Raw genomic sequence first — 230,686 nt, 5'->3', positions numbered from 1 at the left:
GCTGGAAAAACCCAGGGCCATGGCGATCAGCAGGGCCGTATTCCAGTCCAGGTCCATGAAAAAGTAGATGCCTGGCGTAAACACACCCACGGTGATGGCGAAATGAATCAAACCGCCACCGATTACCTGGGGTTGCACAAGCTGGCTGATCTTGAGCTTCAGCCCCACTGTGAACAGCAGCATCAGCACACCGAGGTGGGCGACATAATGCAGAATGTCCCCTGCCGTTTCGGGCAGGCCGAGCATGGGGCCAAAGGCGTTCAGAGCGAACCCCGCCGCCAGAAAACCCACCAGTGGTGGCAGCCCAATCTGTTTGACTAAAAGGCCCGCAAAAAAAGCAAAGCTGAGGACCAGCACCTCAAACATGTGGTATTCCTTTGATCCGAGTCAGGTAATTTTCAACGTGACTGTATTAAATTGTTCAATGGCACGCTAACTAGAGTAACATCATATTACACCTGCGCCACGGAACGAATTCCTGACCCAGTCAACGTCCCCGCAAAGCGCCGTTTCTATCGAGCACGACACACGAGCATCCGGAGCATCGCCCATGAAAGCCAGAATTTTCGTTTTTTTAATCACGGCCCTGTTTACACTGCCTGCCACACTATACGCGCAGGACTCAGCTGACGGTGTCTGGGACTTCGTCATGACTGGCCCGGCCGGCGATGTCACGGCAGTCGTCGATCTGTACGTCGATGGCGCCTCAGTGATCGGTCAGTTTCAACTGGAAGATGGCCGCGTGTGGCCGATCAGCAATGCCCAGGTCAACGGCAATACCATCAGCTTTGACCTGGAACGCGGCGACTCCGGTGTCATCTATGAAATGTCTGCCACCATTGACGGTGATCAGGCAACCGGCACCGCAACCGCGATGGGGACGACCCGCGAGTGGCGCATGACGCGAGCGCAGTAGGTTGGCGTTCCTGGTCACGTTGATCTTCAACCGCGCCAGGCTGCCATTTGGCTGAAAACCATTCTGCATACAACAAGAGAAACCCGGCATGCCAGTTCACATGATACGTCGCTTTCTGTTCATTGCATGGCTGGCGCTTTGCCTGCCCATTACTGCGTTTGCCCAGAACCCGCCGACACAACATACCGTCACCTCAGACGGGCATCCACTGGCCCTGTGGGAAAAGTCTGTTGCCAATCCCAAAGGCCACATACTGCTGCACCATGGCCGCACCTGGAGCGCCTTGCCTGATTTCGACTTGCAGGTACCCGGAGAAGATCTGTCGCTGATGGCAGGTTTTAACGCGCTGGGCTACAGTGTCTGGGCGCTCGACGCACGGGGTTATGGTGGCACACCACGCGATGCCAGTGACTGGCTGACGCCTGACAAGGCCGCACAGGATCTGGCGGTGGCACTGGACTGGCTGCACGAACGCACCGGGCAACAGATTAACGTGTGGGGCTGGTCATACGGGGCCATGGTGGCGCAGCTGACAGCCCAGCGTTATCCGCAGGCGATTCGCAGTGTCACGTTGTTCGGTTACCCAACCGACCCCGATGTGGAAGTGCCGGTTGCTGCGCAGGAAAGTGAGCCGGAACGCCGCATCAATACGGCCGAGGCCGCAGCCTCTGACTTCATTGTGCCCGGCTCAATCAGTGAAGCGGCCATTGCCGCCTACGTTGACGCGGCGTTGGCTGCCGACCCGGTAAGGGTTGACTGGCATCAGTTGCATCAGTGGAATGCGCTGGAGGGTGCGGCACTGGAGGTGCCGGTGCTGCTGTTGCAGGCCGAGTTCGACCCACTGGCAAACACCGATGCCCATGCCCGCCTGTTTGTGAACATCGCCAACCCCAACAAGCAGTGGGTTGTGCTTGCCGGCGGCGATCATGCCGCCTTGCTGGAAACCCCGCGGGCGCGGTTGATCAAGGCGTCAGTGGATTTTATTGAATGGCTGGCGCTGTAAGCCTCGGCTCATTCCGGATCGAAAAAGCCTCCCACGGTTGCGCCAATACCCGCACCCAATGCAATACAGATAGCAATCCATAGGCCGACATCGTCAGTTAATTGCCCGATAACGGCCCCCACCACAACACCGATGCTTACACCGATTCCGGTGGCCTTTTCTCTGTCTGTCATTTTGCTTTTCTGTTTATCTTTGCTCATATGTTAATGCCTGTTGGTTTCTGGCGCCGGTGTTCACGGCCCGGTGTCGCCCTGGGGTTTTAACATCGGTTAACGCAGGGGCTGGCCTTCATGGAAGCAGATCAATGGTCGGGTGGCAACTAGCCATTGGGAGATATGCGGGGTTGGGGGGTCAGCGGCCGATCAGTTTGCCCAGTTGCAGCTCCAGCCTGTTCGCCAGTTTCAGGGCGCGCCGGTCCTGTAAGGGATAGTAGAACCAGGGTTTGGCCAGGGCAGTGTCGGTTTGAAGGGACAACCAGTCTTCGGCAATGGGCAACTGCTCGGCACTGCGCTGACAAAAAGCGGCGCCTTGTTCATCGCTCATGATACTGAACGGATAGAACCCGCAGCGTCGCTTGCGTTCTGCAAGTGCCATCGCCAGCGTGCGGCGTTTGCCACGCCAGGCCGGCGCACCGGGCAGCCAGGCAACAAAGGGATTGCGCAGGTAACCCATCTGCTCAAAGTGCTGCCGGGCCTGCTGCTCATTGCCGGACTCACGGTAAGCGAACTGCCACTTGTGTTTCCGCAGTAGCTGCGCCTGGATCATGAACACGTCCGAGTACCAGGCGCCGGCGCTGCGCTGCTGGCGATTGATCAGGTACACCTGTTTTTTTTGCTCGAAGCTGACATCGTCAGGGCCGGTCTTGATACCCAGGCTTTTCAGAAATGCCGGTTGCAGGAAGCCTTTATGCTGACCGCTGTTGTACAGGGCCTGCCATTGATCAAGCTCGGCCCGCTGCAGAGGCCGCACCAGCTGCATGTCGTCCTGCAGGGTACAGATCAGCGTGTTGTCATCCACGGCGGCGCAGGCGCGCTGCATATTGCCATACAGACCGCCGTGTTTGCCGTCTGTATCGTCCGCCTCGGGCTGCACCACCGTGACGTCGGCCGCCAGCTCGGCCAGCACCTGGCGAGTCAGCGGGTCGTTGCTGTTATCGTCGTGGATGGTGATCGCACAGTGTGGCGCGCAGCGCCGGATGCTCTTGATGCAGTGGGCCAGGAACTCACCACGGTTGAAAGAGAACACCAGAAAGTGCAGCGGCCAGCCGGTGTGCTTGGAATCAGTCACGGAACCCCTAAAATGTGGCGTTAGTTGCCGGCATTATAGGGAGAGTTGTCGAGCAAGCAAAGCCGGTAATGTGCCGCCAGTCATCTCCACAGTCATCAGTCGTTGAGGCTGTTACGACCCGATGGCAGTCGTAACGTCTGATCTATTCACAAGAGCTTTACGTATCACCCGACCACTCAAAGATATCCCGTGCCAACCTATACCGGAGCTTAAATTAAATGAAAAAGTCTACATATCTACTGTTGGCAATGGCCATGCAGGCAGTCTTCTCTCCGCCAGCTTTGGCACAGGACGGCAGAACCGCTTTGGTGCCCTTGCCCTCCCTCGACGATTTCACGCGGGGTGAAGATGGCTGGGCCTTTGGCCTGGGCCTGGGTGTTGAATACGAGACGGCTTACGAAGGGTCGGATGAGTTCGGCGTCGAAGTCGATCCAGCCGGGGCGATTCAGTGGCGGCAGGGTGACAATATATTCTACTGGGCAGGTGAGGCGCTGGGATGGCGTGGACTGCGTTCAGACACCTGGCTATTCGAGGCCACTGTCGCTTTCGAAGAAGGGCGGGAAGAAGCTGACTCCGATGACGGCCGACTGGACGGACTGGGCGATACAGAAGAGGGCACTGAGCTGGTGCTGCAGGCGCGTCGTGCATTCGATGCTGACTGGCGTTACTGGCTGGATGGCCGGCTGATCACCGGCGATAACGGAAACCTTGGCCTTTTTGGCGCGGGACGCCGCTTCGGCAACCAGAACGACGGCTCCGGCTCGGAACTGGGTGTCGTTGCCGTGTTTCACGACAGCGAGCGTGCCAACAGAGATTTTGGCATCAACGCACGGCAATCAGCTGCATCGGGACTGAGTGAGACTGACGTGGGCTCAGGGTTCCGCTCGATCGGGCTCAATTACACCTACCGCAACACCATCAATGAGAACTGGCAGATTTTCGGCGAGGTGCTCTATGAATATTTTGGCAGCGACATTCAGGATAGCCCCATTGCACGCAGCAACTTTGAAGCCGAAGCAGGCGTGGGTTTCATTTACCTGTTCTAGGCCATTATTACCGCTGCCTGATGTGATTGTCGGCAGTTATATCGGCTGGGGCATCATGCAGAAAGCCATGGATCCGCTGCCAGCCTTGACGGCGTACCTGGCACGGGTGGAACAGCGTGAGGCGGCCAAACGCGCCAATGAACTGGACGATGCACTGATCAAACAGGACTGAGGTCGACGAGCCGAGCCCCCTGTCAATCAGGGGGCGGCAAGTTAGGTCCAGGTCTGCAATAACCAGAACCACAGGGGCAGCGTGATAAAACTCCCCAGCAATCCCAGCCCCACCAGTGCGGCAACAAAGCGCGGCGCCAGCGCTGCCCCGATCGCCAGCGCGCCGGCGGAGATCATCGGCGGCATGGCTGCCTGAAATACGACGACCTGCATCAGCAGGGGCTGCGGTTGCAGCAACCACAACATGCCCACCGCCGCCGCAGGCATCAGCAGCAGTTTAAAACCAAGCGCCATCATCAACGGCGCGGTCTGTCCGGTGTCCAGCTTCAGGCGTAACTGAAAACCCACAGCAATCATCACCACCGGCACCAGTGTTGAGGCAAGAGAGTCCAGCAGCAATGTCATAAATGCCGGGTAACTCCAGCCTTTTAAAACCAGGCCCAGCAACATGGCGACAAAGGCGGGGAACAGCAGAATCCTGCTCAGTATCTGCGGGCCACTGGGGCGGGTATCTGTGGTGGGACTAAACCAGGCCGCGAGGATGGCTGCGTAAGTGACCAATGCCAGGAATGATCCGGCCTGGTCGTAAATGATGGCAAATGGCAGCCCGGCATCGCCATAGAAGGCCTCCACCATGGGATAGCCGAGAAAGGAAGTATTGCCCAGCGGCAGCACCACCAGTAATGCACCGATAATATTGCGATCCCATTGCCACAGGCGGCCGGCAATCAGCACGGCACCGGCGGTCAGCGCCAGCAGTAACCAGGGTAGTGTTGCCGGTATCCACAGCTGGCCGGAAAATTCCAGCAGCGGCATTTTTTGCAACACCAGTGCCGGCAGGGCGACATACAGAACGTACTGGTTCAGCACCGGACCGGTTTCGGCCGGGAACCCTCTGACACGGCGCAGCAATGTGCCGATCAGCAGGTAGACCAGAACCAGTGCAAAATTTTCCATGTCAGCGTTGTCCCCTGCATTGACCTTGTTCGCGCTCAGGGCGCGATGGGGCCATACCTTACCATCAATCACTCGTTTCCAGCAGCCTGGCAGGGTAGTGTCCGAAAATGGCCAGCCGCATCCATAGGGTGGTGTTATTCTTGTGCCATGAATCTTGACGCTGACCATTGTTACCCGATCTTGCAGGCCCGCGACGCACGCTTTGACGGCCTGCTGTATGTCGGCGTGTCATCCACCGGTATTTACTGTCGACCGGTTTGCACGGTGCGCACACCGGGGCGCGATCGCTGTTCCTATTTTGCCAATGCCGCCAGTGCTGAAGCGGCGGGGTTCCGGCCCTGCCTGCGATGCCGCCCCGAGCTGGCACCCGGCAGGGCACCCGTCGACAGCGTCCGGCAAAGTGCCCGCGTATTGTTTGATACCATTCAGGGTGGGGCATTGGCCGATGGCAGCATGGAAGACCTGGCCATACGTTTTGGTCTCAGTTCGCGTCAACTCAGGCGCATTGTGCAGGCTGAGTATGGTGTTAACCCCCTCGCCATAGAACGCACGCGACGACTGCTGTTGGCCAAGCAGCTATTGACCGACTCATCACTACGCGTGGTGGATGTGGCGTATGCCTGTGGTTTTGCCAGCGTGCGGCAGTTCAATCGCCTGTTTGTGGAAGCCTATCGTATGAACCCCAGTGCGCTGAGGCAGCGCCAGTCTGCCGGTTCAGATAAAGGGATGAGTACAGCTACTGAAACCGGCATTCCATTACAGCTGGGTTTCCGTGGGCCACTGGCCTGGGAGGCATTGTCAGGGTTTCTTGCCGGCCGTGGCAGTGGCCGCACCGAGTGCCAGGTGGGCAATCAATATGTACGCACCATACGCATTGGCACGCACAGCGGCTGGATCGCAGCCCAACCGACTACAAAGTCAATTCTTAAGGTAGACGTATCGCCGTCACTGTTGCCAGTTCTGCCGGCATTGCAGATGCGCCTGCGCCGCTTGTTCGATCTGGATGCCAGCCCGTTGGTCATTGACAGTCAGCTGGGTGAAAACCCGCGACTGCGGCCGCTGGTTGAGCGCACGCCGGGATTGCGGGTGCCCGGCACGATCGATGGTTTTGAGTTGGCGCTGCGCGCCATCGTCGGTCAGCAGGTCAGCGTCAAATCCGCGACCACCGTTTTCGGACGATTCGTCGAACGTTTTGGTGAGCCGCTGGAAACCCCGTTCCCGTCGCTGGACCGATTGGCACCCGTGGCTGAGGACGTGGCGGCGGCCGATGTCGCACAATTGATTGCATTGGGCTTAACCGGCAAACGGGCGGCGACCGTGTTGCACCTGGCACGTGCAATCGCATCCGGACAGATCACGCTGGACTCTTCTGCCGACGCTGAACAAACCCGGGCGCAATTACTGGCGCTGCCCGGTATAGGTCCATGGACCACGGAATACATTGCCATGCGTGCGCTGGGTGATCCTGATGCGTTTCCGGCGTCAGATCTTGCGCTGTTAAAAATCATGGGCACTGACAAGCCCAAGATGCTGCAGGCGGAAGCGGAAGCCTGGCGGCCCTGGCGTGCTTATGCCGCCATTCATGTGTGGCATTCATTAAACGCCGGCGGTTGACCACCATTTTAAAAGGAGTCAGGTAACATGAGTACTTCAGCCTACCACAGTAACCTGCCATCGCCACTGGGTGTGTTGATGCTCACCAGTGACGGTAACGCGTTGACCGGCCTGTATATGGAGAATCAGAAACACCGTCCTGAGTTGCCCGTACACAGCGTCCAGGACGACAGTCGCTTTACTGCGGTTCGCCAACAACTGATGGCGTATTTTGCCGGTGAACTGCAGACGTTTGATGTGTGTCTTGACGCAGCCGGGACCGCTTTTCAGCAACGCGTGTGGCAGGCGCTGACGGCGATTCCTTTCGGCGCCACCGAAAGTTATGGCGGACTGGCGGCGCGACTGGGTAAACCGTCGGCGTCACGTGCCGTGGGTCTGGCCAATGGCCGCAACCCCATCGGAATCATTGTGCCGTGCCATCGCGTGCTGGGCGCCAGCGGCGCGCTGACCGGTTACGGTGGCGGTCTGGCGCGCAAACAATGGTTGCTGGCGCACGAACGCACTCAGTCCGACAGGTAGTACTCAACCGACACCACTACCCGAACATTTTTGATATGCGGGTTGTTGCGGTCGCGATTGCTGATACTGAACTGTCCCTGCGAGGCGTTGCGGATTTTGCCCAACTCACTGTTGGAGTCATCGGCGAATTTGATCGCCGCTGCCCGCGCTTCACGCGTTGCTTCCTCGATCATTGCGGGCTTGATGTCATTCAGGCGGGTGAACAGATACTCGGGTTGCAGGTGGTACTCGGCGCCGGAAAACACAATACCTTCACGCCCCAGATCCGACAGTGAGCTCATCAGTCCACGCACCAGTTCGATATCAGAGGAATACACGGTCAGGGCCTGCGTGGCCGTATAGCGGAACTCGGCGCGTGAGCCGTCGCCATAGGACTGTGCCAGTCGATCGGTAATAGCCGGAGGCGCCAGGGTAACTGCGGATGCGGGCAGACTATTGCTTTCCAGAAACGCACGGATACTGGCATTGTTACTGTCGATCGTCGCGTACAGTGCGCCCAGGTCATTGTCGGCAGCGGTGTATTGAATCGGCCAGATCACGATGTCAGCCACATGCTCCTGTTCTGCCAGGCCCTTGACCGTGACCGTTCGCTCATACTCCTTGACGGTAACCGCAAAGCTGCCCAACAGAAAACCCAGGCTGCTCAGGCCCAGCACAAGTGACACACCCAGAACAATGGCGCTGGTACGGGAAACAGATCTCACAGTAATATCCTCCGGAGTTAACGACATCCGATGAGGATAACGGACGCTGGCTGACTGCTGGCTGAACGGCGGGGCTCTTTGCTGTCGATCAGGGTCAGGCCGGCATCGGCAAAAAGCGCCTGCCAGCTTTCCAGGGTGCGGAAAAACCAGGGGGCAGGATCGGTGAATTGCGCAGCGAGGCCGTCGTTGAATCCCTGCCACGACCCCTGGCGCCAACCGTCACGATAAGCCTCATCACCGCAGGCCACGACCGGATGCAAGGTTTGCACAAACAGCTTGCCGCCTGGATTGAGTAATGCAGGTGCAGCCTGAAACACAGTCGCAGTAGAGCTCTCCCCGAGCATTGAGAAGTTACACACCAGAGCGTCGAAGCGCCGCTCAAGCGCATGCGTGAGCAAGGCTTCGTAGGTCAACACATGAAACTCGCCGTCCCCTGCCTGTCGCGCCGCATCAATCAGCCCGGGCACTACATCGACACCGGTGACCTGCATGCCGCGTGCAGCCAGGGCCCGAGCCAGCCAGCCTTCACCGCAACCGATATCAAGCACTGTGGCCGGGTTATGCTCAGTGAGCGCATCAATAATGGCGCGATCAGTCACGGTTCTGCGCGACTCAATCTGTTGCTCACGCACGGCAGCAATCCACGGGGTAGCGTTGTTGCACCAGGACTGGATTATTTTGTTATCGCTCATAGCGGGTTTCGTCACCAAACCAGGGGTCATTGCGTTGCAATCGATGGGTAGCAGGCGCAAGATAACATGACATCAAGTCAACGCGAAGTCGGACAGCAAACCAGTAAGAGTCCCGGCCAGAAGGTATGCGCATGTCAAAATCCCAAATGAACAGTTCACCCATCTCCAAGTCTGTCTACAAAAAAAGGTTGCTGGACCTGCAGGTAGAACTGGTGAAACTGCAACGCCATTTTATCGCCGGCAATGACAAGATTCTGATTCTGTTTGAGGGGCGCGATGCCGCTGGCAAGGACGGTGTCATCAAACGCATTGTGCAGCACCTCAGTCCGCGCGAGACGCGTGTGGTCGCATTGGGTAAACCGTCGGATCGCGAGCAGTCGTCGTGGTACTTCCAGCGTTATGTGCCGCATTTGCCGGCGGCCGGCGAAATGGTGCTGTTCAATCGTAGCTGGTACAACCGCGCCGGCGTCGAGCGCGTGATGGGTTTCTGTTCACTGCCCGAGTATGAAGAATTCATGGGTTCGGTGGTTGAGTTTGAGGACATGCTGGTGCGCTCGGGCGTGAAGATGATGAAGTACTATCTGGATATTTCCCGACAGGAACAGGAAAAGCGGTTGCAGGCGCGCAAGAGCGATCCGCTGAAGCAGTGGAAGATAAGCCCGATCGATGCAAAGGCCATGGAATTCTGGCAGGACTATTCGCTGGCACGTGATGAAATGCTGGCACGCACCCATACCGTCGCCGCGCCCTGGACGATCGTGCACGCTGATGACAAACGTCAGGCCCGGCTCAATGTGATCAGCGACATTCTTACCCGTCTGCGTTATGACGGCAAGGATCAAACACTGGTGCAGCCGGACACAAGAGTTGTGCTGGCATATGATCGGGAAAACTTCGACAATAATCGCCTGGCCAGCTAAAGTGCCATGTTGATTTGTATAAATCGAGGCCCCGGTATGAATCCGGGGCCTGCTATCAGTGGCCAATCAGAACCGGAATGTATAACGGAACTTGACAGTCAGGTCTGAGAACGCAGACTCAAACGTGTTGTCTTTGTCCCGGTCCTGCATATTGTAGTTCAGCACAATAAAACCCTCCTGGCCGGCGCGCGGTATCCACTGAACACGCGTGTTGATACCCAGCTCTTCCGACAGGTTGTCGTACTGCAACAGGCTGATCCAGTACAGTGTCGAAGAAAAAGCCACCTGCGTCGATACCGATGTCAACCGTGCGACAAAGTCGCCTTGTGGCAGGCTGATATCATTCCAGTCATAGTTGGCTGACAAGACAAAAAAGCGTGACTGGTTCCATGTCACCGAGCCGCTGATGTTGGTGCGTTCACCGTTGTAAAAATCACCTTGCAGGTAGTTCAACCGACCTGACAATCGTCGCTGGCCACCAGTGTTAAGGCTGATTTCGCTTTCCGAGAACTGATACTGCCCCGGCTGAATCGCTACCTGCCGGTTCTGGTCCGAGTAAATGGTGAACGGTCGTAGCACATTTTCGTCATTGCGCGTGTGCGACAGGCTGATGCCGTCCCGGGTATTGGTCTGCAGCTCCAGCAGCCGATACACCAGCGCCTGGCTTTGCAGTCCGCCTTCAAGACGTTCGATGCGCTGGGCATCAATGCCGGCGAACGCGGTCTGCCAGACAGTGCCGCCAAAGAAGTGCGTGTAACCCACATCGGCTGTCAGGTCGCGTACATCGGCGCGGTTGATATAACCCATCGCCGGATTGAAGTTGCGCTGCACCTCTTTGTAGGCCATGCGACCTCTGAGACCCGTCGCGTTGGGCATGCGCAAACCAAAGCCGAAGGAGGCGTCGTCGCCATCCAGTCCGGGGGTCTCGGATTGCTGGAACCAGGCGTCTGCTTCCACGGTACGACCACTGGCCAGGCGATTGTTGAGGTATTTGAAATCGACACCCATCACACTGTTGTCGACATTGGAGGCCGGGTCACCATTGGTATAGATGAAACCGATGCCCGAGTCTTCCAGCACGTTGGCAGAGATGCGGGTGACAAAAAGGTCAGAGGCATCAACCGCGCCAAACTCATCCTGGCGGATGGCCAGCGTGCCGATATTCCAGCGGCCGACACGACCGCTGATGCGACCGCCATAGTTGATGTCCACCGGCGCGCCGTTTTCGCTGAGTCCCAGCCGGCGGGAGAAAAACGGTCGGGCATTTTCCCGACTACCCAGTGAGGTGGCGTCATTGCCGCTGGCCATACCACCGATGTTGCCGAACTGAAACAGATCGGAGTCATTCAGGAAAAAGTCGCGCTTTTCCGGGAAGAACAGATTGAAACGGGTCAGGTTAACCTGGCGGTTGTCCACCTCGGTGGCCGAGAAATCAGTGTTGATGGTCAGCGCTGCATTGAGCGACGGAGTAATCCGGTAAAAGGCATCCAGTGATGGTTCGGTGGACGTTTCTTTGGTAACCGGATCGTATTCGCGGCGGCGGTTCACTGACAGCGACGGTACCAGATCCAGCCCGACGCCTTTACTGATACCGCTGATGCCGGTCATCTGCCCGGATACGCTCGGATTGTAGGTACGGTTTTGCGAAACCCAGGCCATCTCTTCACCGCGGCGACGAATGGCGCGGCCAAAATTGAAACCCCAGGTCTCAATCGCCGGATCAAACGGGATTGATTTGAACGGTATCTCCAGTTCCGCAATCCAGCTCTCGCCATCCACACTGGTGGCGACATCCCAGATGGTATTCCAGTCCAGGGAGAAGCTGGTGACACTGGTATACAGCGAGTCGTGGCGGGCGGCATTGAGATTGGTTTCAAAACGGTAACCGGCGCGGCCGGTATTAAACGGATCCAGAATCACCACCAGGCGGTCATCGGAAGGCATGCCCTGACCATGGCGAATCACCGGTGCTGCAATCAGCTCCGGCTCGCTGTCGAACATGCGGGCGGCGACATACAGCGCGTCGTCGTCATAAACCACGTATACCTCGGTGCGCTCGGAGGTCGGTGTGCCATTGCCTGGTCGGGTCTGGTGGAAATCAGTAATGACATTGGCCTGCTGCCACACCGCATCATCAATGATGCCATCAATCACCGGTGGCTGGTCGACACGAACTGCCCGGAACTGGCGTACGGCATTGGTGGGCAGTGATGACGTGTCCGTGTCGTCAGGGATTAACGGGGACTGGGCCCAGGCGGTCACACTGAAAGCAGAGGCACAGAACAACAGGCAGGAACCTGATACGGCGGCGATTTTTATTGGCATTATTTAATACATCCCGACAACGTGAACCATAAGGGCAAAATAAGCGCATGATATTAATGCACTTTCGCAGGCAATGTAAGCAATTCCCGACAGCGACGGGTAGATTCGCGGAAGGCTGGGTGACTGTCGGCGGTCCGGGGACAGGCGCTGCGTGTTGGCGTATGATGGAAGAAACGCGCGAATAACAAAAACAGGTTGGAGCCACACATCATGAAACTGCCACCTATTAACTACCGTCTGTCCGCATGGTTGCTGATCATGACCATGGTCACCGGTGCGGGTTTTAACGCCGTCAGCGCCCAGGATTTAAATCAGAGCTGGGTCACCGCCTGGGCCATGAGCCCCAGCACCCTGCCGCCGGGCATGTTGCCTGCCGAAACTGCAGACCATAACGAATTTGACGGCCAGACCCTGCGCCTGATTGCCCATGTCACCGCAGCCGGTGATACTGTCCGAATCCGCCTGTCCAATAGCCACGGCAACCAACCCCTGCACATCGGCGCTGCCAGCATTGCCGAGCAAAGCAGTGGCACGGGGATTGATATTGCTACCCTGCAAAGCCTCAGTTTCGGCGATCAGACGAGCATCATTATTCCGCGTGGCGCCACCGTGTTCAGCGATCCGCTGCCCTTTCCGGTGGCGGCCTTTAGCAATCTTAGCATCAGCCTGTATCTGCCTGAGCCCTCTGGTTTGCCCACAACTCACCGGGCGGCCATGCAGACCTCGTTTGTCAGTGAGTCGGGTGACCTCACCCGCGCCGCCAGCATGGACGATGCGCATGAGATTACCTTCTGGCACTACCTGACCGCCATTGACGTCAGCGGCGGCGAAGCCGTGTCTACCATTGTCACGGTGGGCGATTCGATTACCGACGGCGTCGGCTCCACGGTCGACACCAACAACCGCTGGCCAAATCTGCTGGCGCTGCGTCTGCGCAATGAAGCCGGTATGCCCACTTATGCCGTCGCCAATGCCGGGCTCAGCGGCAATCGCGTGTTGCATGAACGCTCGCCGATGTTTGGTGAAAACCTGCTGGCGCGTTTTGAACGCGACGTGCTGGCGTTGAGCAATGTCAGTCATATCGTATTGCTGGAAGGCATCAACGACATGGGCATGTCGGTGAGCATGGCCACCGATCAGCAGGTCAGCGCCGGGCAGATCATTGCCGGGTACCGGCAGGTCGCGGAACGCGCCCGTGCGCACGGCATCAAGGTGATCGGAGCGACGCTGACGCCGTTCGAAGGCGCGGGCTATTTTAGTGAAGCCGGGGAGGCCAAGCGCGAAACAGTCAATAGCTGGATTCGCAATAGTGGTTTCTTCGACGCCGTCATCGATTTTGAGTCCGCTGTCGCCGATGAAAACAACCCGGATCGTCTGCCCGCGGAGTACACCTCGGATAACCTGCATCCCAATGATGCCGGTTATGCGGCGATGGCCAACAGTATCGACTTATCCATTTTTGACCAGGAGTAAATGTTTTGAAACATTCCCGTTTTTTATTGTTGTCACTGACTGCCAGCCTTGCCGGATTTATCGCCGCCTGTTCCGGGCCCGAAACCCCCGCGCCGACGTCACCATCGGCCATGGACAACATGGCCGGGCAGGTTGCGGAGCAGCAAGCAGCGGCGGACCCGGAAACCATGGCACAAGCCGCATTGGCGGCCGAGATTACCCTGGGCAGACTGGTCAAACGTTTATGTTCCTCGGTGCTGGTCAGTGGCCGCACGGTCGATCATGTGATGGCCAATGAGCTGAGCGGTGCGGCACTGAGCACGGCTGATTTCAGTTTTGCTGATGACATCGTTACCGGCGCGATGGCAGTCAATGGCGAGACCATGACGATAAGCGCCCTGTACCGCGATCAGATTGGCTGCACGTTGCTTAAAGACGTTTCACCCGCCAGTCTGCGGGCGCAGTTCGATCCGGCGCTGTATCCCGCCAAACCCGATGTCGCGAACCAGCCCTGGCCCATCGGCAATCAGGTGATACTTCCGGACGCAGTGCCCGGGTTTGATATGCAGGCTGTGCACGCCTCGGTTGACCAGGCCTTTGAGGACATCGAGCCCGATCAGAATATTGATACCCGCGCCGTGCTGGTGATTCACGACGGCAACATCATTGCCGAACAATATGCCGATCCGTTTACTGCTGACACGCCCCAGTTGGGCTGGTCGATGACCAAAACCGTCACTGCTGCGTTGACCGGTATCCTGGCTGCCGATGGTTTATTGCACGTGAATGCGCCCGCCAATGTGCCGGAGTGGCGCAGCGACGGCGACGAGCGTCGTAACATCACCCTGGAACACCTGCTGCACATGACCAGTGGTCTGGATTTCTCCGAAGTCTACACCGCCGGATCGATGTCCGATGTGATTCTGATGCTGTACACCACCGGCGATACGGCCGCGTTTACCATTGATAAACCGCTGGCGCATACGCCAGGCAGCACTTTTTACTATAGCAGTGGCACCACCAATATTATCTCGCGTATCCAGAGACAGTTGTTCACCAACTTCCAGGACTATTTCAACTTCCCGCAGGAGCGACTGTTCAGCAAACTGGGCATAACCTCAGCCGTGATCGAGCCGGATGCAAGTGGCACCTTTGTCGGTTCATCTTACATGTATGCAACACCGCGCGACTGGGCAAAATTCGGTCTGCTGTATCTTCAGGATGGCATGTGGAACGGCGAACGCATTCTGCCAGAGGGCTGGGTCGACTACAGCGTGACACCCGCCCCGGCTGCCGAGCAGGGCGAATACGGTGTACAGATATGGCTGAATGCCGGTGCGCCGGACGATCCCGACAACCGTTCCCTGCCCAACCTGCCGACCAACATGTTTTACCTGTCCGGTTTTGAGGGGCAGACCATTGTGGTGTTCCCGGATCAGGATCTGATTGTCATGCGTATGGGTTACACCACCAGCGGTCCGGACCCGGTGTGGACGCTTGCCGAGTCGGTGCTGGCGGCGATGGAGGCGGACTGATCTACCCCTCAGTCGGTGATGATCTGCATCGGTTCGATATCCGAGAACCACCAGTTGATGCCGTTGTTGGCAAACAGCTGATAACGTTCCCCCGGCGCCGGCTTGACCAGCTGCTGGGAGAACGCCGGGATCGGCACGGCAAAGGCACGGTCAACAAACAACACGCCACCGCTGAAGCCATCAGGAAATTGCACCTGCCATTGCAGCAGGCCGTTGTTGTACCGCGGCGCGATGTCGACCACAGGGTCAACGCTGGCCGGTATACAGTTGGCGCTCAGGTCCTCGCGGGTAATGGGCTCACCGTTGCCGTTAAACATGAACAGCTCGCCCTCGGCGGCGCCCAGTGCAGCGACACAATTCTGCGTGATAAAGAAGCGCGGTTGCTCGAGTGCGTCATTGACCCGCATCAGGTCGCCCTGAATAAAGTTCATCGGCACAAACAGCGTTGCACCTTCCAGGTCCGCCAGGTTATCGAGCAGAAATCGGGTGATGCGGTAGTCCGCCATCTGTTCGGTCTGCGCGCGATAACTGGCGTTATTGAACACGTGCACAAGCAGAAACAGCGCCAGCATGCCAAGCAGCGGCAGCGGTCTGGCAAAGCGCTGAAAAAAACCGGACTGGGCAATGGCAATGATGGCAACGATGGCCAGCGCACAATCAAAGGCAAAGAAAATACGGTCACCGTGTAGCGTGTGCTCAACGATACCGTGAGACACCGCCAGGCCCGGTGCGGCAAAAATCAGCGCCAGTGGCAACAGCATCACGGTACGCCGGAAGTTCACAAGCAGGGCTGTGCCCACCGCAGCCAGAATGAAGATGCGGGTCTTGATATACCAGCCGATAAAGCTCAGCCAGGCGGCGCCGCTGATACCCCAGAAACCCGCGAAGTAGCTGCTCTCGCCACCAATGTCCACCGACATGCCGAGCATCCAGGTGCGCAGGATCAGGTAAACCAGCAGCGCTACACCCGCCCCGATTGCCAGCCTGAAATTGCGATGGTACAACGCATACAACCCTACCAGCGGAGGCAGTACCAGATAGACTTCTTTTGATACCAGTGCCAGCAATAAAAACAGGCTCGGCAGTACCGGCGAGACCCGTTTGGCATCGCTGCGGAATATCACCACCAGCGCTGTCAGCGCAAAAATACCGCCGATCAGATAGTGCATGGTATAGAAGCGGGTGATCAGCGTGTGCATGGACATGCTGGAGAAAATCAGCAGTATCACCGCCCAGGCCGCCATGCGATTGCGAGTGATCTGTTCGGTGAGGGTCGCCGCCAGTGCCGATATCAGGCTTATGGCCAGAAGCATGAACACCAGAAACGCATTGGTACTGAGCCCGAACCACGACACCAGGGTTTTGTATACCACCAGCGGAATCGGTGTGTAGTTGGCCGCCGACAGTTCACGGTAAACCTCCGGCACAAAAAAGTGCTGCCACCAGGCGTAATCAATCGCCACCCGCATCAGATGTGAGTCGTCTTCGGAGAATACGGTCCACGACAGCAAGGGGAACAGCACGGCATACAGCAACAGGCTGGCCAGCAGGAACAGGGAGAAGGGCGCCAGGGCGGGGCTTTTGTCAGTCGAATTATTCTCGGTCATTTTATTATTATCCGTTCAGGTTTGAATCAAAGCAGGCTTAAAGCCATCTCCGGGTTTAGCACATGCATCTTCGTCACCCGGTGAAAATATTCCGGATCCTTGATCAGGATGCCCGCCTGGCCTTTATGTTCCAGCGCATATTGCTGGCGAGATACCCAAAAGCGCAGGGCGGCAAGCTGCAGCATCAGTGGCCAGCAGTGTTGTTCTTCATCACTGAACGGACGTTTGCTGGCGTAGGCGTCGAGCAGGGCGCGGGTACGTTCAGGATTCAGGGCAACGTCATCGACGTTAACATCGACACACCAGTCGTTTACACAGACTGCAATATCAAACAGCGTCCAGCCGCTGGCAGCGTTGTAAAAATCGATGATGCCGCTGATGTCATCTCCCTGGAACAGGGCATTGTCGCGGAACAGGTCACCGTGGATGATGGTGGCGGGCAGTGCTTTCGCCGGGGTTTTGTTGCCGGAAAATTCCAGCCAGTCGCGCAGTTGCAGCAGGGCCGGCTCCAGCCACGACTGATGCTGCCTCCAGCTCTCATCAAGCAGGTTCAGTGCCTTGTTGACCGTCCACGCCGGGCCGCGATCACTGGCCCGAGTCAGGTCACACGCGGACTGGTGCAGTCGTGCCAGCATGTCACCCAGCGCCGCGCATTGTGCGGTGTTGACGTGCTCGACATGCTCGCCGCTGAGCTTGGGCTGCAGCAGGGCGGGTTTGTCCTTCAGGGTATGCAAGGCAACACCGGCGCGGTCGGCGATGGCATAGGGCACGGGCATATCGGCCGCGTGCAGGCAGTCGAGCAGTTCAATAAAGAAGGGCAGATCGGCGCGGGGGCCGCGCTCAACCAGGGTCAACACATAACTGCCGGCGCTGCACTCGACAAAATAATTGGTGTTTTCACTGCCGCCGCTCACGCCCTGGGCATCAATAAAGTCACCGACATCAAAGCGGCTGACGAATTGTGCAATTTCCGTGTGGCTGAGCGTGGTGAAAACGGACATATACCTGCCTGTTGAATCGAAAGCCGGATGCGTGAGTGCAGAACTCCCGGGTCAGCCTGCATGATAGCCTGACAACCACGGTTTCGGCCAATCTGCAGCGGTCAGCGCTGTGGATGTACCCGGCCCCGCAGCAGGGACAACACAATGGCCGGCACACACAGGGCAACGCCGATGCCAAAGCTTAGTTCAACGGCCCGTGCCAGTTCCGGATAGGTCTCCGGACTGATCGGCGTATTACCCATCATCAGCGCCAACGCCAGTGTCACCAGCACCATGCTGTTAAGCTGTCCGATCAGGCGGGTGGTGGCCACGGCGCCCGAAGCGCTGCCAGCGTGCTCATCGCTGACTGAACCCATGATGGCGTTGACATTGGGCGGGGAGAACAGACTAAAACCGCTGCCGGTCATCACCAGCGACCCGATCACATACAGCAGACTGGTGTCGGCATCCAGCCGTGACAGCATCAACAGGCCGATTGTGGTGATGGTAATACCGGCGGTGGCCAGTATGCGCGGCTCAACACGGTCCGACAGACGGCCACTGACCGGCGCCAGCGATGCCATGATCACCGGTTGAATCATCAGTACCATGCCGGCATTGGTGGCAGACAGGCCCTGCAATGTCTGCAGATAAAGGCTCATCAGCACCACAATGGCGTAGGTAGCACTGTACATCAGCAGCGACACCAGGCTGGATACGGTAAACACCCGGTTATTGAAGAACAGGTTCACATCCCAGATCGGGTGGGCGCTGCGCCGGGCATGGCGCAGAAACAGCGTAATGCTGACCGCGCTGGCACCGAGTATCAGTAAACCGGAGGTGTCAGGCAAGCGCGAGACGCCGACACAGAACAGCACAATGCTGATGCCCCAGCCAATGGCACCGGGCATATCAAACGGCACCCTGGTCCGGCCGCGCCATTCGCCCTCGACCTTGAACACACCGAGCATCAGCACCACCAACGCCAGCGGCACCTGCAACAGGAAGGCGGCGCGCCAGCCCAGCTCGTCAATCACAAAGCCGCCCAGCAGCGGCCCGGCCGACAGACCGACATAGATGCAGCTAACCACCAGACCGATCATTTTGCCCCGCACTTTGGCGGGAAACGCTGACGTTACCAGCGCCATCTGTGTGGCATACAGCATGGCGGCACTGACACCCTGGGCGAAGCGCGCACTCAACAGCATGGCGCTGTTGACCGAGAAGGCAGCGTAAACCGAGCTGACAATGACCGCTGCAGTCCCAATCAGGAAGATGCGTTTGCGACCTGCAGTGTCGGCGACGCGGCCAAAAATCAACACAAAAATCGTGCTCGCCATCAGGTACACCATGGGCACCCAGGCCAGGGTCACCGCATCCAGACTCAGGTCATCGGCGATCGACGGAAGCGCCACATTGGCCGAGGACAGCATCAAGGGGGTGGCAAAGGCGTTCAACAGAATCATCCACAGCAGCACACGCTGCCGGGCGGCGGCCGATTCTGCTGTGGTGTCTGGATGTGGATCAGATACGGACAAAACAGTTCCTGCTGACTGGGCGAGTTGGAGCGGTGCAGGTATGATAACAGTTATAGCGAATACGGAGGCTGCGATGACAGAGTTCGACAGCGGAAACATATTCAGTGGTCTGCCGGGCACGCCGCAGCCGGAAGAATTGTCACAGATGCTTGCCGGCCATTTGAGCAACGGTGTAAAAATCGAGCGTATCGTCTCGCGGGGTCATGTCACGCCCGATGATGAATGGTACGATCAAGCGCAGCACGAGTGGGTCATGGTATTGCAGGGCGAGGCCGTTATCGCCTTCGATGATGAGCGCGACGATATCCGCCTGCGTCCGGGCGACTACGTCAACATCCCTGCCCACTGCCGCCACCGCGTGGCCTGGACCACGCCCGATGCCGACACCGTGTGGCTGGCTGTGTTTTTTTAGGATTTTTTAAAGGGGACGGAGGGAATATTTGTTATTCCCTCCGTCCCCTTTAAAAGCAAAAGGAGATAAAAATGGTCAATGAGAATGTACTGCGCACACCCGATGAACGGTTTGTCGGACTGCCAGGCTATGATTACCGCCCCCATTACATTGACACACTGCCGGGCTTCGAAGGTTTACGTGTGCACTATGTGGATGAAGGCCCGGCAGATGCCGGTTCCATTGTCCTGTGTCTGCATGGACAGCCGACCTGGAGTTACCTTTACCGAAAAATGATCCCGGTATTTGTTGAGGCCGGGCAGCGGGTGATTGTGCCGGATCTGTTGGGTTTTGGTCGCTCTGACAAACCTGAGGATGATTCTATTTATACCTTCAGTCGCCACCGTGACATGCTGCTGGCCTTTATCCGGGAGGTGATTGATACCGCGCGCGAGGATCAGCTGGTGACTCTCGTGGTGCAGGACTGGGGTGGATTGCTGGGACTGACATTGCCCATGGAGTTCAACCAGTTGTTCACCCATCTGCTGATCATGAACACCAGCCTTGGCACCGGTGATGTGCCGTTGGGCAAGGGTTTTGAAGAATGGCGGGCGTACAGCAACAGTCGCCCGGATCTCGATATTGCGGCGTTGATGAAGCGGGGCGAGCCGACGCTGACCGATGCCGAGGCGCAGGCTTACGCCGCGCCTTATCCCAACCTGCGTTACAAGGCCGGTGTGCGCCGTTTTCCCAATCTGGTGCCGGATCACCTGAACGCTGATGGCGCCGAAATTTCCCGCCGCGCCCGTGACTGGTGGCGTGACGAATGGCAAGGTCGCAGCTTCATGGCAGTCGGCATGAAGGACCCGGTATTGGGTCCACCCGTCATGAAAAACGTGCGCAAACTTATCCGCGGCTGCCCGGAGCCACTGGAAGTCCCTGACGCCGGACACTTCGTGCAGGAGCACGGTGAGGTGGTGGCGCGCGAAGCGCTGAAGGTGTTGTTTCCGGTGTAAAGGGCGGGGGTAAAGGGGACGGAGGGATTAAAAAGTATTCCCTCCGTCCCCTTTATTGCGGTCCGCATTACTCATTCGTATTGCGCTTCCTGTTCCATCAGCACTTCGCGAATGCTGGCTGCCCAGATGTCATAACCTTTTTCGTTCAGGTGCAGGTTGTCGTCGACAAAAATGTCGGTCATCACGCTGCCGTCTGCCTGCAGGAATGGGGTGGCAACATCGATGTAATGTACCAGCGGGTTGCCGGCCGCCACTTGCTGGTAACGTCCATTCAGGTCTTGCGCAATCGGCCAGGTGGCCTGACGCGCGATGCTGGGTTTGACCGACAACACATAGACACGGGCGGTCGGTAGCTCGTTATGGATACGGTTAATGACGGTTTCCAGTTGCTCAATAATCACATCATTGGGAATGTTGTTGCGACCGGTGTCGTTGTCACCTTCATAAATAAGCACGGCGCGCGGCTTGTAGGTAAGCGCCACGCGATCAAGAAAGTGCAGCACGTCATACATCACGCTGCCACCAAAGCCACGCGGGATCACTGTCAGTGGCGCCAGGTCGGCTGGTGCTTCCTCATTCCAGAACATGATGCTCGAACTGCCGGTCAGCACGATCGCGTCTTCCGGCGGTGGCGACTGCCGGTCCATGGCTTCGAAGCGCTGAATCGCCTCCTCGTAACGCGCGGGGTCGGGCTGTTCATATCCGGCACCGCTTTGTGTTTGCGCAATCCCGGCACAGCCCACCACCCAGGATGCCACCAGCGCAGCACCGAACATTCGAACGATCTTATTGTTGTTTAACATCCGGCACTCTCCAGTCATCAGTTATCTGCGGCCAAGCGCCATACGCGCGCCGCTATACGTCATGTACATCAATAAAAATAAGCCAAAAAGGCCAAAAATGCGATCAAAAATCTCGAAGCCGGTCCAGCGCAGGTAATGGATGTCATAAACCAGATCAATCCAGCGGGTGTCCGGCCCGCGCTGGCTCAGGGTCAACGAATCCCAGTTCACACTGATCTCCACTCCGGTATCGGTTGTTGCAGTCATGCCCGACAGGCTCTCCACCGTGCCGTAACGCTCCGGGTTATGACTGATGGCATCGTTGAGCAGCAGCCTGAGCTCCTCTCCCGATGGCACGGGCCGGGGCTCTAGCGCAAAAGCGTCCAGATGCTGCCAACCCTGCGTATCCAGTACCAGCAAATGCTCGCCCAACACCGTGCGGGAGAATCGAGCCTGCAGCCAGGCCGGATCCGGCACAAACTGAATAATGTTAGCCATGGGCAGTTGCCGGACCTGTAATTGCTCATAGGCCTCGGTGTACGCCGGGCGCACCAGGAAAAAAATCGCCGTCGTGGACCAGGCAACAAAAGGCAGCAACAACAGAATGCCAACAAGGCGGTGGATCTTGCGTGGGCGCATGGGGAAAGAGTCTCGGCTTGAAAACAGGACGGCAATGCTAATACATATACGCCAGAACTTCTAACCGCCGGGTCTGGTCTGCCGCCCGGGGAGAGCGTTGATAAACTGATTCCGCGATCAAACAGTCACTTGCTTGCAAAAAGCAATTTCCTGTCGAAATCAAGGCTTGCATAACGCAAGTATTGATGTATAAATAAGCAATGGCCGACAATTTCCCGCACCGATCACATTGCCCGATTAACTATGCGCTTGAATCATTTGGCGACAAATGGACCTTGCTGATCATCCGCGACCTCATGTTCAATGACAAAGAATCGTACGGAGATTTTTTGGCATCCGGAGAAAAAATCTCCACCAATATCCTCGCTGATCGATTGAAACGACTGGAAGAGCTGGGTATCGTGACCAAGGGCGTGAAAGAATCCAATCGCTCCAGAGTCGTTTATTCGCTCACCCAAAAGGGGCGTGACCTGCTGCCGATAATGCTTGAAATCACCAGGTGGAGTGGCAAGTACGACGCCAACACTTATGCCTCCCGGTCTTTTCTGGCGCGCCTTGAACAGGACAGAGACAAACTGATTGCCGCCATACGCGCGGGCTGGTGACAGGCCGCCCGTTTACCTCCTCTGACATCCCGGTAATTTATCGCCATGCAGATAAGCTCACTTAAAGACAAGCCACACCACCTGCTGCCGTTGGCGAAGTGGCATCATGCCGAATGGTCCTATCTGAACCCGGCGCGCACACTGGACGAACGCATTGAAGAGATGCGTGAGGACCTGGAAGGCAAGGCGATTCCCACCACGTTTGTGGCTGAAAATAATGACGAACTGCTGGGTTCGGCCTGCATACTGGCCGATGATATGAGCAGTCATCCCGAGCTCAGCCCGTGGCTGGCCAGCGTCTACGTTGCTGAACAGCACCGCCACAAAGGCATCGGCTCGGTGCTGGTCAAACGCGTTATGCAGCACGCGCAAGCAAGCGGCGTTAAACGCCTGTACCTGTATACCCCCGATCAGGCCCGGCTCTATGCCAAACTGGGCTGGCAGGTACACAGCGAGGAGCTCTACAACGGCACGCCTGTTACCATCATGTCGATTGCTTTTGATTGAGTGCGTGTATCAAGCAATGCAGCGCGGCGGACGCCATCGCGCCCCATGTCAGTGACAGGTAAGCATGCAACCCGGGAGGCAAGGTGAAGACTGACTTGACCGCCATGTAAGCGACCAAGCCAGCCAGTACGCAAAGGATTGATATGAGATCCTGCCGCAAAGTCCCGTGAGATTGGGCCGTGATCACCAAAGAAATTACGATGACTGACAGGAAAGCGGATATCGAGTCCGAAGAGACAGGCGCTTGCTGAAGCGCTACCCTGCTGCCAATTGTGTAGACAAACAAGGCAACAACCAACCCCAGGAAAGCCGCCAAATACTTGATCTGTCTCTTACTCATAAAATACCCATCAACTGCATTCCTGGCAGTTTTCTATGGGGTAACGTGAACCACCTGAGCCGTCACTGGCCAGGAAAGTGTTCCCGAACCAGGACGCTGCGGACTTCATGGCATCCCATGCCGCACCGCCAACAATAATCTGACGTGCCGCAGTAAACACGCCGCCGCCACCAACCTGCTGAATCTCCATCGAAGTCAATTCTCTCATCACTATCTCCATGTGAAATTAAGTTCAATACATTATGCGCCAAGGGCGCGGCGTAAGCACAACGTCGTCCCTTACAAACAGGTATAGCCTACAATCCGTACATATGCCGGATATTTGCCTTGCAAAAGACCACTTTGCCCTTAAGTCACGGGGGCCCGTGCTTGGCGGCAAGCCTCCACAGGCGTATAGTCAAAGATATCAACTGCCTGATTATTCGACCAATAATAACGAGGACAACACGCCCGTGACGCACCCAGATGGCATCAAAGAATCGCGAACCAAGAACTATCCGCTGCTACTGGGCGCCATCGCCTTGCTCGGCCTCGCCGCCTGCAGCAGCGATGAGCCGGAGCAGGCGGAAACCACCGCCGTGCGTGCGCCTGCGCCAGCCATCAGTCAGATTGCTTTGCAGGACATGGCGGCCTGCGCCGACGAACTGGCGCCCATCCTCAGCGATGGTGGCACCTACAGCCGCGGCATTGGCACTGCCATGGAGACCACGCAGGCTTACTTTGACCAGGGCATGCGCCTGACCTACAGCTATTATTTCCCGGAAGCGATCGCTTCGTTTAACGCCGCATTGTGTTTTGAGCCCGGTAACCCCATGATTCAGTGGGGTAAAGCACTGGCCATAGGCCCCAATCCCAACAGCCGTTACGGCGGCGCACCGGATGACCCCATGGGTGCCGGTCTCAGTGCCATCAATGCCGCCATGGCCGCCCGCGACACCCGCCCGGAGGCCGAACAGGGTCTGATCGAAGCCCTCGCGCCGCTGTTTGATACCGAAACCTATCCGGAGGTCGCTGCCCGCACACAGGCCTTTATCGACGCTGCGGAAGCCAATTACGCCGAGAACCCCAGCGATCTGGAAGCTGCCTTCCTGGTCTCGCACGGCCTGATGATGTCGACGCCATGGACCTATTACGATCCCGACGATGGCAGCCCTCTGCCCGGTGTCGAGCGCGCGCTGGAAGTCATGGAAACCGGCATGGAGCAGAACCCTGCGCATCCCGGCCTGACACACCTGCACATCCACCTGCTGGAGGCCTCGTTTGAGCCGGGCCGCGCCGAAGACTCCGCTGACCGGCTGGAGTCTCTGACGCCCATGGCCGGCCACATGGTGCACATGCCCGGTCACATTTACATGCGTGTCGGCCGTTATGATGATGCCATTACTACCAACCAGCGCTCGCTTAGCGCAGACGACGCCGTGGTCGCCGAATGGGGCAATCGCGAGTTGCCGCGCACCGGCACCTACTTCCTGTCCGCCACCAACCACGGTGGTCACGCCACCAACTTCATCCACTGGGCCGGTATCCTGCAGGGCAACAGCCAGCGCGCGCTGGACGTGTCAGGACCCATGGCGGCAATGGCAGAACCGGAAGCGCTGACTCAGGGCCGGGGCCTGCGTACGGTGGTAGCTCACTGGATGACCCTGAAAGCCTTCGGACGTTTTGATGAGTTGCTGGCGCTGGAAAACCCTGCTCCCGAGCAACCCTACCTGACCGGCATGCTCAATTACATGCACGGCTCAGCCTACCTGCGTCAGGGTGATGTTGATGCTGCACAAGCCGAATACGACACGCTGCAGGAAGTACGCAATGATCCTGTACTCGACAGCCAGCGCGCTGCCGTCAATACCACCAGCGATATGCTGGCGATCGCGTCCCATGCCCTGGCCGGTGAAATTGCCAGCGCTCGCGACGATCACGATCAAGCCATTGAGTCCTTCCGTCAGGCCGTCGCCCTGCAGGATGCGCTACGTTACATGGAGCCACCAGACTGGTTGCAATCCATGCGTCTGTTCCTGGGCCAGGCACATCTGGACGCCGGGGAATACAATCAGGCGATGAACGTTTTTGAAAGAGACCTGGTGTTATTGCAGAACAACGGCTGGGCGCTGACCGGACTGACCGACGCGCTGGAGCAGATGGGACAGACTGAAGAAGCCGACCTGGCACGCATGCGGTTGATAGAAGCATGGCAGGATGCCGACGTGATGCTAAACGACAAGGCCCACTTTTAAGGAGGACAGGGATCAGGCAGGGGGAATTATGGCAGACACTCTGGAATACCTCGCGAACTCAGTATCGCAGGCCCACAATCTGGAAGAGCTGACCCGGCCGATGCTGGAGCTGCTGGAAAAGATGACGCATCTTGAAAGCACCTACCTCACTACCATCGACGAGGTTGCGGGTGTGCAACGTATTCTGTACGCCCGCAATATCGGCGATCTCAACATCCCCGAGGGTCTCACCGTACCATGGAGCGACACTCTATGCCGGCGCGCCCTGCAGGAACAGAGTTTCCTCACCAAAGATGTGCCTTCGGTCTGGGGCGACTCCGAAGCCGCTGCCGCCCTTGGTCTGCAGACTTATCTCAGCAGTCCGGTGTACACCGACGATGGTGAACTTTACGGCACTCTGTGCGGCGCCAGTGCTCACCCAGTCGATGTCAGCCCCGATGTCAGCAAACTACTGGAGCTGTTTACCCGGCTGATCTCACAACAGGCATCACGCGAGAAAGCTGCCCGTGAAGCTACTGAACGGGCACTGGCCGCCGAAGTCCGTGCCAGTGAAATGCAGTTTGTGGCCGAGATAGGCGCCATGTGTCTGTCGGCCTCCGGCCTGTCGCCACTGCTTAACGGCATTGCCCGCAGTTTTACCGCGCGCAGTTTCTGGCAGGACGCGGTGCCATTTGTCGCCGAGCAGGGAGTTGCCCACGCAGTGCAAGCGGGTCAGCAGGCCTACAAGCCTCTTATCCAGACCATGCTCGGTGATGCCCGCTCCGGTATCGGTTATCAGCCGCTGTTCGTCAAAGCCAACTACGCCGGGACCGATGTACAGGAAGCGCTTGCCGCCACTGGCCAGGCTTACAACAGTCTGCTGTTCGTCATGGCTGCCGCAAGCGGTGATGAATTGCTCGGCGGTGTGTTACTGATCGGCGGTGAAGAGAGCATCAGTGATTCCGAACAGGCCATGGTGCAAAGCTGCTGGCAAACCCTGACCCTGTTCGCCGAGCGCCATCACGACCATGAACTGCTGGAAGCTGCCAACGCCACGCTGACCCTGCACGCGCGCCACGACCCGCTCACCCAACTACCCAACCGGCGTTACCTTGTAGAAGAGATGAAGCGCCTGTTGGGCCATGCCGCCCGCACTGGCGAAACCGTGTATGTGGCTTTTATTGATCTGGACAATTTCAAGATCATCAACGATACCCACGGTCACGATGTCGGTGACGACTTTCTGGAAGAGATCGCCCGACGCCTGCAAAGCACCGCGCGCAGTGGCGACCTGACTGCACGCTATGGCGGCGACGAGTTTATCCTTGTCGCGGTAAACCATTGCGACCAATTGGATAACGCTGAAGAGGCCATAGCCGAACGATTGCAAAATGCCATGTCCGGAAAGTTCGAACTGCCCACCATGACTCTGGAATACGGCGGTCCCAGCGTCGGGGTCATCCGCTGGCAGGGCAAGGAGGTGCCCGACGCAGACGAATTGCTCGCCACCGCCGACAAGGCCATGTACGCCGTTAAACAGCAGCGCAGGAAGCGCCATGTCTAAGTCCCGATGCGAGCGCATCGCACAACACGTTTTTTTGCTTGTCCTGTCGGTGCTACTACTCAGCGCCTGCACGGCCACGCCCGGCCCGCGACTAGACAATCAGAGCCTGCATCAATCCTACTTTGATATTGGCTCCAGGGCCGGGGTCGACATTACCCGCGGCGGTCCGCATTGCCGCATTTTCCATCCCATCAACATGGACTACGGTCGCCATCCCATTATCATCTGGGGCAATGGCACCGGCACCAGTCCCGCGTCCTACCGCGATTTACTGGAGCACTGGGCCAGCCACGGCTTTGTGGTGGTCGCGGCCATGAGTCCCAATCCCGGCACCGGTCGCGAGATGAGCCGATGCCTGGACTTTGCCCTTAATCTGAATAGCGAACCCGGACCTTTCCAGGGCCGACTCGATCCGGCCCACATTGGCGTCGCTGGTCACTCCCAGGGCGGCGCCGGCGCCATCATGCTCGGCCGTGACCTGCGCATTACCACCGTCGTCGCCCTGCAGCCCTACATTCAGGGCGTACGCTTCAACCCCACCGCCGTGCGCGGGCAGTCCGGCCCCATGCTGCTGCTCTCTGGCGCCGACGATGTCACCGCGCCCCCCGACACGCATCAGCAACCTGTCTACTACAATACCGACGTCCCCGTCACCTGGCTCACCCTCCGCGGCGCCACGCACCTGGCCCCCATGTTCACCGGCGGCAGTTACCGAGGCGCAATGACCGCCTGGTTCAGAATGCACCTGCGTGGCGACGAAGAAGCCGCTCGCATGTTTGAGGGCGAAGACTGTGTGATCTGCGGCGACGAAAGGTGGACAATCAGGGCGAAATAGCCTGATGGGGTCATCGTGTCATTGAGTGCTGTTGCAGTCGGATTGTGAACTGCTGCCTGCTTTGCACTGAGCTGTAAACCAGCCACCAGTTCACCACAGCCATTGAACCAGGCGACATGGCCAAGGATACAACGATGACAATACCAGACCCCGCAAACACTTCTCGACTGCGGCTTGGCCTATATATGTGGGTTGCCGGCATGTTCGGCGTGCTCGCGCTTACGATGACAGTGATACCCCAGCTCGTGGCTGATGCGCCGCTCGGCGTTCCGCTTTGGCTGGTGCAGCTGGTGAGTGTTGCCCAAAGCGCTCTGCTGGTTGCGCTTGCCGTCTGGCTGGGCGTAGTGCTGGCGCCCAAAGTTGGTCTTCGAGCGACTGTTTTTGAGGCTGCAGTGACTGCCGGCTCAATCACATCCGCCTTACGGCCGCAAATTCTCCCCGGTCTGATCGGGGGCGTTGTCGGAGGAGTAGCACTCTTCGCAATTGGTGGCTACGCTTCACCAGCCGTGCTTGCGGACGTAGAACAGCAGTTTGTCGTGCCGATTCTGGCTCGCGTGTTATATGGTGGCGTCACGGAAGAGCTGCTGTTGCGATGGGGTCTGATGACGGTTCTGGTCTGGCTGGCGTGGCGATTCCTGCAGCGACGCAGCGGAACCCCGCAACCAGCCTTTATCTGGCTTGCCATCATCGTCAGCGCATTGCTGTTTGGCGCGGGGCATTTGCCGGCAGCGGCAGTGCAGGTAGGGCAACTGACGGGTTATGTGGTGTTATTTGTGATCGGCGCGAACGCTGTCTTCGGGGTGCTGTTCGGTTACCTGTATTGGCGTTATGGTCTGGAATCGGCCATTATTGCTCATGCGACAGCGCATGCAGTGAGCTACGCCTTGAGCCTGGGCGCAGCATAATGAGGTGCGCCCGGTAAATTTCACATCACTCTAAACGAGGACTACTGTTAAATGATCACTACCAGAGTCACAGCAGCTTCCACGTTAGTCATGACGTTGGCCCTGACCGGCCTGGTCAGCGCAGCAGAATTGCCCTATCGCCATGCGGACGAAGACATCGGCACGGTCCGTCAGGTTTATGATGGCAAACTGTATCCTGACATTCAGGTCAACACCTTCCGTAATATTGACCGGCTGTTTCCCACGCGCACAGTTTCGCGAGGTGAGACTGTCAGTGTCTTGCCGGTCAGCGACCAGCCGTTGCAGGAATTTTCGTATTCCGTCGACGATCAGACCTATGACCTTTACGACGTACTTGCCATGAACCGGGTCAGCGGCATGGTGATAATCCGTGACGGTGAAATCCTGTTCGAGAAATATTTGCTGGGTAACGATGAACACACCCGGTGGATGTCCATGTCGGTGGTGAAGTCGATGACAGCGACATTGATTGGCGCCGCCATACAGGATGGATTTATTGAAAGTATCGACGATCCGATCGTCAATTATCTGCCGCGCTTTCAGGGCTCAGCTTACGACGGTGTCACTGTCAGAAACCTGCTGCAGATGAGCTCCGGCGTTGCCTGGAACGAGACCTACACCGACCCGACATCAGACAGGCGACGCATGCTGGAGGCGCAAATCGGACGACAACCCGGCGCCGTCCTGGACCTGATGGCCTCCTTGCCGCGCGCTGCCGAGCCGGGCACCGTGTGGAACTACAGCACGGGCGAAACCCAATTGGCGGGCGCGTTGGTGCAGGCGGCTACCGGTAAGCCGGTGGCCGAGTACCTGTCGGAAAAAATCTGGTCGAAAATGGGTATGGAAGCTGATGCCAACTGGTGGTTGCAATCCCCCGACGGCCTGGAAGTAGGCGGCAGTGGTCTGTCCGCAACCTTGCGTGACTACGCGCGATTTGGTTTATTTCTGCTCAATGACGGCGTTATTGAGGGCGAGCGGGTATTGCCGGATGGCTGGATCGAGGCTGCGAGCACACCAAAGATCGTGGGCGGTGAGACAGTGCCGTATGGCTATATGCTGTGGCCTTTGCATGGCAGAAGTTATGCCGCTGAGGGGATCTTTGGTCAATATGTTTTTGTCGATCCGGACAAAAACCTGGTGGTCGCGATGTGGAGCGCACAGCCCAAGCCACTTTACCGCGCCGGGTTGAATGAATACGAATTCCTGCAGGCTTTGTCAGATTTTTTTCAATAGTTTTCGGGCACAAAAATAACCGGAGTATAAATGATCAAACTACACGGATTCTCTGCCAGTAATTACTACAATGTACCCAAACTTGCCCTGCTTGAGAAAGGCATAGCGTTTGAGGAGGTTTTGTCCTACACCGGAGTAGGTCCAACGTACAAACCCGAGTATCTCGACAAGAGTCCGTTGGGAAAAGTACCGGCACTTGAAACGGAAGAAGGATTTATCAGCGAATCCCGGGCAATTCTGGAATACATAGAACGGGCCTGCCCGGAGCCTTCGTTACTGCCGGCATCACCCTTTGGTATTGCCAAAGTGCAGGAACTGTCGCAGTTCATCGAACTTTATTTTGAGCTTGTCGCGCGTCGTCTTATTCGCAACCTGCTGGCCGGCACAGAGCCCGATCCGACGGTGCTGAAAGAGGTGGCCAGCAGCCTCGATAAAGCGGTCGCCGCGCTGCCCCGGCTGTCCAGCTTTGAGCAGTTTGCCTATGGTGACCAGTTTACCCTGGCGGATATCGCGGCGATCCTGAATCTGCCGATCGTACGCAACATTGGTAAAGCGTTCCTGGGCAAGGATCCACTGGCAGAGGTGCCGGGACTGGATGCCTACTGCATACGGATGGAAGCAAGGCCACATGTCAAAAAAATTCGCAGTGACGCTGCAGAGAATCGTCCCCATTTCATGGCGCATCTGAAAGCGCTGTATGGGATTTAATGTAACCAGTCATCGCACCCGGTTGATTATGCCAGGCCCCGTTCGCGCCAGTCCATGATTGCAGCTTCACATGAAATCCAGGACCCAGAGACTTGATCGTTTTATTAGTCGGCACAGTGTGTATTCACTTGCCGATACGCGCCTTTTGCTTGCTCAGAAAAGAATTCTTGTGGATGGGCTTGTCGCGCGTTCCATTCAGCAAAAAGTAACGCAGTTCACTCATGTCGTTCTGGATGGTGAGTGCCTGCAGGATAACCAGCCTGTTTACATCATGCTTAATAAACCCCGCGGAGTTGTTAGCGCGACCAAAGATCCGAAACACACCACCGTACTGGATCTTATTGAGCATCCACAGAAGGATGAGCTGCACATTGTTGGCCGCCTGGATTTTAATACCACGGGGTTGCTGCTATTGACTAACGACGGGTCCTGGTCGCGCAAGATAAGTTCGCCTGAGTCCGGATTGGTAAAGACGTATGAGGTTACTTTGGCCGGGCCCTTAAGCGATGATTACATTGCTGTGTTTCGTGAGGGCATCTACTTTGGTTATGAGAACATTACCACTAAACCAGCAAATTTGGAGATACTCTCCGACTATAGCGCCAGACTTTCACTGATCGAAGGAAAGTATCACCAGGTTAAACGCATGTTCGGCTTTTTTCAGAATGAAGTCCTGGCTCTGCACCGGGTGTCTGTCGGGAATATTTCCCTGGAGGGTCTGGAGGTCGGGTGCAGCAGACTGCTGACAATTGGTGAAAGTTTAAGGGAATGAAAGAGATGAATTTCGAATTACTGGCAGATAGACCAGAAGCAATCAATGTGGTTTCGAACGTAGCGCTATGCGACCGATATTGTCGTAACTGAATCAAGCACCATCTTTGCGATCAGTTTGGTCATGCCAGAAACTGGGGGTCAGGCATTTCATGGCTACGGCTATCAGCGAAGCGACATAGTTGGGCAACACAAACAGTGCATCATGATGCTCACGGTGGCTGTATTGTCTGGCCTGTACCTGATGGGCCGTATAAGATGACGCTGTCGTATTGTCCCTGTCACTGCTGCATTGTGCAGACAATCAGGGCCTGGACTTTTGCTCAGGTACCGCGAAACCAGGGTCAGAACTGGTCTCAGAGAAGGGGAGTGTATGCTGCCGATTCAAAAATATCCCGCAGGCTGGCGAGCGTTGCATTGGATAATGGCGCTGATGGTACTTACGTTGATACCTGTCGGCTTGTGGATGGCGTCACGCGCAGAGGCCGACGTCTGGGGACCGCTGACGGATGCGCTGTACAGTTGGCACAAAGCCATTGGCTTTAGTGTGCTGTTGCTGATGGTCCTGCGAATCGTAGTAAAAATACGGTTAACCAGCCCACCCTACCCGGAACAGATACCCCGCAAACTGCAGATGGCCGCCAAGGGGCTGCATCACCTGATGTACCTGCTGTTAGTGCTGACGCCGTTGTTTGGCTGGGCCGGGGTGACCGCGTATCCTGCGCTGATTACGCTGGGTGGATATGACCTGCCGGCGATGCCTTTTGTGTCGCAGGACAGCGATCTGGCTGAGCTTCTGTTTGAAATCCATGGCGCGCTGGCCATTACCCTGAGTGTGCTGATAGCGGGTCACATTGCGGCCGCTTTCCGACATATGTTCCGCAAAGACGGCATATTTCGCCGGATGGTTTAATACTCAACCAGCCTGGTAAATAAAACCGTCGTTCTATTCTTATGCAATTGATGCCACAATCCAGCGATAGCTCACGGGCTGTCATCCAGTGTCGCCAGGATCCAGTGCATGAACCCAGTATCGCCGGAACCAACGCCAGTATGCCTGAACTGCAGGACACCGCTGCAGGGTAACTGGTGTCATGTCTGTGGCCAGCCGGTCAAAGGCATGGTGCGCGACTTTCCGGTCATCATGGGCGACCTGGTTGAAACGCTGTTTGAGTATGATAATCGTATATGGCGCACGCTGCTGCAGATATATTTCCGTCCGGGCTATGTCACCAATGATTTTATTGTCGGCCGACGGGTACGCTATGTGCTGCCGTTTCGCCTCTTCTTTACGCTCAGTCTGATCACCTTTCTTATGCTGCAGCTGGTAGCGGTGCCGCAGGGGTGGTCGGGGCTGGAGGTTAGCGCAGCTGACGCCCAGTTTTCCTCCTATCAGACGGTGGAGGAAGTCATTATCGCCCGCGATCGGGCAATCGATGATTTGCAGCAAGCGCGCGCTGGCATGGAGCAGGGTTCAGAGCAGGGTCTTACTGTGTCTGGTATCAATCTGGCGGTCAATGTAATCAATGCAGCCGCTGAGCGGCGGATTGTGCAGCTGGGTGGTGAATCTGACGCGGCAGATTCTTCATCTGTGCAGCCGTCACCGGAGCAAGCCCCTGCAGGCCCGATCCTCCGGTTTGATGGGCGACAACTCTGGGATCCTGAGACGACACCTCTGGACATTGCATGGCTGCCGGCAACTGTAAACCAGACTTTGAATCAATGGATGAGCCAGTGGTTGACGCAGGCAGAAGATAATCTTGCGCGCGCCGGTGATGACCCGGGCAGCCTGATTGAGGCGATGTATAATTTATTACCAGTCACGCTTTTTGTGCTGATGCCAATTTTTGCGTTACTGTTAAAGATCTTCTATCTCTTTAAGCGCCGCCTGTACATGGAACATCTGGTCGTGGCGTTGCACAGTCACAGTTTTCTGTTTCTGGCGATTGTGGTCAGCATCATTCTGGGTACGCTAAGTTCAGTTACCGAGGCGGTACCTGTGCTTGGTTTCGTTTTCGATTTCCTGTTCGCAATCTCAATGATCTGGTTTCCTGTCTACCTTCTGCTGATGCAGAAACGCGTCTATGCGCAGGACTGGCCGATGACACTGATTAAATTTACTGGCCTGGGTGTTTTGTATACCGTCATGATACTGGCAGTGCTGACTGTGGCGGCCATTATAGGCCTGGTCACTCTGTAGTCTGACTATGGTCTGTCTGCGGCCGGCACAGCACAAATTTATCTGAATCAGGCAACAGGCAACTCATAAAACTATGTGAGGCAATGCACAGAGCAGGGGCATGAATGGACGACTTAATGCGGATTGCACTGTACTCATCGCTTGCCGGTGTGACTGTTTTTCTGGGCGGCTTGTTGGCGAATGTTTTTGACAGGCATGTTCGCGAGGGGTTACTCAAGGAAGAAATTCTACATACATCCATTGCCTTTGGCGGAGGCATAATCGTTGCGGCCGTCGCCTTCGTGCTGGTGCCGCGAGGCATGGCGGTGTTGCCTATGTTTCCGATGGCGGCGACCTTTCTGGCAGGCGCCATTTTTTTCTATTCCCTGGACAGCTATATAGCAAAGAAAGGCGGCTCTGCTTCTCAACTGCTGGCCATGCTCCTGGATTTTGTACCTGAGTCGATTGCACTGGGAGCCATTTTTGCCGCAGACCCTGAGCTGGGTTTGCTGCTGGCCGTCTTTATCGGTTTGCAAAATTTCCCCGAATCCTTCAACTCATTTGGTGATCTTAGCGCCAGTGGATATTCATCGCGGAAATGTCTTGTTATTCTGTTTTTGCTTAGCTTTTCCGGCATTGTTTCTGCTACTTCGGGATACTATTTACTGAGTGACCTGCCTCATCTTACAGCGGCATTGATGCTGTTCTCCAGTGGTGGAATACTGTATCTGATATTCCAGGATATCGCGCCGATGTCCAAAATGCAGAACAGCAGACTGCCGACACTGGGCGTTAGCCTTGGATTTCTGGTAGGGATGGTAGGACACAAATTGTTGGGTTAAATGATGCTGCGTACGCCACCTGACACGGCTACGGGAAAACGGATCCATGAGGACACAGGTTCTTCCGTGGCGATGAAGGTGGCGGCAATGACGGCAGGTATTGTTTGTTAGTCTTTTTCCTGGTCCTTGAAGTTCGAAATGATCGCCGGATAACGCAGGAACACCACTGCCCAAACGCTGGCGAGCAGCAGTGATTGAAACCAGAAACTGGTCAGCACAGGGCCGATAAAATTCTCCCCTCTTATAATATGAAAGAGGATGGCACCGCCCAGGTGTGCGCTCAGGAACAGCGCCCCGATTATCGACGTTCTTGGCACGGCGTATAGAATCGCCGCAGTTACTTCGCCAAGGCCAATCCAGAAAACCCACGGCGCCATGGCGTCAAGGCTGGCCAGTGGGTTGGCGCCCAGCATCTTTGTGCTTCCCGCCATCAGCAGAAACAGGGTTGCCGGCGCGACGAGTATCCAGGCCGCTATTCTGAATTTATTATTAGCATGTTGCATGTGTATTCTCCGAATGGGTACTCGCGGCGGACCCAGGTAATAGTGACTATTGGGCTGGTTGCAGTTTAAGTACCGCGCCGTTGTCTTCTTCAGTCAACAGATAAATAAATCCGTCCGGTCCCTGGGCAACATCCCGGATTCGCTGATGCAGTTCTGTCACCAGGGTTTCGCGCTGCAGTTCCCACATGTTTTCGTTGAACACCAGGCGCTCCAGACCGCCGCTACCGGGCAGGCGTCCGCGCTGAATGCTGCCGGCAAACAGGTTGCCCTGCCATTGGGGAAAAGCATCGCCGCTGTAAAACATCAGGCCGGAGGGCACAATGCCGGGTTGCCAGATCAACAGCGCTGATTCGAATCCTTCCCGTGGCAGTTTTTCCATGGGCTCACCGTCGTTGTAGCTACCATAACCGTACAAAGGCCAGCCGTAGTTGCCGCCAGCCTTGATGACGTTGAGCTTGTCGCCGCCCAGTGGGCCGAGTTCGGCGTGAAACAGTTCACCTGTCTCCGGATGTATTGCCACGGCGTACTGGTCGCGGTGGCCGTAGGAGTAGATTGCCGGGTGCACATCGGCCTGGCCGACAAACGGGTTGTCAGCAGGGATGCTGCCGTCAGCATTCAGTCGCAGCACTTTGCCCTCCAGTCGCGCGAGATCCTGCGCCAGCGGGCGTCTGTCCATGGCGCCACCGACAGTCACAAACAGTTTGCCATCGGGCGCAAACACCATGCGTGAACCACCCGAGATGGTCATCGGCGTGCCGATGAAAAGCTGCTCAAAATCCGCCAGCGTGTCACTGCCGTCATAACGGGCCCGACCCAGCGTTATGGCGTATTCACCGTCGGTTTCCAGCGCGGTGTGGTAGGTCAGATAGATCAGTTGGTTGTTTGTATAATCCGGGTGCGCTTCAACGTCCAGCAGCCCGGAATGAAAGCCGGTACGAATTGCCGGCAACCCTTGCAGTGGCTCGGGGTCAAGCATATCGTCGCGGATGACCCGAAGTGCCGGCGTGTAGCGGTCGGTGACCAGGATGTCGCCATCGGGCAGTACCGCAAACCCAAACGGACGCGGTATGCCCTCGGCTACTACGGATACGTTGATACGCGCATTGATCGTCTCCAGCACCACCGGCGCTTCGGGCAGCGGGTAGGGCACTGGCCGGCCCTGGGCGTAAACAGGCGCTGCCATGCCGGCATGAAGTGCGAGTGCGGTAATAAAGGCGATGAGGCTTCGGGGCATAAATCTGATCCTTGGGAGAAACGGTATACGAAACAGTATTGGCGCCGAAGATGAGCAATCGGGCCAAAATCGGCCTTGCGCTGCTGCCGCCGATAATCCGGCGGCGCCGCAAACGCCAATAGCAATGAGGTAATACAGATTAACGAGTATACCGAGATACTGACCAAAAATCTGCTGGCTGAGACGTTGACCGGGACGTATCGACTGCGGCAGCAATAACCACGCCAGTCACTGCCAATATGCTTTTGCCGGCCTGATAGCGGCACCAGCATGGTCCATCATGGGTTACACTGCGTATTCTCATTCTAAGCTTTCCCTATGATGGACCCCAATTTGCGTTATCGCCCCGACCTCCGCTTCTTCCTGACCATGATTGCTTTCATCGGGCTGTTTGTCGCATTAACCCTGCCCAACCGCCTGGCCTGGATCAATCCGCCTGCCTTCATTTTCCTGCCATTGGAATTCATGATGATCGGGTTGTTGCTGCTGGTCCCGGGACGTGCCGGCGATGTCTGTCGGTGGTTGCTGACTCTGCTGCTTGGTCTGGGCATTTTGTTGCGGGGCGCGGATCTGGTGACCCATGAGATTTTTGCGCGTCCCTTTAATCTGGTGTTTGACAGTCACCTGCTGGCGGACGGCAGTCGCCTGTTGACCGGTGTGCTGGGTGATTTTGCGGCGTTGGCAGTTGGCTTTATGATGGCGGTGGCAGCCGGCCTGTTGTGCTGGCTGGCTTATGTCATGCTGCGCCGCATACAACATGCGTTGCGGTCCGCACCGCGTCTGTCTGGTGGTGCGCTGCTGGCACTGCTGTTGGTCGGACTGATTCTCGACAGTTCGGGGTGGCGGCGCACTGGCACCTTTGCCTGGGATCAGTTGGTGTTGCACGGGCAGGACACGATTTACAGCGTTCGCGACATACGCGAGTTTGCCGCAATCGTGAATGAAGACGAATGGGCTGACCGTTCCGGCGCTGGCCTGTTTGACCGCTTGCAGGGTAAGGATGTGTTTATTGTGTTCGCTGAGTCTTATGGTCGGGCACTGCTGGAGCGTGAGCCCTTTGCCGACTCAATACGGGCGACTCTGCTGCAGGCGCAGTCAACACTGGAGGCCGATGGTGTCCACATGCGCAGCGCATTTTTGACATCACCCACGGTGGGTGGGCTAAGCTGGCTGGCACACGCATCGGCTTTGTCGGGTGCCTGGATTGACAGTGAGACGCGCTATGAAAGCCTGGTTATCAGCCGGCGTGCCACGCTTAACCGGCTATTCCGTGATGCCGGCTGGCGCACGGTGGCGGCGATGCCGGCGATCAGCATGGCATGGCCGGAAGGCAACTACTATGGTTATGATCAGATTTATCACGCCAACAATTTTGGTTACCAGGGGCTGCCCTTTAACTGGGTGACCATGCCGGATCAATATGTCTGGTCAGCGCTGCACGGGCTTGAACGCGGTGAAGGCATCCGACGCCCGGTGATGGCCGAACTGGCGCTGATATCCTCGCATGCCCCCTGGACACCGGTAGCCAGGTTGCTACCCTGGGATGAAATCGGTGATGGACAGGTCTTTAATGCCCAGGCGCAGGCCGGACTCAGCCCGGAAGAGGTCTGGGCCGAGGTCGACAGCATTCGTGATCACTACCGGCAATCGATTGAATATATGTTGCAGACCCTGGTGTCCTACGTGCAGGAATATGGCGATGAGGATCTGGTCATCATGGTGCTGGGAGACCACCCGGCAGCACCGTTTATCACTGGCGACAGCGATGACAAGCAGGTGCCCGTGCATTTGATTGCCCATGACCCCGCGGTCATTGAGGCGATCAAAGACTGGCAATGGCAGCCGGGATTGCTGCCGGATGGCAACGCACCGGTGTGGCGTATGGACCGGTTGCGCGACCGTTTTGTTGACGCCTTCTCCGCCTCCCGGCAACAGGAGTTAAAATGACAGCACAAACAACCTGGCGGGAACGATTCGGACTCTGGCGATCTCTGCTGATGTATTACGGTATCCCCGGCCGGCAAGCGCGCATGCGTCGTCTGTATGGTCAGTTTATTCAGCGCGATGACCTGTGCTTTGAGATTGGCGCACACGTTGGTAATCGCCTTATGGCCTGGCGGACCCTGGGAGCGCGCGTCGTGGCGCTGGAGCCGCAGCCTTTGTTGATGCAGGCCCTGCGGCGTCGATACGGCGCGGATACTGCCATCACCTTGCTTGAGCAAGCCGTCGGTGCAGAGCCCGGCGAAGCCACACTGCACATCAGTACGCGCACGCCCACTGTGACGACCATGTCACAGGACTGGATAACACACGTCAAAAAAGATGCATCATTCCAGAAGGTGCAGTGGGACCGACAGGTTACCGTGCCGGTGACGACACTGGATGCACTCATCGCCACCTGGGGTGAGCCGGCTTTCTGCAAGATCGACGTTGAGGGCTTTGAACTGGCTGTGCTGCAAGGTCTGTCGCGGCCACTGGCAGCGCTGTCCTTCGAATACATCCCGGCAGCCATTGCAGTTGCGCTGGGCTGCATCAAGCGATTGCAGGAGCTGGGCGAATACCAGTACAACCTGGCACCCGGTGAAACGCACCGCTTGCAGTTTGAACAGTGGTTGTCCGCGGAAGATATGAACCAGCATCTTGGGCAAGTGCGTGAAGGCAGTGGCGATGTGTATGCCCGGCTGGTCAGTGCCAACCGGCGCAAGTAACGCCAACTGACGCGGAAACTAAACCGTACCTGAGACGGTCTACTGTTGACACAGAGTTGTGTGGGAGAAAATCATGGCAGGTGGTTGGTCGAAAGACGGTGCCGTACAGGATCAGATTGACGCCAGTGTTGAAGAAGCTGTGGAGCGTGCCCGTCAGGGGCTGGCCGTTGGTGAAAGTGCCAGGGTCTGCGAGGAGTGCGGTAAAAAAATTCCCGAGGCGCGGCGTAAGGCCATGCCCGGTGTGCAATTATGCATCAGCTGCCAGAGCGAACTTGAAGAAGATGAATCAGGGGCGTCGGGCATTAATCGGCGCGGCAGCAAAGACAGCCAGCTTAGATGAAAGCATCCGCGCGAGGCTGTGCCTGCCACGACCCAGGCGTTGCTGTGACACTCCTCTATACCACTCAATTGATTGAGCTGGTCATTGTTGTTACCAAGTAAGGGTATTAGCCTATGCCTGCAAACCGGATCGAACATCACCCGCAACGTCACTGTTTTACGGTCCATACCGACGGCAAGGAGTCCATTCTGCAATACCGTTTGCTTGTAGCGGACGCTGGCAACCCGGGTGTAGACTTCACCCGCACCTACGTGCCGGAACAACTGCGTGGCCAGGGCATTGCCGAAGCCCTGGTGCGCCGCGGTCTGTCATGGGCCAAAGCGCAGAACCTGCAGATTCAGGCCAGCTGTTGGTATGTACAAAAATTTCTGCGTTGATGCCTGGTGCGGTCTCAGGAAATCGAAACCTCAGCGCGCCAGGAAAGCCACCAGCAACTTGATCTGGAAATCATCCAGACGCTCGCCAAAAGCTGGCATCTGGCCGGTGCGGCCATAAAGCAGGGTTTCGCGGATGGTGTCGAGATCGCCCCCATACAGCCAGATATCATCTGACAGTCGTGATGCACCCAGCATCGGATTGCCGGCGCCATCAACACCGTGACAGGCCGCACAGTTTTGTTCGTACATGGCTTTGCCCGGATGAGTTTCGTCGCCGCCTTCGTGCAGCGTCATCACATACCCGGCGACATCATCAATGATTTCGGCGCTAAGGATGCTCTGCCAGGCAATCATGTTGGCGTTGCGGCCGCCACGCAAGGTCTGTTCAATCTGTTCCGGCGAGCCTCCCCATTGCCACACGGTATCCTGCAGGTTGGGGAACAGGTTGGCCTGTCCGCGACCCTCAGGTCCGTGACACACCGCGCATTCGCGTTGGTATATGCGGCCGGCGGTATCCATGAGGTTGGAATCGCCCTGGATCTCTGCCAGATCCATGTCGACCACCGCCATGCGAGCGGCAGCAAAACTTTCTTCAAAATTCTCCTGGCTGCTGGCGACCTGTTGTCCCTGCGACCAGTTCAGCAACCCGGGGTTGGAGCCCAGCCCCGGGAAAAAGATCAGATAGATCAGCGAGAAAATCATTGAGCCGAACAGCAGCCAGAACCACCATAGCGGTGGCGGATTATGCCCTTCTGCCAGGGTTTCGTCCCAGACCGGTTCGACCTCGGACTCTTCCTGCTGGTCGCGGCCAAAATAAATACTCCACACCAGCCACAATACAGCGCCGAGTGACACCAGAGTCACAACGACAATCCAGCCGGCCCAAAAACCTGAAGGCAACATAGCCATATCAGTCCTCGTCTTCCAAAGGTATACGTGAAGCGCGGTCCAGGGACTCTTTGGTACCCCGGCTACCGAGCCAGATGGCGAGGCCGATCATAAATCCCATGACCAGCATGTCGCCCAGAAATATGAACATGGTCAATGTGCACCCCCTTGCATCCCGGCGTCTTCTTCGCTGAAACCGGTGCCCAGCATTTGCAGGTAGACGATGAGTGCGTCCATTTCGGTGAGGCCTTCCAGGTCAGCCTCAGCGTTGGCGATTTGTTCGTCAGTGTAAGGGTGACCCAGACGACGCAGCACCGTCAGTTTGTTGGTGATGTTGCCGGTTTCGATCGCGTCGCGCTCCGCCAGCCAGGGGTAGGCTGGCATGATGCTGTTCGGTACCACCGCGCGCGGGTCCAGTAGGTGAAGTCGATGCCAGTCATCAGAATACTTGCCGCCGATCCGGTGCAGGTCAGGGCCGGTGCGTTTGGAGCCCCACATGAACGGCCGGTCGTATACGAACTCGCCTGCGCGCGAATACGGTCCGTAGCGTTCAACTTCAGCAATCAACGGGCGAATCTGCTGGGAGTGGCACACTACGCAGTTTTCGCGCATGTAAATGTCGCGGCCGGTCAGTTCCACAGCGGTGTAAGGGCGGGTGTTGGCGCTGGCAGTTTCCAGACTCTCCTGCGTCAGCACCGGCAGCAGTTGAACCAACCCGCCAATGGCTGACACAAACAGAATGCCAAAAATCAGCAGCCCGGTGTTTTCTTCAATTTTGCGATGAAATGTCAGACCGTTCATGCGTTAACTCCGTAAGCTGGATCCACCGCCGGTGGCGTGACCTTGACTGCGCGCTGGCCTTTTAATGTCATGAACAGGTTGTAGGCCATCAGCACGGTCCCCAGCAGAAACACCAGCCCGGCGATCAGCCGCAGCAGGTAATACGGGGTCATGCTGGCCATGATGTCCTTGAAATCAAAGCTCAGCTCGCCGATGCTGTCGATGCTCAGCCACAACAGACCCTGGGATACACCTGCCGCCCACATGGCTATGATGTACAACATGGTGCCGGCGAAGGCCAGCCAGAAGTGCAGGTTGGCCAGGCGGGTGCTGTGCAGCTCGCGGCCGGCCAGACGCGGCACCAGGAAATAGAAGGTGCCGTAGGTGATCATGGCGTTCCAGCCCAGCGCGCCGGAATGCACGTGACCAATGGTCCAGTCGGTAAAGTGGCTGACCACGTTGACGCTGCGGATGGCCATCATCGGCCCTTCAAAGGTGGCCAGGCCGTAGAATGCCAGTGACAGCACAATAAACTTGAGCGCGGGGTCGGTGCGCAGTTTTTCCCAGGCTGTGCTGACGGTCATCACGCCGTTGACCAGCGTAGCCCAGGAGGGTGCCAGCAGGATGACACTCATCACCACGCCCAGCGACTGTACCCATTCGGGGATGGCGTTGTAGTGCAGGTGGTGCGGGCCGGCCCAGATATACGCGTAAACAAAGGCCCAGAACGCGACCACGGACAGGCGATAACTCCAGATCGCACGGCCGGCAATCTTGGGGAGAAAATAGTACACCATGCCCAGAAAACCGCCGGTGAGCAGGAAACCTACCGCGTTGTGACCGTACCACCATTGCACCACGGCATCCTGCGCGCCGGCATAGGCGGAGTAGGACTTGTCAATCGACACGGGCAGGGCGAGGCTGTTGACCACGTGCAGCATGGCGATAACGATGATCAGCGCGCCATAGAACCAGTTGGAGATATAGATGGGTTTGATTTTTCGCTTGGCGATGGTGCCAAAAAACACGACACCAAAACAGATCCAGACGATGGCAATGGCGATATCAAAGGGCCACTCCAGCTCGGCGTACTCTTTGGTGGTGTTCCAGCCAGCGAGCAATGACAATGCCCCCAGCAATACGATGAGCTGCCAGGCGTAACACACAAACCAGGCCAGGCGCGGCGCGAACAACGTCACGTGCGAGGTGCGCTGCACGCTATAAAACCCAGTGGCCATCAGTGCAGAAACCCCAAAGCCAAAGATGACGCCATTGGTGTGCACGGGGCGCAAGCGTCCGTATGACAGCCAGAATTGACCAAAATCAATGGTGGGCCATACCAGCTCGGCGGCAATATAAACCCCGACTGAAATCGCTATCACTGCCCAGATCACCGAGAACTGGATCAGGCGGATGACAATCTTGTCCTGGTAAATCTTGTTCTCGACAGCTTGCATCAGGTTTTCCATTTGCTTTTGAAATCGTTTGGTAACAGGTCTTTTAAAGAATTAAACGCCCAGCAGCGGGCCCACGCCCAGCACCCACAGCGACATGCTGATCCCCAGCAGGCTCACGACAGCCACCAGCAGCCACGCCATCAGCGCCGAGGCCATCAGCATGCCACGTTCGGGCGGCGTCTCCAGGGCGACAGGAATACCGCTGTAAAGCAGATACATGCCCCAGATGGTAGCGGGAATCAGAACCAGCACGTTAACCAGTACATCAGGGAAAAGGTGCGCGGCACTGGCTATCGCCAATGGCTGACCGACCATGGTGATCAGCGCCATATGGCGTCCCAGTGAGACACTGGCACCATAGGTTTTTGCCATCCAGCGGCTGATGATGGCAGTGCTGAAAAGTCCGAACAGCAGCGCCACAAAATAACCGGCACTGATTATCAGCAGGGTGTTGGTGGTCATGAACAGAGGTTGATCCGCGCCCAGTCGCCAGCCAAAATTGGCGGCGCCGATCAGCGAGAACACCGGCGGTAAAAGCAGTAGCCACAGAGAATAGCTCAGGAAAATACGAAGCGACGAGGGTTCCGCTCGGGCCAGCTCGGCAAACGCCTGCTGCGGCTGGTACAGAGATCTGAACAGGGTCAGACTGGAGATGTTTGAGCTCATAGGCCTTCCGCTGGTTGGGGTCAACGTCAAAGCACAGTTGGACAGCCGCAATGCCAATAACGTGAACGTGGCGTTACAATCTCGAAGTTTCACCCTAACACATTAATTGGTAAGTGTTGAAGTCTCGCTGCCAAGTGTGACGGGCCGCAGTATAGGGGGTAGTGGCCTGGGTTTTATTGATCCAGCGCAAAGCTTTTGACAGGTGGCGCTAGCCGATCAGTGTCAGCAAGTCATCGGCAAAGCTGTGCGGGTGCCAACGCTGACGACCGCTGCTTTGCGAATGCACGGTAATGAACTGGATGTCCGGGTCTTGCCACGATGCCTGAAACTCTGACAGCAATCTCTCAGTATCGCTGGCATCAAAGATGTAGCTCATCATGTCCGGCGTCTGCCAATGCGCCGTTGTATCTGATTGCCCGTCAGCGAGTTCAAGCAAAAACGCTTTATAGGTGGCGAACTCTGACCAGCGTCTGGGGGGCTGGGCCAGCAGCACCTGCCACCAGGGTTGCTGATACGCCTGCTCCAGCCAGGCAAACATGGATCTGAGCGTTGCCACGTGTAGCAAAAATGGCGTATCGAAGTAGCTGTCATATGACTGCTGTCGATTGGGCGGGATATGCAACAAGGCATCAGCCTGCAGGACCCATTTCCGGGTTTTTCCCTTAAACTGGGCCAGTGGCTTACGATCGGAGAAACAGACCACCGCATCGCGTTTCAGTATCTCTGTCAGATCGGCAGCGGGAGTCACAACAACATCCGAGTCAACAACCAGCACATAGTCTGTGTCTGCCTGTGACGCCATGGCCAGCTTGGAAATCTGTTGTGTGTGCCAACCGGTATAGTGCGGCCAGTGCGGCCAGCCCAGCTCCCGGGACAGACTGCCGCTGATGCGGGTCATATGACGGCCGATCAATGTTTGCAGTGATGTGGCCCGGCGTCGTGCCTGCTCGATTGCCGGCGGCAAAACCTGTTCAGTAGTGCGAAGTCGGGTGGTGTGACTGTTTTGGCTGTCGGTCAGTAATGCGGAGAACACAGCGAAATCTTCTGACTGAACCACCGTTGTGTGTTCAAGGCCGCCCAGGGGTCCTTGCGCCAGAGAGCGCAACAGAATGCGGTAGTGGTCCAGATCTCCGGACCAGGTCGGTGTGACCAGGCTGATCGTGGGTGAAGGTGCCATTATCATACGATCCAGTGACTGACTTGAACCAGTGTACAGTAATTCAGTGCAGAGAAATTCAGTGCAGAGAAATTCAGTGCAGAGGAATTCAGAGCACAGCAGTTCGGAGTAAAACAACGGCTCAATGGGATCATCCCGGCTGATTGCCCGGAGTGCGACCCGGTGCCGTCAAGCGCCAGGTCGCAGGGTCAGAGGATTATGAGTTGTTAACGGTAACAATGAAGTCCGCTTCAAATAAGCGGTTCTCGAACATTTCCTCTGTCATGGTACCGCTAATGGTGACTTCGTCGTTAACATCCAGCTGCAGATAGCCTTCGTTATCCAGAGGGTCATAACCCAGATCATCCACTTCCACAATCATCAGATGGTCACCCGTATTGAGGACAAGCTCCTCTTCCAGAGGCTCGACCGCCGTGATCGTGCCCTGAATGATGGCGTCACCTTCCATAATCGGGCCTGTAACCGTCACAATCGGATCAAAGAATGTGGCTGCCTCCTCATCCATTGCACTGGCATAGAAGTAAGAGTTAATTGACTCGACGTAAACGCTGCTCGCCTCAATTGTGGTCATCTCGAAAAAATCATCGTCGATCAGACCGTTCACAGTCACGCTATCGCCAGGCAATAGTTTATAGGCATCTGCGTCTCGGTCGCCGTCATCCATTTCCACAGTCACTGAGGCGCGTCCGTAATCCAGCAGAAAAGAATCCCTCTGCACTGACTCAATGGTGCCGCTCAAGCTGATCCAGGTATCGTCAGGTTGCAGGTAAGGTGACTGCGTTTGGGCGGCAGTCGAAGCGGAAAACATTACGGCGCCAATAGACGCCAGCAGTTTGGCGTTTCTCATGACTCACTCCTTTCGTTTCTCAACGATTTGCTCAAAATGCATGGCCACTCTGTTTGCCCCACTCGCAACAAGCCGATGTCGCCGGTGACGCATGTGCCATGACAAAAAAAGCTGATACCAAAGAAATAAATCTTTGATTAATCAGCTTGGTTGCTTAAAACCATGACAAAGATAAAAGGCCCTGTCAAATGACCGGCCGGACATTTTCCATGATTGGGCAAACGGTTTATAATCTGTCACTAACAGATCGTAAGTTGATATTTTAAGGGAGCAAAATATTATTCTCCGTGTGCACTGCAAGTGGTGCGACGGTAGCCGCAGGGAAACAGAATAAGCGAATTTAAGTCAGGATAAGGACGATAACAGTCAGATGAGACACGATTTCGCCGACCGAGACCTGCTACTGGGTGTGCTGGGAGAAGTGCGTGATGCGGTACTGATCACCGATGCCCGGCTCGCGTTGCCGGGTCCCGTCATCGTCTACGCCAATCCCGCTTTCTGCGCCATGACCGGCTATGAGCCCGAAGAACTCGTGGGCCAGACGCCGCGTTTGATGCAAGGCCCGTTAACCGACAAAGACTTGATGCAGCGCCTCAAAGAGCAGCTGGTCTCAGGGCAGGCGTTCTTTGGCGAAACGGTCAACTACCGAAAGGATGGTTCGCCGTTTCGCATGGAGTGGTCAATACGACCTTATCCTGCGACTGGCACTCCCCGATACTTTATCGCCATTCAACGTGATGTCACGGCATTGCGTGACCTTGAGCAGCAGCGCCGGCAATTGCAGGCGCTGACCGATATACAGACCAAGGCGGGTACCGCCGGTCTGAATTTGCAGGCCATGCGTGAACAGGTGGCGCAAATCGGGCTCGCGATCACCGGCGCCGACGGCGCTGCCGTGGAAGAGGCGGCAGGAAAAGAGATGGTGTACACGGCGGCAGCGGGCACGGCAATGAGTTCGCTGGGACTGCGCCTGCCGGTTTCCGGCAGTCTGTCGGGTGCCTGTTACCGTGATCGCGTGCCCATGTACTGCCGTGACACCCATAATGAGCCGCGCGTCGCGCGTGAAGCGGCTGACCGTGTTGGTTTCCGCTCCGGCCTGCTGGTGCCGATGATTCACGAAGAGCGCTGTTTCGGGGTACTTAAGGTCTACTCAAGCCAGGTCGGCGCTTTTAGCGACAGTGATCTGGACATACTCAATATGGCCAGTCGCGTGCTGGCATCCTCGCTCTATGATGCCCAGAGCTTCGAGCAGCAACGTCAACAACGCACCCAGCTGATTGATGCCTTGCCAATTCTGATTGCTCGGATTGACATGCAACTGTGCTTTCGTGAAATAAATGCGGGCTACACGGAATGGTTTCAGCGTCCTGCCGGGCAGATCATTGGCAAACCGGCAGTGGACGTCGTTGGCCCGGAGCTTTTTGAACAGGCGTTGCCCTACATGCAAGCGGCGTTGGCGGGCGAGGAAGTGATTTTTGAGCAACATCTGTGGCAGCCCGATGGCAGTATGATGCCGGTGGAGCTAACCTATATTCCACAGCGTGACGATGACGGTCAGGTTGTCGGCTTTTATTCTCTGGCGCGTGACATCAGCGATCGCCGGCGTGCCGAGCGTGACCACCTCACCCAGACCCTGAATCGCCGGGGTTTTGATGCACGACTGGATATCGCCTTTGCTACGGCCAAGCGTTATCAGAGACCTCTGTCACTGATTTTTGTTGACCTTGATCACTTCAAAAAAGTAAATGACAATTATGGCCACGCCGTGGGTGATGAAGTTTTGCGCACGGCGGCGCAGGTGCTGTGCGAACAGGTCCGGGACAGCGACATCGTCAGTCGCTGGGGTGGTGAGGAGTTTGTGATCCTGGCGCCGGAGACGCCGTTGGCCGAAGCCGCACAGTTGTCCGAGCGTCTTCGGCAGCGGCTGGCATTTTTTCAGCATCCCGAGGTTGGCCAGGTGACGGCGAGTTTTGGTGTTACGGAACTGGCCAGCGAGCAGAGCGAACGGGATTTTATCAACCACGCTGACCAGGCCCTGTACGCGGCGAAAGGCGCGGGGCGCAACCGGGTTGAGTGTTACCGCCCCTGACACTGGCGCTGTTGTCGCCATGGCAAGTAACACCAGAGGCAACGACGAACCGGGTGTTATGGAGCGTTTGCGGGTGGTCCGTCCGCTGAATCAATTGTCCAGCAAGGCATCAACTTTCGCCGCGGAGATAAAGTCATTCTCCGACAGACCGCCAATGGCATGCGTACTGTAGACCACGGTGGCTTTGTTGTAGCCAAAGGTAATATCCGGGTGGTGATCTTCACCATGGGCAATCCAGACCACAGCATTAACAAACGCCGACGTCTGGTAATAGTTTTCGAATTTGCAAGTGCGGCTGATCTGTTTGCCTTCGTTTTCCACTTTCCATTCACCGTCGATCATGACCAGGTACTGTTTGACCTGTTCGGCGCCCATCGGGTCAGCATCACTGTCGCACGGTTTGCATTTTCGCGTTGTCAGATCATTCATGACCGGACTCCTTGTTGCTAAGTGTGTCTCCATCTTAACGCGAGCCCCCGCCATCAGGTCAAATGCCGACGCGGGCAGTGCTCCGTCGAGCTGCATTGGGTAACTGTGCTATACTCGCTGGCTTTTTCGAGAAGTCCTGATTCATGAACGTCTCCACCAATCGCCCTCCCGTTCTTGTGCTCGTCCCGATCAGTATGCTCTGCACGCTGGTCGCGGTGGTGTTCGGTCGTCTGGCCTACGGGCTGGTATTACCTGTCATGCGCGAGACTCTTGAGTTGAGCTACTCGCAGGCGGCCAATCTGGGTACGTTGACTGCTTTGGGTTATCTGGTGCTGTTGCTGTATGCGGGTGTGTTCGCCGGCCGCCATGGCGGCAAGAAGTCGATCCTGCTGGGACTGTCGCTGGGGGCCATCGGATACACCGGACTCAGCCTGTTTTCTGCCTATCCTCTGCTGATGCTCTGCATGACGCTGATGGGATTCGGTACCGCGTTCACTTTTACGCCACTGGTTTCTCTGCTGGGTGCCTGGTATCCCGAGCGTCGGGGCATGGTGATCGGTTTTGCCGGCAGTGGTGTGGGCATTGGCATACTGCTCGCCGGCGCGTTGATTCCGGTCATCACACAAACGGGTGATGAAGCCAGCTGGCGTATGATATGGGCCAGCTTTGCCGGTATCGCTGTGTTCGCAATTGTGCTGGTGATGATTTTTCTGCGCGACCCGCCGCTACATGAAGAACCGGTTTCGATGCGGCAGGGCCTGACGATAGCCTATCAAAACCCGCATGTTATGCGCATGGCGCTGATCTACGGTGTGGTGGGTCTGACGTATATCGTGCAGGTGTTGTTCATGTACAGCTTTGCCCTGGATGCCGGCGTCGACCCGCAAATTGCCGGGCGTCTGGTGGCTGTCATGGGGTTTGTGTCGATTTTTTCCGGACCGGGATGGGGCTGGCTGGCAGATTTGGTAGGCCACGGACGCGCCCTGATTTTTTGCATGACGGTGGCAATTGTTGCCACCTTGCTGCCGGTGATCTGGCCCGAGACCTGGGCGTTTACTGTGCATTTTGTGTTGGTGGGGCTGTCGGTAACGGGGCTCTTCACGTCGGTGCTGGCCGCCGCTACCAGCACCGTAAAGCCGCAGCATGCCGCCATGGCGGTCAGTTTTGTTACGGTGTTTTTCGCTCTTGGGCAATTGATCGGCCCGGCGCTGGCCGGTTTGCTGATCGACTGGCAGCAGGACTTCCGGTTGACCTTCGCGCTTAGCGCCGTGTTGATGTTTGTCGGTGCGCTGGTCAGCTACAGCAGTCTGTCTGTGGCCAAAGCGTAACGGACCGTTTCCCGATGCTGGTGTTTGCCACACGCGTGCTCAAAGATGCTACGGTGACGTATGTGAAGCAATTTTAATACAGGAGGATTTATGGTCACGCCATTGAATTATTACCTGAAACGTATCGCCCCTGTTCTCGCTGCGCTCACGTTGAGCGCCTGCGCATCCTCTGATGAGCGTTACGAAGCGCCTTCGTACGCGTCCATGTACGACGGTGACACCTATCGGGTCATCTGCACAGGACTTGAAAACAGAGATATTTATGTCAGATACGATGCTCTGGATAGCTTCTACCACCCCGATGGTGCGTTGAAGTCCCGTGACGAGTTTTGTCTGGAGAATGCATCAGGCGCCCGGCAGCGTTGATCTGGCAGCCAACAGATTTGCTGCTAGCTCTTCCAGACCATCAATCAGCCGGGGTCCGGCGCGGCTGAAATGGGCATTGCCGTCGCCGACAATCACGTTTCCTTCGCGTACGGCGCGCAGTGATAACCAAGGCGCATGGTCTGCCAACAGGTGCAGCGCCGCTTCAGATTCCTCGAGTGAGTAGCCACAGCAGCCCACCACAATAATATCCGGGTCACATTCTGTGATCGCCTGCCAACTTAACGTGCCCGAGCGCTGGCCGGCCTTCACCAGACAGCTGGTGCCGCCCAGGATATCGATCAGGTCAGGTATCCAGTGCCCGCCACTGAACGGTGGGTCCAGCCACTCCAGGAATAACACTTTGTCTCCGTTCAGGATCTGCTGACGGGAGACCGCTTCCGCGCGTTCGCGTAATTGCATCACCAGTTGCCGTGCTTCAGATCCGGCATACACCGCATCGCCGACACGAATTATGTCGTCGTAAACATCATCCAGGCACGAAGGAGCCAGCTCGACCAGTTTGCAGTCACCGGGCAGATCGGCAACCGCCTGGTACACATCCCCGGATGAGACCGCACACACATCACATAGGGTCTGGGTCACAATAACGTCCGCGCGCAATTCTGCCAGCTTCTCAATGTCGAGGGCATAGAGTCCCCGGCCGGCTGCCATCTCCTGGCGTACAAACTGATCAATAACAAGCTGCGTTTCATGCACCGGCACCCGCGTACTGGTCAGCACGTCGAGATCGCAGATTTCGGCTGGGTAATCACAGCTGTGCGAAATGCCTACCAGTGTGCAGATGTTGCCCTGGTGCGCGCCCAGCGCACAGATGATTTCGGTTGCGCTGGGCAGCAGCGAAACAATGCGCATGATTCAGGCCTCAGGCGGTTCGCCATTGGGGTTGAAAACGGCGAATGTATTCGTACAGGCCAAACAGTAGCGTGGCGTACAGAGCATCACCTAACAATGAGCGTCCGAAGAACGGAATCGCACTGATGTAACACTGCACAAACCCTTCCAGCGTGCGCGGATAATACATCAGCCAGGCACTCAGATTGGAGATTATGAAAAATACTGTGGCGGAGGCCAGCACGGCGCCGATCAGGCGTTCTGGTGTACGTCGACGCGCAAGCCACACGCGCCCGATTACAGCGCTGCACCAGAAACCCGCATACACCAGCGCCATGGCGGGCAGAGCGTAAAACCCGTTGATCATGTCGCTGAGCAATAACGCGCCCATCGGCAGCAACCAGGCCGTGCGCGAGGGCAACAAGGCCCCGGCGAACAGACCCAGCGCCCCGATGGGTGTCACGTTCATCGGGTGCGGCAGCAGCCGCATGGCCGCGACCACGACGATAAGCGCAACGATGGTAAACAGTTCCGATTTTTGCCTGTGGCTGATTTTGGTTATGGGCATCACGGGCTCCTCAGAATATGTAACGTGTGGTTAATAAAGCGGTACGGCCATAGGTATTGTAGCCATCCACTACCTGATAATCCTTGTCGAACAGGTTGCCGATCTTCAGTTGCAGACCGAAATCATTGAGCAGCTGATAGGAAAAAGCCAGGTCAAACACGGCATTACCGGCAACCGATGAAGTACCAAAAGTCACCGGGTCAACGTCCTTCTGCGTGCCACGCAGCAGCCAGGTCAGCCCCACATCGAGTTTGTTGAATTCACGCGAGATGCCGGCACTGAGTATCTCATTGGGGCGGCGGAGCAGCTCCTGCCCGGTGTCGCTGTTCTCATGATCCAGCAGGGTCAGCGCAGCATTGGCATCCCAGCCCAGCCAGGAACCACTGACTGCCAGTTCAGCACCGTTGATGGTGGCCCGGTCAACATTGGTCAGGCTGCTAAATGACGCGTCGGTGGTGATCAGGTTTTTGATCTCGTTGCGAAACGCATTGATCGACCAGCGGGCGCCGGCATGATTGCCTTCCAGGCCGATCTCCACATTGCGAGAGGTTTCCGGCTGCAGATCGGGGTTGCCAAAAAAGAAGAAACCCGGGAAATCGACGTAAAGCTCCACCAGGGACGGTGCCTTGTAAGCGGTGCTGTAGGACGTCCAAAGCTGCATGTTGTCACCGAGGTCGGTACCGATTGCGGCCTTGCCCGTGGTTTTGCCACCGAACTGTTCGTTGTCGTCGTAGCGCAGAGACAGGGTGGTGTCGACTGAGCTGTTGCTCAGCGCAAACTGCGTGTCCAGCACGGCAAACGCCGCGCCGTTGTCGCGTGTGGTGTCGGTCTGCGTGGCACCGCTCATCTCGTACAGCAGTTCCTCGGATTCAAAATCTGCGCCCACCACGATGCTATTGTTGTCACCAAGCTGCACGTGATTCTGCCAGTTGATGGCATCGCGCTCGGTACGGCTGAGTGAGGCGAAGGTGCTGTCATTAACACTCTCGTCAATGAAGCGGGAAACCTGCAGGTCACTCTGCCAGCTGTTGGTCACTGGCAGACGCAATCCGAGGTGCGCGGTGCGGCCTTCGCCGTTGTTGATGCCGCCGTCGTATTCCAGTTGTGAATCGGTGAGGCTGTAGGCGCCATGCAGTGCTGCTCCATTGCCAAACTGATGGGCAATGGACAGGTTCGCTGCATCATTGTCATAGGCACTGCGGCGGGCGCTGGGCCGGGGCGTATGAATGGGGCGTATGCCATCGGTCTGTTGGTGCGACACATTCAGTGCCAGCGAGGTATGGGTACCCCGCAGGTTGAAGCCTCCGCTGCCGTTGTAAGTGGACTCGGTGCCGGCGGCGGCGCTGAGGTTGCCGCTCAGGCCAGGCTCTGCATCACTGTGTGCTGCCTGTTTGGTGAAGATCTGGATGACACCCCCAATGGCATCGGCGCCGTACAGACTGGACTGCGGGCCGCGTACCACCTCAATACGCGCGATTTGTGCCACCGGAATATTCTCCAGACGGGCGAAACCTTCGCTGGCGGTATTGGCTTTGACGCCATCAATCAGAATCAGGGTATGGTCAGAATTTGTTCCGCGCATGAACAGGCTGGTCTGCGTGCCCTGACCGCCGGTGCGGGCCATCTGAATGCCGGGCGCGCCGGCCAGCAAGTCGAGCAGGCTCTGAGCCTGCGCGGCTTCGATGTCATCCAGTGTAAACACGGTGGACGCGGCCAGGGTTTCGCCCAGCGGCTGTGCCAGCCGGTTGGCGGTGACAATCATTTCCTGGGTTCCGACGTCGGCAGACGTGTTGGATTGGGCTGCTACGCTGGCTGCCACTGGCAGTGTGGAAAAAAACAAGACGGCACAGCTCAGTGCTGTGTTAGTGGTTGTAAAAATTTTTTGCGACATTGTGCAATCTCTCACCCGAGTGCGTGTAGTTAAACGCCGGGGAGGAAACAGCAACGGAGAGGGGCCTCAACAGTGCGGGCTATTTCAGAATGCCAACACAACAGAGCAGGGGGCGACTTTCCGCAGCACTGCCCTCCGCAGCGTGTCGTTGGCATCAGGCCGGTCTCCGGGCTTACAAGTCATAACCGTCGTTGTGCTGACGGGTATCAAGCCGCATCGCCTTCCCATCAAGTCTGGCGCCAGGCGCTGAATGACAGTGGCATATCGATGTGACTTACTTGCTTACCGTTGCGGGGGCAGCGTTGGCATTGAACTCTTATCTTGGGTTCGAGTCGCACCAACTTCCCGTTTAATTCTGCTGTCTGACAGCAGAACACCTGAAGCGGCGGGAACATTAGGTGATTGCTGAGGGGAAGTCAAATCTGTGAGTGTGCGTTGTGACAACGATACCGTCGCCAACAGCGTCACCGGCAACTTTTTGCGTGTATTCGAATTTACATGATGTGCCTGGATAAAAATAGCTTGCCATATGCTTGACTGCTCAACTACATGTCAATATACTTGCGCAATCAAACATTAATCAAGGAGGCTGTTGTGGCCACATCATCGCAAAGCGAACTCATTCTCAAGCTGGTGGCATTGCATACCAAAATCCAGAAGCAAATCGCCGGTCCGCTGTCATTTCACGGTATCAGTTTTACCGAGTACCTGGTGCTACGGCAATTGCATGCAGCCCCGGAAAACAAAATGCGCCGGATCGATCTGGCCCAGCAAGTCGGACTCAGCGCATCGGGGGTCACCAGGTTGCTGAACCCCATGGAGAAAGTCGGTCTTATCAGCAAGGAAGAGGCGCCACGCGATGCCAGGGTGAGTCTGGTGACAATAACGAGCGCCGGTGAAACGATTTTTAGCGATGCTGATGCCTCGTTTGCACAGGTGGCACAGTCCGTTATGCAATCACTGAGTGGCGAAGATCAGAAAAGCCTGAGCAGGTTGACTGGCTTGTTGCTCTGATAATGAAGAATGGAGTGTGCCTGGTCAATTGACATCGTTTACTTTGCGGGGAGCGCCGGACGGTTACGTTAACTGAAAATGCCCGGCCTCAACTTCCTCACTCTCCACATGAACCCAGTCAATCTCCAGCGCCAGATCTTTCTTTAACGTCTGAATCATGGATTGAATATGTTGATAAGCGAGTGCTTTTTGCTCTGGCAGCACGCTGATCAGAATCTGCATGCCCGGTTCCTGTACCACACCTTCGTAATGCGACTTGTAAAGATGCCCCTCTGCCGCCCAGATGCCGTCGATCGGGCGGCAACAGGCGCCGGCGAAGTGTTTCCCCAGGTGTGGTGCAAGAGACACCAGACTTTCCTGATAGGGGAACGACGGTGACGACAAGGTGACGGTATAGCGGATGCGTTTCATATGTCACTCATGATTTTTGTAAAATAATGCGGTCAAGATTACCACGACAAGGACAGTGATGCTGAGCACGTTTTCAGCGGAGATCAGGGCGAATATGTCCAGAATGCCCAGCGTGTCGCCGTGCTCCATGTCATTGCTCAGGCTTGCCAGATCGACCACCAGCGCTAGCAGGCTGAGCGCTCCCAAAAACGCCAACAGGGTCTGAATACTGCGGGTTTGGGCGCGTCGTGATTCTTCCACCAGACGGTCCAGGCGCTTTTGCACCAGTTGCGCGAGTTGCTGAAGTCGGTGTTCCTGTTGCTTCACCTGCCATGCGTTGTCGAACTGCGCCAGTAGCAGGCGCCGTTTGCCTTGTATGCCCGCCTGTGCAGAGGAGTATTGTATGCAGATGAATTCAATATGATCATTACGGTACTGATGCAGGTCGACAGAATTTTGCAGCGCCATTCTGGTTCGATTTTTTTTCTTGTTAAAGTACGCACCGTTAAATTGCGTCAGGGTTTTTTCCAGCAGAGATTCTGTGCGCAATACCAGTGCTGCATGAAACTGCGACAGCACCATGACGCGACGCATATCCTGCAGATGTGCCGGATCACACAATAGCGAATTACCTGATCCCAGCAATAATATATCCGACGTATCATCAACGCTTTTCAGCCAGTGATGATAATGAGAGGGAGGCAGCTCGGGTGACTGCACCAGCATTCTGGCGACCCAAAGTGGCCGGGCATCACACAGTGCTGACGGTGTATCGGCATACACTTTGTAAGATTTTGGTGAGATAAAATGCCCGGTACCTTCCTGTTTATACAGGTGCGACAATATCGGTTTGAGGTATCTGGTCGATAGGGTGCCGATGCGCTCACTGATAGCGAGGTCATCGACGTCGCCAAGATCAACCGCAGTTTCCAGAACAATTGCCAGCACTGCCAGACAATTGTCGTAGCAGTAAAGCCTGGCATCCACTACGTCGTCTTCCTGCATCATTGCCTGCAGGCTGATCTCGGCGCCAACCTGATAGAACAATGGCAGGTTGTCATGCTCTAGTGAGCCGTATCCCATTGGCCACTCGCACGCATTCACCGACACACCGGGGAAATCGTCGAGCAATCGGGTGAGTATCCGGAGTTTCTCATGGGTGCTGGTGATCAGCTCGGTTTGCCAGTTGACTGGCACACAAATAGGCGAAAATGTATAAAATATCAAGACGGGATCTCCCACACCTCAATATGGCCGCGCCGGTCAACACTGTAGCCACGCTCCCCCGGCAGCGCCTGATCAAGCCCGTGACGTTGCAAGCCGGCGATGACACGCGATCGCTCCGTTTCATCCAGTGATTGCAGCACCGCGTCCGCGCGCCGCAGCAGGTACAACAGGTAGGGTTGTATACCGGTAGTGACCGGCACACCACGGAACTGTGTATCAATCTTGCCGAGGTAACGCTGGTGGGGTTTGTCGCAAACCGGTTGTCCGTCTGCAGGTTGTAAATGGTTCACGTGTACATCCATGAACACCAGCTTGTCGGTCAGCTCGGGAAATATTTCATCTGCAATATGGGCGAACAGCGGGGTCAGCGTTTCCGGAATGCTGTCGTCGATGAAGTAGTCGGTGCCGTAGTCCACGAATTCGGGTACATCCAGCCCCGGCGCTGTCATTCGCTCGACCCAGCGGAACACGCGCGGTGCGCGGCGCTTCATCAGGTCTGCAGGCACCGGGTCGCGACCCAGGTGCGCGAACATCGGGCCGATCAGGCCATAGTCTGCGACTGAAGGCCGCCCGCCGAACAGATACGGGTGCAGGCGCAAATGTTGTTCCAGGATATCCATTAGCGACTCAAAGGAGCGTTCGATCAGGGGAATGCTGGCTTCGGTAACTCCGAGCTGTGGCAGGTAGGACTGCATGCGCGCCATGATTTTTCCTGCCATATCTGGCCCGGACCCTGCCGCAAAGGCATCTTTGATAAACGCTTCCTGCTCACCCAGATACGACCAGCGATAATGCATTGCATGCCGCAGCATGGCCTGGCTGCCGTAATACTGCACGATGATGGCCAGCACTCTTTGCAATGGTCCTTCTGGATAGGCAGGCCAGGGCACACCGGCGCGCTCGAAGTGATCGATGATCTCGACGCTGTCCTGAATGATGCTACCGTCTGGCAGCTCCACGACAGGAATGATACTGCGCCCGATAGCCGGTGTGATGCGTTGCGCGAAGTCAGGGTGCGAGGTGGGGCGCTCAATGTAGGCAGTGCCCTGGGTGCGCAGGTAGCAGCGCACCACACCGGTGTATAGGGAGTGCGGAGCGCCGTAAAGAATCAGTGGGCCTGTTGAAGGCGGTGCCTGGGTCATTTGATGCGGCGTCTCTCTGCTATATTGTGCTGACCGACAGTGTAGCAAAAATTCCGTTCATACAAGCGCGTGTTGCCTGAATAATACAAATTCCTCCGGGGTGGGGGGTGTGGATGGTGCCGATAGCTGGTACGGTACCAGATCACCCGCTACGAAGGAGTGAGTGTATGAAAACCACATGGGTACTGGTTGCTGAAAATAGCCGCGCCCGGTTGTTTAACTGGAAATCCCTCAACGTTCTTGACGAAATCAAAACCTTTTCCCACCCCGAAAGTCGCCTGCACGAGCAGGATCTGGTCTCCGATAAGCGCGGAAGATCATTCGACAGTGCCGGCTATGGCCGCCATGCGCAGGAAGCGCCGACCAGTGCCAGACAGCACGAGTCCGAGACTTTCGCCAAGGAAATCGTCGCCGAACTGGATCAATGCCGAAGCCGCAATAAGTATGAAAAACTTTTTATTATTGCGGCGCCGCATTTTCTCGGACAGCTACGAGACGAGATGTCCCCCTCACTGCACAAGGCAGTAGTGCAGGAGATCAGCAAGAATATGGCACAGCAGCCGACTGAGGATATCCGCAAACATCTGCCTGACAGCCTGCCGGTATAGATAGCGGTTCCTGTCCCGAGATAGACACTCCTCTCTGATTGGAGCATTTTAATGCGCGTTTTTAGCAATCCGGTTGGCGCCGGATCTCTCTGGTTCGATAATCTTGCCACCGCCGATGGCACACCTGTTGCCTACGATCCGCAGGCACGGGCTTTTCTGCCCATGCCTCCTTTTTGTGCCAATCGGGACAGAATAGGTTGTAACTGGATAGCGCCAAAAGAGGGTGAGTTCTGCCGATCGTGTGCCATGACAGCGCTGGCGCCTGATCCGGACATAGCCAATGCCATTCCCAATTGGGCACAGACCGAGGCGGCCAAGCGTTGGGCGCTGGATAACCTGGGGCGCTGGCACTGGTTTCGACCGGAAGACCCCGGCGCCCGTCCGGTATTTCGTATGCTGGCTGAAGGGCCGACACCGGTTGCGATGGGCCATGTCGGAGGCGTGGTTACAATCAGTGTGGCCGAGGCGGACGCTGTACTGCAGACGACTCGCCGTGAAGCACTCCAGGAACCCTATCGCACCATGATTGGCCACATGCGCCACGAGATATCCCATATGCTGTGGTGGCGGCTGAGTCTGCGTGAGGATTTTCTTGATGCGTTCCGCGCCATGTTTGGTGACGAGCGAATCGACTACACGGCGGCACTGCAATACTACTTCGAAAACGGTCCGCCGGTGGCGTGGAAGCAGCACTATCTGACCAGTTACGCCACCGCTCACCCTCATGAGGATTGGGCAGAAACGGCGGCGCACCTGCTGCACCTGACCGACATTGCTGACAGTTTTGTCGCCACCGGCCTGTCATCGCCCCGGATGCCCGATGCCGGCTGGGATCCGTATTCGGAGCCCGATGCTGAGAGACTGATCAGCACCGCGGCCTCGCTCACCGTGGGCGTCAATCACGTTAATCGCTCGATGGGGTTGGCGGATATTTATCCATTTGTGCTGTCGAATCACGCCCGGCAAAAACTGGCGTTTGTGCACGGCTGGTTGCGGCGCGGTGCCCAGGGGCTTTGAGTCGATCATCCTGAAGTTGGAGCAAAGTGACTCAATATTGTGAGGCTGCAACCAACCCCCTTGCCGGTCCCGGATCCGGTCGGCTGCTTCCAGGCGCCGGTCGCCACCTTAGCGGACATCGGAAGCGGTGGACAGGCCTGAGGCTGGCGTTTAAGCTGAGCCAAACAGTGTCCCGGTTCAGAGGTTTGCCATGTCCAGAAGTCTTGTTGCATCATTGCGCAGAAGTCTGTTGCGTTTGAAATACCGACAGTTCATGGCGGCCTGGCTGCTCTCAGGCCTGGGTGCCACAGTGCTCGCCTGCAGCCCCGATGGGGCCGAGTCCCCGTCGTCCCCAAGCGAGTCTGCCGCGCCCGCCGCTGCACAGGCCGACCCGACCTTGCGTAACCTAAGCCAGGGCCAACTCACCGGCGTGGTGCAGGACAACGGCAGCCTGGCCTGGCAAGGTATTCCCTTCGCGCAACCGCCCGTTGGCGAGCTGCGCTGGAAGCTGCCGCAGCCGCCCGCGCCCTGGAGCGGAACTCTCGCTGCCACCGACCCCATTCAGCCCTGTCCGCAATTTGTCTCCGGTCTGTCCGCCGGCATTGCCGACCCGGACGGTGACGGTATTGTCGGCAGCGAAGACTGTCTGTACCTGAGTGTTTACGCTCCCGACAACATCCCTGAAGGCGAAAGCCTGCCGGTAATGTACTGGATCTTTGGTGGCGGCAACAACAGCGGTTATGCCGGTGATTACAACGGCGGTAAATTGGCGCAATCACAGGATGTCATCGTGGTGACGGTGAACTACCGTCTGGGCAGTCTGGGCTGGTTCTATCATCCGGCCATTCTGGCAGCGGATGCCAGCGGCGCCGCTGCCAGTGGTAACTGGAGCACGGTGGATACTATCGCGGGGCTGCAGTGGGTGCAGAACAACATCGCTGCATTCGGCGGTGATGCGGACAATGTCACCATTTTTGGTGAATCCGCCGGCGGCGGCAATGTTATGAGTCTGGTGACCTCGCCCATGGCTGAGGGTCTGTTCCACCGCGCCATTGTACAAAGTGGCGGCATCGGTACCACCTCTGTTGCGCAGGCCGTGAATTACCGCGACGATGATGTGCCCGGCCACGCTCACAGCTCAAAAGAAATCATCAACATGATCCTCCAGCGTGACGGCCTGGCTGCCGACCGGGCCAGTGCCATGGCGCTGCAGGAGTCCATGAGCGACGATGCGATCCGGGATCTGTTGTACAGCCAGGATGCGGCGGCCTTCCTGCAATTGTACAACCCGGAAGCGGCGCGTAATTATCCGGCGCCGAAAAAGTTTACCGATGGCACCGTGTTTGTTGAGCAGGATCCGTTAGCGCAACTGGCCTCCGGTGACTACAACCAGGTGCCCATTATTCTGGGTACCAATCGCGATGAGCGCCGCATCTATCTTTATGCCGCGATGACTGATGTCATCCGTAATGATCCGCAAGAGTACATCCGGTTCGCGCACTATCCGTCGGTGCAGTGGAAATGGCGCGGTGTTGACAATCTGGCCCGACGCATGGCTCCGGCACAGGACGCGCCGGTGTACGCGTACCGCTTTGACTGGGACGAACAGCGCACCAGCGACAACGGCCTGGACATGGCGGTTGCTATCGGTGCTGCGCACTCTACCGAAATGGCGTTCATATTCGGCGACTGGGATGTAGGTTTTATCAGCGGTGACGCACTGTATTATCCGGCCACCAATCCGGGGCGAGACCAGTTGTCGGCGGCAATGATGTCGTATTGGACCAACTTTGCCTACACGGGCGCAACCGGCACCGGTCGCGATGGCGCATTGCCACTTTGGCAACCCTGGCGCAACGGTGAAGGTAATCCCAAAACCCTCATTCTGGATTCATCAGCCGATCGCGGTATCCGTATGATGAACGACGAGGTGACGCTGGACAGCATCAAGACAGATTTCATGGCCGAACAATGGAGTGCGCCGCAGAATCGTTGCCGGGCCTATCTGGCGACTTTTGGCGGTACGTCTGCGTTTGACCGTGATGAATACAATGGACTCGCTGAGGGCGGATGCGGAGATTTGTGATGCGCGCTGTTTACCGGATACTGATTGCGCTGGCATTTTTGTTTGCGGCGCTCATGTGTTATTCCTTTGGTTTGCCCGCCGGCGGGGCTATTTTCCTGATTCTGGGCATCGCCTTTGAAGGCGCGTTCTGGATTACCCTGTTCGGTCGCAGGCGAGCCAGGAGAGGGTGAAGAGTGAATCTGTGGTTGCTGCCTGATTGTGGTTGAAGTCAAGCACCCCAGGGATCGGGCCCGCCTGCGCCGCATGGCGCTGATTGCCCAGGGGCTGCTGCAGTCGCAACCCTTTGGGCGCGGCTTGGCAGGCGCCCGCAACGCTATCGACCATCTGGGCTACGTGCAGATTGATACCATTTCCGTGGTCGAGCGCGCCCACCATCATGTGTTGTTCTCGAGAGTGCCGGGCTTCAAACCTGCCATGATTAATCAACTGATGCGTTCCCGTGATATCTTCGAATACTGGTCTCACGCGGCCGCGTTTTTGCCCATGGCCGACTTCCGTTTTTCTTTGCCTTATAAACACGCCATTAAAAGTGGCAAGACGCACTGGTTCCGGCATCGTGATGATAAACTTATGCGCGAACTACTGGCGCGTATACGATCTGATGGTCCGCTACGGTCCCGTGACATCGACGCAGGTGACCGCAAGCAGGCCGGCTGGTGGGACTGGAAGCCGGCGAAGAAAGCGCTGGAACAGCTGTATATGCAGGGCGATCTGATGGTCAGCGATCGCGAGGGTTTTCAGAAAAGTTATGACCTGACCGAACGCGTGTTGCCGGCAGGTGTGGACACACAAATGCCCACGTTGGAGGAGTTTTCTGCGCATCTGATGGAGCAACAGTTGCGTTGTCATGGCCTGGTGTCACTCAAAGGGCTGACCTATCTGCGGCGCAATGCGGAGCTGCGCAGCGCGGTAAAAAATCTGGTCGATGAGCGCCTGACGCAAGGGCAGTTGCAACAAGTCGGTGTCAGCAACGGCGACGTTTTCGTATTGCCTGCCGGCGCGCTCGACAAGCGTCTTCCTCGTGTACCAGACCGGCTGCTGATTCTGTCACCCTTCGACAACAGTGTGATCCAGCGCGATCGGCTGAAAGCGCTGTTTGACTACGACTATCAAATAGAATGTTATGTGCCGGCTGCCAAACGTCAGTATGGTTATTTCTGTTTGCCATTGCTTTACCGTGATGAGTTCATCGGGCGCATGGATTGCAAAGCGCATCGAAAAACCGGTGAGTTGGAGATCAAGTCTCTGTACCTTGAATCGTACGGGTTTGATGAGGAGACCGTTATTGCCGCGCTGGTTGATGCCGTGCAGGAATTTTGCCGGTTTCAGCAATGTGACTCAGTGTCGCTGACCGCAGCCCATCCCTGGCAACTGGCCGCGCCGCTGCGCAAAGCGCTGGCAGCTGCAGGGTCATAACACAGTACCTAAAGTGTTGATCACTGAAACCAGAACGCCGGTGCACAGCCTGCGGCGCGGGTCAAAGCAGTCACACGCCGACACGCCCCTGCCAGCTTCGTTTAAATATCGCTTGCCAAGGGCAAGATTAGGCATAGAATGCGTTTTTTCGGTGGATGGCAAGCATTCTATGAACCTGGTGTCCTTCGATATTTTTCGCACTCTGGGCTTGCCGGGCATAACGGTTTTGAAACCGGACGATCTGTTTCGGCAAAAGGATCTGTTGCGGCAGGCGGACTGGGTGTTGTTCCCCGAATACTGGCAGCTCAACGCGCTGGTGTTTGGCCTGAACTGTCGGGTTTTTCCCAGCGAAGCCAGCTACCGCATTGGTCATGACAAAGTGGAAATGACCCGTGCTTTTCAGGTCGTGGCGCCGGAGCATACCCCCTGGACGCCAATTGAGGCTAACACTGCTGACGGTCGGGAGCGTTTGTGGCAGCTGATGTCATTGCCTTTTGTTGCCAAGCTGCCCAAAGCCAGCATGGGCGAAGGTGTCTGGCTGATCGAATCGCGTCAGGACTGGCAACGCTACTGCGAGAGGACCCCTGTGTTGTACGTGCAGGAATATCTGCCCATAGACCGGGATGTGCGCGTGGTGGTGATTGGTGATCGGGTGGTGACGGCGTATTGGCGCACACAGTCAGATCGCGGATTCTATAACAATGTTGCCAAGGGTGGTCAGATAGACCGAAGCCCGGTGCCGGCAGTCGTGACTAATCTGGCCCTGCGCCTGGCACGAACGCTGGGCGTCGATCATGCCGGTTTCGATATCGCGCTGGTCGACAACCACCCCTACGTACTCGAGTTCAATCGACTGTTTGGCAATCAGGGACTGGCTCAGGGGTCGGCTATCAGGGATGCTATACTTGACTACCTGGTCAGCAAAAGCGAGCCCGATGATCCCGACGGGCCCGTTCCTGTGTTACCAGTGGCGGTGTAAACAGCGCTCTGCATTGCTTCAGTCGCGAACCTCAATGCGGCCACCGATATCGTTGTAGTTCACGCTACCAGAACCGGTATCGCGGGCGATGAAGTCGCCTTGCACGTCGCGTACGGTAATATTCCCGGAGCCATCATCGCCAATCATGACGCTACCGCTGACGCGCTCGATACGGATATCACCTGAGCCGTCATCGATGATGTTTGCATCGCCATCGACGTCACGCACATTCACATCGCCCGAGCCGTCGCGGATACTGACGTGCATGGTCCGGGTCAGAGTCATGGAGCCGGAGCCATCGTCAATGTCGAGCCGGCCCCCGATGTTGTTAATCTCAATATCACCCGATCCGTCATCAATGCGCACGGGACCGATGGTGTCGCTGATTTGCAGGTCACCGGAACCATCGTCGATCAGCAGTTCGCCGCGGACATCCCGAATGTCGATATTGCCGCTGCCGTCGTCAATATCCAGCAGCAGCCCGGCCGGTACCATGAGTTCAATATCAATACGGGTGTCGAAGGACCCATTGAACAGGGAAAAGATATTGAAATTATGTTCGCCCGCTACAGTTTCCACCTCCCAGGTGTCGCCGCGGCGTTCATAAACAATGTCCATGTCGTCAAGCTCGCCGCGCGAGCCGGCACAGGCTTCGGCCTGTATTTCAATGGGTGCGTCGTCATCATCTGAACCGATGATCCCCAGGTAGCCGTCTCCGACATCCAATGTCAGTGTGCGGATGTCATTGCTGTCCAGGGTAATGTTGATGTCTTTGCACTCGTCCGCCAGGGCGGCACTGGAGAGCAGAACAGAGGGAAGCAGGCAGAGTAGAAGGTTGCGCACAGTTTTTATCCTTTTTGTCGTTGTCGGTTTAGGCGTCGGCTCGTTTTCCTGACGGAACCTAAAGCATTTAACATGGCATTGTTTACAAACACGTTACAAAAGTAGAAAGCAAAAACGGGACCAACTCTGGATATTGGTTTAAATCGTTGAATTAAATAATAGAAATTTTCCAATGACGAAACCAAAAGCAAGCAGTCTGCGTAGGTATTGGTAGGATTGACAAGAGACTGGTGGATTTCGCCAATTGACTGATGCACGAAAGATGTTGTGCGTCCGCTGGTCTGTTCAGGTGGCATGGCGCAAGCCGTGTTACAGTATTATCGGAATCATGATCAGGGGGCAATTGATTTAACCATGACTGCTAACACCGATTCGAAAAGCAACGCACCAACCCCGACAGATGGGCAAACGAAACCGCGCAAGCATGTCGCGGCGGCGTATGCCATTCTGGGCATCGGTGCGGTGAGTTTCATGTTTACAGGTTGGTGGTTGCTCACCCAGCGTGTGCCACCACCACCTGATTTCGCCGCCTTTGAGGATGTTGATGCGCGCAAAGACGCCTTTTTCGGATATTTTCTGCCGCTGGTGGAAATGCGTAACCAGGAGATTCTGAAGCTGCGTGCCGAGCTGTTGCTACTCAGTGAGAACCGGGATTCACTGTCAGGTCGCCAACAACGGCAAGTCTTGCAACTGGCGCAGGACTATGAGATTGAAGCGTTTGATATCACAGAAGCGGGTGATTGGGACACGCTGTTGCGCCGGGTTGATGTAGTGCCGCCCTCGTTGGCGCTGGCACAGGCGGCCAATGAAAGTGGATGGGGTGCGTCGCGCTTTGCCCTGGAGGGCAATAACTATTTTGGCCACTGGTGCTATGTCGAGGGCTGTGGGTTGATCCCGGACTCGCGCCCGAGCGGTGCCCGACACGAAGTCGCAGCCTTCGATTCGCCGCAGCAATCAGTGCAGCGCTATATCCGCAATCTGAACAGCCATGACGCCTACAACGACTTGAGAATGAAACGTTCGGAGTTGCGTGAAAATGATGAGCTGATTACCGGGCTGGAGCTGGCCGAAGGCCTGACGCAGTATTCGCAACGCGGACAGGAATACATCAGAGAGCTGCAGGCCATGATTCGCTTCAATAACCTGGATGAATTGGACGAGCCAGAAGCGCTGCCCTTGGGTACGCAAACCACGCAATAGAGCCGGTTATGCCTGGTGAGCCTGTTTGAGCGTCTGGCTGGCGTTCTCCACTTGCGTCACAAAACGCTGATGCAGCGCCTGGTATGTCTTGTCTGGGGTCTGGTTTTTACTGTCCGCCAGCACCTTGGCAAGTTCCGCTTCAGCCTGCAGGCGTTGCTTAACCACATCCCTTGTCTGATCAGCAGTGAACCAGGCGCGCAGACGGTGTAGCATTTGTTCTCCGGCCTCCTTGTCGGCGTCAGGCGCCGCGGGCAGGTCGCCGGTGTCGCGTATGACCTGCGCCAATTGCTCAGCCAGAGGCTCGCGCTCGCTGGCGATACGCGTGAACAGCTGCGCGGTGTTGCTGTCTTCCACGAATTCCGCTGAATCCCGATAGTGATCAATCGACTCCTGGACCAGGCGGTAGAGCTGTTGCAAAGCCAGCTGTTGTTCAGATCGTAAAATACTCATATTGTTCTGACTCCCTGCTCAATGTGTCCCAGCGCTGCAGTCAATGGCGACGTCGTGGTGTGCTCATGGCTGTGATTGTGCGCGTCCATGGCAGTCGCGACAACTGTCAGTGCCTTGGGCAGTACCCGAAACGTTGCCGGTGTGCAGGTCACGGGTTCGCCATCCGCATGAATTTCCAGCCGCCGTTTGCCGGCGCTGATTTCAATCTCTGTGGCCCGGGCGCAAAAAATGCGTCGATCCCGGCCCTGTTGCCCGTTGCGCAGCAGCGGCGCCAGTGTCAGCAGCTCCCACGTTCGCAGTGGACGCATGCTGAACAGGGACAGCTTGCCATCATCAATCCGGGCCTTTTCATCGATGACATTGCCGCCGCCGTAGAAGCGTCCGTTGCCCACTGCCAGATGCATGGAGTGAAGGCGATAGTGCTTCCCGTCCAGCGTCATGCGCACGTGAAACTGATCGTGCCGCATGATGGCCGCCGCCAGTGCGCGAACGTAGCTGAATACACCCCAGTGTTTTTTCACTTCACTGGTGAGCTCTTCGGTGACATGCGCGCCCAGTCCCATGTTGGCGGCGTTGAAAAAGTAGTGGCCATTAACTTCGCCCAAATCGATGCGTGTGTGTTCATTGTCAGCGATGATCTTAAAGGCCAGTTCCAGCGCTTCGGGAATGCCCAGCGAGCGTGCCAGATCGTTAGCGGTGCCCAGCGGCAGAATGGCGAGTGGCAGATCGCAGGTTAACAGGGTTTTGATCATGGAGCTGAGCGTGCCGTCACCACCGCCGACAATGACCAGGTCCAAGTCCGATTTGCGGCTTTGCACCGCTTCACAGCTTTCCTCAGCGCTGTGTGAGACCAGGGTTTCGACATCCATGCCGGCCTGACGCAAACGCCTGAGTCCGTCATTCAGGTCGGCTTCAGCGCCCTGACGGCTTTTGGGATTGATGATAAGCAGGGCGCGTGTGCGCGATGGCGTGCTGGTGACGGAAGACTGCGTCATTGCTGTTGTCCTTGTTGCCTGGTGGTGCTTCCCTGAGAAGTTGGTAGTGGGTCTTTCTGTTCGCGGAACCGGTTGCGCGCTAAAGCTCGGCGCCGGCTTCGGCCGGCGTCAAAAACGGTATCGGTTCACCCATGCGCACGCCGTAAATGACCGAGTAGGCCAGGACGTTCTGCACATAGCCGCGGGTTTCCAGAAAGGGAATGGTCTCTATCCAGATATCCATGGGCACCGGGTTGTCGGCGCTGCGTCGCAACCATTGTCGGACACGATTGGGACCGGCGTTGTAGGCCGCTGCCGCCAGTGCGCGATTGCCGTCAAACTCATCCAGCAAACCAGCCAGGTAACGGCTACCCAACGTGATGTTAATGTCCGGCTGGTACAGGTCGGCGGTGTTGACGCGCAGGCCGGCACCGAGAGCCGTCTCCCGCGCAGTGCCCGGCATCAATTGCATCAGGCCGCGGGCCCCGGCAGGGGATCTGACATCATGCATAAAGGCGCTTTCCTGCCGGGCAATAGCAAACAGCAACTGCGGCGGGATATCGAGATCGGCGGCGACGCTGGCAAACTGGTCACTGTACGCCAGCGGGAAACGCAGTTGCATGTCATCCCAGTAGCCGATCTGGATCATGGCCTGGATGCTGTTACGGTGCCAGCCCCATTCGTCGGCGAGCTTGCCGCTGGCGGCTACCTGCTCCGGTGTCATGTGCCGTACAGCATATTGCCATTCGTTGCGGGCGTTGACTTCGTCGCCGAGCAGGTAGAGCTCCCGTGCGCGTTCGATGGAGGGCAGGGTGGACAACGCTGCCAGTTGGGGCTGGTCAACGGCCACCGGGGTGTCCTGCAGCTCGTAGTCGATACCCAGCAGATCGGCCGACAGGAAGCCATAATAACTGCGGGTGTCTGCCACCTGCCGATACAGCGCCTGCGCCTGCGCATCGGTCTCTGACGTGTGTTTCTGCTCCAGCATGCGGGCCTGCCAATAACGCCAGCGTTCGCTGTGACGGGCGTCATCGGGCAGACGACCAATCCATTCTTCCACGCGCGGCCAGTCCTGGCTGCGCAGGGCATCGCGCAGAATCCAGCTCACCAGAGACTCGGTTACCAGTTCCGGGGTGTTGCGCAGCAATGACTCGGTCTCACCAATGAAGCCTTGCAACAGCAGGCGCAACGCGATCATGCGCTGGTGCTCGGTCATGGTGTTGTCAGGGAACCGGTGGACGTCATGATGTGCCTGCAGCAGCAACATGGCCAGCGGTGCGTCGATGGACATCAGGCGGCGGATGCCATGCAGGATGATTTCACGGGTTTCAGCGTTGTCGGCGCCCAGGGTATCGAAATCGCGCAGGCGTTCCGGTTCGCGATGGACGCGCAGGTAGAGCTCGGCCAGTGTGCGTTCGCGGGCCGGCATCAATGTTGAAATGTAACGTGCCAGATTGCTATTGCCAGCCTGCAGGGTTTTGCTGAAACGCTGCCAGGCGATATCCGGGGTCAGAAACCCTTCTGCCATCCAGGCTTCAAACACCGGGTCGCAGTCATTGGGCTGGGATACAGAGACATTCCACAGGCGGTCGGCATCAGCCAGCGTGGTGTAGTCGCCCAGCTCCAGATTGGCCTGCATGGCACGGCAGGTGAGTTCGGTCGTGGTGTTGGCTGGGTTGTGATAACGCAACAGCTCAGTGCCGCGATTCTCGCGTGCGAGCGCGGCCACCCACTCGCGCTCCAGGCGATCGCCGAGGTAGGTGTCGCGGTTCTGCGCCAGAAACTGGTCAATCTCGAAGAACTGGCCGTCGGTACGTTCACCGTCGCTGTTGGTTTGTGACAACGTTGTCAGACGATCACTGAGCACGGAGTATTCCAGATAGGGCAGCAAAGGGTAGCCCTGCAGCTGTTCCCGAACCGTGTGGTAGGTGTCGGTATCGTTGTCAGCCAGAGCGTCACGGGCGCTCTGGTACAGGGCGCGCTGTTCGCCAAAGTCCGGCGCCTCGGCAGCGAGCAGTGTTGTGTTTGGCCACAACGCAGCGCCCGCCAGCGCTGTGCACAGGCAGGTGATGAGTCCATTACGGCGACTGAAAGCTGTCAACATCGCGCGGTCCTGACCCTGGCTGATGGGTCATCTGGATGAGTGAGTGATGGGAATTATCATATCACGTCAGCAGACCCGGAAACTGCCCGGCGTATTGCATCGGTGGGGTCAGTGAGGCGGTGACAGGGGACGCATTTTGGTATCTGATGATATTATGCCGTGGGGACTTCATGGTGCCCGCACGAAGCAGGGATTTTAATGTATCTGAAATGCGATCAAGGAACCGGACATGTCGGAAAAATTCAGTGAGTTATCGCCCGCACTCATCGACTTTATCGGTGAGCAGCACATCTATTTTGTCGGCACTGCCGGCGCCGAAGGACGCGTCAATGTTTCCCCCAAAGGCATGGACAGCCTGCGTATTCTGGGTCCGAATGATGTCGTGTGGCTGAACATGACCGGTAGCGGCAATGAGACTGCGGCCCATGTGCTGGAAAACCAGCGTATGACCATCATGTTCTGCTCGTTCGGCAAGCAGCCGCTGATCCTGCGCCTTTACGGCCAGGCGCAGGTGATTCACCCGCGTGATGCGGACTGGGATGCGCTGATAACACAGTTCAACGACTATGTTGGCGCCCGTCAGATTTTCCGGCTGGCCGTTGACCTTGTGCAAACCTCCTGTGGTTATGCGGTACCGCACTGTGACTACAAGAGCGAGCGCATTACGCTGGAGAAGTGGGCTGAGAAACGCAGCCGCGAGGGCGTCGAGGCCTATTGGGCGGAAAAAAACACCCAAAGTCTGGATGGCAAAGACACCGGCATCCTGCCGTGATAAGGGTTTAGGTCTTTTAAAGGGGACGGAGGAGTTTACAGGTAAACTCCTCCGTCCCCATTAACGCCCCTGGCCGCCGTACTTTCGATTAACAATAAAAAGAGGGAGTAAGTATGGAATTCAACTATTTAGCGATAATTCTGGCTGGGATCTCGGCCTTCGTTTTGGGTGGGCTCTGGTATTCGCCGGTGGGTTTTGGCAAGGTCTGGCAGCGCGAGACGGGGGTGAGCACTGACAACATTAACCGGGTCAAAGTGTTTGGTGGTGCGTTTGTGCTGTCGCTAATTGCCGCCTTCGTATTTGCCATGTTTCTGGGCCCTGATCCGAGCCTACAGTTGGGCCTGGGCGCCGGATTTGCCGCCGGCGCGGGCTGGGTCGCCACGTCCTTCGGCATCAACTACCTATTTGCCCAGCGGAGCCTGACACTGTTCCTGATTGACGGTGGTTACCACACTTTGCAATTCACCCTCTACGGTCTGATCCTGTTCTTGTTCTGATCTTTATTTAGAGCGGCCAGGGACTTTAAGGGGACGGAGGAGTTTGCAGGTAAACTCCTCCGTCCCCTTTAAAGACCTAAACCCTGCCATTAAACCCGGCTGGAAAGCTTTTGGAACGGGTTTTGTGTTATGTTGTCTTAACAATCGAAGCAAAGGAAGGACTGACAACCCGCAAGCTGTGATCTGAGGAGAATGCCGATGAGTGCGCGAACCGATGTATCTACAGACGCCCGAGTAAGTGAGACGCCTGTCATCCACGCTGTCCAGCCTGCCGAGTTACGCTCGGTGTTACGCAAAGGGCTGGCTGATTTCGAAGCCAAACCCACCCATGGGGTCTTTCTGACCCTGATTTATCTGTTGATAGCCCTGTTTGCCGCTCTGTTCGGCCTGGGCGAGAATTTCCTGCCGCTGTTGTTCCCGCTGGTCGGGGGCCTGGCACTGGTTGGCCCGCTGGCCGCCTGCGGCCTGTATGAGCTGAGCCGTCGCCGCGAACTGGGTCAGGATTACTCCTGGTATCATGTTTTTGACGTCGCCAAAGCGCCCTCACGCTGGGGCATTGCGGCCATGGGTGTGATTCTGGCGGCCTTGTTTGTAGCCTGGTTGATGACCGCCGAGCTGCTCTATGGCATGTTTTTCGCTGAGCGTGCTCCGGCCGATGTGACGGCCATGATGCGGCAGATATTCATGACCTCAGCGGGCGTGCAGTTGTTGATCACGGGCACCCTCGTGGGTTTTGTGTACAGTGTTGTGGTGTATATGGCGACAGTAGTCTCGCTACCCATGATGATGCAGCAGAAAACCAGTCTGGGCAGGGCAGTGGTGACGTCACTGCGCGTAGTGAAGACCAACTGGCAGACCATGGTGACATGGTATCTCATGGTAGTCGGTCTGGTTTTGCTGGCTTCTCTGCCCCTGTTCGTGGGCCTGGGCCTTGTGGTGCCTATTCTCGGCCACGCGACCTGGCATTTGTATCGCCGCTCGGTGACGGTGCCGTAATATCAGCGGGACCCGGCAACTGAACGGGTCCCGTTATACCCCGGCTATGCGCATAGGGCATTCCGCGGCTATAATCCGGGTCAGCAAATCAGGCTGGCGCTTACCAGGATGCCAGCTGCAACAAACCTTATCCACTATCCAGGAGTTCGTTTTGAAGCCCGTTCCTAAAATTGTTAGCAGACTGCCCTCCCTGAAATCCACCCTGAAGCCCGCACTTTTTCCTGCTCTTGGCTTCAGCCTGCTGTTGAGTGCATGCAGCGACAATCAGCCGGAAGTTACCGGCAGCGACGTGCAGGATGACACACAGGTAGCCGCTGAGACCGAAACCAACCCGTTACTGGTTGCCAGCGATCTGCCCTACGGCATGCCGCCCTTTGACCGGATTCGCAATGAACACTTCCTGCCCGCGTACGAGCGTGCGATGGCAATGGAAAGTGAGGAAATCGACCGGATCGCCAACAACCCGGAACCTGCCAGCTTTGACAACACCATTGTCGCCATGGAGCGAACCGGTCAGGAGCTGACCCGTGTCGCGCGAATCTTCAACAACGTTAACGGAGCCAATACCAACCCGGAATTACAGGCAGTGCAGCGTGAGATGGCGCCCAGGCTGTCAGCGCACAATGATTCCATTTCACTGAATGCAGATTTGTTTGCGCGTGTTAATACCCTCTATGAGCAGCGCGAAGAACTGGCGCTGGATCCGGAGTCGGATCGGTTGCTGGAGCGTTACTACACCAGTTTTGTACGTTCCGGTGCTCAACTTGACGAAGCGCAAAAACAACGTCTGCGCGAAATCAACAGTGAGCTGGCGCGCTTGAGCACCCAGTTCACCCAGAACGTGCTGGCAGAGGTGAATGCGTCTGCGGTGGTGGTTGATACACGGGAAGAGCTGGCAGGTTTGTCCGGTGCGCAGATCCAGGCCGCCGCCGATGAGGCCGTCAGCCGTGGTGAAGATGGCAAGTATGTCATCACCCTGCGCAACACCAGCGGTCAGCCGCCACTGGCATCTCTGGAGAATCGTGCCTTGCGTGAACGCATACAGAAAGCATCCGTGGCGCGCGGTAGCCGTGGCAACGAGTTTGATACCACAGGTATTGTCTCCGATACGCTGAAGTTGCGCGCCGAGCGCGCGCAGATGCTGGGTTATGACACTCACGCAGATTTTATTCTTTCCGAGCAGACCGCCGGCAACAAAACTGTCGTCAATCAGATGCTGGGCGGCCTGGCACCTGTTGCGGTTGCCAACGCACGCGTGGAAGGGGAAGAGATCAAGCGGCTGATAGATGAGACCGAAGCCGAACCTTTTGAGCTGCAGGCCTGGGACTGGGCATACTACGCCGAGAAAGTACGGCAGCAGCGTTACGCGTTTGATGAGTCCGAAGTGCGCCCGTACTTTGAATTGAGCAACGTGCTCGACAACGGTGTGTTCTACGCGGCCGAGCAGGTGTACGGGCTGAGCTTTGAGCGACGTGATGAGCTGCCCACCTATCACCCCGATGTCCAGGTGTGGGAAGTGTTTGATGCTGACGGCACCGGGCTTGGCCTGATGCTGGGCGATTTTTACGCGCGTGGCAGCAAACGCGGTGGCGCCTGGATGAACAGCTATAACACACAAAGCGGATTGCTGGGGGGCAGCAAGGTGATTGGTAACCACCTCAATATCACCAAGCCGCCAGCTGGTGAGCCGACGCTGATGACCTTTGATGAGGTCACCACACTGTTCCATGAATTCGGGCACGTTCTGCACGGACTTTTCTCTGATGTGGAGTACCCACGTTTTGCCGGCACGTCGGTGCCGCGTGACTTTGTCGAATTCCCGTCGCAGGTTAACGAAATGTGGGCGACATGGCCCGATGTTCTGGAGAACTACGCCTTGCATTACGAGACCGGTGAGCGTATCCCGCAGGATCTGCTGGATCGTGTGCTGGCTGCCGCTCAGTTTAACGAGGGGTTCGGTACCACCGAGTATCTGGCTGCCTCAATCATAGACCAGGCCCTGCATCAGTTGCCGCCGGAGCAGATCCCGGATGCCGACGGCATCATGGCGTTCGAGGCGCAGGCGCTGGCTGATGCCGGTATCAACTATGATCCGGTGCCGCCGCGTTACCGCACTCCTTATTTCTCACACATCATGGGTGGTTACTCTGCCGGTTATTACTCCTATATCTGGAGTGAGGTGCTGGACGCCGATGCAGTGCAGTGGTTTATCGAAAATGGTGGCATGTCGCGCGTGACCGGTGATCGGTTCCGTGAAACCCTGCTGTCGCGTGGCGGCAGTGTCGATGCCATGCAACTGTACCAGGACTTTGCCGGTCGCCTGCCTGATATCGAACACATGTTGCGTCGTCGCGGATTGCAGCCGCAGTGAGAACTTTCAAGGTTCCAAATACACTGGTTCTGCTGTTTGCCATGCAGGTGCTGGCTCTGGTCATCACCTGGGTGCTGCCCGCCGGTGAGTTTGAGACCACACTGAATGAAGCCGGCCGGGAACTGGTGGTTCCCGGCACCTTTACCCTTCTCGAAGACAGCCCGTCGCTCAGTGTGATTGATGTGCTGACGGCGATTCCGCGCGGTCTGGCCGACTCACAGAATGTGATCTTTTTTGTGCTTATTGTCGGTGGTGTGCTTGCCGTGATTCGTCATACCGGCGCCATTGAAGCTCTGCTGGGTCGCATACTGCAGCGTTTCAGTACACGCACGGGCTTGCTGATCTTTTTCCCCATGCTGGCTTTTGCCGTGGGTGCCAGCACCTTTGGCATGGCGGTGGAGTTCATTACCCTGGTAGCGTTATTGTTAACGTTCTGCCTTGCGTTACGCCTGGATGCGATGACGGCCGTGGGTATACTGGTCGTGGGCTACGGCATCGGTTACGGTGCGGCGGCGGTTAACCCGTTCACCGTGATTGTGGCGCAGGGTGTTGCCGGCCTGCAGCCTGGTTCCGGTATTGGCTTGCGACTGGCGATTTTCCTGCCGCTGCTGTTGCTGGGCTTCCATCATGTCTACCGTTACGCTCAGCGCGTGAAGGCCGATCCCAGCGCCAGCCTGGTGTATGATCTGAGCAAGCAGCACGAGGATGTGTCGGCTGAGGAATATCCGCCGCTGACAACCACGCGCAAGTTGGTGCTGCTGGTCATGTTGTTGGGTCTTGTGACGCTAGTGTCAGGTGTCGTCTTTTACGGCTGGTATCTGACCGAGCTCAGTGCCCTGTTTGTGGCATTGGGTCTTATCACCGCGGTTGTTGCCCGCGTCAGCCCCGACAACACAGCGGTGGCGTTCTCCAAAGGGGTTGCGGACCTGGCGGCCACGGCATTTCTGATCGGCATGGCACGCGCCATAGCCCTGATCCTGGAAGACGGAGAAGTGCTGTACACCATCGTCTACGGCTTGTCAGTGCCATTGACAATGGTGGGTGCGGAGTTGGCGGTGGTTGGTATGTTACTGATGCAGAGCGTGCTCAATTTCTTTATCCCATCGGGCAGCGGCCAGGCCTACGTCACCATGCCATTGATGGCGCCGATGGCAGATCTGCTGGGTATCTCCCGGCAAACAGCGGTACTGGCGTATCAGTTCGGTGATGGTTTCACCAACATGATTATTCCCACCAACGGTATTCTGATGGGTATTCTGGGGATTGCCGGCGTTCCCTATGATCGCTGGTTCCGGTTCCTGATGCCGCTGATGTTGAAGCTGTTTCTGGCGTCCTCGGTGATTCTGATTGGCGCCGTGTGGTTTGGCTATTGAGTAACTTACGGCGCCGGGTAGAGTTGTACCGGCTCCAGTTCCACCGCCTGACTGTCATCACTGAAAGATACCAGTCCATCCTGAACCAGACAGTGCAGGGTCATACTGCGCTGCGCCAGAGCCGCCAGGGCCTGAGTGTGCTCGGGTAAAAGATTGATGATGCGCAGATTGGTCTGCCGGGCAAACTGCGTGTTGTTCTGCTCGGCCCACATTTCGGCAATGCGCCCGCCGTAGCAATACACGGTTACCTGTTGTGAGCGTCCGCAGGCCTTGCGCACCAGCCGCTCATCAGGCATGCCCACGTCAATCCAGTGTTCTATCGCACCGGTCAGGTCCTTCTGCCACAGGTCTGCTTCATCTTCGGTGCTCAGCCCCCGGCCAAATTCCAGTCGTTCATGCGCATTCAGCGCAAATGCCAGAAGGCGGACCATCATGCGTTCGTCGGTCTCGGAGGGATGCCGGGCAAGGGTCAGGGTATGTTCCTGATAATAATGCCGCTCCATATCCGAAACGTGCAGTGTTGCTTTGAAAATTGTTGATTTGGCGGCCATGAGCGTCCAGTTGCGTTGCAGAATGAAGTGTGGATGATACCTTGGTTTGTGGTTTTTGTTGCAAATAGGAATACATCTCATTAGTATTAGCGATAAATCATTTGGTGATACACCAGCCCGTTCCACACCACCTCATCAACAGAGTTATTTATGTCGATCAAATCTAACGTTCTCCGTCCGCTTTCCCTGACTGCCTGGTCGATCACCGGCCTGTTGGCGACTGCCTCCTCCATAACCATGGCGCAATCAGCGGCCATTGAGGAAATCGTGGTGACCAGTGATGGTTCGCAGGTGCTATTGCCCGATGCCTACGCCGGTGGTCAGGTCGCCCGCGGTGGCCGGGTGGGCATGTTCGGCAATCTGGATATGATGGATTCGCCGTTCTCGGGTACCAGCTACACTCAGGAGCTGATGCTCGATCAGCAGGCTGTGAGTGTTGCCGATGTGCTGCAGAATGATCCGGTGGTGCGGGTGGCCAAGGGCTTTGGTAATTTCCAGGAACTGTATATGATCCGCGGGTTACCGGTGTTCTCCGATGACATGACCTACAACGGCGTGTTTGGCATTCTGCCGCGGCAGTTTGTCGCCAGCGAATTCCTGGAGCGCGTGGAAGTGTTCCGCGGTGCCAGCACCTTTCTGAACGGCGCCGCACCCGGCGGCAGCAGCATTGGCGGTTCAGTCAATCTGGTCCCCAAACGCGCGCCTGATGAGGCCCTGACGCGGGTGACGGCTGGTTACGAAGGTGGCGAACACGGTTACCTGGCATTCGACGGTGCGCGTCGGTTTGGTGCTGATGACAGCACGGGCGTCCGCATCAATATCGCTCGTCGTGATGGTGAAACCGCTGTGGATGAACAGGCACGGGAGTTGACGGTACTGTCCCTGGGCACTGACTATCGCGGCGAGCGTCTGCGGGTATCTGCTGACGTAGGATTCCAGGACCACCACATTGACGCCCCACGGCCCAGTGTGACACCCAATGCCGGCATTCCGGCGACACCCGATGCCGACGCCAATTTTGCCCAGCCCTGGACGTTCACAGACGAGCGGCAATGGTTTGGCGTGGTGCGTGGCGAGTATGATCTCAGCGACAACACCTCGGTGTGGCTGGCGGCAGGCATGCGCGATGGTGAAGAAGGTAACGTGCTGGCCAATCCCAATGCCAATCCCGATGGCAGCACTACGGCCTATCGGTTTGACAATACCCGCGCCGACAACGTGTATTCCGGTGAAGCCGGGGCCCGTACCACATTCGACACCGGCACGGTCAATCACCGGCTCAGCCTCACGGCATCGACCTTTAGCCTGGAGTCTCGCAATGCTTATGCCTTCTCCAGCTTTGCCGGGTTCGGCGGAGACCTGTACGACCCGCAACCGGTATCGCCGCCGACACCTGACTTTTTTGTCGGTGGCGACCTTGATGCACCACTGATCACCGAGGAATCCGAAACCTCCAGCATCGCGCTGGCGGACATGCTGTCGCTGCTGGACGATCGTCTGATGGTGACCGTGGGTGGGCGTTACCAGGTCATCGAGACACGATCATTTGATTACAATAGCGGCGCCCGCCTGTCCTCCTACGATGAGGGACGTCTGACGCCAGTGCTGGGTGTCGTGTACCACACCAACGATCAGGTATCCGTTTACGGTAACTACATAGAAGGCCTGGTGGCCGGCGAGGTGGCTCCCTCCAGCAGCGGCGGAAATCCGGTGCTCAATGCCGGCGAGGTATTTGAGCCCTACCAGTCCGAGCAGGTAGAGCTGGGCGTCAAATACGACGGCGGCAACCTGGGTGGTAGTGTCAGTGTGTTCGACACCAGTCGTCCCACCAGCTTTGTCGAAAATGGCATTTTTGCGCCACAGGGCGAGCAGCAGAATCGTGGCCTGGAGCTGAGCGTGTTTGGTGCGCCGACCGCCAATATCAGGGTGCTGGGTGGGGCGACTCTGTTGCGGGCAGAGATGACCCGCACCCAGAACGGCAGTCTGGACGGCAAGGACGCAGTGGGCGCACCTGATGCCCAGTACAATGTTAATGTCGAATGGGACGTAAACGCGTTGCCCGGTCTGACCCTGGAAATGCGCCATGTCTACACGTCGTCACAATATGCCAACGTTGCCAATACCATTGACGTGGACTCCTGGCATCGCACCGATCTGGGTGCGCGTTATCAATGGCAGCTGGCCGGCAATAACGTGACCCTGCGGGCGCGTTTGCAGAACATCGGTGACGAAGCTGACTGGGTGTCCGTGGGTGGTTTCCCGGGATCCAACTATCTGGTGCTGGGTTCGCCGCGCACACTGCTGGTGTCGGGTACGGTGGACTTCTGATGGCGGATGCGGTGTCGACGATAGCGAGAAATCCATGAGTCTGTTCGCGTTGCTGCTGAACGTCGGCGCGTTATTGTGCCTGTATGCTGCCTGGCGAACGCATTCGGCATGGCAGGGTGCGGCACATTTCGCCGGATGGTCTCTGGTGCTGCTGTCCGGCTGGGCCTGGGTGCTGGCCATTGGCGTTGAGTTTGGTATCAGCCTGCTGTTTCTGGTCAGTGGTGTGTGCGCCTGGTTACTGGTGATGTGGCACTATCGTCAGGTGGAGCAGACACAAACCCGTCATCGCGGCAGCAGCGTGCGCAGGCTCGATACTGTCGTCACCACTACCGCGCCGGCCGGACTGTCGCTGCCCGGTCTGCCGGCTATTGCACAGCAGTTGCGAGTGTTTCTGATTGCTGTGCCGCTGGCCGGCGCAGCGTCAGCCTTGCTGGTGACAGCGGTCGTGCAACTGTTACCCTGGCAGCAGGGCGACAAACTGGTCTTCACATTGTACAGCCTGCCCCTGGTATGGGGCGCGGCCTGCTGGTGGGCCTGCGCCATGCCCAGGTCGTGGCTGCCCGCTGGCGTATTCGTTGTCGCCGCCTTTCCCAGTCTGATGTTTCTGTACGGATAAAGCCTCATGAAATTTGCCCTGTCACCGGCTCTGGTCAAGAATTCCATCGCCAGCCATTCCTGGCTTGGTCTGCTGACCGGTGCGCTGATGTATCTGGTATGTGTGTCGGGCACGGTCGTGGTATTTGCCAAATACCTGGAACGCTGGGAGCAGCCCGACGTGGCAGAATTCCAGACCCTGAGTCCGGCTGTTGCGGGTGAGGTATACGGTGATCTGCTGGTCGCGTCGCCGGACATCGGCGGCGACATCCTGTTGATGTTGCCCCGTCCGGACGAACCGCGCGCATCCCTCATTTCTGCAGAAGGTGCCTGGTATCTCAATCAGGACGGCAGCCGTGGCGCTGCCATCGCCAATAACTGGAGCGACATGCTGGCCAATCTCCATGTGTATCTGCACCTGCCCGCCAGCTTCGGCATGATCGTGGTCAGTATACTGGGGGCCATGCTGTGTGGTCTGATCATATCCGGCTTTTTCTCCCATCCCAATATCATTCGTGATGCTTTTCGTTTTCGCCTGGGCGGGTCACGACGGCTGCAGCAGACCGATATCCACAACCGGCTCAGCGTTTGGGGCGCGCCTTTCCACCTGATGATTGCTATTACCGGCGCCTACTTTGGTTTGGCGGTGTTGATGAACATGCTGTTCGCCAGTGCTTTCTTTGACGGTGACCAGGAGCGGGTGATCGGCGAAATTTTCGGTGCGCCCCCGGCGCTGCAGCAGCAGGTCATGGTAATGGATGTGGAAACAGCCCTGACTCGCATGGCGCAGATCGCCCCAGATGCCAGGCCCATGTATGTCACCGTGGAAGATGCCAACACGCCGGCGCAATACATGATCATTGGTGCCGAGCATGAAGACAGACTGATCTACGCCGAACAATACCGGTTCGACCAGCACGGCGAGTACCTGGGTAATGCCGGTTACACCGACGGGCCGGCAGGCAGACAGGCAATCTTCTCAGTGTTTCGCATTCACTTCGGGCATTTTGGCGGCTGGCCGGTGCTATGGCTGTACGGCCTGTTTGGGGTGGCGCTGAGTGTGGTCTCGGTGAGCGGCATCAATATCTGGCTGGCACGCCGCAAGCAGCGCGATGCGCTGAACAATATCTGGACCGGTCTGGTCTGGGGCTTGCCGCCGGCGCTGGCGGGCAGTGCGCTGGTCTCGGTGATCAGCGGCTTCTCCGCCGTGGCCGGTTTATGGCTGATCTTGGTCGGCTGCATTGCCCTGGCCCAGGTCCGTAATGACGACCGGCGCACCACTGCCTGGCTACAACTGACCACGGCAGCCCTGCTGGCACTACTGGTTGCCGTGCATGTCACAATCCACGGTGCAGATGCCGTGACCGGCGGCGCACTGCTGGTAAATCTGTTCTGGATCGCCAGTGCCGCACTGATGCTGGTACTGGCGATACGCCGGCGCAACCAGCCAGCCTGAGCCAATCTCGCCACTCCTTCCGGCTTTCTTCCTGTTTGCCCCGGGTTTTACTGTATCTTCGTTCACGCTGTGCGTGAGTATTCTATACTCACCAGCAGCAATATTTTTTCCAGGCTTTAAACCCGAATCGTCACGCGCGCGTCTAAGCTACTAAACACGGAAAGTAAGACTGGACATGTCTGAAGACAATACATTGGCTATACGCCGGGCCCAGGAAGGTGATCGCCAGGCCTTCCACCTGCTGTATCAGCAACATATAGGGCGCGTGTACGCTGTGTGCTGGCGATTGCTGGGTGACCGGCAGAAAGCCGAGGATGCCAGTCAGGAGAGTTTTATAAAGGTCTGGCAGAGCCTGCCCGACTTTAAAGGTGACAGCAGTTTTGCCACCTGGCTGCACCGGATAGCAACGCGCACGGCAATTGACTGCTGGCGCCGGGACAAACGTCTGAGCTTCGTTGAGCCGGAAACGGTCGATGGCCTGGCGGAGCAGGGCGGCCAGACAACAGCGGCGGAAAACGCCGACGGACGTGATCTGGAGCAGGCCATCCAGAGGCTGCCGGCACAGGCCAAAGCCGTTTTTGTACTGTTTGCACTGGAAGGCTACCGGCACAATGAGATTGCGGCGATGTTGAGTATCGCTGAAGGTTCAAGCAAGGCGCAGTATCATCGGGCCCGCCACCTACTAAGAGGTTTCTTGAGTGAAGAGTGAACAGGAACTGGATCAGCTAACCGCAGCGCTGCCTCGTGAGATGCAGCCAACGCAGGATCTGTGGCCGTCGCTGGAGGCTCAGCTGCCGGAGCGGCGCCCGGTCAAAAAACGCCAGCTATTACGGATAAATCAGATGCTGGGCATGGCCGCTGCGCTGGCGCTGGTGGTCGTCGTCGGCTGGCGGGTGATGCTGGTGCCGGATGACAGCGCGGTGCCGGTGGCGGTCAAAGACACCACGATGCCGGATGCTGGCGCGGTCCCGGTTAAATACGAGATGACCCGACAGTTTGAAACAATCAAAGCCGAACAACTGGCGCAGATGGCGCCGCACAGTGACAACTTTGGTGACTGGCAGTATCAGATGGCGTCATGGGATCAGGCCATTGACCAGGTCAGCGGGGCACTGAACTATTACCCCGACGATCCGCGCCTGCTGGCTCAGATGCAGGGCCTGTACGAACAACAACTGGATTATTTGCGGCTCATTGGTCGCGTCGATTCAACCGCATATTTAATGGGAGAGGAATTATGAAATCATCATCATGGGTTGGCGCAGTAACCCTGGTACTGCTTATCGTCTTCAGTCGTGCCATCAGCGCGGCCGATGCGCCGATGGTTATCGATGAAAGCCTGCAGGTCAGCAGCAATGAACGCATCGAGCTGGAAGTCATGCGCGGCACCGTGGTCATTCGTGCCGGCACCGACAACACATTCCGGGTTTCCGGTACTCTGGACGAACTGGCGGAAGGCTTTGACCTGCACTCCGACAACGGGTTTACCTATTTTGAAGTGGAAATGCCCAGAAACGTAAACAATTCCGGGTTTCGTCGTGCCCGTGAGTCCGATCTTGAAATTGTGGTGCCGGCAGGCAGTCGTGTCAGCTTCACTGGCGTGAACGCGGAAGTGGAGGTAGACGGGGTTGTCGGTGGCACCCAGATCAATACCGTGAACGGTGACATATCGGCCAGCAACCTGACTGAACGAGTTGAATTGCGCACCGTCAATGGCAACATTACTGCGCGCAATATCGGCGGCCGTATTGACCTGCAAACTGTCAACGGCGAAATTCGAGACAACGATTCATCGGGTCGTGCCACTTACGACGCGGTCAATGGCGAAATTGACATTGATAGCGCAGCAGGTGAGGTCGAAGTGACTGTTGTTAATGGTTCGGTGCGCGCCCGGTTGCGTGGTACCAGTGATTTGACGGTGAATAGCGTCAACGGTGACATCGAAGTGGTTCTGACCGATATCAGCTCGCCACGCATCTCCGGCAGCACGGTCAGTGGTGAGATCACACTTTCCCTGCCTGCTGATGTGGATGCCCGCTTCAGTCTGGAAAGCCATGTCGGCGGTAATCTGGTCAATAATATTACTGACGATGAAGTTGTCCGCTCGCGATTTGGCCCGGGCCGGAATCTGGATTTCTCCACTGGCCAGGGCGCTGGGCACGTCGACCTGAGCTCAGTCACCGGTCGCCTGGAGTTACGCAGCAACTGACCCCCCCCCCTGCGGGCAGGGAAGCTCGCAACCTTTAACCCTGAATTCAACCATGCCGATTGCAGCGATGCTGCGATGCGGATTCCTGCGGCCCGGATTTAGCGATAGCAACTACCGCGGCTCAAAATTAACGAAGGAAAAAACCAATGAAATTAACCTTAGTTCTACTTGTTTTGTTAACTGGCCTACCGGGTCTCACCGTGCAGGCCCAGGAACAAGAGCAAGGTGTCGCGCGTGACGCGGTACTGGTATACAACCCTGACTTCTTTGCCGCTGCCAGCCCAACAACGGCGCAAGACATGGTCGAACGCCTGCCGGGCTTTCAGCTCGACAACGGTGAAAATGTCCGTGGTTTTGCTGGCGCCGGCGGTAATGTACTGATCGATGGGGCCCGGCCCGCGTCCAAAACTGACAATGTCTCATCTGTGCTGGGCCGCATTCAGGCTGGTCGGGTGTCACATATTGAGCTGATACGCGGCGGCGCGCCGGGCATCGACATGCAGGGTCACATTGTCGTCGCCAATGTGATACTCAGCGATGAAGCGACAAGGCAGCAATCCCTGTTGGCGCGCAGCTACTTTTTTGAGGGAGGTCCCACTCTGCCGAGCGGGCGCTACGAGTTCAGCAGCAGTGACAACGGCACAAACTGGGGTTTTAATATCGGTCGCAGCCTTTCCATCAACGATTCAACCGGAACCGGCACGCTGGTGCGGCGCGATGGTAGCGGTCAGGTCACGGATATCGAGCGACGGAAGAACAGGTTTGACGGCGGTGGTTGGAGTGGTCGAGCTGACTGGGCCGCACCCGTGGCCGCAGGCCGGCTGGAAATTACCGGTGGCGCCAGCATCAATGACTTTGAAGAATGGACGCAGTACATTGCGCCGGCTTCTCAGCGTCGTTTCGATTTTGCCCAGCAAAACCGCGATGCCGACCTGGGTGTCAGAGCCGAGCAGAATCTGTCGGAGACCATGACGCTGGAAGCCCGTCTGATTCAGAATCAACGCCGTATTGAGAGCGTCAGTTCTGCGTTGATTGGCACAACACTGCAAAAATTCAATACCGAGAGTGAAGCCGGGGAATCCATTGTGCGCAGTGTTCTGCGTTGGCAGCCCACTGACCGGATAAAAGTGGACAGCAGTGCTGAGCTGGCTTACAACGTGCTGGACACGGAGCAAAGTTTCACTGTTGATGGTCAGAACGTACCCCTGCCGCAGTCCACCACGACAGTTAATGAGCTGCGCACCGAGATAGCCGCCATTGCCACCTGGCAACGCAGCGACATTCTGACCCTGGAAGCGGGTGCCCGCCTTGAGCGTTCAAGGATCCGGCAGAGCGGCAGCGCATCCGCCGAGCGCAGCTTTTTTTACCCGAAACCACGCCTGGCAATGACCTGGGATTTTGTTGAAAACCATCAGCTGCGTTTGCGTCTGGAGCGTGAACTGGGTCAGTTGAACTTCAATGATTTTGCTGCCTCGTCGTCGTTGACCAACAATGAAGTGCTGGGCGGTAACCTGGATCTGCGTCCGGAACAACGTTGGGTATCCGAGGCCGTACTTGAGCGCCGCTTTAGTGCCGATGCCGTGCTGTCACTGACACTCCGCCATGACGAGATAAACCATGTGGTTGACGTGTTGCCGCTGGACGACGGTCTGACTGCAATTGGTAATATTGGCGATGGGTCACTGGACCGGGTAGAGCTTGACCTGCGACTGCCGCTGGACCGAATCGGGGTAAGCGGGGGGCGCCTGACGCTGAATGCGCGGTATGACCATGCCCGGGTAGACGACCCGACCACCGGACGCGAGCGCCAGATATCGGATGTCAGGCCATTCACCGGGTCAGCAAATTTCGAGCAGGATCTGCCTACCTGGAACCTGGTGTGGGGTCTGGACTACACCCCATATACCCGTGACACAACATTTAATCCGGATCAGCGTCGCGATATAGAATTACGTCACTACCTGACCGCGTTTGGCGAATACACGTTCAGCGACAGCTTTACTGCTCGAGTGGAATATACGGCATGGAATGATTTCCGCATCAATCGGCAAAGCTGGTCAGATCGGGTATTGCAGACCATTGCCTACTCCGAACAGGAGCGGGTGAATCCGCGTAACTTCATACAAATGCGGCTTCGTAAAACCTTCTGAGCAAAAACCACCGTGACCGCCGGCAGTGCGTAGACAGCCTGCCGGATGCGGTGTACGCTTCAGGTCTTGCCGATGACCGGTTTGATCTGGAGGAAGCGCCAAGTGAGCGTATTCAAGCGATTGACCATGGCCGCCAGTGCCGTGCTGATGGGAGTTGTTGCCAGCCAGGGGTTTGCTCAGGAACAAGGCCCGGACTGGAGCCAGGTTGATGAAGAGGTGCTGGAACATTTCCGCACCATGGTCCGCATGGATACCACCGATCCGCCCGGGCGTGAAATCGAGCTGACCGAGTATCTGGTATCGGTGCTGCAAAACGAAGGCATTGAGGTCAATGTCTTTGCGCTGGAGGCCGAGCGGCCGAACGTGGTTGCGCGCCTGCGCGGCAACGGCAGCAAGCGTCCGCTATTATTGATGGCCCATCAGGATACCGTCAATGTTGATCCCGACAAATGGGTGTTTCCGCCATTCAGTGCCGAACGCGATGGTGGCTGGATCTATGGACGCGGCACGGTTGATGACAAGGACAATGTTGCTGCGGCCCTGATGACCATGCTGCTACTGAAACGGCAGAACGTGGAACTGGACCGGGATGTGATATTCCTGGCCGAGTCGGGCGAAGAAGGTGCCACCCGTATCGGCATTGAGTATATGGTCAACGAACATTTTGCCTCGATTGATGCCGAGCACTGCATTGCCGAAGGTGGCAGTGTCGTCCGCCAGGGCGGCAGGGTGCATTACGCCGGTGTGCAGACCGGTGAAAAGCTGCCGCGTGCGATTGAACTGAGCAGTACCGGTGTGGCCGGCCATGGCTCAGTACCGCTGCAAAGCAATGCCATTGTCGCGCTGTCGAGAGCCATCACCGCCGCCGCCGACTGGCAACCGCCGGTGCGTTTCAGCGACACCATCAGCACCTACTTCTCTCGCCTGGCAGCGGTCTCCGAGCCTGAAGCTGCGGCGCGGTATCGGGCATTGCTCAGTCCCGGAACCGCCGGCTTCGACAGTGCCCTGGCCTATCTTAAAGCCAATGAACCACGTAATGCCGCAGTGTTGTTCAGCACCATCTCTCCGACCATTGTTGACGGCGGCTACCGGGTCAATGTGATCCCATCGGATGCCACGGCAACGCTGGATGTGCGCCTGCTGCCGCAGGAAGAGCCGGAAGCATTTCTGGCGGCGCTGCGTGACGTGGTCAACGATGCCAGTGTCAGTGTCAACTGGGCGGCTCGTGATGTACGACCTGGCGCTTCAAGCAGGCTGGACACAGAGGCCTTCCGGGTTATCGAGGAAGTCATGCAGGCGCACTATGACACCACGGTGATTCCGACCATGAGCACCGGTGCCACTGACATGGCCTATCTGCGCGCACGCGGTATCCAGTGTTACGGCATTGGTCCGGCAATTGATGCCGAAGACGGCCCGCTGGGGTTTGGTGCCCACAGTGACCAGGAACGTATTATTGAAAGCGAGCTTTACCGCTTTGTCCGCGCGCACTATGAAATAGTCGAGCGACTGGCGGCAACTCAGTGACAATTGGTTTGTTAAATTCAGCAGCGAAGGCTATTCCTATGAGACCCAGATTTGTAATGTTATTGCTGCCACTGCTGGTGGCTTGCAGCGAACCCGCGCCGGATGCCGGAATTAGTGAGTCTGCCGCCTTGCAGGATCGTGCCATGACGCCGGCACTTGATGAGGGTACTGAGGTCGTTACCGAGGCTGATGAATCAGCTGCGCTGACCGTCTGGCTGGACGAACAGTTCGCGGAACAGCTGGACTTCAGCCCGCAATGGAAAACCCGGTTAGGTGACAAGAGCGACTACGGGCAATTGGATGATCCGTCGGAAGCGGCCGATGAACAGGAGCTGGCGTGGCGCCGCGACAGCGTTGCAGAAATGCAGACCACGTTCTCCTACGACCTGCTCAGTGAAGATGCCAAAACGTCCTGGGACACCTGGGTATATGCACTTGAGCGCGCCGAGCTGGCGGTTCCCTATCGTCGTCATGGTTACATCTTTGGTCGTGGTGGACCACATGCCTCATTGCCCAATTTCATGATCAACTTTCATCGGGTAGACGAGGCCAGTGACATGACTGCCTATATCTCCCGGCTGTCGCAGATAGATGATGTGCTGGCGCAATATCAGCAACGTGCGGTCAGAGCGATTGAGGATGGCATCCGGCAGCCACGCTTTAACTACGACTATGCCATCGCCGAGATTGATCGTGTCACCAGTGGTGAGCCGTTTACTGACGAAGGGATTTCGCCATTATGGAACGACGTCGAAAACAAGATAACGGTGCTGTTCGAGAACGGCGAGATCGACCAGGCTACCGCCACGCAGATGATGGATGAGGCGCGCGCGTTATTTGTCGACGAGCTGCAGCCGGCATATGCCGAATTGCTGGCCTGGCTACAGGAAGATCGCGGCAACGCCAGTGAACAGGCGATGGGTGTGTGGGCCTTGCCCAATGGTGAAGACTACTACAATGCGCGCCTGTCATTGATGACGACGCTGGACCTGACAGCGGACGAGATTCACAACATCGGTCTGGCAGAAGTGGAACGCCTGCGCGCGGAAATGGAAGTGATCAAGGACACTGTCGGGTTTGATGGTTCGCTGGCAGAGTTTTTTGTGTTCATCCGCGAAGATGACCAGTTCTATTTCCCCAATACCGATGCAGGCCGCGAAGCCTATCTGCAGCTGGCGCGCGATTTTCTGGAAGGCATGGACGAGGTGTTGCCGCAGTACTTTGGCATTCTGCCCAAGGCCGGTCTGGAGGTTCGTCGCGTGGAATCCTTCCGCGAGCAGGACGGTGCTGCCCAGCATTACATGTCCGGTACCCCGGATGGGTCGCGCCCGGGTGTGTTTTACGCTCATCTGTCCGATATGCGCGCGATGCCCCGCTACCAGCTGGAGAATATTTCCTATCACGAAGGCAGCCCTGGCCATCACATGCAGATTTCCATACAACAGGAGCTGACCGACATTCCCCGTTTCCGCACCCAGTACGGATACACCGCTTTCTCGGAAGGCTGGGGGCTGTACTCGGAAGCGCTGGGCAAGGACATGGGTTTCTATGAAGACCCATACTCCGACTTCGGGCGTCTGGCAGGGGAGATCTGGCGTGCCATCCGGCTGGTGGTCGACACCGGCATTCACTCAAAGCAGTGGACAGAGGAGCAGGCGGTTCAGTACTTCCTGGCCAATTCGCCGCAGCCGGAGTCGGCGGTGCGCTCCGAGATCCAGCGTTATATTCACAACCCGGGTCAGGCCACGGCGTACAAGATTGGCATGCTGAAAATTCAGGAACTGCGCGCCACGGCCATGCAGGAGCTGGGTGATGATTTCGACTATCGCGGTTTCCACGACACCGTACTGGGTGGCGGCGCAGTCCCGTTGCCGATACTGGAAGCGCGTGTCATGCGTTGGGTAGACAGTGTCAAGCAGGACGCTGAGGCGTAATACTCAGCGTTTTGCTCATGCGGATATGCGCAATGGTGACCTCGATAAAGGGGTCACCTTCGCTGCGGTACCCCAGCTTCTGATAAAATCCGACAGCACTTTCTCGCGCATGCATGTGCAGATAACGGTATCCCTGCTCGGCCAGCAACGCTTCAACGCGGGTAATCAGTGCCCGGCCCAGGCCAGCCCCCTGCATTAACTCATTGACTGCCATCTGGCGCAGTTTGGCACAGGCGTCGGGCAGCGGCACCACGCTGATACAGGCTGCCAGGGTGTCATCGTCAGTGAACAGGGCAAAATGCCGGTGTGACGCTTCCGTAGCGCGCTCGCTGATGTCCAGTGTCAGGCCCAGTGGCGCTCGCAGCACGGTTTGCCGCAGCAACCAGGCGCGCTCGTAGGCCTCAGACGCAAATGCCATCTCAATGAAATTCATCAGCTGAGCGTATAGGCAATACCTGTGTTTATCAACACTGAGACGCCGCCAATGACACCGGCTTGGCAATCAGCCCCATGCAAAATATTGGCAGCGATTGCTCACGCTGTGCTAGTCTCGGTAGCATTGCCAAAAATTAAAAATAACGAAGGTGGCTGTTAATGACTATCCCGCGCGTGACAACCCAGTGTACAAAAAATCCCCTGCGCATCGCCGCCTCATTGTGTGTGGCGATGCTGATTTCGGCCTGGACCAGCCCGTTGCTGGCGCAGGATCTGGAGCCAGTCGGCCCCATGCCCTACGATATTCCGGTTAACTGGATTGAACCATTTGCCCGGGCCGGCTACTCCTGGGGTGGCAACTCCGGCATCCATGTAGAATCCAAGGACCGCATCATCATCCTGCAGCGTGGCGAAACCGAGCTGCCAGATCCCATCCCTCCTGAATACACCAATTTCCCGGGATCGATGGGCTGGAATGTCATTCAGGGTCAGGGGCGTACCTGGCAGAACGTCATGTACGTGATCAACAGCGAAGGCGAGGTGTTGGAGGTCTGGGATCACTGGGACTACCTGTTTGCCGGCACTGACGGCCCCGGGCCACACCGTCTGCGTGTCAGTCCCTATGACCCCGAGCGCCGCATCTGGGTGATTGATGAAACCAATCACGTCATTTACGTATTTTCGCAGGACGGTCAGGAACTGCTGATGACGCTGGGTGAGAAAGGCGTGGCCGGCGACGATGAAACACATTTTGGTTTGCCGCAGGACGTGGCATTTCTTCCCGACGGTACAGTGCTGGTGGCCGATGGCCTGCAAAATGCGCGTGTGGTTGTTCTGAGCCCTGCCGGTGAGTATCTGTCCGAGTTTGGCAGTCGCGGCTCAGAGCCGGGGCAGTTTGCCAGCGTGCACGGCATTGCCATGGGGCCGGATCATGAGGTCTATGTAGTGGACCGCAACAACATGAACGTACAGGTTTTCCGCCAGACCAATCGCGGCAGTGACGATCCGTATCCAACCTATGAGTTCAAAATGCGCGTCACCGGACCCAACTTCCCGCTCGACATTATTGTCAGTGAAGAATATTTCTGGGTCACAGACATCAGGCCGCCGAAGATTCTGCAGTTTGATCTGCAGGGCAACCATATCTACACCTGGTTGCTGCCGGGTGAAGGCCCCACCGCCTGGCTGGAGATGCACTCATTCTCCGTGGATGCGGATGGCAATGTCTATGGTACTGACAATCAATATGCCCGGCCGCAGAAGCTGGTGCCCAAAGCCGATGCCGATCCGCGTCTGCTGATTCAGCCACAATACGTGCCGCGCTGAGCGACCATTGCCGGCCCGTCACCGAGGCGGGCTGTCAAAGCGGCGGTCTTTGACGGCCTTTGGCAACATACATGGCATTGTCGGCATGTTTCAGCAGTGTGAGCTCATCCTCGCCGTCATAAGGGTATACGGCAATACCGATACTGGGTGTAATGGTCAGCTCCGTGCCTTCCAGCAGGAACGGGGTGTCAAAAGCCTCGAGCAGTTTGTCTGCGACACTCTGTGCACTATGCTGTTTGTTGATCCCTTCCACCAGAATGACAAATTCATCGCCGCCCAGGCGTGCCGCGGTGTCGGATTCACGGATTGACTGGCTCAGGCGATGCGCCACCCGCTGCAGCAGCTGGTCGCCGGCAGCATGGCCAAGTGAATCATTGATCCGTTTGAAACCATTGAGATCAAGGAACAGCAGGGCGAACGACGTTTGTTTGCGGCGCGCGCGCGCCAGTGCGGTGCGAATTCGATCGGACAACAGTTCACGATTGGGCAGGCCGGTCAGCGAATCATACTGGGCGACGTGGCGCAGGCGATCAAATAACTCACGACGGGTCATCGCCTCGGAGATCTGTGTCGCAATCAGCTGCCAGTGCGTCCGGTCCTGTTCGCTCTGGCGGTTCTCGTCATGAAAGTCAGGTAAATCCAGCGCGTTGACAATGTCATGCAGTCGTTCGTGCAGGTCGCTGATGTCAGTGGCGGTATGCGACGCTTCCGAGATGGCATAAAGTGCGACCTGGACTGCCTCGGCATGCCTGCGTTGAGTAATGTCGCGGGCGACGCCAATGCGGAGTTTGTCTTCCGTCAGCCAGCGCGCCGTCCACATGATGTGAACAATACTGCCGTCTTTGCGAATATAACGGTTCTCTGCATGCCTGATAGAGCCGGTTTTCATCACATGTTCGGCGGTCTTTTTGGTGTGCTCAAGATCATCGGGGTACACAAAATCAAAGATCGCCCGGCCAATCATTTCGTCAGGGTGATAGCCGAAAACCTGCTCGCTGGCGGCGGAGACATAAACAATGATGCCGTCCGGGTCGACGACACAAACGGCGTCCAGTAACAGATCCAGAAAATCGATCGGCGGCGTGTAGGGTAATGTGGTTTTGGTCATGGTCAGGGTCGGGTTCAGGATCGGGTAGAAGGTCAGAGCCGGAATGCGGCCGGCACCGAGGTCAGATCCAGGTCCCAGATAACGGGCACCAGAAAGTAAACCGCCAGTACTATCAGCAGTGAGGCGATGAGGTTCATGGCGGCGCCGGTTTTCACCATGTCCAGAATCGTCAACTTGTTAGTGGCAAAGATGATGGCATTGGGTGGCGTGCCGACCGGCAGCATAAAGGCACAATTGGCCGCCATCGCGCAGGGAATCATCAGCGCAAACGGATGAATATCCAGCGCCAGTGCCAGTGCAGCCACCACCGGCAGAATCATGGTGGCGGTCGCGGTATTGGAGGTGATCTCGGTCAGGAACAGAATCAGCAGCGTGGCGCTGGCAATAATAATGAGCAGGTGGAAGCCGTCCAGCACGGTCAATTGCGTGCCCATCCATTCGGACAGGCCGGTGCCACGGAAACCGGCGGCTATGGCCAGGCCGCCGCCAAAGAGCAACAGGATGCCCCAGGGGATATTGACGGAATCTTTCCAGTCCAGCACGCGCGATGTTTTTTCGGCGGACGTGGGAATCACAAACAACAACACGGTGGCCAGCACAGCTATCATGCCGTCGGTGATTTGCGGCAACAGATCGGTCCAGATAAAACCGCGCGTGATCCACATGAAGGCCGCAAACGAAAAGATGGCCGCGACTGCTTTTTCTTCAAAGGAAATTTTACCCAGCGCATGACGTTCCTGCTGAATCATGGCCTTGCCACCAGGCAACCCCTTGATGCTCATCCTGAACGCAACCCGGCCCAGATAGACCCAGGCGATGGCAATCAGCACAACAACCAGGGGCACCCCGATCATCATCCAGCTGGCGAAGGTAATATCGACATCAAACAGTTGGCGCGCCTGGGCGGCCAGAATGATATTCGGCGGTGTGCCGATCAGCGTGCCCAGGCCACCGATGGTGCCGGCGTAACCCACGCCGAAAATAAGTGCTTTTTCAAAAATGGGAATATCATTGGCTTCCGGTTTGCCTTTTAAGGAACTGGCAACCTGCGCGGTGATGGCCAGCGCCATCGGCACCATCATCATCACCGATGCAGTATTAGACACCCACATGGACAGAAATGCGGTGGCAATCATGAAACCGAGCAGAATACGCTGGGTGCTGGTGCCGACAAAGGCAATGATCGCCAGTGCAATACGTTTGTGCAGATTCCATTTCTCCATGGCGGTAGCGATAAAAAAGCCGCCCAGAAACAGGAAAATAATATCGTCGCCGTAGGCTGAGGTGACGGTGCCGGTATCCAGAGCGCCGGTGACCGGCAACAGAAAAATTGGCAGCAGTGATGTGGCCGGTATCGGAATGGCTTCGGTAATCCACCACACGGCCACCCACAAGGTTGTCGCCAGCACGGCCCGGGCTTCAAAGCTCAGGCCCTCCGGCGCAAAAAACAGCAAGGTCAAGGCAAACAACAATGGCCCGAGCACGAGTCCGATGGACTGAGCTTTGGAGTAGGAAGAGGTCAGGGTGGTATCGTTGTCGGTGTCTTGCATGTGCATATTTTTATTGTGTCCTTGTGGAGCCTTGTACAAACTCAAGTGCCCCGCAAGGATACCGCACTAATACAGGCCAGTCATCAGACGCTGAATTTACGCACCAGTTCCGTCATCCGGGTCGATGTGTCATCCAGCGTATTGGCCGTTTGCGTGGACTCTTGAGCCGAACGGCGTGAGGCCTGCACGGCGCCAAAGATGGCAGCAATCGGGGATTGCATGAAGACCAGGTCACGCCCCGATTTCCCATAAAAAACTCAGGACTTGGGTGGGCGTGGAATCAGGCGCGGCGTGTTTTCCTTGTAGGCCTGGTAGGCCGGGTCGTCACCCCAGCGCTTTTGGGCGCGGGCTTCCAGCATTGGCACGCCACTGACGCGGGTGATCAGCAAGGTGATGAACACGGGCGAGATCAGAGCGACATGCTGCCAGCCATCCAGTGCGGGCAGGGCGATAACCGCGATGCCAAGCCATAACAGTATTTCACCAAAGTAGTTGGGGTGCCGACTCCAGGCCCACAGGCCGGAGCTGATAAACTGGCCGTCATTGGCGGCGTTGGCGCGAAATGCTCGTTTTTGTGCATCCGCAATGGCTTCGATGGTGAAACCGGTGAGCCACATGACGATGCCGATGATGGCAACGGTATCCAGCTCAACGCGGTTGGTATTGGTAATCGCTGCCAGTGCCGCGGCGCTGCTGACAAACACCCACACTGCCTGCAGGGTCCAGGTCAGTAAAAAGCGGACGAAATGGGGTTTGATGGTGTCAAAGCGGCCGTCAGAGCCGTCCTTGCGCACGCGCAGGAACAGAAATCCGCCCAGTCGGGTAGCCCAGAGACAAACCAGCACGGCCAGAACCGCAGCGCGCCAATCCTGATCCGGAGACAGTGCCAGCGCGGTCAGAATGACGGTGACAAAGGTGAGGCTGCCGGTCAGATCAAAATAGTGTTCGGTTTTTGCCAGATAGGAAGGCAGGAAGATAAGCCAGTTAAGGCCAAAGGCAATAATGGCACAGAGCGCGAACACCGGAATGTCCATGCCGGCTACGCTTGCCCGGGCGCCGTGCTGACTGCCGGCAAGGGCGATCAGCGCTGCGAATATCACGGCAATGAAAATAAAGCTCAGCAGCTTGCCATTGCTGGCAGACCTGTTGGTATTTTTGTTGTCTGACGCTGTCATGATTTCTCCGATTGTACGGGAAGCTGTCCGATTGTACGGACGGGCGATCAAAACAGTTCTATGGCACGCCTGATTTTGCGTCAGTCGCCGCCTTCCAGCTCGGCCCAGCGCTCAAACAACTGGTCCAGGGTTGCCTGCAGTGCTGCCAGTTGCTGCAGTTTTTTCTGCACCTCGGCCGGGGCCTGGTCATAAAAACCGGGGTCTTCCATTTGCCGGGTCATATCGGTAATGTCGGCCTCGGTTTTTTCGATGCTTTGGGTTACTTGCTCCAGTTCCCGTTGTTCTTTGTGGGACAGTTTTCTGGCTGCAGCTGCTGGCGCTTTGGTTTTGCTTGCTGCAGGTGCCTTGCCCGCTGCAGAGTCTTTGCTCGCCGCAGGCGCTTTGCTCGCGGCAGGCGCTGCCGCTTTTTCTGCCGCCGCCTTGGCCTCGGATGGCGCGTCTTCGAAGGACATCATCTTGCCGCCCTGATTCAGCCAGTCCTGATACCCACCAACATACTCTTTGACGACGCCGGGCGCTTCAAACACGATACAGTTGGTGATTACGTTGTCGATAAATTTCCGGTCGTGGCTCACTACCAGCAGGGTGCCGGTAAACTCCAGCAGCAGTTCTTCCAGCAGCTCCAGGGTTTCCATGTCCAGGTCATTGGTCGGTTCGTCGAGCACGATCAGGTTGGCCGGCTTGCTGAACAGCTTGGCCAGAATCAACCGGTTCTGCTCACCACCGGACAGCGATTTGACCGGTTGTCGGGTGCGCTTGGGCGGGAACAGGAAGTCCTGCAGGTAACTGATCACATGCCGGTTCTTGCCGTTTATTTCGATGAATTCGCGGCCCTCGGCAAGGTTGTCGATCACAGTCGCCTCCGGGTCCAGTTTGTTGCGTAGCTGGTCGAAGTACAGGATGTCCAGATTGGTGCCCAGTTTGACTTCGCCCTCGTCCGGTTGCGTTTCGCCCAGCAGGATGCGCAGCAACGTGGTTTTGCCGCTGCCGTTGGCGCCAATAAAACCGACGCGGTCGCCACGCAGAATCTTGGTGGAGAAGTTCTTCAGGATGGGTTTGTCGTAGCCGTGGGTCAGATTGTTGGCTTCCACCACAATCTTGCCCGAGCTGGCGCCCTGTTCCAGGCCGAACTTGGCCTTGCCGGTCTGTTCCCGGCGCTGACTGCGCTCTTCGCGCATTTTCTCCAGTGCCCTGACGCGACCTTCGTTGCGCGTACGGCGGGCTTTAACGCCCTGGCGTATCCAACGCTCCTCGTCGGCCAGTTTCTTGTCAAACTCGGCATTGGCCTTGTCTTCGGCTTCCATTTGCTGGTCGCGGAATTCCAGAAAACTCTCGTAGCCGTAGTCCCAGCTGCGCAGATGGCCACGGTCCAGCTCTATAATCCGGTTGCTTATTTGCTGCAAAAAGTGGCGATCGTGCGTGATTACCAGCACGGCGCCGCGAAAATCCTTGATCGCCTTTTCTAGCCACTCAATCGTCGGGATATCCAGGTGGTTGGTGGGCTCGTCCAGCATCAGCAGGTCGGGGTCACTGATCAATGCCCGACCCAGTGCGGCGCGGCGTCGACTGCCGCCGGACAAGGTCTTCATGCGGGCGTCTGCGGGCAGGTTGAGAATATCCAGCATGCCTTCGATTTTGTGCTCGAATGCCCAGCCGTCGCGCTCTTCTATCTTCTTTTGCAATGAGCCCAGCTCATGCATGTTCTTCTCGTCGCCCCAGTCCAGGTTTTCGTCGTGGGTCAGCGCATGGTAGCGGGCCAGCACTGCGCCCAGGCCTTCCAGGCCGTTGGCGATATAGTCGTAGATGCTCTGCTCATCCTGCGCCGGCAGGCTCTGGTCCAGATAGGCCACTTTGATGCTTTCCGCTCGCCACAGCTCGCCGCTATCGGGCACGATCTGGCCCATCAGCACTTTCATGAAGGTGGATTTACCGGCACCGTTCTGCCCCAGAATGCCGATGCGTTCGCCTTTGTGGATAGTCAGATTGACCTGATCCAGCAGGGGCTGATCGCCGAAAGCGAGGGAGAGGTTATTGAGTCGGAACAGCAGCATAACAATGACAGTCCTGAATGCGCCGCGCACGGGCGTCTGCGGCTTGTATTTGAGGCGCTGCAGTATAAACTTATCGGGCTAAGGATGACAGTGAACCCCGGATGACAGTATAACCCGGAGCCAGTGACCAGAGCTCGCACCGCCAGGCCGGTCGGGTCAACCCAAAGGATCTCATGCCAGACAGCGCCAACCCCGTTTTTGATCAATTGCCCTGCGACCACCTGCCCGCCGCCCTTCATCCAGTCCTGGAGCGTTACTGGCAGCGTCTGCTGGAGCGCGAACAGGATGCGCCTTCGGGGTTGCCCGAATTGCTGGCGCAACAGGGTCGGCTGGCAGAGCAGATGGCACTGGTGTGGGCAGCCAGTGATTACGCCGCCAATGTCTGTATTGAGAAACCGTCACTGCTGGTGGAACTGGTCAAATCAGAAGAATTGCTGCACCTGATCAAGGATGACTACGCGCAACAATTGCAGCAGGCGCTGGCAGAGCTGTCCGGGCAGCCTGAGCTAAATCAACAGCCTGAGCGAAATCAACAGCCTGAGCGAAATAAACAGCCTGAGCGAAATCAACAGTCCGATGAAGCGCAACTAAAATCCATCCTGCGCCAGTTCCAGCAGCGGCAGATGCTGCGCCTGATCTGGCGCGATGTCTGCAAACTGTCAACGGTGCGCGAAACCGCAGCAGAAGTCTCGGCACTGGCGGAAGCCTGTCTGGATGTCACGCTGAACCAGCTGCATCACTGGGCCGTGCAGGCACACGGAGAACCGATTGGCGAGCGTTCGGGTCAGGCCATGAAAATGGTGGTGCTGGGCATGGGCAAGCTGGGCGCCCATGAACTCAACCTGTCCTCCGACATCGACCTGATTTTTGCCTACCCCGAATCCGGGGAGACTGACAAAGGCGTCAGTTGTCAGCAATTTTTCCTGCGCCTGGGACAGCAACTGGTGGATGCGCTGGATGCAGTCACTGCCGATGGTTTTGTGTTCCGTGTGGACATGCGTCTGCGGCCTTATGGCGGCGAAGGTGTGCTGGTGTGCAGCTTCGACGCCATGGAAAATTATTATCAGTCACAGGGCCGTGACTGGGAACGCTACGCCATGATCAAGGCGCGTACGGTGGCGGGTGACAGCATCGCAGGTGCCGAGTTGATGCAACGGCTGCGCCCGTTCAGCTACCGACGCTATCTGGATTTCTCCGCCTTTGAATCACTGCGCAGTATGAAGCAGCAGATCAACAAGCAGGTGCGCAAAAAAGGCATGAGCCAGGATATCAAGCTGGGCGCCGGAGGCATTCGCGAAGTCGAGTTTGTCATACAGGCTTTGCAAATGGTGCATGGTGGTCGCGACAAACGTCTGCAACAGACCTCGCTGTACGAAGCCATGGCTGTGCTGAGCGAAGGCGGTTACCTGCCAGCGGAAACTGTACAGGCGCTGCGCAACTCCTACAGCTTCCTGCGCGACCTGGAGCACAAGCTGCAGGGCTTTGCCAATAAACAGACGCAATCACTGCCGGCGTCGGCGCAGGAGCAGTTACGCGTCGCGGTGGCAATGGCAGTGCCTGACGTCAGAAGTGCGGATTGGTCGACCTTGATGTCCATTCTGGAACAACATCGCGATATTGTGCGTCAGCATTTCACAGACGTCATTCACAGCGATGAAGAGGATGACGACTCCAGTCGCCACGACGTTGACGACGATGCCTTGCAGGGTCTGTGGCAACAGGAGCTGAACGAGAAGGCAGCGCTCAGCCTGCTGACCGAATTCGGTTACGAGGCGCCGGAACGAACCTGGCAGGAGCTTATCGATTTCCGCAAAGAGAAAGTGTTTCAGACCCTGCCGGCGGAAAGTCGTACCCGCTTCGCGCGCTTCATGCCTTTGTTGCTGGCGACACTGGCGACGGAAAAAACGCCCAGTGTGGGTTTTACCCGGGTCATGAAAATGGTGGAAGCGGTGGCCAGGCGTACCGCCTATATTGTGTTGTTGTCAGAAAACCCGGGCGCAATGAAACAGTTTGTGCGCCTGTGTACCGCCAGTCCGTTTGTTGCCGAGTTCCTGAGTAAACACCCGGTGTTGCTCGATGAACTGCTGACGGTAATGGAAAAGCCGCCGGAAAAATCCGAGCTGCAGGCCGAGCTGGCACAGGGGTTATTACGCCTGGGTGAAGACAGCTTTGAAGAACAGATGGAGTACCTGCGCTACTTCAAGTTATCCCATACCCTGCAGGTGGCGGCTGCGCAGATCACCGGCACCATGACGGTGATGAAAGTCAGTGATTATCTGACCTTTACCGCAGAAGCTGTACTTGAGCAGGTGCTGGCGTTGTGCTGGCAACATCTGGTGCGCAAACACGGCTATCCGGTCAATCAGAGCGGTAGTCACGGCACCATGGACTTTGTCGCGGTGGCCTACGGCAAACTGGGTGGCATCGAGCTGAGTTATATCTCGGATCTGGACCTGGTGTTCCTGCATGACGGTGCGCTGGATGAAGATACCGTCACCAGTGATGGCCAGAAGTGCATTAACAGTCGCGAATTTTATACGCGAATGGCACAGCGCGTGATTACCATGCTGGGTACGCATACCATGTCGGGCAAGTTATACGAAGTGGACATGCGCCTGCGTCCGTCCGGTGAGTCGGGTTTACTGGTGAGCACGTTGCCGGCCTTTGAGCAGTATCAGCAAAAGGAAGCCTGGACCTGGGAGCAGCAGGCTCTGGTGCGCTCGCGGGCGGTTGCCGGGTCAGCGGCCATGATTGCCGACTATGAGGCGTTGCGGGCAGGCATTCTGTCGCAAACCCGTGACACCGAAGCGCTGGCCGCTGACGTTCTCAAGATGCGTAAACGCATGCGTGAAGAATTGACCCGTAAGGCAGGTCGCGGCGCAGCACAACCGCCGTTTGTCATCAAGCAGGGAAAAGGCGGCATTGTTGATATCGAATTTATGGTTCAGTTCATCGTGTTGTCGCAGTCGGCACAGTGCAAGGCGTTGCTGACCTACTCCGACAATATCCGGATACTGGAGGCGGCAGCAGGTTGCGGAGTGCTGTCAGCACAGGAAATCGAGCGACTGACACAAGCGTACCTGGCACTGCGCGCGACGTTGCACGAGTTTGCCCTGCAGTATACCGAAGCCGGACCGGAGTCCCAGGCGACGGAGGCGGCGACGGCCGAGGCGCTGGCGCCGCTGGCAGACTACCGCGCGGATGTGACCCGGATGTGGCAGCAGGTGTTCTCAGCCTATGACCAGTAAATCGTCAGCGCCGCGGCGCATTCTGGTGGTCGGGCCGTCATGGGTGGGCGACATGGTAATGGCGCAATCACTGTTCATGGCGCTGAAAGCACAGAACCCGGCCGTGATCATTGATGTACTGGCGTCGTCCTGGAGTCGACCGTTGTTGGCGCGCATGCCACAGGTGTCCCAGGCTATTGATCTGCCATTTGCTCATGGTGAGCTCGGTCTGCGGCGACGTTATGCTCTGGGACGTGAGCTGCGCAACAAACACTATGACCAGACTATTCTGTTGCCAAATTCATTCAAATCGGCACTGGTGCCCTGGTTCGCGCGCATTCCCATGCGTACTGGCTGGCGTGGCGAAATGCGGAGCTGGATACTGAATGACAGTCGTGTGCTGGCGCCCACACAGCTGCCGTTGATGGTGCAGCGTTTTCTGGCACTGGCGTTGCCGGCGAGTGCTGAATTGCCCGCAGCTTTGCCTGACCCGATACCGGTGCCGCAGTTGCAGTCTGACCCTGACCAGGTGCTGGCGGCCATGCGTGCGTTTGAGCTGGCGCGTTCGCCGTCGGTACTGGCGCTGTGCCCGGGCGCCGAATTCGGCGATGCCAAACAATGGCCGGCGGCGCATTATGCAGCGGTGGCCAGTGCACACCTGGATGCGGGCGGACAGGTATGGCTGTTCGGCTCTGCCAAGGATCGCGAGGTGACGGAAGACATCGTCGCGCAGGTTGCCGGGCCGTTACGGCATGGATGTCACAATCTTGCCGGCCGTACCTCGCTGGCGCAGGCGATTGATCTGTTGTCGGTCGCCGACGCTGTGGTCAGCAATGACTCCGGATTAATGCACATTGCGGCCGCATTACATCGGCCGGTCGTGGCGGTGTATGGCTCTACCTCTCCTGAATTCACGCCGCCGCTGACAGATCGGGTAGAATTGTTGTCTACTGATATTGAATGCCGTCCCTGTTTCCAGCGCACCTGCCCTTTGGGCCACAAACGCTGCCTGACAGAATTGTCGCCGGCCCGGGTAATCGGGGCGCTGCAGCGCCTGTCTCATCCGCTGATTGCGACCCGGACCAGTTGAGGCGTAAGCACATGGGAAACCTGTTTTGCATATACTGATCGTAAAGACATCGTCGCTGGGCGACATTATTCACACATTGCCGGCGGTCAGTGATGCCGCACGCGCCATACCGGGACTGAAGATCGACTGGGTCGTGGAAGAAGCCTTTGCCGAGATACCCGCCTGGCATCCGGCGGTGAACCGGGTGATTCCGGTGGCGATCCGGCGCTGGCGCAAAAACTGGTGGCAAAACCTGTTCGGCGGCGAAGTGCGCCGTTTCCGGCAATTGCTCAGGCATACGCATTATGATCTGATCATCGACGCTCAGGGTTTACTTAAAAGTGCGTTTATCTGCCGTCAGGCGCAGGGCCCGGTCGCCGGCCTGGATAAAAACAGCATCAGGGAATCGGCCGCGAGCTGGTTCTATCAGCAGCGGCATGCGGTGCCCAGGGCGGAACACGCCGTGCAAAGGGTGCGACAATTGTTTGCCAAAGCGCTGGGTTATGTCTTTGATGCCAATGCGCTTGACTATGGCATTGTGCTGCCGGCAATGCGCGCCACGATCCATGACAGCGAAGCACCGACGACCCTGATGTTTTTGCACGGCACTACCTGGGACAGCAAACATTGGCCGGAACCGTATTGGCGCGAGCTGGCGCGGATGGCGAGCGACGCGGGTTATCGCGTGAAGTTGCCCTGGGGCACGGCTGACGAAGAAGCGCGGGCGGTGAAGGTGGCGCAAGGACTGACAGGGGTGCAGGTGCTGCCGCGCATGTCGTTGACAGCGCTGGCGGGTGAACTGTCCGCCAGCGATGGTGTGGTGGCCATGGATACCGGACTTGGTCATCTCGCCGCAGCACTGAATCGCCCTACTGTGTCTATTTATGGCGCCACGAATCCCTTTTTGTCAGGTACCTTCGGTTACCATCAGCTTCAGCTCAAATCGGATCTGCCCTGCGCGCCTTGCATGCGCAAACAGTGCCACTACCAGGGCCAGCCACTGACGGACACGCTGGCTGACGGCACAAGTTTTGTGGTCACGCCAGCCTGTTATCGTTCGGCGCCGCCTGGTGAGGTGATGGCGCATCTGGAGCGCATGATCAGTCAGGCGGGCTTTGTGCCCGCCAGCGCGCCTGAGACCCCTGCAGCAATCGCAACCGCAATCGCAAACGGGGACGGTGCCGGGACATGACGCTGGCATTTCTGATCTATCAGTACTTCCCCTATGGCGGACAGCAACGCGACTTCCGGCGTATCGCCGAGCGCTGCGTTGCGGCGGGGTATCAGATACGCGTGTATTGCCTGAAGTGGCAGGGCGATATCCCCGACGGGCTTACCGTGGTCAAAGTACCGGTCAGCGCTGTGTCGCGCCACGTGATGTACCAGCGTTTCTCTGAATGGGTGAGTGCAGCGTTGAAACAAAAACCGGTTGCTGCTGTGGTTGGTTTCAGCAAGATGCCGGGTCTTGATGTGTACTTTGCGGCCGACCCCTGTTTCGCTGAACGCATGCGTCGTGAAGGCCGCCTGATCACGCGACTGCTACCACGCTACCGACACTTCATGCGTCACGAAGAAGCGGTGTTCGGGCCTGATAGCTCGACCACGGTGATGTTGCTGTCACCGCGACAGCAACAGGACTTTGTTTATCACTATCGCGACTGCGGCAGGCGCCTGCACCGGTTGCCGCCGGGCCTGGACCGGGATCGTGTGCCGGGCGCCGATGCGCCAGCGCTGCGGCAACGGTTCCGGAAGCAGTTTGGCGTGCAGGATGATGAACATGCGGTGCTGCAGATCGGCTCGGGCTTTCGCGTCAAGGGACTGGACCGCTCGTTGCGAGCGCTGGCGGCATTACCTGAACCGGTGCGGAATAAAACCCGTTTTTTTATTGTCGGGCAGGATAAGCCGGCGAAATACCAACGTCTGGCCCGGCGCCTGGGCATTCGTCAGCAATGTCAGTTTCTCGGCGGACGCGACGATGTGCCCATGTTCCTGCAGGGCTGCGATCTGCTGTTGCATCCGGCGTTAAGCGAAAGCGCCGGTTATACGTTGCTGGAGGCGGTAATCAATGGCCTGCCGGTACTGACTACCGATACCTGTGGTTATGCTTTCCATGTGTCGGACGCCGGCGCCGGGCAGGTATGCCCGTCGCCTTTTGTGCAAAAAGACCTGAACGCACGGCTGCATGAAATGCTGATCTCGTCCGATCGCAGCCGCTGGCAAAACAATGGCCTGGCCTATGCCAAAAAGGTGAATCTGTTCGGCCTGGCTGACGCGGCGCTGGCAATTATTGAACAGGTGTTACGAGAAAAATCAACCAGCGAAAACGGAGATGACAATGACATTGCATCTGCGTGCTGACATAGCCGCCCGGTGGGCCGGACGTGACCCGTTTGCGGCCGCACAACAACTGCAGGGCGAAATATTCCGGCAGGTCAAAACACGTCGCACGTTGCGTTTTGAAGCCGACGGTAAATATTACTTTATCAAAATTCATCACGGCGTGGGCTGGCCGGAAATCCTGAAGAATTTGATCAGCGCGCGCCTGCCCATTGTCAGCGCCCGGCAGGAATGGCTCGCCATCAGGCGGCTGACTGAGCTGGGTGTGCCCACTATGAGTATTGCCGGCTTTGGTGAACGTGGCTGGAATCCGGCGCGTCGCGAGTCGTTCCTGATTACCGACGAACTCGCAGACACTGTCAGTCTGGAAACACTGTGCGCGGACTGGCCACAGCACCGCCCCGCATTTGCATTCAAGCGTCGGCTGATCGAACGGGTCGCGGAAATCAGTCGGCGGCTGCATGAGAACGGCGTCTGTCATCGTGATTTCTACCTGTGTCATTTTCTCCTGCAGTGTCAGCCTGGTGCCGGACCCGATCCGCAATCCGAACCCCGGCTGTCAGTCATCGACCTGCATCGTGCGATGATCCGCAAACGACTCGGCCGGCGCTGGATCGAGAAAGACATCGGCGGGTTGTATTTTTCCAGTCTCGATATCGGTCTGACACAAACCGATCTTTTGCGTTTTGTCAGGTGTTATACCGGCCAGCCATTGCGGGAAGCATTGATCACGCATGCAGGTTTTTTGCGCCGGGTACAGGCTAAGGCAGACGCGATCTGGCAACGGACCCGGCGCAAGCAGGAGCAGGGTAAACTTCCGACGCCACCGGCCGATGTTGAAGGAAGGTAGTGTGGCTATGGCGAACCGGGACAGCGAGCGCGATCAGGTCGAGCGTCGCGTGCAACAGTGGCGGGCGCTAAAGCCAACCCTGTTCAGAAACAGCGAGGAGCTTGTTTGCCACCGTACGTGGGGGCAGTTTGCGATGTATCAGCGTGCGCTGGCAACACCCGAGTTCGAGGCGTTTATCAGGGACCCAGACAGTTTTTTCTACCAGGGACGGATGTTGAAACGCGGCGATTCGACCACCGTGATGGCGATTACGCTGGATGGCGTAACCTATGTCGTCAAACGTTATAACCTGCGCAACTTCTGGTACGGCATAAGACGCCTGTTTCGACCGACACGCGCCTGGCGGTGCTGGGCCAGCGCCCATATGCTGCAAACGTTTGGTGTTGCCACGCCGGCCCCGGTGCTGATGCTGGAACGCCGGTGGGGGCCGCTGCGCCGGCAGGGCTACTATGTGACAGCACTGGTTGAGGGGCCTGACGTATTGCAATTTGTTGGTGATGAGCCTATAAACGGCGCCCACTGGCAACAAACGCTGGAGCGGTTTCGCGCACTGCTGCAAACCATGCAACGCTATCGCTTTATCCATGGTGACATGAAGGCGACCAATTTTATTGCCACCCGTGATGCCCTGGTGGCGCTTGACCTGGATGCCGTGCGCGAACTGCGCGACAGGCGGACGTTCAACAGACTCCTGCAACGGGATATCAGGCGTTGGCTGGCAAACTGGCAGCATCGGCCTGATCTGATGCCGGTGTTGCAGGCCATGGTCGACGCGGTTGTCGCCAACACCGACCAGGCTGCCGCTGGCGAGGCGCCCGGGGCAGACACGTGAATACTCATTTTAGTCGTAATTGACACGAACATCGGGAAACGCAATGTCATTGATTACACTCGGGCTCTCCGGCGCGCTGGGACATGATGCCGCTGCTGCACTTTTTATCGACGGTGAACTGATTGCCGCGGCAGAAGAAGAGCGTCTGGTGCGCAGCAAACACGCCAAGGGCATGATGCCGGTCGAGGCCGTTCGTTACTGCCTGCGTGCAGCCAAACTGAAACCCCGGCAGATCGAGCAGGTGGCCATTGCCTATGCGCCTATATCCCTGTTCAGTCCCGCCCGTTGGCACTATGCCAGCCGACTGTGGTATGCCCCCGAGCGGAGCCTGGACGCGTTATTTAACGGTAACCGACGTTACCGGCGTTATGTGCGCGAGGTCCGGGCCATGCTGAGCGAGCTGGCTATTCCCTGGGAGAAGATAAAATTAGTGCCGGTTGAGCATCAGCTTGCACATGCCTCCAGCGCCTATCACCTGAGTGGTTTCAAGGAAAAGACCGCGATTCTGGGCATTGATCTGAAAGGCGAGTACGCCACCACCTTTTTCGGTTATGGCGAGAACGGCAGGATACACAAGATCAAGGAGCTGTATGAACCCGATTCGCTCAGCGGCATGTACGCCGCGATCTGCGATTACCTGGGTTTCAACATGCTTGACGGTGAAGCCAAGGTCATGGGTATTGCCACCCACGGCGACCCTGACAAATACGATTTGTCGTTTCTGGCCGACTATAGTGGTAAGGATTTCCGTATCAATACCAAATTGATCGGTACCGTCGGGCTGCGTCGTTACAAACATCGCGATGTCGGTCACTATTTCAGCCCCAAGTTGATTGAGAAGCTCGGGCCGCGCCGCGCTGGTGACATGTTTCAGGACCCGTACGTCCATTACGCTGCGTCCATCCAGCGTCTGTACGAAGAAATCGTCACGGCCATGACCGCGCATTATCTGGCCGACGTCATCAAGGACAGTGGTCGTCTGGTGGTTGCCGGCACCGGTGCCTTTAATGTCAAATTGAATCAGCGCCTGCTGGCGTTGCCCTGGGTCAAAGAGTTGTTTGTCCAGCCCGCCGCCGGCGATGCCGGCACGGCCATTGGCGCCGGCGCCTACGCAGTAGCAAAGCGCAACGTGCCGGTCAGCAAGCTGCGGCATACTTTTCTGGGGCCTCGCTTTTCCAGCGATCGCTGCGTTCGCGCCTGTGAATCACACCGCGACAAACCGGTCTGGGAAGTAGTGGAAAACCCCGCCGAGACCGCTGCCGCGTTGCTGGCCGAGGGGCATCTGGTGGGCTGGTTTCAGGGGCGCATGGAGTTTGGTCCGCGTGCACTGGGCAATCGCAGTATCCTGGGCAATCCACGTTCGCATGCCAGCGTCGAGATGATCAACAAGAAGGTCAAATTCCGTGAGGCCTGGCGCTGCTTCTCGCCCAGCATGCTGGACAATGTGGCAAAAGAGATGCTGGAGGTGGAACACCCGGCCGATTTCATGACCATCACCTTTGATGTCAAAGAAAAGTGGCGGGACATGTTCCCGGCCGTGGTTTACCAGGATGGCACCACGCGTGCCCATGTCGTGCGTAAAACGGTTAACCCGCGCTTCCATGCCCTGTTGGAGGCAATGGAAAGGCACACCGGTCACGGCATTGTGCTGAATACGTCACTGAACCGGCCGGGTGAGGCCATGATCTGCTCGCCGGAGGATGCGCTGGCGATGTTCTTTGGCTCCGATCTGGATTATCTGGTCATGCAGGACGTGCTGGTGACCAAGCGGCCCGAAACGTGATATTGGTTCACGACCACAGCCACGATTCATCACAGGCTGGGTCAAAAGTCTTTTTCCATGATCAGAAAGTCGCCGCCGCGCTCGGCGGGCAGTTGCCGTAGCAGGCGCAACTGTCCGCTTGCCAGCTGTTCTTCGACCAGATCAGAGAAGCTGCGCCGCAGAGTAACCGCGATAATGCTGCCTGGCGCAGCACTGGTTATCAGCACCGGATCCATTTCTCGCTCGACTCGGTCAAATTCCGCGACGCGGCTGCTGTCATAAGCCACCCGTATTTCATTGGTTACCAGGGGGGCGTCGGCGCGGGTGTTCTGCAGCAACCAGGCGGTGGCCTCATCCAGGTGGGCCTTGGATGCACCAAAGGAAATATGCGAGTCGACAGCAGAAAACAGTGCCAGGAAGCCCACGATCCACGCGAACCGTTTTAGTTGTTGATTGGCGGCTGCCAGACTCCAGGCGCGATCGACAATAAAGGGCAGCCACAGCAGCGCAATCAGACAGAACAGCAACGTATAACGTCCGGTCGTAAAGCGCGTCAGCAGAATGAATCCGGTCAGAATCACCAGAGCGGTCAGCAACCAGGCCACAAAAACGACGCTGGCACCGGGGGGCAGCCGATGCAATCGTTTGCGCGCGCCATAGATCAGCAGCGGCGTCACTGCCAGCCCCAGGCCATCTATAATAAATACCAGCAGCAATCCCAGCAGTCCCGCCAGCAAAAAGTAATGTGTGTAGTGATCAACGAACTGCGCCGCGTAATCGCCAAACACGGATCGGCTCAGCTCGTAGGTATTGTCACCCAGCAATTGTGCAATGTTGTTGGCGAAAGGCTGGTAGATACCGGCGAAACTGCGCAACAGTTGTGTCAGTTCGATCCGGCCCTGGCTGGCAACCAGCACCACCACGATGATGGCTACCAGGGCGCTGATTCCGGTGGTCAAGGCAAAGGCCTTGTGGCGGGCCGCAGGTGACTGCGTCGGGTTAAAGTACAGTGCCAGCGGGGTCAATGCCCAGAAGGCGATGGCTTCCGGCCGGAACAGGGTGGCTGTCAGACAGGCGAGGACAAAATAGATACTGTGACGCAAACGCAGTGTCAGCCAGTAGCGCAACAGTTGCAGCATCGCCAGCAGGCTGAACGCGAGGAACCCGGTGTCGCGAATGATCAGGGAGCGAAACTCGTTGAGCAAAGGGAAAGCGAGAATAATAAACACTGACAACCACACCACCCGGTGCGAGGGTGTTGCCGCTGCCACCAGACTGACAAAGGCGACGCTGATGATGGCGAACAGTGCCGCGCCAACCAGGTGTGCTGCGGTAAACATGTCGAGGCCGGTCAGGCTATGGATGCCGGCCAGCAACAGGGAATAGTGCGCCCACTGATAATGCGCGTAAGCGTCAGTTATCCCGCTTTGCAGGGCGATCTCGGCAGCGCGGACGTATTCATAGGCGTCCGGGTTGGGCTGGTCGTTCAGAATCACTGCCAGCCAGGACAGTAACAGGCTGATGATGACGGTGAGCCAGCGAATACGATTGATTCCGCTGACGGGAGGCATGGCATCAGCTCGCATCATTCCCTGTCGCTCCCGGCTGGACTGTCGGCTTTACGCCGATACAGGTCGGGCATGCCGGGCGGCCGTGACTTGAAGCGGCGGTGCAGCCAGATGTATTGCGCCGGTTCTTTTCGTATTGCCTCTTCAATCAGCTCATTGATGCGCCGGGCATCAATATGCTCATCGCCACTGGGGTAGTCGGCCAGCGGCTCGCTGAAATACAGATGGTAACTGGCGTTGTCCGGATTACGGTAATGGGAGAGAAATATAACCGGGGAATTGTTGAAGCTGGCAAACTTTTGCGTGGCGGTAATAGTGGCGGCCTTGGTACCGAAAAAATCAACAAACACGGAATATTTTGCCCCGTAATCCTGATCGGCGGCATACCACACCACATGCCCTTCTTTCAGCCGGCGCAGTGCATGTCTGACTTCCCGGCGCTCGATTACTGCGCCGTACAGTCGCTGACGGCCGCGCTTCATCAGGGCATCAAACAGTGGGTTCTTGTGATACCGGTAGGTGACATCAAAGGGATGCAGCAGCGACATCAGGCAACCGACAAATTCGATGGTGGAGAAATGCGCGCTGACCAGCAGGACTCCTTTCCCTTTTGCCTGCGCGGCCACCAGATTCTCCAGGCCCGTGGCGGTAACGCGATCACGGAAGTCTTCCGGGTTCCGGCACCAGGCCAGACCGATCTCCATAACGCCGATGCCATTGGAAATGAAGGTATCGCGCACCAGTTTTTGCTGTTCGGCCCCGGAAAGCTCGGGGAAGCACAGAGCAATATTGACTTCGCAGATATGGCGGCGGCTGCGTGCGAGCTTATAACTGATCAGTCCCAGGGTGCGGCCAATGGCCATTTGCCAGGAAAAGGGCAGCCGGGCGATACACCAGATGAAACCGTAACCCAGCCAGGTAGGCCAATAACGGGGACCCAGAAAATCGCCCGGTTTTGCGTCTTGTTGTGCTGGTCGTCCCACGCGCTGTCCTATTGTCATTGTGCCGCGACTTGCCAAGCCGCATTGTAGCAGACTCGCGGCGGCCGTGGCGTGCGTGGTTTATGGCGGCATCGGCGAGTGGTATCATGCCTGCTCACGGCGGCTGACAGCAGTCCGCTGCATATAAACGGCGCTGGGCCGCTTGTGCAGGATTTCTCAGGGGAAAGCAATGAAGCTGGAGATGCCTCCTTTTCAGCAGGCGACGGTACTGGTGGTCGGTGATGTCATGCTCGACCGTTACTGGCACGGCAAGGCATCGCGGATATCGCCGGAAGCACCGGTGCCGGTGGTCAAGGTCAACGGGAATGATGACCGGCCGGGCGGCGCTGCCAACGTGGCGCTGAATATCGCGGCGCTGGGCGCTGCGGCGACACTGGCCGGCATTACCGGTCAGGACGAGGCCGGCGAAGAGTTGGCCAGGCGCCTGACTGCTGCGGGTGTGCTGTGTCATTTTCAGACCTCGGCCAGTGCTCCCACCATCACCAAGCTGCGCGTCACCAGCCAGCACCAGCAATTGTTACGGGTCGATTTTGAAGAACCGTTTGCCGACGACGATGTCGCGAGCCTGCAGCAGCAGGCGATTGAGGCGATGTCCGCCTCCCGGGTGCTGATCCTGTCAGACTATGGCAAAGGCACGCTGGGACAAACCCAGGCCCTGATTCAGGCGGCGCGTGAGCGTGATATACCGATTGTGGTGGATCCCAAGGGGCACGATTTCAGCAAATATCGCGGCGCCACTGTGATCACGCCCAATCTCAGCGAATTTGAAGCCGTGGTCGGGCCATGCCGCACTGAAGAGGACGTGGTCAATAAAGGTCAGGCCCTGCGTGAAGAGCTGGCGCTGGATGCACTGTTGATTACCCGCGGCGAGCAAGGCATGACCCTGCTGCAGGCGGGGCGTCCCGTGTTGCATCTGCCGGCGCAGGCGCGCGAGGTATTTGATGTCACCGGCGCCGGCGATACCGTGGTGTCGGTGCTGGCGGCAGCTCTGGCCGCCGGCCAGTCGCTGGAAACCGGCATGGCGCTGGCCAATCTGGCGGCCGGGCTGGTGGTAGCGAAGCTGGGCACCGCTGCCATCAGCGGACCGGAGTTGCGCCGCGCCATCCAGTTACAGGAAGGTACCGGCCGTGGCGTGATGACAGCTGAACAGTTGGCGACAGTAGTAGAAGATGCGCGCGCCCAGGGCGAAAAAATTGTGTTCACCAATGGCTGCTTTGACATTATCCATGCCGGCCACGTGGGTTACCTGGAAGATGCCCGCAAGCAGGGCGACCGACTGATTGTGGCGATCAACGATGACGACTCGGTGCGTCGTCTCAAGGGCAGCGGCCGACCTATAAATCCGGTGGAGCGACGCATGGCCGTGCTGGCAGGGTTGTCGGCAGTAGACTGGGTGGTGAGTTTCCCCGAGGATACGCCCGAATCCCTGCTACAACTACTGCGCCCGGATGTGCTGGTCAAAGGTGGCGACTATTCTGTCGACACGGTCGTGGGCGGCGAATTCGTCCGCAGTTATGGCGGCGAGGTCCGTGTGCTGGCCTTTCTGGATAACTGTTCCACCTCAGCTATTGTCGAGAAAATGAAACAGAGTTGAGCGCCGGTGCCGCGAGACTGGTATGTGCCGGTCTTCCTGTATATGATTTCAGCAGCCTGTGAGCGACCTGGCTGATCTTTACCTGAAACAACAGAATTGGAGCAGATCGTATGTTAAAAACAGTACTCAGTGTGGGCGCTCTGGCGCTGGCCTCAGCTTTGGTGGTTAATGTTTATGCGCAGGACGAGGCGCCACCCACGCCAGCTGAGCTGGCCTCCGGTGCAACCGAGACGAGACAGGCGGTATTCAAGCTGTTGGGCTTTAATATGGCGCCCATCAGTCGCATGGCGCGCGGGGCCATGGAATTTGATGCTGAAATGGCCGAGCGCAATGCCTTGCGCATTGCAGATCTGGCGCCGATGATTCCCGAGGTGTTTGCCGTTTATGACACCCGTGAATTTGATGTCGAGACCGAAGCACTACCGGTGATCTGGGACAACAATGCAGACTTTGCGCAAAAGGCAACAGAGCTGCGGGCTGCAGCCATTACCTTCGCTGAAATAGCGTCCGGTGGTGATCGCAATACCACCATCGCCGCGATCCGCGCCTTCGGCTCAACCTGCGGCAATTGTCATCGCGAATACCGCGTCGACTGACGCGGTATTCAGGGGTAAACAAAGGGTACCGCGTCGACTGATACGGTACCCAGGGGTAAACAAAGAGAACCGGGTCGACGACTGACCCGCTACCCCCGCCGTAACAGAAGATAGCGAACGGCCATAACAAGGTGCTGACTTGACGCTGAAGTTTACGCAGTGTTAGCTTGGTCCGCCGGTAAACGGCTGATCGTCTCTACGTTGGGTATACAAGTGAACAGAAAATTCGTTCTTGCATTCATTCTGCTGCTCAATCACTCCCTTCTGTTCGGGGCGACGCAGAGTGCGCACATACCTGACGTTGACCATCCTCTGGGATACGCCTTTCATCTGGACGAGACTCAGGATTGTCCGCCTCATCTGGGTGAGCTTGCGGATTCAGATACACACGCGGATTCTGATGCTGACACCCATCCTGCCAGCCACGGGCATCCGGGGCATGATCATCACAACCACGGTGTGCACATCCACCTGAGCACCGGCCTGCCATACTCAATTTCACTCAGTTTCGATAATGCGGGCAATGATCAGGTAGCTGCGTGGCAGCCCGCATACGGTTCCATGTCCTACTCCCTCCGGTGCCACCCCCCAACCGTTAAAACTGCATCTTTTATGGACTGATCATCCGTCGCTGACACCGGTGGCGAATGTTCATATGGCATGCTTTTTTAATGGAATCAGTCTGATGAAAATTATCAAACAGTTCGGTGTCGTGTCTCGACATCGGCATCTTGAGGCGTTGTTGTGCACCGCCTGTCTGTTCTGTGCCGGCAGTGCATATGCCGCAGACGGTATGTCGCTGGACGACGCTATCGTAGCCACCCTGACGCGCAGCCCGGAGTTGCTCGCGTTCAATTATGCAATGGATGCGCAGGACGGGCGCATAGTCCAGGCCGGCCTGTCCCCCAGACCTGCACTGGGCGTCAGTGTTGAAAACGTGCTGGGCACCGGCACAGCGCAGGGTTTCTCCGGCACCGAGGCGACAGTGAGTATTGCCTGGGTGTTGGAAGGTGACCTCAGGCAGCGGCGTATTGACACCGCGCGTGCCGGGTCGCAGGTGCTGGCGGCCGAGGCCGATATCATGCGGCTGGACGCTGCGGCTGAAACCGCACGTCACTACACTGACGCGTTGGCACAACAGATGCGTCGTGAGATTGCGGATCAGGCGTTGGCGCTGGCGCAGGAAACGGTTGTGGCCATTCAGGCGCGGGTTGATGCCGGCACGACACTGACGGCGGAATTGTCCCGCGCGCAGGCAGCGTTGGCCCGTCGTGCTTTGTACCGTGAAGATATAGACCACGAACTGGAGGCAGCCTATCACCGACTTGCCGCGCAATGGGGCGAACTGACACCCACATTTGAGCAGGTCGAAGGTGATCCGTTGAATCTGCCCGACCTGGAACCGTTTGACGTACTTGTTGAGCGCATCGAACGTAGTCCGGAGCTGTCGCGCTATCTGTCAGAACAGCGCCTGAACGAGGCGGCGCTTCGGCTGGAGCAGGCGCAAAGCCGGGGCTTGTGGCGCTTCAATGCCGGCATCAAACGTATCCAGAGTACCTCTGATACCGGTTTTGTTGCCGGCGTCACCATTCCGTTGAGCCGGGGCAACAACAACCAGGGCCGTATCGCTGAGGCGCGCGCCAGGCTGCAACGCAGTGAAGCCAGCGAAGAAGCGGCCAGGGTGCGTATACAGACCGCGCTGCTGGTGTTGTACCTGGAACTCGAGCACAGCATACACCGCGTTGAAACCTTGCGTGACAACGTGATTCCCCGCTTCGAAAAAGCCCTGTCCGAATCCCGGCGTGCCTATGAACTGGGGCGCTACAGTTACCTTGAATGGCTGCAGGCACAGAACGATGTGCTTGATTCCCGCAGTGAACTGGCAGAGGCGAGCATACAGGCGCATTTGCGCATGATCGAAATTGAGCGTTTGACGGGCGTGCGTCTGGCACAGGCCGCCACTGCCGAATGAGGAAAAAGAATATGAATTCTATAAAAATGTTTGTCGTGACTTTATTGTTGGCGTCGTGGCTGACTGCCTGCGGTGACAACCAGCAAACTGCCGACTCCGATGCGGTGATACAGGCGCCTGATGAGATGGCAGAAGGTCCCCACGGCGGACGCCTATTGACAGACAACGGGTTCAGCGTCGAGCTGGCGATTCATGAAGCCGGTGTGCCCCCTGAATACCGCGCCTGGGTTTATCAGGACGGTGTGGCCGTGTCGCCGCAAGCGGTTGATCTGCGTGTCACACTCAGCCGGCTCGGTGGCGCTGAGGATGATATCGGGTTTACCGCGCAGGACGAGATGCTGCGCGGCGATACCACTGTATACGAGCCGCACTCGTTCAGCGTTAACGTGCAGGCAAGCTATCAGGGGCAAAGCCACCAATGGTCATATGACAGTTTCGAAGGCCACACACACATTGAACCGGAAGCAAGGGCCGCGCTGGGCATTGCCACCGAACAGGCGGGCCCGGTGACCATGGCAGAACAGATCACGGTCTACGGTCACGTGCGGACCAACACCGATCAGGTTGCCCATGTTGGAGCCCGCTTTGACGGCGAGATAGAACAGGTGCATGCGGGGATCGGTGATCATGTCGACGCCGGTCAACCGCTGCTGGAAGTCGAGAGCAATGAAAGTCTGAATCGTTATACCGTGACTGCGCCCATCAGCGGGTTGGTGACGCAGCGCGACGCCAATGCGGGCGAGCAGACCAATGGCAGGGACTTGCTGGTGATCACTGATCTGTCGTCGGTGTGGGTCGATCTGGCAATCTTTCCCGATAACCGTGCGGATGTCCGTGTGGGCATGGCGGTGACAATTCACACGGGCGAGGCTGCCGCAACGGTCGCCGGCACCATTGCCATGATATTGCCGCAGGTACAGAGTAATCAGGCGGTGACAGCGAGGGTAGTGCTCGACAACAGTGACCGGCAGCTGATTCCCGGCACCTGGGTGAGCGCAGACATCCGCACCGGCGAATTCGAGGTGCCCCTGGCGGTGAGGCGCGAAGCGCTGCAATCCTTCCGGGACTTTACCGTGGTTTATGCCCAATTTGGTAATGACTACGAAGTGCGCATGCTCGACCTGGGGCGGCAATCGGGTGACTGGGCAGAGGTCCTGGGTGGCCTGGCTCCGGGCACTCGCTATGTCACTGAGAACAGCTACATCATCAAAGCTGACGTCGAAAAATCCGGCGCTTCCCACGACCACTGAGGAATCACCATGTTAGCAGCAATTATCAATTTTTCACTGGCCCGCCGGGGCCTGGTGATTGTCCTGGTGGGTTTGTTGATGGGTCTGGGCGTGTGGAACTTCAACCGCCTGCCGATCGACGCCGTCCCCGACATTACCAATGTCCAGGTCGTGGTCAATACGGCTGCGCCCGGCTATACGCCGCTGGAAGTAGAGCAGCGGGTGTCATTCCCGCTGGAAACGGCGATGACGGGAATGCCCAACCTTTCCTATACCCGTTCCCTGTCGCGTTATGGCCTGTCACAGGTGACGGTGGTTTTTGAGGAAGGCACTGATATCTATTTTGCCCGACAGCAGGTCAGTGAACGTCTGGTGTCCGTGCGCGGCTCACTGCCCGCCGCACTGGAGCCCGGGCTTGGACCCATCGCCAGCGGCCTGGGTGAGATATTCATGTTCACCGTGGACGCTGCGCCCGGCGCCACCAACGCAGACGGCTCGCCGGTCACTGAAACAGACCTTCGATCGGTGCACGACTGGATCATCCGGCCGCAACTGTTGCGTGTGCCCGGTGTCGTGGAGATAAATCCGATTGGCGGTTTCAAAAAAGAAATACTGGTGGCACCCAGTCCGGAGAAACTGCTCAGTGTCGGGCTGGACAGTGCCGCTGTGTTTCGCGCGTTGCAGCGTGACAACAACAATCGTGGCACCGGTTTTATTGAGCGTAATGGCGCCCAGTTGCTGATGCGTGTACCGGGGCAGGCGGACACCCTGGAGGATCTGCGCCAGGTTCTGATTACGCAACAGGATGGTGTGCCGATTCGTGTCGGTGATGTCGCTACGGTCAGTATCGGTCGCGAGCTCAGATCAGGTGCTGCGATACACAATGGTCAGGAAGCGGTGCTGAGCACGGTATTCATGCTGATCGGTGAAAACAGCCGAACGGTTGCCAGTGATACCGCTGCACGCCTGGACGAAATCAGGGACACACTGCCGCCGGGTATTGAAGTCAATACCGTCTACGATCGCACCCGTCTGGTGGACAAGACGCTGGCAACAGTGGAAAAAAATCTGCTGGAAGGCGCCTTGCTGGTGATCGCCGTGCTGTTCCTGTTGTTGGGTAATGTGCGTGCTGCGATTCTGACCGCTGCGGTCATCCCGATTGCCATGTTGATGACCATCACCGGTATGGTACAAACCCGTGTCAGCGCCAACCTGATGAGTCTGGGGGCGCTGGACTTTGGTTTGATTATTGATGGCAGTGTGATCATCGTGGAAAACTGCCTGCGCCGTTTGAGTGAGGCCAGTGTTAATGGTCGCCTGGAGCTCAAACAGCGACTGGAAACCGTGTCCGCGGCAACGCGCGAGGTAATCCGGCCGGCGCTGTTCGGGGTGTTCATCATCACCGCCGTGTATATTCCGATCTTTGCCCTGGAAGGCGTCGAGGGGAAAATGTTTCATCCGATGGCGATCACTGTGGTCATTGCGTTGCTCAGCGGTATGCTGCTGTCGATTACCTTTGTGCCGGCCTGCGTCGCCATCCTGTTCAACAAACCGGTAATCGAAAAAAAGAATCCGCTGATGTCGGTGGCGCGCCGGCTCTATGAGCCGACACTGGGCCTGGCGTTGCGGTTTCGCTGGGGCGTTGTGATGCTGGCACTGGCCTTTGTCGGCATCTGCGTGGTGCTTGCCAGCCGGCTGGGCAGTGAGTTCATTCCCAATCTGGATGAAGGTGATATCGCCATGCACGCGTTGCGCATTCCGGGCACCTCTCTGCAACAGTCAATTGACCTGCAGATAGTACTGGAGAATCAGATCCGGGAGCTGCCAGAGGTGGAACGTGTGTTCTCCAAAATCGGCAGCGCCGAGGTGGCCACAGATCCTATGCCGCCAAGCGTGGCCGATACCTTTATCATTCTCAAGGAACGGGAAGAGTGGCCGGATCCGGACAAACTTAAATCGGAGGTGGTGGCCGATCTGGAAGCCCTGGTGGAACAATGGCCGGGCAATCGCTACGAATTTCTCCAGCCCATTCAGATGCGATTTAATGAGTTGCTGGCCGGGGTGCGCAGCGAACTGGCGGTCCAGGTGTTCGGTGATGACTTTGAGCAACTGGTAGCAATAGGCGAACAGATTGAGGATGCCATCAACACCGTGCCCGGTGCCGCCGATGTTGCGCTGGAACAGGCCACAGGCTTGCCGGTGATGACCATTGATCCGCGCCGTGATGCCCTGGCCCGTTATGGCGTCAGCATCGCCCAGCTGCAGGATACGTTGGCCATGGCTCTGGGCGGTGCTGTTGCGGGGACATTCTACGAAGGCGATCAGCGCTCCGATATTGTAGTGCGTCTGCCTGAGTCCATTCGAAACAACCCCGATCGATATGGGGCACTGCCCGTCACGCTGGCTGATGGTGGTTATGTACCGTTGCGCGAACTGGCCACGTTCACCATCGCGGAGGGCTACAACCAGGTGTACCGGGAAAACGGTAAACGCCGCATGGTGGTGTCGGCCAACGTGCGCGACCGCGACCTCGGTTCGTTTGTCACCGATGTACAGCAGGCCGTCGCGCGCAGTGTCGATGTTCCGCCGGGCTACTGGGTTGAATATGGCGGCACCTTCGAGCAGCTGCAGTCAGCATCACAACGTTTGCTGTTGGTGGTGCCGGTGACATTGCTGATCATTGCCATCCTGCTGATGATGGCGTTAGGGTCATTCCGTGATGCCGGCATCATATTCTCGGGTGTCCCGCTGGCGCTGACCGGTGGCGTGCTGGCACTGACCCTGCGCGGTATTCCGTTTTCGATTACGGCAGGCGTCGGCTTTATCGCGTTGTCGGGTATTGCTGTTTTGAACGGCCTGGTCATGCTGTCGTTTATCCGTGATCTGCGCGCGCAGGGGCGCACTCTGGATTCTGCAGTGACGGAGGGCGCTGTGGGCCGTTTGCGCCCCGTGCTGATGACAGCGCTGGTCGCTTCGCTGGGTTTTGTGCCGATGGCCCTGAATACCGGGATTGGGTCTGAGGTTCAGCGACCGCTGGCGACCGTGGTAATCGGCGGTATCATGTCCTCAACCTTGCTGACCCTGGTGGTGTTGCCGGCCCTGTATCGGCTGGTGCACGGCGGACGCAACGCAGTGGCCGAAGTCTAAGGGTTTGCAGAAGGCCGCCCGAGGCCGGCGGCCTTCTGCAGACAACCCGCTGCAAAAATTATTGTGATTGTTGCTTTGACAAGCGCGCAGAAAGGCATACACTGAATTTGAAAGCTTGTATTACCTGATAACTTCCGGACTTTCACGTGTTCATGTCAGCCGTTTACAGAGCCATTGCATTCACAACAGCCTTGTTGTGTGTTGTCTCTTTTGCCAATGCAGAGAGTGTTTCGCCGCAGCCGTCGAAACAAGTCACACACTTTTTTGGTGGTGACGAGGCTATTTGTGCGCGGTTTGAACTCGATGATGTTGAAAGCATCACTTATCCTGATGTTGTCAGCGTTGTTACCCCGACGCAATTTACTGCCGTGCCTCAGCAGGTTCTTCCGGCGTTGCAGCAGTGTTTTACCCTCCATGATATTCGCGGCCCTCCTGCGACAAAATCTCTGATCTAGTTATTTTTTACTGACTGTATTTACGGAAAAATTCGGTACTGACCTGCTGAATTTTTACTCAGGCAGCGGCCATTCAATGCCCGCCAACCGTAATGCGTAGTTGAACATTTTTTGAGATTTTCAGGAGTACGTAATGCACACAATCACTTTATTTCCGGTGGACAGTGTTGCCCACATGGTGCAGCCCGATGAATTCAACGATCTGGACATGAATTCCCCGGCCATCGACTTTTTTACTGATTTCAAGAGCCATCGCCCATTAACGATTGAGGGCTCGACCCTGGCGGTTGATGTCGAAATGCTGATGCGCAAGGCGCATGTGCGAATGAAGCTGGTGGTTGATGCCGACAATGAGTTTACCGGTACCATCAGTACTGACGATCTGAGTGAGACCAATTTCATGATCAGGATTGCCAATGGCGAGCGTCTGGATGAGATAACCGTCAGTGACATGATGTGTCCGAAGCGATCGCTGATGGCGCTGGATATCGAGCAGCTGCAGCGCTCCAGCATCAGCGACATTATTGCAACCCTGCAGCGTTCGGGGCAACAGCATTGCCTGGTGGTTGATCGCAGTCACGATCATATCCGCGGTCTTGTTTCCGCCAGCGATATCGCCAGAAGGCTGCACGTGCCGATCAGGATTGAACGGGTACCGACCTTTGTCGATATCTTCAGAACGGTACATCGTCAGATCATGTAATTTCCGCGCGGAAGGCGTTTTTTTCAGGGGGCTGGCATGCGAATGTCAGCTCCTTTTTTATTGTCCCCGCTTCAGAAATGCCGCCATTGCCTGCCTGTCTTCATCGCTAAGTTGTCCGGTGTTGTGTTCAATTACCGGTTCCATTTTCCCGCCGACGTAGTCGCCATCGGGCTTGAGTCCGATAAACAGAAACAGCGCCAGGTCATCTTCGGACCAGTTTGCCAATGCTTCCGGATTGATCGCCTCAACATGGCCGTCCGGCATATCAGCGCCGGCAAACTCCTGATCAAATGCAGGAATGCCCAGCGCATTGCGTGGGGTGTGGCATTCACCACAATGACCCAGGCTGCGTGTCAGGTAGGCGCCGCGGGCAATCTGGGGATCCTGATAGGTCACGGATGCCGGTTCCGCCATGTCGGCCAGCAGGTTCCAGCCCGCCATCTGCCAGCGGCCGACCCAGACCGGCAGGTCGTGTTCGGGCGCTTGTGCCGCAACCGGTTCCAGGGACATCAGATAGGCGGCGATAGCCAGAGCGTCATCGTCGCTGATATCGGCATAGGCCCGATACGGAAAGGCGGGGAAATAGAAACTGCCGTCGGGGGTGCGGCCATGTTTGAGTGCCAGCAGAAAGTCGCGGCCCTGCCAGTTACCGATGCCGGTGTCCGGGTCAGGTGTAATATTGGAGGCATAAAAGGTGCCGAAGGGTGACTCGATGGCCATGCCGCCGCTCAGACTGCCGTTGTCATCTTCATGACAACTGATGCAACCACCGGCATGGACCAGATAGCGGCCACGTTCAATCGCGTCGTCCCCATTGGGCACGGTGGCGTCAGCAACGGATGGTGAGCGCAGGAAAATGCCAATGCCAACACCGGCGATGGCGATCAATACAAACAACAACCGGGTCTTCAAAACGCCTTACCTCATCGATGCATGCTGAGGCTAAAAGCCTATCACAGTCCTGCCATAAAAAACGGGCGGAGAGCATCAGCTTCCCGCCCGTTTTTGTTCGTCGATACCCGTTATCAGTCGGGCAGGGCAACCGCAGTCAGAGTGCTGCCGGTTTGCAGCATCACGTACTGTTTGCCATTGTGCATGTAACTGGACATGCCGAAGTTGCTGTTCTCAGGCACTTCCACCCGACCTATCTCTTCGCCGGTCATCTTGTCGACGGCGAACAGGTAAGGGGTATCGCCTGCCCCCAGGCCGGCATACAGCAGCATGCCGGGCGTGACAGTCATGGGTGCCAGGGCACCGGTGCCGGTATTGCCCAGGTTCACGCCTGCCAGCGCCGGGTGGTTTTTGATGCGGTCCGGCGTCTCGCCGACCGGAATCATCCACAGATGCTCCCCGGTGTTCATGTCGATCGCGGTGATGCGGCTATATGGCGGCTGATACAGCGGCAGCCCCTGAGGACCACGCACCGGCAGCGCGCGCAGCGATGCGTAGCGCGAGAATGTTGTACCGGTAGGCAATTCAATCATGGCGTCACGTTCCTGGGCCGCGGTCACCATGCGCGATGAGCAGGCCGAACGCGACGTCACATACAGAATACCGTTGACCGGATCAGCCACAGCAGGGCCAGGAATGTTGGCACCGCCGCCATCACCGGGACACCACAACGCCGCTACTTTGCCCAGGTCATTGTCGCGGTGCAGCGGTGGATTGAACAGCGGACCGATCTCATAGTCGGCAATAGCTTCAATCGCCTGCGCGCGTAACTCGGGCGTAAAGTTGATCAGGTTGTCTTCGGTCAGGCCCTGCATGTCAAACGGTGCCGGTTTGGTCGGGAAGGGCTGGGTGGCAGCCAGCTGCTCGCCCGGAATCCGCGATTGCGGTACCGGCCGTTCTTCGATGGGCCACAACGGTTCACCGGTGAGCCGGTTGAAGGCATAAACAAAGGCCTGCTTGGTGGCCTGCGCGATGGCGGGCACGGTGCGGCCGTCAATCTCCACATCAAGCAGCACAGGTGCGGTGGGTGTGTCGTAGTTCCACACATCGTGATGCACAAACTGGAAGTGCCAGACGCGCTCACCGGTTTCGGCATCCATGGCAATGATGCTGGTACCGAACAGGTTGTCGCCCGGGGCGTGACCACCGTAGTAGTCAATGGTCGGCGGGTTGGTCACCGCATACACAATACCGGCTTCGACATCGGCGGACAGCGGCGCCCAGGGGGACACTTCACCGGTCAGCTCGCGCGGATTGGGGATGCCTTCCCAGGTTTCGATGCCGAATTCGCCGGCTTCAGGAATGGCATTGAACTTCCATTTGAAATCACCGGTTTTGGTATCAAACGCAAGAATGTCACCGGGGATATTCTCGATACGGGTCTGGTTGTAACCCTGTTCGGCCGAGTTACCGACAACCACGGTGTTGTTCACCACAATGGGCGGTGACGAGGCGGTGATATAACCTTCGTCCAGCGGGATTCCGTAGTAGGGGTCAAAATCATAACCCATGTACTCGGCGATGATACGTTGCATGTCGACAACACCGGTCTCAGGGAAGCCTTCCAGACCGACCGGGCCACCAAAGCCTTCCAGCGGGGCGCCGGTCTCGGCATCCAGTGCGGTCAGGAAAAAGGCCGGGCTGATGATATAGATGACGCCTTTGCCATCGACTTCGCCATATGCAACACCCTTGCCGTAGTCTTTACGCATGGAGTATTCGTGGCGGAAGGTATGCGGTTCGCGGTAGGACCAGATGGTTTCGCCGGTTTCCGGATCAATGGCAACGACATGGCGGCGTTCACCGGCCACCGTGAACAGTTTGCCATCCACGTAGCTGGGGGTGGAGCGGCCGCTGGAAGAATTGAAGCTGGCGCCATCCCAGACCCAGGCAGTTTCCAGTTCGGTAAAGTTGTCGGCGTTGATCTGATCTGCCGGCGTGTAGCGGGTATGTGCGTGATCACCGCCCAGCGTCACCCACTCGACATTGTCTTGCGCGCTCAATGTGGCGGAAGCGGTCAGGCCAACGGTCAATGCCAGCGCACTGGCCAGGCGCAACCCCACGCCCGGCAGGCCAGAGCCGGCTCTGTTTGTTTTTATCATTGTGTAACTCCCATTTTTATTTTTTGTTACCTGCCGAAGACTATGCCTGTCTGTAGGCATCTGCAAGTGTCAATTGATCACAGTTACTGTTGCGAGCGCTTGTTATGTATACTTTCCCGACAAAAAACGACAGGGGAAAGCTCAGTGGCGATTGCAACAAATGAAGTGACGACAGGCGATGGCGCAGCACTGGACGTTATCATCGTCGGCGCCGGCCTGTCCGGCATAGGCGCTGCGGTACATCTGCAACACAACTGTCCCGGCAAAAGCTACCGGATCCTGGAAGCGCGCGCAGACATGGGCGGCACCTGGGACCTGTTTCGGTATCCGGGCATTCGTTCCGACAGTGACATGCACACCCTGGGTTATCGCTTCAAACCCTGGCGCGCGGCCAAGGCCATCGCTGATGGCCCTGCCATTCTCGATTACGTTAAGGAAACCGCGTCAGAACACGGCATCAACAGCCATATCCGTTATCAGCACAAACTGCTGGCGGCAAACTGGTCGGAGCAGGAGGCACTGTGGACATTGACGGTTGCCGTTGACGGCCAGTCAGACACCACGCTGCGCTGCCGCATGTTATTGATGTGCTCGGGATATTACAGTTATGAGCAGGGCTATACGCCCACGTTTGAGGGTCGAGATGATTTCAAGGGCCCGGTCGTGCATCCCCAGCACTGGCCACAGGATCTGGATTACAAAAACAAGCGGGTGGTGATCATCGGGTCCGGCGCCACCGCGATGACACTGGCGCCCGCCATGGCCGACAAGGCCGCGCACATCACGGTGCTGCAGCGCTCCCCCACGTATGTGGTCTCACGGCCGGACCGGGATGTCATTGCCAATACCCTGCGCAAGCTGATGCCCGAGACCTGGGCGTATGCCATCACACGCTGGAAAAATGTGGTGATGCAGCAGTTCGTTTACCGTCGCTCGCGAACCAGGCCGGCGCAATTGAAAGAAAAACTGGTGCAGATGGTCAGCAGGGAACTGGGTCCGGACTACGATGTTGCCACGCATTTCACGCCCAGCTACAACCCCTGGGATCAGCGTTTGTGTCTGGTGCCCAATGCCGACCTGTTTCACTCCATCAAACGGGGTGACACCGAAATGGTGACGGACCATATCGAGCGCTTTACCGAACAGGGCATTGTGTTGAAAAGTGGCCGGGAGTTGCCGGCCGATATTATTGTGACGGCAACCGGACTCAACCTGAAAGTGCTGGGCGGCGTCGATTTCAGCGTCGACGGCAAGCCCCTGGATTTTGCCGACACCTGGTCCTACAAAGGCCTGATGTATTCCGGCGTGCCCAATCTGGTGTTCACCTTTGGTTATATCAATGCATCGTGGACCTTGCGCGCCGACCTCACCGCGGAGTTCTTCTGCCGGCTGGTAAATCATCTGGATGCCACCGGCACCCGCAGTTGCCGGCCCGAGTTACGCGAGGCGGACAAACAGATGCCAGCACGGCCTTTCATCGACGATTTTTCTGCCGGTTATATGCAGCGTATGATGCACCGTTTTCCGAAGCAGGGTGATCGGGAGCCCTGGGTCAATACTCAGGACTACTCGCGTGACCGCAAACTTTTACGGCACGGTACGCTGGAAGACGGCGTATTGAGTTTTCGCTAGAGGACCCGGCGGCAGGCAATCAGCTTAGCGGCTGACTGCCTGCGCGGTGCGTGACGCGTGTGCGGGCAGCGACTGTGCGCCCTGGTAACCACGTTCCAGTGCCTGCCAGTGCCGTGATTCGAAATGGAAGGCTGGTTGCTGTTTCTTCCACTTCTGCAACGACCGTCGCAATCGGCTCAGGTTGCTTTGACACCAGCCATGATCATGCGCGGCGCGGATATGGCTTTTGTCAAAATCGATCAGGTAGATCTGGCCGGGGGCGTTGAGCAGAATATTGCAGGCATTCAGGTCGGCATGGTCTACATGATGCTGATGGAAGCGACGGATAACCAGGCCGATCGCCTCCCACGTCTTCTCCGGCAAGGCTTCCTGACATAACAGCTCGGCCAGAGTGCGCGCGTTGCAGATACGCTCAACAATGACATCACCCTGATAGGTCAACGGCGAAGTCTTGATGCAGCGCGCCGCGATCGGGCGGGGCACGGGCAGACCAAGGTCACGCATTTGCGCCAGCAACTCGAATTCCTGCCACATACGGGCCTTTTTCAGGCCGCTGAAGAGATAGGTTTTGCTGACGAAACGGCCAACCAGACCACCGCGGTGGTAGCGCTTCAGGACCAGTTCCCGGCCTTCATGTTCAAAGAATTCGACAGTACCGCGGCCCTGCGCATCGCTGCAGATATGGGCGACGTGGCTGGCTGTGGTCTCGAAAATGGAGTCGCAAAAAGCACTGAGCACATTCTGATTGAACAGCACGTATTGATTACGACTCTTGTATTGGGTATATCGCATCGATTCACTTTAACATGTTGAGGTTGTCAACAAGGTGACAAGCAGGTGTCTTTATTGTTGTTATAAACGGATGGTGTTATCCCTGATTCAGTCAGGTGCTGATTCCTGCAGCACAGTCGAGAGATTAACCTGCATTTTTCCGCTAAGATAGTCCTTTTTTGTCAAAAGCTGTGCAATATGAATGAATTCAAGGTGCCCGAACCGCGTTGGAGCGACGCTGTGCAGGGCCGGTTTCTGCGCCTGGCGGCCAGTGGTCTGGTGCCGGCGAGCTGGTTCCTGAAGCAACTGCCGGGGCCGGAACAACGCGCTGCGCGTGAGGGCCGGCTGCATGTGGAGATTGTCAGCCACTGCTGGAACTACGCCCATATGCTGGTGTACCAGCTCAGCTCGCTGGTGCTGTTTCCGCCGCAAAACATCGATGTCACGATGACCGTGTACTATGGCGAGGAAGACGAGCTGACGGTGGCATTGCTGGAGCACTTTGCCTGCCAGAATGTGCCCGGTGTGCGCTGGAACTGGCAGAAATTGCCACGCCAGGCGCTGTTTCGCCGTGCCATAGGTCGTAACATGGCGGCAAAAAACAGCATCGCGGATTGGGTCTGGTTTACCGACTGTGATGTGTTGTTTCGTGACGGCTGCCTGGACGGCCTTGCGGCCGCGCTGCAGGGGCGGCGTGACGCGCTGGTGTTTCCGTCCTCCGAGTACTGCACCGGGCTGTTGCCGCCTGAGGCACCGCTGCTGTCGCCGGTGATGGCGCCGATGCAAACGCTGGACGTTGATCCGTCACTGTTTTCGCATTTTCCGCGTGACCGTGCCACCGGCCCTCTGCAGATTACGCACGGCGATGTCGCCCGCGCCGTGGGTTATTGCGAAAGTCTGCCGTACTATCAGCAGCCGTCCGATACCTGGTGCAAGGCCTATGAAGACCGGGCGTTTCGCTGGCTGTTGCGCACGCAGGGCGAGCCAATAACAGTGCCCGGTGTGTTCCGGATTCGGCATGTGGCCAAGGGACGTTATACCGGCAGCAAACTCAATACCGGCCTGCGCAGCGGTCTGCGCAGGCTGGTGGCCAGGCTGAAAGGCTGACAGGCAGGGGCTCAGTTTCGGTACAGTTTTAATCCCACCGCCGAGCCCGGGCCAAAGCCCTGCCAGTACGTGTGGTTCGGGCGGGCGCGGCCATCCGGGTTCATGGCGTAGACGCCGTCAGCGCCATCCTCCACCAGGTCCAGATAGCTGGCCTTGTCGGCATCACCCTTCAGGTGCAGATCCAGAAATGCCGTCACGAAGTGCTGCAGAATATTGTTCATGCGCAGCGTGTCCCACACCGGATCGGTGTAATGGTCGGCACCGCTGCTGTCTTCGCGATCCAGAAACTCGACCGGCAGCGGGATTGGCGCGGCGGCGCTGTGGCCGGCATTCTTGAAGACCAGCATATAACGGTCACTGTTCACCGCCTGATCATAGATAGCCTTGATGCCGTTTTCATAACCCGATGTGGTGTCGGCATCACCGGCGACAAACAGCGTCGGCACACGAATTCCGTTCAGCCCCTCGGCATCCCAGAAACCGGTGTTCATGCCCCAGGGGGCAATCGGTACGCCGGCTTTGATGCGCGGATCCAGGCTGGCGGTGAAATCCGGGTTGGATGCCGCCAGCTCGTTGAGCAGACCGTTGGGCGGCGCGGCAATGAAGCCGACACCGGCGTCGCTGTAGCCCGCGCCCAGGTTGTTGACGGCGCCAAAGCCACCCATGGAATAACCAATCAGGCCGGTGTTGTTGGCATCGACGACGCCGCTAAGGAAGTGATCACTGGTCTCGCTGAAGTCAGCGATGGCTGACAGCACAAAGCGCTGGTCCATGGCGCGGTTGTACAGCGTGCTGTTGATGTTCTGCTGGTCTTCGTAAGTGCTGTCCGTGTGGTCGATGGACGCCACCACGTAACCCTTGCTGGCCAGGTTTTCACCCAGATGGCTGAGCAGATAACGATTGCCGGGATAACCATGAGAGATGATCACCAGCGGAAAGCGGGCATCGCCGCGCAGCGAGTCGGCATCCCGCACGGAGCGCCCGGTCAGGGTGGCGGTAATCTCCGGGTTGCGGGTACGGGTCTGGTATTGTGTTCCTGGACTCTGAGCGCTTGCCAGTTGTGCCGGGTACCAGATTTCCAGCGTCAGGCTGCGATCATATAAAGGGGTGTCTTCGCCATTGCGCATATTGAGCACATCAGGGCGGTTACTGTCGGTGACTTCCACCGTGCGCACGCCGGTATCGAATGCGCCAAAGCTGGCCAGCTCCGGCGCATCCGGGCGGATCAGGTCGATACGGTTGGTCTGTGCATGCAGGGCAGAGCTGAAAACGGTCATAAGCAGGCTGACAATCAGGGTTCTCATAGAAGGATTACCAGTGATGGTTTATACCAGAAATTCGGATTAACGGGTCGTAAATTATCAAACGAATCCGAACAATACCGCAGTGGCGGCAAAGTTTCAGCCTCTTTAATGTGATCTGATGACGCGGCCGTGAATTCTGTCTTCGGCCCGCGGGCGCATTCAAGGCGCGCGTCGCAATCATGTCCGTCACCGCGTTATTACATTGACGTCGGGGGCGAATATGCTGGATATTCAGGGATAGCTCTCTTGGCAACTGACAGATTGGAAAATTTACCGGATTCAACAGGATATTGTTATGAACAAACTGGACGCCCTCAAAAAAATGACCACGGTGGTAGCTGACACGGGTGATTTTGAGGCCATCAGGCGGTTCACCCCGCAGGACGCGACGACCAACCCCTCCCTGCTGCTGAACGCAGCCCGGCAATCACAATACGCCGAGCTGGTGGAGGACGCCATCGCCTTCGGGCAGCGCATGGGCAGTAGCTCTGAGGCGCGCACCGACGCTGCCATGGACAAGCTGGCAGTCAACTTTGGCCAGCGTATCGCGGCTACCGTGCCCGGTTATGTTTCCACCGAAGTCGATGCCGGACTGTCCTTTGATACGGAAGGCACCATCCGCAAAGCCAACAGCCTGCTGGAACTCTATACCCAGGCTGGCGTGGACACCTCTCGCATACTGATCAAAATTGCGGCGACCTGGGAAGGTATTCAGGCCGCGCGCCACCTGGAAAAGGACGGCATCAAGTGCAACCTGACCCTGCTGTTCGGCTTTAACCAGGCGGTTGCCTGTGCCGAAGCCGGTGCGTTTCTGATCTCGCCTTTTGTCGGACGCATTCTGGACTGGTACAAGGCCAGCACGGGCAAGGACTACACGGCAACAGATGATCCTGGCGTATTGTCGGTGCAACGCATTTATCGCTACTACAAGACCCATGGCTACCCCACCATCGTGATGGGGGCGAGTTTCCGTAATACCGGTGAGATAGAAGCACTGGCTGGCTGTGACCGGCTCACCATTTCACCGGCTTTGCTGGAGCAACTGGCGGCCGATGAGGGCGAGTTGCCGCGGGCGCTGACGCCGGATCAGGTGAGTGAGGAAAAACACTTCAGTCTGCCGGAAGCAAATTTCCGCTGGCAGCTGAATGAGGATGCCATGGCCACGGAAAAACTGGCCGAGGGTATCCGCAAGTTCCACGCAGATTACCTGGCTTTACGCGGCGTGCTGGAAACGCGCTAACGCTGTGCTCTGACAACAAATGCTCAGGCAAAAAAACGGCCAGAGCCGGTGTGTCGGGCTCTGGCCGTTCGGGTTGGTCGTCTTGCGCTGATATCTTGTTAACGTGAACCGATTACCCAGCAAGTTTCGCTGCGATGCGTGCCACGTGCTCGCCCTGATGGCGGGCGATGGCCAGTTCGCGCTCGTCAGGCTGACGTGAACCGTCGCCGCCGGCCAGGGTGGTCGCACCGTAGGGTGTACCGCCGCTGACCTGTGAAATATCAAACAACTCTGGTGTCGTGTAACCCAGCGGCACAATTACCATGCCGTGATGGGCCAGCGTGGTCCAGGTGGAGGTAATTGTCATTTCCTGGCCGCCGCCGGTGCCGGTTGAAACAAACACGCTGGCGACTTTGCCTGCCAGTGCGCCTTTAGCCCACAAACCGCCGGTCTGGTCCCAGAAGTTGCGCATCTGCCCGGACATGTTACCGAAGCGGGTAGGTACACCCAGGATAATGGCATCGTAGTCGGCCAACTCTGCCGGACTGGCGATGTCGGCAGCCTGTTCGGTCTTGCCGCCGGCCTCTTTGAAGGCCTCTGTCGGCATGGTTTCCGGCACACGTTTGATGGTAACCTCGGTGCCCTCGACACGAGTCACGCCTTCGGCAACGGCTTGCGCCATGGTTTCAATATGGCCGTACATGGAATGGTAAAGCACTAGTACTCGAGTCATGGATGATTCCTCCTGCTAAAATGACTGATAGCATAATAAGCGAAGAACATCCGATGAATGCCGCAATAATTCGCGTCTAAACATCGATAAATCAGATATTTTGCCGGAAAAGTTCGTTGGCCCGTGGCAATCGGGTTCGGACTCGCATCCGGCAACCTGTAATTGGGATATGGAGAGCAAGCCGCTATGAGAAGACTGTTTTCGTTTCTGGGCCGGATCATCGATGCCGTCCGCGTGGTGTTGGCACGCCTGGTTTTCCTGCTCTTTGTGGGCTTCGTGTTGTTCCTTGTGTTTTCCGGCCCGGAACCGTTGACCGTGCCTGAGGGGTCGGCGCTGGTGTGGGCGCCGTCCGGTGTTATCACCGAGCAACGCACCCAGGCCAATCCCGTCGACCTGTTGCTGGGCCCGGCACTGCCGGCAAACTCCGTGCTACAGGACCTGCAGGACGCGCTGACGCGGGCCAAAACCGACGACCGCATCACGGCACTGGTGCTGGACCTGGAGGACCTGCTTGGCGTCAGCCCGGCCCATCTGGAAATCCTGGGCGACGCGCTGGCGGACTTCAAGGACAGCGGCAAGCTTGTTTATGCCTACGGTGACTACTTTTCTCAGGGCCAGTACGCGCTGGCCTCTTACGCTGACACCATTACCCTGCATCCCATGGGTAGTATCATGATCACCGGCTATGGTGGCAACCAGCTCTTTATTCGCGATCTGCTCGACAGACTCAACATCAACGTCCATGTGTTTCGCGTCGGCGAGTTCAAGTCTGCTGCCGAGCCATTTACCCGGATGGACATGTCTGACGAGGCGCGGGCCGATGCGCAGAATCTGTTGGGCGAACTGTGGTCAGGCTATCTGGCGCGGGTAGCGCCCAACCGTGAGCGCAGCCCGGGCGATCTGCAGAATTATGCTGACGGTTTCCCCGGGTTGCTGGCGGCCGCCGGCGGTGACATGTCGCGTGTCGCGTTCGAACAGGGGCTGGTTGACAATATCGCCGGTGTCGACAGTTTCCGGCGTCAGGTGGCGGCCAGCGTTGGTGTCGAAGACGGCAGCTTCCGGCAGATTCACTTTCAGGACTATCTCGCTGCAACCGATCGTATTCTGCCGCCGCTCAATGAGCAGATCGCAATCATAGTGGCGCAGGGCACCATCATGCCCGGCGAGCAGTCACAGGGGCTGATCGGCGCGGACAATGTGTCCGAACTGGTACGCATGGCGCAGCAGGACGATGCCGTCAAGGCGCTGGTGCTGCGTATCGACTCACCCGGCGGGGCGGCGTTGGCGTCGGAAGAGATTCGCGCCGCGCTGGCGCAATTCCAGCAATCGGGCCGACCTGTCGTGGTGTCCATGGGCAGTACGGCGGCTTCGGGTGGTTACTGGATTGCCGCAACAGCAGACAGGATCCTGGCGTCATCGTCGACCATCACCGGCTCTATCGGTGTGATCGGCATGATTCCCACCTTTGAAGACGCGCTGGACTACCTGGGTATTGGTGTGGATGGCGTCAGCACGACCGAGCTGTCGCGAACAGGCGATCCGTTAAGCGGCATGGATGAGGTGATGAGCACGATTTATCAGAGCACCATTGATGACGCCTATCAGCGCTTTATTCAGCTGGTGTCTGATGGTCGCGACATACCGCTGGCCGAGGTTGATGCGATGGCGCAGGGACGGGTCTGGACCGGCGCCCAGGCGCTGGAACTGGGGCTGATCGATGAGCTCGGCGACCTGGAACAGGCAATTGCCTCGGCAGCCGGGCTGGCCGGCCTGCAAAGCTGGCAGGAAGTTTATGTGGAACGCCCGTTAAGTTTTGGCGAACAGTTGTTGATACAGATGATGGACAATATGGGTGCATCACAGGTTCTCGGCAGTTGGGGCGACAGCATGCGCGGTGCGGCCTCAGTGGGGGGCGCGCTGGACGTGTCACGCGCGTTGGCGGGTCTGCCTGCGCATGAAGTGCGGCGCTGGCAATCCCTGATGAACCTGGTGCTGCCGGAGAACTACCCGGCACAACGGCTGCGCACTCTGATGGTCTGTGACCTGTGCGTTTTGTCTCCGCGCTAGCGGCCAAAACCGTTCTCTACGCCCTGACCGGCTGTCTGCTGGTGCTGGGCGTTATACGTTATTATCCGCTGGCGGCCATGAACCTTTCCGGCCTGCTGGTGGTGGTGCTGGTGCTGTCATGGCTCGCGTTTCAGTATCTGTCGCGGGTCCATCTGATGCGCCGCCACGCGCTTCTGAGTCATGTCACCAGTGAAGGCAGTCGACTGCGACGTCTGTTCTGGGACAGTTTCCTGCAGCGTCTGGTGCTGATTATTGTTGCCCTGGCCAGCGCCGTGATCGCGCTGACCATGACCAGTGAACTCTCGGAACTGGAATGGCTTGTTATTGCTGGCAGTCTGCCGCTGTTTCTGATGTGTTACGGACTCAGCTATCGGTGGTTCGCCGCCGAGCTAACCCCGCAATACCGTCTGCCGGTACTGCTCAGAATAAGTCACCGCAGCACGCTGGCAGTCAGCGCCGTCATACTGATGCTGCTGCAGTTCTACATTGCCGACGTGCCGGACACACGCCATCTGAATCTGGCGACAGTACTGCAGACCGGTTATCAGCGGCAGGCCGGTGAAGCAGTGCTGGCGCCGGTTGGCGTGTTGCTGGGTATCAATGCCGCGCTTAATGATGGCATGTGGCACCTGATGGAGCTGGCGGCCGCCAGTGACACGCTGCTGACGCCGGTCAGGCTGGGTGTGTGGCTTGTCTTTCTGCTGGTCAATGCGCTCAAGCTGGGTGCGATCTGGGTGCTGTTGCTGGGGCTGGTGACACTGGTGGCCGGGCGTCAGGCAAGTGATGCGGCGACGCTGGGCGCAACGCCGTTCAGTCGATATTTCAGTATCGCGATGATCGTGCTGCTGCTGGTTTATCTGCTGTTGACCCAAATCAATATCGGTTCCTATCTGGTACCGCAGCAGGACTCCCGCGCAGGCGCGCAGCCACAGCCACAGCCACTGCCCGGGCCGGTTGATCCATGTGTCAATGTTGATGCCGGCCAGCAGCTTCAGCAACAGCAGGCACTGGCGAATCAGGCGCAACAGGCATTGTCGGTACAACAGCAGGCCATGCTGGACCGCATTAACCGCGACATCGACGTTCGCGTTGAGCGCGCATTTGCTCCGGCTGCTGGCGGCGTCGAACGCTTTCTTGACTGGAACTTCAGTTTGCGCGGCCAGTATACCCAGCTGGCATTCATGGGCCGTTCAGTGGTTGCCGAAAACACCTTTGCCGACTATATCGGTGATCAGATCGACGCCTATGTTGGCAGCGTTGTTGAGCCGGGGCTTGGCGATATAAATGCGGCCGTGGCCAGCGGTTTCAATGAACAGGTGCGGCAGATTTATCGGGTGCAGGATGCGCTGATGACACAGCTGCTGGCAACAGCGGACTGCCTGGCGCTGCCGGCACCGACACTGGCATTGGATGACTACATGGACAAGTCGCTGGTCGGTGCCGGCTCGGGCGCTGGCATCATCGCCGCCCGCGCCAGCATGCGCATGGGCTCGCGAGTGGTAAGTCGCACGGCGAGCAAACGGGTGATCTCCGGAGGCTTTGCCCGTCTGACCGGTCGCCTGGCGACCAGCGCCGCCGCCGGCGGCACCGGCGCGTTGTGTGGTCCACTGGTGTTTATTTGTGCGCCGGTGCTGGCGGCGGCAACCTGGGTGGGAACGGATCTGTTGATCAATGAAGTGGATGAGTCACTCAACCGGGAGCAGATGCGGGCAGACATGATGGCGGTACTGGCCGAAGACGAGGCAGCCATGAAGGCCGCTCTGAAAGATGCCTATACCGGCGCCGCGCAACAAATGTTTGCCGATATCGAGGCCTATCAGCAGCGTCGTTTTAATATCAATCGCGACGCGTTTCCGCCGCAGTAGTGGCAGACAGAACCCGGGCGGCAGTGCTGGCATTCTGTTGCAGGTGCGCCGGATTAATGGTGCCGGCGATGATCGATGTGACACCCGGCCGGGCGAAGATGAAGCGCATGTTTTCAGTGATCGCGTCGGCCGCGTTGTGGTGGCCACTTAAGGCGTGGCCACTGTCAAACGCCTTTTTGATCAGCACGCCTTTTTGCAATTTATGGGCATGATCAATGACTGCCGCTTCCTCTGTGTGACCAGGGTTGTAACTGACCATCACCACATCGCACAGCGTGGCGGCGATCAAGCCACCGGCCAGGGTTTTACCGGATAGCCCGAATGCCCGTATCAGCCCCTGCTCGCGACACCGCATCAGGGTTTCAAAACAATCGCTGTGTTCAATGATCTGCCTGTCATTGCCATCAGAGTGCACCAGCACCAGATCCAGATAGTCGGTCTGCAACCGTTTCAGGCTGCGCTCGATACTGCGGCGGGTGTGGCTGGCGCTGAAATCGAACAACGACTTGCCGTCGACAAACTCTTCGCCGGTCTTGCTGCAGATCACCCAGTCCTGACGACGCTGCATTAGCTGGCCCAGACGCTCTTCACTGTTGCCATAGGCCGGTGCGGTATCAATAAAGTTGATGCCCAGCTCCTGTGCCTGATGCAGCAGTGCACGCACGGCGTCATCATCCGGGATGCTGAATTTATCGGGATACTTGACGCCTTCGCTGCGTCCGAGCTTGACGGTGCCCAGTCCCAGGCAGGAGACGTCAATGCCGGTACTGCCCAGCGGCCGACGAGGCAGTGTCGGCATCAGCGCATTGCCTCCCATGGTGCGGGAGCAATGTCCGGTGTCGGCAACAAATCGTTGAGCACTTTCAGCGTGGGCAGAGAGTCGTCCCGGTCCATCAGCGATTGGGTGTCCAGGATGTCCACCACCGAGTCGCCCAGGTTGGGACACAGGGTCAGCTTGGTCGGCCAGCATACCAGCACCGGGCCGCATGCCTCGACATAGGCATTGTCAGGGCGTTGCTGATCGCTTACTTCGGGTTCGGCGCGATTGATGAAAAAGCTGCTCCAGACCGATTGGCTGAAGTCCATCCAGGGGAACAGCGACTGCAGTTCCTCGCGTGCGAAGGCTTGGTGTTCCTGTTCGCTGCGCTGCATGCCGGATTCCGCGAGTTCGCCGCCCAGATACCAGATCCATTGCCCGCCGTTGTTCTCTTTGCAAGGATGCGCTGTCAGTGTCAGCCGCGGCGTCATGCCCAGGCTGTCACCGATACAATGCACATAAGGGGGTGCGGGGTGGGCGACCTTGACCGTCACCATGTGCAAGGGTCGACGCTGCATTGCCGGCGGAGTCAGGGTGTACGGATGTTCCCAGTCTGCCAGCAACGCCTCATTGCCTTCGCCAGCGCACAAAATCACGCGCGCGGCCTGCAAGGTGACTGCGGAGTCGCCGGTATCCAGTGTCAGCTCGGCGCCGTCATCGCTGCTACTTAGCTGGATATCCCGGCACTGGAACAGGCGGTCACGCCAGGGCGCGGCCAGCGTGCTAATCAGCGAGGGAGTATCCACCACAAAGTCGGTCAACTGATATACCGTACCCGGTACTCTATGCTCGTCGGTGTCCCGGAAAAACGCGGGATACTGCGCCGGTTTCAGGGCGTCGATACGGCCACGCAAGGCCTTGCTGCCAAGAAATGCTTTCAGGCGTGAACGGTAGCTGCCGCTGGACCACATATAATAATGCGATGACAGCACCCGGCAGCCCTGCAGGTCCAGCTCGCCGTCGCCCTGCAGGCAGGCACGCCAGCGCTCGGGCATGTCCGCTATGGCACTGCTGGCCGGGCTCAGGTTGCCATTCAGTGCGTATTTCAGGCCGCCGTGAATGATGCCCTGTGACGCCAGGGTCTGGCCGCCGCCCAGGGCATGCTTTTCCAGCAAAATGGTGTCATAACCGGCCTGATTGAGACGGTTGAGCAACCACAGGCCGGCAATGCCGCCGCCGATGATGGCGATTTGTACCTTGAGATGTGTGCTCATAGCCATTTGCGCTGGGTGCATATTCCTGTAATGATCCTCGTTTTACGGCGTCAATGGTAGCACGCTGGCGCATGACTGCGCATTGACTCGAAGGGAATTCGCGTGAACAGAGCCATCTACAACTTTGTATTTTATTTGCTGCTGCCGATCATTGTGCTGCGGCTGTTGTGGCGTGCGCTGGTGCTGCCGGCGCCGGCCTATGCCAAGCGCTGGGGCGAGCGTCTGGGATTTGTCGAGCTGGCGCGTGCCAATCGCCGTGAGCAACGCTGGATCTGGGTGCATGCGGCCTCGGTCGGTGAATCGGTGGCAATCTCTCCCCTGGTGACGCGCTTGCGTGAGCAACAACCGGATTGGGGCATCGTGGTAACAACGATGACACCGACCGGCTCCGAGCGTATCGAGGAACTGTTTGGCAGCGATGTTTGCCATGTGTACGCGCCTTACGATTACGCCGGCGCTGTGAAACGTTTTCTGAATACTTTCAAGCCGGCTATGGTGATTCTGGTGGAAACCGAGCTGTGGCCAAATCTGGTGCACTACAGTAAAAAAAGCGGCGCCCGCATCATGGTGGCCAACGCGCGGCTGTCGGAAAAATCCTATCGTGGCTACCAGAAATTTTCCGGGCTGGGCAAACCCATGCTGCAAAAGATCGATTGCATTGCGGCGCAGGCCTCAATGGACGCCGAACGTTTTCGTCGTCTGGGCGTGTCGGAGCAGGCACTGCATATCACCGGCAGTATGAAATTCGATGTCAGTCTGCCAGACAATCTGCCGGCGAAGACGGCCGCCATGGCGCAGCGCATAGAAGGCAGCCGGCCGGTCTGGATTGCTGCCAGCACCCGCGATGGTGAAGAAGAGAAGGTGCTGGCTGCGTTCACGCAGATCAAGCGCGATATACCCGCTGCGCTGTTGATTCTGGTGCCACGTCACCCGGAAAGATTTGCGCCGGTGGAACGCCTGTGCCTGAAACAGTCGTTGCGCGTGGTCAGGCGCAGCAGCGAAGAATCGGTTGCTGCGGCGACCGACGTATTTCTGGGCGACAGCATGGGCGAGATGTTGATCTATTATGGCCTGGCACAGCTGGCCTTTGTCGGCGGCAGTCTGGTCGACACCGGGTGTCAGAATGTGCTGGAACCCGCTGCTCTTGGTTTGCCGGTGCTGGTGGGGCCGTCGCAGTTCAATTTCCAGACCATCTGCGAGCAGTTGACAGATGTAGGTGCGCTGCAAACAGTGGCGGATGAAAACGAGCTCGCCCGTGAAGTCGTTCGTCTGCTGCAGGACGATGAGGCGCGCAGCGCGATGGGCGACAAAGGCAAGGCGGCGGTGGCCGCCAACAAGGGCGCGCTGGACCGAATTTATGATCTTGCGGTCCAGTACCTGGCTCTTTAAATGCTTTCTCGCTTAAACGCTTTCTCGCTTAGACGCTCACTCGCTCAGGCGCTTACTCGCGTAATCCCTTTCTGGCTTCCTGCTTTGCCGCTTAACGGCTTCCCGTCACAGCGTTTCGGGTCAGGTTGTCGGCGCCGTCGACGGTGGCCAGCACATTATCCTCAATACGGATGCCACCGAAAGGCATCAACGCTTCAGTCAGTGTCCAGTTAATTGATTTTGCCATCGCCGACTTGCGTGCTGTTTCCAGCAATGCCGGGATAAAATACAACCCTGGTTCGATGGTTACCACGGCGCCGGCGTCCAGCGAACGCGTATTGCGCAAGCCCGGCCATGCGTCGGGAGGCGGGGCGAGCTCGCCGCTGCGGTTGGCAAGCCGGCCGCCGACATCGTGCACCTGCAGACCCAGCAGGTGACCCAGGCCATGCGGAAAATAAACGGTGCTGGTGCCATTGCTCACCAGCGTTTCTGCGTCACCATGGCAGATGCCAGCGTCCACCAGTAACTGTGCGATCGCCAGGTGCGCCTGCCGGTGCAGGTCCGCAAATGACACGCCCGGTTTGACGCTGCCCACCAGGGTTGCCTGCAAAGTCTGCATGCCGTTCAGCAAATCATGGAATACCGGATGCGCATCGTCGGCAGCCCAGGTGCGCGTGATATCGGAGCAGTAGCCGTAGGCGCGGCAGCCGGCATCGATCAGCAACACCTTATTGGCCGGCTGGCTGGCGCGGTCGGCATAACGCCGCTTGTTCTGGTAGTGCAGTATCGCGGCTTTTTCGTTCAGCGCGATGATGTTGGAGTAGGGCAGCTCCTGATCCAGCACCCGACAGGCGGCCAGATAGGCATGATGGATATCATATTCGTCGCCGCCGGCGCGGAACGTTTGCTCCGCGGCGGCGTGGCCAGACAATGCGTGCGCATTGGCTTCGCGCAGGCGGCTGATCTCGTAGTCGGTTTTCACGGCGCGATCGTAGTCCAGCCACGACAGTAAAGACGCCGGGTTGATTGCCGCAGCGGGCACGCCCAGTTCGACTGCCAGCGTCCGGTTTTCGCCCAGAAATACCAGTGAGCTGACCTGCGGCAGCAGCGAAGCCAATTCAGACAGGTTCTCCATGCAGGTGATGTCGACACAGTCCGCCCACCAGCTTTCGGTGGTCAGCGTCTGGTCATGCCAGAAGTCGCGCGGCACCAGAGCCAGCACACGCGGTTTGTGGCCAGGCACAAACAGCACAAACTGATCCGGCCGGTCCAGCGGCGCCCAGCGCAGAAAGTGCCCCCAGGCTTTGAACGGCGGCGCGTGGTCGTCGGCAAAATAGTTGTGACTGCTGCCGCTGTGTACCAGAATGGCGTCGCAATCGGGCATAGTCTGTTGCAGGGCTTCGCCCCAGCTGTGCTCAAGTGCGGTGATATGTTGCTGAAATAGCGTTTGAGTGTTCATGCTGTGGGATAATACGCGAAAATGCGGTTTCACACATCGCCCCGCCGAGGAAATACTGTCCCCTGATGACCTCCGAAGACACACAGCTTCCGCCCCGTCAGCGCAAAATCATCCATTGTGATTGTGACTGCTTTTATGCGGCCATCGAAATGCGCGATGATCCGTCTCTGCGTGGCAAGCCACTGGCGGTGGGTGGTGCCAGTGAGCGCCGGGGTGTGGTGGCCACCTGCAATTATGAGGCGCGGCGCTTTGGTATCCACTCGGCGATGCCAACGGCGACGGCGCTGCGGCGGTGCCCGGACCTGATTGTGGTGCCGCCGCGCATGGACGTGTATCGGGGCGTGTCGCGTCAGGTGCAGCAGATTTTTGCCGACTACACCCCGCTGATCGAACCGCTGTCGCTGGACGAGGCCTTCCTGGATGTCAGTGCGGCAGAGTCATTTCAGGGCAGCGCCACCCTGATTGCGCAGGATATTCGCAATCGTGCGCGGGAGACCCTGGGCATCACCTTGTCTGCCGGTATCGCGCCCAACAAGTTTCTCGCCAAAATTGCCAGCGACTGGGAAAAGCCCGATGGTCAGTTTGTCATCCGGCCGGAACAGATAGACGCATTTGTCTTGCAGTTGCCGGTGAAAAAACTGTTTGGTGTCGGCAAGGTGACGGCTGCCCGCCTGCATGCCATGGGCGTGCAGACCTGCGCCGATCTGCGCGACTTCAGCGAAGAGTCGCTGCTGGCGCAGTTTGGCACCTTTGGCGCGCGGCTGTTTCAGTTATGCCGCGGCATCGACGACCGCGAGGTGAAAGTGGAGCGCCAGCGCAAGTCGCTGAGCGTGGAAAACACGTTTGCCCAGGATCTGGCGGATTTACCGGCCTGCATTGAGCGCCTGTACGAGTTGCATGCACAGATGCTCAAGCGCTGGCAGCCGCTGCAGTCGCGCTATAAAGTGGCGGGCACTTTTGTAAAACTTAAATTCAATAACTTTATTTCCACCACTGCCGAACAGAGTGCCGATTCATGTGAGCTGGATCTGTTTCCGTCGCTGATGGCACTGGCCTGGGCCCGCCACCAGCGCCCGGTGCGGTTGATCGGAGTGGGCGTCAGGCTGGTGCCCAGAGACGAGCGGGCCGCCGATCAACTGGCGCTGCCACTGGAGCTGTGACGCGCATCTGTTGCTCCGGTCAGTCGCGCACCCGCATCAGACCTTCCTGACACACGGAGGCTACCAGCACCCCGTCACGGGTAAAGATGTTGCCGCGATTGAAGCCACGCGCCTGTGATGAAGACGGGCTGTCCTGTGCATACAACAGCCAGTCATCGGTGCGGAACGGGCGATGGAACCACATGGCGTGGTCCAGGCTGGCGATCTGCAACTTGGGGTCGAACAGGCTCTGCCCGTGCGGGCGCAGACTGGTCTGCAGCAAGGTCATGTCCGACGCGTACGCCAGCAGGTGGGCGTGGCGATCGTAGTCAGCCGGCAGCTCACTGTTGACGCGGAACCACACGCTGGTCACCGGCTCTTTCGGGGTATCGTCGAACAGGCTGTTGATATCGACATGACGCAGATCCACGGCGAACTGGCGGGAGAAGCGCTCCAGCAGATCCTCACTGATCTTGCCGCGAAAGCGTTCCGCCATTTCCTTTCGGCTGGCGCATTCCTCCGGAGGTGGCACGTCCGGCATCTGCGCCTGGTGTGACAGGCCCTCTTCCGGAATCTGAAACGACGCAGCCATGTTCAGAATGGCTTTGCCGTGCTGCATGGCCACCACGCGGCGAGTGGTAAAGCTGCGGCCATCGCGGATGCGATCAACATGAAAAATGATCGGCTGATCAAGGTCGCCGGGGCGCAGGAAGTACGCATGCAGGGAATGCACATGGCGATCGTCCGGCACTGTGTGGCTGGCGCTCAACAGCGCCTGCGCCAGCACCTGACCACCGTAAACACGAAACCAGCCTTCGTTCTTGTGTGCGCTGCGGTACAGATTCTCATCGAGCTTCTCCAGCTCAAGATGATTAAATAGTTGTTGCAGCTGCTGGTTCTCCAGTGCGTTCGGGGTGACTGCCATGTGCTTTGTTCCCTTCAAGGTAAAACGGGGTCGTGAAACCGGTTGTCGATCTGAAGACACAAGTTTAACAGCTATCCATGCGTTCGCCGAGAGCGAGTGACCGTTCACCGGCAGCCGCTTTACCCCTTCATGCGCCGGGCGTATGATCGATGTTCAGCAAAAATAACAACAACTGATCTCTCACAGGAGACTGATATGCGACACCAGACCCTGACTCTTGCTGCCGTAGTGGCGATCGCTGCGGCCGCCACCTGGATGCAAACCCCGCCCGCAGTAGCGGCAGATGCCAACACCGAAGCGGTCAAACAACAGTTTATCGGCCACTATGAACTGGTCAGCTTTATCCAGTATCCGGCCACTGGCGGCGAAGTGGATGCCAACTACATCGGCCGTATCATGTATGACGAGCACGGCCATATGTCGGCTCAGGGTATGCCCAAAGACCTGCCGGCGCGTGCCGCGCAGACCACCGAACTGGTGCGCGGCGGGTTTGCGTACTGGGGGCCGGTAACCTGGGATGTCGCCAATAACAGAGTTACCCACCATGTTGAAGGCTCTCCGACCCGCGGCAGCTGGGTAGGTGAGGACAATGTGCGCTATTACGAATTTACTGATGATGGCTTGCTGAAGCTGTCGATCCGCGACAACAACGGCCGCACGACAGGTACGTTGACCTGGCGTCGTATCGGCGACTGAGTCGCCGGCCAGCGTGATCGGATACACGAGCGATAAGGCTGAATATGGCAGTACAGACAGTTCTCGCCTGCAATGGCGGCAGTTCCACGCTCAAACTTGCCCGTTTCACGCCCGCCGCAGACGGCACAGGCTGGCAGCAGAGCACCCGCACTCTGGAAGGTGATGCGGCAGCCTTGCTGCGCGATTTTGTCGCTGACCTTGACGCCACGTCGGCCCCTGATGTGATTCTGCATCGCATTGTTCATGCCGGTGGCGTGGGCGAGTGTGCCGAGCGCATTGATACGGATGTCAGGAATCGTATTCGCCACTGGCTGCCGTTGGCGCCACGCCACAATGGTCTGGCCCTGAGCCTGATAGATCATCTGCACGAACATCTTCCCGCGGTGCCGCAATTTGCCATCTACGATGCCGGGCTGTACGCCGATCTGCCCGCCGAGGCTGCAAGTTATGCGTTACCGGCTGAGCTGTCGCCGCGCTGGCCGGTGCGGCGTTACGGTTTTCACGGGCTGGCGCACCGCAGCCAGTGGCGGCAGGTTCAGGCGCTGTCACCACAGCAGACAACAGCGCCCCGACGCGTGATCAGCCTGCAGTTGGGCAGTGGCTGTTCTGTCAGTGCCTGGCTCGACGGCAAAGTGGTAGATACCAGTATGGGCTTTACTCCGCTCGATGGCGTCATGATGGCGCGCCGCAGCGGTGCACTCGACCCGGGCATTGCGTTGCATCTGCTAACGCAGGAAGGTTGGACCGCCACCGATCTGGCGGGCCTGCTGCAGGAACGAGCCGGGCTGGCCGCAATGGCAGGGCACGATGGTGATTTGCGGGCGATCGTGGTCGACGCTGACGCCCGGGGTGAACAGTCAGCAGCCGCTGTGGCGATCCGTCAGTACTGCTATCAGTTGCGCAAAACCATCGGCAGTTACATCGCGGTGCTGGGTGGTGTTGATGCCATCAGCTTCGGTGGCGGCGTCGGCGAAAACCAGCCACGGATACGGGCGGGGGCGCTGCAGGGTCTGGAAGGGCTGGGCATCGAACTTGACTGTCTTCGCAACCAGGGCGGCAACAGCCAATCGGCAACGGCTGCCCGGTTGCACAGTGATAACAGCACAACCGCTATCTATTTGACACCTGTCAATGAAATGCGTGAGATGCTGAGGCAGTATGAAGCGCATTAGCAGCAGTGCGCGAGGGCAGGATGATGGTGGATCATGAAGCGGGGTTAACACACTGGTCTGATGGTTATGGTGTCATTGAGCACAGCAGCCTGACGCGCACGCGGATTGAAACCTTGGTGGCCGCGCTGGCCGATCGCGGCGTCTGCGCGCCGGCAGATGCGTACCGGCTACTGGCCGCCGCTGACCGGGTGTGCAATATGGGCTTGTGGCTGACGGCGCACATGACCTATGCCCGGCACGTCTATCTGGATGGGCGGGCGCTGGCGTCAGACGATTTCAAAAAAGTACCCGAAGGACACACCGGCGGCGCCCTGAACATGGTGCCCGCCTATGTCGGTTACCTGCTGGCCAATGCGCTGACCGGCAAGACGCGCGCCTGGTTGATGGGGCAGGGCCACTGCGTTGCTGCCATTGATGCGGTCAACATACTGATGCGCAACGTCGAGACGGAGCAGGATCAGCGCTACCCCTTCAGTGACGACGGACTCAGTCGGCTATGCCAGGACTTCTACAGCTATGAAGTCAGCGCTGACGGCCGCACGGTGGCGCCACTGGGCAGCCACGTCAATGTCTACACCGCCGGCGGCGCCAGCGAAGGCGGCTACCTGGGGTTTGCCGGTCTGCAATATGTTCACATGCCTTTGCCCGGACAGGAGCTGGTCGCATTTCTCAGCGACGGTGCCTTCGAAGAGCAGCGCGGCAGCGACTGGGCGCCACGGTGGTGGCGCGGTGAAGACAGTGGTCTGGTGATGCCCGTGATGATTGCCAATGGCCGTCGTATCGATCAGCGCACCACCATGGCTCAGTCCGGCGGTGTGGACTGGTTCCGTCAACATCTGAGCCTGAACGGTTTTGAGCCAATCGATATAGATGGGCGTGACCCGGCGGCCTTTGCCTGGGCTATTGTCACCATGGCAGACCGACTGCAGGAACAACACCGTCAGATCACCGTCGACGAACGCGACTACCCGGTGCTGCTGCCGTACACCATTGCGGAGACTGTAAAAGGGTTCGGCTTCCCGGGCGCCGGCACCAACGCGGCGCACAACCTGCCACTGGTCGGCAATCCGGCGTTTGACGACGATATCCGCAAGACCTTCAATGATGGCTGTGCGCAGTTGTTTGTCGCCGAAACCGAGTTCAATGCGGCTATTGCCTGTCTCGCCAACCACCCGACGCAAAAACGCAAAGCGGAGAAAGACCACTGGCTGCGTGACATTGAGGTCGCGCTACCCGAGCTGCCGGCGATCGAAGCGGTCGAGGTTGATGCAAAAAAATCGCCCATGGCGCACTTTGATAGCTGGTTCAGCACCATGGTGGCAGCCAACCCGCGGCACCGGGTTCGTGTCGGCAACCCGGATGAAATCCGCAGCAACCGGATGAACAACACACTGGATCAGCTGTGCCACCGGGTCACATCGCCCGAACCGGGTATTGCAGAGTCGCTTAACGGCGCTGTGATCACCGCGCTGAACGAAGAGGCTGTGGTATCTGCCGTGCTGGCCAACAAGCAGGGTATCAACCTGGCAGTGAGCTACGAAGCGTTTGCCGTCAAGATGCTGGGGGCCATGCGCCAGGAAGTGATATTTGCCCGCCATGCCCTGGAAGCCGGTCGTAAGGTCAACTGGCTGAGTGTGCCAGTGGTGGCCAGTTCACACACCTGGGAGAACGGCAAAAACGAAATTTCGCATCAGGATCCCACGCTGAGTGAAGCCTGGCTCGGGGAAATGTCAGATATGGCACCGGTTTATTTTCCTTTTGATGCCAACACCATGGTTGCCACCATGAGTTCGCTGTATCAGCAGCGGGGCCGGGTGGCGGTTGTGGTCGCGCCGAAAAATCCGGTGACAACGTTCAGCACGGCGCAACAGGCGCAGCAATGTGCACGCGACGGCGTCCTGCTGCTAAGCCATGACGACAACGCGGACATTCAGTTGCTGGCACTGGGAGCCTATCAACTGCAGGAAGTGACACGTGCTGCCAGCAGCCTTCGAGGTTGCGGCATACGCTGTTCGGTGCTGGCCATAACAGAGCCAGGCCGATTCCGGCAACCGCGTGATGCCATGGAGGCAAAGTACACCTGGACTGCGACTGCCATCGGGCGCATGGTGCCGACGGTAAACAAACGTATTTTTGTCAGCCACACCCATGCTGACGTCATGACCGGCGTGCTGCGATCGCTGGATACCGGCACCAACAACAGTCGTTTTCTGGGCTACCGTAATCGTGGTGGCACCCTGGACGTGTTTGGCATGTTACTGGCCAATGGCCAGACCTGGGCGCATATTGTGCTGAATGCGGCGGAGATGCTGGATATCGAAATCGGGCGCTGTCTCGACGTGGCGCAGTGGCAGGCATTACATGGTGCCGGCAACCCGGAGGCGGTGCGCTGAATGTCCGACGCAAGCATGATCGAAAATTTTCTCTACCTGACCCGTCTGGGTATTGATACGCATCAGGAACCGGTTGTGTACATGCGGGAAGATTGTCATGTCTGTCATTCCGAAGGCTTTGATGCGCAGGGCCGCGTTGAGGTCTGTTGTGGGCGGGCCAGTATTATTGCCACACTCAATATTGTCACCGGCAACCTGCTCAGTCATGAAAAGGCCGGTTTGAGTGAGTCGGCCTGGCGCCTGCTGGGAGCACAGGAAGGTGACAAAGCCTTTTTTCGCCACGCGCCGCCGGTCGACTCGATGAGTGCGGTGCGAGGCAAACTGTACGGTAAACCGATAACGGCGCAGGGCGCCAACAGTATCATCAACGATATCAGCCAGGGTCGTTACTCCGATATCCAGATGTCTGCTTATGTCACCGCGTGTTGCGCGAACAACCTTGACCTTGCTGAGACTATCGCCATTACCCAGGCCATGGTCAATGTCGGGCAGCGGTTTGATTGGGGTAAGGACCGCATCATCGTGGATAAACATTGTGTCGGCGGGCTGCCGGGCAACCGCACCACGCCGATTGTGGTTGCGATTGTGGCCGCCAACGGTCTGGTGATGCCCAAAACGTCATCGCGTGCGATCACCTCACCGGCTGGCACTGCCGATACCATGGAGACGCTGACCAACGTCAGGCTCGGCTTCGAACAGATGCGCGCGGTTGTGGAACAGGAAGGCGCGTGTCTGGCCTGGGGCGGTTCGGTGTCGCTGAGTCCTACCGATGACATCATCATCCGTGTCGAGCGGGCGCTGGACCTGGACAGCGAAGGTCAATTGGTAGCGTCGGTGATCTCCAAGAAAGTTGCCGCCGGTTCCACCCATGTGCTGATTGATATCCCTATCGGTGCCACGGCCAAGGTGCGCAGTGCCGAGCTGGCCAATACACTGGCGGACCTGTTGCGCAACACCGGTGAGGCGCTGGGGTTGACGATCAAGGTACTGTTCACCGATGGCAGCCAGCCGGTTGGCCGCGGCATCGGGCCGGCCATGGAAGCGGCGGATCTGTTGGCGGTATTACACAATGATCCGGCGGCACCACCGGATTTACGCGAACGTTCACTGACACTGGCGGCAACATTGCTGGAGCTGGGTGGCCTGGGGACGCATGAACAATGCCAGCTGTTGGCACAACAAACCCTGGAAAGCGGCGATGCCTGGCGCAAATTTGAAGCCATCTGTATGGCACAGGGCGGCCTGAAAGAATTGCCGGTGGCGGCGTTCAAACACGACATTGTCGCCGAACGTAGCGGCATCGTCGCCATGATCAACAACAGGGTGATTTCGCGACTGGCAAGTCTGGCCGGCGCGCCGGGCTCGCCGGCGGCAGGTTTGTATCTGCATGTCAGCGTCGGCGATGTTGTCGAGCCGGGCATGGTCCTGATGACCCTGCACGCAGAGGCCGCCGGCGAACTCGACTACGCGCTGGATTTTTTTCACTCGCATCCGGGGGCATTGCACATAGAGGCGGAAGTGGTATGACAACATTGCTTTTCAGTTTCCCGGAACAGGATGGATTTGCCGGTCAGCTGCTGGCGGAAAGCGGCCAGTTGCACGCCAATGGCTGGCGCTCCGGCGAGATGGAGATGCGACGTTTCCCGGACGGAGAAAGTTACATTCGAATTGACAGCGATGTCCGTGATATCGATGTGGCGATACTGTGCCAGTTGCATCAACCGGACGGCAAGCTCATGCCATTGTTGTTGCTGGCCGATACCTTGCGCGATCTTGGCGCCCGTCGTATTGGTCTGATTGCGCCGTATCTGGCCTATATGCGGCAGGACAAACGCTTTCAGGCAGGTGAAGGAGTCACGTCGCACTACGTGGCGCGATTGCTGAGCCAGCATCTGGACTGGATGCTGACCGTTGACCCGCACTTGCACCGTATCAGCAATCTGCAGGAGATCTACACAATACCCGCCCGCTCAGTGACGGCGGTTGAGCCCATAGCGGACTGGATAAAAGCCAATATACACCAGCCGCTGGTCATCGGCCCTGACAGTGAGTCCGAGCAATGGGCGGCCAGTGTCGCCGAACTGGCGGGCTGCCCCTGGGAAGTATTACAGAAAACCCGGTTTGGTGATCGTAGCGTCGCTGTGTCACTGCCGCATGTTGACAACTACAGGAACCATACGCCGGTACTGGTCGACGATATTATCAGTACCGGCAAGACCATGATCCAGACCGCTGCGCATCTGCAGGCTGCCGGTTTGTGTGCGCCGGTCTGTATTGCTGTCCATGGCATCTTTGCTGACGGTGCGCTGGCGGACATGCAATACCACGGCCTGCAGGTGGTCACCAGCAACAGTATCGCTGACCCCAGTAACAAGATAGATCTGGCGCCATTAATCTCACGGGCATTGCTGGAGAACTAGAAAACGATACTGCTGCCAGGTGCCGGTATGTCGCTGCGGATACCCTTGTCGAGCCACAGTTTCTGCGACAACGCGTCCAGTGCTGTGGCCTCGCCGTGAATCAACACCAGTTTAGGTTTGCCGTCAAAGCCTGCGGCCCATTCCATCAGTGCAGTCTGTCCGGCATGTGCCGACAAACCGCCGATGGTTTCAATGCGGGCGCGTACCTTGAATTCGTCGCCAAACATTTTAATATCTCTTCGGCCATCGACCAGTAAACGACCCAGCGTGCCCTGTGCCTGAAAGCCAATAAATATGACGGCGTTTTCTTCGCGCCATATCCGGTGCTTGAAGTGATGCCGGATCCGACCGCCGGTGCACATGCCGCTACCGGCAATAATGATGGCGCCGTGTTTTATTTTATTGATTGCCATCGATTCTTCGGCGCTGCGGCACAACTTCAGGTTGGGCAGAAATTTTGCCAGGGAATCTCGGCCAGCCTCGGTGAGGCAGCGGACATCGTCGTCATCCATGATGTGCAGCCAGCGATCATAAACTTCAGTGACAGCAATAGCCATTGGACTGTCCAGGAAAACCTGCCAGTCATCCAGCTCGCCGGCCTGGTGCAGACACCCCAGGTGGAAGATCAACTCCTGGGTGCGGCCGATAGCGAATGACGGAATCATCACATTGCCACCCCGTGCCCATGTCTCTGCCAGGACCTGGCGGAATTGCTCAAGCGTCTGCTCTTGTGAACGATGATCCCGGTTACCGTAGGTGCCTTCCATCATCACGATGTCGGCATGCTGCGGTGATTCCGGGTCGTTCATCAGGGCCGAGTTACTGTTGCCGAGATCGCCGGAAAAAACCAGCACCTTGTCCGCGCCTTTCTCGTTAAGCGTCAGCTCCACGATGGACGACCCGAGAATGTGGCCGGCATCCAGAAACCTGACGCTGGCCTGCGGGCCGATGTCGACCCTGGCGTGATAGGGCTGCCCCTGACACAGCTTCAATGCCGCCTCGACATCTTTTTCTGTGTACTCCGGCTCTATCAGGGCCCGGCCGCTACGCTGGCGCCGCAGATTCTCGCGCTCCAGGTCACGCTCATACAGGCCCAGGGCGTCCTCAAACAGAATGCGCAACAGTTGTCTGGTCGACTGAGTACAATAAATCGGGCCGCTGAAGCCCTGGTTGACCAGTTTCGGCAGCATACCGGAGTGATCCAGATGACCGTGCGATAACACCACTGCATCAATGTCTGCAGGGTCAAAGGCAAAACTTTCATCTCGTATGCGGTCCACCGCAGTGCCGCCCTGATGCATGCCGCACTCCAACAGAACCCGGCCCAGAGCCGGTGATTCGATGAGGTAGCATGATCCGGTGACTTCTTGCGCAGCACCATAGAATGTCAGGGTAGCCATAACAGAATCTCCTGCAGAGCCGATGTGCGGAAAATGGCCAAACCGGCAATGATCATGAATATCAACAACAGGGTCGCACTTTTGTTAACGGTGTGTCCCTGCCAGAAGCGGCTCCATTGCCGTTCCTGTTGCCGCCAGTCGCGATGTAGCCATCCTAGTTCAAACGTAGGCAACAGAGTTTGATTCAATCGACGTTTAAAGCCCAGGGACAGGCGCAGAAACGGCGTATGCGAGCTCTGCAGGAACGCCGGCGGCTGCCATCGCAAGTACAGTCCTGCGCCTGCGAGCAATAAACCGCCGCCTATTGGCCAGCCCAACTCCAGCCATTTGTACAAGGGCAGGCTGTCACTTGTCGCTGGCTGCATCAGTGGCCACAACCATGGCAGCGCCAGCGGCAACATGCACAACACCAGCCAGCCGTACATGGCGGGGGCCGGTATCATGTGAGCGGCTGGTTTTTCTGCTGCCTGCTGGCGCAAATGCCAGAGCAGATAACAGGCGCGCGCCACAATCAGTGTCGTGCCCAGGGCTCCGATCTGTAGCCAGAGCAGCCAGTGTGACAGCGCAGGATCTTCGATCAGGGCTTTGAGTACCGTTTTTGCGGCAGCGCCGCTGCTCAGCGGCAGACCGGACAGAGCCAGTGACGGCACGGCCACAAACAGCAGCAACCAACGCTGATCTGTCCGTGCCGGGGCGCCGCCGGCCTTGAACACATCGGCGGCCAGAAACAGGGCACCTTTGGCAAAGCCGTGATGAACCGCGTACAGCGTCAAGGCCACCCCAACGGCTGCGCGCTGATCGGGCATTAGCCAGCTCAGGGCGATCAGGAACAGCAGGAATCCCATCTGACTGACGGACGAATAGGCCAGTGCCTGCTTGGCGTCCTGTCGCGGCAGCCCGAGCAGGGCGCCCAGCACAATGCTGATCACCGCGACTGTCATCAACGGCTGTGCCCATGCCTGCAGGGACCAGGTGCCGGCAGCAGTGGCCACACCCGGCAGGAATTGCCATAACCCCAGAATACCGGCTTTCAACATGGCGCCCGACAGCACCGCGCTGGCGGGTGCCGGCGCCACCGGGTGAGCTTGCGGCAGCCACACATGCAGGGGCCAGAAGCCTGCTTTCAGGCCGAAGCCAACCAGCAGTACGGCAGTGCTCAGTGGTGCGGCCGGGGTGTTGAGCCAGTCAACGAACAACAACGAGCCATCAGCAGCGTGCACCCGCAAGGCCATGCCCATCAGCACCAGAATCTCGCCGAGTATGGCCAGTTGCAGGTAGAGCCGACCGGCCCGGCGTGCCTTGGGGTTACCGCTGTGCACGACCAGGCCGTAGGCTGACAGGCTCATCATGGAAAAGCCGACATAAAAACTGAGGGCGTCCTGGGCAATGATCAATAACAGGTTGCCGCTCAGCGCTACCAGCCAGAACAACCAGAAACGCAGCAATCCGGCATCATTGCGCTGACTGTAGGCGGCGTAGTAAGTGGCCACGCCCCAAAGCACGGCGGTGAACGCCAGCCAGGGTCGGGCCATTGAGGTATCGGCGGCCCAGCGCGCACCCTGCCACAACGCATCCGGCGTGAAGGGAGCACTGCTGACCAGCGTTGCCGCCAGTGCCGGAATCACGCTCAGGCACAGCCAGGGGCCCACTGCCTGCACCCGGCTGCGCAGGACAATCAGCAGCACGGCGCATAGCAAAGGTGCTACGGGAACGCTCAACCAGATCCAGGCACTCACAAGCCAAACTCCCGGTTAACAATGAACTGGCTCCAGCCCAGTGGACTGAAAATGCTGCCGGCGAAAACGCCGACCAGGATGGACAGCAGCGCGGTGACCAGTGGTGGCAGTAACAGCATCCAGTGGGTTTCCAGGCGTTGCCCGGCGAAATTATTCTCGTGCCAGCCGCCCGCCGGCGGCGCGCGGAACCAGCCCCGATAAAGCAGTGGCAGAAAATAGGCTGCATTGAGCAGGGAAGAACCCGCCAGCACCAGCAACACCCAGTCCTGGTTCACTTCCAGCGCACCGGTGGCCAGATACCATTTGCTGATGAAACCAGCGATCGGCGGCACGCCGATCATGCCCAGCGCACCGACCGTAAATGCCGCCATGCTCCAGGGCATGCGCCGACCCAGCCCGTCCATCTCCTGAATCTTGTGGATACCCAGGGTTTCGGCAAAATTACCGGCGCAAAAGAATAACGTGATTTTCATCAGGCCCTGATGTACCAGGTGCACGATGGCGCCCACCGCAGCGATTGGGCCGACCAGCGACACCCCCAGTGTTATATAAGACACCTGGCTTACTGTGGAATATGCCAGCCGCCTTTTGATGTCCTGCTGTTGCAGGGCCCGGACGGAGGCAAAAATAATGGTCACGGCAGCCAGCCATGCCAGGGGGCGGGTCAGTGACAGCAGCGTGGTCGCTTCAATGCCATAGACATCATAGACCACACGGATAATGCCGAAGGCGCCGGCCTTGACCACGGCAACCGCGTGCAACAATGCGCTCACCGGAGCGGGTGCCACCATGGCCTGTGGTAACCAGCCATGCAGGGGCACCAGCGCAGCCTTGACGCCAAGGCCGACAATCATCAGGCCAAAGGCGATGCGCAGACTCAACGCATGCTCGTCGGCAAGGCTTGTGAGATAACCACCCGGGACAAAATCCGGCGTGCCGGCGATGGAGTGCAGCAAGGCAATCCCCATCAACAGAACAGTGCCGCCGCCCAGGGTATAGGCAAGATACACCCTGCCCGCGCGCAAGGCTTCCGGCGTCCCCCGGTGCACCACCAGCGGGAAGGTGGCCAGCGTCAGCAGTTCATAGAACAACAGAAAAGTGATCATGTTGCCGGCCAGCGCCACGCCCACGGTAGCGCTGACACAGAGGCTGAAGTAACCGAAAAAGCGCGAGCGCAGTGGTGAGTTTTCCAGGTAACCAATAGCGTAAATAGTGGTCATTAACCAGAGCACAGAGGACAGCGCGATAAACTGCAGCGCCAGCGCATCACCGCGCAGCACCAGCTCGGCACCCGGCAGAAACGCAATGGCAAACCGGAACTCGAACCCCCGACTGACACCGGCCAGCATCAGTGCCACCAGCAGCAGTTTTACAGTGACACCTGTCATGTTCAGGATAATACGCCTGCGCGCGGCGGCTTCCGGTGTGGCGAAAATCAGCAGCCCCGGAATCAGGGAGCTGAGAATGATCAATACCGGCAATAGGGTGGTCCAGCTCAGCGTCATACCGGACCTCCCGCCAGTAACCGGATCAGCCATTCACCGGACAGTGCCATGCCCCAGACCATCAGCGCCGGCAACAGGGCCAGCCAGTGGCCGACCCGATCGGGATTGATATCAAGCGGATTGATCTGGGCACGGTCAAATGAAATGGCGACTATGCGGAAAATGTAAGCGGCTGACACCAGTGTGCCCAGCAGCACCCCCATGGCCCAGGGCCAGTTGCCGGGCTCACTCAGTATCGGTTCCAGCAGCACCCACTTGGCGAGAAAACCACCGCTGGGCGGCAGGCCGATGAGACTGCCACCGGCGACGGCGAACGCGAACATGGCCACCGGGACGGTCTGGGTGGCACCGCGCAGACCGTCAACGCGTTTGGTACCGAGACTCGACTGCATTTCACCGGCGGCCAGAAACAATGAGGCTTTGGCCAGTCCGTGGGCAATGACAAACAGCCACAGCGCAATGTGCATTTGCGGCAATTGCCAGGTCAGCAACAGGCCCAGCGCCATCAGTGCGTACCCCAGTTGTGCCACGGTCGAATAGGCCACCAGCGTTTTGATGTGAGGGCTACGCATGGCGGACAGGCCACCGGCGGTCAGGGCGATCATGCCGGCGATGGCCAGCACCGGACCAATTTGTTGCGCCAGGGTCGGAGGCGCCACCTCGCTCCATAATACCCAGAGAATGAAAAGCGGCCCTTTCACCACCAGTCCGGACAGCAGTGCGCTGACCGCAGTCGGTGCACTGGCATGGGCCGGCGGCAACCACAGGTGCAGCGGCCACAACGCGGCCTTCAGCATCAGACCGGTGGTCATCAACAACAGGGCGAGGCGGGTAATGACATCGGCTTGTGTGCGCGGCGCCAGCAACAGCACGTCGAGTTCACCGTAGCGACCATACAGCAACGCCACGCCCAGCAGATAAAACAGCGAGGCCGCCAGCGACAGGATCAGATAATTGGCCGCCGGTTTGTAGGCCTTGGGTCCGGCCAGCGCCACCATCGCCACCGCAGTGAGGCCAAGCAGCTCCAGCGTGATGTACAGATTGAAGAGGTCGGCAGATAACCACAGGGCGGCTAGCGAGCCATGCAGGAAACAACTCAGTGCCCAATAGTCGCGCTTGATGCCATCGCGGCTGAGGCCGGCATAAAGTCCGATGAGCAGATGCATCAGGGCGGTAAAGACCAGCAGCAGGGCGCTCAGTGAACTGAGTCGCAGCCGGATGGCCAGCCCGGTCTCCCAGCCGCCCAGGTTCAGCATGATGTCGGCGCCGGCGGCCGCCGCTTCCTGCAGTGCAAACCAGGCCGCGACCAGACTGGCGACGGTGCTGACAATGACAATAAAGCCGGTTGTGCGTGTGCGTAGCGCGCGACCGCTCAATAGCAGCAACAGGCCGCAGAACAGAGGGATGGCAAGGCTGAGCAACGCGAAGTTCATGGTTTCCTGTTGCCCCCGCCGCTGTCGGTTTTATCGTTCTTGCTGCCGGCGATGATCAGGCGCAGCGCGAATGCGGTGGCGCTGATCGCAACGACCAGCCCGGTGACGACCAGGGCGTGCAATACCGGGTCGGGCACTTCGCTGCGCCGGGCCAGGCTGACCATAACCAGAAACGTACCGGCGCCCATCAGGTTGACGGCGATCAGGCGTCGTATCGGATCATACAAGGTCATCAGGCCATGCAGTGACAGCAAAAACACCGCTATGCCCAGCGTCAGGTATAACTCAATAGCATTCATGAGCGCAGATCCTCCTGTTCACCAATGACCAGCAGGCTCAGCGTGATGGCGATGGACAGGGTGGCAAAGATCTCGATGCTGATAATGAGCAGGCCACTGTAGGCGCCGGGATAGGTCAGCCAGCCGTCGCCCCAGATGGCGGTGGCAGCAGCCACGGCAAGGAAGAACAACGCCCCTGCCACCACCGACAAGCGCAGCCATAGCGATGACCAGCGCAGGGGAGGCAGCAGCCCGGTCAGGCGCAGAATAACGGCGGCAGCAGCCAGCAGTGAGCCGGCCTGAAAGGCACCACCGGGCGCGCTGGAACCGCGCCACAACAGGTAGCCGCCGGTGACCACCAGTAATGGCGCCAGCACCCGCGTCCAGGCCGACATCAGGGTCATACTTTCAGGCCAGCTTGCGGTGGTGGCGCTGTCGTCTGACTGGCCGGAGGGGAACAGTTGCCGCAGACCGCCGAGGGCAAACAGCAATACCAGAAGTTCCAGCAGGGTGTCCCAGGCACGGAAATTGAGCAGCACAGCGGTCACCGGGTGTTCAACGCCGCTTTCCGGCACAGCGGCATCGGCCAGTGTGCGCAGGCGCGGTGTCAGGTCGCTTTCAGTGTCCAGCAGGCCGGCATTGAACAGGGAGTCGTCATACAGCAAGTGAACAAGAAACATCAGGCTGGCTACCACGGTGAACCCCAGCGCGCCCCAATAACTGGCAGTTCTGTAGTCCTGATGCAGTTCGTCGGGCAGGGCGCGGGCGGCGTGCATCAGCAGTACGCCGGTAAGACCGGCACCGATGGCGGCTTCGGCCAGCGCCAGGTCGGGGGCATCCAGTCGTGCCCAGATCAGGGCAACCACCACGCCAAAGGCAATAAACAGCGTCATGGCATCGGAGCGCTGGGGCGCGTACAGGGCTCCCCAGGCCATGATCAGCAACAGCAGGCTCAGGGTCAGGTCGGGCAGCAGCTCAGGCGTCATCGGACTCTCCAGTCTGGTGCCCGTCACCGCCGTGGCGACCCTCTTCCTGTTCCAGGTTGAAGCGTGCCAGCAGCTGACAGTTGACGGCACCTGACGCCATTACCAGCATCCAGACCAGCAACAATATCAGGCAGCTGCGCCAGGACGGATCCAGTAGCGCCAGTCCCAGGGCCAGCAGACCCAGGCCGAGGGTATCGGTTTTGGTGACTGCGTGCAGACGGCTGTAGAGGTCGGGAAAGCGCAACAGGCCCAGCGCTGCGGTAACAAAAAACGCGCTTCCGGCCAGCATGAAGCTCCACCCCAGGACGTCGGTGATGGTGTTGATCATACCCGTCTCCTCAACATCTGCACCATCGCCATGGTAATCACCGCTGCCAGCAACGCCAGCACCAGTGCAACATCCCGCCAGATGGGGTTGTGCTGCCACTGCGCCAGCAGCAACAGGAATGCGATGCCGGTATTGCTCAGCATTTGCAGGCCCAGCAGGCGATCAGCGATGCTCGATGAGTGAGCCATGCGCCAGAATCCGGCCAGCGCGGTCAGCAGAATAAGGCTGGTCAGCCACATCATGATGCGGCCTCCCCGGGAGGGAATAAACGCTCAAGGTGGGTTTCCAGGCGACCAATATCGCGCTGCCAGTCGCTGCGGGTATCCAGCGAGTGCACTCGCATGATGTCGCCGTCGATACGCGCAGCCAGTGTGCCGGGCAACAGACCGGTAGTCGCCGACAGCAGCAGATGTGCTGATTCAGAGGTCCCCTGCAGCCGGTGTTCTACCCAGCCGGGCTCGACATCGGGCTTGCGTCCCAGGGTGCGCCGGGCGACATCGATGCCACCCACCAGCATGCGGCTGAGGAAAAACAGCACGAATCCGGGCAGGTAACGCCATGATATCCGGGGCAGTTTCAGTTCCGTCGACAAGGCACAGATCACCGCCAGCGCGATCACAACCACGCCGAAGCCCCAGCCCTCGTTATTGCTGAGCACCAGCCAGAGCACTGCATATGTAGTGCCCATCACCGCCACCGTGACCAGGCGTTGATGTCCGGATTCAGGTCTTGCCACAAAAACTCCCTTTGTTTCTGATTCGCGACCCCCCTGATATCTGGAGCAGTATCCGCGAAGGTACCGGTAAGGCAGGGTGCTGACAAGCCATGTTAACAAAGTTACAGTGTCTGGCGTGTATCGGATAGAATGTCAGTCAAACGTCCAGCAAAAGACCAATTGATGTCGGAATTCAACAAGCGCTGGCTCGCCGAAGCGGTGAGGCGGGACAGAGCGGACACACGAGACGAGGCGGCCGAAAGGCATGCCCGGAGCCTGGCAGGGGACGCTGAGCAGCGGATTCTGGCGTGGGCAGCGTTTATCGCGGCACGCGATGGGCTTGAGGACCGGGTCTGGCGCTGGCGGCAGAGTGCTGTCTGGGCCTTGCTGGCGCTGCTGGTCTTCGGCCTGCTTACCGGGTTCACCGCCGCCCTGGCGGTGCTGGGTGACAGCCAGTCCCCGGTCAATGTTATCTGGGCGCTGGGCAGCCTGCTGGGTATCAACCTTCTGCTCCTGCTGATCTGGCTGCTGAGTTTCAGCGTCAATGCCCAGGGCGGTTCACTGGGTCGCCTCTGGTATACCATCACCGTCGCTTTTCAGAAACGTTTCCAGAATAACAGCAGCGCCGCGGCAATAACCCAGGCGTTTAATACCCTGATGGCGCAGGGCGGGTTAAGCCGGTGGTGGTTGAGTGTGGTTAGCCATCTGAGCTGGTTGTGCATCATGATCGGCGTGATGACCGGCCTGATGCTGGCGCTGGCGCTGCGCAGCTACGTGTTTGTATGGGAGACCACCATCCTGCCCACTTCGGTGTTTGTTGCCGTGGTCGAAGCGTTGGGTGTTCTGCCCGGGCTGCTGGGATTTGCCGCGCCCGCCTCCGACGCCATCGTCGCCAGCGGCTCGCAGGCCGACCTGATCACCGCCGGGCAGGACGACCTGGCGCGCCGGGCCTGGGCTTCGTGGCTGACCGGTTGCGTCCTGGTATACGGCATCCTGCCCCGGCTGCTCCTTGCCGTGGCATGCTGGCTTCGTCTGGCGCTGGGAATGCGCAACGTCCGTCTGCAGACCAGTTCGCTGGCCTGGGTGGCGCTGGCCACGCGGCTGCTGCCCGACAGCGAGCAGGGCGGCGTCACCGATCCCGCCCCCGCTGCCCTGCCATCGTTCAAGCGCCGGGTGCGCAAGGGGCGTGCCGGCGAAGCCAGATTGCTGATCGGCCTGGAGATTGCCAGTGATCTGCGCTGGCCGCCCGCAGGCCTGGCCGACCGCGTACAAACCCATTTGGTGGACAGTCGTCAGCAGCGCGAATACGTGCTGGAACAACTCAGCGTCGACCCGCCGCAAAAACTGCTGCTGGCCTGTTCTGCAGCGCAGTCGCCGGATCGGGGCAGTCTGCACTGGCTGGCTGAGGCCGCCAGCCAGACCTCCGCGGTGGCAGTCTGGCTGATGGGAGCTGATCAGGCTTCGGCCGAACGTCTCGCTATCTGGCGTCAGTCCCTGCTCGAGATGGGCATCGCCGAACAGACCTTATTCGACGAAAATGACAAGGCACTGGCCTGGCTGGGGGATGCATCCTGATGTCGATTGACGTGAAAGCTGTTGCCGAGCCGTTGCGGGTGACGGTGGCCGGTCATACCAATACCGGTAAAACCTCACTGCTGCGCACATTGACGCGCGATGCCCGCTTTGGTGAGGTATCAGGCCGGCCGGGTACCACCCGTCATGTGGAAGCAGCCCGCCTGCTGGTCAATGGCAAGGTGCTACTGGAGTTGTATGACACGCCCGGTATCGAAGAACCCATTGACCTGCTGGCATTGCTGATTGAACAAGCGGGCAAGGCTGGCAACGAGGACGGCCGCACGCGTATTCGCCGGTTCCTGGAGTCCGCGCCGGCGCAAGACCGTTATGACCAGGAAGCCAAGGTATTGCGGCAACTGATGAAAAGTGACGCCGCCTTTTACGTGCTGGACGCCCGCGATCCGGTGCTCGCCAAGCACCGTGATGAACTGGAAATTCTGCGTCTGTGCGGTGTGCCGCTGCTGCCCTTGCTCAATTTTGTGGCTGATCCTGCCGCGCGCGAGGACGAGTGGCGCGATGCGCTGGCAGGTCTGGGGCTGCATGCCATTGTGCGGTTTGATACCGTCGCCCCGACACAGGATGGTGAGCGTTTACTGTACACCAAGCTCGCCAATTTGCTGGATGCACACAGCAATACCCTGAATGCACTGATTGCCAGTCACGCTGAGGATGCCCGGCAACGCCATCAGTCGGCGCTGACGCTGATAGCCGAAATGCTGATCGAAGTGGCCGCCTTGCAGCATCGTGTTAGTTCGCTGGACGCGACTGTGCTCGACAAGGCGTCGTCGCAACTCAATGATCGGGTGCGCGCGCGTGAGCAGGCCGGGGTAGAACGTCTGCTAAGCCTGTACCGCTTCTATCCGGATGACCTCGAGAGCGCCGCCTTGCCCCTGGTCGAAGGCCGCTGGCAGCAGGATCTGTTTGATCCTTACACACTGCAGGCAATGGGACTGAAAGTGGGCAGCGGGGCGGCAGCAGGCGCGGCTGCGGGTGTGGGCGTAGACCTGCTGGTTGGCGGTATCACGCTGGGCGTGGCGGCCGCCATCGGCGCCCTGCTGGGCGGGGGGCTGCAAACCCTGCGGCACTACGGCAGCAATCTGATGGGCCTGATTTCCGGCGAAAAAATACTGCGCATTGATGACAATATTCTGCGCGCGCTGGCAGCCCGGCAATGCCAGTTGCTGAAGGCACTGGAGATGCGCGGTCACGGAGCGCAGCACAAGATCATCGCCGCTGATGCGGCGGAAACCGTTTTTGACGGTAAGCGTTTACCGGCGCCCTTGCGTCAGGCAAGGGCCAACCCGGAATGGGTGTCAGCCAAGCCATCGTTCGATTTCGAAGACCGGCGTCAGGCAGCGCTGGATGAACTGGTGACTATTCTGGCAGCCAGGACCCAAACCACCACAACAACAAATACAGACAACACGAATCAGAAACCCAGGGAGATAACATGAAACTCGAATCACTTGCCTTGCATCATGGCTACGAATCGGAAGCCACCACCAAGGCCGCCGCTGTGCCCATCTACCAGACCACCTCCTATACCTTCGACAATACCCAGCATGGTGCTGATCTGTTCGACCTGAAGGTGCCGGGTAATATCTACAGCCGCATCATGAACCCGACCAACGCTGTGCTCGAACAGCGCCTGGCAGAAATGGAAGGTGGCATCGGCGCGCTGGCACTGGCCTCGGGCATGGCCGCAATCACCTACGCGATTCAGTGCATCGCCCGCGCCGGCGACAATATCGTCAGCACCAGTCAGCTTTATGGGGGCACGTATAACCTGTTTGCGCACACCCTGCCGACGCAGGGTGTCGACGTGCGCATGGCCTCGTTTGATGACTTTGACGAGCTGGAAAAACTGATCGATGACAATACCAAAGCCGTGTTCTGTGAATCGATCGGCAACCCTGCGGGCAATGTCGTGGATATCAGCCGCCTGGCCGACATCGCGCATCGCCATGGCGTGCCCCTGATTGTGGACAACACGGTGGCCACGCCTTACCTGTGTCGTGTGTTTGATCACGGCGCCGATATCGTGGTGCACTCGCTGACCAAATATATTGGTGGTCACGGCACCACGGTCGGCGGCATCATCATTGATTCGGGCAAGTTTGACTGGGTGGCCAACAAAAAACGTTTCCCGATGCTGAACGAGCCGGATCCGTCTTACCATGGCGTGGTGTATACCGAAGCACTGGGCGAAGCCGCATACATTGGCCGTTGTCGTGTGGTGCCGTTGCGCAATACCGGTGCCGCGCTGTCGGCGCACAGCGCATTTCTGATTCTGCAAGGTCTGGAAACGCTCGGTCTGCGTATAGACAGGCATTGTGAAAATGCACTGACGGTAGCAAAACACCTGCAGCAACATCCGAAAGTGGCGTGGGTCAATTATGCCGGTCTGGAAGACAGTCCTTACCGCGAGGTGTGCCAGAAGATTTGTGGTGGCCGCGCCTCGGGCATCCTGAGTTTTGGTATTAACGGGGGGCTTGCCGCCGGCGCGCAGTTTATCGACGCGCTGCAGATGATTCTGCGCCTGGTCAATATCGGTGATGCCAAGTCTTTGGCGTGTCACCCGGCCAGCACCACGCACCGGCAGTTGAATCCGGCAGAACTGGCGCGGGCCGGTGTCAGTGAAGATCTGGTGCGCATCTCTGTGGGTATTGAGCACATTGACGACATCCTGGCGGATATCGATCAGGCACTGGCCAAGGTGTCGGCCTGAGCCATGACGGAGCCAGAGCAGGGGCCTGACCAGCCGTCGAAACCGCCGCTGCTGCGCGATAGCAAGGTGCATATGACGGCGTTTGCGGCAGGGTTTATCGTCGCCAGCGCCATTGCCTTTATCAGCGGCAACCCGGTGGCCTGGGCGTCGCTGACGTATTTCGTGTTGGGCTGGCCGGTGATGTGCGCGATGGTGTACTGGCTGGCGCGGAAGTTCCCGCACAACAGCTGGCGCTGGACCATGAGCATGATGCTGGGTCAGGTGTTTTCATCAATATTTTTTGGCAATGCCAGTTTTGTGCTGCAGGCCATGTTGTTCGTCACGCTGCTGTCGGCACCACAGTTTGGTGCCGGCGTGCTGGGAGCCAGAGCCGGTCTCGCCACACGCGCAGCGGCCGGCAACAGCACTGACACAAACGGCACAGACACAAACAGCACAGACAAAAGCCCCACCACTGAAGCAACAGATTCACAGGACCGATTATGAAATTTCAAGGCAGTCCCGGTTTTACCCATGCCCAGCAAGACCGCATAGGGGTGTTGATCACCAATCTGGGGACACCTGACGCGCCAACGCCGTCGGCGCTGCACCGTTATCTGAAACAGTTTCTCTGGGACCCGCGCGTGGTGGAAGTGCCCAGGCCAATATGGTGGCTGATCCTGAACGGCGTGATTCTTAATATCCGCCCGCGGCGCTCGGCGAAATCCTATGCCACCGTGTTTACCGACGAAGGCTCACCGTTGCTGTTTCATACCCGTCACCAGGCGGGGGCACTGGCAAAGGCACTGCAGTCGCGCGGTCATGAGGGACTGGTGGTGGACTTTGCCATGCGTTACGGCAATCCGTCGATTCCGTCAGTGCTGGAGAACATGATGCAACAGGGTGTGCGCAAGCTGCTGGTGTTGCCCTTGTACCCGCAGTACTCCGCTTCCACCACGGCGTCCACATTCGACGCCATCAGTGCCGATTTCACCAAGCGCCGTCTGTTACCGGAACTGCGTTTTGTTAATCACTACCACGACTTTGCGCCATTCATTGCGGCGGCAGCCGAGCGCATCAAGGCCCACTGGGCGGAACACGGCCGCGCTGACAAACTGATGCTGTCCTATCATGGCGTGCCGAAAAAATACCTGCTCAATGGCGACCCCTACCACTGCGAGTGCCACAAGACGTCGCGTCTGCTGGCAGAAGCACTGGAGCTGAAAGAGGGCGAGTGGATGACCACTTTCCAGTCGCGCTTTGGTCGCGAAGAGTGGCTCAAGCCCTACACGGATGAAACCCTGAAGGCATTGCCGGGGCAGGGCGTCAAGTCAGTGCAGGTGTTCTGCCCGGGCTTCTCCGCCGACTGTCTGGAAACCATCGAAGAAATCGGCGAGGAAAACCGGGAGTACTTTGAGCATGCCGGTGGTGAGCGTTATGAATATATCAGCGCCCTCAATGACCGGCCGGAACACATCAGCGCATTGGCTGATCTGGTGCAACTGCACATGTCCGGCTGGGAAACACCCCAGGCCGATCCGCAGCGCCAGGAGCGCGCCCGCGCCAAGGGTGCTGAAAAGTAGCAGGCGCTTTGTCAAGGCGTTGCGCGACAAACCCCGATGCATCACTGCAACTCAACAACGGGTCAATGCGTGCCACCAGCCCGTAAAAAAGCAAAGGGGGTGTGCAGACCCGGCTCTGCACACCCCCTTTGCTTTTGATCCACTACAGTTATCCGCATGACCCGTTGTTGAGTTGCGGCCAACTGTCACCTGCTTATTGCGCAGTCGCCGATTCGGCCTCAAGCCACTCGTTCAGGTCGATGATGTCCTGCGGCGTCAGCACCCCCGCAGTACGCTTAAGCTGAAGCGTATCAAGCACATAGTTGTAACGCGCATCGGCATAGTTGCGCAACGCCCCGAACAGCTGCTGACGCGCCTGCAACACATCAACAATATTGCGTGTGCCGACTTCGTAACCTGCTTCAATGGCGTTCAGCGCCGCTTCGGCTGACACAATCGCCTGCTGTCGCTGTGCAATCACCAGCGCGTCGGTATTCACGCTGCGGTAAGCATTGCGGATATCCTGAGTCGTGGTGCGGCGGACCAGGTTAGCCTGTTCCTGCTGCGCCACCAGGTCGTATTCGGCCTGCTGACGGCGTGCGGTCAGGGCATGACCGGTGTACAGCGGAATACTGACGGACACCCCGATGCTGACACCTTCAATGGCACCCACCGCGCGCTGACTGCCATCGGTGCCCTGGCCGCTGTTGGTTTCGCTGTTGGAGTAGCCGCCCTGCAGACTGACCGTGGGCCAGCGCTCGCTGCTGCGTGCCTTGGCGATCCGGGACTGCGCTTCCACACTGTAACGGGCTGCGAGCAACTGCGGGTTGTTGTTCAGCGCTTCATTCACCCAGGTTTCCATGCTGCCGTCAGCTTCCTCAATCGGGAAATCTTCGCTCAATACATCGATGTTCGGATGCGGCTGGCCGGTGATCGCTTCCAGCGCTTCATAGGCGCTGGCCACGGCATCTTCGGCCAGGATCGTGTTGTTGCGTGCCAGGTCGTATACCGCCTGTGCCTCGTACACCTCGGTGATGGCTACCAGGCCGACTTCTTCACGCTGTTGGGTGCGCTCGAATTCGCGCTGCGAGGCTTCCTCTTCCTGGCGGCGGGTATCCAGCTGGTCGATGTTGCGCAGCACATCAAAATAGGCGGCAGCCACCCGGATAATCAAGGCCTGTTCCTGCGCGGCAAAGTTGTAAAGCCGCGCCTGGTCAGCTTCCTTGGCGCCCTGATAACTGTACCAGTTAGGCAAGTTAAGCAGAGATTGACTGATATTGAGGCCGTATCGCGTTGACTCTTGATTCAGGTCGGTGAGGTCCACCACACCTTCAAGGCCTGCCGCCTGTCGCTGTTCGGAGAAGTTGGCGCTGGCTTGTGGTAACAGGCTGGAGCGTGCCAGAGTCAGTTGTTGCTGGCCGGAGCGTAATTGGGCCTGGGCCTGGCGCAGAGTCGGGTCGTTGCGCATGGCCAGCTCCAGAATACTCACCAGGTCATCGGCCAGCGCGGGTTGCGCGGATACGAGCAGTCCGGCTGCGAGGGCCAGTGTGCGGGAAAAACGTCGCATAATCAGAAATCCTGTCAGATCCATCGTTGACTGAAACTATTAATGTCTGCAGGGCACGCAGACCATGGTTGTACGGTTGTTTTCGCAATATCTGTCGACTTAAGTCCGCAGACGTCTGCCGCTGGGTGTTGGCAAAAAACGGACAGTCTGGCTGGTATAGTCGGCATTCTACACAGTGTTACGAATGGAGCCAAACAGCGGATGGCTGAAACGCCTGACTGCAGCAAAGGGATTCCGTCAGCTGCGATGGATTCAGGCGCCAGATTGGCTCCGGCGGTAACACTTTGTCCGTGTTTAAGGCATAATATGTTGTTGTTATTCACGCCTGCAATCAAACCCTGTAACCCGGGTCTGTAACGCAGGCCAGACTTAGGATAGAGCAATGAGCGCCAAGCCAGAACACTTTCTCGACAGAATTACCGAACTGGACGACAGAACCCGCTATGAGTTCAGCAGTTCCGGTAAAGTTTACGTGCAGGGAAGCCGTGCTGACATTCAGGTGCCGATGCGAGAAATTCGCCAGGCCGACACCCTGACCGAAAAAGGCCGGGAAGTGAACCCGCCGATCCGGGTCTATGATACCTCCGGTCCGTACTCCGATCCGGCCGCGCACGTTGATCTGCGTACCGGGTTGCCGGCGATTCGCGCGCCCTGGATCGAGGAGCGCGGCGACACGGAATTGCTGACCGGCGTCAGTTCCGAATTCGGCCGCCAGCGCCAGAACGATGTGCAGACCGCACACCTGCGCTTTGAGCACCTGCACAAGCCGCGCCGCGCCAAGGCCGGTGCCAATGTGACGCAGCTGCATTACGCGCGCCGGGGCATCATCACGCCGGAAATGGAATTTATTGCCATCCGCGAGAACATGAGTATTGCGCAGATGCGCGAGCAGCAATTGACCGGCAAGGGCGATGTCACCGACCTGGGCTTCCAGCACCCGGGTCAGTCCTTCGGCGCCGCCATTCCGAAAGAGATCACGCCGGAGTTTGTGCGTGAGGAAGTTGCCCGCGGCCGGGCCATCATCCCGATGAACATCAACCACCCGGAAATTGAACCGATGATTATCGGCCGCAACTTCCTGGTGAAAGTGAACGCCAATATCGGTAACTCGGCGGTGACCTCCTCTATCGAAGAAGAAGTCGAGAAACTGGCCTGGTCAGCGCGCTGGGGCGGCGACACCGTGATGGATCTGTCCACCGGCAAGAACATTCACGAAACCCGCGAATGGATCATCCGTAACTCCATGCTGCCCATTGGTACGGTGCCGATTTATCAGGCGCTGGAGAAAGTCGGCGGCGTGGCCGAAGACCTGACCTGGGAAATTTTCCGCGACACATTGATCGAACAGGCCGAGCAGGGTGTGGACTACTTCACAATCCACGCCGGCGTGCTGCTGCGCTACGTGCCACTGACCGCCAAGCGTGTCACCGGCATTGTGTCCCGTGGTGGTTCCATCATGGCGAAGTGGTGTCTGTCGCACCATAAGGAAAGTTTCCTGTACACGCATTTCGAAGACATCTGCGAAATCATGAAAGCCTACGACGTGTCTTTCTCGCTGGGTGACGGTCTGCGTCCCGGCTCCATTGCCGACGCCAACGATGCCGCGCAGTTTGCCGAGCTGGAAACCCTGGGTGAGCTGACCAAGATTGCCTGGAAGCATGACGTGCAGTGCATGATCGAAGGTCCGGGTCACGTGCCCATGCACATGATCAAGGAAAACATGGACAAGCAGCTCGAGGTTTGTGACGAAGCACCGTTCTATACCCTGGGGCCACTGACCACCGATATCGCACCGGGTTACGACCACATTACCTCTGGTATCGGCGCCGCCATGATCGGCTGGTTCGGTTGTGCCATGCTGTGCTACGTGACTCCCAAGGAGCACCTGGGCCTGCCGGACAAGCAGGACGTCAAGGAAGGCCTGATGGCGTACAAGATCGCGGCGCATGCTGCGGATCTGGCCAAAGGTCATCCGGGCGCGCAGTTGCGTGACAATGCACTGTCCAAGGCGCGCTTCGAGTTCCGCTGGGACGACCAGTTCAATCTGGGGCTGGATCCGGACACGGCTCGGGCCTATCACGATGAGACGTTGCCCAAAGAGTCGGGTAAAGTTGCGCACTTCTGTTCCATGTGCGGACCGAAGTTCTGCTCCATGAAGATCAGCCAGGAAGTACGTGACTTCGCCGCTGCCCAGGAAGACGCCAATGGTGTCGGTGTGGTGGATGTCGACGCCGGCATGGAGAAGATGGCCGAGGAGTACAACAAAACCGGCCGCCAGCTCTATCACAAGGTGTGATCAGTTCCGGCCCCGGTATCAGACAATAAATGAACAAGAGTGTTAGAGCATGACGGATATAAAAGCAGACGATTTGAACATCGAGTCCATCGAGACACTGATGACACCGCAACAGCTCAAGGCCGACCTGCCCTTGCAGGGCGAGGCACTGGCGTCGGTGCGCGATGCGCGACAGAGCATTTTTAACATTCTGGACCGCAAGGACCCGCGTCTGTTTGTGGTGGTGGGACCGTGCTCGATTCACGATCCGGAAGCGGCGCTGGATTACGCCAAACGTCTGAAAGTGCTGGCCGACGAGGTCAAAGACACTATTTATCTGGTCATGCGTGTGTACTTCGAAAAGCCGCGGACTTCGGTGGGCTGGAAAGGTCTGATCAACGATCCGTTTATGGATGACACATTCCAGATTGAAGAAGGTCTGCGTATGGGTCGCAAGTTGTTGCTGGATATCGTGGGCATGGGCCTGCCGGCATCAACCGAGGCGTTGGACCCGATTTCTCCGCAGTATCTGCAGGATCTGATTTCCTGGTCGGCGATCGGTGCGCGCACCACCGAATCACAAACCCACCGTGAGATGTCCAGTGGTCTGTCATCGGCCGTGGGCTTCAAGAACGGGACGGACGGTGGTCTGACGGTGGCGGTGAATGCCATGCAGTCGGTCAGTCATCCGCACCGTTTTCTGGGTATCAGCAAGGAAGGTCAGGTCGCCGTGGTGAAGACCAAGGGCAACCCGTACGCGCATGTGGTTCTGCGTGGTGGCAACGCCGGTCCGAACTATGATTCGGTGCACGTGGCACAGGCGGAAGAAGCGTTGACCAAAGGTGGCGTCAACACCAACATCATGATCGATTGCAGCCACGCCAACTCCAACAAGGATCCGTCGATCCAGTCGCTGGTGTTGAAAGACGTGACGCATCAGATCCTGGAAGGCAATCAGTCCATTATTGGTCTGATGCTGGAGAGCAACATCAATTTCGGCAATCAGAAGATCCCCAAGGACCTGAGCGAGCTGCAATACGGCGTATCCGTCACCGATGCCTGCATCGACTGGGCGGAAACCGAACGCAGCATCAGGGAAATGGCTGCCAAACTGAAAGACGTGCTGCCAGCCCGCAAATCCTGAAGGCGTACCATTCGTTCTGGGCGAATGAAACAGCCCTGAGCGAATAAAACAGCCCTGAGCCTGTGTGGTAGCCGGTGAAATACGAAGGACAATAAAGACGCCAACGGCGTCGTCCTGAGTGCTTTACCGGCTGGCGCGCAGGATCAATGCGTCGTCACATCACATATTGCTGACAAAACCCAATGCCACGCCCGGCTCCGTTTCAGCGCGCCCCTGGGCGACCCAGTCCTGTAACCACGGGTCAGCCAGCAGGGTATCGGCATAGTGCTGAGCTTCGGCGCTTAACACCGCACCGTAAGACCGGAAGGCGATCGCCATCGGCGCGAACATGCAGTCGGCGATCGAATAACGGCCAAACAGATACTCTCCACCCGCGCCGTGTTTACGCCGGCAGCAGCTCCAGATCGCATCAATGCGGGCAATCTCATCGGCAATGGCGTCAGACACAAACAGGTCGACATTGGCCTTGCAGTTCATCGGCCAGTCTTTTTTCAGATGCGGAAACTCCGCGTGCATCTCGGCGCACACCGAACGGGCCGTGGCACGCTTGCGCGGGCTGGCGGGCCAGCCTCTACCGTCGAGCATGGCCTCGGAGATATATTCGCAGATAGCCAGCGAATCCCACACCGTGGTTTCATGATGCAACAGCGCCGGTACTTTGAGCGATGGCGACAGCGGGCCGAGTTTTTCCGCGGTATTGCTTTGATACAGGCCGACACTGACTTCTTCAAAAGCAATATCAAAGTGCTTGAGTAACAGCCAGGGCCGCAGGGACCAGGATGAAAAGTTCTTGTTGCCAATGACCAGTCGGGTGCCGCTCATCTGTGTTGTCTCCGCTGTTTGGGCTCTTGTTCGTTGCCTTGTTTGTTGTCCGGTTACTGAATTAGACACGAGGTTTATTGCCACGGCAGGGATAAAGCAGGGCTTTGTCCTGACTAAATATGTCAGAATGGTGGCAACCGGGGTATGACGGTGGTGGCGGGCTTTAAACGTCAGATAATTCAGGTATATTCAGCGCACACAGCCATGGTGTCAGCATGGCAGCTGATGGTAGGGAAGGTGATTTATGGCGCGACGTATTGCGATTGTGGAGGATGAGGCGGCCATCCGGGAGAATTACGCCGATGTGCTGCGCAAGCAGGGCTACGAGGTGCAGACCTTCGCCAATCGTCGTGAGGCGATGAAGTCCTTTGACCTGCGTCTGCCCAATCTGGCGATCATTGATATTGGTCTGGAAAACGAGATTGATGGGGGCTTCACCCTGTGCCAGAGCCTGCGGTCGATGTCGGAAACCCTGCCGATTATTTTTCTGACCGCGCGTGACAACGACTTCGACACCGTCAGCGGCTTGCGCATGGGTGCCGACGATTATCTGACCAAGGATATCAGTCTGCCGCATCTGTCAGCACGCATCGCCGCGCTGTTTCGTCGCCAGGACGCACTGAACCTGCCAACGTCACCGGAGAACCTGTTGCAGCGCGACAAACTGGTGCTCGATATCGGCCGTCTGACCATCCAGTGGGACGGCGCACCGGTACCGCTGACTGTCACCGAGTTCTGGATGGTGCACGCGTTGGTGAAGTTTCCCGGTCACGTCAAAAGCCGTCAGGTGTTGATGCAGGAATCAAAGATCTTTGTTGATGGCAGCACCATTACCTCACACGTCAAACGCATCCGCCGCAAGTTTATCCAGGTCGATGCCGACTTTGACTGCATCGAAACCGTGTACGGCATGGGTTACCGCTGGAACACGCCGGTGACTGCCGACAACTGATCACGGGATCACGCATGGCCGGGGCTTTTAAAAATCCGTTTGGTATCCGCTCGAAACTGGTGTTCCTGTCCAGCTTTTTGCTGGTCATTCCGTGGCTGGGTTACCAGTATATTCTGGAGATGGAAGATTATCTGCGCCGCGGCCAGGAACAGGTGGTACTGGGCACTGCGCGGGCGCTGGCAACAGCGCTGAATGAACGGCCGGAGCTGTTTGACGAAGGCACCTTCAGCCCAACCCGGCGCAGCGAAAACCTGTACGTGTATCCGATTTATTCGCCGCTGTCGCTGGACGATCTGACCCTGGCCGACTGGAGCGACTACCAGCGCTATGAGCTGTCTTATGGCCGTGCCAATACCATCGCCACACAGCTCAATCCGCAAAGTGAATTTTCCCGCTACTACCACAACGATGAGTCGCTGAACTTCAAACTGCTGGTGGGCGAACACAACCGCTATCTGTACGCCTACCTCAAGGTGGTGGATAACAGCATTGTCTATCGCGCCCCCGACAGCCTGAGCATTCATCGCAGCGACTTCCTGCAGGTGTCGATGGTGACCCGCGACAATCAGTTGCAGCGTTATGTGATCTCGCCGCGCGGTCCGGAATTTATATATGCCTACGAGATCGGTGATGACCTGCGCGACATCGGCGCGCTGACCCACGAAGAGCGTATCAGCGGGCAATGGTATGAAACCGAAGACGGCTACATCGTGGAAATGCGCATGCCGCTGACCATGCTGGGCGACAAGATGGGCCTCGCCATTTATGACGTCGACAGCCCGGACGCGCGCAATGTCACTGCGGTGGTGGCGACCTCGGCGGTCAACAATCCCCAGCGTCTGGGTTCGCTGCTGCGCCCGACGCCAGAAATAGACAAGATCGTGGAAGGCATGGGCCATACCAATTCGCGCATACAGGTGGTGGACCGGGGCAGCCGGGTGCTGCTGAGCGTGGGCGATATTCAATCGGCGGGCGGGCTGAGCATTGCGCCGGAACCGGATGTGGAGTCAGGCAACAAGTACTGGCGCTATGTTGAAGACAATATCCTGCACCCGATGTACTACCGGGTACTGACCAAACCTTCCAATGACTTTATCGACGACCTGTACATCGGCAGTACGCTGGCCGGTGCGCACCTGAGCGCGGCGCTTGACGGCCAGCCACGCACCCAGTTCCGCTCCATAGATGAAAACCAGACCCGGATTCTGGAAGCGGCCTATCCCATCTATGCCGAAGGCGAAATCATGGGCGCGGTGGTGGTTGACCAGAACATGAACGGCATCCGCACCTTCCGTAACCAGGCACTGGAAACGCTGTTTAATACCATCCTCGGGGTCATGTTGCTGGTGGCCTTTGGCCTGTTCTTTTTTGCCTCCAGAATTTCCGCCCGCATCCGCGCCCTGCGCAACCAGGCGGAGAACATCATTGATGATAACGGCCGCCTGAAAAACACCATCGTCGCCAGCCGCAACTCCGATGAAATCGGTGACCTGTCGCGCAGTTTCTACAATATCGTCGAGCGTCTGGGGCAGTACACCAACTATCTGGAGAACATGTCGTCGCGGCTGTCGCACGAACTGCGCACGCCGGTGACAGTGGTGCGCTCGTCGCTGGAGAACCTGGGCATGACCGCCCAGGACAAGGAATCGTCGGTGTATATTCAGCGCGCGGAAGAGGGTATCAGTCGCCTGAACCTGATCCTGACCAATATGAGCGAAGCAACCAGACTTGAGCAGATGTTGCAGACGTCAGAGAAAGAGGTGATTGATCTGGAAAAAGTCGTCGCCGGTTGTGTCGAGGGTTACCGGCTGGCGTACCCGGACGCGATTATCAGGGACGATCTGCAGGGGCCGGCGATGATCCATGGGGTGCCCGAGTATATCGCGCAGTTGATGGACAAACTGATCGCCAACGCGGTTGAGTTCAGTTATTACAAAAAGCCCATCACCGTGTTCTGCCGCGCCATCAAGGGCAGGGCGGTGTTGCGGGTGAGCAACTACGGCCCCTACCTGCCGGAAGAAATGAAGGGCCGTCTGTTTGATTCCATGATCTCGGTCCGGCCACAGGAAAAACAGCGCGAACCGCACCTGGGCATGGGGCTGCACATTGCCCGCCTGGTCAGCGAGTTTCACCAGGGCCAGATTCGTGCGGAAAATATCGCCGAGTACGAAGGTGTGGCAATTACTCTGTTGATTCCTTTGCTGCCTGATCCACATCGTTGAGCGATTTTACGCGGATGCGATCCTCCGTTTTCGGTGGCACGTAGTAGTCCGGTGCGTTCTCTTTGACCACCGGCGACGTTTCCGCCCAGGCATGACAGGTGTTGAGCACAAACGGTCGGCCCGCATTGGCTTTGCTGTCTGAGTCCGCCAGTTTGCGGCGATGATTCTGCAGCGGTTTGATAGTCTGAATGGCCACGGTTGCCATCGGGTACAGCAGCTCGGTCAGGTGCGTACAGCCCTGCATGCCGCCGACACGTTCACGAATGACCTTGCGCCAGCCCGGCCCCATGGTGACGCCGATCAGCTGCTTGTATACGGGCGTGATATCGGGGCAGATGGAAAACGGACTGTTGTCGGTAGCGGCCTCAATGTCCTGAATCTGGAATTTGTCGTTGATGGTGACCCGCAGCAGCATTTCATGCAGTGCTTCGCCCGGCTCAATGGTGCCACGCCAGTTATTGCTGAAGGCATAGGTTTTGGTATCGGTCAGGTGTGCCTCGATATCAAACCAGCCGTCCTCGCGCTCGTAGCCGGTGAAGTTGATCTGGCGCGTATGAATATGCTCGCGCTGTACTGCTTGGGTCAATGGCATTAATCTTTCCTCCGCTCAGGGCGGAGGATTATACCATAAAAGCCGGACGCTCGCTCTGTGGCGAGAAGTTCACATATATTCGAAGTGTATCAGCGCGTTGCGAGGTTCGCCGGCGTCGTCGCGCAGATTACTGACCCCCTCGAACATCAGCAAGCGGCGTGATTCCGTGTCATAGCCGATATAAATCGGATCCACAAACCAGCTCACCATGCGCAGCAGGCCGGCAGGTTTGATGACAAAACAGTGCATATCCTGCGCGGGGAAGTTGCACTCATCGTTGTCTGTCTTGCTGATGCTGATAGACACGGTATCCATCCGGGCCGGCACCAGAAAGTCAGTGGTGACACGGCGTCCGTTGGCCAGGCGGTCCCAGTTCTCGCGCACAAAGGGATCGAAGCCGGCATCAATGATCATGCCCTCTTCATAGTCAAATTCTTCGGTCTGTATTTCGTCGCTGTCATGCGGGCGCACCTCCAGCTCTACCACCGGGCCGGGCTCGGGATTCGGGTGGCGGGTGATGATACGCGCCTGATTGCGGTGATCAATCTGCGAAATCGCCGGCGCGGTCGTGGACACTGAATAGTCGACGTCCTTCTCCGCAAAGACCTGATCATTGTCGCGGCGATACTCCACGCGCGTGGTGAGTTCGTGCGTCGGGTCTTCGGCAAAATGGATCTCCCGGTAAAGCACCTGCGACTGATCGGTTGACCAGGCGGTGCCGATGGCCCAGGGCTGGGGTTGCCCGGTCTCCGCAGCAGCTGCGCTGCCGGTCATGCCCAGGGTGCCAATCAATGTCAGAGCGAGCAACGATGTTCGCATAAATTTCTCCGATGTAGCGCCGGTGCGCCGGTTTTACTTTGTTGCTGGTGTTACGTTTTTGCGGTCTTCTGTTTGTTAACGCTGTACAGGTAGATCAGTGTGGGAAATACCACTGCCCACACCAGGCCGACGCTCAGCAGTGCCACCCAGACCGGCTCAACCAGAGTGACGTCAGCCAGCCGCGCGCCACCAAAATAGGAGGTGGGCGCAAACACAAAACCACCCGCGACACACAAGGCCAGCCGGCCATGAAAAAAGCGCAGCGGATAACCCACGGTGGTGCCGAACAGTACCCACAGGCAGGTCAGCCACAGCGGCGGCAGAGGGTTGCCGGTATTGAGCACGCCCATCTGAATAAGCGCCAGATCACACACAAAACCGACTGCCGCGCATTGCAGCAGGAAAATGAATTCCTGTCGTTTGTCTGCCACCACCTTGAGGTGCATCGCGACGACTGCCGCCGTCACCGCCGCGGCAACAACGGAACCGCCCAGCACACAGGCCAGCCACGACAGCTGAAACACCACAGCATTAAACACAATATGCTGGCGCTCTGTCAGGCGCAGCTTGCCTGCGAGCTGGATGGGACGCCCGGTCATTGCTGTCACCTACTGTCCCGCGCTGCCAGGCGGCGTCTGAATACGCGCATGCAGGGGTGCCATGCGATAATCCGGCTTGGCCATGACAATCTGTGCGGTATGAATGACCCGCTCCATGAAACCACCCTGGCAGTACGCCAGGTAATAATCCCACATGCGAATGAAGTCGGTCGCAAACCCCTGTGCCTCAATATCACGGGTGCGTTCCAGAAATGCCTTGCGCCAGCGTTGCAGGGTCATGGCATAGTCACGGGTGATATCTTCCAGGCCGACAATCTGCAGGTCGGTATCGCGCGCGACGTGGCGCGCAATGGCGCTGTTGCTGGGCAGACAGCCACCGGGGAAAATATAACGCTGAATAAAGTCCACGGTGCGTTTGGCGTCTTCATACCGCTGGTCAGATATGGTGATCGCCTGTATCAGCATCAGACCTGATGGCTTGAGCAGGGAGGAACACTTGGCGAAATACGTGGCAAAGTATTCATGACCCACCGCCTCGATCATTTCAATGGATACCAGTTTGTCATACTGGCCTTCGAGATCGCGGTAATCATTAAGCAGCAGTTCAACGCGGTCTTCCAGGCCTTCGTCAATGACGCGTTGGCGGGCATGATTGTACTGCTCGCGTGAGATCGTGGTGGTGGTCACCCGGCAACCGTAGTGTTTGGCCGCGTGAATCGCCATCGAGCCCCAACCGGTGCCGATTTCCAGCAGGTGGTCATCCGGTGTCAGTTGCAGGCGCTCGCAGATATGGCTGAGTTTGTTCAGCGAGGCCTCATGCAGCGTCTGCGTGTCATCGCGGAAAATGGCCGATGAATACATCATGCTGGGATCAAGAAAGGTGGCAAAAAAATCATTGCTCAGGTCATAGTGCGCGGAGATGTTTTTGCGTGAACCCGCCACGGAGTTGCGGTTGCGCCGGTGCAGCAGGGCGTTCATGATGCGGGCGATGCGCGACTTGCCTTTGTCCAGGCCTTTCAGCACCGACATGTTGAGCACCATGATGCGCACCAGCGGCAGCAGATCCGGTGTGTGCCAGTGTTCCTTCATATACGATTCACCGCCACCGATACTGCCGTTAAACACCACGGCCTGATAAAACGCCGGGTCGGTGACCGACAGGTGTGCGGTCAACACGTCCTCGCCGGTTTCGCCGAAGTGATGCACCTCGTGCCCCTCGTCGATGACAATACGGCCTTTGGTGATTTTATGCAGTTGGCGGAACAGCAGGCCGCGTGCCAGTTTCTGCTGGCTGCCGGCCATCGCCATGACATCATTGGCGGTTTTCTGTTTTGCATCGGGCGCCGTACCCAGGTCAAAGTTCTGACCCAGCGCGCCCGTTTGTACCGACCCGGTCTGGCGGTTGCCTGGTGATTTCATGGTGCTGTGATTCTCCTGTCTCATTCCTGTCTTTGCAGTCTTGCGTTTGTACGTTTGTGTGCGTGAATCGGCACCCGCTTCAGCCACAGGCGCAGTGCCTGCCAGTAAATGCCGAGTCCCACTTTGGCTGTCATCAGCGGATACGTCAGCAGAATACGGTTCAGATTGCCGGCGGTGGCCTCCTGTCGTCGCAGTGACAGGCTGGCATTAAACGCCTGCCTGCCAAATTGCCAGTTCTGCAGATTCAGGTTCAGTGTGTCGCCCGGTGTGGTGCTGTGCCAGCGGTACTGCATGTCCATGGGCATAAACGGCGACACATGCAGCTGTTTATCAAACTGGTGCTGACATACATCGCTGTCAGGGTCGCAGGGGATGACGTAAGGGATACTCTCCCCCCACGGGGTATTGGTGACCTCGGCAACAATGAAACGCAGCGTCTGCTGGGTATCAAACACGTAATAACAGGTGATGGGGTTCATCAGGAAACCGAAGTAGCGCAGATTGGTCAGCACCCGAATCGGGCCCGTCACCTGCTCGCCGCTGGCCTCATACACGCGCTGACGCACGGCCTGGTCCAGGTACTCAACGTCCGGGTCCAGATAGTCGCGGCGCCGGAACCAGGCCAGCGCCGGTCCGGTTGCCGACCATAGCCGGCTGCGCGACAGCACCGCAGGCAACTCGTCCAGGTCCAGGTACATCATGAAGACCTGGTAACGAAAATGATGCAGTACCTTGCCCAGGCGCCGGTGGCGCACGGTGCCGGTGTAAATCGCGCTGTGCTCGGCAGGAAAGCGTTTGCTCATGCTGGCTTTTTCCGGCTTTTTTCCCGCTCGCGGCGCTCTTTTTGTCGCTGGCGTGACATCAGCGCGTACCACAGGCCACCGGAAAGCTGTGCCAGTCGCAACATGAAGGTCAGCCGGCGCGGGAAGTTGAGTTCACGCGGACGATGCTTCAGGCCGTGCTGGATGCGTGCTGCCGCGTCGTCAGCCGTCATCAGAAAAGGCATGGGGAAGTCATTGCGCTCGGTCATCGGCGTTTCGACAAAGCCCGGGTTGATGGCGCATACGTCAACAACGTCACTGAAGTCGATGCGCAGTGAATGCATCAGGTAACGGCTGGCGGCCTTGGAGGCCGCATAGGCCTCGGCGCGCGGAAAGCCGATAAAGCCGGCCAGGCTGCACACGCCGGCCAGCACCGGTCGGTGAGGCGCCTTGCGCAGCAGTGGCATCGCCACATTGGTGGTGTTGATCATGCCAAAAAAATTGGCGTCCATGACCCGCCGGAACATGGCAGGCTCCAGGGTCTGGCCCTTGATGTACTCACAGGCGCCGGCATTCATGATCACCAGATCCAGGTGCGGTGTCAGGCCGGCCAGCAGATCGCTGCTGGTCTTGGTGACATCGTCGTCGCTGACATCATAGGTCATGGGGATGATGCGCCCGGCCAGAGGCTCAGCCTCGTCGCGCACGGCATTCAGTTTGTCCAGCGTTCTGCCGCTGACCACAACGGTATGGCCGCCTGCTGCGTAGCGCAGTGCCAGCGCCTTGCCAATACCCGAACCTGCGCCGGTAATCCATATTTGCATGCGGGTTCTCCCTTTCTGCTGTTATTAACGGTTATTTGCTGGCTGCCTCCAGGTCAGGCCGCCAGGCGCCTGTTGATAAACCGGATCAGCGAGCCCAGCACGGGAACATGCCGGTAAACCATGGCACCCAGGTCATAGAAGTCTTCGTGGTAGTAGACCCGGTCGGTAAAGTGAATCAGGGTCACACCTTTAACGTCAACCGGTTTGCCACGGTTGAGGCTGCCGTGACTGAATCGCATCACCCAGGTGATGGTGGCCGTGTGCTCCGACACCTGTTCATCCAGGTAGTTGAAGCTCATGTCGCGGGCGCCATCATACATGCTGCGCAGGTAGTTTTTCAGCGCCAGGCGACCGTTAATGGCATGCACCGGATCGCGGAATTCAACGTCCTGGGTGTAGATGCGGTCGATACCTTCGAGTCCGGCAATATCCGGGCTGCGGTAGAAATCCTTGAAGTCGTTAATCAGCGCGGCCCGCAGGTTCTCGCTCACTGAATTCATTTCGCTCGCCATGGCTGAGTCTCTCTTGTTGGCCGGCCTACTGTAAAAGGTGATCGACAGGTGCGATCGCTCGCGAAGCCGACGGGATTGCCGACCGGCGCTGAACGCGCGTATGCTTGTGCAGGTAGATACGAGTGGGCTATATCGCTGGATCATCAGTACGCACCCGCTGCCAATTTCGGTGATCCTTGTGATCCGTGTCTGCGACCGCCGCGTAAAAGCTACAAATACGCACAAATATCACGGTAAATCAGCCAGGTAGACCGGATTATAAGTGGATAAAAAAGACGATATGGAAACAGCAGCGAGTGTGCACCCGGGCCGCAGTTCAGCCCCGGACCCTTGGGCAGACAACGTTCGGCGTGTCGCGGAAACCCGCGACCGTGCCGCGTTTCAGGAGCTATATCAGCACTATACGCCAATGATTCGGGCGTTCCTGCTGAAAAGCATGGGGGCCGGCGCCAACCGTTCGGAAGCCGAAGAGATCACCCAGGAAGTGCTGATCAAGGTATGGAACAAGGCGGCGTCGTTCAATAGCGGCAAAGCCAGTGTGAATACCTGGATATTCACCATCGCCCGGAACACGCGAATTGATTTTATCCGCCGCAATGAGCGCAATGAGCGCAAAATTGCCATCGAGGATATCTGGCATGAGCCGGAATCACCCGAGCCACTGGTTGATCTGCAGCAGCGCCGCGCCGAGCAGGTGATCAAGCAGGCCATGGCAACCCTGCCAGACGAGCAGGTGCAGGTGTTGTTCAAAGCCTTTATGGAAGGCAAGTCGCACAACGAGGTGGCCGAGGAACTGGGCCTGCCGCTGGGCACCGTGAAGTCACGGATCCGGCTGGCGCTGAACAAGATGCAGATACTGATCGACCGCTAGTCATTAACGAACTTTACACGACATAGAAAGATTCGCCCGATACGGGTTCCAATTTTTTCAGGTATTAATATGGTTTCTTTTCATCCTGACGCAAAATTTCTGACCGACTTTTCTGCCGGCAACCTGCCCCTGTCAGAGGCGATCTGTGTCGCGGCGCATCTGGAGTTCTGCTCCAAATGCCGCAGCCATGTGCAGCAGCTCAGTGATCTGGGTGCCCAGTTGATGAAGCAGCTGGAGCCGCAGGTGGCAGCCACAGACGAGGCCGGCTTTGACCAGCTGATGCAGCGCATCGATGCCGGCGACACGGGCATGCAGGTGACGCCAGCGCCGGCCGTGGCCGCGCGCGTCAGTTCTGCCAATCCGCAGGGCCTGCCCCGGGTGGTACAGAAGCTGGCGGAGGGTGGTCTGCAAAGCCTGAAATGGGCGCAGTTCGGCAAATCCCTGCGCATTGCCCCGATCAAGGTGGACGAAAAATCACGCGAAACCGCGATCTACGACATCAAGGCCGGTGGCTGCATGCCCGAGCACGAACACCGTGGTGAAGAGATCACTGTGTTGCTCAAAGGCAGCTTCTCCGATGCCGATGGCAAATACGTCAAAGGTGACTTTGTTGTGCGCCACGCCGGTGAACGTCACCAGCCCACGGCGACGCTGGACACTGACTGCATCTGTCTGGTGAGTCTGGAGCAGCCGGTGCGTCCCAGTTCCATCTGGTACCGCCTGATGGAGCCATTTGTCAATTATCGCCTGGCCAGTCTGAACAGCTAGGCGCGATACCTAGCACCTGAGCGCTTGCTGCGGCATAATGCCGGGTGACGTCAACATCGTGACGTCAGACAAATAACCCAGCAATCACTGCCGCAGCAGTGACAGGAACCCCCGATGTCCGCTTACCGACCGGTCTACGATCGTCAGGACGTGACGATCGTCAGCCGTGATACCGCATTTGACGGCTTTTTTGCCATTGACCGCATTGTGCTGCGCCACCGCCTGTTTGCCGGCGGCTGGAGCAATGATATCAATCGTGAGCTGTTTCGCCGTGATCAGGCCGGCGGGGTGCTGTTGTACGACCCGGGCGCCGACAAACTGGTGCTGGTGGAGCAATTCCGCGTGGGCCTGCTGGATGCCCTGGATCAAAGCCCGTGGGCACTGGAACTGGTCGCCGGCATTATCGATGACGGCGAATCAGCGCCGGCCATGGCACTGCGCGAAGCCCATGAAGAGGCCGGTCTGCACATCGGTGAACCGCAATTTATCTGCAACTATTTCAACAGCCCCGGTGGCAGCACCGAGCGCATCTCCCTGCTGTATGCCGAAGTTGATGCCGCGCAGGCCAGTGGCATCCACGGCATGGCCGAAGAGAATGAAGATATTCGCGTGGTGGTGCTGAGCTTTGACGAGGCCTGGCAGGCATTTTTGTCCGGCCGCATCAACAACGCCATGGCTATTATTGCGCTGCAATGGCTGCGCCTGAAGCGCGCTGGCATCGACGCCACGGTGGTTGAATAACGTATGGCTGCCATTCTTGACAAGTTCATCGAACGCTCGCGCTATCGCGTCAACCTCGCCGATTACATGCGCACCTGCGACCAGAACTATATTCGTTTACTAACGCTGATCCCTGCACTAGAATCCAATAGATCAAGTGGCAGTGGACGGTTGGATGGAAAGCCCGCATCGGATTCACCAGAGAGTGAGCCGGACGACAAAAAAGAATGGGAGTTCCTGATAGGCTCAAGTGGGTCTGATAGCCCGGGAACTCAAAACCACGCAGGTCGTCCCCCGATCCGGATCAAAGTGACACAACTGGAAGCCTTTGCTTACACCAGCACACTAGAGATCCAGGTACAAAGCGGATTCCCTGCCTGGAGCCCGGCGCCCGTCATTGTGGTAAGGATGTACCACGATGCCAGCACCGCTGAACCGATCAGTTACCAGGGTCACAGACAGATACCTGCCAGGTGCGCCGTTCCCAATGCCGGTATGTACCATCAGGACGAAAAGAGGCAGATAAATGAATTTCTGGCCGAGTGGCTGCGCCTGTGCTTAAGTTCAGGTATCAGTGCACGCGCCGCAGATTTTCTATGCATCGGATGAACTATGCAGACACAGACAAGGGATGATCGGGCTCGACCGCTGCGACTGATACAGATCACGGACACGCATCTGTACAGAGACCCAGCTGCGGCCCTGCTGGGCTTGAACACAGAGGACAGTTTTGTGCGGGTGGTGGATCTTATCGCCCAACAGCAACCCGATCCCGACTGGATCGTGGCCACCGGCGATATCGCCCAGGATGCCTCGGTAGAGGCCTACCAACGCTTCGTTGATACCATTGCCCGGATACCTGCGCCGTTTTGCTGGATCCCCGGCAATCACGACAAACGCGACACCATGACCCGCACGCCGGCCTTCAAGGCCGCCTACATGGAACGCGTGCAACTGGGCAACTGGCTGATCATCATGCTCGACACCAGCGTGCCGGGCGAAGTCCATGGCCGGCTGTCGGACCAGGAGCTGGCGCACCTGGAGGCCAGCCTGGCCAGCGTCGGCTGCGACAAGAGAGGCGCCAATGATGAGACGGTTGATCACGCGCTGGTTTGCCTGCACCACAACCCGATTCCCGGCACCGCCAGCTGGATGCAGGAGATCGGCCTGCACAATGCCGACGCCTTCCTCGAGATTTTAAAACGCCACGACAGTGTGCGCGGTGTGGTCTACGGCCATATCCACCAGGCGCTGGATTTTGAAGCGCATGGTCAGCAGTTTTATTGCACGCCCTCCACCTGCATCCAGTTCAAGCCCGGTGTGGAAGATTTCACGCTGGACCTGCGCAGCCCGGCGTATCGCTGGTTTGACCTGCATGCCGATGGGCGGATAGAAAGCAAGGTTGAGCGTTTGCAGAATTACGAAATCAAGGTGGATCAAAGCGCTGGTGGCTACTGACGCTCCGTAACAAACAAAATTAGAGATGAAGGTTCCAGAAGTATGAGCAACACTTACAACTCAGACGCCATTGAAGTCCTCACCGGTCTCGATCCGGTGCGCAAGCGTCCGGGCATGTACACCGACACCAGCCGCCCCAACCACCTGGTGCAGGAAGTCCTCGACAACAGCGTCGACGAAGCGCTGGCCGGCCACGCCAAGACCATCACCCTGACCATGCACAAGGACGGCTCCATCGAAGTGGAAGACGACGGCCGAGGCATGCCGGTGGACATCCACCCGGAAGAAAAAGTCTCCGGTGTTGAACTGATCCTGACCCGCCTGCACGCAGGCGGCAAATTCTCCGACAAGAACTACAATTTCTCCGGCGGTCTGCACGGTGTGGGTGTGTCCGTGGTCAACGCGCTGTCGCATTACGTGGAAGTTAGCGTGCGCCGCAACGGCCTGGTTCACCAGATGCGTTTTGAGAACGGCGACAAAGCCACTGAGCTGAAAGAAATCGGCACCGTTGCCAAGCGCCAGACCGGCACCATCCTGCGCTTTCTGCCCGACGAAAAATATTTTGATTCATCCAAAGTTTCCATTGTCCGCCTGAAACACGTGCTGCGCGCCAAAGCCGTGCTGTGTTCCGGCCTGCGCGTGGTGTTTATCGACAACACCGTTGATGAAGACAAATCACAAAGCGAAGAATGGTTATACCAGGACGGCCTGATCGACTATCTGCTGCAAGGCACCGGCGACTCCATCACGCTGCCGGTCGAACCTTTTAATGGCGAGATGAAAGGCAACGACGAAGGCGTGGACTGGGCCGTGCTGTGGCTGCCCGAAGGCGGCGAGCTGTTGCAGGAAAGCTACGTTAACCTCATTCCGACCGCCCAGGGCGGCACCCACGTCAACGGCCTGCGCACCGGCCTGCTCGATGCCATGCGCGAGTTCTGCGAGTTCCGCAACCTGCTGCCGCGCGGCGTCAAACTGACTCCGGAAGATATATGGGACCGCTGCAGCTACGTGGTGTCCACCAAGATGAAAGACCCGCAGTTCTCCGGCCAGACCAAAGAACGTCTGTCCTCACGCCAGTGCGCGGTGTTTGTGTCCGGCGTGGTCAAGGATGCCTTCAGCCTGTGGCTGAACCAGCATACAGCTGACGCGGAACAACTGGCGGAGATGTGCATCAACAACGCGCAAAGCCGCATGAAGGCCAGCAAGAAAGTGGCGCGTAAAAAAATCACCAGCGGCCCGGCACTGCCCGGCAAACTGGCCGACTGCGCTACCCAGGACGTGATGGCCGGCGAACTGTTCCTGGTGGAAGGTGACTCCGCCGGCGGCTCCGCCAAACAGGCCCGCGACCGCGAAACCCAGGCCATCATGCCCTTAAGAGGCAAGATCCTGAACACCTGGGAAGTCGACTCCAACGAAATCCTCGCCTCCCAGGAAGTCCACGACATCTCCGTCGCCCTCGGCGTCGACCCCGGCTCCAACGACATCACCGGCCTGCGCTACGGCAAAATCTGCATCCTCGCTGATGCCGACTCCGACGGCCTGCACATCGCCACCCTGCTGTGCGCCCTGTTCGTGCGCCACTTCAAACCCCTGGTCGCCGCTGGCCGAATCTACGTCGCCATGCCCCCCCTGTACCGCATCGACGCCGGCAAGGACGTCTACTACGCCCTGGACGAAGACGAACGCATCGGCATCCTGGACCGCATCGCCGCCGAGAAGAAAAACGCCAAAGCCAACGTCCAGCGCTTCAAAGGGCTGGGTGAGATGAATCCGCTGCAGCTGCGTGAGACGACGATGAGCCGGGATACGCGGCGACTGGTGCAACTGACCTTGCCTGATGATGATGTGGTTGCTGGCAATAGTGCTACGGATGAGGCGCTGGATATGTTGCTGGCGAAGAAGCGGGCGGGGGATCGGAAGAGTTGGCTTGAAGAATACGGTAACCTTGCCGAAGTCGACTGATCAGTATGAAAAGGGCGCCCGCCAGGGCGCCTGATAGTCCCCGCAAAACTCCCCTTCGTCGTAATTAGCCCTATATTAGCCCATTGGCTACTTGTGCTATCCCCTTGAATCTGTTGAGATCGGTGATTGGCCTGCAATTCGTACCTGACAATTACGCGATTACGCCTGCGGGCGGTAGGATGCCTCAAGCGTGATCGATGTGTGCGTCGCGAAGATAGCAAGCAGGCATACCAACCCTGATAAATGTGCGCTCGTATATAGAGACTACATTATCAAGAGCTTGTGGGGTTTTGAACTGACTCTCAATAATTTGGCTAATGGGGTTTTTGCCTTTCTGTATTGAGATAGCGTGCAGAACTGACTAAGAATCGTGCTGGCGCGCGATACAAATGTTAGGCACAAATAACACCGGAGATGTCAGTGAGAAACAACGGCATAAAGCTAAAGATGGATATTGCCCACATCTCGTTCATGCGGGGTACAGCCAAATCAATATCCAGCGGCAACAGTGAAGACTATGTAACTAAAATGGACATGATCTTACCAGTTGCATTCGGAAAAATACCCGATGGTGTTTATGCTGTTGAATACGATGACGATCGTATCGATGTGAAAATAACAACAATAAATGATAAGGACCAGGATCCAGTGTTCAATTATGCAAAGGATCTCAATATTGGCGCCTCTGGAAGCGGTTTGGATGTTATACCGTTTGAGGCGTTTACGGACAATCGAGGTATATATCCAACTATTTTAATAACAATAGTATTTCCGAGAAGAATTGCCACATGGGTGGATGACACCCATGAAACTGGAATAAGAATGGATTTTGATTATGAAAAATTACAAATAACAGGCGTCCCAGATAATGAAGAAAAAATCCGGGCTATCCTTGTAGTTAATAGGCTTATTAAATCTTTAAAAATCGAAGACCTAAAGAGCATATCGTATGACGATGTAACGGTGTTCTTGGAGACATACTTTAAAAAGACAGATAAAACACCTTTGCTCCTAAAAGTAAATGCACTTACAACTAAAGATGCATATAAAAATGCAGTTTATGATTATGTATTGCCGAATCTCAACGATTCAGAAGTTAGTCAATCACTTTATAATTACCAAGAGCATTACTCTAAGAAAAAAATTAGCATTGAGAAAGAACTCAAACAAGCAATAGAAGAAGTAATCGACAGCGTTCTTAAACATCATATTGAATATCGTCGATGGATTGAGCCGTTCTGGGATGGCCAAAGGACTATTAAACAAAATAATGAAGAAATAGTAATACCTAGAACTCCTAAAAACGAAACAAGAATTCAACCAACACTTCATGTAATCTTAGATATGGCTTTAATGCCATTAGGCATTCAAGTTATCCGAGAAAGTGATGAAGGGGTAGGTTCTTTAGACTTTCGCTTTCTTTTCACAACAGATGAAGGGCTGCCTTTAACTGTTGGTACAGAATTTAAAGTTGCACATCATAAAGAGATTAAAAAGGGAATTACAAAGCAACTTCCAGCCTATTTAAGATCCATTAGATCAAAAAGTGGCATCTTTGTAGTTATGTGGTTTAAAGACACCAAATATTTCAAGGAGCCAAAGAAGTATGAAATAGGGGGGATGGAGCAGTGGCTTGGTAAAGAGGCTTTGCGTATCTCAACAGAGTCTGGGATAGACGTTACTACAACAATACTAGACGCTTCGATTCGTCCTAGCGCATCAAGTCTGTAAAAGTGCTTAACAAATTCTTGCAGTCGGACCAAAACATTCTGTCGTGGCTTTTGCAAAAGGCGCAAAAAGCCACGACAGAATGTTATAGCCGCCGAAGAAGGGCATTACATGCCCGAGTTACCCATGAATTGTAGAGTCGGTCCATGGTGGCGCAACGATAAAACTAGAGTGAAAGGTATAAGAATGGACATATTCACAAAACTCAACAGGAAAAACATTCAGGACAGACAAATTGATACCCTTATCGGGTTGAGCAAAGGAATCACTGCCGACGGAAAAGTCGCTCAGGCAGAAGCAGAATTCCTACAATCTTGGCTGGTCCAAAATTGCCATTCTGAAAATCCGTTAGTCATAAACCTGCTAGGCAAAGTAGGTGCAATGCTACAGGATGGTGTGTTAGATGACGAGGAGTCTGCGGAGTTGTTTGCGTTGCTTCATAGTCTCTCAGGTGAAAAGTCGGAAATCGGTGAAATATCCAAGTCCTCCCGCCTACCTATCTGTAACCCGGCCCCGGATATTGTTTTTCCTGAGAACACATTTCTGTTCACAGGCACTTGTGCCTTTGGCACAAGACGAGAGTGCCAGAATGCAATTGAAGACTTAGGGGGAATCAATTTATCAGGGGTAACAAAGTCTCTAAATTTTCTCGTGCTAGGCACCTATGTTACCGATAGCTGGGCCCACGAGAGTTTCGGCCGCAAGATTGAAAAAGCTATGGCGTACCGGGACTCAGGGCAAAAGATATCCATAGTTTCGGAGGAGCACTGGCTACGGTCCACAGGATTGTTTTAGTTATCTCAATAAGATAACGTCATCACCCAGTTGATTTGGAGCCAATCGAATCCCCGTAGGAAACGACACGCGATAATTACTAATAACTATTGGTCGAACTATAAGAGACGATTCTGGTGCCTGGAATCAATGAAAAAGCCATATCGAAAGTCCTGGAAGGCGCTCGCCGCAAGCTGTTGGATACCGGCACGCGTAACCGGCTAGTACACGTCAACCGAGCAAATCAACGCTCAAACTCTCTTAATGTCATAAATGAGAGCGCGGACGAGATCTACTCAATACTGCGTGCCCAAGCAAAACGCATGCGCTTCAAAGCGATGGGCAAGGACAAAGTCAGCGACGAAGACGATATGCAACTGGCGGTAGCCGAATCGGACCTGTCTGCTGATCCGAACCGACTTACTGATAACTATATTGAAACACCGCTCGGACCAGATGCGCTGGCCCGAAGGCTTCTTAGGCTAGCAGGCGATGCCAAGACGGCTGAAGAGGAGCAAGGTTTAAACATCCTGTATCTGGCGATCGGGTTTCTGAAGTGGCGAGAGAGCCCCAGTTCGGAAATCCAGAGGGAAGCGCCCTTGATCCTGTTGCCAGTCCAGCTTGTGCGCAATGAAAGGACTTCTACATTTGATATTCAATGCCGCGACGACGATATCACTACCAACCTTCCGCTGCAGGCGCGACTGAAGCAAGATTTCGGCATCGTTTTGCCCGAGGTAGAAGAAACTGAAGGTTGGGCGCCATCGCAATACTATTCCCAGGTGACCGATGCCGTCTCGGGGCAAGCAGGCTGGAGTCTGGATGAGGATGGGATGCAGCTTGGGTTCTTCTCATTTGCCAAGCTCCTTATGCATCGTGACCTGGATCCAGATACATGGCCCAATGAAACGTTATCCGGGAATCCGCTGTTGAGAGGGATTCTATTAGATGGGTTCGAATCAGATGAGCCACTTTTTGGCCCCGCAGATAAGTTGGACGAAAAGCTGGATCCGGCAGACATTATTCAGGTTATCGACGCCGATGCTTCGCAAACAAAAGTCATTGAAGAGGTGCGCAAAGGTGCCAGTCTGGTAGTGCAAGGTCCTCCGGGTACAGGGAAGTCCCAGACGATTACCAATATTATTGCAGCCGCTGCCCACGACGGTAAGACAGTGCTGTTTGTTGCTGAGAAAATGGCGGCATTGTCGGTAGTGCACGATCGACTGGTTAAGTGTGGATTGCGTGATGTCTGCCTTGAGCTTCACTCAAGAACTGCTAACAAGAAAGCGCTGGCGCAGGAATTGGGCCGTACGCTCATGGCCAGCGCTGCGGTATTGCCTGGCGCTTCCGACCCCATGCAACTGCGAAAGACAAGAGACGAGTTGAACGATATCTCGAATCTTCTCCACGAACCTTTTAGCAACACTGGTGATACTCCCTTTAAGGCGATATCAGAGATCATTGGGTTCCTCGGTAAAGGTGCTCCACCACCGACTATACCATTGGATAAACTGGAAGAACTGGATGAAGACGCCAGGAAAGACGCGGTCAGTATCATTGCAGCGTTTGTCTCAGCTCTGAAGCGAGTGGGTACTCCAGATCAGCATCCTTTCCGAGGGACGGAAGACCTGGACCTGCAGCCAACAGATCTTTCGAGACTTGAATCAGAGATCGCAGCAGCAGTCCAATCAATAAGCGAGCTGGAGGCCGAGACATCTAGGGTTTCAGACATCATGCATCAGTCGATGCCTGAAACTATATCCGATGTGCTCAAACTAAGTCTGGTATTGAAATCTCTCGACAGCGCACCTGTGGGAGTTCATACATATATTAACGTGTTGTTTGCGCAAGCGCAGAATCCGCGGTTGATCGAGAGTCTCAATGCCGGTGTTTCGTGGGCGGAAGCTCATTCGGCGGCTTCACCCAAATTCAGCGCATCCGCGTGGTCCGTGGATCTTTCTGAAATTCGGGTAGCCATTGTTGGTGGTCAGACATCGTTCTTATCCCGTCTCTTTGGTAAATACCGCCGTGCCTCAAAAGAGCTCTCGACATTCCTATCTATTGACCTGCCAAAGGCTCCCGCTGAACGATTGGCCCTTGTGGAGGAGCTTGCTGACGTCCAATTGAAGCGGAAATCCCTCGCTAATGAAGAGATCTGGCTTCAGGGTGTGCTTGGTGGGTCTGAGTGGCGCGGTGAACGCACACCGTTTCTGGAAATATCCCGGGTTGCCAGTTGGTTATCCGAACTGAAGAATGCAGAAATATTTTCTAACTCAACGCAAGTCATTGAGGCGCTTGAAAGCCTACCGAATCCGGCCGCGACCGCCAAAGCATTGTCGGACCAGGCGAACAGGAGCCGGGAATTAATTGAAACTCCGCTGAAACGGCTCAAGCTGGAGCTTGAAAAGGCGGGATTTGGAGAAGATCTAGATTCTGTAAAGCTTGCCCAACTAAAAGCAACATTCGTCAACATGGTAGAAGATACATCCCGTTATGTAGAGTGGGCAGACTTTGCCAGAAGTATCTCGAGTGCCACTCGCCAAGGCGCTTCCCAAATCGTGAGATCGGTTCTCGATGGGACGCTGGACTCCACATGTGCTGTCCAGGAATTTACCTATGCGTGTGCTGAGGCGCGCTGGAACTACGCACGCCAGGCACGACCGGAACTGAATTCATTGGCCCAATTGGACCGCCATGATCTCGTTAGGCGCTTCTGTGACCTGGAGAAGGAGCGGATCGAGACAGCTAAAACCTTAATTCTTTCACGGCACTTCGATCAGGTGCCGCGAGGAAGTGCAGGGGAAATGGGTATTATTCGGGGTGAAATAGCACGCAAGCGAGGACATAAACCTCTGCGTTGGGTGATGAAGCACGCTGGAAGCATGGTGCAGAGAATAAAACCAGTCATGCTGATGAGCCCCATTTCTGTCGCGCAGTTCCTGCCCCCACTTAGCGTTAAATTTGATCTCTTGGTAATAGATGAGGCGTCACAGATAAGACCCGAGGATGCTCTCGGAGTGGTCGCACGAGCGCGACAGATTGTAGTGGTTGGCGATCAGAAACAGTTACCACCAACCTCGTTCTTTGAACGGCTTGTTGATGACGCAGAAGAAGACGGGGATGACGAAGATCTGCCGGTTGGCGCGACCGCGGCTGATATGGAAAGCATTCTTTCTCTTTGCGAGGCTCGAGGACTGCGTCAGAGAATGCTCGAATGGCATTATCGCTCTCGCGACCCGTCACTAATTAGGGTTTCGAACGCTGAGTTCTATGGCGATGGATTGGTTCTTCCGCCCTCGCCACTTCAACTAGACGAGGACTACGGATTGAAGTTCCGTAAGGTGCCTGGTGTATATGCCAGGGGCGGTAGTGGAGTGGGTCGTCAAGGTACCAACCGAATTGAAGCAGAAGCTGTTGTTCGTGCGGTGGCCGATCATGCGCGCAAGTGTCCTGACCTCTCTTTGGGCGTTGTCACGTTCTCAAAGGCGCAAGCGGATATGATAAACGAGGTTCTTGAGTACCAGCGACAACGTGATCCGGTATTGGCTGCGTTTCTGCGAGAAGGGAAAGCTGAAGACGTTTTTATAAAGAATATCGAAAACGTTCAGGGTGACGAACGCGATGTCATCCTTATCTCGGTTGGATATGGGCCTCAGCAACCCAATGGACCTCTAACGAACATGAACTTTGGTCCTATCAACGGAGAAGGAGGGGAGCGCCGCCTGAATGTACTTTTTTCGAGAGCTAGAGTGCGTTGTGAAGTGTTTGCTTCTTTTGACCCTGGGGATATCGATCCAAACAGAAACAAACGTGAAGGACCACGTGTTCTTAAACGGCTCCTCGAGTATGCCAAGTCCGGGATCATGGACGAGCGCGTGCCGACAGGACTCGGGGCGGATAGCTATTTCGAGGAAGATGTCGCCGACGTAATCACGTCTCTGGGCTACATTGCCGATCTACAAGTTGGTACTGCGGGGTTCCGCATTGACATAGGCGTTCGGCATCCCGATCGCCCTGGGCAATATCTCGTTGCAGTAGAGTGTGACGGCGCCGCGTATCACAGCGCCTTGTGGGCCCGTGAGAGAGATCGACTGCGACAGGGCATACTTGAAAACCTTGGATGGGAGTTCCACCGAATCTGGAGCACCGATTGGTTTCATCACCGGAAACGTGAGATTGAAAAGTTGCAGGAAAAACTGATGCAAGCGCGCCTGTCACTGGAAAACGGGATAAAAGTGACAGGAGCGAACGAAGGGGGATTTTATAAAGAGCCTGCCGACAGCGAATTCATCGAGGAGCCGATTGACATAGAACATTTGGTTCTAAGTGCGCCTCCATATGTTCGAGCCGATCTTTTAGTCAACTCGCAGCTCGAACCACACGAAGCCCCATTGTCTGTATTGTCGGGTCTCGTAGTAAAGATTGTCGAGATAGAGGGCCCCATTCATGTAGATGAGGTGGCCAGGCGAATCTCCAGTGCCTTTGGGTTATCGAAGGCTGGTAAGCGAATTGTAAGCGCTTCCGGTCGTGCCATTCATGCAGCAGTGAGAGACGGTCATTCGGTGAGAGTGGAAGGGTCGTTTGTGTTCACTCCAAGCCAGCTTGAGAATCCGCCGGTACGTGATCGGAGTGCAGAAACAGGTAATGTTCTGAAGGGAGAGTATTTGCCGCCGATGGAGATCTTGGAAGCTGCTCGGAGGATAAGTAATGAAAGTGGGGAAATGGCTCCCGAGGACGCAACAAAAGCCGTCGCCCGGCTGCTCGGTTTTCGGCGCGTTGGGCCGGATCTGTTTGAAAAGATAGGCAATACGCTGATCAATGCTTCGTCGGCGCCTGTTGCATAAGATATAGAAGGAACAACTAAATCGCCTAATTTCATGATTTTCTTAGCCCTACGAACAAAGGCTTTTTGATGGAAGAGATAAACTGGGTTTACGTAGTTCTATCGACTATGTCTACAGTGGCCACCGTAGCCGCGGCTTATGCCGCACTCACTTCTTTGCGTATCAGTCGTCAAGCCAACCAAGTGTCTGAGAAAAGTATTTTAGCAGCACACCATAGTTCGGCAGCTTTTGAGTTGTCGAGTGCGATCTCTAAGCTGAAGGAGGAAAGTAGCGATTTCTCAGACTTTGCTTATAGTATGTGGGCTGATTGGCCAAGAGATATAGAAGGATGTGATGATCGAAGCGCAGGAGGCATAGATCCACGGCCATTGCGCCATGTCCTCACAAATGCTAGTGAGATGTTGGTGGGTCATGGCACTTCAAACGAGCGGGAGTTTAGGTTAGCACAAAACAGAATGTTTTCGATAATTAGGGATGGTGTAGCCGGTTTGAATGAGCTCGAGTTCAATGAACTTCTAAAGAAGGCAGATCACGAACACGATTACTTCGAAAGCATCTTTGGTACCCCGTCCATAAAAAGGAACATTGGTGATACCAAAGCATTTAGGTGGGTTTGTTATCAGTTGACTAGGCGTGTCGGTACTGATAAGTGGCAAGAGATCTGGATAAGGTCGTGGCACGACGGTGGGTGGATGAATAAATACCGCACTGAATTCTCAAAAATACAAACCACCCTTTCAGATGTACTCGCCACTTTAAGAAGAGAGCGAGGTAAGATCGCTTTAAGCGTATACCCCCTTAAGTCTAACCCTGTATTAGATGCCAAGTACAATAGTGTAGTGAATGCCGTAGAAGTGCTGCTAGATGACTGCAACCCTGATCTGATGGAAGCATATAGCGACTTCGAAGATGACGAGGATGCTTATTTGTTAATAGTCTATTCGATGGGAATTGCATATTTCGCGATGAAAATTTTGGGCTCTTTACATCTGGATAGCGACAATTGAAAGTAAACCGTAATTTTGCTTGGCAGTTTTCTGCGCCCCTGCCCATTTATCATCTAGATCGAATCTTCGAGAATGGGGCGACGTGTGACGTATTGGGCCCGGTAACTTGCGCGGTGTATCCCTTCAATCCTTATCGATAAAACCAGAATAGAGAGTCGGGTGTGTTGGTAGAATAGATTTGATAGCAAGGTTCATTTTTTTGATTCAGGATGCAATAAGGCAATGGCGCATGGAACAGTCTTTTTCAGTTAAGAATTTTCGAAGTATCTATGATATCGACCTAAAGAATAGAGGTGATCTTGAGCGTGAATACTTTGAAGATGCCTATAGAGAGAGGCTTAGAATAAGAGCTACCAGAAGACTAAAATATCGATTTCTGTACAAATACAGGAAAGGTCTGATAAGAAAAGATCACTTCGAAACAAGCGTTGAAAAAATAAAAAAGCTACTGGAGGCAAGGAAAGGAAAATATAACCAACTCGTAACTGCTGGAATTGAGAAAATATGCGATAAGGTCAATAGAAAGGCGTACAGGCTTCCTTTAGTGAAATTGCCTGAAAAAATTTCGGGGAAAGATGTTTTTACAATAGGAAAAAGCGCAGAAAGTGTATTCGTAACTAGGCATTTGCAAAATATTCTAAGGAATACATACGAAGTAAGACAATCTCATCGCGATTTGATTGTGAGCAGGCTTAAAAGTATTTGTCTGGATGCAAGTCCCAAATATATTATTAAGGCCGATGTGAAAGATTTCTACGAAAGTATTGGGCATAAAGCGCTAATCAAAAAACTGCATTCATCGTCAAGGCTGTCTGTGCTCCCCAAAAGAATACTAACTCAACTTCTGAAATCATATGCAGTCTTGGTAGGTTGTGATAAAGGGCTGCCAAGAGGAGTTGGATTGAGTGCTTACTTGTCAGAAGTCTATATGAAAGAGGTAGATGAAGAGCTAGGCAACAGTCCAGATTTGACTTTTTACTCCCGCTACGTAGATGACTTGATAATAGTGTTTTCGCCTAATGTAACTATAGATAAGGTTTGCTATTTACAAATCGTACAGAAAGTTATCGCGGAAAAAGGGCTCTGCCTAAATAACAAAACTAAAGATATTGACTTGACAAGGGGGCAAACGAAAGAATTTGAATATCTGGGTTATCGATTTTCGTTTAAAGGGAAAGATGTAGTTATAAGGCTCAGTGAAAAAAGAGTAAAAAAGTATAAAAACCGCATCGATAGAGCATTTGGTCAATATTTTAACAAGTTTAATTATAATCCTAATAAAGCAGCTGAATTACTAATAGACAAAATGCGATTCTTGACGGGTAACGCCCGACTTCTGAATGCAAAAAGAAGGGCATTCACCGGTGTTTATTTTAATAACATGTATATAAACGACGTTAGTGATTTGGAAGAGATAGATTTGTATTTTCGATCAAAGTCGATTGCGGTGACAGATCCCAGGCTACTTAAGCGTTTAACTAAATTCTCATTTGTCAAAGGATTTAGGAGTAAGATTTTCAGGAGTTTTACTACTTCTGAATTGAAAAATATAACAAGGGGCTGGAAAGATGCCTAAAAAAACATTGTCAATCAACTTTCCCATTGAAAGGGTGATTCTTTCAGACTTGCTCCCATATGAAGTTCCTATAACGTTTTCGAATAGGCACTTCTACAATTTTATAGTCGATAACCAGCTTAAGTTCTCTAATGATTATTTTTCTTGGAAGAAAAAAGATGCTGCTTTTGATAGTTTGGTAATGCTTATACTAGGTTTGCCTAAAAGCAAACAAATTCAGAAGATTGAATGTAACGGGGAGTGGTATAGCAAAGTAAGTGCAAAAAATATAACCCCATTTACTATTCCATTTACATTCAATATATCGCATAAGACTGACCAGTATAGGCACCTATCTTTAATTCACCCAAGGTCCCAGATTGTTGCAGTGAGTTTTTATAAAAACCACAAGGACTTAATTACCTATTACTGCGACCAAAGCCAGTTTAGTCTTAGGTCTGCTAAGCGAGTAGCTGGTTGTACATACGTAGATAAGAAATCACTTATCGAGCAGTTTGATTCTGATGGTGAGAACATAGAGGTTGAGGGTGAAAACTACGAGAACTTGAAGTCATTCTTTGTGTACGGCAAATATAACAGTATTTTTAATTTTTATGAGTCGGACGAATATCATGATTGCGAGGGTAAGTATGGATTCTTGTCTAAGCTTGATATTGCGAATTGCTTTGCTTCGATATATACGCACTCCATTGCTTGGGCTGTATACAGTAAAGGATATGCGAAAAATAATTTAAGTAAGACCAGGTCAACTTTCCCAAATATTTTTGATAGTTTGATGCAGCAGCTAAATTACAATGAAACTAATGGGATTGTGATTGGGCCGGAGTTGTCCAGGATTTTCGCGGAAATTATATTGCAGGCCGTCGATGGGGAAATAGTTTCAGATCTAGAGACGAAGGATGTTCTATTTGGTAGAGACTATCGTATTTATAGATACGTAGATGATTTCTTTGTCTTTTATAGCGACCATGAAGTATTTTCCAAGATTAAAGCTTCTATAAGTCTTTGCGCGACGAGATACAAGCTTAGCCTAAACAAGAGTAAGGAAGTTTTTTTTGACAGACCAATAGTTACACCAATTACAATAGCAAAAAAGAAAATTGCTGATCTTTTATCAGAAAAACTTAAATATAGAATTGAATATAAAGAGGATACAGAGGAGATTATAAAAGCAAGTTTACATTTTCGAAAATCGAGTTTAATAACAGATTTCAAATCTGTTCTCTATACTTCGGATGTATCTTATAGCGATATCCTGAACTATACTCTTTCGATACTAGAGAAAAAAGTACGAAAAATATTGGTTGACTATACTAAGATTCCTAAAGACGAAGTTGTCGATAAACAACTTGTAAGTGCATTAGTTAATTTGATTGAATTTTCTTTCTTTATTTATTCTATGTCGCCTAAGGTCAATGGAACCATTAAGCTCTGCAGAATTATGCAGCAGATTATACTTTTTGTCGATGACCGGCCTCTGGGTATTGAATATGGAGACGTTATATTTCGTTCGATATTTAATGGTTCCTGTTTAGTGTTAGAAAATATTGAGGTGGAAAATGAAACTCCAATCGAAACACTATACTTGCTAGTTCTATTGCGGCAGTTGGGGCGATCCTATTGGCTTGATGAGGTTGCCTTTTGTAGATATTTTGGCATAGTAGACAGAAAGGGAAACGTTGTGGTCGAGAAAGACCTGAACTACTTTTCTATTGTGGTTCTGCTGTTTTATGTAGAAAATAAGAAGAGGTATGATTTTGTCAAAAAGCCGGTTGAAGATTTTATTCTTGAAAAATATAAGAAGAATTCTGAAACTATCGGTATTGATAGCGAAATTACGCATATGACACTTGATTTGATGGCATGTCCATACATTAGTAGTCAATGTAAAAATAGTATTCTGGCAGCGAATGATGTCCCCAAGGAGTTTAGAAAGAAGGTAATAAGCTATTGCTCGACTTGGTTCACTAAGTGGTCGGGATATGATTTCGCAAAAGAGCTGGACGCTAAAGTGAGTCAGGACGTATACTGATATCCAGTGCATCGTGCAACTTAATGGCTGTTTGCAGCTCACACACCAGCACGCATTGGGTAGACATCGTCCTACGCATGGAGGTGACTACCTGAGTGGTCCGCATGAGCCGCTCGGTCTCGGCGGTTCTACTTAAAATGGGACTACTAGGCGAAAGCTTTGTGGTCGCATTGAGGGTAGGACTGTCTAGACTCCTCTTATGAGCACTACCCGCATCACATTTGTCTTTTCAATAAATGCGAGATCGTTGCTTAGCCTTGGTTTTTTCATAGCAGACGCCCTCTGCTACCCTGCCATGCTCCTCAAAAGCCACGAGACATAGGGACGGAATCCATGCACCCACTCAACCCCATCAGAATCTCCTTCCTAGTGCTCTTTGCTCTCCGGCCCTTCCAAGCCACCGCCCAAACCCCCATCATCGCCGACCTGGTAACCGATCGCACCCACATCACCCCCGGCAGCGAAACCACGCTCGTCATTGAAATCACTAACCCCGCAGACTCCGGCATATCTGTCGAACGCTACGGCGGCGCCGGTTACAGCTCCAACCACGGGCAATTGCAGCCATACGCGGAACTGCAGGTAAATAACTCCTGCGGTCAGCCACTCTGTCCGGTGGGTTCTGCTCAGGGGTTTCCGCTACACCCCGGCACCTCTGCACAATTCTACTGGAATACACTTCAGGTCAGCGCCGGTGCACCTACGGGTCATATGATCAGGATTTCCGACATCAGCCTGAAGCTCACGGACGCTTATTCCAGGAGCATCAATGACGTGCACCTACAGCGCGACTTCGTGGCGATTGTTGCGCCCGACGGGCAGGGAGATCCCGCTGCACTCAGCGCGTTAAATACCACCAATCCCAAAGCGGGGTCGGCAGACATCAAGGCCACGTTGGTATTGGACTATCCTGACACGGTGAGTGCCGGCAGCCATATCGAGGTGTCGGGCACCTTGCACAATCAGGGTGATGAGCCCATTGCCGGGCATTTTATTCTGGGCTCTGATCGTCACTTGGGCAGTCATGTCAACGCGTTCCGGCAGGTTTCCTGCCGCTTCAAGTGTCTGTACAACGGTCAGTTCCCGCTCAACCGGGGCGACAGCATCGATGTGCTGTTCCGGCAGATGTACTATGAGGATGATTACCTGTTCTCCGGCAACCTGCACATCCAGGGCCCGCATGCCATTGTCACCGATAGCCTGGGGCGCACGGCGTATGTGTACGGGGATGACATTCATGTCGACGTCGTCCAGTCCGGGGCCGAGGGTGCGCCGGCGGTGTATCCGGCAATTCCTGAGCGTGAGCCCCTGGCGTTGATCACCTCCAGCGACCCGTCGCCTCGCCCCGTGGTGCTTGACCCCAATACCGGCAAACACTGGATACCGCTGTCGGCCAGCCAGGGCATGTCGTTCTCCCAGGTGGTGGCAGAAACCAGAACCGGCGGGCGCTTTGCCGGCTATTCCATTGCCAACTCCGAAGAAGTCAAAACGCTGATGCTCAATCACATCTATGCATCCGGACTGGACTATCCCGAGTACGCGTTGTTTGGGGGCCACAAGGACCTGCATGGCGTCACCGGCAGCTTGCTGGATCTGCTTGGCGAGACACTGGCCAGCGACCATGTTGGCGGTCAGACCCGCTATGCTCTGGGCATGGTGGCCGATGTGCCTGAGCCCGGCGCAAAAACAGTCACGATGGATGTCCGCCAGCAGAATGGCACCTCCGGCATATTCGGTGTGACCGGCAGCTTCTGGCTGAATTCCTTTGGCACCACTCAATACGAAGGCATGGCCACCTGGCTGGTGAAAAGCCCGGCCAGAACCGGCGGTGTGCATGCCGTGCAAAGCGCCGATGCGGTGGATTTCCGTTATGGCCAGTTGTTCATTTCCTCAGTCGACGTGGATGGCCAGACCTACCAGGTCAGTTTCCGCGTCATCGACAAGCATGACCTGACCCTGGAGCTGGTCTCCATCGTCGATGAGTTCAGCCGCGAACCGGCCGCCCTCTACGATGTGCAGAACCTGATCCTGCAGATCCCGCGCCTGGGCTATTTTGTCTTCCCCGACGACACCGTCTACTTTGATGTGGAGATGGTGTTGGTGCCGGGGACTGGACCGATGCAATTTCGGGTGGTTAGTGCGGAAGACGTAGACGAGTGAGCAGAAGTGGGTGGGAATCGCCCGGGACACTAAACGGCCCTCGATACTCACTTGACGACGATATCAATAGTGATACCATAAAAAAATGGCAAAAGATATTGATCGTTATACTTACCGGGTTACCTGGTCTGAAGAATATCAGGAACATGTAGGGCTGTGTATTGAGTTCCCCAGCCTTAGCTGGCTTGCAGAAAATCCCGAGAAAGCATTCAAAGGCATTCGGCAATTGGTCCATGAGTGCGTTAGTGACATGAATGAAAACGGGGAGGACATTCCCGAACCACTATCAGCAAAAAACTATAGCGGTAAGTTCATGGTTCGTGTTCCGCCAGAGACTCATCGCATGCTTGCCATTGAGGCTGCCGAATCAGGCGTAAGTCTGAACCGGCTTGTCTCCAGTAAACTCAATTGAGCCGGCATGCGACAATCTTACAAGTAAAAGTGAAACCGCGAGCCCGCGTGTCAGAGCTCACCCAGGCAGCAGATGGTACGTGGGTTGCAACACTAAAGGCACCGCCTGTGGACGGTAAAGCCAATACGGAACTGGTGGGTCTTGTGGCGAAGAAGCGGGCAAGGGATCGGAAGAGTTGGTGGGAAGAATACGGCAATTTTGCAGAAGTAGACTGATTGGTTGCTAAGGGGCGTCTTGTATGCCCCCTCCTCAAAAAAGCATCGCGCTGTAATTGGCCCCATATTAGCCCTTTGGCTACTTGTGCTATCCCCTTGAATCTGCTGATATCGATCAACGGCTTGAAAAGCCGCCAATGCGCGAGGTCGGTGACAGCGGGTAGGCACACTTATTCCGATAAGCGGATTGCCTATTTCGATAGGGTTCCGGACTGTTTTTAGTATTAATGCCTACTATATTCTTCAAACCGTCTGAGGCATAACGCCCCTGCAATTGAATTTCAAACCAATATGGAGTGAGCCATGACTATGCTAAGAATAAAAATAATGCTTTCAACTATTTGCTTGTTTATCGTTTCACCGGTTTTAGCCCAGGGCCAGAACGGCCAGCCATTTCAGAACCTGCAAGACCAGATCGGCAACCTGCAAGCGCAAATTAATGCTATGCAGACGGATAGCAGCACTGCGCCTATAAATCTTGAGGTTGACTGCAATAATGGTGAGTCAATCAGTGGCGCAATAGCCTCGGTCGGAGGCGCGCTCAATCGGCTCAATATTGAAATTGCTGGTGAATGTACGGAGCAAGTGTTTCTGAGCAGAAGCAACGTCCATCTTCAGGGAGTTTCTGCGGACGCCGGGATCACAGGAAACTATGCGTTATTCGCGGTGAACGGTGCGTCCAATATTTCAGTCGATTCGCTTACTTTGGACGGGGGGCTTGCTGCGCTTGCCTGTCTCGAGAATTCTGCGGTGTATGGCTCAAACCTGGTGCTGGAAAATTCTGGTAGTGGAATTCTGGCCCATTCCGGTGGCGCCTGTGAGATCAGAGATTCCATTCTGCAGAACAACAATCAAGGCATGACTATAGGCACCAATGGTGTGGTTGATGCAAAAGGAGTGATTGTGCAATACAGCAGCGGAACAGCAGCAAATGTCTATGCCGGTGGCAGCCTTACCTTGAATGCGTCCGCGTCTGGAGCGTCTCTGATCAGAAACAATCGTTATGGCTTGAGCATTTTCGCTAATGGCAGTTTGCGGCCACTTAGTGTAGTTATCGAGGACAATCAGTCTATCGGAATTAACCTGTTCAGCGGTGGTGCTCTGGTTATGGATAGCTATACCAGCGGTGGCCTGGTAGTTCAGAATAACGACGGGCATGGCATTATTGTACAGCCACTTTCCTCTGCTTCTTTTCTCGGACAAGTAAACCTCAACAATAATGAAGGCATGGGCTTGGTCTGTATCGGCGTACACAGTGCCGGAGGGTTGGAAAATGTTCTGGCTGCAGGTAACGCTAACGGTGATATCAGTGGAACTTGTGTGTTTCAGCCCAACTGATTGGGATGCTTGGGGAAGTAGAGTTGGGTAGCTGCAATCAGAAAAAGCGGTATGCACTCCCTGTTTAATTAAAGCGTGATCATCTGCCGACAATTCGACATATAGGGCACACTCATAACTGAAGAAATATTCCTGAAGTTGTTAAGTTGGTTGTGAGTGATGCCCATTTCCCAAGGCTGTTGATCTAATTAGCTAGTTTGCGCGGAATTTACGCATGATTGTGTGCCCTGAAGGCTCACTATTCGGCAAGATTATAGATATGAGTAAAATTGAGGTCAGAGTTTTAGGGCCGCATGATTGGCAGCGTTATAAGTACATCAGGCTGGCTTCACTATTGGATTCCCCGGATTCTTTTGGCTCAACTTACACAGGAGAAGCCGCGTATCCCGATTCTGAATGGCAGTCACGGCTGGATCCGGCTGCCCGAGCCAAAAACGCACTCCCTCTGGTTGCTGAAACGGACGGGGACGCAGTAGGTCTGGCATGGGGGTTGATACACGACCCCGATCCGCGCATCGCCCACATCTACCAGATGTGGGTTTCGCCGGCTCATCAAGGCAAGGGTGTTGCCAGGACGCTTCTTGATGAGATCAGAACGTGGGCAATATCCAGAAGGTGTGAACGGCTTGCTCTATCAGTCACGACAAATAACGATGCGGCTGTTGGTCTTTACCTGGCATCCGGATTCACCGCCTCTGGTCCTCTTGAGGCGCTCAGGCCCGGCTCTGCACTCACTGTGCAGACTATGACTATGGAGCTGCGCAGTGACTGAGCGTGCACCCTGGCCCATAGCACCCGTCTGGGTACTTGTGCTGTCTCCTTGAATCTGATCATATCGCTTGTGCGGCTAGTATCCGCAATCGCCAACTGTGCAAGGAGCATTCGCGGGTTGCCATTTACCCTGATTAGCTCGATAACAAGGAGATTACCCATGCCGGATCGCATTGACCTTACCCCCGGATACGCCCAGACAAACTCCCGACTAAAACGCAGTATCAGATCCCTGCTGGCCTGGGCCTGTGTGCTCAGCCTTTGCTTTCTGTCCACACTGCCCATCCTCCCCTCGAAGGCGTCCGCGCAGTTTAAATCTGATGCTGTCTCCGCCGAGCAGATTGAACAGTGGTTGCAGGGAATGTCGGTGCAACTTATTTACCCCGAGGCCATTGAGGCGGGACAGACCTTTGTTCTTCATGCCCATGTGCACAATGGCAATGACCAGAGTGTGCGAGTGAGTATAGGCGCCGGACAGAACGAAACTGATGCCTATGTCCTGCAGCGGTGCCGCTTTCCCTGCGGCACGCAGGAAATTGCGCCCGGACAGTCGCGCTACATCACCGTTGGTCAGATGTACTACGCCGATGCAACGCTGCAGCACATGCCTAGTGTGACGATAGAGCCTGTGCTCTCCGTGATGCCAACGGATAAAGGAGTCAGCCTGCCTATTCCAAACAGAGCTCTGGACAGTATATCCATTGCCGTCAACAACCCGCCGGATCTTCCTGCACCCAATGCGGCGCTCAACCCGGTGCCGGAACGCCAGCCGCTGGTCCTGGCGGATCTGCGTGAACCTGAGGATCAACTGCTTGTGCGCGACCCCAATACCGGCTACGACTGGATACGCCTGCATGTGAGCGCCGGCCTGCGCCTGGAAGACGCGTTGCATGCACTGGCAACCGAGGACTATCTGCAGGGATTCCAGCTGGCACGAGCATCCCAGGTCGAACAATTGTTGCTGAACTACCTGCACGCGCAGGGACAAGCGGCTCAAGCGCTGAGCGTCCGCGGACTGGCGGCGAGTCATGAGTTTGGCGCCCCGCTTGCCGAGTTTGTGCGATTACTGGCCCCCGGTGTATCGGCTTCAATACCGGCCGCGCAAGGCGTCACTGCCAATGAGCCCGGCACCTGGGGTCCCAGCCTGCCAGTGGTTGCCTCAGCCACTGTTTACGGATACGAAGGGCCGCCCCAGACCGGCACATTCAGGCAGGCTATAGGTTTTTTGAACACCCTATATCCTGTGGTTGATAACGAAGGCGGCGCAATGGAGATGCCCGGCTTCTGGTTGGTGCGCGGCGCGCCAGAGCTAACACGGGCCGAAGACAGGGCCAGCTATCTTGACGACGAACTCGTCGTCCCGGCTTTGAAGATCGGTGACAGTTACTATCGCGCCGTGCTCGTCAACGTAGACAGCCGGCTTGGCATGTTCCGGGCGATCAGCCTGACCGAGCTGCCATCAACCGACAGCACGCCAGTGATGAGTGACCAATCATACTTCGACGAAAGCAGCGGGCTGCTGACGTTACCGGGTCTCGTACTGATGCAGACTGACGGTGCTGAATCGACTGCCAGCGCAAGCTTTCGCCTGATGCCGGAGACCGAGCCGCCGGTGTTCGAGCTGATCAGTTTTGAATAGCGAGCGCCACACCATAAGCGCTGAGCCAAAGGTCACAGGCACCCGTGCCTGAAAACGTTATATGGGATTTAGGTGTAACGCGAACTTATACCGCGCCTTCCCGCACGGCCTCAGCATATTCGGAATCAATGATGGTCTTGCCGATGGGACCCAGCGCCAGCCTCGCCAGTTTCAGATGCTGGATGCCAAACGGAATGCCGATGATGGTCACGAACGCAATCAGACCGATCCGCCACCATAACGCCCGCCTGACAGGCGAAAAAGGCTTGGCTAACATTAGGAACGAAGCGACGCAAGCCAAGTTTTTTACGTCCTTAGTTGAGGCGCTTGTTATGTTCTGACAAACTTGAATTCAGCATTACCTTTTCTTAAAAAATATAAAGCCACACAAGTTGCTACAAATGCTATGACAGCTCCAAACTCATCTATATACCAAGCAGAGTTTGAGTTTGTTACTGTGATAGGTGTGAATAACTTTTGGATAAATATATTCGAACTGGCATGATAAATAACCGCAGGCCAAAGGCTATTAGTTTTGATACGAAAGTACGCCATAATTATCCCTGTCGCAGTTATAAAAACTGAAAACACAAACAGCTGATAATATAATGGAGTTACGTCATTACCATATAACCCCAGAATAATTAGAGGCCAGTGAAATAATGCCCAAACAAATCCACTTACCAGTCCAACACCAGTAAAAGACATCGTTTTAGCAAGCTCGGGTACCAGAAAGCCTCGCCAACCAATCTCTTCGCCCAAAATAGACGGTATTGAGACAAAAAAACTAACGGTCGCAATCAATCCGAAATGAAAAATAAGTATAGAAATATCATTCCAATGACTTAAGTTATAGCTTTCTTTTTGACTGGACAGAAACTCAGCATTATAAAATTCACCGAAGCCAAACGCCCATATAATCAGATAGGAAATAAGCGCAATAATAAGTGGCAAAAGATAGCTTGTACGTTGATGCTTCCACTTGCCCCATTGCCAGCCCAGGCTCGATAATTTTCGCTTTCTCAAAAGGCAAGTAACCAATGTAGCCGCGCCAACTGACAACATTAATGGTGTCGCTTGGCCCATTCGATAAATTAGCCAATACCCTAAAACATAAAAAGCTACAACCAATATAAAAAAAGTCGCTAGAGTTAAAGTTGTATCTTTAGAGTTTTTCATAATGACCTCTGATTGGCTAAATTGAGTACATAACAGCCCCGTGACCAGCCCCCGCAGAGTAACCAGATGATATTGCCGATGGTGTGCATGCGTTCTTCCGAAAATCCTGATGTGATTGTTGTTGATTTGTACTTGTCTTAGAAGTTAGCAAAAACCATACCACTAAGTAATCATCTGTTTTTAAAGCTATTTCTTCGGGGCAACTACACAGGACATGGCGAAACATCCCAACTAGTTAGTGTGACCGCCAAAAACTCAGCGTCTCTTTCTTTTAATCCCTGGCTCTTAACCCCTGGCCCTTAACCCTGGCCCAGCAGACGATCGATGGTGTTGTCCTTGGCCTGCCAGCGCTCGTTAACCCACGCCTGCATGCGCGCACGATGCGCCTCATCGTTCTGGTAGTCGCCACCGCGCAGCTCTGCCGGTATGGGCAGGGTCTGGATGTCGACCACGATACGCCCGATGCGGTTGGCAAACAGATCGCCGAGTTCACCCACACCGTCGGGATAGGTGATGGTGACATCCACCAGGGTATCCAGCGATTCACTCATGGCATCGAGCACCAGCGCAGTACCGCCAGCTTTGGGTTTGAGCAGATGCCGAAACGGCGATTGCTGTTGTGCATGTTTGCCGGTGCGGAAACGCGTACCCTCGGCAAAATTGACAATGGACACCGGTATGCGGCGGAATTTTTCACAGGCCTGTCGGGTTGCAGCGACATCCTTGCCGGCCAGGTCGGGTCGCTTTTCAATCTGCTGCCGCGAATAACGTTTCATGAACGGAAAGTCCAGCGCCCACCAGGCAAGTCCGAGCACCGGCACCCAGATCAACTGGCTCTTCAGAAAAAAGCGCAACATGGGCAGGCGCCGGTTAAACAGTTTCTGCAAGACGGGAATATCCACCCAGGACTGGTGATTGCACAGCAGCAGAAAATGGCCCTCGGGCATGGCGTCGGGCAAGCCGGTCACCACAATCTCTGCATCGGTCAGGTGGTCGAACATCCAGCTGTTTACGTCGATCCAGCTCGCGGCAATGGCCATCAGCACCCGGTCACACAAGGTCTGAACAGGTCTTACACGCATGATCGCCTTGATCAATGCCACCACTAACAACGGCGTGACGTGAATGATCGAGTTGAGGCTCAACAGGATCGCGGCTATCGCAATGCGAAGGCTGCGCAGCAGTGTCATAAGCAACTCCCTGTGCATGAAGAGCACGAAAGGTATCTGCGAAGCAGGAGATTGTCCAGTTTCGTGCGCTCCAATGTTGCGCTACAGACGTATCACGTGTCCTTCCTGCGGCGTCACACCACCGGCCAGCAACTGCGCAAAGACCTGCTGCGCCGCGTCAAGGCCGTGGCCTTCAACGATTCTGAGCAACTCGCGTTGTGGATCATTAACGTGAGCGCCAAATCGCGACCAGGCATTGCCCAGCTGCTCACCGAAGGTCTGCGCTCCCCACTCGGCCGTGCGTTTGAGAATCTGATCGGGGGCAAAGAAAAACGTCGGTGCCGGGCCCGGAAGCGTCTGTTTTGTCGGCATTGCCACGGTCTGCGCCGATCCCACCACGCAGCTGTATGTCAGCTCACGGCAGTGATGATGAATGGCACTGCGCAGCTCGCGATCACCGGAGAAATCCACATACAGTGTGGGCACCTGTGAATCCAGCGTGTCCAGTTGCGAATAGGTCAGGGTGGTCCGGTAACAGCCGGAGCCGGCCACGAAGTCACGATTACGTTCCGACGTCAGCCCGATGGTTTCCACGGCATCGCCAATACAAAAACCCGTCCCATAGGCGGTCTTGCTGGATGCGCTGGAGATCACCACCCGCTTGGCGCCAAACCAGTTGTTGTCGGCGAGAAAGTCAGCCAGTGTAAATGAGGTGATAAACAGCGGCCGGTAGATCACCTGAAATGCCTCGCTGTCTGGGGTGTACAGCGGATCAACCTGGCAGCGCAGGTACTGATTGTAGGCAGCCGGCAGGGCCTGGCGATGCGCGGTACCGTCGCGAAAACCACGCTTGCCCACATTCATGGCCTGCACACGCAACACACTCGACGGCGGAAAATAGCCGTAGAAGCGCTCACCCTCACGGATACCATCGACCGCCGAGGCCACCACATTGGCAAAACCCCACACCGGCACCTGTCCCCAGTCTGCATCGTCGGTGGGAAAAAAGTCCCAGTAACGCATGGCCTCACCGTAGGCGGCATAGGTGACATTATTGGTGGTCAGCGAAAACAGGTCCGGCGCCAGCAGTACCTCCCCAGGCGCGGGTGCAGCGGGCGGTGACAGGTCCTCGATGCGCATCTGCGACAGCTCGTGTTTGTTGATTAACAGTCGGGCTTGGCGGTGTTGGGGCACGGTGTTCTCCTGATTCCAGGTTCTTGTTTGTCGTTGAGTCTATAGGAATCCACCAGGTACCGACAATTATCAATAGTGCTACCATAAGTATATGGCGAAAGATCGAGCCACTAGCAGGCAAATGCCGGAGGTGACCTATGAGCGATTATCAGAAAGCCAAGAAAAGAGTCGATGTGTCGACAGGCGATTCAGTTCGTATACTGCGTGAACTACAGGAAATGAGTCAGAATGACTTGGCAACTGCGTCAGGAATCCCGCAATCCACAATCTCTGCTATAGAGAATAACCGGGTCCGCCTGGGTGTTGAGCGTGCCAAGGTGCTAGCGAAAGCATTGCGTTGTCATCCAGCTGTGCTGGTTTTTCCTGGCTGGGATGTCGAGCATGAGTCCGCCGCATAACAACTACATCAATCACGCCCGGACGTTACGCAGTTTAGGGATGGGCTGTGGGCACAGCCCAAGAAGAAACACCCAATTCTAAGGCCGTTCTATTGCAAGTGACAGCGCTATGGGTATTGGTTCAGTGAGAGGGGGTCGCGCCACTATTGAGATCAGCTGAATGTCGATTATTGCTACAGTAATTCACACAATATCGTATATAAGCATAGCATCGTGCGCTTATGCAGTTTTCTCGAAGAAGCCTGTATTTTCATATTTAGCTGCTTTTCTGGCATCGCCGTTGTGTCTGTATACCGCAGCAGTTCCAGCATTTTCCTATTGGCCGTTGCTTCTTCCTCCGATGATTATTCTCAGCGGGCTGTGTATGAAACGGGGACATCCTACAACTGCTTTTCTACTTTCGTTGCCGTATCTGCTGTTCTCGGTATTCGCGATGATTTCAATTGTGACTATTATCCAGAGCCAGTGAGTCGCCACCACCGTTTACAATGTTATCGAATCCAGCAGGGTTCCACCTTTTCCTTTGTGTTCGCAGATACCATTTAAGCAATTAGTCCGCGATAATGGCGTCAGTTACCGTAAGAGGCTGCGTTAATGCTGTTGTACATTCTCGATCTTGTTGGCGTTGCCGTTTTCGCGATCAGTGGCGTGTTGGCTGCGCGTGACCGTGAACTGGATGTGCTGGGCGTGATCGTGGTGGCCGCTATGACGGCTATCGGCGGCGGAACACTCAGGGACCTCTTGCTCGATCGCCACCCTATTTTCTGGCTTACTGATATGACCTACCTCATCGTCATCATCGTGGCCGCATTGGCGACCATCGTATACGTGCGCCACCGGCCGGCTCCCCTGTTTAGTTTGCGTGTGGCAGATGCATTCGGACTGGCATTGTTTGCCCTGCTGGGTGCCAGCTATGCTGAGGCGGCACAGGCGCCGGCGCTTATCGTCATATTGATGGGCACCATGACGGGCGTCACTGGTGGTGTGTTGCGGGATATCGTGACGGCAAGAGTGCCGCTGATCATGCAGCGAGAAATCTATGCATCGGCAGCAATCGCGGGAGTCGCCGCGTATCTGCTGATGCAGGCAATAGGGGTGCCTCAGCCCGGCGCCTTCGTAGGGGGTGTGGTTGTCGTTGTGGCGTTACGCCTGGGGGCGCTGCGCTGGAATCTGCATCTGCCTACATTTCGGTGATAAAGTCCGTGTGGAGCACATTGTTCCCCGGTAGCCTATTAGGCTTATTTATCGAAGCAGTAGGCATGGATATGTTTGCACTGCTGTTCGAGGTCCAGCTGCTTGCTATCTTCCTCGCCTTCTATAACGGCTTAAGTTTGAACGGTAAGCCCATAATAAGTACCACGTGGACAGTGAGCTCAGCATGGCCGCGGTAATCTTACAGGTAAAAGTGAAGCCACGAGCACGCGTGTCAGAGCTCACTCAGGCAACCGATGGTACGTGGGTTGCAAAGCTAAAGGCACCGCCTGTGGACGGTAAAGCCAATACGGAACTGGTGGGTCTTGTGGCGCAGAAATTTCAATGCCGAAAGACAGCCGTGACAATCAAGGCTGGCGCATCCGGGCGCACCAAGCTCGTCATGGTTGAAGAATCGTTGTGAACGCGCGGCCCGGTTCGCTCGCTGATGCCCAGACGCGGATTGATCGAGCTTGGAAAAGCTGACTATGCGGCGCACATTTTTCCATACATACGTCCTGATACGATACCCGGGGGTTAACAGTGCCCGGGACCCTGGTAAGCTTTCAAAATTGCAGGCTGCAATGAAAAGAATAACGGTTATTGTATTAGCCAAATGGCTAGTTGTTAACCGTTCGTATATCTGTTTCTATCGATTAGCATCCTGAATTCCGCATTTTCGAGTTACGCCAGCGTTTGATCCATGTGTGGTGGGCGCTTATTGGGTGGATGTATCAATCCATGCCAATACTATTTTTGGAGTTAAATTCTACTAATTCAAAAAAGGGCTTTCAGAATGAAATATAAAATAATTCTATTGGCTATCTTGATTTCCGGTTGTGCGAGTAACAAATCATTGTATTTCGGCACCTATACACGGATTGGAATTGACGCGTCATCAGACGGCGTCGGCATAGGCGCCAAGAATGCTGCTTTAAACACAGCGCCAGCAAAAAAAGACGGAGGTGCCTTCGACGTTCTGGGTACTTCGGATCTGGATATCGCGTATACAAATACCGTGATTGAAGAGGTGGTGGCGGTCGGGCAAGCGGCGATATGCGCGGCCCAGAAAGCGCCTGTAGCTGATAACGTTAAGGCGTTTACCGAACTTTTACCGAAACCAAGTGAGGGCGGCTCAGTGATATTTGGGACATACAGCTCATGGTCGCTACTTGACTTATCCTGGGGTGGAGCAACCTCTACTGGCATCAACTTTGGCTATAAACGAGGAACCGGCGTAAAAATGCCGATAGTGAACGACAATGTAGGCTCTGTTTATGCGTCTATATCAGTTAATACAACTGATGATGATTTGGTCGCCCCAAAAACCAATATTGGAGGCACCAGAAACGTACATACATTTGCAACGGGCGAAGCCGCGATAATCAAAGCATCTGAAGAATCACGAGCTCTGAATGGAAATGATGCCGCTTATGCTGGTTGTCTCAGTTTATAGATCATGTCGGCTCTATGTGCTGATAATGCTTGCTCTCTTTCTGACAGGCTGTGCTTTGCATTACACTGATAAAGAAGGGAATGATCGCCTTATCGGCCTTGTTTCGATTAAAGTCGGAAAAAACGATTGTGTTCTTACTAATACAGCACAGAGCATCGGAGTAAGTGTCGATACAACAGCAGACAGTGGTGGGATCAATTTGGGTATGAGATCGATGTCCAAGTCCTATATCAAAAATGTCGACTATCTGGAGCTGCAAGGTGATGAGAGCGGAACGCTAATCGTTTCGAAATACAGAAAATCAGCCCGTAGTTCGCAAAGCGCCTGCACGGTTGAATAAAATGCTGCGTGTTAGGGGCGTCTGACAGGACGTGCAAAAACGTAATTGCCATACTCTGGCTGTCTCTGCACTCCAGTCTCACCATTTTCGCGGACGCCTCAGTATCGGTAGAAGAAGTAATCAGTCATCTCGAAAATGCAGATGATGTTGGCGTCGGCTACGCATCAGATGCGGTTTCGGATGATTAATCCGGAAGGCGCAGAAGCGTGGTATCAATAGTAAAACCATAAGGATATGGCTAACGTTCAAGATATTCTTGGTCAGGTGCGGTTCAGTGCCAGGGGCATAAATGTTTAAGCCTTGTGCAAAGTGGCAAAAGATATTGATCGTTATACCTGCCGGGTTGCCTGGCAATCAGTTGCAGGCCGGTAACTGGTATTGTGCGTCATTTGTCTTATGCGCTGACGTTCAAACATTGGACTTCCCCCGCGCTACTGCAATTCGTTAGCAAAGCGCCCTACCGCGTCCACCACCTGCCTGGCTCCTTCCTGGATCTCTACAATCAAGGTGCCCGACTGGCTGGCAAGTTCCAGGCCTTGCTCGGCTTTCTCTCGAGAGCTGAACATCTGGCGTTTGACTTCATCTGAAAGCGTCTGATTTTGATGGACGACGCCCACAATCTCCTCGGTGGCTGAACTTGTGCGACCCGCCAGTTGTCGCACCTCGTCGGCAACCACAGCAAATCCACGGCCCTGTTCACCGGCCCTGGCGGCTTCAATCGCGGCGTTTAGCGCCAGCAGGTTTGTCTGTTCTGCGATGCCGCCGATAGTTTGCACGATGTCGTTGATCTGCAGGGACTGTTTGCTCAAGGCCTCAATGCTTTCGGTCGCCGCCTGCATTTGTGTGGCTATCTGCTGCATGGTTTCGACCGTCTGCTGAACCACATCAGCGCCCTTTTTTGCGCTTACGTCCGTTTGTTGTGACACGTCGTAGGCAACACCTGCGCCCTCGCGTACCTGCTCTTCCCGTAAAACCTGGTCGGTGACAACGCTGGCGAACTTAACGACCTTGCGGAGGTTGCCCTCGGCGTCGTAGACCGGGTTATAAGTGGCTTCGAGCCACACCACGGAGCCACTGCTATCAATCCGCTTGAAACGGTCCGCCACGTACTCGCCGCTGTTTAGCTTTTTCCAGAAGGCCGCATATTCAGGCGAGCCGGCCTCCTCAGGGGTGCAGAACTTACGGTGGTGCTGACCGATGAGTTCTTCCAGCCGGTAACCCATAGCCTGCTGAAACTGCTCGTTTGCGGTGATGACAGTGCCATCAAGGTTGAACTGGATAACCGCGGTAGAGCGGATTAGCGCATCAATGAAAGACTCAGCTTCTTTTGCGTTCTCTATTGTTTTGGTTACGTCTCTACCATAACCCTGCACGTAAGAGAGCTTGCCGTCTGATCCTCGTACCGGGAGCCATTGAATATGCAGCCAGGCTAGAGAGCCATCGGCCCGCAAGTAGCGGTAGTCGTCACTGACCGGCGCGAAATTTGCGACGGCTTGATTGAGTCTCGAAAGCAGGCCAGCTTGGTAACGTAAGACGGTACAATCTCTGACAGGGGTCGACCCAACAGGTGCTCTCGCGGGAAACCGAGGACATTGGCAAAGTCCTGGTTTAATGCAGAGATACAGAAATCGGCATTCAGTGTGATGGATAGCATGCCCCGATCCATCTGAGCAACCAGCTGGCGGAGAGTCTCTAATTCCACACGCTGATCTTCGAGTTCTTTTTTGAGGTGGCGATTAAACATCAGGGTACTCCTGTCAACGGTAAAGCCGGTTATCGGCAGGCCGCACGAGTCCTTGAACCCTTATAACCGTACTGATCACAGGAATTGCTAATTTTGTTGGTTTTTAATATTGTCGAGCGTTAGCGATACGCCAGAATATAAACGGCCGAATGCGGGAATCAGAAGCCCTCAAAACATCAACTACAAGGCCGCCGCGTGATGGAGGCGTTATAAGTGACCTTATCCCCTATTTGACTCGCCTGACTGGAGGCTGCAATGACAAGAATAACGGCTATCGTCGCACTGGGCTATGCACTGCTTACCGCTGCCTTTGTGCATGCGCAGGCCCCGGCAGACACCTTGCAGCCGGGCACCCGGTATGTCGCGCTTGGCAGCTCGTTTGCGGCTGGCCCGGGGGTACCTGAGCAGTTGGGTGACTGCGGTCGATCAGGCAGCAACTACGCCAACCTGGTCGCCGATGCGCTTCAGCTGTCGCTCACCGATGTCAGTTGCAACGGCGCGACCACGGATAACATTCGCCACACGCCGCAAAATGGCGCACCGCCGCAGATTGATGCAGTTACCGCTGAGACGGGGCTGGTGACTGTCACCATCGGTGGCAATGACATCCGCTATACCGCGTCGACATTCGCCTGTGCCGGCACCTCAGCTGACGACAACTGCACTGCCAGTCTTGACCAGGACGCGATCAATGATGCGGTGAGTCAGTTGCCCGCCAAACTGACTGCAACGATTGACGCGATCCGGGACAAAGCGCCGCAGGCCATTGTTGTGCTGGTGACCTATCCGCGCGTATTTCCTGTTGATGCCATCAGCTGCGAAGAGCTGCAGCTCAGCGCGCAAGACACGCGTTATCTCGCCGACCTGGGGCAAACCCTTGAAGAGATCTTCGTGAGTGTGACTGCCGGCCAACAGAATCTGATTGCTGACCCTTATGTACTGGCCGAAGGCCATGGCCCTTGCGCGTCCCCGGCTGCCGAACGCTGGATAAACGGCAATGTTGTCGCCAGTAGCGGTGTTCGCTATCATCCCACCGCCGAAGGCCATGAGGCAATGGCGCGCCTGGTGCTGACAGCACTGGGCCGCGAGTAACAAAAGACTGTCGTCAGGTCAGGGGCGCTATGCAAAAAATACTACAACATATCCTCCCGTTCGAATTGCCAAAAGGCTTTCCGGATGAGGCGACCTACCGTCTCTACAAAAAGTGGGACGAGCCTGCCAGACAGGTCCAGATTTCTGCGATTACATTTCTAACCGCACTTTTGTACATTATTTTTTCTTTGCTGGACAAGTCCTGGGCGTCAGATCAGGTTCAGGTTTTGATGCTGAGACTTAATCTTTTTGTGACTGCTCCAATTCTATTGACGATTAGTTTTCTTGCCTACAAAAAACGGTTCTACACGATCGTAGTGCCAGCGCTTGCGTTATTTCCCGTCTTCTCCATGTTAAGTCATGCCTATATAGCAGGCCAGCTTGGTAATTATTTTCCGTTTGTTACCGAAGGGTATCTGGCTGTGTTCTGGATCTTTGTTGTGTCAGGTATGACTTTCAGGCATGCCCTGGCCAGTGCGTCGATGGCATCAAGCATTCTGCTGGTCTCGGGTTTCTATGTCATGAGTGATCTTGATATCTACACCATGCATGTTTTCTGGATATTTTGCAGCTTTTCGTTTGGCTGTTTAGGCGCATTGATGTTTGACAGGTCCAGGAAAGCTGTCTTCATGAGCCAGCAAGAGTTGCACCACCTGGCCGTTACCGATGAGCTTACTGGAGCATTCAATCGTAATCACCTGAAAAGTGTTCTTGCTCAGGAGATGGCGCGGGATATTCGATACGATAAAACATTCGGGCTTCTGATTATCGACATTGATCATTTCAAAAATATCAATGATACATTCGGGCATGCTGTAGGGGACGATGTATTACGCAAGACGGCACAGATCTTGTCAGCGTCCATACGCTCGAATGATACGTTGGTGAGGTGGGGTGGGGAGGAGTTTGTCGTTATCGCGATTGAAGTGAATGAGACAACACTGAAGCACTTATGTGAAAAGCTACGGCACAAAATTGAAGATGATGGTTTTGGTGCTGTTGATAAGGTAACAGTCAGTATCGGTGCAACATTGTTCAGAAAAGATGATACCCGCGATGCACTGCTTTCACGTGCTGATAAGGCGCTGTATCAGGCAAAAAACAAAGGGCGGAACATCACTGTCTCGGTATAATAATACATGACCATCATTGCTGTCCGACTCCGAGCTGGTCATAGATAGAAACTGGGTCGCTACTTGCAAGCTCGTGGGCCCGGGCTCACAAGCGTAGCCTCCGGGCAGAACGATGTCGTGTGCGGTCCCGCCCCGGCAGACACCCTACGGTGTCTTCGTCAGGCAGCCGCCCGCGTTTCATGGTTTATAAATAACCAAACGAAGACCGTTCCGCGGAAACGTTTTTTCGCAGAGTAGTTGGCCGGATGTCTGCCTGATTTTCACTTCTCAACGACATTTCAGGCACGTCAGCTAACAGCACCTGCGTTGACAGGAAGCACCGCTACCTGGTTCCGAACTTTTCGTGTTCACCCAGATCCGGCTTCGCCCCTTTGGCTTTGGCAGTGGCCGTCTTTATGCTCTTGACCATCTTGCTGCTGTCACTGTTCCAGTGCTCGCCCTTGTTAATTTTGATTTCCAGCATGCCCACATTGGGTGAATCCTTGCCTTCGGGGAACCAGGCTGCAATGAGCGAGTTCCAGTATCGATCAATCAGCGCCTTGTCCTGGGTCGCGCGACCGGTGCCGGTCAGTGAGACATAGACATGGTCATGCGGATCCGAGAAGGTCACACAGACATCGTTGTCATCCTCAAGTTCGAACACTTTCTCTGACTCAAGATCGGTGAAGAACCAGAGCGTACCGTCATATTCGTCCTGCACCAGCACCATGGGTCGTGACCGCAGCTCATCGCCGTGACGCGTGGTCAGCATTCCGTTTTTGATGTCGCTGATGAGATTCCAGATTTTCTGTTTATGCTCTGGGCTGGACATAAAATTCCTCCTGAATGCGCCCAATAAAGGGCGTTTTCGATTGCGTTTACAGGGGGCTACGACCGGAAATGCCAAGTGGTTTTGTCTGTATCATCATGCTCTGCAAATGATCCGGGCTGCAATTAAACCTGATGTAAAGGCCCTGGCCCGGCAATCCGTCCAGCATGTATCAGGGCTGACAGGCTGGCCGTTGGCCCCGAGCCTGGGCGGCCTCAAACGTTTGGACGGCAGCGGACATACGCTGCTGTAGTTCACGAATGCGGGAGTCGGGTGCTGGATGCGTGGAGAGAAGCTCAGGGGGTCCGCCACCGGACGCCCGTGCCATGTTATGCCACAGAGTGACACTTTCGCGGGGGTCAAACCCGGCCCGTGCCATGTAGTCAAGGCCCAGGCGATCGGCCTCGGTTTCGTCGGCGCGCGAGTATGGCAAGGTAAGCAAAAGATCAGCCCCCATGCCAATCAACCCCGGGTCCATGCCCGTGGTCTGGGCGAGAACCGATACACCCATCTGTGTTGCCAGCTGAGTGGAAACACGGGCCGCGGAGTGCCTGGCGGTGACGTGGGCAACCTCATGGCCGATAACGGTTGCGAGCTGGTGTTGATTCTCGGCGACATTGAGCAGCCCCCTGAAAACACCGATATTGCCGCCAGGCACGGCAAACGCATTGACCGCGTCGCCTTCAAACAGGACCACCTGCCAATCCATGCCGGTATTCATCTCGGCAAGCACAGCATTGGACACACAGTTGACATAGCGGGTTAATGATTGATCCGTGCTGACGCTGTTCTCTTGCTTGAGTTGGTTGAAAGCCTGTTCCCCCATGCCGGCCATTTGGCTTTCAGACACCAGTAGCACCTGGGAGCGCCCGGTCGGCGAGGTGGCACAGGCAGTCACCAGTAAAGGCAGCGTCAGTAACGCGAGGGTAATAGTTTGAAACTTCATCATGAATGGCTCCTTGCAAGCCAGCGGGTGGTATACCACTAACGTATCCCTCGGGCAGGACGATGTCCAGTGCAGTAGCACACCGCCAGGCAATCGCAACGGTGTCACTGTCAGGCGATCGCCCCTTTTTCATGGTACCTTTAAAGGCGGTTTATGGGTTTTAAATGAACAAACGAAAACGTTTCCGCGGAAACGTCTTACCGGAGATCACGCTGCTGATTCGCCCGTTTATGAAAGCTGACAGGGAGGCACTGAGTCGACTCTATCTTGAGTCCCGACAGGATACCTTTACCTGGCAGAACTCCGCCGCATTCTGTCTGTCCGATTTTGATCGGGATACAGCAGAGGAGGCCATCTGGGTGGCCGAGCGGCAGGGCGCACTGGTCGGTTTTGTGTCGGTCGATGCGGCTGACAATTTTGTCCACAATCTTTTTGTTGCGACACATTGGTTGGGCCACGGCATTGGTTCCCAGCTACTGGCAACGTCGCTAGCCAATATCGGCAGTCCTGCACGTCTCAAGTGTTTAGTGGAAAATACCAGGGCTATTGTTTTCTACCAGACGAAAGGCTGGCAGAAAGTGGGTGATGGCGTAAGCGACGACGGGAAGTATGTTGTTTTCGAAATGGACAATTCTTGAGGCAGATGGAGTTTGGATGAACAGGACAGTTATCGTGATAGGCGTTGGTCGTGACTTACAGTAACCTTGCCTGATCCGAAAAGAGGGCATCAAACAGCATCGCTATCGAGTTCGTCCATCAGTTGATTATAGCTGTAATCGGCAAAGCCGCTGCGTTCGCCTTCAATCAACAATTTGCGGAGATGTTCGCGTTTCGTTTCTGCCTCTTCAAGCACTCTGAGTCCTGCCCGGACGACTTCGCTGGCAGATCCGTATCGACCACTCTTGAGCTGTTGGGCTATGAATTCGTCAAAGTGCTCGCCAAGGGATATGCTGGTGTTTTTAGCCATGTGCCGGCTCCATGTACCAATATTAGGTATTTAATGGTGGCGCCTCGCCAGGGCCAAATCAATGTCATCACCTGTCGGATTTCGCTCCGGGCCCAGCGTGCCGATGATCCACCGCTGGCTATGGCTTGCTTCGTATCAACCACTCGGCGATAACAAGATTGATAACCAAGCCAATGAGTCTGTCGTAGTCATAAAGCAGTTGTGTCAGGAATGGCCTGAATGTTTCAACCTGACCAAGCGTGAACACGGCAAGGACTTCGATAAACAAAGGTGTGACCACTGCCAGCGTGATCGCAACCGCCCTGTACATCCATCGTCTATGCGCTGCGATCTCGCCATTGAGCACATGATAGAACGCCAGCGTGAAGGCCATGACCAGTCCCAGGCTCACGATAATCAGGCCAATGTACCGCATACCAAGCGCTTCAGGTGTCAAAAAGTGGTGCATCCACACCGCTGAAGCGGCCAGGATATAGGCGCTGAGTAGTGCAATGCGTCCACTGACGCGATGCCATTGGCTATGCTTGAGCCGAAATGCCGGTGAGAACTGCAACGGGACTGTCAGGAAGAGGGCGATACCACTGGCGCCGTGAACCCATACTGCCAGTGGTGATTCGAAGTAGCGTGCATTAACAAGAGACACCAGAAGCGGGGAATCCATTGGCCCCGCCAATACTCCCAGTACAATAAAAATGGCCGGAATCCCGGGAATGGCAAATAACACAAATAACGTGCTGACCAGTGGCCAATTATGTGTTGTGGTAGCAGCTGGATTGTCGATTTTATCTGTACTGATGGAAGTCATCTGTTTGTCCCGGTTTTGCTGATTGGTTAAGATGCTTCACATGTTGCGCCAGGCCATGGAAATCGTCGTCCGGATCCAAGGGCTCGTACCTATTTTTTAAGTGGAAGGTCGCCGTGTCTGCTAGCGCTGTTGCTTACTTTTTGACGTGTATTTCCCTGGCTATCATCGGGTTTAGCGTTCATCTGCTGCTGTTGCGATCGACTAAACAGCCGGTGTATTTGCCGTTGGCAGGCTGCCTGGCAGCAATTGCCGTGTTGATTGCTCAACCGGTGGTCAAAGCGCTCGCACCGGGTCTGCAGGTGTTGTTTCTGCTGCTTGCGTTACCCGCTCTATACCTCATCCCGCCGTGCTTCTGGCTTTATGTGCAAGGGATCACCAGTAGTACAAGGTGGCGTCCGGGGCGTGTTCATCTTATGCACTTTGCGCTGAGTGGCATCGGGCTGGTCATTGTTATCTGTGCATTATTGCTGCCCGGCGAGTTACGCCATGCGATCCTGGTAGAAGGGGACGAAACAGCGCTGACAGCCACATCGGGTCTGGTACGTTTTACTGTTTATGGCCTGGTGATTACCACCTTCCTGATGGTGTTGGGCTGGGTCCTGCAGGCAGGGTTCTATGTGCACGCCGTGTTCCGTCGCCTGCATGACTATCGCGTCCAATTGCGAGAAGTGTTCGCCAGTACCGAGGCGCAGGAAGGGCGCTGGATCGTGTGGCTTTTACTCGCGGTAGGCGGGGTCTGGCTGATTACGGCGGGCACCCTCCTGTACGACAACCTGGTGGCCTCTGTGCAAACAGAGGCTGTGATCCGGCATCTGGTGGTTCTGATCATGATCTGGAGCGTTGCCATATGGGGACTGCGTCAAAAGCCTGGCTTTGAGGAGCTGTACCAAAGTAATCATGAGACGCAAGAGGTACTCAAACTGATTACCGAGAATAAATATCAGCGCTCGGCCTTAAACGAACAATTGGCTAACAGTATTGTCGGCAAACTGAACCATGCCATGGAACACGATCGTCTCTTTTTGGATGCTTCTCTCTCCCTGCCCAAGCTTGCAAAACATATTTCGCGCTCGGCGTACCACATCTCGCAAACCCTGAACGAAACCTTGGGGATGAACTTTTTTGATTACGTGAATTATTACCGGGTCAACGCCGCCAAGGAACAACTACAAAATACTGACAATACGGTGCTGGATATCGCCATGGACGTCGGTTTTAATGCCAAGTCTTCGTTTTATACGGCTTTCAAAAAAGCAACGGGGGTCACGCCCAATCAGTACCGGAAAGAGAGCAGGGCGGGGTGAACCCCGACATCGAACCGAATGCAAATGTATAAGAAAACCTGATGATTTCAAGGACGCCGCGATGGACAAAATCGAATTTACCCGCCAGGAAAAAGAGCTGATGGCCCAGAAGGTCAAGGTGTACTTTCGCGATGAGCTGAATCAGGACATCGGCGGCTTTGACGCTGAGTTCCTGGTCGATTTCTTCGCCCGGGAGATGGGCGGCTTCTTCTACAATCGGGGCCTCTATGATGCCGAGGCCCTGATTACCGAGAAAGTTTCCGAGATATCGGATCAGTTGCTGGAGCTGGAAAAGCCGGTTTCACTGAGTTGAATGCGCTGCTCTTGGGTAAACAGCCCCACCAGTGCCGACTGCACTTGCGAGAACTCGGCAAACTCGGCCAGCGTGGTATTGATGCTCAGCGCAATGACCAGTGACTGCTCCGGATACACCGCCAGCCAGGTCATGGCACCTTTGGAAACGCCGCCGTGATGCGCAAATTTTCCCGCCTCGTTCCAGCGCCAGGCCAGCGCATAACCCTGCTCATTGATCTCGCCATTGTTGAGTGTCTGCTGGGTCCAGAATTGTTCGCGAGTCTGTGGGCTGATGAACGAAGGATCCAGCCAGGCTGAGCCCAGCCGCACCAGATCCTTGGGCCGTGACATGAAACCACCGCCGGGAAGCTTGTTGCTCAAATCCACTGCGCGCCAGGGTTGTGCCCGGTTGCCATCCAGTTGATAAAAACGGGCACGATCAGCGACCGCTTGATCGGCTCTGGGCGACTCAAGCGCCAGAGGTGCCAGCACTGACTGTTGAATGAGCGCCTCAAACGGCTGCCCGGCTGCCGCTTGCAACGTCGATGCGATCAGCAACGCCCCGAACGAGGAATACTCAAAATCAGTGCCAGGCGCATAACGCTGTGGACTGCCATCAAACAATGACAGGCTCTGGCGGACATTGTCATGTGGCTCTCGCAGCGCCATCGAATGGTACACGCCGCGCCAGTCCCGTTTGGTGGCATATTCAGGCAGGCCGGCCGTGTGTGAGGCCAGTTGGCGCAGCGTCAGTGAATGCCAGTCCGGGTTGGGCAGGGTGTCATCATAGCCGCCAATCGGTTCGTCAAGAGTTACCAGGCCGGCATCAATCAGGCGTGCCAACAGGGTGCCGGTGACCGGTTTGGAAGTGGAGCCGATGCGATAGAGCGTATCCGGTGTCGCCGGTGTCATTGCGGCCAGGTCTGACCAGCCCGTGGCGGCGCTCCACACCAGCTTGCCGTCAATAGCGACTGCGGCCGACAGGGAAGGCGCATGTATCCGCGCCTGATGTTCGAGCAACAGCTCGCAGGCTTTGTCTGACGTCGACGCCCAGTCATCATCAACCGGTGACGACTGACAGTTGTCGGCAGCCGGTACTGCCTGCCAGGCCCAGGGGTTGCGCAGCGCGGCATTGGTTTCGGCAATAAAGCCGTAGACGGGCCAGAACAGGTAAACCACGCCAGCCAGCATGATCGTGGTGACAGTCAGGATGATTGGGCGGCTGATTGGATGAGTGGTTGGACGGGTGGTTGGATGGGTGGTTGGACGGAAAGGCATGGCACTTAAGCTCTCGGGCAAGTTCAGAAAACTGAAGTTTGCCCGGCAAGCGCAAAACGGGTCTCGCCGATTTCAAAAAACTAGCGCCGATTCTGAATGCTGCGCCTGAATTCACCGGGGGTCTGGTCAGTTTTGGCCTTAAACGCACGGTTGAATGGTCCGATGGAATCATACCCCAGGCCCAGTGCGATACTCAGGATTGGCGTGTTGTCGTAAGCCGGATCGGCCAGCCGTTGTTTGGCATCGTCAATGCGCAGATCGTTAAGCAGGCTGTTGAAGTTGCGATAACCCCGGGTCTGGTTGATCAGCCGTCGCAGCCGGTGTTCGGGGCAGTTCAGTTGTGCGGCCAGCGTGGTTATGGTCAGTGAATTCTGCTGATAGGCTTTTTGCTCGATGAAGCCATCCAGCGCCTGCGCCAGTGCCAATTCGGCAGGTGACAGTATTGGGGTTTGCTGCAGGTCTTCAACCGGGCCGGTGATGGCTTGCGCGGACTTCGGTGCGTCCGGGCTTATGCGGGAGACCGGATCATAGCGCAAACGCATGAGCCGGCCCACGGCGGCAGTGGCGGCCAGCAGCAGAACGCCGGCGTTGATCAGGCCAAACAGTTCAGCGTTGCGATAGCGCTCGTCCACCAACTCAAAAACCACCAGCACGGTACTGTACAGACTGATGCCCAGAATGAGCATGATGCGGGCGCGGCGTCGACTATCGATCAGGTCGTCGGCAAAACCGCGAAATGCGATGTAGCCGGCATGCACTATCAATAACAGTCCCACCGCATGGATAATGTCGTGCAGCGGCGAGTTCCCTGCCTGTATACCCAGTGCGTAAAAGTAGACCAGCACAAGCAGACCCAGCGTCAGTTTTACCGGGCGCGGCCACCGGCCCGGATGGAAGTCGTCCTCAAACAGGTAACGGATCAGCAGCCAGAACAGGAAGGCAAAGGCATCGGTCAGCAACAGCAACACGTTGCGCAGCAGCCCGTATTGTTCGTCGGCAATGGGCGCCGTCAGCATGACCAGGCCGGCGACACTGAGGCCTATGGCCAGCATCAGGTATTTGATGGTGGAGCCCGGTTCGCGCGCCAGCAGCACGGCCAGCAGCAGCAACTGGCCCAGCACCATCATGCGTATCAGGATGTCGAGTAAGGGGATTAGCGACACGGCTCGGCACACATCACGCGGTTCCGTCCCTGATGTTTGGCGTTGTACATCGCAACATCTGCCTTGCGAAGCAGTTCATCTGCCGTGTTTCCGGGAGCAGGTACCAGCGTGGCAACACCAATACTGACCGAGACTACACCGTACTCTGAATTGTCGTGGGGAATTTGTAATGACTCCACGCCGGCCCGAATCTGCTCGGCAATACTGGCCGCATGTTCTTCAGTACAAGAAGACAGAACGATGCTGAACTCTTCCCCGCCATAACGCGCCGCCAGGTCTGTTTCCCGCTGAACACGCGCTTGCAGAACCCCGGCAATGCGACGCAGACACTCGTCACCCTGCTGGTGACCGTATTGGTCGTTGTAGCGTTTGAAGTAGTCAACATCCAGCATCAGCACTGCCATCGATTGCTTGCTGCGTGTGGATCGAACCCATTCTCTGGACAACACTTCATCAAAGTGTCGTCGGTTCGCCAGCCCGGTCAGTGCGTCAGACAAGGTCAGGGTTTCCAGTTTGTTGTTCAGTTGCTCAAGTTCGCTGGCTTTCTGTTCAAGCTCATTCAGTGCATCTTCGGCTTTTTGTTTGCTCGCCTGCAACTCTTCTTCCCGTTGGCTGGCGTCCATCGCCATGCGCCGGAACTGGTGTACGGCGCTTCCCAGTCGCCCGAGTTCGTCCCGGCCTTCGGCAGGCATGGGCACGTCGTAACGACCGGCGGCAATGCCCAGCATGGTTTCACCCAGGCCGGTCAGTCTGGGTACCAGGTGGTGAAGTACATGCAGGTAAAAGAATGCGACAAGGCCCGTCAGGCCGGCTGCGCTGATAATCAGTAACAACCACTGCGAATCACGGTTGGCTGACGACGCCATGTCAGAGGCCTGAGCAAACTGTGACAATCGGGTCTCGACCAGCGCATCAATGGCGCTGTCGACACGGGCAATGATCTGTCGGTTCTGCTCATTCAGTGCTTCGCCGTCATTCAACAATGTCAACTCTCGCTGACGTAAACCGACCATGCCATCAGGCGACTGGCTGATGGCGCGCAGGTCGCCAAAATGGCTATTGATAGCACTGGATACATCCGACGGTAATTTTTCCAGCGTTTCACTTGCCACCTGCAAGTCCTGGTTGATGGTCTGCTCGGACACGGCCAGCGCGGTCAGGGTCGGGTCCTGGGTGGCGGCGAGCAGCAGACCACCAATTGCTTCCACCTCGGCATAAAAACGCGACAGGGGAATGAGTGGCGCTGTGTTGCCGGACATGCGTGCTATCTGTTCGACAGGCGGCGAAGGACGTTGCACCAGGGCGTTGATGACGTCGCTGTCGCTTTCCAGAATTCTGACGCGGAAGGTCAGTTCCTGCTGGAACGCCTGCAGGGTTGATATCAGTTGATTGCGGGCACGTTGTTGGGCCGCGAGCAGAGACAGTCGTTCATTAACCAGGGTGGTCAGGCTCTGCAGATTCTGATTGAGTTCGGTGACCAGTGTGATGACATCGGTTGCCGCCTGAGTATCAGTGACACCTGTCAACTCGTCCAGCGCCAGATCCAGCGCCTGCTGTGCTGAAGCGACGCGCCGGAATGCCAGTGCCCGGTCGGCATCGGACCGTACTGCAATCAATGACAGGCCGCTGCTTGCCAGTGCATCCGCAGCCCGCGCGGCCCTCACCGTGACCAGCATGACGGGAAGTTGATCGTCCAGAATATGAGAGACACTGCGCGACATGTTGGCGCTGGTGCCCAGCGCGGTGATCATCACAATGACCATGAACAGGGCCATGGTCGCAAAGCCGACCAGAAAACTGTTGCGGATACCCAGCCCGTGAAAAGGAGAGTTCAGTTCTTGCGGACCGCCGGGCGCGGCCTTATTCTCAGTCAATTTGGACACGCTGGCCGTCCTGCCAGACATACCAGGCGAAAGTGGGGTACTCCGTCTGGATATCGCCCTTGCCATTAAAGCTGATGCGGCCAATGAGGGTATCCAGCGGCGCTTCGCGAATAGCCGCAGCCACCGCCGATGTTTCTATGCTGTCTGCACGTCTGACGCCTTCTATCCAGATCTCAATGGCCGCATACGCCAGCAGCGTGTAACCATCGGGCTCCATGCCCTGGGCGCGAATGGCCGCGTTGGCAGCCTGCATACGGTCACTGTCCAGATTGGCAGCCGACTCGGGAAGGAAGGTGAATGCTACGCCATTACTGGCGGCCCCCGCTGTTTCCGCAAAAATCGGGGAAACCAGTGTGTCGCTGCCGATAATGTCAAAGGGCACATCCATCTGCCGGGCCTGACGCACAAACACCCCGCTGTCCAGCGCGCCACCAGTCAGGTAAAGCACATCGATATCGTGTTCGATCAATGCCATGATGTCGTCCAGATATGAGGACGCGGATGCTGACATTTCCAGCACAATGGCGGGCTCTATGCCAAGACCGGCGAGGCCGGCGATGGCATTATCGGTCAGACCTATGGAGTAATCGTTGGGATAACGCAGGATGCCGACGCGCCGACCAGCGTACTGGGCAGCGATTTTTTCTGCCGCCATTTCGCCCTGCAGGTCATCACGGCCGATCATCCGGAATATGCTGTCGATGCCCATCTCTGTGACCAGCGGGGCCGTTGAGGAGGGCGTGATCTGCAGCACGCCGTGGCGGGCGTACACGGGGGCCGCTACCACGGTGGTGGCAGAGCAGGAATGACCGATGACCACATGGGGTGGGTTCTGCACCAGATCCTGCGCCACCCGCTCGGCGATAATCCGGGTACAGCTGTCATTGTGTTCGGATACACGCACCGGACGCCCCAGCAACAGGCCCTCGTCAAGCGAGGTCAGCGCCGCATGGACGCCCGCCTTGAATTGCATGCCGATGGAAAAGCTGGTGCCTACCATTGGGCCAACAATCGCCAGCTCAATGATATCTGCCGCCGGGTCGGGTTGTTGCGCTGACGCCGATGGCAACATCAGTGCTGCGGCTGTTGTTATAGCCAGCAGGCGGGTAAAGCGACCGAACAGAACTTTAAGAGTATTCACAAAAACAGCACCGGGATGACACAGGTAAGGCATGATTTACAACAGGTAATCGGTCAATGTCAGGTTTTGTTTACCCTGATTGTCACAACTATGAGCGCCAATGTTTGGTGGGTCAAGCATGACGGGCTACAATCAGGCAAAAGCACTTGTATTCAGGCCCCCTCCCGGCGAGATCACTATGACAATAAATGCAGGAATAAAGAGTACTGGCTGGTATCTGATGTTGTTCGCCGCCATTGGCGTGAGTGCCTATGCGCTGTCATTGGGATTTTTGCCTGCCATACGCAACGGTTTTGTGGATAACATGCTACTGACGACGCCCAGCGCAGCGCTGCTGCATTTTCTGGGCGGTGGTATTGTGCTGCTGGCCGGTGCCAGTCAGTTCCACAAAGGCTGGCGAACCCGTTATCCGCGTTTGCATCGCTGGTTGGGGCGGGTCTACGTTGGCGGGGTGCTGATTGGTGGAATCGCCGGTTTGTATCTGGCCTTTTTTGCCTCGGGCGGTCTGGCCGCACGATTTGGATTTGGTTTGTTGGCTGTACTCTGGCTGGTGTCGACCGCTCTGGCTTTCCGGTACATCCTTAAGCGTGATATCAAGCTGCATCAGCGCTGGATGATCCGTAGCTACGCGATGACGCTGGGTGCGGTGACGTTGCGAATATGGCTGCCGTTGTTCCTGATGCTGGGTGTGCCCTTTGACCAGGCCTATCCGGCGATCGCCTGGCTTGCCTGGGTGCCGAATCTGATCATCGCCGAGTGGGTTTTCCTGCGCTCGCGTCAATAACGTTTTCCAGCGACCCCGGCAAATTCGCCCGTTTCGGACAAACAATGTTCTCCGCTTTGTACCTGATCACCACTAGTTTAAAGAGAAGTCCCGTATCACCTTATTTCGATTTCATCCCGCGGCACTCCCGCAGCAAATCCGCCAGCTTGGCTGACCCCAGTTGCTCCATTGCCTCTATATTCTGTTCGGGGATTTGTTCCGGTTCGGGGTAGTTGGCGAGCACCGCTTCCAGGCTGTTTTCACGTAGCAGCTGCAGGGTTGGCCAGGGTGCGCGGTTGGTATAGTTTTCTGCGTCGCCGGGCAGGGTGCCGGCGAATTGATAGTCGGGGTGGAAGCTGGCGAACTGAAACTGTCCGGTCCAGCCGAATTCTTCCAGCAGGGCGTCGGCCAGGTCCAGGAAATCATTGTAATCAAGAAAATCACCGAGCATCTCCGGGATCACGATCAACGTGGTTTCCGTCGCTGCGGGAGGCTCTGCATCAAGCCACGATAACTGACTCTGTAACTCTTCCAGTAACGCCTCACTATTACGCGCATCACTAACCACGATTTTTACCCGACCGCTTTCGACCGGCTGGCGGGCAAATGGACAAAGGTTGAGGCCCACCACAAAGCGGGCAATCCATGTGCGCATCTGGGTTTCGATATCGGCGTATTTTGTCTCAGTGTTTTCGCTCATGGTTATGCTTCTCTTGTCAGCTCTTATTCAGTAACAGATGTTCAGGGGAGAGGTCACGTCTGCCATCAGGCATACTCTCCGGCAGCGTGGCCCGACGCCCAGGCCCATTGGAAATTGTGGCCGCCCAGATGCCCGGTCACATCAACCACCTCGCCAATGAAGTACAGTCCGGGATGGTTGCGTGCTTCCATGGTTTTTGAGGACAGCGCATTGGTGTCCACGCCACCCAAGGTCACTTCCGCTGTTCGGTATCCCTCGGTGCCTGCGGGCCAGATTTTCCAGGATTTACACGCTGACTGCACGCGCTGTATGTCGTCCTCACTGAGTTGCTCCAATGGTTTGTTCTCCAGCCACAGATCACACCAGCGCTGGGCCACCCGTTTGGTGAGTTGCTCGCCGAGCAGGTTTTTCAGCTCCAGCCTGGGCCGTTGTCGCTGCATGGTGTGGATGTGATCCGCCAGGTCCAGGTCCGGAAACAGGTCAATATCCAGTGCCTCGCCAGGCTGCCAGTAGGATGAGGCCTGTAAAATGGCAGGGCCGCTCAGCCCTTTGTGAGTGAACAGGATGTTCTCGCGAAATGCTGCTCCTCCGGCGGTGGTGACGGTGTCCACGGACACCCCTGAGAGGTCCCTGAAGTTCGTGAGCTGCCGTGGCTCTAACGTAACCGGTACCAGGCCGGCTCGTGTGGGCAGCACCGGAATATCGAGCGAGCGGGCAAAATCAAAACCAAAACCGGTCGACCCCAGGGTGGGAATCGAATAACCGCCGCTGGCAATCACCAGTGATTCGCAGCTGACCGAGAACGTTGGTGTCTGCAGGCGATGCGGACGCCCTAACTGGATATCGTGTGCCGGCGATTGCGTGAGCACGTGCACCCCCACCGCTTCGCACTCGTCCAGTAACAAGCGGACGATGTCCTTGGATGACCGATCACAAAACAACTGCCCCAGCTTCTTTTCGTGGTAGGGCACGCCATGCTTTTCCACCAGCGCAATAAAGTCCCACGGGGTATAGCGGCTGAGGGCTGATTTGGCAAAATGCGGGTTGGCGCAGATAAAATTGTCCGGCGTCGAGTGCATATTGGTGAAGTTGCAGCGTCCGCCCCCTGACATCAGGATCTTCTTGCCGACTTTGTTGGCACTGTCCAGCACCAGCACTCGTCTACCGCGCGCGCCCGCGACCGCCGCGCACATCAGCCCGGCAGCGCCGGCCCCGATGACCACGACGTCAAATTCTCGATGCTTTGGAGTTGGTGTTGTCATGGGCGTGCATTCTACACTTTCCCGGGGCAGCACGACATTGGACAGAATCCCCGTTTAGGGGTAACGTTGACCTCAGCAGTTAAAACAACAATGACATGCTTTTAGGGAGTAGGATAATGAGAACAAGATCCCTGTTTACCCTGGCGATGACAGTAATGCTGTCGCTGCTTGCCCTGCCGGCCAGTGTGCTGGCCCAGCCCGATATTCGACCCGCAGAACCTTTCAAGGTCGGCACCTTTGCCATGGGCAATGCGCAGTTTGCCGGTCTGGTGATGCGCGATGATTCCCTGATTGTGGATCTGGTCGAAGCCAACAAGGCGCTGGAAATGATGCCGCAATACGTCGGTGTTGATATGCCCGGTGATGTGCTTGGCCTTATCGAAGGCTACGAATACGGCCTGAAATACCGGGTCTACGAAATCGTCAATGCACTGGTGGAATCCGGTCTGCTGAGCGGCAATAACCGCCCGGACTATATTCATTCAGTGGAAGATGTCGATATCCGCGCGCCGGTCCAGTATCCCAGCAAGATTATGAATGCGGCGGTCAACTTCTACACCCACGCCTGTGAAGGCTGCACCGAGGAGCAACTGGCCCAGCGCACCCGCGAGCGCCGGGAAAACCGCGGCGTCCCCTACCTGTTCCTGAAACCGACCCGTGGCGCCGTCATCGGTGACGGCGAAAACGTGATCATGCCCTATGGCCGCGACGAGATTGAATATGAAGTCGAAATGGCCATCGTGTTTGGTCGCTCCGGCAAGTACATCTCCTCCGCCCGCGCCTATGATCACGTCTTTGGTTACATGGTGGCGATGGATATCTCGGATCGCGGCGGCCGTCCGCCGGGGGGCTTCAGCTCCGGTCTGGACTGGTTTGTCGGCAAGGGTCACGATACCTTTGCCCCACATGGCCCGTGGATTGTGCCCAAGGAATTCTACGGCGACCCGATGGAGCGCCTGCACCAGATCACCGTGGTGGATGGCGTTACCGTTCAGGAAGCCAAAGCCGGCGACATGATCCACAACATCCCGGAACTGATCGAGTATGCCTCATCATTGATCACCATATTCCCCGGCGATGTGCTGCAAAGCGGTACGTCCGGCGGCACTGGTTCGGGACGGGTGGAACGTGCCACCGGTTCTGGTTACCTGATTGATGGTGAAACTATCAGCGCCAGTATCGAAGGCATTGGTACGCTGACCCACCGTGTGGTGCGTGAGCAGAGTGTGCCGGCCGATCTGTCCGGCGCGCAGTTGCCGCCGACCCGCAGTTACCGTGATCAGTAATGCCTGACGGTGGTATGGAAAAGCCCTGACTGAGCCAGTTGGGGCTTTTTTTCGTAATGATATCCAGGCCAGGCGTCATCTTCGTGTTCAGCACGGGCTGCGCGGTACTGAATCTGGCAACACAAACAATAATAGTTGGTCTTTAGGAGAGTGCAATGCCCGATATGCAGCCCATGCCACCTGTACCTGACGAGTCAATACCGGCTATTGTGGAGCGCCATGTGGCCGAGGCCCCTGATGCGCCCTGTATCTATTACCTGGGCGTTACCCTGACAATCGGGCAGGTCGATGACCTGGCCAATCGCCTGGCGAATCGGATGCGCGAGCTGGGGGTGGAGCGTGGCGACGTGGTAGGGCTGCATCTGCCCAATAGTCCGCAGTATGTGATTGGTCTTCTGGCCGCCGCCAAACTGGGCTGCCCGGCATCGGGCGTGTCACCCCTGCTCAAGGCCGATGAGATTGTTTACCAGGTTGGCAATGCCCACATCCGTTTCCTGATTACACTGGACCAACTGTTTGCGCCGGTAGCGGCGCAGCTGGACGGCCGCCTGCCAACGGTACGTGCAGTGATGATGAGCGGTCCCATCGATTTTCTGCCGGGCTGGAAAAAATGGCTGGCGTCAGTGACCGGCAAGGTTCCCAAGGTGGCCCTGCCAGCATTAACGCATGTGCGCTGTGTGTCGTTCTGGCCGGATATCAATCACGCTGACAACACCCGCGTGTTTGAGCCGTGTCGGATGGAAGATGTGTTCATGATTCAGTATACCGGCGGCACCACGGGCAACCCCAAGGGTGCCGAGCTGTCGCTGCGTAATATTATGAGCAATGTCGTACAGAACGAAACCGTGGTGAATTACGATGTTGGCAACGAAACCTTCGCATCGGTATTGCCCTGGTTTCACATCGCCGGGCTCAGTGCGCTGTTTATGGGCCTGCGCAAACGCGCACTGATGCTGGTGGTGCCCAATCCCCGGGATGTCAAATCCTACTGCCAGGCAATGCTGAAACATCCGCCCACCGTATTGGGCAATGTGCCCACGCTGTATCAGATGTTGCTCAGTGAGCCGCTGTTCAGGCAGGTGGACTTCTCTCGTCTGAAAGTGGCTGTGTCCGGTGCGGCGCCGGCACCGGTTGAGCTGATCCGCAAGGTCGAGGAGATCATTGGACACGGCAAGTTCTGTGAAGCCTATGGCCTGACTGAAACCAGCCCGACATTGACCATGAACCCACCCGGACGTGCCCGCCCCGGCACTATTGGTCTGGCCCTGCCGGGCACCGATATTCGTATTGTGGATGCTGAAACCGGGAACAAAGAAATGCCTGCTGACGAGCCCGGTGAGCTGATCGTCAACGGACCACAGGTGTTCCGTGGCTATCTGGGGCTGCCGGATGAATCCAATCGTGCTCTACGCAGTTTTGGCGGCAAAACCTGTTTCTATACGGGCGACGTGGCTCGAAAAGACAAGGACGGTTATATCACCATCTGCGATCGCGCCAAGGACATGCTGATTGTTGGCGGCTACAAGGTGTTTTCGGTTGAAGTGGAAAACAAACTTAAGGAGATAGACGAGATAGAGCTGTCGGCTATCATTGGCACGCCTGACGAGGAACGGCCAGGCAATGATATCGTAAACCTCTATGTTCAGCTCTCTGACGCCGGCAAGGCTCTGGGTGATGACGCGGTGCATGACAAAATACTGGCCTACTGCCGCGATAAAATGGCACCGTTCAAAGTGCCAAAGTATATTCATATTGTTGCCCAGATTCCGCTGACACCGGTGGGCAAGGTTGATAAAAAAGCATTGCGCAAACCGGCATAACCATCGTTTTTTTGGGTGCCACCCGTTTCGCAGGTCAGATCCTGTGTAGTTTTTTGTGATCTGCCGTGAGCTTTTTTGTCTGGAAAATAACCATGCAATTCAACATTTTTACTTTGGAGAGGCCTGGCCTGGAGTGACATGACAAAGCAGACTGGTGATGGGCTCGGGCAGGCACTATACGGAAATCAATCAGACACCCTGAGTTGGCGTAGTCCCGTTGGCGGCATGCAGCTGTGTTTGCTGACCTGTCTGCTGAGCCTTGCTCTGCTGTCATCGTCCAGCCTTGCCCAGACCAGCTCTGTCACTAATGACACCCGGCCCGCTGTGCTGGCCAGCCGGATGCCGGCTGACATGGACGTGCAGCTTGACGGCTTCCTGGACGAGGAAGTCTGGGGTACCGCACAGCCCATCACGGAGTTCCGCCAGCAGGAACCGGTCGAAGGCGGGGTGCCCAGTGAGCCGACCGAAATCCGTATTCTGTATGACGACGAGGCCCTGTACATCGGCGCGATGATGTACGACTCCGACCCTGACGGCATCCTGGCCTACCAGCTGCAGCGTGATGCCGGACTCGGCACCGATGACCGCTTTATGTGGATCATCAGCACCTTCGATGACAACCGCACGGGGTATTTCTTTGAAACCAACCCTGCCGGCCTGCTGGGTGATGGGCTGATCGAGGGCGGCGGTGGTTTCAATAAACGCTGGAACGGCCTCTGGAATATCCGTACTGCCATCCAGCCCGACGGCTGGTCAGTGGAAGTACGTATCCCGTTTTCGACGCTGAACTTCGATCCCTCGCTCAATGCCTGGGGCATCAATTTCCAGCGCACCATACGACGCTATAACGAAGAGATTCTGTGGAGCGGCTGGCGCCGCAACGAAGGCCTGTTTCGTCCCGTTTTTACCGGTCAGTTGCGCGGCCTCAACGGCCTCAGCCAGGGCCGGGGCATTGAGCTCAAGCCTTTTGTTAATGCCTCCACCAGCAGTGGGCCTGCCGCGGGTGCCAATAGCGGCCAGGATGCCAAGGTTGGCATTGATGTCACCTATTCGCTGACGCCGTCGCTGCGTGGTGCGCTGACACTGAACACGGATTTTGCCGAAGTCGAAGTTGATAACCGCCAGGTCAATCTCACCCGGTTCCCGCTGCGTTTTCCTGAGCAGCGTGAGTTCTTTCTGGAAGGCTCCGGTGTGTTCAATTTCAACTGGGCGGATCCCTTTTTCAGTCGCCGGATTGGTCTGGTCGAGGGCCAGGAAGTGCCGATCAGCTTTGGTGCCCGCCTGGGCGGTCAGGTCGGCGACTACGAGGTGGGTCTGTATCAGGTGCGTACCGACGATATCACGCTGGAAAACCGGGATGGCTCGGCTCGCCCCTGGGCGGCTGAGGATTTTACGGTGGCACGGGTGAAGCGCCGCCTGTTTCAACAATCACACGTGGGTATGATCTATACGCGAAGAGCCTCAGACGGTGTCACCGGTGATGAGCTACTCGAGGACCGCCACACGGTGGGCGCCGACTTCGATTTCTACACCTCGCAGTTTCTCGGGCAGTACAATGCCCAGTTCGAAGGCTTCCTGTCCTACCACACTGACCCGGTCGAGGGTGGCGATCTGACGTCTTCGAACAGGCGATCACGCGGTATACGCGTGGCGTTCCCGAATGACCTGGTCCGCTTTCATTCTTCACACCGGGAATTTGGCGAAGACTGGGATCCGGCGGTGGGTTTTGCCGACCGTCGCGGCTACCGCCGACATCAGCCCACGCTGACGTTTGCTCCCCGGCCTGAGCGCTGGGAAATGATCCGTCAGACTGAACACGAGATTCAATACGAACACCTGACTGACCTGGACAATCGCCTGCTGACCCGCAATATCGATGTCACGCCGCTACAAGTGAACTTCGAAAGCGGCGACCGGATGGAGATTGAAGTCGGTCGCAATTTCGAACGTCTGGACAGTGTGTTTACCATCTACAACAAGGGCGATGAGACTATTCAGATTTTGCCAGGCGACTACCATTCCGATAAGTGGTCTGCCAGCATCACCACTGCCGGTCGGCGCATGGTTTCCGGGGCGGTGGAGGTTGAACATTCTGAGTTCTGGGGCGGGCAGCGCGACAGCCTGGAGTTGACCGGGACCATCCGTCCTCGCATCGGCGTATCGCTATCAGCCAACTATCAGCACAATGAAGTGACCCTGCCACAGGGTGACTTTGATACCAACCTGCTGCGCCTGACCTGGGCCTGGAATCTGAGCCCCTTTACCGCCATTACCGGCAACGTGCAGTATGATGACCTGTCCGATGTGGTTGGTGTTTACGCGCGTCTGCGCTGGATAATACAGCCGGGTAATGATGTCTTCCTGGTCTGGAGCAACAACTGGTTGTATGACGATGGACCGCTGCGCGACAGCCGTTTCTCGACATTGTCGCGCGGCGGTGCCTTGAAGGTGAATTACACTTTCCGGTTCTAGGTTGGCTTTTCCGGCCGGTGGTGCCGGCGAACTCTGACCGGACTGTTTCTCACGGTTCAGTGGCAGACGCTGCTGTCATTGCGCCTCTAATCGAGGACCTGCCCGAAAGCGCTTTATCTCCATCACCACAAGGCGCACACTGGGCTGTTCCACCCAGAAAAAATCGTTAACCCCCTCCAGGTGATTATCATCATGAAAGCTTATGACTTACTGAAATATACTGCATGTATTGGCCTCAGCCTTTTCCTCTATCAGTCAGCGCCGGTACTTGCCCAACCTGCAGACAAACCGCGCTTCGAAGAGCATCAACGCAACGCCGTACGGGATTACTACCGCGCAGAATCCAGTGCGAAACGCTGTCCTCCGGGTCTGGCGAAGAAGAACAATGGTTGCATGCCCCCTGGTCAGGCCAAAAAGTGGCAGGTCGGTCAGCGCTTGCCGGGCGACGTTATCTACCATGAAATACCGCCTGAAATCGCTAGCCAGTTGGGCGTGCCGCCCGACGGCCATCGCTATGTGCGTGTGGCATCGGACATCCTGCTCATTACCCAGAACGTGGGCAATGTGATCGATGCGATCATTGGCGTAGAGTAATCACTGCCGCTGTGATTACTCCCAAAAGTCTGACTGTTCAGCTTCGCGGATAACGCCGGCGCCATCTGCTGCAAGCAGAAACCCCTGGGCTACGAGTTCATTGACGCTCGCTGTCACCGCGTCCACATAGTCGGCACGCGTGGGGTAGAGTCGGGTCAGTTTGTCCTGGCTGAAGGGGATTTCATGACCGGCAATGCGGCAGAATGACTCACCGGTCGAGTTGCCATTCCAGGTACTGGTAGGCACGTCCACGTAGGGCGAGCGCAAGCCACCAACCACATTACCGTGCTCATCAAGCACCGGCTGTCCGTCAACCACCTGAATCAGCTCTGCCCTGGGTGGCGCAATGTCATCGCGTGCCCATTGATCCAGCCACACCAGCGCGGCATTAAACGCCAGTTTGTTGGGGAAGCGGCTGCGCGGTCCTTCGTTACAGGCCAGCGGCGGCACGGCGCGGCCGGCCTGGATCAGGTCTGCGGGTTTCGGTCCCCAGTAGAGCTCGTCAGGTGAGGCATGGCCGGAGCCTGCTATCTCATAGCGCCGGAATCGATCCCCGGGGGCATCACTGTCTGGCTGTCGGCTTTCAATGCCGAACAGATAATCAGACTGGCTCATGACATGAATAACCGGCACGCCGACGTTTTTAATGGGCCGGCGCGGATCATCCCGGGCTATTCTATCGGCGCACTGGTTGATGGGGGCCGGACCGCTGGACACGGCGACCAGAAAGCCATCAAAAAGCGGTTCACCAATGGCGTCGACAACGTGCGGGTGAATGGCATTGATGTAGGTATAGAGAAAGCTGCCGGTTTGCGAGTAGCCCCAGGCATACAGTTGCTGCGCCGCACTGGCGGCCTGGTGGTAGCGAAATGGGTTGGTGCTGTCTGCGCTGCGTAACCACATGGCGACCTGTGTATGAATATCCCAGATCAATCCATTTTCTGTGGCTTGCGTGGTGTCACCACCCACCTCGCAATTCTGTGGATCGGTCGCGGCCAGCGGGTTGGCCCACGACAGGGCGGCATAGCGCCCGGCATCAAACTGTTTCAGCGTATTCATGGCGATGGGTTTGGCGGTAATACCAACCCAGGCATCCCCGTTGCGCAGCATCTGCGTATGAGACATGGCCCAGCCGATGTTCAGGTCAAACAGGTTGGAGGGGTTAAGCATCTCCACCACAATATTGCCGCTGAAGCGCGCGCTGTCTGCCGGACGCCGGATCAGTACCCGGGTGGTATACGGCGTCTGCGCAGTGCGGACGTCGAGACGGCCGCGTTCGGGCCAGTCGTAGACATTGGCCAGGCCGCTGACAAAAAACTCTTCTTCAATGTATCCCAGATCCGTCAGATTCTGTGGCCGCAGGGTATGGTCGGCAGCGCCAAACGGATGACTTTGCGCGGTGACCGGCACCGGGCCGCTGACCTGCGGCAGGGCAGCAATGTCGTCGGCATGGCTGTTTGATGTCAGCGCCAGCATTGCCAGGCATAACAGATAACATGCCTGCCGCATTGAGGTGGCGAAAGCAGGCACGCAACGCACGTTGACCGGTAACCGTAAAAAGACCATTTGCCACTCCTGACGCAATTTTTTTGTTATTGGGTATGCAGGCCCGGCTGCGTTTGCCGGATGTGATCAATCTTAAGGCTCAGCCGTGCAAAAAACAAACCGCTGATTGTTGTCAGGGTGACGACGCGGAGGAGTGATCAGTCGCTGGTGACCATCTGTGTCGCAAAAGCAGTAAAGTCAGAGAGATCGCTCTATAATGGTAGGCTGGGATGTGAAGGTTGATTGATATTCTGAGGGAAACTGTGTGTTGGGCAAACTACTGGATAAGCTTTTTGGCAGAGCAGTTCCGCAACATGCGCCAGTCGCCGACAGGCGGGTCGCATCACCTGCGCCGGTCATACCGGTGCCTGTTGCTGAGCGTGAAAAAGCACCCGGACACGATGAAGCGGCCAGGGATGCCCTGAAGGCGGAAATCAAATACAGTGAGATGACGGGCAGTGGCGCCGAGCAGCTTTTCTATGATTACCTGCTGGGGGTACAAAACACCGACAGGATATCTGAGCTGGAGCATGAGATTTTGCTCAGCACCAACGCACTGCTGGACAAGCCGGAGTCGATGTTGGATCGCCTGCCCAAGCTACCGCATTCGGTGAGCAAGCTGCTGGCGATGCTCGATACCGATGATTTTGATTTGCCGGCCTTCTGTGCGGTGGTGGCAAAGGATCCGGCGATAGCGGCACAGCTGATATCCGTTGCTAACAGCGCCCAGTACAATCCGGGCGGCGACGAAATAACCGACATCAAACGGGCCTTTTCGTTGCTGGGTAGCCAGGGTGTCAAACAGCATGTGTTGCTGGGATTTGTCAAAAACGTGTCCAACATCAGCCATGTCTATTTCAAGACGTTTGGCGAAAAGATCTGGATACATAGTGATGAGACAGCGCACGTTTGTCGTGATCTGGCCAGACTGCGCGGGCTGGATGC

207 protein-coding genes, 2 pseudogenes and 1 riboswitch (2 of these 210 only partly in view) are annotated in these 230,686 nt (G+C 56.6%); of the genes and pseudogenes, 122 read left to right on the top strand and 87 right to left on the bottom strand.

The genetic code is table 11. The features are described 5' to 3' along the window. Positions 1 to 366: the start of a cation:proton antiporter domain-containing protein gene (locus tag ENH71_RS02995; RefSeq protein ID WP_294135995.1), read on the bottom strand. 1,179 nt of this gene lie to the left of the window's left edge; 366 of the gene's 1,545 nt are visible here — the first part of the coding sequence; it begins with the start codon at positions 364 to 366; the stop codon falls past the left edge of the window. A 184-nt stretch (positions 367 to 550) separates the two neighbouring features. On the opposite strand from ENH71_RS02995, the gene ENH71_RS02990 reads away from it, so the two are divergent. Then, a complete protein-coding gene (locus ENH71_RS02990; RefSeq protein WP_294136000.1) occupies positions 551 to 916 on the top strand; it encodes a hypothetical protein in 366 nt (121 codons plus the stop codon). A gap of 88 nt (positions 917 to 1,004) precedes the next feature. Continuing rightward, entirely contained in the window at positions 1,005 to 1,919 is a 915-nt protein-coding gene (locus ENH71_RS02985) for an alpha/beta hydrolase (protein ID WP_294136003.1), read from the top strand. 8 nt (positions 1,920 to 1,927) lie between these two features. Here the strand turns inward: ENH71_RS02985 and ENH71_RS02980 are convergent, their stop codons facing one another. Together ENH71_RS02980 and ENH71_RS02975 are read right to left on the bottom strand one after the other, a co-directional pair. Continuing rightward, the gene (locus tag ENH71_RS02980) at positions 1,928 to 2,119 is read right to left on the bottom strand and encodes a YMGG-like glycine zipper-containing protein (protein WP_294136006.1); all 192 of its coding nucleotides are present in this window, start codon (positions 2,117 to 2,119) and stop codon (positions 1,928 to 1,930) included. A 151-nt stretch (positions 2,120 to 2,270) separates the two neighbouring features. Continuing rightward, entirely contained in the window at positions 2,271 to 3,206 is a 936-nt protein-coding gene (locus ENH71_RS02975) for a glycosyltransferase family protein (protein ID WP_294136009.1), read from the bottom strand. Positions 3,207 to 3,424: 218 nt separating this feature from the next. Here ENH71_RS02975 and ENH71_RS02970 point away from each other — a divergent pair, with 218 nt between their 5' ends. Together ENH71_RS02970 and ENH71_RS02965 are read left to right on the top strand one after the other, a co-directional pair. Further along, entirely contained in the window at positions 3,425 to 4,252 is an 828-nt protein-coding gene (locus tag ENH71_RS02970; RefSeq protein ID WP_294136011.1) for a MipA/OmpV family protein, read from the top strand. 22 nt (positions 4,253 to 4,274) lie between these two features. After that, complete coding sequence (locus ENH71_RS02965; RefSeq protein ID WP_294136014.1) at positions 4,275 to 4,424, top strand: glutathione S-transferase family protein; 150 nt, start codon at positions 4,275 to 4,277, stop codon at positions 4,422 to 4,424. Between the two features lie 41 nt (positions 4,425 to 4,465). Here ENH71_RS02965 and ENH71_RS02960 read toward each other — a convergent pair whose 3' ends face one another. Next, positions 4,466 to 5,452 carry an AEC family transporter gene (locus tag ENH71_RS02960; protein WP_317622419.1) on the bottom strand — a complete coding sequence of 329 codons (987 nt, stop codon included), beginning with the start codon at positions 5,450 to 5,452 and terminating at the stop codon, positions 4,466 to 4,468. A 75-nt stretch (positions 5,453 to 5,527) separates the two neighbouring features. Here ENH71_RS02960 and ENH71_RS02955 point away from each other — a divergent pair, with 75 nt between their 5' ends. Further along, a complete protein-coding gene (locus ENH71_RS02955; RefSeq protein WP_294136016.1) occupies positions 5,528 to 6,994 on the top strand; it encodes a DNA-3-methyladenine glycosylase 2 family protein in 1,467 nt (488 codons plus the stop codon). A 27-nt stretch (positions 6,995 to 7,021) separates the two neighbouring features. Then, positions 7,022 to 7,513 carry a methylated-DNA--[protein]-cysteine S-methyltransferase gene (locus ENH71_RS02950; RefSeq protein ID WP_294136018.1) on the top strand — a complete coding sequence of 164 codons (492 nt, stop codon included), beginning with the start codon at positions 7,022 to 7,024 and terminating at the stop codon, positions 7,511 to 7,513. Here ENH71_RS02950 and ENH71_RS02945 read toward each other — a convergent pair. Further along, the gene (locus ENH71_RS02945; RefSeq protein WP_294136020.1) at positions 7,498 to 8,217 is read right to left on the bottom strand and encodes an SIMPL domain-containing protein; all 720 of its coding nucleotides are present in this window, start codon (positions 8,215 to 8,217) and stop codon (positions 7,498 to 7,500) included. The two genes, ENH71_RS02950 and ENH71_RS02945, sit on opposite strands and share 16 nt — an antisense overlap. Before the next feature lie 17 nt (positions 8,218 to 8,234). Continuing rightward, positions 8,235 to 8,909 (bottom strand): class I SAM-dependent methyltransferase, encoded by a 675-nt coding sequence (locus tag ENH71_RS02940; RefSeq protein WP_294136022.1) that lies wholly within the window; start codon positions 8,907 to 8,909, stop codon positions 8,235 to 8,237. A 131-nt stretch (positions 8,910 to 9,040) separates the two neighbouring features. Here ENH71_RS02940 and ppk2 point away from each other — a divergent pair, with 131 nt between their 5' ends. Beyond that, complete coding sequence (gene ppk2, locus ENH71_RS02935) at positions 9,041 to 9,829, top strand: polyphosphate kinase 2 (RefSeq protein ID WP_294136025.1); 789 nt, start codon at positions 9,041 to 9,043, stop codon at positions 9,827 to 9,829. 66 nt (positions 9,830 to 9,895) lie between these two features. Here the strand turns inward: ppk2 and ENH71_RS02930 are convergent, their stop codons facing one another. Continuing rightward, positions 9,896 to 12,154, bottom strand: coding sequence for a carbohydrate binding family 9 domain-containing protein (locus tag ENH71_RS02930; RefSeq protein WP_294136028.1), 2,259 nt, complete (start codon positions 12,152 to 12,154; stop codon positions 9,896 to 9,898). 210 nt (positions 12,155 to 12,364) lie between these two features. Between ENH71_RS02930 and ENH71_RS02925 the strand changes: the two genes are divergently transcribed. Both ENH71_RS02925 and ENH71_RS02920 read left to right on the top strand, forming a co-directional pair. Beyond that, entirely contained in the window at positions 12,365 to 13,627 is a 1,263-nt protein-coding gene (locus ENH71_RS02925; RefSeq protein WP_294136031.1) for an SGNH/GDSL hydrolase family protein, read from the top strand. A gap of 5 nt (positions 13,628 to 13,632) precedes the next feature. Then, the gene (locus tag ENH71_RS02920) at positions 13,633 to 15,141 is read left to right on the top strand and encodes a serine hydrolase domain-containing protein (protein ID WP_294136034.1); all 1,509 of its coding nucleotides are present in this window, start codon (positions 13,633 to 13,635) and stop codon (positions 15,139 to 15,141) included. Between the two features lie 8 nt (positions 15,142 to 15,149). On the opposite strand, the gene ENH71_RS02915 is transcribed toward ENH71_RS02920, so the two are convergent. From ENH71_RS02915 to ENH71_RS02905, 3 genes are all read right to left on the bottom strand, one after another. After that, a complete protein-coding gene (locus tag ENH71_RS02915; protein ID WP_294136037.1) occupies positions 15,150 to 16,748 on the bottom strand; it encodes a hypothetical protein in 1,599 nt (532 codons plus the stop codon). Between the two features lie 26 nt (positions 16,749 to 16,774). Further along, complete coding sequence (locus ENH71_RS02910) at positions 16,775 to 17,749, bottom strand: homoserine kinase (protein ID WP_294136040.1); 975 nt, start codon at positions 17,747 to 17,749, stop codon at positions 16,775 to 16,777. A gap of 101 nt (positions 17,750 to 17,850) precedes the next feature. Then, positions 17,851 to 19,266: an MFS transporter gene (locus ENH71_RS02905; protein ID WP_294136043.1), complete on the bottom strand. Its 1,416-nt coding sequence runs from the start codon at positions 19,264 to 19,266 to the stop codon at positions 17,851 to 17,853. 73 nt (positions 19,267 to 19,339) lie between these two features. Here ENH71_RS02905 and ENH71_RS02900 point away from each other — a divergent pair, with 73 nt between their 5' ends. Beyond that, the gene (locus ENH71_RS02900) at positions 19,340 to 19,678 is read left to right on the top strand and encodes a cupin domain-containing protein (protein ID WP_294136046.1); all 339 of its coding nucleotides are present in this window, start codon (positions 19,340 to 19,342) and stop codon (positions 19,676 to 19,678) included. A 71-nt stretch (positions 19,679 to 19,749) separates the two neighbouring features. Continuing rightward, complete coding sequence (locus tag ENH71_RS02895; protein ID WP_294136049.1) at positions 19,750 to 20,673, top strand: haloalkane dehalogenase; 924 nt, start codon at positions 19,750 to 19,752, stop codon at positions 20,671 to 20,673. Positions 20,674 to 20,744: 71 nt separating this feature from the next. Here ENH71_RS02895 and ENH71_RS02890 read toward each other — a convergent pair whose 3' ends face one another. Both ENH71_RS02890 and ENH71_RS02885 read right to left on the bottom strand, forming a co-directional pair. Continuing rightward, positions 20,745 to 21,476 carry a GDSL-type esterase/lipase family protein gene (locus ENH71_RS02890; protein ID WP_294136052.1) on the bottom strand — a complete coding sequence of 244 codons (732 nt, stop codon included), beginning with the start codon at positions 21,474 to 21,476 and terminating at the stop codon, positions 20,745 to 20,747. 21 nt (positions 21,477 to 21,497) lie between these two features. Further along, the gene (locus ENH71_RS02885; RefSeq protein WP_294136055.1) at positions 21,498 to 22,094 is read right to left on the bottom strand and encodes a hypothetical protein; all 597 of its coding nucleotides are present in this window, start codon (positions 22,092 to 22,094) and stop codon (positions 21,498 to 21,500) included. Positions 22,095 to 22,294: 200 nt separating this feature from the next. On the opposite strand from ENH71_RS02885, the gene ENH71_RS02880 reads away from it, so the two are divergent. Next, positions 22,295 to 22,699 carry a winged helix-turn-helix transcriptional regulator gene (locus tag ENH71_RS02880; RefSeq protein WP_294136058.1) on the top strand — a complete coding sequence of 135 codons (405 nt, stop codon included), beginning with the start codon at positions 22,295 to 22,297 and terminating at the stop codon, positions 22,697 to 22,699. A gap of 45 nt (positions 22,700 to 22,744) precedes the next feature. Then, positions 22,745 to 23,206, top strand: a complete 462-nt coding sequence (locus tag ENH71_RS02875; protein WP_294136061.1) for a GNAT family N-acetyltransferase — start codon at positions 22,745 to 22,747, stop codon at positions 23,204 to 23,206. A gap of 350 nt (positions 23,207 to 23,556) precedes the next feature. Here ENH71_RS02875 and ENH71_RS02870 read toward each other — a convergent pair whose 3' ends face one another. Next, on the bottom strand, positions 23,557 to 23,754 hold the full coding sequence (locus ENH71_RS02870; protein ID WP_294136064.1) for a hypothetical protein: 198 nt from the start codon (positions 23,752 to 23,754) through the stop codon (positions 23,557 to 23,559). A gap of 244 nt (positions 23,755 to 23,998) precedes the next feature. Between ENH71_RS02870 and ENH71_RS02865 the strand changes: the two genes are divergently transcribed. The 10 genes from ENH71_RS02865 (at position 23,999) to ENH71_RS02820 (ending at position 34,817) form a co-directional block, all read left to right on the top strand. Further along, positions 23,999 to 25,780 (top strand): tetratricopeptide repeat protein, encoded by a 1,782-nt coding sequence (locus ENH71_RS02865; RefSeq protein ID WP_294136067.1) that lies wholly within the window; start codon positions 23,999 to 24,001, stop codon positions 25,778 to 25,780. Positions 25,781 to 25,808: 28 nt separating this feature from the next. Beyond that, on the top strand, positions 25,809 to 27,323 hold the full coding sequence (locus ENH71_RS02860) for a sensor domain-containing diguanylate cyclase (protein ID WP_294136069.1): 1,515 nt from the start codon (positions 25,809 to 25,811) through the stop codon (positions 27,321 to 27,323). Then, complete coding sequence (locus tag ENH71_RS02855; RefSeq protein ID WP_294136072.1) at positions 27,316 to 28,158, top strand: alpha/beta hydrolase family protein; 843 nt, start codon at positions 27,316 to 27,318, stop codon at positions 28,156 to 28,158. Before ENH71_RS02860 ends, ENH71_RS02855 begins: the two co-directional genes overlap by 8 nt. Positions 28,159 to 28,292: 134 nt before the next feature. Then, entirely contained in the window at positions 28,293 to 29,063 is a 771-nt protein-coding gene (locus ENH71_RS02850) for a CPBP family intramembrane glutamic endopeptidase (RefSeq protein ID WP_294136075.1), read from the top strand. Between the two features lie 51 nt (positions 29,064 to 29,114). Next, positions 29,115 to 30,317 (top strand): serine hydrolase domain-containing protein, encoded by a 1,203-nt coding sequence (locus ENH71_RS02845; protein ID WP_294136078.1) that lies wholly within the window; start codon positions 29,115 to 29,117, stop codon positions 30,315 to 30,317. A 30-nt stretch (positions 30,318 to 30,347) separates the two neighbouring features. Beyond that, the gene (locus ENH71_RS02840; protein WP_294136082.1) at positions 30,348 to 31,025 is read left to right on the top strand and encodes a glutathione S-transferase family protein; all 678 of its coding nucleotides are present in this window, start codon (positions 30,348 to 30,350) and stop codon (positions 31,023 to 31,025) included. A gap of 70 nt (positions 31,026 to 31,095) precedes the next feature. After that, on the top strand, positions 31,096 to 31,797 hold the full coding sequence (locus tag ENH71_RS02835; protein WP_294136085.1) for a pseudouridine synthase: 702 nt from the start codon (positions 31,096 to 31,098) through the stop codon (positions 31,795 to 31,797). Positions 31,798 to 32,169: 372 nt separating this feature from the next. Next, a complete protein-coding gene (locus tag ENH71_RS02830; RefSeq protein WP_294136088.1) occupies positions 32,170 to 32,709 on the top strand; it encodes a cytochrome b in 540 nt (179 codons plus the stop codon). Positions 32,710 to 32,817: 108 nt separating this feature from the next. Further along, positions 32,818 to 33,996, top strand: a complete 1,179-nt coding sequence (locus ENH71_RS02825; RefSeq protein ID WP_294136091.1) for a DUF3667 domain-containing protein — start codon at positions 32,818 to 32,820, stop codon at positions 33,994 to 33,996. 104 nt (positions 33,997 to 34,100) lie between these two features. After that, positions 34,101 to 34,817, top strand: coding sequence for a ZIP family metal transporter (locus tag ENH71_RS02820; RefSeq protein ID WP_294136093.1), 717 nt, complete (start codon positions 34,101 to 34,103; stop codon positions 34,815 to 34,817). Positions 34,818 to 34,924: 107 nt separating this feature from the next. Here ENH71_RS02820 and ENH71_RS02815 read toward each other — a convergent pair whose 3' ends face one another. Then, entirely contained in the window at positions 34,925 to 35,320 is a 396-nt protein-coding gene (locus ENH71_RS02815; protein ID WP_294136095.1) for a DoxX family protein, read from the bottom strand. A gap of 46 nt (positions 35,321 to 35,366) precedes the next feature. Next, positions 35,367 to 36,554: a PQQ-dependent sugar dehydrogenase gene (locus ENH71_RS02810; protein ID WP_294136098.1), complete on the bottom strand. Its 1,188-nt coding sequence runs from the start codon at positions 36,552 to 36,554 to the stop codon at positions 35,367 to 35,369. A gap of 318 nt (positions 36,555 to 36,872) precedes the next feature. Between ENH71_RS02810 and ENH71_RS02805 the strand changes: the two genes are divergently transcribed. From ENH71_RS02805 to ENH71_RS02790, 4 genes are all read left to right on the top strand, one after another. Further along, the gene (locus tag ENH71_RS02805) at positions 36,873 to 38,501 is read left to right on the top strand and encodes an alkaline phosphatase family protein (protein ID WP_294136100.1); all 1,629 of its coding nucleotides are present in this window, start codon (positions 36,873 to 36,875) and stop codon (positions 38,499 to 38,501) included. Continuing rightward, positions 38,498 to 39,262, top strand: coding sequence for an FkbM family methyltransferase (locus ENH71_RS02800; protein WP_294136102.1), 765 nt, complete (start codon positions 38,498 to 38,500; stop codon positions 39,260 to 39,262). The genes ENH71_RS02805 and ENH71_RS02800 overlap by 4 nt, the downstream gene beginning before the upstream one ends. Positions 39,263 to 39,335: 73 nt before the next feature. Next, on the top strand, positions 39,336 to 39,602 hold the full coding sequence (locus ENH71_RS02795; protein WP_294136104.1) for a DksA/TraR family C4-type zinc finger protein: 267 nt from the start codon (positions 39,336 to 39,338) through the stop codon (positions 39,600 to 39,602). Positions 39,603 to 39,715: 113 nt separating this feature from the next. Then, complete coding sequence (locus ENH71_RS02790) at positions 39,716 to 39,979, top strand: GNAT family N-acetyltransferase (RefSeq protein ID WP_294136106.1); 264 nt, start codon at positions 39,716 to 39,718, stop codon at positions 39,977 to 39,979. Between the two features lie 30 nt (positions 39,980 to 40,009). On the opposite strand, the gene ccoP is transcribed toward ENH71_RS02790, so the two are convergent. The 7 genes from ccoP to ENH71_RS02755 all read right to left on the bottom strand — a co-directional run bounded on the left by ccoP (position 40,010) and on the right by ENH71_RS02755 (position 45,794). Then, a complete protein-coding gene (gene ccoP / locus ENH71_RS02785) occupies positions 40,010 to 40,888 on the bottom strand; it encodes a cytochrome-c oxidase, cbb3-type subunit III (protein ID WP_294136110.1) in 879 nt (292 codons plus the stop codon). Position 40,889: 1 nt separating this feature from the next. Beyond that, a complete protein-coding gene (locus tag ENH71_RS02780) occupies positions 40,890 to 41,024 on the bottom strand; it encodes a hypothetical protein (protein ID WP_294136112.1) in 135 nt (44 codons plus the stop codon). Continuing rightward, on the bottom strand, positions 41,021 to 41,668 hold the full coding sequence (ccoO, locus tag ENH71_RS02775; RefSeq protein ID WP_294136115.1) for a cytochrome-c oxidase, cbb3-type subunit II: 648 nt from the start codon (positions 41,666 to 41,668) through the stop codon (positions 41,021 to 41,023). The genes ENH71_RS02780 and ccoO overlap by 4 nt, the downstream gene beginning before the upstream one ends. After that, a complete protein-coding gene (ccoN, locus tag ENH71_RS02770) occupies positions 41,665 to 43,104 on the bottom strand; it encodes a cytochrome-c oxidase, cbb3-type subunit I (protein WP_294136118.1) in 1,440 nt (479 codons plus the stop codon). Before ccoN ends, ccoO begins: the two co-directional genes overlap by 4 nt. 51 nt (positions 43,105 to 43,155) lie before the next feature. Beyond that, positions 43,156 to 43,770 (bottom strand): Yip1 family protein, encoded by a 615-nt coding sequence (locus tag ENH71_RS02765; protein ID WP_294136120.1) that lies wholly within the window; start codon positions 43,768 to 43,770, stop codon positions 43,156 to 43,158. 208 nt (positions 43,771 to 43,978) lie between these two features. Further along, positions 43,979 to 44,947, bottom strand: coding sequence for a DUF6492 family protein (locus tag ENH71_RS02760; protein WP_294136123.1), 969 nt, complete (start codon positions 44,945 to 44,947; stop codon positions 43,979 to 43,981). A gap of 196 nt (positions 44,948 to 45,143) precedes the next feature. Beyond that, positions 45,144 to 45,794, bottom strand: coding sequence for a hypothetical protein (locus ENH71_RS02755; RefSeq protein WP_294136127.1), 651 nt, complete (start codon positions 45,792 to 45,794; stop codon positions 45,144 to 45,146). Positions 45,795 to 46,164: 370 nt separating this feature from the next. Here ENH71_RS02755 and ENH71_RS02750 point away from each other — a divergent pair, with 370 nt between their 5' ends. After that, complete coding sequence (locus tag ENH71_RS02750) at positions 46,165 to 47,883, top strand: sensor domain-containing diguanylate cyclase (protein ID WP_294137460.1); 1,719 nt, start codon at positions 46,165 to 46,167, stop codon at positions 47,881 to 47,883. Positions 47,884 to 47,973: 90 nt separating this feature from the next. Here ENH71_RS02750 and ENH71_RS02745 read toward each other — a convergent pair whose 3' ends face one another. Beyond that, positions 47,974 to 48,312 carry a 4a-hydroxytetrahydrobiopterin dehydratase gene (locus tag ENH71_RS02745; protein ID WP_294137458.1) on the bottom strand — a complete coding sequence of 113 codons (339 nt, stop codon included), beginning with the start codon at positions 48,310 to 48,312 and terminating at the stop codon, positions 47,974 to 47,976. A 143-nt stretch (positions 48,313 to 48,455) separates the two neighbouring features. On the opposite strand from ENH71_RS02745, the gene ENH71_RS02740 reads away from it, so the two are divergent. Both ENH71_RS02740 and ENH71_RS02735 read left to right on the top strand, forming a co-directional pair. After that, entirely contained in the window at positions 48,456 to 49,640 is a 1,185-nt protein-coding gene (locus tag ENH71_RS02740; RefSeq protein ID WP_294136582.1) for an MFS transporter, read from the top strand. A 90-nt stretch (positions 49,641 to 49,730) separates the two neighbouring features. After that, positions 49,731 to 50,006: a hypothetical protein gene (locus tag ENH71_RS02735; protein WP_294136584.1), complete on the top strand. Its 276-nt coding sequence runs from the start codon at positions 49,731 to 49,733 to the stop codon at positions 50,004 to 50,006. Here ENH71_RS02735 and ENH71_RS02730 read toward each other — a convergent pair. Genes ENH71_RS02730 through ENH71_RS02720 form a run of 3 tightly spaced genes read right to left on the bottom strand, consistent with a single transcriptional unit; the run spans position 49,986 to position 53,317 of the window. Beyond that, positions 49,986 to 50,879 carry an ABC transporter substrate-binding protein gene (locus ENH71_RS02730; protein ID WP_294136586.1) on the bottom strand — a complete coding sequence of 298 codons (894 nt, stop codon included), beginning with the start codon at positions 50,877 to 50,879 and terminating at the stop codon, positions 49,986 to 49,988. The genes ENH71_RS02735 and ENH71_RS02730 overlap by 21 nt on opposite strands. Positions 50,880 to 50,889: 10 nt before the next feature. Continuing rightward, positions 50,890 to 51,426 carry a DUF6580 family putative transport protein gene (locus ENH71_RS02725; protein WP_294136588.1) on the bottom strand — a complete coding sequence of 179 codons (537 nt, stop codon included), beginning with the start codon at positions 51,424 to 51,426 and terminating at the stop codon, positions 50,890 to 50,892. A 10-nt stretch (positions 51,427 to 51,436) separates the two neighbouring features. Then, positions 51,437 to 53,317: a TonB-dependent receptor domain-containing protein gene (locus ENH71_RS02720; RefSeq protein WP_294137455.1), complete on the bottom strand. Its 1,881-nt coding sequence runs from the start codon at positions 53,315 to 53,317 to the stop codon at positions 51,437 to 51,439. A gap of 140 nt (positions 53,318 to 53,457) precedes the next feature. Beyond that, positions 53,458 to 53,713: riboswitch (cobalamin riboswitch) on the bottom strand. Positions 53,714 to 53,911: 198 nt separating this feature from the next. On the opposite strand from ENH71_RS02720, the gene ENH71_RS02715 reads away from it, so the two are divergent. Next, the gene (locus ENH71_RS02715; protein WP_294136590.1) at positions 53,912 to 54,331 is read left to right on the top strand and encodes a MarR family winged helix-turn-helix transcriptional regulator; all 420 of its coding nucleotides are present in this window, start codon (positions 53,912 to 53,914) and stop codon (positions 54,329 to 54,331) included. Positions 54,332 to 54,394: 63 nt separating this feature from the next. Here the strand turns inward: ENH71_RS02715 and ENH71_RS02710 are convergent, their stop codons facing one another. Genes ENH71_RS02710 through ENH71_RS02700 form a run of 3 tightly spaced genes read right to left on the bottom strand, consistent with a single transcriptional unit; the run spans position 54,395 to position 57,090 of the window. Further along, positions 54,395 to 54,742: a hypothetical protein gene (locus ENH71_RS02710; RefSeq protein WP_294136591.1), complete on the bottom strand. Its 348-nt coding sequence runs from the start codon at positions 54,740 to 54,742 to the stop codon at positions 54,395 to 54,397. Positions 54,743 to 54,745: 3 nt separating this feature from the next. Further along, positions 54,746 to 55,948: a hypothetical protein gene (locus ENH71_RS02705; protein WP_294136592.1), complete on the bottom strand. Its 1,203-nt coding sequence runs from the start codon at positions 55,946 to 55,948 to the stop codon at positions 54,746 to 54,748. Next, on the bottom strand, positions 55,945 to 57,090 hold the full coding sequence (locus ENH71_RS02700; RefSeq protein ID WP_294136594.1) for a glutathione S-transferase family protein: 1,146 nt from the start codon (positions 57,088 to 57,090) through the stop codon (positions 55,945 to 55,947). Before ENH71_RS02700 ends, ENH71_RS02705 begins: the two co-directional genes overlap by 4 nt. Before the next feature lie 167 nt (positions 57,091 to 57,257). On the opposite strand from ENH71_RS02700, the gene ENH71_RS02695 reads away from it, so the two are divergent. The 6 genes from ENH71_RS02695 (at position 57,258) to ENH71_RS02670 (ending at position 63,175) form a co-directional block, all read left to right on the top strand. Continuing rightward, positions 57,258 to 57,698: a host attachment protein gene (locus tag ENH71_RS02695; RefSeq protein ID WP_294136596.1), complete on the top strand. Its 441-nt coding sequence runs from the start codon at positions 57,258 to 57,260 to the stop codon at positions 57,696 to 57,698. Between the two features lie 51 nt (positions 57,699 to 57,749). After that, positions 57,750 to 58,715 (top strand): zinc-binding metallopeptidase family protein, encoded by a 966-nt coding sequence (locus ENH71_RS02690; protein ID WP_294136598.1) that lies wholly within the window; start codon positions 57,750 to 57,752, stop codon positions 58,713 to 58,715. A gap of 190 nt (positions 58,716 to 58,905) precedes the next feature. Further along, positions 58,906 to 60,780 carry a carboxylesterase/lipase family protein gene (locus ENH71_RS02685; RefSeq protein WP_294136600.1) on the top strand — a complete coding sequence of 625 codons (1,875 nt, stop codon included), beginning with the start codon at positions 58,906 to 58,908 and terminating at the stop codon, positions 60,778 to 60,780. After that, the gene (locus tag ENH71_RS02680) at positions 60,780 to 60,950 is read left to right on the top strand and encodes a hypothetical protein (protein ID WP_294136602.1); all 171 of its coding nucleotides are present in this window, start codon (positions 60,780 to 60,782) and stop codon (positions 60,948 to 60,950) included. Before ENH71_RS02685 ends, ENH71_RS02680 begins: the two co-directional genes overlap by 1 nt. 28 nt (positions 60,951 to 60,978) lie before the next feature. Continuing rightward, entirely contained in the window at positions 60,979 to 62,196 is a 1,218-nt protein-coding gene (locus ENH71_RS02675; protein ID WP_294136604.1) for a winged helix-turn-helix domain-containing protein, read from the top strand. Between the two features lie 169 nt (positions 62,197 to 62,365). Next, a complete protein-coding gene (locus ENH71_RS02670; protein ID WP_294136606.1) occupies positions 62,366 to 63,175 on the top strand; it encodes an ATP-grasp domain-containing protein in 810 nt (269 codons plus the stop codon). 18 nt (positions 63,176 to 63,193) lie between these two features. Here the strand turns inward: ENH71_RS02670 and ENH71_RS02665 are convergent, their stop codons facing one another. Next, on the bottom strand, positions 63,194 to 64,018 hold the full coding sequence (locus ENH71_RS02665; protein ID WP_294136608.1) for a DUF4097 family beta strand repeat-containing protein: 825 nt from the start codon (positions 64,016 to 64,018) through the stop codon (positions 63,194 to 63,196). A 354-nt stretch (positions 64,019 to 64,372) separates the two neighbouring features. Between ENH71_RS02665 and ENH71_RS02660 the strand changes: the two genes are divergently transcribed. Continuing rightward, a complete protein-coding gene (locus ENH71_RS02660; RefSeq protein WP_294136610.1) occupies positions 64,373 to 65,218 on the top strand; it encodes a glucosaminidase domain-containing protein in 846 nt (281 codons plus the stop codon). 6 nt (positions 65,219 to 65,224) lie between these two features. Here ENH71_RS02660 and ENH71_RS02655 read toward each other — a convergent pair whose 3' ends face one another. From ENH71_RS02655 to ENH71_RS02645, 3 genes are all read right to left on the bottom strand, one after another. After that, a complete protein-coding gene (locus ENH71_RS02655) occupies positions 65,225 to 65,668 on the bottom strand; it encodes a DUF2383 domain-containing protein (protein WP_294136612.1) in 444 nt (147 codons plus the stop codon). After that, positions 65,665 to 66,663 (bottom strand): lipid kinase, encoded by a 999-nt coding sequence (locus ENH71_RS02650; RefSeq protein ID WP_294136614.1) that lies wholly within the window; start codon positions 66,661 to 66,663, stop codon positions 65,665 to 65,667. Before ENH71_RS02650 ends, ENH71_RS02655 begins: the two co-directional genes overlap by 4 nt. 79 nt (positions 66,664 to 66,742) lie before the next feature. Next, positions 66,743 to 68,746, bottom strand: a complete 2,004-nt coding sequence (locus tag ENH71_RS02645) for a transglycosylase SLT domain-containing protein (protein WP_294136616.1) — start codon at positions 68,744 to 68,746, stop codon at positions 66,743 to 66,745. Between the two features lie 229 nt (positions 68,747 to 68,975). Between ENH71_RS02645 and ENH71_RS02640 the strand changes: the two genes are divergently transcribed. The 5 genes from ENH71_RS02640 to ENH71_RS02620 all read left to right on the top strand — a co-directional run bounded on the left by ENH71_RS02640 (position 68,976) and on the right by ENH71_RS02620 (position 74,755). Continuing rightward, entirely contained in the window at positions 68,976 to 69,518 is a 543-nt protein-coding gene (locus ENH71_RS02640; RefSeq protein ID WP_294136618.1) for a pyridoxamine 5'-phosphate oxidase family protein, read from the top strand. Positions 69,519 to 69,631: 113 nt separating this feature from the next. Continuing rightward, the gene (locus ENH71_RS02635; RefSeq protein WP_294136621.1) at positions 69,632 to 70,015 is read left to right on the top strand and encodes a DUF1761 domain-containing protein; all 384 of its coding nucleotides are present in this window, start codon (positions 69,632 to 69,634) and stop codon (positions 70,013 to 70,015) included. A gap of 198 nt (positions 70,016 to 70,213) precedes the next feature. Next, a complete protein-coding gene (locus ENH71_RS02630; RefSeq protein WP_294136623.1) occupies positions 70,214 to 71,011 on the top strand; it encodes a DUF2189 domain-containing protein in 798 nt (265 codons plus the stop codon). Positions 71,012 to 71,162: 151 nt separating this feature from the next. Next, on the top strand, positions 71,163 to 73,382 hold the full coding sequence (locus ENH71_RS02625) for a M3 family metallopeptidase (RefSeq protein WP_294136625.1): 2,220 nt from the start codon (positions 71,163 to 71,165) through the stop codon (positions 73,380 to 73,382). Beyond that, positions 73,379 to 74,755, top strand: coding sequence for a YfcC family protein (locus ENH71_RS02620; protein ID WP_294136628.1), 1,377 nt, complete (start codon positions 73,379 to 73,381; stop codon positions 74,753 to 74,755). The genes ENH71_RS02625 and ENH71_RS02620 overlap by 4 nt, the downstream gene beginning before the upstream one ends. 5 nt (positions 74,756 to 74,760) lie before the next feature. On the opposite strand, the gene ENH71_RS02615 is transcribed toward ENH71_RS02620, so the two are convergent. Continuing rightward, positions 74,761 to 75,306: a YaeQ family protein gene (locus tag ENH71_RS02615; protein WP_294136630.1), complete on the bottom strand. Its 546-nt coding sequence runs from the start codon at positions 75,304 to 75,306 to the stop codon at positions 74,761 to 74,763. Between the two features lie 150 nt (positions 75,307 to 75,456). Here ENH71_RS02615 and ENH71_RS02610 point away from each other — a divergent pair, with 150 nt between their 5' ends. The 9 genes from ENH71_RS02610 to ENH71_RS02570 all read left to right on the top strand — a co-directional run bounded on the left by ENH71_RS02610 (position 75,457) and on the right by ENH71_RS02570 (position 87,504). Continuing rightward, positions 75,457 to 77,634 carry a TonB-dependent receptor gene (locus ENH71_RS02610; RefSeq protein WP_294136632.1) on the top strand — a complete coding sequence of 726 codons (2,178 nt, stop codon included), beginning with the start codon at positions 75,457 to 75,459 and terminating at the stop codon, positions 77,632 to 77,634. A gap of 34 nt (positions 77,635 to 77,668) precedes the next feature. After that, complete coding sequence (locus tag ENH71_RS02605) at positions 77,669 to 78,250, top strand: hypothetical protein (RefSeq protein ID WP_294136633.1); 582 nt, start codon at positions 77,669 to 77,671, stop codon at positions 78,248 to 78,250. Positions 78,251 to 78,256: 6 nt separating this feature from the next. Next, a complete protein-coding gene (locus ENH71_RS02600) occupies positions 78,257 to 79,684 on the top strand; it encodes a PepSY-associated TM helix domain-containing protein (RefSeq protein WP_294136634.1) in 1,428 nt (475 codons plus the stop codon). A gap of 175 nt (positions 79,685 to 79,859) precedes the next feature. After that, on the top strand, positions 79,860 to 80,393 hold the full coding sequence (locus ENH71_RS02595; RefSeq protein ID WP_294136635.1) for an RNA polymerase sigma factor: 534 nt from the start codon (positions 79,860 to 79,862) through the stop codon (positions 80,391 to 80,393). After that, positions 80,383 to 80,925 (top strand): hypothetical protein, encoded by a 543-nt coding sequence (locus ENH71_RS02590; RefSeq protein WP_294136637.1) that lies wholly within the window; start codon positions 80,383 to 80,385, stop codon positions 80,923 to 80,925. The genes ENH71_RS02595 and ENH71_RS02590 overlap by 11 nt, the downstream gene beginning before the upstream one ends. Next, positions 80,922 to 81,893: a DUF4097 family beta strand repeat-containing protein gene (locus tag ENH71_RS02585; protein WP_294136640.1), complete on the top strand. Its 972-nt coding sequence runs from the start codon at positions 80,922 to 80,924 to the stop codon at positions 81,891 to 81,893. The genes ENH71_RS02590 and ENH71_RS02585 overlap by 4 nt, the downstream gene beginning before the upstream one ends. A gap of 146 nt (positions 81,894 to 82,039) precedes the next feature. Beyond that, entirely contained in the window at positions 82,040 to 84,043 is a 2,004-nt protein-coding gene (locus ENH71_RS02580) for a TonB-dependent receptor plug domain-containing protein (protein ID WP_294136642.1), read from the top strand. A gap of 102 nt (positions 84,044 to 84,145) precedes the next feature. Further along, positions 84,146 to 85,570: a M20/M25/M40 family metallo-hydrolase gene (locus ENH71_RS02575; protein ID WP_294136644.1), complete on the top strand. Its 1,425-nt coding sequence runs from the start codon at positions 84,146 to 84,148 to the stop codon at positions 85,568 to 85,570. Positions 85,571 to 85,608: 38 nt separating this feature from the next. After that, positions 85,609 to 87,504, top strand: coding sequence for a DUF885 domain-containing protein (locus tag ENH71_RS02570; RefSeq protein WP_294136646.1), 1,896 nt, complete (start codon positions 85,609 to 85,611; stop codon positions 87,502 to 87,504). Here the strand turns inward: ENH71_RS02570 and ENH71_RS02565 are convergent. Then, entirely contained in the window at positions 87,482 to 87,922 is a 441-nt protein-coding gene (locus ENH71_RS02565; RefSeq protein ID WP_294136647.1) for a GNAT family N-acetyltransferase, read from the bottom strand. The genes ENH71_RS02570 and ENH71_RS02565 overlap by 23 nt on opposite strands. A 176-nt stretch (positions 87,923 to 88,098) precedes the next feature. Between ENH71_RS02565 and ENH71_RS02560 the strand changes: the two genes are divergently transcribed. Continuing rightward, on the top strand, positions 88,099 to 89,265 hold the full coding sequence (locus ENH71_RS02560; RefSeq protein ID WP_294136648.1) for an NHL repeat-containing protein: 1,167 nt from the start codon (positions 88,099 to 88,101) through the stop codon (positions 89,263 to 89,265). Positions 89,266 to 89,299: 34 nt separating this feature from the next. Here the strand turns inward: ENH71_RS02560 and ENH71_RS02555 are convergent, their stop codons facing one another. From ENH71_RS02555 to ENH71_RS16190, 6 genes and pseudogenes are all read right to left on the bottom strand, one after another. Then, positions 89,300 to 90,373 carry a sensor domain-containing protein gene (locus ENH71_RS02555; protein WP_294136650.1) on the bottom strand — a complete coding sequence of 358 codons (1,074 nt, stop codon included), beginning with the start codon at positions 90,371 to 90,373 and terminating at the stop codon, positions 89,300 to 89,302. 32 nt (positions 90,374 to 90,405) lie between these two features. Next, positions 90,406 to 91,929, bottom strand: coding sequence for an SLC13 family permease (locus ENH71_RS02550; protein WP_294136651.1), 1,524 nt, complete (start codon positions 91,927 to 91,929; stop codon positions 90,406 to 90,408). 77 nt (positions 91,930 to 92,006) lie between these two features. Further along, positions 92,007 to 92,144, bottom strand: coding sequence for a hypothetical protein (locus ENH71_RS02545; protein WP_294136652.1), 138 nt, complete (start codon positions 92,142 to 92,144; stop codon positions 92,007 to 92,009). Between the two features lie 36 nt (positions 92,145 to 92,180). Then, a complete protein-coding gene (locus ENH71_RS02540) occupies positions 92,181 to 93,098 on the bottom strand; it encodes a DUF1295 domain-containing protein (protein ID WP_294136654.1) in 918 nt (305 codons plus the stop codon). A gap of 80 nt (positions 93,099 to 93,178) precedes the next feature. Beyond that, positions 93,179 to 94,531, bottom strand: a complete 1,353-nt coding sequence (locus ENH71_RS02535; RefSeq protein WP_511060009.1) for an ATP-binding cassette domain-containing protein — start codon at positions 94,529 to 94,531, stop codon at positions 93,179 to 93,181. Further along, positions 94,504 to 95,149 (bottom strand): annotated as a pseudogene (locus ENH71_RS16190) (ATP-binding cassette domain-containing protein); the annotation flags it as partial. The gene ENH71_RS02535 and the pseudogene ENH71_RS16190, both read right to left, overlap by 28 nt. Before the next feature lie 173 nt (positions 95,150 to 95,322). On the opposite strand from ENH71_RS16190, the gene glnE reads away from it, so the two are divergent. The 7 genes and pseudogenes from glnE (at position 95,323) to ENH71_RS02500 (ending at position 105,247) form a co-directional block, all read left to right on the top strand. Then, a complete protein-coding gene (gene glnE, locus ENH71_RS02530) occupies positions 95,323 to 98,397 on the top strand; it encodes a bifunctional [glutamate--ammonia ligase]-adenylyl-L-tyrosine phosphorylase/[glutamate--ammonia-ligase] adenylyltransferase (protein WP_294136660.1) in 3,075 nt (1,024 codons plus the stop codon). Then, positions 98,387 to 99,466 carry a lipopolysaccharide heptosyltransferase II gene (gene waaF, locus ENH71_RS02525; protein ID WP_294136662.1) on the top strand — a complete coding sequence of 360 codons (1,080 nt, stop codon included), beginning with the start codon at positions 98,387 to 98,389 and terminating at the stop codon, positions 99,464 to 99,466. Before glnE ends, waaF begins: the two co-directional genes overlap by 11 nt. 25 nt (positions 99,467 to 99,491) lie before the next feature. After that, a pseudogene (gene waaC / locus ENH71_RS02520) lies at positions 99,492 to 100,547 on the top strand (lipopolysaccharide heptosyltransferase I); the annotation flags it as partial. 86 nt (positions 100,548 to 100,633) lie between these two features. After that, positions 100,634 to 101,803, top strand: coding sequence for a glycosyltransferase family 4 protein (locus tag ENH71_RS02515; RefSeq protein WP_294136667.1), 1,170 nt, complete (start codon positions 100,634 to 100,636; stop codon positions 101,801 to 101,803). Next, entirely contained in the window at positions 101,781 to 102,632 is an 852-nt protein-coding gene (gene rfaP, locus ENH71_RS02510; RefSeq protein WP_294136669.1) for a lipopolysaccharide core heptose(I) kinase RfaP, read from the top strand. Before ENH71_RS02515 ends, rfaP begins: the two co-directional genes overlap by 23 nt. A 7-nt stretch (positions 102,633 to 102,639) precedes the next feature. Next, positions 102,640 to 103,464 (top strand): lipopolysaccharide kinase InaA family protein, encoded by an 825-nt coding sequence (locus tag ENH71_RS02505; protein ID WP_294136754.1) that lies wholly within the window; start codon positions 102,640 to 102,642, stop codon positions 103,462 to 103,464. 43 nt (positions 103,465 to 103,507) lie between these two features. Beyond that, entirely contained in the window at positions 103,508 to 105,247 is a 1,740-nt protein-coding gene (locus ENH71_RS02500) for a carbamoyltransferase family protein (protein ID WP_294136670.1), read from the top strand. 41 nt (positions 105,248 to 105,288) lie between these two features. Here ENH71_RS02500 and ENH71_RS02495 read toward each other — a convergent pair whose 3' ends face one another. Both ENH71_RS02495 and lpxL read right to left on the bottom strand, forming a co-directional pair. Continuing rightward, positions 105,289 to 106,815, bottom strand: a complete 1,527-nt coding sequence (locus ENH71_RS02495; protein WP_294136672.1) for a hypothetical protein — start codon at positions 106,813 to 106,815, stop codon at positions 105,289 to 105,291. Further along, complete coding sequence (lpxL, locus tag ENH71_RS02490) at positions 106,812 to 107,795, bottom strand: LpxL/LpxP family Kdo(2)-lipid IV(A) lauroyl/palmitoleoyl acyltransferase (RefSeq protein WP_294136673.1); 984 nt, start codon at positions 107,793 to 107,795, stop codon at positions 106,812 to 106,814. The genes ENH71_RS02495 and lpxL overlap by 4 nt, the downstream gene beginning before the upstream one ends. A gap of 169 nt (positions 107,796 to 107,964) precedes the next feature. On the opposite strand from lpxL, the gene hldE reads away from it, so the two are divergent. The 7 genes from hldE (at position 107,965) to ENH71_RS02455 (ending at position 117,491) form a co-directional block, all read left to right on the top strand. Continuing rightward, positions 107,965 to 109,389, top strand: coding sequence for a bifunctional D-glycero-beta-D-manno-heptose-7-phosphate kinase/D-glycero-beta-D-manno-heptose 1-phosphate adenylyltransferase HldE (gene hldE, locus ENH71_RS02485; RefSeq protein WP_294136674.1), 1,425 nt, complete (start codon positions 107,965 to 107,967; stop codon positions 109,387 to 109,389). Between the two features lie 110 nt (positions 109,390 to 109,499). Beyond that, positions 109,500 to 109,985 (top strand): c-type cytochrome, encoded by a 486-nt coding sequence (locus ENH71_RS02480; protein ID WP_294136675.1) that lies wholly within the window; start codon positions 109,500 to 109,502, stop codon positions 109,983 to 109,985. A 685-nt stretch (positions 109,986 to 110,670) separates the two neighbouring features. After that, on the top strand, positions 110,671 to 111,957 hold the full coding sequence (locus ENH71_RS02475) for a TolC family protein (protein WP_294136676.1): 1,287 nt from the start codon (positions 110,671 to 110,673) through the stop codon (positions 111,955 to 111,957). Between the two features lie 11 nt (positions 111,958 to 111,968). After that, positions 111,969 to 113,207: an efflux RND transporter periplasmic adaptor subunit gene (locus ENH71_RS02470; RefSeq protein WP_294136678.1), complete on the top strand. Its 1,239-nt coding sequence runs from the start codon at positions 111,969 to 111,971 to the stop codon at positions 113,205 to 113,207. 9 nt (positions 113,208 to 113,216) lie between these two features. Then, positions 113,217 to 116,333, top strand: coding sequence for an efflux RND transporter permease subunit (locus tag ENH71_RS02465; protein WP_294136679.1), 3,117 nt, complete (start codon positions 113,217 to 113,219; stop codon positions 116,331 to 116,333). A gap of 152 nt (positions 116,334 to 116,485) precedes the next feature. Further along, positions 116,486 to 116,788: a hypothetical protein gene (locus ENH71_RS02460; protein ID WP_294136680.1), complete on the top strand. Its 303-nt coding sequence runs from the start codon at positions 116,486 to 116,488 to the stop codon at positions 116,786 to 116,788. A 133-nt stretch (positions 116,789 to 116,921) separates the two neighbouring features. Beyond that, entirely contained in the window at positions 116,922 to 117,491 is a 570-nt protein-coding gene (locus ENH71_RS02455) for a CBS domain-containing protein (protein WP_294136681.1), read from the top strand. 57 nt (positions 117,492 to 117,548) lie between these two features. Here the strand turns inward: ENH71_RS02455 and ENH71_RS02450 are convergent, their stop codons facing one another. Further along, positions 117,549 to 118,403, bottom strand: coding sequence for a cytochrome c (locus tag ENH71_RS02450; protein WP_294136683.1), 855 nt, complete (start codon positions 118,401 to 118,403; stop codon positions 117,549 to 117,551). Between the two features lie 113 nt (positions 118,404 to 118,516). Next, on the bottom strand, positions 118,517 to 120,544 hold the full coding sequence (locus tag ENH71_RS02445; RefSeq protein WP_294136684.1) for a BamB-related PQQ repeat family beta-propellar protein: 2,028 nt from the start codon (positions 120,542 to 120,544) through the stop codon (positions 118,517 to 118,519). Positions 120,545 to 120,688: 144 nt separating this feature from the next. Here ENH71_RS02445 and ENH71_RS02440 point away from each other — a divergent pair, with 144 nt between their 5' ends. Continuing rightward, entirely contained in the window at positions 120,689 to 122,176 is a 1,488-nt protein-coding gene (locus tag ENH71_RS02440) for a flavin-containing monooxygenase (protein WP_294136685.1), read from the top strand. A gap of 24 nt (positions 122,177 to 122,200) precedes the next feature. Here the strand turns inward: ENH71_RS02440 and ENH71_RS02435 are convergent, their stop codons facing one another. Continuing rightward, positions 122,201 to 122,968, bottom strand: coding sequence for a 3-deoxy-D-manno-octulosonic acid kinase (locus tag ENH71_RS02435; protein ID WP_294136687.1), 768 nt, complete (start codon positions 122,966 to 122,968; stop codon positions 122,201 to 122,203). A 177-nt stretch (positions 122,969 to 123,145) separates the two neighbouring features. Here ENH71_RS02435 and ENH71_RS02430 point away from each other — a divergent pair, with 177 nt between their 5' ends. Continuing rightward, entirely contained in the window at positions 123,146 to 124,054 is a 909-nt protein-coding gene (locus ENH71_RS02430; RefSeq protein WP_294136689.1) for a glycosyltransferase family A protein, read from the top strand. Between the two features lie 11 nt (positions 124,055 to 124,065). Here ENH71_RS02430 and ENH71_RS02425 read toward each other — a convergent pair whose 3' ends face one another. After that, positions 124,066 to 125,358 carry an alpha/beta hydrolase family protein gene (locus tag ENH71_RS02425; RefSeq protein WP_294136690.1) on the bottom strand — a complete coding sequence of 431 codons (1,293 nt, stop codon included), beginning with the start codon at positions 125,356 to 125,358 and terminating at the stop codon, positions 124,066 to 124,068. 295 nt (positions 125,359 to 125,653) lie between these two features. Between ENH71_RS02425 and tal the strand changes: the two genes are divergently transcribed. Continuing rightward, positions 125,654 to 126,598 carry a transaldolase gene (tal, locus tag ENH71_RS02420; RefSeq protein WP_294136692.1) on the top strand — a complete coding sequence of 315 codons (945 nt, stop codon included), beginning with the start codon at positions 125,654 to 125,656 and terminating at the stop codon, positions 126,596 to 126,598. A 112-nt stretch (positions 126,599 to 126,710) separates the two neighbouring features. Here the strand turns inward: tal and wrbA are convergent, their stop codons facing one another. Beyond that, positions 126,711 to 127,310, bottom strand: a complete 600-nt coding sequence (gene wrbA, locus ENH71_RS02415) for an NAD(P)H:quinone oxidoreductase (RefSeq protein WP_294136694.1) — start codon at positions 127,308 to 127,310, stop codon at positions 126,711 to 126,713. Positions 127,311 to 127,496: 186 nt separating this feature from the next. On the opposite strand from wrbA, the gene sppA reads away from it, so the two are divergent. Continuing rightward, a complete protein-coding gene (gene sppA, locus ENH71_RS02410) occupies positions 127,497 to 129,377 on the top strand; it encodes a signal peptide peptidase SppA (protein ID WP_294136696.1) in 1,881 nt (626 codons plus the stop codon). Beyond that, a complete protein-coding gene (locus ENH71_RS02405; RefSeq protein ID WP_294136698.1) occupies positions 129,356 to 131,242 on the top strand; it encodes a hypothetical protein in 1,887 nt (628 codons plus the stop codon). Before sppA ends, ENH71_RS02405 begins: the two co-directional genes overlap by 22 nt. Here ENH71_RS02405 and ENH71_RS02400 read toward each other — a convergent pair. Further along, the gene (locus ENH71_RS02400; RefSeq protein ID WP_294136700.1) at positions 131,214 to 132,041 is read right to left on the bottom strand and encodes an aldo/keto reductase; all 828 of its coding nucleotides are present in this window, start codon (positions 132,039 to 132,041) and stop codon (positions 131,214 to 131,216) included. The genes ENH71_RS02405 and ENH71_RS02400 overlap by 29 nt on opposite strands. After that, positions 132,041 to 133,273, bottom strand: a complete 1,233-nt coding sequence (locus ENH71_RS02395; RefSeq protein ID WP_294136702.1) for an FAD-dependent oxidoreductase — start codon at positions 133,271 to 133,273, stop codon at positions 132,041 to 132,043. The genes ENH71_RS02400 and ENH71_RS02395 overlap by 1 nt, the downstream gene beginning before the upstream one ends. 102 nt (positions 133,274 to 133,375) lie before the next feature. Here ENH71_RS02395 and waaA point away from each other — a divergent pair, with 102 nt between their 5' ends. Next, complete coding sequence (gene waaA, locus ENH71_RS02390) at positions 133,376 to 134,662, top strand: lipid IV(A) 3-deoxy-D-manno-octulosonic acid transferase (RefSeq protein ID WP_294136704.1); 1,287 nt, start codon at positions 133,376 to 133,378, stop codon at positions 134,660 to 134,662. Positions 134,663 to 134,753: 91 nt separating this feature from the next. Here waaA and pepQ read toward each other — a convergent pair whose 3' ends face one another. Continuing rightward, positions 134,754 to 136,100: a Xaa-Pro dipeptidase gene (gene pepQ / locus ENH71_RS02385; RefSeq protein ID WP_294136706.1), complete on the bottom strand. Its 1,347-nt coding sequence runs from the start codon at positions 136,098 to 136,100 to the stop codon at positions 134,754 to 134,756. 65 nt (positions 136,101 to 136,165) lie between these two features. On the opposite strand from pepQ, the gene dinB reads away from it, so the two are divergent. Beyond that, positions 136,166 to 137,260, top strand: coding sequence for a DNA polymerase IV (gene dinB, locus ENH71_RS02380; protein ID WP_294136708.1), 1,095 nt, complete (start codon positions 136,166 to 136,168; stop codon positions 137,258 to 137,260). 19 nt (positions 137,261 to 137,279) lie between these two features. On the opposite strand, the gene tesB is transcribed toward dinB, so the two are convergent. Then, on the bottom strand, positions 137,280 to 138,164 hold the full coding sequence (gene tesB, locus ENH71_RS02375; protein ID WP_294136710.1) for an acyl-CoA thioesterase II: 885 nt from the start codon (positions 138,162 to 138,164) through the stop codon (positions 137,280 to 137,282). Positions 138,165 to 138,359: 195 nt separating this feature from the next. On the opposite strand from tesB, the gene ENH71_RS02370 reads away from it, so the two are divergent. From ENH71_RS02370 to ENH71_RS02350, 5 genes are read left to right on the top strand one after another with little or no spacing between them, the layout of a single operon-like run. Beyond that, a complete protein-coding gene (locus tag ENH71_RS02370; protein WP_294136712.1) occupies positions 138,360 to 138,860 on the top strand; it encodes a lipocalin-like domain-containing protein in 501 nt (166 codons plus the stop codon). Positions 138,861 to 138,904: 44 nt separating this feature from the next. Beyond that, on the top strand, positions 138,905 to 140,032 hold the full coding sequence (locus ENH71_RS02365; RefSeq protein WP_294136713.1) for an acetate kinase: 1,128 nt from the start codon (positions 138,905 to 138,907) through the stop codon (positions 140,030 to 140,032). A gap of 20 nt (positions 140,033 to 140,052) precedes the next feature. Continuing rightward, positions 140,053 to 142,425 (top strand): phosphoketolase family protein, encoded by a 2,373-nt coding sequence (locus ENH71_RS02360; RefSeq protein ID WP_294136715.1) that lies wholly within the window; start codon positions 140,053 to 140,055, stop codon positions 142,423 to 142,425. Next, positions 142,426 to 143,952 (top strand): thymidine phosphorylase family protein, encoded by a 1,527-nt coding sequence (locus tag ENH71_RS02355; RefSeq protein ID WP_294136717.1) that lies wholly within the window; start codon positions 142,426 to 142,428, stop codon positions 143,950 to 143,952. It abuts the gene before it with no gap. Beyond that, complete coding sequence (locus tag ENH71_RS02350; RefSeq protein ID WP_294136719.1) at positions 143,949 to 144,845, top strand: ribose-phosphate pyrophosphokinase; 897 nt, start codon at positions 143,949 to 143,951, stop codon at positions 144,843 to 144,845. Before ENH71_RS02355 ends, ENH71_RS02350 begins: the two co-directional genes overlap by 4 nt. On the opposite strand, the gene ENH71_RS02345 is transcribed toward ENH71_RS02350, so the two are convergent. The 9 genes from ENH71_RS02345 to ENH71_RS02305 are packed head-to-tail and all read right to left on the bottom strand — an operon-like array spanning position 144,842 to position 153,247. Beyond that, the gene (locus ENH71_RS02345) at positions 144,842 to 146,245 is read right to left on the bottom strand and encodes an MBL fold metallo-hydrolase RNA specificity domain-containing protein (protein ID WP_294136720.1); all 1,404 of its coding nucleotides are present in this window, start codon (positions 146,243 to 146,245) and stop codon (positions 144,842 to 144,844) included. The two genes, ENH71_RS02350 and ENH71_RS02345, sit on opposite strands and share 4 nt — an antisense overlap. Further along, the gene (locus tag ENH71_RS02340) at positions 146,233 to 147,981 is read right to left on the bottom strand and encodes a complex I subunit 5 family protein (protein ID WP_294136723.1); all 1,749 of its coding nucleotides are present in this window, start codon (positions 147,979 to 147,981) and stop codon (positions 146,233 to 146,235) included. Before ENH71_RS02340 ends, ENH71_RS02345 begins: the two co-directional genes overlap by 13 nt. Further along, positions 147,978 to 149,480, bottom strand: a complete 1,503-nt coding sequence (locus tag ENH71_RS02335) for a proton-conducting transporter transmembrane domain-containing protein (RefSeq protein ID WP_294136755.1) — start codon at positions 149,478 to 149,480, stop codon at positions 147,978 to 147,980. The genes ENH71_RS02340 and ENH71_RS02335 overlap by 4 nt, the downstream gene beginning before the upstream one ends. Before the next feature lie 2 nt (positions 149,481 to 149,482). Further along, positions 149,483 to 150,919, bottom strand: a complete 1,437-nt coding sequence (locus tag ENH71_RS02330; protein ID WP_294136724.1) for a complex I subunit 5 family protein — start codon at positions 150,917 to 150,919, stop codon at positions 149,483 to 149,485. Beyond that, positions 150,916 to 151,218, bottom strand: coding sequence for an NADH-quinone oxidoreductase subunit K (locus tag ENH71_RS02325; RefSeq protein WP_294136725.1), 303 nt, complete (start codon positions 151,216 to 151,218; stop codon positions 150,916 to 150,918). Before ENH71_RS02325 ends, ENH71_RS02330 begins: the two co-directional genes overlap by 4 nt. Then, positions 151,215 to 152,183 (bottom strand): hydrogenase subunit MbhD domain-containing protein, encoded by a 969-nt coding sequence (locus tag ENH71_RS02320; protein WP_294136727.1) that lies wholly within the window; start codon positions 152,181 to 152,183, stop codon positions 151,215 to 151,217. Before ENH71_RS02320 ends, ENH71_RS02325 begins: the two co-directional genes overlap by 4 nt. Then, positions 152,173 to 152,511 (bottom strand): cation:proton antiporter, encoded by a 339-nt coding sequence (locus ENH71_RS02315; RefSeq protein WP_317622433.1) that lies wholly within the window; start codon positions 152,509 to 152,511, stop codon positions 152,173 to 152,175. The genes ENH71_RS02320 and ENH71_RS02315 overlap by 11 nt, the downstream gene beginning before the upstream one ends. Further along, on the bottom strand, positions 152,508 to 152,753 hold the full coding sequence (locus tag ENH71_RS02310) for an MrpF/PhaF family protein (protein WP_294136729.1): 246 nt from the start codon (positions 152,751 to 152,753) through the stop codon (positions 152,508 to 152,510). The genes ENH71_RS02315 and ENH71_RS02310 overlap by 4 nt, the downstream gene beginning before the upstream one ends. Continuing rightward, entirely contained in the window at positions 152,750 to 153,247 is a 498-nt protein-coding gene (locus ENH71_RS02305) for a Na+/H+ antiporter subunit E (RefSeq protein ID WP_294136731.1), read from the bottom strand. The genes ENH71_RS02310 and ENH71_RS02305 overlap by 4 nt, the downstream gene beginning before the upstream one ends. A 162-nt stretch (positions 153,248 to 153,409) precedes the next feature. Between ENH71_RS02305 and ENH71_RS02300 the strand changes: the two genes are divergently transcribed. From ENH71_RS02300 to hemH, 5 genes are read left to right on the top strand one after another with little or no spacing between them, the layout of a single operon-like run. After that, positions 153,410 to 154,801: a DUF2868 domain-containing protein gene (locus ENH71_RS02300; RefSeq protein WP_294136733.1), complete on the top strand. Its 1,392-nt coding sequence runs from the start codon at positions 153,410 to 153,412 to the stop codon at positions 154,799 to 154,801. Next, positions 154,801 to 156,255, top strand: coding sequence for a GTPase/DUF3482 domain-containing protein (locus ENH71_RS02295; RefSeq protein WP_294136735.1), 1,455 nt, complete (start codon positions 154,801 to 154,803; stop codon positions 156,253 to 156,255). The genes ENH71_RS02300 and ENH71_RS02295 overlap by 1 nt, the downstream gene beginning before the upstream one ends. Beyond that, a complete protein-coding gene (locus ENH71_RS02290) occupies positions 156,252 to 157,529 on the top strand; it encodes an O-acetylhomoserine aminocarboxypropyltransferase/cysteine synthase family protein (RefSeq protein WP_294136737.1) in 1,278 nt (425 codons plus the stop codon). The genes ENH71_RS02295 and ENH71_RS02290 overlap by 4 nt, the downstream gene beginning before the upstream one ends. Before the next feature lie 3 nt (positions 157,530 to 157,532). After that, positions 157,533 to 158,015, top strand: a complete 483-nt coding sequence (locus ENH71_RS02285; protein ID WP_294136738.1) for a hypothetical protein — start codon at positions 157,533 to 157,535, stop codon at positions 158,013 to 158,015. Continuing rightward, positions 158,012 to 159,091, top strand: a complete 1,080-nt coding sequence (gene hemH, locus ENH71_RS02280) for a ferrochelatase (protein WP_294136739.1) — start codon at positions 158,012 to 158,014, stop codon at positions 159,089 to 159,091. The genes ENH71_RS02285 and hemH overlap by 4 nt, the downstream gene beginning before the upstream one ends. A 193-nt stretch (positions 159,092 to 159,284) precedes the next feature. Here hemH and ENH71_RS02275 read toward each other — a convergent pair whose 3' ends face one another. Further along, positions 159,285 to 160,637 (bottom strand): TolC family outer membrane protein, encoded by a 1,353-nt coding sequence (locus ENH71_RS02275; RefSeq protein WP_294136740.1) that lies wholly within the window; start codon positions 160,635 to 160,637, stop codon positions 159,285 to 159,287. A gap of 382 nt (positions 160,638 to 161,019) precedes the next feature. Between ENH71_RS02275 and thiC the strand changes: the two genes are divergently transcribed. Then, positions 161,020 to 162,933 carry a phosphomethylpyrimidine synthase ThiC gene (gene thiC / locus ENH71_RS02270; RefSeq protein ID WP_294136741.1) on the top strand — a complete coding sequence of 638 codons (1,914 nt, stop codon included), beginning with the start codon at positions 161,020 to 161,022 and terminating at the stop codon, positions 162,931 to 162,933. A gap of 49 nt (positions 162,934 to 162,982) precedes the next feature. Next, entirely contained in the window at positions 162,983 to 164,056 is a 1,074-nt protein-coding gene (locus ENH71_RS02265) for a 3-deoxy-7-phosphoheptulonate synthase (protein WP_294136742.1), read from the top strand. A gap of 159 nt (positions 164,057 to 164,215) precedes the next feature. Here ENH71_RS02265 and ENH71_RS02260 read toward each other — a convergent pair whose 3' ends face one another. Further along, a complete protein-coding gene (locus ENH71_RS02260; protein WP_294136744.1) occupies positions 164,216 to 164,878 on the bottom strand; it encodes a glutathione S-transferase family protein in 663 nt (220 codons plus the stop codon). Positions 164,879 to 165,122: 244 nt separating this feature from the next. Between ENH71_RS02260 and pdsR the strand changes: the two genes are divergently transcribed. Both pdsR and pdsS read left to right on the top strand, forming a co-directional pair. Then, entirely contained in the window at positions 165,123 to 165,830 is a 708-nt protein-coding gene (gene pdsR, locus ENH71_RS02255) for a proteobacterial dedicated sortase system response regulator (protein ID WP_294136745.1), read from the top strand. A 14-nt stretch (positions 165,831 to 165,844) separates the two neighbouring features. Beyond that, on the top strand, positions 165,845 to 168,052 hold the full coding sequence (pdsS, locus tag ENH71_RS02250; RefSeq protein ID WP_294136747.1) for a proteobacterial dedicated sortase system histidine kinase: 2,208 nt from the start codon (positions 165,845 to 165,847) through the stop codon (positions 168,050 to 168,052). On the opposite strand, the gene ENH71_RS02245 is transcribed toward pdsS, so the two are convergent. The 7 genes from ENH71_RS02245 to ENH71_RS02215 form a co-directional block, all read right to left on the bottom strand. Continuing rightward, positions 168,012 to 168,644 carry a DUF2889 domain-containing protein gene (locus ENH71_RS02245; RefSeq protein WP_294136749.1) on the bottom strand — a complete coding sequence of 211 codons (633 nt, stop codon included), beginning with the start codon at positions 168,642 to 168,644 and terminating at the stop codon, positions 168,012 to 168,014. The genes pdsS and ENH71_RS02245 overlap by 41 nt on opposite strands. A gap of 69 nt (positions 168,645 to 168,713) precedes the next feature. After that, positions 168,714 to 169,463 (bottom strand): hypothetical protein, encoded by a 750-nt coding sequence (locus tag ENH71_RS02240; protein ID WP_294136751.1) that lies wholly within the window; start codon positions 169,461 to 169,463, stop codon positions 168,714 to 168,716. A gap of 50 nt (positions 169,464 to 169,513) precedes the next feature. Further along, a complete protein-coding gene (locus ENH71_RS02235; protein ID WP_294137470.1) occupies positions 169,514 to 170,062 on the bottom strand; it encodes a DUF2878 domain-containing protein in 549 nt (182 codons plus the stop codon). 9 nt (positions 170,063 to 170,071) lie between these two features. Next, positions 170,072 to 171,331, bottom strand: coding sequence for a class I SAM-dependent methyltransferase (locus tag ENH71_RS02230; protein ID WP_414704679.1), 1,260 nt, complete (start codon positions 171,329 to 171,331; stop codon positions 170,072 to 170,074). Positions 171,332 to 171,462: 131 nt separating this feature from the next. Beyond that, complete coding sequence (locus tag ENH71_RS02225; protein ID WP_294130225.1) at positions 171,463 to 172,245, bottom strand: DUF1365 domain-containing protein; 783 nt, start codon at positions 172,243 to 172,245, stop codon at positions 171,463 to 171,465. Next, positions 172,242 to 173,027, bottom strand: coding sequence for an SDR family NAD(P)-dependent oxidoreductase (locus ENH71_RS02220; RefSeq protein WP_294130226.1), 786 nt, complete (start codon positions 173,025 to 173,027; stop codon positions 172,242 to 172,244). Before ENH71_RS02220 ends, ENH71_RS02225 begins: the two co-directional genes overlap by 4 nt. A gap of 53 nt (positions 173,028 to 173,080) precedes the next feature. Further along, positions 173,081 to 173,539, bottom strand: a complete 459-nt coding sequence (locus ENH71_RS02215; protein WP_294130228.1) for a nuclear transport factor 2 family protein — start codon at positions 173,537 to 173,539, stop codon at positions 173,081 to 173,083. Positions 173,540 to 173,801: 262 nt separating this feature from the next. On the opposite strand from ENH71_RS02215, the gene ENH71_RS02210 reads away from it, so the two are divergent. The 18 genes from ENH71_RS02210 to ENH71_RS02125 all read left to right on the top strand — a co-directional run bounded on the left by ENH71_RS02210 (position 173,802) and on the right by ENH71_RS02125 (position 197,814). Then, entirely contained in the window at positions 173,802 to 174,410 is a 609-nt protein-coding gene (locus ENH71_RS02210; RefSeq protein ID WP_294130230.1) for a sigma-70 family RNA polymerase sigma factor, read from the top strand. A gap of 69 nt (positions 174,411 to 174,479) precedes the next feature. Next, positions 174,480 to 175,178 (top strand): ChrR family anti-sigma-E factor, encoded by a 699-nt coding sequence (locus tag ENH71_RS02205; RefSeq protein ID WP_294130232.1) that lies wholly within the window; start codon positions 174,480 to 174,482, stop codon positions 175,176 to 175,178. 114 nt (positions 175,179 to 175,292) lie between these two features. Further along, on the top strand, positions 175,293 to 175,919 hold the full coding sequence (locus tag ENH71_RS02200; RefSeq protein WP_294130234.1) for an NUDIX domain-containing protein: 627 nt from the start codon (positions 175,293 to 175,295) through the stop codon (positions 175,917 to 175,919). Between the two features lie 3 nt (positions 175,920 to 175,922). Continuing rightward, positions 175,923 to 176,507, top strand: a complete 585-nt coding sequence (locus tag ENH71_RS02195) for a DUF1249 domain-containing protein (RefSeq protein ID WP_294130236.1) — start codon at positions 175,923 to 175,925, stop codon at positions 176,505 to 176,507. Positions 176,508 to 176,510: 3 nt separating this feature from the next. Continuing rightward, a complete protein-coding gene (gene cpdA / locus ENH71_RS02190; protein WP_294130238.1) occupies positions 176,511 to 177,356 on the top strand; it encodes a 3',5'-cyclic-AMP phosphodiesterase in 846 nt (281 codons plus the stop codon). A gap of 42 nt (positions 177,357 to 177,398) precedes the next feature. Then, positions 177,399 to 179,318, top strand: a complete 1,920-nt coding sequence (gene parE, locus ENH71_RS02185) for a DNA topoisomerase IV subunit B (protein WP_294130239.1) — start codon at positions 177,399 to 177,401, stop codon at positions 179,316 to 179,318. A gap of 420 nt (positions 179,319 to 179,738) precedes the next feature. Further along, a complete protein-coding gene (locus ENH71_RS02180) occupies positions 179,739 to 181,049 on the top strand; it encodes a DUF8371 domain-containing protein (RefSeq protein WP_294130242.1) in 1,311 nt (436 codons plus the stop codon). 183 nt (positions 181,050 to 181,232) lie between these two features. Further along, a complete protein-coding gene (locus tag ENH71_RS02175) occupies positions 181,233 to 181,841 on the top strand; it encodes a BRCT domain-containing protein (RefSeq protein ID WP_294130244.1) in 609 nt (202 codons plus the stop codon). A 116-nt stretch (positions 181,842 to 181,957) separates the two neighbouring features. After that, positions 181,958 to 186,664, top strand: a complete 4,707-nt coding sequence (locus ENH71_RS02170; RefSeq protein ID WP_294130246.1) for a DUF3320 domain-containing protein — start codon at positions 181,958 to 181,960, stop codon at positions 186,662 to 186,664. 68 nt (positions 186,665 to 186,732) lie between these two features. Further along, positions 186,733 to 187,671 (top strand): hypothetical protein, encoded by a 939-nt coding sequence (locus ENH71_RS02165; RefSeq protein WP_294130248.1) that lies wholly within the window; start codon positions 186,733 to 186,735, stop codon positions 187,669 to 187,671. 229 nt (positions 187,672 to 187,900) lie between these two features. After that, positions 187,901 to 189,247, top strand: a complete 1,347-nt coding sequence (gene drt3a / locus ENH71_RS02160) for an antiviral reverse transcriptase Drt3a (RefSeq protein ID WP_294137448.1) — start codon at positions 187,901 to 187,903, stop codon at positions 189,245 to 189,247. Further along, complete coding sequence (gene drt3b / locus ENH71_RS02155; RefSeq protein WP_294137445.1) at positions 189,240 to 191,279, top strand: antiviral reverse transcriptase Drt3b; 2,040 nt, start codon at positions 189,240 to 189,242, stop codon at positions 191,277 to 191,279. Before drt3a ends, drt3b begins: the two co-directional genes overlap by 8 nt. Positions 191,280 to 191,612: 333 nt before the next feature. Continuing rightward, positions 191,613 to 193,439, top strand: coding sequence for a hypothetical protein (locus tag ENH71_RS02150; RefSeq protein WP_294137443.1), 1,827 nt, complete (start codon positions 191,613 to 191,615; stop codon positions 193,437 to 193,439). An 85-nt stretch (positions 193,440 to 193,524) separates the two neighbouring features. Beyond that, positions 193,525 to 193,851, top strand: a complete 327-nt coding sequence (locus ENH71_RS02145; protein WP_294137442.1) for a type II toxin-antitoxin system HicB family antitoxin — start codon at positions 193,525 to 193,527, stop codon at positions 193,849 to 193,851. Continuing rightward, on the top strand, positions 193,848 to 194,066 hold the full coding sequence (locus tag ENH71_RS16155) for a DUF167 domain-containing protein (RefSeq protein WP_294137440.1): 219 nt from the start codon (positions 193,848 to 193,850) through the stop codon (positions 194,064 to 194,066). The genes ENH71_RS02145 and ENH71_RS16155 overlap by 4 nt, the downstream gene beginning before the upstream one ends. Before the next feature lie 303 nt (positions 194,067 to 194,369). Continuing rightward, positions 194,370 to 195,404, top strand: a complete 1,035-nt coding sequence (locus ENH71_RS02135; RefSeq protein ID WP_294137438.1) for a hypothetical protein — start codon at positions 194,370 to 194,372, stop codon at positions 195,402 to 195,404. A 259-nt stretch (positions 195,405 to 195,663) separates the two neighbouring features. Further along, on the top strand, positions 195,664 to 196,176 hold the full coding sequence (locus ENH71_RS02130; protein ID WP_294137435.1) for a GNAT family N-acetyltransferase: 513 nt from the start codon (positions 195,664 to 195,666) through the stop codon (positions 196,174 to 196,176). A gap of 159 nt (positions 196,177 to 196,335) precedes the next feature. Beyond that, positions 196,336 to 197,814 carry a hypothetical protein gene (locus ENH71_RS02125; protein WP_294137433.1) on the top strand — a complete coding sequence of 493 codons (1,479 nt, stop codon included), beginning with the start codon at positions 196,336 to 196,338 and terminating at the stop codon, positions 197,812 to 197,814. Between the two features lie 85 nt (positions 197,815 to 197,899). Here the strand turns inward: ENH71_RS02125 and ENH71_RS02120 are convergent, their stop codons facing one another. The 4 genes from ENH71_RS02120 to ENH71_RS02105 all read right to left on the bottom strand — a co-directional run bounded on the left by ENH71_RS02120 (position 197,900) and on the right by ENH71_RS02105 (position 201,356). After that, entirely contained in the window at positions 197,900 to 198,091 is a 192-nt protein-coding gene (locus ENH71_RS02120; RefSeq protein ID WP_294137431.1) for a YccF domain-containing protein, read from the bottom strand. A 53-nt stretch (positions 198,092 to 198,144) separates the two neighbouring features. Further along, complete coding sequence (locus ENH71_RS02115; RefSeq protein ID WP_294137429.1) at positions 198,145 to 198,993, bottom strand: CPBP family intramembrane glutamic endopeptidase; 849 nt, start codon at positions 198,991 to 198,993, stop codon at positions 198,145 to 198,147. A gap of 299 nt (positions 198,994 to 199,292) precedes the next feature. Beyond that, positions 199,293 to 200,183: a 1-acylglycerol-3-phosphate O-acyltransferase, YihG family gene (gene yihG, locus ENH71_RS02110; RefSeq protein WP_294137427.1), complete on the bottom strand. Its 891-nt coding sequence runs from the start codon at positions 200,181 to 200,183 to the stop codon at positions 199,293 to 199,295. A gap of 81 nt (positions 200,184 to 200,264) precedes the next feature. Further along, entirely contained in the window at positions 200,265 to 201,356 is a 1,092-nt protein-coding gene (locus ENH71_RS02105) for a DUF2855 family protein (RefSeq protein WP_317622739.1), read from the bottom strand. 137 nt (positions 201,357 to 201,493) lie between these two features. Here ENH71_RS02105 and ENH71_RS02100 point away from each other — a divergent pair, with 137 nt between their 5' ends. The 5 genes from ENH71_RS02100 to ENH71_RS02080 all read left to right on the top strand — a co-directional run bounded on the left by ENH71_RS02100 (position 201,494) and on the right by ENH71_RS02080 (position 204,741). Further along, a complete protein-coding gene (locus ENH71_RS02100) occupies positions 201,494 to 201,754 on the top strand; it encodes a helix-turn-helix domain-containing protein (RefSeq protein ID WP_294137425.1) in 261 nt (86 codons plus the stop codon). Positions 201,755 to 202,348: 594 nt separating this feature from the next. After that, positions 202,349 to 202,948, top strand: a complete 600-nt coding sequence (locus ENH71_RS02095; RefSeq protein ID WP_294137420.1) for a trimeric intracellular cation channel family protein — start codon at positions 202,349 to 202,351, stop codon at positions 202,946 to 202,948. 184 nt (positions 202,949 to 203,132) lie between these two features. Next, positions 203,133 to 203,369 carry a DUF167 domain-containing protein gene (locus ENH71_RS02090; RefSeq protein ID WP_294137418.1) on the top strand — a complete coding sequence of 79 codons (237 nt, stop codon included), beginning with the start codon at positions 203,133 to 203,135 and terminating at the stop codon, positions 203,367 to 203,369. A gap of 372 nt (positions 203,370 to 203,741) precedes the next feature. Beyond that, a complete protein-coding gene (locus tag ENH71_RS02085) occupies positions 203,742 to 204,401 on the top strand; it encodes a hypothetical protein (protein WP_294137415.1) in 660 nt (219 codons plus the stop codon). Beyond that, the gene (locus ENH71_RS02080; protein ID WP_294137412.1) at positions 204,361 to 204,741 is read left to right on the top strand and encodes a hypothetical protein; all 381 of its coding nucleotides are present in this window, start codon (positions 204,361 to 204,363) and stop codon (positions 204,739 to 204,741) included. Before ENH71_RS02085 ends, ENH71_RS02080 begins: the two co-directional genes overlap by 41 nt. Positions 204,742 to 205,172: 431 nt before the next feature. Here ENH71_RS02080 and ENH71_RS02075 read toward each other — a convergent pair whose 3' ends face one another. Both ENH71_RS02075 and ENH71_RS16150 read right to left on the bottom strand, forming a co-directional pair. Beyond that, on the bottom strand, positions 205,173 to 206,255 hold the full coding sequence (locus tag ENH71_RS02075; protein ID WP_414704908.1) for a methyl-accepting chemotaxis protein: 1,083 nt from the start codon (positions 206,253 to 206,255) through the stop codon (positions 205,173 to 205,175). After that, positions 206,171 to 206,485, bottom strand: a complete 315-nt coding sequence (locus tag ENH71_RS16150; protein ID WP_414704905.1) for a hypothetical protein — start codon at positions 206,483 to 206,485, stop codon at positions 206,171 to 206,173. Before ENH71_RS16150 ends, ENH71_RS02075 begins: the two co-directional genes overlap by 85 nt. A gap of 255 nt (positions 206,486 to 206,740) precedes the next feature. Between ENH71_RS16150 and ENH71_RS02070 the strand changes: the two genes are divergently transcribed. Together ENH71_RS02070 and ENH71_RS02065 are read left to right on the top strand one after the other, a co-directional pair. Next, the gene (locus ENH71_RS02070; RefSeq protein ID WP_294137409.1) at positions 206,741 to 207,577 is read left to right on the top strand and encodes an SGNH/GDSL hydrolase family protein; all 837 of its coding nucleotides are present in this window, start codon (positions 206,741 to 206,743) and stop codon (positions 207,575 to 207,577) included. Between the two features lie 29 nt (positions 207,578 to 207,606). Continuing rightward, complete coding sequence (locus tag ENH71_RS02065) at positions 207,607 to 208,710, top strand: GGDEF domain-containing protein (protein ID WP_294137406.1); 1,104 nt, start codon at positions 207,607 to 207,609, stop codon at positions 208,708 to 208,710. Between the two features lie 322 nt (positions 208,711 to 209,032). Here the strand turns inward: ENH71_RS02065 and ENH71_RS02060 are convergent, their stop codons facing one another. Then, positions 209,033 to 209,521 carry a pyridoxamine 5'-phosphate oxidase family protein gene (locus ENH71_RS02060; RefSeq protein WP_294132654.1) on the bottom strand — a complete coding sequence of 163 codons (489 nt, stop codon included), beginning with the start codon at positions 209,519 to 209,521 and terminating at the stop codon, positions 209,033 to 209,035. Positions 209,522 to 209,690: 169 nt separating this feature from the next. Then, complete coding sequence (locus ENH71_RS02055) at positions 209,691 to 210,467, bottom strand: M48 family metallopeptidase (RefSeq protein ID WP_317622375.1); 777 nt, start codon at positions 210,465 to 210,467, stop codon at positions 209,691 to 209,693. Positions 210,468 to 210,628: 161 nt separating this feature from the next. Here ENH71_RS02055 and ENH71_RS02050 point away from each other — a divergent pair, with 161 nt between their 5' ends. After that, on the top strand, positions 210,629 to 211,102 hold the full coding sequence (locus ENH71_RS02050; RefSeq protein WP_294132656.1) for a GNAT family N-acetyltransferase: 474 nt from the start codon (positions 210,629 to 210,631) through the stop codon (positions 211,100 to 211,102). A gap of 89 nt (positions 211,103 to 211,191) precedes the next feature. Here the strand turns inward: ENH71_RS02050 and ENH71_RS02045 are convergent, their stop codons facing one another. Together ENH71_RS02045 and ENH71_RS02040 are read right to left on the bottom strand one after the other, a co-directional pair. Then, on the bottom strand, positions 211,192 to 211,431 hold the full coding sequence (locus ENH71_RS02045) for a type II toxin-antitoxin system ParD family antitoxin (RefSeq protein WP_294132658.1): 240 nt from the start codon (positions 211,429 to 211,431) through the stop codon (positions 211,192 to 211,194). A gap of 118 nt (positions 211,432 to 211,549) precedes the next feature. After that, positions 211,550 to 212,236 (bottom strand): DUF2306 domain-containing protein, encoded by a 687-nt coding sequence (locus ENH71_RS02040; protein ID WP_294132661.1) that lies wholly within the window; start codon positions 212,234 to 212,236, stop codon positions 211,550 to 211,552. Positions 212,237 to 212,349: 113 nt separating this feature from the next. On the opposite strand from ENH71_RS02040, the gene ENH71_RS02035 reads away from it, so the two are divergent. Both ENH71_RS02035 and ENH71_RS02030 read left to right on the top strand, forming a co-directional pair. Then, positions 212,350 to 213,540, top strand: a complete 1,191-nt coding sequence (locus tag ENH71_RS02035) for a helix-turn-helix domain-containing protein (RefSeq protein WP_294132664.1) — start codon at positions 212,350 to 212,352, stop codon at positions 213,538 to 213,540. Between the two features lie 61 nt (positions 213,541 to 213,601). Further along, entirely contained in the window at positions 213,602 to 213,853 is a 252-nt protein-coding gene (locus tag ENH71_RS02030; protein WP_294132667.1) for a DUF2164 domain-containing protein, read from the top strand. Here ENH71_RS02030 and ENH71_RS02025 read toward each other — a convergent pair. The 4 genes from ENH71_RS02025 to ENH71_RS02010 all read right to left on the bottom strand — a co-directional run bounded on the left by ENH71_RS02025 (position 213,814) and on the right by ENH71_RS02010 (position 219,299). Beyond that, positions 213,814 to 215,112 (bottom strand): serine hydrolase domain-containing protein, encoded by a 1,299-nt coding sequence (locus ENH71_RS02025; protein ID WP_294132670.1) that lies wholly within the window; start codon positions 215,110 to 215,112, stop codon positions 213,814 to 213,816. The genes ENH71_RS02030 and ENH71_RS02025 overlap by 40 nt on opposite strands. Before the next feature lie 80 nt (positions 215,113 to 215,192). After that, positions 215,193 to 216,275, bottom strand: coding sequence for a helix-turn-helix domain-containing protein (locus ENH71_RS02020; protein ID WP_294132672.1), 1,083 nt, complete (start codon positions 216,273 to 216,275; stop codon positions 215,193 to 215,195). Continuing rightward, positions 216,266 to 218,158 (bottom strand): diguanylate cyclase, encoded by a 1,893-nt coding sequence (locus tag ENH71_RS02015; RefSeq protein ID WP_294132675.1) that lies wholly within the window; start codon positions 218,156 to 218,158, stop codon positions 216,266 to 216,268. The genes ENH71_RS02020 and ENH71_RS02015 overlap by 10 nt, the downstream gene beginning before the upstream one ends. Next, positions 218,142 to 219,299: a branched-chain amino acid ABC transporter substrate-binding protein gene (locus tag ENH71_RS02010; protein ID WP_294132677.1), complete on the bottom strand. Its 1,158-nt coding sequence runs from the start codon at positions 219,297 to 219,299 to the stop codon at positions 218,142 to 218,144. The genes ENH71_RS02015 and ENH71_RS02010 overlap by 17 nt, the downstream gene beginning before the upstream one ends. A 178-nt stretch (positions 219,300 to 219,477) precedes the next feature. Between ENH71_RS02010 and ENH71_RS02005 the strand changes: the two genes are divergently transcribed. Further along, positions 219,478 to 220,083, top strand: a complete 606-nt coding sequence (locus ENH71_RS02005) for a DUF2306 domain-containing protein (RefSeq protein WP_294132679.1) — start codon at positions 219,478 to 219,480, stop codon at positions 220,081 to 220,083. Positions 220,084 to 220,183: 100 nt separating this feature from the next. Here ENH71_RS02005 and ENH71_RS02000 read toward each other — a convergent pair whose 3' ends face one another. Both ENH71_RS02000 and ENH71_RS01995 read right to left on the bottom strand, forming a co-directional pair. Continuing rightward, positions 220,184 to 220,762, bottom strand: coding sequence for a DUF1415 domain-containing protein (locus ENH71_RS02000; protein ID WP_294132681.1), 579 nt, complete (start codon positions 220,760 to 220,762; stop codon positions 220,184 to 220,186). A 65-nt stretch (positions 220,763 to 220,827) separates the two neighbouring features. Beyond that, positions 220,828 to 222,024 carry a BaiN/RdsA family NAD(P)/FAD-dependent oxidoreductase gene (locus ENH71_RS01995; RefSeq protein WP_294132682.1) on the bottom strand — a complete coding sequence of 399 codons (1,197 nt, stop codon included), beginning with the start codon at positions 222,022 to 222,024 and terminating at the stop codon, positions 220,828 to 220,830. Positions 222,025 to 222,140: 116 nt separating this feature from the next. On the opposite strand from ENH71_RS01995, the gene ENH71_RS01990 reads away from it, so the two are divergent. The 4 genes from ENH71_RS01990 to ENH71_RS01975 all read left to right on the top strand — a co-directional run bounded on the left by ENH71_RS01990 (position 222,141) and on the right by ENH71_RS01975 (position 228,196). After that, the gene (locus ENH71_RS01990; protein WP_294132684.1) at positions 222,141 to 223,310 is read left to right on the top strand and encodes a fumarylacetoacetate hydrolase family protein; all 1,170 of its coding nucleotides are present in this window, start codon (positions 222,141 to 222,143) and stop codon (positions 223,308 to 223,310) included. A gap of 155 nt (positions 223,311 to 223,465) precedes the next feature. After that, positions 223,466 to 225,130, top strand: a complete 1,665-nt coding sequence (locus tag ENH71_RS01985; RefSeq protein WP_294132686.1) for a class I adenylate-forming enzyme family protein — start codon at positions 223,466 to 223,468, stop codon at positions 225,128 to 225,130. Between the two features lie 138 nt (positions 225,131 to 225,268). Next, complete coding sequence (locus ENH71_RS01980) at positions 225,269 to 227,602, top strand: carbohydrate binding family 9 domain-containing protein (RefSeq protein ID WP_294132688.1); 2,334 nt, start codon at positions 225,269 to 225,271, stop codon at positions 227,600 to 227,602. 192 nt (positions 227,603 to 227,794) lie between these two features. Next, positions 227,795 to 228,196 (top strand): hypothetical protein, encoded by a 402-nt coding sequence (locus ENH71_RS01975; protein ID WP_294132690.1) that lies wholly within the window; start codon positions 227,795 to 227,797, stop codon positions 228,194 to 228,196. Between the two features lie 15 nt (positions 228,197 to 228,211). Here the strand turns inward: ENH71_RS01975 and ENH71_RS01970 are convergent, their stop codons facing one another. Beyond that, positions 228,212 to 229,762, bottom strand: a complete 1,551-nt coding sequence (locus ENH71_RS01970; protein WP_294132691.1) for an alpha/beta hydrolase domain-containing protein — start codon at positions 229,760 to 229,762, stop codon at positions 228,212 to 228,214. 244 nt (positions 229,763 to 230,006) lie between these two features. Here ENH71_RS01970 and ENH71_RS01965 point away from each other — a divergent pair, with 244 nt between their 5' ends. Continuing rightward, on the top strand, positions 230,007 to 230,686 hold the 5' portion of the coding sequence (locus ENH71_RS01965; RefSeq protein WP_294132693.1) for an HDOD domain-containing protein. Its footprint extends 406 nt past the window's final position; 680 of the gene's 1,086 nt are visible here — the first part of the coding sequence; the start codon lies at positions 230,007 to 230,009; the stop codon falls past the right edge of the window.

It is taken from the genome of Pseudohongiella sp. (assembly GCF_011050365.1).
In the GTDB taxonomy this organism is placed as follows: Bacteria; Pseudomonadota; Gammaproteobacteria; order Pseudomonadales; family Pseudohongiellaceae; genus Pseudohongiella.
Note: the sequence above shows the minus strand (reverse complement) of the source record. Positions and strands in the feature narration are given on the sequence as shown.

Excerpts from the sequence above, each read along its gene's own strand:
- ENH71_RS02690 (WP_294136598.1), top strand. The coding sequence starts at position 57,750 with ATGCGCGTTTTTAGCAATCCGGTTGGCGCCGGATCTCTCTGGTTCGAT.
- pdsR (WP_294136745.1), top strand. The coding sequence starts at position 165,123 with ATGGCGCGACGTATTGCGATTGTGGAGGATGAGGCGGCCATCCGGGAG.
- ENH71_RS02875 (WP_294136061.1), top strand. The coding sequence starts at position 22,745 with ATGCAGATAAGCTCACTTAAAGACAAGCCACACCACCTGCTGCCGTTG.
- ENH71_RS02670 (WP_294136606.1), top strand. The coding sequence starts at position 62,366 with ATGAACCTGGTGTCCTTCGATATTTTTCGCACTCTGGGCTTGCCGGGC.
- ENH71_RS02800 (WP_294136102.1), top strand. The coding sequence starts at position 38,498 with ATGACAGCACAAACAACCTGGCGGGAACGATTCGGACTCTGGCGATCT.
- ENH71_RS02095 (WP_294137420.1), top strand. The coding sequence starts at position 202,349 with ATGCTGTTGTACATTCTCGATCTTGTTGGCGTTGCCGTTTTCGCGATC.
- ENH71_RS02570 (WP_294136646.1), top strand. The coding sequence starts at position 85,609 with ATGAGACCCAGATTTGTAATGTTATTGCTGCCACTGCTGGTGGCTTGC.
- ENH71_RS02400 (WP_294136700.1), bottom strand. The coding sequence starts at position 132,041 with ATGCCGACACTGCCTCGTCGGCCGCTGGGCAGTACCGGCATTGACGTC.
- ENH71_RS02735 (WP_294136584.1), top strand. The coding sequence starts at position 49,731 with ATGGTCACGCCATTGAATTATTACCTGAAACGTATCGCCCCTGTTCTC.
- ENH71_RS02845 (WP_294136078.1), top strand. The coding sequence starts at position 29,115 with ATGATCACTACCAGAGTCACAGCAGCTTCCACGTTAGTCATGACGTTG.
- ENH71_RS02730 (WP_294136586.1), bottom strand. The coding sequence starts at position 50,879 with ATGCGCATTGTTTCGCTGCTGCCCAGCGCAACCGAAATCATCTGTGCG.
- ENH71_RS02565 (WP_294136647.1), bottom strand. The coding sequence starts at position 87,922 with ATGGCATTTGCGTCTGAGGCCTACGAGCGCGCCTGGTTGCTGCGGCAA.
- ENH71_RS02425 (WP_294136690.1), bottom strand. The coding sequence starts at position 125,358 with ATGAGAACCCTGATTGTCAGCCTGCTTATGACCGTTTTCAGCTCTGCC.
- ENH71_RS02540 (WP_294136654.1), bottom strand. The coding sequence starts at position 93,098 with ATGACAGCGTCAGACAACAAAAATACCAACAGGTCTGCCAGCAATGGC.
- ENH71_RS02130 (WP_294137435.1), top strand. The coding sequence starts at position 195,664 with ATGAGTAAAATTGAGGTCAGAGTTTTAGGGCCGCATGATTGGCAGCGT.
- thiC (WP_294136741.1), top strand. The coding sequence starts at position 161,020 with ATGAGCGCCAAGCCAGAACACTTTCTCGACAGAATTACCGAACTGGAC.
- ENH71_RS02870 (WP_294136064.1), bottom strand. The coding sequence starts at position 23,754 with ATGAGAGAATTGACTTCGATGGAGATTCAGCAGGTTGGTGGCGGCGGC.
- ENH71_RS02900 (WP_294136046.1), top strand. The coding sequence starts at position 19,340 with ATGACAGAGTTCGACAGCGGAAACATATTCAGTGGTCTGCCGGGCACG.
- ccoN (WP_294136118.1), bottom strand. The coding sequence starts at position 43,104 with ATGCAAGCTGTCGAGAACAAGATTTACCAGGACAAGATTGTCATCCGC.
- ENH71_RS02560 (WP_294136648.1), top strand. The coding sequence starts at position 88,099 with ATGACTATCCCGCGCGTGACAACCCAGTGTACAAAAAATCCCCTGCGC.
- ENH71_RS02805 (WP_294136100.1), top strand. The coding sequence starts at position 36,873 with ATGATGGACCCCAATTTGCGTTATCGCCCCGACCTCCGCTTCTTCCTG.
- ENH71_RS02120 (WP_294137431.1), bottom strand. The coding sequence starts at position 198,091 with ATGTTAGCCAAGCCTTTTTCGCCTGTCAGGCGGGCGTTATGGTGGCGG.
- ENH71_RS02500 (WP_294136670.1), top strand. The coding sequence starts at position 103,508 with ATGTCATTGATTACACTCGGGCTCTCCGGCGCGCTGGGACATGATGCC.
- ENH71_RS02320 (WP_294136727.1), bottom strand. The coding sequence starts at position 152,183 with ATGACGCCTGAGCTGCTGCCCGACCTGACCCTGAGCCTGCTGTTGCTG.
- ENH71_RS02205 (WP_294130232.1), top strand. The coding sequence starts at position 174,480 with ATGGTTTCTTTTCATCCTGACGCAAAATTTCTGACCGACTTTTCTGCC.
- ENH71_RS02850 (WP_294136075.1), top strand. The coding sequence starts at position 28,293 with ATGACAATACCAGACCCCGCAAACACTTCTCGACTGCGGCTTGGCCTA.
- tesB (WP_294136710.1), bottom strand. The coding sequence starts at position 138,164 with ATGGCAGTCACCCCGAACGCACTGGAGAACCAGCAGCTGCAACAACTA.
- ENH71_RS02465 (WP_294136679.1), top strand. The coding sequence starts at position 113,217 with ATGTTAGCAGCAATTATCAATTTTTCACTGGCCCGCCGGGGCCTGGTG.
- ENH71_RS02445 (WP_294136684.1), bottom strand. The coding sequence starts at position 120,544 with ATGATAAAAACAAACAGAGCCGGCTCTGGCCTGCCGGGCGTGGGGTTG.
- glnE (WP_294136660.1), top strand. The coding sequence starts at position 95,323 with ATGCCAGACAGCGCCAACCCCGTTTTTGATCAATTGCCCTGCGACCAC.
- ENH71_RS02860 (WP_294136069.1), top strand. The coding sequence starts at position 25,809 with ATGGCAGACACTCTGGAATACCTCGCGAACTCAGTATCGCAGGCCCAC.
- ENH71_RS02495 (WP_294136672.1), bottom strand. The coding sequence starts at position 106,815 with ATGATGCGAGCTGATGCCATGCCTCCCGTCAGCGGAATCAATCGTATT.
- ENH71_RS02695 (WP_294136596.1), top strand. The coding sequence starts at position 57,258 with ATGAAAACCACATGGGTACTGGTTGCTGAAAATAGCCGCGCCCGGTTG.
- ENH71_RS02480 (WP_294136675.1), top strand. The coding sequence starts at position 109,500 with ATGTTAAAAACAGTACTCAGTGTGGGCGCTCTGGCGCTGGCCTCAGCT.
- ENH71_RS02515 (WP_294136667.1), top strand. The coding sequence starts at position 100,634 with ATGACGCTGGCATTTCTGATCTATCAGTACTTCCCCTATGGCGGACAG.
- ENH71_RS02930 (WP_294136028.1), bottom strand. The coding sequence starts at position 12,154 with ATGCCAATAAAAATCGCCGCCGTATCAGGTTCCTGCCTGTTGTTCTGT.
- pdsS (WP_294136747.1), top strand. The coding sequence starts at position 165,845 with ATGGCCGGGGCTTTTAAAAATCCGTTTGGTATCCGCTCGAAACTGGTG.
- ENH71_RS02635 (WP_294136621.1), top strand. The coding sequence starts at position 69,632 with ATGGAATTCAACTATTTAGCGATAATTCTGGCTGGGATCTCGGCCTTC.
- ENH71_RS02245 (WP_294136749.1), bottom strand. The coding sequence starts at position 168,644 with ATGCCATTGACCCAAGCAGTACAGCGCGAGCATATTCATACGCGCCAG.
- ENH71_RS02045 (WP_294132658.1), bottom strand. The coding sequence starts at position 211,431 with ATGGCTAAAAACACCAGCATATCCCTTGGCGAGCACTTTGACGAATTC.
- parE (WP_294130239.1), top strand. The coding sequence starts at position 177,399 with ATGAGCAACACTTACAACTCAGACGCCATTGAAGTCCTCACCGGTCTC.
- ENH71_RS02830 (WP_294136088.1), top strand. The coding sequence starts at position 32,170 with ATGCTGCCGATTCAAAAATATCCCGCAGGCTGGCGAGCGTTGCATTGG.
- ENH71_RS02310 (WP_294136729.1), bottom strand. The coding sequence starts at position 152,753 with ATGATGTGGCTGACCAGCCTTATTCTGCTGACCGCGCTGGCCGGATTC.
- ENH71_RS02755 (WP_294136127.1), bottom strand. The coding sequence starts at position 45,794 with ATGAGAAACGCCAAACTGCTGGCGTCTATTGGCGCCGTAATGTTTTCC.
- ccoO (WP_294136115.1), bottom strand. The coding sequence starts at position 41,668 with ATGAACGGTCTGACATTTCATCGCAAAATTGAAGAAAACACCGGGCTG.
- ENH71_RS02460 (WP_294136680.1), top strand. The coding sequence starts at position 116,486 with ATGTCAGCCGTTTACAGAGCCATTGCATTCACAACAGCCTTGTTGTGT.
- sppA (WP_294136696.1), top strand. The coding sequence starts at position 127,497 with ATGAGAAGACTGTTTTCGTTTCTGGGCCGGATCATCGATGCCGTCCGC.
- tal (WP_294136692.1), top strand. The coding sequence starts at position 125,654 with ATGAACAAACTGGACGCCCTCAAAAAAATGACCACGGTGGTAGCTGAC.
- ENH71_RS02910 (WP_294136040.1), bottom strand. The coding sequence starts at position 17,749 with ATGTCCGTTTTCACCACGCTCAGCCACACGGAAATTGCACAATTCGTC.
- ENH71_RS02710 (WP_294136591.1), bottom strand. The coding sequence starts at position 54,742 with ATGAAACGCATCCGCTATACCGTCACCTTGTCGTCACCGTCGTTCCCC.
- ENH71_RS02030 (WP_294132667.1), top strand. The coding sequence starts at position 213,602 with ATGGACAAAATCGAATTTACCCGCCAGGAAAAAGAGCTGATGGCCCAG.
- ENH71_RS02235 (WP_294137470.1), bottom strand. The coding sequence starts at position 170,062 with ATGACCGGGCGTCCCATCCAGCTCGCAGGCAAGCTGCGCCTGACAGAG.
- ENH71_RS02125 (WP_294137433.1), top strand. The coding sequence starts at position 196,336 with ATGCCGGATCGCATTGACCTTACCCCCGGATACGCCCAGACAAACTCC.
- ENH71_RS02645 (WP_294136616.1), bottom strand. The coding sequence starts at position 68,746 with ATGTTGACAGCTTTCAGTCGCCGTAATGGACTCATCACCTGCCTGTGC.
- hemH (WP_294136739.1), top strand. The coding sequence starts at position 158,012 with ATGAAATTTCAAGGCAGTCCCGGTTTTACCCATGCCCAGCAAGACCGC.
- ENH71_RS02360 (WP_294136715.1), top strand. The coding sequence starts at position 140,053 with ATGATGGTGGATCATGAAGCGGGGTTAACACACTGGTCTGATGGTTAT.
- ENH71_RS02395 (WP_294136702.1), bottom strand. The coding sequence starts at position 133,273 with ATGAGCACACATCTCAAGGTACAAATCGCCATCATCGGCGGCGGCATT.
- ENH71_RS02060 (WP_294132654.1), bottom strand. The coding sequence starts at position 209,521 with ATGTCCAGCCCAGAGCATAAACAGAAAATCTGGAATCTCATCAGCGAC.
- ENH71_RS02435 (WP_294136687.1), bottom strand. The coding sequence starts at position 122,968 with ATGCGATATACCCAATACAAGAGTCGTAATCAATACGTGCTGTTCAAT.
- ENH71_RS02370 (WP_294136712.1), top strand. The coding sequence starts at position 138,360 with ATGCGACACCAGACCCTGACTCTTGCTGCCGTAGTGGCGATCGCTGCG.
- ENH71_RS02085 (WP_294137415.1), top strand. The coding sequence starts at position 203,742 with ATGAAATATAAAATAATTCTATTGGCTATCTTGATTTCCGGTTGTGCG.
- ENH71_RS01995 (WP_294132682.1), bottom strand. The coding sequence starts at position 222,024 with ATGACAACACCAACTCCAAAGCATCGAGAATTTGACGTCGTGGTCATC.
- drt3a (WP_294137448.1), top strand. The coding sequence starts at position 187,901 with ATGGAACAGTCTTTTTCAGTTAAGAATTTTCGAAGTATCTATGATATC.
- ENH71_RS02795 (WP_294136104.1), top strand. The coding sequence starts at position 39,336 with ATGGCAGGTGGTTGGTCGAAAGACGGTGCCGTACAGGATCAGATTGAC.
- waaF (WP_294136662.1), top strand. The coding sequence starts at position 98,387 with ATGACCAGTAAATCGTCAGCGCCGCGGCGCATTCTGGTGGTCGGGCCG.
- rfaP (WP_294136669.1), top strand. The coding sequence starts at position 101,781 with ATGACATTGCATCTGCGTGCTGACATAGCCGCCCGGTGGGCCGGACGT.
- ENH71_RS02890 (WP_294136052.1), bottom strand. The coding sequence starts at position 21,476 with ATGTTAAACAACAATAAGATCGTTCGAATGTTCGGTGCTGCGCTGGTG.
- ENH71_RS02315 (WP_317622433.1), bottom strand. The coding sequence starts at position 152,511 with ATGATCAACACCATCACCGACGTCCTGGGGTGGAGCTTCATGCTGGCC.
- ENH71_RS02090 (WP_294137418.1), top strand. The coding sequence starts at position 203,133 with ATGGCCGCGGTAATCTTACAGGTAAAAGTGAAGCCACGAGCACGCGTG.
- ENH71_RS02195 (WP_294130236.1), top strand. The coding sequence starts at position 175,923 with ATGGCTGCCATTCTTGACAAGTTCATCGAACGCTCGCGCTATCGCGTC.
- ENH71_RS02680 (WP_294136602.1), top strand. The coding sequence starts at position 60,780 with ATGCGCGCTGTTTACCGGATACTGATTGCGCTGGCATTTTTGTTTGCG.
- ENH71_RS02290 (WP_294136737.1), top strand. The coding sequence starts at position 156,252 with ATGAAACTCGAATCACTTGCCTTGCATCATGGCTACGAATCGGAAGCC.
- lpxL (WP_294136673.1), bottom strand. The coding sequence starts at position 107,795 with ATGACAATAGGACAGCGCGTGGGACGACCAGCACAACAAGACGCAAAA.
- ENH71_RS02820 (WP_294136093.1), top strand. The coding sequence starts at position 34,101 with ATGGACGACTTAATGCGGATTGCACTGTACTCATCGCTTGCCGGTGTG.
- ENH71_RS02300 (WP_294136733.1), top strand. The coding sequence starts at position 153,410 with ATGTCGGAATTCAACAAGCGCTGGCTCGCCGAAGCGGTGAGGCGGGAC.
- ENH71_RS02825 (WP_294136091.1), top strand. The coding sequence starts at position 32,818 with ATGAACCCAGTATCGCCGGAACCAACGCCAGTATGCCTGAACTGCAGG.
- ENH71_RS02505 (WP_294136754.1), top strand. The coding sequence starts at position 102,640 with ATGGCGAACCGGGACAGCGAGCGCGATCAGGTCGAGCGTCGCGTGCAA.
- ENH71_RS02165 (WP_294130248.1), top strand. The coding sequence starts at position 186,733 with ATGGAAGAGATAAACTGGGTTTACGTAGTTCTATCGACTATGTCTACA.
- dinB (WP_294136708.1), top strand. The coding sequence starts at position 136,166 with ATGACCTCCGAAGACACACAGCTTCCGCCCCGTCAGCGCAAAATCATC.
- pepQ (WP_294136706.1), bottom strand. The coding sequence starts at position 136,100 with ATGAACACTCAAACGCTATTTCAGCAACATATCACCGCACTTGAGCAC.
- ENH71_RS02750 (WP_294137460.1), top strand. The coding sequence starts at position 46,165 with ATGAGACACGATTTCGCCGACCGAGACCTGCTACTGGGTGTGCTGGGA.
- ENH71_RS02655 (WP_294136612.1), bottom strand. The coding sequence starts at position 65,668 with ATGAGTATTTTACGATCTGAACAACAGCTGGCTTTGCAACAGCTCTAC.
- ENH71_RS16150 (WP_414704905.1), bottom strand. The coding sequence starts at position 206,485 with ATGTTTAATCGCCACCTCAAAAAAGAACTCGAAGATCAGCGTGTGGAA.
- ENH71_RS02790 (WP_294136106.1), top strand. The coding sequence starts at position 39,716 with ATGCCTGCAAACCGGATCGAACATCACCCGCAACGTCACTGTTTTACG.
- ENH71_RS02600 (WP_294136634.1), top strand. The coding sequence starts at position 78,257 with ATGAAATTTGCCCTGTCACCGGCTCTGGTCAAGAATTCCATCGCCAGC.
- ENH71_RS02330 (WP_294136724.1), bottom strand. The coding sequence starts at position 150,919 with ATGAACTTCGCGTTGCTCAGCCTTGCCATCCCTCTGTTCTGCGGCCTG.
- ENH71_RS02100 (WP_294137425.1), top strand. The coding sequence starts at position 201,494 with ATGAGCGATTATCAGAAAGCCAAGAAAAGAGTCGATGTGTCGACAGGC.
- ENH71_RS02880 (WP_294136058.1), top strand. The coding sequence starts at position 22,295 with ATGGCCGACAATTTCCCGCACCGATCACATTGCCCGATTAACTATGCG.
- ENH71_RS02240 (WP_294136751.1), bottom strand. The coding sequence starts at position 169,463 with ATGCGAACATCGTTGCTCGCTCTGACATTGATTGGCACCCTGGGCATG.
- ENH71_RS02815 (WP_294136095.1), bottom strand. The coding sequence starts at position 35,320 with ATGCAACATGCTAATAATAAATTCAGAATAGCGGCCTGGATACTCGTC.
- ENH71_RS02070 (WP_294137409.1), top strand. The coding sequence starts at position 206,741 with ATGACAAGAATAACGGCTATCGTCGCACTGGGCTATGCACTGCTTACC.
- cpdA (WP_294130238.1), top strand. The coding sequence starts at position 176,511 with ATGCAGACACAGACAAGGGATGATCGGGCTCGACCGCTGCGACTGATA.
- ENH71_RS02115 (WP_294137429.1), bottom strand. The coding sequence starts at position 198,993 with ATGAAAAACTCTAAAGATACAACTTTAACTCTAGCGACTTTTTTTATA.
- ENH71_RS02430 (WP_294136689.1), top strand. The coding sequence starts at position 123,146 with ATGAATGAATTCAAGGTGCCCGAACCGCGTTGGAGCGACGCTGTGCAG.
- ENH71_RS02225 (WP_294130225.1), bottom strand. The coding sequence starts at position 172,245 with ATGAGCAAACGCTTTCCTGCCGAGCACAGCGCGATTTACACCGGCACC.
- ENH71_RS02150 (WP_294137443.1), top strand. The coding sequence starts at position 191,613 with ATGCACCCACTCAACCCCATCAGAATCTCCTTCCTAGTGCTCTTTGCT.
- ENH71_RS02145 (WP_294137442.1), top strand. The coding sequence starts at position 193,525 with ATGGCAAAAGATATTGATCGTTATACTTACCGGGTTACCTGGTCTGAA.
- drt3b (WP_294137445.1), top strand. The coding sequence starts at position 189,240 with ATGCCTAAAAAAACATTGTCAATCAACTTTCCCATTGAAAGGGTGATT.
- ENH71_RS02585 (WP_294136640.1), top strand. The coding sequence starts at position 80,922 with ATGAAATCATCATCATGGGTTGGCGCAGTAACCCTGGTACTGCTTATC.
- ENH71_RS02325 (WP_294136725.1), bottom strand. The coding sequence starts at position 151,218 with ATGAATGCTATTGAGTTATACCTGACGCTGGGCATAGCGGTGTTTTTG.
- ENH71_RS02990 (WP_294136000.1), top strand. The coding sequence starts at position 551 with ATGAAAGCCAGAATTTTCGTTTTTTTAATCACGGCCCTGTTTACACTG.
- ENH71_RS02950 (WP_294136018.1), top strand. The coding sequence starts at position 7,022 with ATGAGTACTTCAGCCTACCACAGTAACCTGCCATCGCCACTGGGTGTG.
- ENH71_RS02220 (WP_294130226.1), bottom strand. The coding sequence starts at position 173,027 with ATGCAAATATGGATTACCGGCGCAGGTTCGGGTATTGGCAAGGCGCTG.
- ENH71_RS02470 (WP_294136678.1), top strand. The coding sequence starts at position 111,969 with ATGAATTCTATAAAAATGTTTGTCGTGACTTTATTGTTGGCGTCGTGG.
- yihG (WP_294137427.1), bottom strand. The coding sequence starts at position 200,183 with ATGACACTGCTGCGCAGCCTTCGCATTGCGATAGCCGCGATCCTGTTG.
- ENH71_RS02005 (WP_294132679.1), top strand. The coding sequence starts at position 219,478 with ATGACAATAAATGCAGGAATAAAGAGTACTGGCTGGTATCTGATGTTG.
- ENH71_RS02000 (WP_294132681.1), bottom strand. The coding sequence starts at position 220,762 with ATGAGCGAAAACACTGAGACAAAATACGCCGATATCGAAACCCAGATG.
- ENH71_RS02720 (WP_294137455.1), bottom strand. The coding sequence starts at position 53,317 with ATGTCGCAAAAAATTTTTACAACCACTAACACAGCACTGAGCTGTGCC.
- ENH71_RS02980 (WP_294136006.1), bottom strand. The coding sequence starts at position 2,119 with ATGAGCAAAGATAAACAGAAAAGCAAAATGACAGACAGAGAAAAGGCC.
- ENH71_RS02055 (WP_317622375.1), bottom strand. The coding sequence starts at position 210,467 with ATGATGAAGTTTCAAACTATTACCCTCGCGTTACTGACGCTGCCTTTA.
- ENH71_RS02135 (WP_294137438.1), top strand. The coding sequence starts at position 194,370 with ATGACTATGCTAAGAATAAAAATAATGCTTTCAACTATTTGCTTGTTT.
- ENH71_RS02925 (WP_294136031.1), top strand. The coding sequence starts at position 12,365 with ATGAAACTGCCACCTATTAACTACCGTCTGTCCGCATGGTTGCTGATC.
- ENH71_RS02810 (WP_294136098.1), bottom strand. The coding sequence starts at position 36,554 with ATGCCCCGAAGCCTCATCGCCTTTATTACCGCACTCGCACTTCATGCC.
- ENH71_RS01975 (WP_294132690.1), top strand. The coding sequence starts at position 227,795 with ATGAAAGCTTATGACTTACTGAAATATACTGCATGTATTGGCCTCAGC.
- ENH71_RS02260 (WP_294136744.1), bottom strand. The coding sequence starts at position 164,878 with ATGAGCGGCACCCGACTGGTCATTGGCAACAAGAACTTTTCATCCTGG.
- ENH71_RS02840 (WP_294136082.1), top strand. The coding sequence starts at position 30,348 with ATGATCAAACTACACGGATTCTCTGCCAGTAATTACTACAATGTACCC.
- ENH71_RS02660 (WP_294136610.1), top strand. The coding sequence starts at position 64,373 with ATGACTGCTAACACCGATTCGAAAAGCAACGCACCAACCCCGACAGAT.
- ENH71_RS02700 (WP_294136594.1), bottom strand. The coding sequence starts at position 57,090 with ATGACCCAGGCACCGCCTTCAACAGGCCCACTGATTCTTTACGGCGCT.
- hldE (WP_294136674.1), top strand. The coding sequence starts at position 107,965 with ATGAAGCTGGAGATGCCTCCTTTTCAGCAGGCGACGGTACTGGTGGTC.
- ccoP (WP_294136110.1), bottom strand. The coding sequence starts at position 40,888 with ATGGCTATGTTGCCTTCAGGTTTTTGGGCCGGCTGGATTGTCGTTGTG.
- ENH71_RS02230 (WP_414704679.1), bottom strand. The coding sequence starts at position 171,331 with ATGGCGATGGCCGGCAGCCAGCAGAAACTGGCACGCGGCCTGCTGTTC.
- ENH71_RS02765 (WP_294136120.1), bottom strand. The coding sequence starts at position 43,770 with ATGAGCTCAAACATCTCCAGTCTGACCCTGTTCAGATCTCTGTACCAG.
- ENH71_RS02295 (WP_294136735.1), top strand. The coding sequence starts at position 154,801 with ATGTCGATTGACGTGAAAGCTGTTGCCGAGCCGTTGCGGGTGACGGTG.
- ENH71_RS02650 (WP_294136614.1), bottom strand. The coding sequence starts at position 66,663 with ATGACGCAGTCTTCCGTCACCAGCACGCCATCGCGCACACGCGCCCTG.
- ENH71_RS02760 (WP_294136123.1), bottom strand. The coding sequence starts at position 44,947 with ATGGCACCTTCACCCACGATCAGCCTGGTCACACCGACCTGGTCCGGA.
- ENH71_RS02040 (WP_294132661.1), bottom strand. The coding sequence starts at position 212,236 with ATGACTTCCATCAGTACAGATAAAATCGACAATCCAGCTGCTACCACA.
- ENH71_RS02545 (WP_294136652.1), bottom strand. The coding sequence starts at position 92,144 with ATGCAATCCCCGATTGCTGCCATCTTTGGCGCCGTGCAGGCCTCACGC.
- ENH71_RS02580 (WP_294136642.1), top strand. The coding sequence starts at position 82,040 with ATGAAATTAACCTTAGTTCTACTTGTTTTGTTAACTGGCCTACCGGGT.
- ENH71_RS02725 (WP_294136588.1), bottom strand. The coding sequence starts at position 51,426 with ATGCCCATAACCAAAATCAGCCACAGGCAAAAATCGGAACTGTTTACC.
- ENH71_RS02215 (WP_294130228.1), bottom strand. The coding sequence starts at position 173,539 with ATGGCGAGCGAAATGAATTCAGTGAGCGAGAACCTGCGGGCCGCGCTG.
- ENH71_RS02200 (WP_294130234.1), top strand. The coding sequence starts at position 175,293 with ATGTCCGCTTACCGACCGGTCTACGATCGTCAGGACGTGACGATCGTC.
- ENH71_RS02550 (WP_294136651.1), bottom strand. The coding sequence starts at position 91,929 with ATGCACATGCAAGACACCGACAACGATACCACCCTGACCTCTTCCTAC.
- ENH71_RS02475 (WP_294136676.1), top strand. The coding sequence starts at position 110,671 with ATGAAAATTATCAAACAGTTCGGTGTCGTGTCTCGACATCGGCATCTT.
- ENH71_RS02915 (WP_294136037.1), bottom strand. The coding sequence starts at position 16,748 with ATGACCGAGAATAATTCGACTGACAAAAGCCCCGCCCTGGCGCCCTTC.
- ENH71_RS02285 (WP_294136738.1), top strand. The coding sequence starts at position 157,533 with ATGACGGAGCCAGAGCAGGGGCCTGACCAGCCGTCGAAACCGCCGCTG.
- ENH71_RS02835 (WP_294136085.1), top strand. The coding sequence starts at position 31,096 with ATGAAATCCAGGACCCAGAGACTTGATCGTTTTATTAGTCGGCACAGT.
- ENH71_RS02610 (WP_294136632.1), top strand. The coding sequence starts at position 75,457 with ATGTCGATCAAATCTAACGTTCTCCGTCCGCTTTCCCTGACTGCCTGG.
- ENH71_RS02050 (WP_294132656.1), top strand. The coding sequence starts at position 210,629 with ATGAACAAACGAAAACGTTTCCGCGGAAACGTCTTACCGGAGATCACG.
- ENH71_RS02350 (WP_294136719.1), top strand. The coding sequence starts at position 143,949 with ATGACAACATTGCTTTTCAGTTTCCCGGAACAGGATGGATTTGCCGGT.
- ppk2 (WP_294136025.1), top strand. The coding sequence starts at position 9,041 with ATGTCAAAATCCCAAATGAACAGTTCACCCATCTCCAAGTCTGTCTAC.
- ENH71_RS02595 (WP_294136635.1), top strand. The coding sequence starts at position 79,860 with ATGTCTGAAGACAATACATTGGCTATACGCCGGGCCCAGGAAGGTGAT.
- ENH71_RS02940 (WP_294136022.1), bottom strand. The coding sequence starts at position 8,909 with ATGAGCGATAACAAAATAATCCAGTCCTGGTGCAACAACGCTACCCCG.
- ENH71_RS02985 (WP_294136003.1), top strand. The coding sequence starts at position 1,005 with ATGCCAGTTCACATGATACGTCGCTTTCTGTTCATTGCATGGCTGGCG.
- ENH71_RS01970 (WP_294132691.1), bottom strand. The coding sequence starts at position 229,762 with ATGGTCTTTTTACGGTTACCGGTCAACGTGCGTTGCGTGCCTGCTTTC.
- ENH71_RS02025 (WP_294132670.1), bottom strand. The coding sequence starts at position 215,112 with ATGCCTTTCCGTCCAACCACCCATCCAACCACCCGTCCAACCACTCAT.
- ENH71_RS02630 (WP_294136623.1), top strand. The coding sequence starts at position 70,214 with ATGAGTGCGCGAACCGATGTATCTACAGACGCCCGAGTAAGTGAGACG.
- ENH71_RS01990 (WP_294132684.1), top strand. The coding sequence starts at position 222,141 with ATGAGAACAAGATCCCTGTTTACCCTGGCGATGACAGTAATGCTGTCG.
- ENH71_RS02355 (WP_294136717.1), top strand. The coding sequence starts at position 142,426 with ATGTCCGACGCAAGCATGATCGAAAATTTTCTCTACCTGACCCGTCTG.
- ENH71_RS02855 (WP_294136072.1), top strand. The coding sequence starts at position 27,316 with ATGTCTAAGTCCCGATGCGAGCGCATCGCACAACACGTTTTTTTGCTT.
- wrbA (WP_294136694.1), bottom strand. The coding sequence starts at position 127,310 with ATGACTCGAGTACTAGTGCTTTACCATTCCATGTACGGCCATATTGAA.
- ENH71_RS02885 (WP_294136055.1), bottom strand. The coding sequence starts at position 22,094 with ATGCGCCCACGCAAGATCCACCGCCTTGTTGGCATTCTGTTGTTGCTG.
- ENH71_RS02065 (WP_294137406.1), top strand. The coding sequence starts at position 207,607 with ATGCAAAAAATACTACAACATATCCTCCCGTTCGAATTGCCAAAAGGC.
- ENH71_RS01980 (WP_294132688.1), top strand. The coding sequence starts at position 225,269 with ATGACAAAGCAGACTGGTGATGGGCTCGGGCAGGCACTATACGGAAAT.
- ENH71_RS02640 (WP_294136618.1), top strand. The coding sequence starts at position 68,976 with ATGTCGGAAAAATTCAGTGAGTTATCGCCCGCACTCATCGACTTTATC.
- ENH71_RS02895 (WP_294136049.1), top strand. The coding sequence starts at position 19,750 with ATGGTCAATGAGAATGTACTGCGCACACCCGATGAACGGTTTGTCGGA.
- ENH71_RS02455 (WP_294136681.1), top strand. The coding sequence starts at position 116,922 with ATGCACACAATCACTTTATTTCCGGTGGACAGTGTTGCCCACATGGTG.
- ENH71_RS02685 (WP_294136600.1), top strand. The coding sequence starts at position 58,906 with ATGTCCAGAAGTCTTGTTGCATCATTGCGCAGAAGTCTGTTGCGTTTG.
- ENH71_RS01985 (WP_294132686.1), top strand. The coding sequence starts at position 223,466 with ATGCCCGATATGCAGCCCATGCCACCTGTACCTGACGAGTCAATACCG.
- ENH71_RS02745 (WP_294137458.1), bottom strand. The coding sequence starts at position 48,312 with ATGAATGATCTGACAACGCGAAAATGCAAACCGTGCGACAGTGATGCT.
- ENH71_RS02555 (WP_294136650.1), bottom strand. The coding sequence starts at position 90,373 with ATGACCAAAACCACATTACCCTACACGCCGCCGATCGATTTTCTGGAT.
- ENH71_RS02365 (WP_294136713.1), top strand. The coding sequence starts at position 138,905 with ATGGCAGTACAGACAGTTCTCGCCTGCAATGGCGGCAGTTCCACGCTC.
- ENH71_RS02605 (WP_294136633.1), top strand. The coding sequence starts at position 77,669 with ATGAGTCTGTTCGCGTTGCTGCTGAACGTCGGCGCGTTATTGTGCCTG.
- ENH71_RS02275 (WP_294136740.1), bottom strand. The coding sequence starts at position 160,637 with ATGCGACGTTTTTCCCGCACACTGGCCCTCGCAGCCGGACTGCTCGTA.
- ENH71_RS02345 (WP_294136720.1), bottom strand. The coding sequence starts at position 146,245 with ATGGCTACCCTGACATTCTATGGTGCTGCGCAAGAAGTCACCGGATCA.
- ENH71_RS02740 (WP_294136582.1), top strand. The coding sequence starts at position 48,456 with ATGAACGTCTCCACCAATCGCCCTCCCGTTCTTGTGCTCGTCCCGATC.
- ENH71_RS02955 (WP_294136016.1), top strand. The coding sequence starts at position 5,528 with ATGAATCTTGACGCTGACCATTGTTACCCGATCTTGCAGGCCCGCGAC.
- ENH71_RS02970 (WP_294136011.1), top strand. The coding sequence starts at position 3,425 with ATGAAAAAGTCTACATATCTACTGTTGGCAATGGCCATGCAGGCAGTC.
- ENH71_RS02265 (WP_294136742.1), top strand. The coding sequence starts at position 162,983 with ATGACGGATATAAAAGCAGACGATTTGAACATCGAGTCCATCGAGACA.
- ENH71_RS02615 (WP_294136630.1), bottom strand. The coding sequence starts at position 75,306 with ATGGCCGCCAAATCAACAATTTTCAAAGCAACACTGCACGTTTCGGAT.
- ENH71_RS02175 (WP_294130244.1), top strand. The coding sequence starts at position 181,233 with ATGGACATATTCACAAAACTCAACAGGAAAAACATTCAGGACAGACAA.
- ENH71_RS02080 (WP_294137412.1), top strand. The coding sequence starts at position 204,361 with ATGGAAATGATGCCGCTTATGCTGGTTGTCTCAGTTTATAGATCATGT.